The sequence below is a fragment of the Pseudomonas sp. NPDC089996 genome, from assembly GCF_044748405.1.
Taxonomy (GTDB): Bacteria; Pseudomonadota; Gammaproteobacteria; order Pseudomonadales; family Pseudomonadaceae; genus Aquipseudomonas.
The window spans coordinates 56,127-285,499 of sequence record NZ_JBIVGA010000007.1 but is presented as its reverse complement, the minus strand read 5'-3'; the positions used below and the strand labels follow the sequence as shown (position 1 = coordinate 285,499).

Genomic DNA, 229,373 nt, shown 5'->3' with positions numbered 1-229,373 from the left:
GGCAGGTGCCGGGCGGCGATGCTGGCGCCAGGTATCGTCGATCTTCGACCAGGTTTTGCCGTCGGTGATGGCCATGAGTTTGCGGCCATCCTTGAAGGTGGCCAGGAAGGTGGCTTCTTCCTCCTTGCCGCCCAGCCAGAGCCCGGCCAGCAGGCCCACCGGGCCGGCTACCAGCGCTCCGGCCACGCCCCAACCCAGTGCGGTACCCAGGCTGCGGCTGGACTCCAGGCTGGCCAGACGCAGATCTGCAATGCGGGCCAGTGAGATTCGCTCGCCGGGTGACGGGCTGCGTGGGGTCTTGAGTGTGAGCGATCCATTGCGAAACTCGCCTTCACCTTGCAAGAAATCGCCGGATTGCACCGTGAGTCTTGTCATTGATTCGTCCTGTCAGTGAAAGGTCCTTGACCAGCGCCTACTGAGCGCCGCCGGGGCGGGCAAGTCAACGGCCAGGCGACGGAGGGTAATGCGCTGGTCAGACGCCTTCAATGGTGGCTTCAGGCTAGCTGCGCTGCGGCCTTGCGCTGCGCCAGGCCCCATACCACCAGCGCCAGCGTGCCGATCGCCAGGCCTGCCACCACGATGCCCATCCACCCTTGCCGCTGGAACAGCTGTGTGCCCAGCAACGAGCCTAGTGCACCGCCGATGAAGTAACAGGTGATGTAGCCGGCATTCAGCCGCGTACGTGCTTCAGGTCGCAAGGCGATCACCGCATTCTGGTTGCTCACGTGCACCAGTTGCACGGCCAGGTCCAGTACCAGTACGCCTGCCAGCAAGGCCAGCAGCGAGTGTTCGGCAAAGCCCAGCGGTACCCACGACAGCACCAGCGCTACCAGGCCGACGGTGGTGCCCAGCGAGCCCTTGCCGCGGTCGGCCAGGCGCCCGGCCCAGTTGGCCGCCAGTGCGCCCGCAGCGCCGGCCAGGCCGAACAGCCCGATGGCGGCGTCGGAGTAATGGTAGGGCTCACGCACCAGAAGGAATGCCAGCGGCGTCCAGAACAGCGCGAACAGGCTGAACGCCAGCAGGCCGAGCAGCGAGCGCAGGCGCAGCACGGGTTCTTCGATGAACAGGCGGAACACCGAGCCGATCAGTGCCGGGTACTTCAGGCCGGCATGGCTGTTGTGCTCGGGCAGGGTGCGGTACAGCGCCACTGCACTGATCGCCATCAGCACTGCGGCCAGCACATAGATGCTTCGCCAGCCGCCCAGTTCGGCCATGAACCCGGCCGCAGTGCGCGCCAGCAGGATGCCCAGCAGCAGCCCGCTCATCAGCGTGCCGACCGCTCGGCCACGCTGATGCGGCTCGCTCAGGGTGGCGGCCATCGGCACGAGGATCTGCGCCACCACCGAGAACAGGCCGGTGAGCACGGTGCCAAGCAGCAACCAGGGCAGGCTCGGGGCACAGGCGCTGATGACCAGGCCCAGGGTTGAAATGGCCGTCATCACCACGATCAGCCGGCGCTGCTCGAACAGGTCGCCCAGCGGTGCCAGCAACAGCAGGCCGGCGCCATAGCTCAGTTGTGCGGCGATGACCACGCTGCCGGCGCTGGCGGTACTCAGGCCGAATTGTTGGGCGATGCTGTGCAGCAGGGGTTGTGCGTAGTAGTTGCTGGCCACCGCCAGGCCGGTGGCCGTGGCCATCAGCAGGATCAGCGCGCGGCTGAGCGTTGGGGATTTCATGGGTTTCTCGTGTTCAATGGCAATCTGGGGGCGCAAGGCCCCCAGTCTATCAGGCGGCAAAGCCACCATCGGCCGTCAGGCTGGCGCCGGTGATGTAGCCAGCCTCGGGCCCGGCGAGGTAGGCGACGAAGCTGGCGATTTCATCCGCCTGCCCATACCGCCCGATTGCCATCAGCGGGATCAGGCTCTCGGCGAACTCGCCGCTGGCCGGGTTCATGTCGGTGTCCACCGGCCCGGGCTGCACATTGTTCACGGTAATCCCCTGCGGGCCGAGGTCACGAGCCATGCCCTTGGTCAGGCCGACCAGCGCCGATTTGCTCATGGCATACGGCGCGCCGCCAGCAAACGGCATGCGCTCGGCGTTGGTGCTGCCGATGTTGATGATGCGACCGCCCTGGCTCATGTAGCGGGCAGCGGCCTGGCTGGCGACGAACACGCTGCGCACGTTGACCGCGAGAGTGCGGTCGAAATCCGCCAGGTCGAACTCGGCCAGCGGCGCAACCGCCAGCACGCCAGCGTTATTGACCAGGATATCGAGGCGACCAAAGGCCTTCACGGCGTCATCCACTGCCAGTTGCAGCGCAGCGGCGTCGGCGCTGTCGGCGCGCAGGGCCAGGGCCTGGCCGCCAGCGGCCTTGACCTCTTCGGCCAGCGCTTCGGCCGGCCCGGCGGAGCTGACGTAGGTAAAGGCCACCTGTGCGCCTTCGCGGGCCAGGCGCCGGACGATGGCCGCGCCGATACCGCGCGAGCCGCCTTGGACGAAGGCGACTTTGCCTTCGAGGGTAAGTTGCTTGGACATGCTGATCTCCTGCTGGAAGCAAGGCCGAATGCCTTGGATGGACGCAGTATCGACCGATGATTACCTGCTGATAAGATGGCAATCACTATCAGCAGAGTAAACCTTTGGTTGGTAATCATGGCCTCGGAATCATCGTTCAATGCCCTCGAGTGCTTCATCCGAAGCGCCGAGGTGGGCAGTTTCGCCGAGGCAGCCCGGCGCCTGAGCATCACCCCGGCGGCGGTGGGCAAGCACGTTGCCCAACTGGAAGCGCGCCTCGGGGTGCGGCTGTTCCAGCGTAGTACGCGCAAGCTGACCTTGACCGAGGCGGGGCAGCGATTTCTTGGCGAGGTGAGCGACAGCTTCCGCACCATCCAGTACGCCGTGGCCAACCTGGCCAGCGCCGAGGGCCAGCCGGCCGGGCTGTTGCGGGTGAGCATGGGCACGGTATTCGGCCGCCTGTACGTGCTGCCGTTGCTGGGTGAGTTTCTGCGCCGTTACCCGGCAATTACCCCGGACTGGCATTTCGACAACCGCCAGGTCGACCTGATCGGCCAGGGCTTCGATGCCGCCATTGGCGGCGGTTTCGAGCTGCCGCTCGGGGTCGTGGCGCGCAAGCTGACCCCGGCGCACCGGGTGCTGGTGGCGGCGCCCGCCTATCTGAGCCGGCATGCCGACATCGAAGACCCGCAGGTGCTGCAGCGCCATGATGGGATATTGATCCGCTCGCCGCAGACCGGGCGGGTGCGTTCCTGGCCCCTGACCAGCCGATGGCAGGAACAGCAGCCGTTGCAGTTGCGCCAGGCGATGACCATGAGCGATTCGGATGCGGCGTGTGCGGTAGCGCAGCAGGGGTTGGGGATTGCCTTGGTCAGCTTGCCGTTTGCCGTGCCGTACCTGCAGGCGGGGGAGCTGCAGCGGGTGTTGCCGGACTGGTACGTGGACGATGGGCATATCAGCTTGTATTACGCCGAGCACAAGCTGCTGCCGGGCAAGACCCGGGCGTTCATCGACTTTGTGGTGGAGCAGTTTGCCGAGCGGGGGTTGGCGGGGCTTTTCGATGCCTTGGCCTAGAAATCTACCGCTTGTGCTGGCCTCTTCGCGGGCACGCCCGCTCCCACGGGTACTGCACAGTTTTCAGATCCTGTGCTGACCCTGTGGGAGCGGGCGTGCCCGCGAAGAGGCCGGTTCAGGCAACATCAATGATGTAGAACAGCTGAGCCCCCAGGCTCACTTCGTCATCGATCTTCTTGCCCGCCAACTGTTGCCCCAGCGGTGAACGCGGGGTGATGACCGTCACCAGTCCGTCCCCCTCGCCAATCTTCAGCCCTGCGGCCTCAGGCCCGAGGAACAGCAAGCGCCGCCCGCCATCCTCATCCTCCAGCGTCACCAGGTTGCTCACCTGCACCCCCCGCGCCGGGTCGTACGCGCGCAGCAGCAACTGCTGGTAAGTGAGCAGCGCCTGGCGGATTTCAGCCGTGCGCCGCGCCTGCCCGGTGGCCAGGTACGACGCCTCCAGCCCGAGGGTGTCGTACTTGTTCTCGGCGATGTTTTCTTCGGCGGTGGCTGCCTCGTAGGCGGTCTGGGCCGCACGGCGCAATGCCTCCATGTCGGTTTCCAGGGCCGCGACGATGCGCGCGAGCAGGGTGGCCTTGTCCATGGTCAGTAACAGAACTCCAGCACGTTGGCCTGGCTCTTGTCGGTGGGCGCAGTGCGGTTCTGCGCAAGCCAGAACTGGCACTTGGGGCTGTTGAGGTTGCGCGGATTGCCTTGCGCGGCGTCGGCCGCCTGCTGCACTTCCTGCTTGTGGAGGATGTCTTTGTAGCGCTCGAACATCTCGCTTTGCGCATCCAGCGGCTGCGCAGGTGCCGGCTTGCTGTGGGCCGGTGCCACTGCCCGGGCCACGGGTTCCACCTGTTCGGGCCACAGCTGCAGGGCCAGCCACAGGCTAAGGGCGATCGCCACGGCGCCGAGCCACAGGCCGAAGGCCACGCAGAAAATCAGCTGCAGCGGTTTGAGGGTGATCTTCAGTTCACGGTGGCGGGGCATGGTGGCCTCCTGGCAGGGCGGGCGAGGGGGCCATTGTCGCATGGTGCTGGCGCTTTTTTCCGTGCGGTGCTTTTGTCGGCGACAATTAATCCGCAGAATTCGCGGTTTGCGCACGGCAAGGCAGGGCACATGAAAACCACCTGGGACATTTTCTGCAGCGTCGTCGACAACTATGGCGATATCGGTGTGACCTGGCGCCTGGCCCGGCAGCTGGTGGCCGAACATGATCTGGCGGTGCGCCTGTGGGTCGACGACCTGAACGCCTTCGTGCCGTTGTGCCCGGGTGCCGATGCCCGTGCCGCGCAGCAATGGCAGCAGGGCGTGGATGTGCGTGCCTGGCCCGCCCAATGGCAGCCTCAGGCGCCAGCGGATGTGGTGATCGGTGCCTTTGCCTGCCAGTTGCCGGCAGCCTACGTCGAAGCGATGCGCGCCCGCACGGCGCCGGTGCTGTGGCTGAACCTGGAGTACCTCAGCGCCGAGGACTGGGTGGAGGGCTGCCATGGTTTGCCATCGCCCCAGCCCAATGGCCTGCGCAAGGTATTTTTTTTCCCGGGGTTCACTGCCGGGACCGGTGGGCTGTTGCGCGAAGCCAGCTTGCTACCGCGCCGCCAGGCCTTCGAGCAATCGAGCGAGGCGCGTGCGGCGTTCCTCCAGGGCCTGGGTGTGCACCTGCAGCCCGGTGCGCTGCTGATGTCGCTGTTCGCCTACGAAAACGGGCAACTGGGGCGGTGGCTCGATGCGCTGGTGGAGGACACCGACCCGGTTCACCTGCTGGTTCCGCAAGGGCGCATCCTTGGCGACCTGGAGGCGTGGCTGGGTGAGCAGCCGTTGAAGGCAGGCGATGTGCACCCGCGCGGTACTTTGACGGTGCAAGTCCTGCCGTTCGTCAGCCAGGACGATTACGATCGGCTGCTGTGGAGCTGCGATTTCAATGCGGTGCGGGGCGAGGATTCGTTCGTGCGCGCCCAGTGGGCTGGCCGGCCGATGCTGTGGCATATCTATGTACAGGACGAAAATGCCCACTGGGAAAAGCTCGAAGCCTTCCTCGCCCATTATCGACAGGGCCTGTCAGACGCTGCCAGCGAGGCGCTGATGGCATTGTGGCGTGCCTGGAACATGGACCGCGACATGCACGCAGCCTGGCAAGGCGCCCGTAAACATTGGGCGCAACTGCAGCAGCACGCCGCTGACTGGGCAATGAGGCAGGCCGCTCGGCCGGACCTTGCCAAGGCGCTGGTACAGTTTTACCGAAATTGGCTATGATATGCGGCCTCGATTTTTATAAATCCATCCAGATTCGGATACTTCGTAATGAAAACTGGTAAAGAACTGAAACCCGGTACCGTACTGCGGATCGACAACGACCCGTGGCTGGTTCAGAAAGCCGAGTTCACCAAGTCGGGTCGCAACAGCGCGATCATGAAGACCAAGCTGAAAAACCTGCTGACCGGCTACAAGACCGAAACCGTCTACGGTGCCGACGACAAGCTGGACGACGTGATCCTGGATCGCAAAGAAGCGACCCTGTCGTTCATCAGCGGTGACTCGTACACCTTCATGGACACCACCGACTACACCATGTACGAACTGAACGCCGAAGACATCGACGCCGTTCTGCCGTACATCGAAGAAGGCATGGAAGACATCTGCGAAGCCGTGTTCTTCGAAGGCCGTCTGGTATCGGTTGAACTGCCGACCACCATCAGCCGTCAGGTTGTCTACACCGAGAACGCTGCGCGCGGCGACACCTCGGGCAAGGTCATGAAGCCTGCCAAGCTGAAGAACGGTACCGAGATCTCGGTTGCCGACTTCATCCAGATCGACGAGTGGATCGACATCGACACTCGCGACAACAGCTTCAAAGGCCGCTCCAAGAAGTAATCCTTCTTGCGAAACGCAAAAACCCGGCCTCGGCCGGGTTTTTTTTACCTGTGATTTCTGCAGCTATCGGCAGGTTCTTGCTTTTGTGGGAGCGGCCTTGCGTCGCGAAAGGGGCGCGGAGCGGCCCCAGGATTGCAGCTTCGCCGTTAATAATGCTGGGGCCGCTGTGCGGCCCTTTCGCGACACAAGGCCGCTCCTACAGGCCGCGCTACCGCGTGCTTCAGACGGTCACGTGCAACCGCACATCCACATTGCCGCGGGTGGCATTGGAGTAAGGGCAGACCTTGTGAGCCTTCTCTACCAACGCTTCGGCGTCAGCCTGGGCCAGGCCCGGCAGGTTGATATTGAGGTCGATATCCAGGCCGAAACCACCAGGGATCTGGCCGATACCGACCTTGGCGGTGATCGAGGCGTCGGCTGGCAGGGCTTTCTTCTCCTGGCCGGCCACGAATTTCAGCGCGCCGATGAAGCAGGCCGAGTAGCCGGCAGCGAACATCTGCTCAGGGTTGGTGCCGTCACCACCGGCACCGCCGAGTTCCTTGGGGGTGCTCAGCTTGACTTCCAGCTTGCCGTCGCTGGAGCGGGATTTGCCGTCGCGGCCGCCGGTGGAGGTGGCTTCTGCGATGTACAGCGGAGTGACCTTTTGCATCTTGAGCCTCGCTAGTGTGCTGTGCGCCCCTGGTTGTCAGGTGGCGTCGTGTGGATACGGGATTCAAATTAGCGCGCAATTAGTTAGCGCGCAAGATAAATCTTCACCGCTCGTCCGAACGAGCATCACACAGCGTAGCCGTCAGAGGTTTTTTTGCAGGCTTTCGCGCAGTTCCAGCAGGTCGGCCTGCAGCTTTTGCAGGCGTTCGAGGCTGCGGCCACTGGCTTTGAGGATGCACGGCGGCACTTCCCGGGCCTGCTGCTGCAAGGCGCGGCCCTTGTCAGTCAGTTGCACCAACACCACACGCTCATCTTCGCGGCTGCGGTTGCGCTGCAGCAGGCCCTCGCTCTCCAGGCGCTTGAGCAGGGGGGTGAGCGAGCCAGGATCGGTCAGCAGGTGCTGGCTGATTTCACCGACAGTCAGGCCATCCTGCTCCCACAGCACGAGCATGGCCAGGTACTGCGGGTAGGTAAGGCCCAGTGCTTGCAGCAGCGGCTTGTAGACCTTGGTCATCAGCAACGAGGTGGAGTGCAGGGCAAAGCAGACCTGGTTGTCCAGCAGCAGCTCGTCACAAGAAGCTTGGGTGTTGGCGTTCATGCAGGTCCTTGAATGTCATCAATGGAGAAATCTAGCACGCTGAAGGTTGGTGCGCTTACTGCCAGCGCAGCTCACTGCGCAGCGCCAGGTCCCAGGGTGGAATCGGGCTGAAGCGGCTCTTGAGAAATTCGAGCAGCAAACGGCTGCGAGAGTTCGTTTCATGTTCAAGGCGCAGGGCGTAAATGCCACTGGTTTCCGCTTCGGGCAGGCCGTTGTCGCAGAACAGCGGTACCAGTTCACCGCGCAGCAGGTAGTCGCTGATCAGCCAGGTCGGCAGGTGGGCGATGCCCAGGCCGGCGAGGGCGCCGAACAACAGGGTCTCGGCGTTGTTGGCGGCCATGCGCATGCGCGCCGGGCGGTACAGGCGCATTTGCCCGTCGACCGCGAAGCGCCAGGCGAACGGCGGTGCCAGGCCATCCCAGTCCAGGCCGTCGTGGCCGGGCAGTTCGCTGGGGCATTCGGGCATGCCGCGGCCGGCCAGGTAGGCAGGGCTGGCGCAGGCGATGCGCACCATGTGCGCAAGCTTGGTCGCGACCAGGCGCGTGTCGGCCAAGGGGCCGGCGCGCAGCACCAGGTCGACCTTGCCCAGGTGGCTGCCATGCAGGTCGACGAAGCTGTCGATCAGCCGCAGTTGCACGTCCAGGCCCGGGTAGGCCACCAGAAAGTCGGCGATCGCCGGTGCCAGGTGACGGCGGCCGAAGGCGGCCGGGGCGTCGATGCGGATCAGGCCTTCCGGGGCATTGCTCAGCGATACCGCTTCGGCACGGGCCAGGCGCAGCTCTTCGATGATGCGCCGGGCACGCTCGGCGAAGGCATTGCCCGCCGGTGTGGCGCGCACGGCATGGGTGCTGCGGGTGAACAGGCGGCTGCCGACGGCGCTTTCCAGGTTGTCGATGCGCCGGGCGACGGCGGACGGCGTCAGCGGATGGCGACGGGCGGCGGCAGAGAAGCTGCCGGTTTCCAGCACGTCAAGGAACAGGCTCAACTGATCGGTCAGGGTGTCGGGGCTCATTGTATGCTTCTTGGTTTTGCGAAATACGCACAGCCATTGTGCGTTGCTGTGCGTTTCCCTGCCAGCAGGTAATCGTTAGCATGCTGGCATTACTGACAGGCGGGTGAGACCCTGATGATCGAGTGGTTGTTGTATACCGTGCTGGGCGCTGCCCTGGGCACGATGGGCGGGTTGTTCGGCATTGGCGGCGGGCTGATCGCCATTCCGGCACTTGGGGTGCTGTTCGGCCTCGATCAGCAACTGGCCCAGGGCACGGCGCTGGTCATGGTGGTGCCGAACGTGCTGCTGGCACTGTGGCGCTATCACCAGCGCAACCGCATCGAATTGCGCCACGCCGTGCCGCTGTCAGTGTGCAGCTTCCTGTTCGCCTGGCTGGGGTCGATCTGGGCGGTGGGCATCGATGCGCACGCCATGCGCCTGGGCTTTGTCGGCTTCCTGGTGGCGCTGGCAGTGTGGAACGTGGCGCGGATGTTCCTCAAAGCCTCGCCGCCCAGTGCCGAGCTTCGATATGCCTGGCCTTGGTTGGGTGTGCTGGGCAGCTTTGCCGGGACCATGGGCGGGCTGTTCGGTGTGGGCGGGGCAGTGGTGGCCACGCCGATCCTGACCAGTGTGTTCGGCACTACCCAGGTGGTGGCGCAGGGGTTGTCGCTGGCGCTGGCGGCGCCGAGTACCTTGGTGACGCTGGTGACTTATGGTGTGCACCACAGCGTTGACTGGAGCGTGGGTATTCCGCTGGCGGTCGGTGGGCTGCTGAGCATCAGCTGGGGGGTGAAGCTGGCCCATGCGCTGCCGGAAAAGGTGTTGCGGGCGATGTTCTGTGTATTCCTGGTGGTGTGTGCAGTGATGTTGGGGTTTGAACTGTGAGATCGCCGGGGGCCGCAAAGCGCCCTCCGGTCACATGAACCCTTCGATGATGTAGTCGGCCATGCAGTCGGTAATCGGTGACTGTGTCTGGGTATTGCGCAGCAGCATCACGTTGGCCAGGGGTAACTGTGGCAACCCGTCGTTTTCACCGAGAATGCGGATGTTGCCGCCGACCAGGCTCTGCAATTGCGCCGTCACTGCCAACCCCGCGGTGACGATGGCGAAGATCGCCGCCAGGCTGGGGCTGGTGTAGGCGATGCGGTAATCGATGCCCTGGGCCTCCAGGGCATTGCAGGTCCAGGCGCGGCAGAAACAATCGGTGTTGAACAGCGCCAACGGCATGGGGCGTTGCTCCTGCGGGCAGAAACCCTCGGCGGCGGCCCACACCAGGCGTTCCTGGCGCAGCAGCTGGCCAACCTCGTTGCCCGGTTCGCGGGTGACGATGGTCAGGTCCAGATCCTGGCGCAGCATCAACTGCTTCGAAGAGTCGCAATGCACCTCCACCTGCACCAGCGGGTAGGCCTGGGCGAAGCTCGAAAGAATGGTCGGCAGAAAGCGCATGGCATAGTCGTCCGGCGTGCCGATACGCACCATGCCGACCATGTGCGGCATGCGCAGGGTGTTGAACACCTCGCCATGCAGCTTGAGAATGCGCCGGGCATAGCCGAGCAGCACCTGCCCTTCGGCTGTTAGCCTGACCTGGCGGCCGTCGCGCTCGAACAGCTGGCGCTGGAGGATGTCTTCTTCCAGGCGTTTCATCTGCATGCTCACCGCCGACTGGGTACGGTTGACCACTTCCCCGGCGCGGGTGAAGCCGCCTTGCTCGGCGATGGCGACGAAGGTGCGCAGCACGTCGGCATCGAGGCTCTGGTACTGGGACATTGCATCAATCTCCGAGATGCATGGCATCAGAAACATTCGTTGGATTGATCTTAAGCCTGGGCAGAGACTGAAGCCATCAACACGGAGGGCTTCACGATGAAAGGTCATGCCAGCAGCATCCAGCAGTCCGACTTCTCCCTGAACCACCTGTGGCACGCCGCCCTGGAGCGCCCGGTCCGCTGGTTCGAGCTGTACCGCCAGCGCCAGGAACTGGCCAGCCTGAGTGATGCGACCCTGCATGACCTGGGCTTGAGCCGGGCGGACATCCAGCAAGAGGCCGATCGGCATTTCTGGGATGATCCGTTGCGTAAATAGGCTAAACCTGTAAGGGCCTCTTCGCGGGCGTGCCCGCGAAAGGGCCAGAACAGGCACCACAAGGAGATCAGGCTTGCCCCTCAAGTTGTCCATCAACCAGGCTCGCCGTCTGGCCCTGTCTGCCCAAGGTTTCGGCAAACAGCCCGACTCCCCGCCGACCCTGCCCACACTGAGGCGCATGCTGCAACGCCTGGGCGTGGTGCAGATCGACTCGGTCAACGCCGTGGTTCGCTCTCATTACCTGCCGCTGTTCTCCCGCCTCGGCAACTACCCGCCAGAAATGCTCGACCAGCTCGCCTGGGGCCGTGGCCGCCAGCGTCAGCTGTTCGAATACTGGGGCCACGAAGCCTCGCTGTTACCCCTGAACCTCCACCCGCTGCTGCGCTGGCGCATGGCCCACGCCGCGGAGGGCCGCGGTATCTACCGCCAGCTTGCGCAATTTGGCCGTGAACGCCAGGACGTGATCGCCCGTGTGCTGGCCGCCGTGCGCGAACAGGGCGCGCTGGGTGCGGGCAGCCTTTCCACTCGGCAGGAGCGGGCCGGCCCGTGGTGGGACTGGAGCGAAGAAAAACACGCACTGGAATGGCTGTTCGCCGCCGGTGAACTGACGGTGGCAGGGCGCCGCGGTTTCGAGAGGCTTTACGACGTACCGGAAAAGGTGCTGCCCAAGGCCATCCTGGATCAGGCGCTGCCGAGCGAAGCCGAGTCCCATCAAGGCCTGATGCTGCACGCTGCCACCGCACTGGGCGTGGCCACCGAGCGCGACCTGCGCGACTACTTCCGGCTCGAGCCTGGCCAGGGCAGGGCAGCGCTGGGGGAGCTCGTCGCCGACGGCCGCCTGCAACCGGTCGAGGTACAGGGCTGGAAGCAGCTGGCCTACAGCGCCGGCTCAGCGCGCATCCCCCGTCGCATCGAGGCCAGCGCTCTGCTGTCGCCATTCGATTCGCTGGTCTGGGAGCGCAGCCGCACCGAGCGCCTGTTCGACTTCCGCTACCGCCTGGAAATCTACACGCCCGCGCACAAGCGGGTGTATGGCTACTATGTGCTGCCATTCCTGTACCGCGAGCGCATTGCCGCGCGCCTGGACCTGCGCGCCGAGCGCGCCCAGGGGCAGTTGGCGGTGCATGCCGTGCATGCGGAATCGATAGCGCTGGATGGGGAAGGTTATCAGGCCCTGGCGTATAACCTGTTGCGCCTGGCCCGGTGGCTGGGCCTGGAGCGTGTGCAACTGAACTGCCCTCGGGCCGAAGGCAGCCAGTTGCGTCTGGCCTTGCTCAGCGCCGCACTTGCTTGAGGGTTTCGGCGATCAGGAAGGCCAGTTCCAGCGACTGGTCGGCGTTCATCCGTGGGTCGCAGTGGGTGTGGTAGCGGTCGGACAGGGCATCCTCGGTGATCGGCCGGGCGCCGCCAATGCATTCGGTGACGTTCTGCCCGGTCATTTCGATATGGATGCCGCCGGCATGGCTGCCCTCGGCCTGGTGCACCTGGAAGAACTGCTTCACTTCGTCCAGGATCTGCGCGAAGTCGCGGGTCTTGTAGCCGCTGCTGGCCTTGATGGTGTTGCCGTGCATCGGGTCGGAACTCCACAGCACCTTGCGCCCCTCGCGCTCGACGGTGCGGATCAGCCCGGGCAGGTGCGCGCCCACCTTGCTGGCGCCCATGCGCACGATCAGGTTGAGGCGACCGGGGTCGTTGGCCGGGTTGAGGGTGTCGATCAGGCGGATCAGCTCCTCGGGGTTCATGCTCGGGCCGACCTTGACCCCGATCGGGTTGTGCACCCCACGCAGGAATTCGACATGGGCGCCGTCGAGCTGGCGGGTGCGGTCGCCGATCCACAGCATGTGCGCTGAGCAGTCGTAGTAGTCGCCGGTCAGGCTGTCCTGGCGCACGAAGGCTTCTTCATAGTTGAGCAGCAGCGCTTCGTGGGCCGTGAAGAAGCTGGTTTCGCGCAGCTGTGGCGCGCTGTCCAGGCCGCAGGCGCGCATGAAGGCCAGGGTTTCGTCGATGCGGTTGGCCAACTGGTGGTATTTGTCGGCCAGCGCCGAGTTGGCGATGAAGTCGAGGTTCCACTTGTGCACCTGGTGCAGGTCGGCGAAACCGCCCTGGGCGAAGGCGCGCAGCAGGTTGAGGCTGGCGGTGGCCTGGTGGTAGGCCTGCAGCAGGCGCTCGGGGTCCGGCACGCGGCTCTTCTCGTCGAAGCCGATGCCGTTGACGATGTCGCCACGGTAGGCCGGCAGGGTGACGTTGCCGATGGTTTCGTCGTTTGCCGAGCGCGGCTTGGCAAACTGCCCGGCCATACGCCCGACCTTCACCACCGGGCAGCCGGCGGCAAAGGTCATGACAATGGCCATCTGCAGCAGCACCTTGAAGGTGTCGCGGATCTTCGCCGCCGAGAACTCGGCGAAGCTCTCGGCGCAGTCGCCGCCTTGCAGCAGGAAGGCACGGCCCTCGGTGACCTCGGCAAACTGCCGGCGCAGCTCGCGAGCCTCGCCGGCGAACACCAGCGGCGGGTAGCTGGCCAGGGTCTGCTCGACCTTGAGCAGGTGCGCGGCGTCGGGGTAGGTCGGTTGCTGCTGGATCGGCAGGGCACGCCAGCTGTCAGGGCTCCACGGTCGGTTCATCACGGGCTCGGTATGGTCGGGTTAGGCTGCTTGCCATGGTATCAGTTGGCGCCGCGCTTGTTGCATCCGGGAGGTTGACGGACAATGTTCGTTTTTGCGCGGGTGGGTGGCAGGTAGATGGCGACGGAGCGGGAAGAGAAGCTGTTGGCCCGGGTCGAGGATGCCTTTGGCGTGATCAGCGTGTACGAGGTGGAGGATTACCGCTTCCTCGAATTCGGCGATGCCATCGAACAGAGCTGTGTGTTTACCGCCGACCCCAGCTGGCTGGAGTACGACTACACCCGCGCCATGCTGGTTGGCGCGCTGTGCCACGAGCAGCCGGAGAGCGCGCTGTTTCTCGGCCTGGGCGCCGGCACCCTGACCCAGGCGTGCATGAAGTTCCTGCCGCTGGAAGACATCGAGGCCATCGAACTGCGTGCGGACGTGCCGCGCCTGGCCATGGAATACCTGGGGCTGGACGATGACCCGCGGCTGTACGTGCGCATCGGCGATGCCCTGGAGCTGCTGCCCACGGCAGAGCTGACCGACCTGCTGTTCGTCGACCTGTACACCGACCATGGGCCGGGTCTCGGGCACCTGGCGTGGAATTTCCTCGAGAACTGCCAGAAGCAGCTCAACCCGGGCGGTTGGCTGGTGATCAACCAGTGGGCCAACGACGACGGCAAGCCACTGGGCGCGGCGCTGCTGCGTGGGCTGTACCACCGGCATTACTGGGAACTGCCGGTGAAGGAGGGCAATGTGATCCTGCTGGTGCCGGCGGACCTGGAGCAGGGGCTGGACATGGCGCGGCTGCGGGCACGGGCCGAAGCGCTGGCGCCGCGCCTGGGATACAGCCTGGAAGGGTTGATTCGCGAGATTCGGCCGGCTACCTGAAATATCGATTCAGCGTGCGCCCGCTGATGGCCCGATACTGGCCGACCGGCCAGAAAAATTTCCTCACTCCCCGGCATTAATTCGGGTATAGTACGCGCCGGTCTTTTAGCGGGCCTCAAAATCAGGTGGTGCAAATCCTCCGAGTCCAGCTTCGGCTGCACGTCCGCTAGGCGGACCTTTCCAAGTTTTTCTTTTCAATCGTTTTCGCAAATCCCCGCCGACAAAGCTGCCTGGGTGACCGTTCCGGTCTTTCAAGGCATGTGCAGCTTTGCAGCATGGGTCTTTGCGGATGCACTTAGAGGCAGACCCATGACCCAGGAAACCGGCGGCTTCGCCGCTCTCGATCTTAATCCGAACATTGTTGCTGCCGTCTTGGCTACCGGCTACGAAGAGCCGTCGGCCATTCAGCAACAATCGATCCCGATCATCCTCGCCGGTCACGACATGATCGGCCAGGCGCAGACTGGCACCGGCAAGACCGCTGCCTTCGCCCTGCCGATCCTCAACAAGATCGATGTGAGCAAGCGCGAACCGCAAGCCCTGATCCTGGCGCCAACCCGTGAGTTGGCGCTGCAAGTAGCTACCGCTTTCGAAACCTACGCCAAGCAGATGCCAGGCGTTAATGTCGTGGCCGTATACGGTGGCGCCCCGATGGGCCCACAGCTGCGTGCCATTCGCAACGGCGCGCAAATCGTCGTCGCCACCCCGGGCCGTCTGTGCGACCACCTGCGTCGTGACGAGAAGGTCCTGTCGACCGTGCAGTACCTGGTACTGGACGAAGCCGACGAAATGCTCAAGCTGGGCTTCATGGACGACCTCGAAGTGATCTTCGATGCCATCCCGGCCAGCCGTCAGACCGTGCTGTTCTCCGCCACCCTGCCGTCGTCGATCCGTTCGATCGCCGAACGCCACCTGCGCGAGCCCAAGCACGTCAAGATCCAGAGCAAGACCCAGACCGTCACCGCGATCGAGCAGGCCCACCTGATGGTCCACGCCGACCAGAAGATCCCGGCTGTTCTGCGTCTGCTGGAAGTCGAAGAGTTCGACGCGCTGATCGCCTTCGTGCGCACCAAGCAAGCCACCCTGGACCTGGCCGCCGCGCTGGAAGCCAAGGGCTACAAGGCTGCCGCGCTGAACGGCGACATCGCCCAGAACCAGCGTGAACGCGTGATCGACTCGTTGAAGGATGGCCGCCTGGACATCGTCGTCGCCACCGACGTCGCTGCCCGTGGCCTGGACGTACCGCGCATCACCCACGTGTTCAACGTCGACATGCCGTACGACCCTGAGTCCTACGTGCACCGTATCGGCCGTACTGGCCGTGCCGGTCGCGATGGCCGTGCGCTGCTGCTGGTCACCCCGCGTGAGCGCCGCATGCTGCAGGTGATCGAGCGCGTGACCGGGCAAAAGGTTGCCGAAGCCCGTCTGCCGAACGCCCAGGCTGTACTGGACGCGCGCATCAAGAAGCTGACCTCGAGCCTGGCGCCGCTGGTTGCCGAAGCAGAGGCTACCCATGGCGAGCTGTTCGACCGCCTGACCGCCGACCTCGGTTGCAGCGCCCGTGCCCTGGCATCGGCCCTGCTGCGCAAGGCCACCAATGGCCAGGCGCTGGACCTGGCCGCGGTAGAGCGCGAGCAGCCGCTGGTGCCGGGCGTTGGTGCCCCGCGTGGTGAGCGTACCGAGCGCTCTGATCGTGGTGAGCGCAGCGACCGTGGTGACCGCGAGCGCCGTGCGCCGCTGCCGCTGGCCGAAGGACGTGTGCGTTGCCGTACCGCCCTGGGTGCCCGTGACGGTATCGCCGCCAAGAACCTGCTGGGCGCGATCCTCAACGAAGGTGGCCTGGCCCGTGACGCCATCGGTCGTATCCAGGTGCGCGACAGCTTCAGCCTGATCGAGCTGCCGGAAGATGGCCTGGAGCGTCTGCTGACCAAGCTGAAGGACACCCGTGTTGCCGGCAAGCAGCTGAAGCTGCGTCGCTATCGCGAGGATTGATCCTCTGCTGAAATGAAAAATCCCCGGCTCAGGTCGGGGATTTTTTTTGCCTTCAGCATTTTGGGGCTGCTGCGCAGCCCTTTCGCGACGCGAGGCCGCTCCTACAGGGAAACGTGTTCTTCTGTAGGAGCGGCCTTGTGTCGCGAAAGGGGCGCAAAGCGCCCCGGCGATCCTCAGTCGAACCGGTAAATGTCCATCCCCAGCGCCCCCAGGGTGAAGCCCTGGTGCACGATGGCGAATCTGTCTCCAGCCCCCATGGCAAAGAACAGCGGCAGCAAATGCTCATCACTGGGGTGGTTGCGCGCCGCGAACGGCGCCTGTTTCCGATAATCCAGCAGCGCCGCTTGGTCATCTGCCTGTAAACGTTCCACCACCCAGTCCCTGAACGCCAGCGCCCAGGGCTCGATCACATCCGGCCCGGCGTGCCAGTCCAGCTCGCCCAGGTTATGGGTGATGCTGCCCGAGCCGATCAGCAGGATACCTTCGTCCCGCAGCCCGGCCAGCGCCTGGCCGACTTTGACCTGCAGCGCCGGCCCCATGTGACTGGGCAGCGAAACCTGAACCACGGGGATGCTCGCTTCGGGGTACATCAACGACAGCGGCACCCAGGCACCATGGTCGAAAGGCCGCTGCGGGTCCAGGCGGGCCTGCAACAGTTCAGCGACTCGGCTGGCCAGGGCGGGTTCGCCAGGCGCTGGATACTGCACCGCGTACAGCGCCGGCGGGAAGCCGTGGAAGTCATGCCAGGTCTCTGGCTGTGCGCTGCCGGTTACCAGCAGCTCGCGGCTTTCCCAGTGCGCCGACACCACCACGATCGCCTTCGGCCGTGGCAGGGCCCTGGCTAAGGCAGCCAATGCTGGCCCGCTGGCTCCGGGTTGCAGGGCAAGCATGGGTGAGCCGTGGGAAATGAACAGGCTGGGCAGCATGATGGAGGTCCTGAGGGTTAACATGTGATCATCTTCGATCAAGTACAGATCGAAATCCAAACCAAGTTTTACCCTTAATCCATCTAAAAATCGGGAGTGATCATGGAACCTGCGTTTTGGCAAAAACGATGGGCCGATAACCAGATAGGTTTTCACCGCACCGACGTGAACCCCTTCCTGCTGGCGCACTGGCCCACGCTGGCGCTTGCCAAGGGCACCCGTGTGCTGGTGCCGCTGTGCGGCAAGAGCCTGGATATGGCCTGGCTGGCAGGGCAGGGGCACCGGGTGTTGGGTGTGGAGCTGTCGCGGCTGGCTGTGGAAGATTTTTTCCAGGAGCACGGTCTGCAGGCGCAAATTACACCACAAGGGCCGTTCGAGGTCTGGCGCAGTGGTGACGTGGAAGTCTGGTGTGGCGATTTCTTTGCCCTGCGGGCAGAGGATGTGGCCGATTGCACAGGGCTGTATGACCGCGCTGCGGTGATTGCCTTGCCGTCGTCCATGCGGGCGCGTTACCGGGAGCATCTGTCGCGAATATTGCCAGCTGGCTGCAAGGGGCTGCTGTTGACCATGGATTACGATCAGCAGTTGATCGATGGGCCGCCTTTCGCAGTAACCGACGCCGAAGTACGTGAAGGGTATGCGGGTGGCCAGGTGCAGATGCTGGATGAGCGGGAGGTAATTGGAGAAAGCCCGAAGTTCATCCAGGCAGGTGTCGCGAGCGTGCTGGAGCGCGTGTACCAGGTACAATTCTGATCAGCAAAAAGGGCGACCGAAGTCGCCCCTTTCTTTACTGGATGGATCAACCGCGGCGGCGCAGCGCTTCGATGCGCTCTTCCAGCGGCGGGTGGCTCATCAGCAGGCCGGCCAGGCCGTGCTTGAGGCCGCCATTGATGCCGAAGGCTTTCATGGTGTCGGGCATGTGCACCGGCAGGCCCTGTTCCACGCGCAGGCGCTGCAGGGCGCCGATCATGGCAGCGGTGCCGGCCAGTTGCGCGCCGGCTTCGTCGGCACGGTATTCACGGCGGCGCGAGAACCACATGACGATCATGCTGGCGAGGATGCCCAGGATCAGCTCGGCGACGATGGTCGCCACGTAGTAGGCGATGCCCTGGCCTTCTTCGTTCTTGAAGATCACCTTGTCGACGAAGTTGCCGATGATGCGGGCGAAGAACATCACGAAGGTGTTCACCACGCCCTGCACCAGCGCCAGGGTGACCATGTCGCCGTTGGCCACATGGCCGATCTCGTGGGCCAGCACGGCGCGCACTTCATCGGGCGAAAAACGCTCCAGCAGGCCCTGGGACACGGCTACCAGTGCGTCGTTGCGGTTCCAGCCGGTGGCGAAGGCGTTGGCCTCGTAGGCCGGGAAGATACCCACTTCGGGCATCTTGATGCCGGCTTCGCGCGACAGCTCTTCGACCGTTTGCAGCAGCCACTGCTCGTGGCGGGTGCGCGGCTGGCTGATGATCTGGGTGCCGGTGCTCATCTTCGCCATCCACTTGGAGATGAACAGCGAGACCAGCGAGCCGGCGAAGCCGAACACGGCGCAGAACACCAGCAGGCTGCTGAGGTTGAGGTCAACCCCGTTGGCGGCCATGAACCCGTTGAAGCCGAACAGGCTCAGGGTAATGCTTGCAACCAGCACCACCGCGAGGTTGGTGGCTACAAACAACAGAATGCGCATCATGGTTGTTACGTTCTCCTGACGGATGAGTGTGTTGCGTATGCGGGGTATATAAGGCGCCGGCCGCCGGGTTTCAATCGGGCGACTATTTCAAACTGTGTACGGCGGAGTATGGCAGAGGATCTGGCGCAGGCTGTGAGGTAGAGCGTTGCAGGATGTAAGAAACATCCTGTGAGATTGCAGGGGGCTGCTCTGCAGCCCATTCGCGGGGCAAGCCCGCTGCAGGAGCGGCCTTGCGTCGCGAAAGGGGCGCAAAGCGCCCTCGGGGCCATCACTCACTGCGAATAAGTGCGCAGGAAATTACCGATCCGGCCAATCGCGGCCTCCAGGTCATCCACCCGCGGCAAGGTCACCACGCGGAAGTGGTCCGGCCATGGCCAGTTGAAAGCCGTGCCCTGAACGATCAGCAGCTTCTCCGACAGCAACAGGTCGAGTGCGAACTTCTCGTCGTTGAGAATCGGGCACACCTTCGGATCGATCCGCGGGAACGCATAAAGCGCGCCCATAGGCTTCACGCAGCTGACCCCCGGTATTTCGTTGAGCAGCTCGTAGGTGCGGTTGCGCTGCTCCAGCAGGCGGCCTGGCGGTAGCACCAGGTCGTTGATGCTCTGGTAACCGCCCAGCGCGGTCTGAATGGCATGCTGGGCCGGCACGTTGGCGCACAGGCGCATGTTGGCCAGCATGTCGATGCCTTCGATGTAGCTCTGGGCATGGTGCTTGGGCCCGGAGATGATCAGCCAGCCGGAACGGAAACCCGCCACCCGGTAAGACTTGGACAGGCCGTTGAAGGTCAGACACAGCAGGTCGGGGGCCAGCGAGGCGGTGCTGATGTGCACGGCTTCGTCGTAGAGGATCTTGTCGTAGATCTCGTCGGAGAACACCACCAGGTTGTGCTGGCGCGCCAGCTCCAGCATGCCCAGCAACAGCGCTTTGGAGTACACCGCGCCGGTCGGGTTGTTCGGGTTGATGATCACCAGGGCCTTGGTGTTCGGGGTGATCTTGGCCTTGATGTCTTCAAGGTCGGGGAACCAGTCGGCCTGCTCGTCGCACAGGTAGTGCACCGGCTTGCCGCCGGCCAGGCTCACGGCGGCGGTCCACAGCGGGTAGTCGGGGGCCGGGATCAGCACTTCGTCGCCGTTGTTGAGCAGCGCCTGCATCGACATCACGATCAGCTCGGACACACCGTTGCCGAGGTAGATGTCCTCGATGGTGACGCCTTCGATTTCCTTCTGCTGGCAGTACTGCATCACCGCCTTGCGCGCGCTGAACAGGCCCTTGGAATCGCTGTAGCCCTGGGCGGTGGGCAGGTTGCGGATCACATCCTGGAGGATTTCGTCCGGCGCCTCGAAGCCAAACGGCGCCGGGTTGCCGATGTTCAGCTTGAGGATGCGGTGGCCTTCCTCTTCCAGGCGTTTGGCGTGCTTGAGCACCGGGCCGCGAATGTCGTAGCAGACATTGGCGAGCTTGTTCGATTTGCTGAACTGCATGATGGGGTCCCGATTGAGAATACGCACTGCAGCCCTCTTCGAAACGCTCGAAAGGTTTGAAAGGGCAGGAGGCGGGTGCCAGACTGGAGGCCTTGCACACGAAGCCAACTAATATACGTGCCACCCGCGTTACGGAAAAGACGGCGCGGGGTGAAATTCAGCCTGCCGAGGTTCACTCATGCAAAAGATCGACAAGACACTGGAAGAATGGCGCGAAATGCTCGACCCCGAGCAGTACCAGGTGTGCCGCCTCAAAGGCACCGAGCGGCCGTTCAGCGGCAAGTACAACGCAGAGAAGCGTGCGGGTACCTACAACTGCATCTGCTGCGGCTTGCCCTTGTTCGATTCGCACACCAAGTTCGATTCCGGCTGCGGCTGGCCGAGCTTCTACGCGCCGATCGAAGCAAGCGCGATGATCGAGATCCGCGACACCTCCCACGGCATGATCCGCACCGAGGTCACCTGTGCCCAGTGCGACGCGCACCTGGGCCATGTGTTCCCCGATGGCCCGCCACCGACCGGCCTGCGTTACTGCATCAACTCGGTGTGCCTCGACTTCAAACCCGCCGTCGGAGCCTGAGAATGGCCGGATCGATGCTGGACATCCCCTGCGTGACCCTGGGCGGCGAGCAGAAGAAGCTCGGCGACTTTGCCGGCAAGGCGCTGTTGGTGGTGAACACCGCCAGCCAGTGTGGCTTCACCCCGCAATACAAGGGCCTGGAGCAGCTGTGGCAGCATTACCGCGAGCGTGGCCTGGTGGTGCTGGGCTTCCCGTGCAACCAGTTCGGCAAGCAGGAACCGGGCGATGCGCGGGAGATCGCGCAATTCTGCGAGCGCAATTTCGGCGTGAGCTTCCCGCTGTTTCGCAAGGTCGAGGTCAATGGCCCGGGCGCCCATCCCCTGTTCGTCGCCCTCAAGCAGCAGGCCCCGGGCCTGTTCGGCACGCAGAAGATCAAATGGAACTTCACCAAGTTCCTGGTCGACCCGGCCAGCGGCAAGGTCACCCGCTACGCCCCGAGCACCAAGCCACAGGCGTTGGAAGCCGACATCGAGCGCCTGCTCAGCCGCTGAGCGGCACCCAGTGGTCGATCAAAGCCAGTAGCTCTTCACGGCGAAATGGCTTGGCCAGGTAGTCGCTCATGCCCGCCGCGCGGCAGCGCTCGCGTTCCTCGGGCATGGCGTTGGCGGTGAGGGCGACGATCGGCAGCTCCGGCCAGCGCCCGCTCTGGCGAATGCGCCGGCTGGCTTCGTAGCCATCCATCACCGGCATGTTGCAGTCCATCAGCACTAGGTCGAAGGCTTCCCGCTCCAGCCACTCCAGGGCCTCGACGCCTTGGGTGGCGAGCTGCACCTGGCAGCCCAGCTTGGCCAGCATGCCCTTGGCCACCAGCTGGTTCACCGGGTTGTCCTCCACCAGCAGGATCCGTGCACGGCCCTCGCTGGCGGTGAGCGGCGGGGTGGCCAGCGGGTGCTCCGGAGCATGCCCCTGCAAGGTGCGGCGCAGGGTCTGGTATAGCGCGTTGCGCGCCAGCGGCCGGGCCAGTTGGTGCAGTGGCGCCAGTTGCGCGGACTGCTCGCCAGGCAGGAAGTTGCCGTAGGCGGTCACCAGCAGAATCGGTGCCTTCAATGCAGGGCGTAGCTGGAGCAGGTGCTCAAGGTCGTCTGTGATCAGCAGGTCGATGCTGTCGTCGAGGGCGGCGCTGCTGTCGCGCCGCTGATAATCCAGCCCCCAGCCAGGCAGCAGGGCCTGCAGCAGTTCGCTGAGGCCGCTGCCGGCGTCGCTCAGTGCCACCACCTTGCCCTGCAGCGGGGCGGGGGCGATGGCCTCGGTGTGGGTGGTCAGCGGCAGCTCGGCGCTGAAGCGGCTGCCAAAGCCGGGCTCGGACTGGATGTGCAGGTGGCCCTGCATGGCCTTGCACAGGTTGCGGGTCAGCGCCAGGCCCAGGCCGGTGCCACCGTACTGGCGGGTGATGCCGGCGCCAGCCTGGGTGAACGGCTGGAAGATCCGCGCCTGGGCAGCTTCGGGGATGCCGATGCCGGTGTCGCGCACTTCCAGGCGCACACCACCGACGATGCGCACCAGGCGCACGTCGACACGGCCGAAGCGGGTGAACTTCAGGGCATTGGACAACAGGTTGCTGACCACCTGGCGCACGCGCGTGGGGTCGCCGAGTACCGAGCTTGGGAAGTTGCCGGCGATCAGGCAGGTCAGCTCGACGCTCTGCGCCGCGTTCTGCGACAGCAGGTTGGCGGTGTCCTCGACCATCGCGCCCATGTCGAAGGCAATGCGCTCAAGCTCCAGCTGCCCGGCGTCGAACTTGGACAGGTCGAGGATATCGTTGAGCAATTCCACCAGCACCTTGCCCGAGTCGTGGGCGATCGACAGCTGCTGGCGTTGTTCACCGGCCAGCGGGCTGTCCAGGGCCAGGGCGATCATGCCGAGCATGCCGTTGAGCGGGGTGCGGATCTCGTGGCTCATGTTGGCCAGGAAGGCGGCGCGGGCATGGGCCATGTCGAGGGCGCGCTGGCGGGCCTCGTCCAGCTCCTGGTTGGACTGGCTGAGGCGGCTGTTGCTGGCCTTGAGTTCCTCGGTGCGGGCCGAAACGATGTCTTCCAGTTCGTTGAGGTAATGCGTCAGGCGGTTTTCCGCGGTGCGCCGCTGCTGGATCTCGGTGGCCATGCTGACGAACTGCTGATTGGCGACCTTGACCAGCACGCCGATTTCGTCGAGTTCGTGACCGGGCGGGCAATCTACTCGAGTTTGCCCGGGCTGGCGCGGGTCGCGGCCGGAGAGTGCGCCGATCACCGTCACCAGCGGCTTGGTCAGCAGCATGTGGAACAGCGCCAGGAGGATGCCGGTGAGCACCAGGCTGCGGGCGAAGCCATTGAGCAGAGTGACCCCGGCGCGGTCGAGGAAGCGGCTGCCGAAGGCGTAGGTGTCGACGTCCAGGTACAGAGTGCCGAGGTATTCCTCGGGCATGTGGGTGAGGTACAGCCGTTCCTTGAACTGGCGCTGCTCGCCGAACAGGAAGTCGCTCAGGGGCCGATAGCGGTCCTGCAGGCGCGGGCGCTCGACATCGGCCAGTACGGTTTCGTTGTTGTCGATCAGCCGTGCGCGGATGATCGCCGGTGACTGCAGCAGCCCCCGGGTCAGCTCCAGCGCCAGCTCCGAATCGATGTTGTAGGCGATGCGCGAGGCCGGATTGTGGCTGATTTGCAGCAGCGCCTGCACTTCGCGGTTGATGGATGCGTCTTCGCTGGCATAATCGATGCCGATCTGGATGAGACTGAGCAATGTTCCCAGGATGAAGCCGACCAGGACTGTCAACCGGGCTTGCTTGTATGACAGGCGATTGGTGAACTTGATATCCATGAGTCCCGAGCCGGTTTCACGTCCCTTGCGCTGCGCAAGCATAGCCGAATAGCCACGGCTGCTGGCGGGTCTGTCTGTTCATTTCAGTTGATCGCCAAGCGGGGGCCGCTTCGCGCCCCTTCGCGGGCACGCCCGCTCCCACAGGGATCGCACGAGCTTCACTGTGGGAGCGGGCGTGCCCGCGAAGGGGCGCGCAGCGGCCCCAAAAAACTGAAATTTGTAGGAGTCGTCATGGACGCTCGCTTGAATGCTTTCCTGGAACGCGCCGAATCGGTACTGGCGCGTCTCGAACCGCTACTGCCGGCAACGCGCCCGCACATCGACTGGGGCACCACCTTGGCCGCACGCTGGCAGCGCGACGGCCGCACCGGCTACCTGATGCCGCTGGACGTCAGCCTGGACATCCGCCTGACCGACCTGATCGGCGTCGATAAGCAACGTGACCAGCTGGGCCGCAACACTCACCAGTTCATCAACGGCCTGCCGGCCAACCACGCCTTGCTGTGGGGCTCGCGTGGCACCGGCAAGTCGTCGCTGGTGCGCGCCCTGCTGGCCGAGCACGCCGGTGCTGGCCTGCGCCTGATCGAAATCGAGCGCGACCACCTGGCCGACCTGCCACGCGTGGTCGAGCAGCTGCAGAAGCTGCCCCAGCGCTTCATCCTGTTCTGCGACGACCTGTCGTTCGAAGCCGGGGAGGGCGACTACCGGGTGCTCAAGAGCGTGCTCGACGGCTCGCTGGAGCAGGCCCCGGACAACGTGCTGCTGTACGCCACCTCCAACCGCCGCCACCTGGTGCCGGAGAAGGAGAGCGACAACGAGAACTGGAAGCGGGTCGATGGCGAATTGCACCCCAGCGAAGCGGTGGAAGACAAGATCGCCTTGTCCGACCGCTTCGGCCTGTGGCTGTCGTTCTACCCGTTCACCCAGGAGCATTTCCTCGATGTGGTCGAGCACTGGATTGGCCAGCTGGCAGGCCCTGCGGGCCTTAGCTGGGAACGTACCGAAGCACTCGACATCCTCGCCGTGCGCTGGGCCACCGGCCGCGGCAACCGTAATGGCCGTTGTGCCTATCAGTTCGCCCGCTATTGGGTCGGGCTGCAATTGCTGGAGCAAAAGTAAACATGATCGACCTCAATGCCAGTGGCGCAGGCCTCGACGGCTATAACCTGCTGGCGGCGCAAGTACAGGCGCTGTTCGCCGACGAGCGCGATTTCATCGCCAATGCCGCGCAGTTTTCGGCGTTTCTCTATAGCCAGGTGGACGACCTGAACTGGGCGGGGTTCTACCTAAACCGCAACGAAGAGCTGGTGCTCGGCCCGTTCCAGGGCCAGGTAGCCTGTGTGCGCATTGCGTTCGGCAAGGGTGTGTGCGGTGCGGCTGCGGCCACCCGGCAGACCCAGCGGGTCGAGGACGTGCATGCGTTCCCGGGGCACATCGCCTGTGACAGTGCGTCCAACAGCGAATTGGTGATTCCGCTGGTGAAGGAGGGCAGGCTGATTGGTGTGCTCGACCTGGACAGCCCGAAGCTTTCGCGTTTCAGTGAGGCGGATCAGGTGGGGCTGGAAAGGTTGGTGGCGGTCTTTCTGGAGCTGACTGACTGCTGAGTGATGTGATGCCTGTGCTGGCCTCTTCGCGGGCAAGCCCGCTCCTACAGGTGACTCATGCCTCACGGGCAGTGGCATTTCTGTGGGAGCGGGCTTGCCCGCGAAGAGGCCGGTGCAGGTCAGTCGTAGATCACGCGCTTTTTCCAGGTCTCGTCGTCATCGGTCTTGAGCCCCTCGGTCAGTTCGTTCTGTTCGTTCTGGGCCGGCTCCATCTTGTCCAGCACCTGGGCATTGGCCCGTGCCAGCAGTTTCTCCAGATAAGTCAGCTGCTCTTCATACAGCTTCGGCTCCGGCTGCTTGCGCAAATACTGCACCCCGCGCTCGAAGGCCAGTCGCGCCTGCCCTGGCTGCTCCTGCTGCAGCGCCTGCTGGCCGAGGTTGTTGAAGAACTCGATATGCAGCAGCACCAGGATGTGGCGGATTTCCTTGACCCAGTGCTTGCCTTCGGCGGTCTGCAGCACGTTCTCCTGGGTGCCCTTGACGATCTGGGTGTGCAACGCTTCGAGCAGGAAGCGCACATCCTTGGCCTTGGCCTCGGTCTGGATCGGGCAGGGCGGGTTGTTCACCGTGATGCGTTCGCCTTGGCCGATCAGCCCTTCGAGTTCGGCGATACGCGCCTTGAAGTCGGCGTTGCCCTTGTCCAGCGCCAGTTGCCGCTGGGTGAGGTTCAGTTCCAGCCGTGCCAGCAGCAGCTTCAGTGCCGGGGTCATGTACTGGCCGGGGAAGGTCTCGGTGATTTCGCCGCAGCGGCGGACCCGGTCGGCGAGGTCGACCTTCAGTCGCGCACGTTCGAGCTTGCCGTTTTCGACCACGTTGTTGAGGTAGCCGATCACGATCAGCAACGCGATACCCGCCACGATGAGCAGAGTGATCAGAAGTGGTGTCACCGTTAACGCCTCATCAATAGGTTTGCATATAGAGTGTAGGAGCGAGCTTGCTCGCGAGAGGCCTTGGCAGGCAAATCTCTCGTTCTATCGGCAATCCGCCTTATAGCTGCATGCTGGCACATTGATGGTGAGCTTGCCCGAGGTGTCGTCAGAAAATCAACGCCAATCATTCGGCACCGCCTGGCAGCACCCTTCATATGGACCGAAGTCATTGATTTAAATAAATTTCTACAAAGGGGTTGACGACCCTTCCAAGCATCCATAGAATGCGCGCCACTTGCAGCGTAAAGCACACAGCGAAACGCGGCAGGGAGTGAAAGCAGGCAGTAATGCCAGCAGCGTGTCCCCTTCGTCTAGTGGCCTAGGACACCGCCCTTTCACGGCGGTAACAGGGGTTCGAGTCCCCTAGGGGACGCCATATTGCGGGAATAGCTCAGTTGGTAGAGCACGACCTTGCCAAGGTCGGGGTCGCGAGTTCGAGTCTCGTTTCCCGCTCCAGTTTCTCCGGCAGCGCCTAACGGCGGGGCAGGAAAAGAAAATCCAGGCTGAATCGTGAGGTTCATGTGCTGGTGCACTGAAAAGTGTCGTGTGTCCCCTTCGTCTAGTGGCCTAGGACACCGCCCTTTCACGGCGGTAACAGGGGTTCGAGTCCCCTAGGGGACGCCATTTGCGGGAATAGCTCAGTTGGTAGAGCACGACCTTGCCAAGGTCGGGGTCGCGAGTTCGAGTCTCGTTTCCCGCTCCAGTTTCTAAAACTATGGCGTTCATGACGGTGTAGTGGGTTGTAAAAGCTTCAAATGCGGGAATAGCTCAGTTGGTAGAGCACGACCTTGCCAAGGTCGGGGTCGCGAGTTCGAGTCTCGTTTCCCGCTCCAAATACAGGTTTACAGAGTTGAATCAAACGCTGTGAACCTTCAAAAAAGACGCTTCGGCGTCTTTTTTCGTTTCTGAACCTATGTTTTTACCGTTGCAGAGGCCGCAGGGTATTCGCCCGGCGGCCTTTTTTTGCGCGTTATTTGTAGCTAACGGTAAAGGTCAGCCCCCCCTCGGCCAAGCCAGGGGTTACCACCGACGCGCTCTGGTAGTAGCGCGCCTGGAAGTCCAGCTGAGTGATGCCGATGCTCACTGGCTTGACCAGTTCGTCGGATTGCAGTGGCATGGGCGTTCCATCGCTGCGCAGAAGCTGGATCTCAACCCCGGCGGCATCGGAAGCGGCACCCAGGCTGAAGCGGCCCTCAGCTGGAACGGTCGGCACCGAGCCATTGGCGCCATCCAGTTCGATATACACGCTTGCGGGCGTGGGGTTGGGTGCGCTGGCGTCCTCGCAGTCACTGAGCGTGATATGGAACGGGACGGGGGCGGTCGTGGTACCCATCCCCGTGAAGTCGGCAAGCGTGTGATCGCCCAGCTTCACAGGGTCGGCGCTGACTGCATCGGATTTGAGCGAACACTGCGCCTGGTTCACCATTGCGCTCACGCGATACTCCATGACCTTGCCCAGGTTATGCAGAAACCCATGAAACATCTCGCCGTTGACGCGTTGGGGGCCGGGTGCGATTGGCCCGGTCTTGATGAACCAGGCCCTGCCGCTGATAACCGAGACATCGACGTTGAAAGGCTGGTCTTGCATGGTCCCCGAATAGGGGATGACAGGTGAGGTGCCAGGGTCTGGATCAAAGGAGTTGTTGGCCGCGCCGTCAAATGGTGCAGCAAGCTCCATGTACACGCCAACCCCGGGAATGTTGGTTTCCATGACGTGGCCATTGATGTCCTTGCCGTCCAGGGGGGGCAAGGAGCCAGAGAAGATTGGCGCAGTGTTGGGCAGCCTTGCCTTGGGCGGGTTGGCAGGGTCCCAAACGCATGAGACCCTGGCGCCTTCGTTGTTGTTCCTGTTCATCCAGCTGGTACCGATCACGGTGCCGACCGAGGCATCGCGGGGTACCCAGAATTCCCCCATGTCACGCTCGTAGGTCATATAGCTGCTCGCCGTCATGAACCTACAGTTGGCGTAAGCGTTGCCAGAGAGCAGGCCCAGGGCCAGGCAGCAGGCAGTCAGCCGCAAGCTGCGGTCGATGTTGAAGGTGAGTGCTGTCATCAGAGCATTTCCTGGGTATTTTCGCCGGGCAGAAGCGGCTGGCCGCTGGCCACGGGCAGTTGGCAGTGCAGGGTTTGCAAGCGGTAGCCCCCCTCATGCGCGAGTGCTTGTGGGTCGATGTTCAATGTGCAGGCGTTATCGCTGGTCTCGCCCCACAGCACACGAATTACCTGTAGGCCGATGGTGCGGGTAGAAACCAGCGCCTGGCCCGCCTGGCCCACCACGCCCAGGCTCTGGCCGTCAGCATCGAGCACCTGGGCGCCAAATGGCACGGGTTGGCCATTGGCCTGCAGCAGGGTCAGCACCAGGCGGGCCACATGTTCGGCTTCGTAGCTGGCCTTCACCACCGCGCCGCGGCGCGGCACTACTTGCTGGCTGGCATTGCCAATCACCACTTCCGGCGACAGGTCGTCGGTTTGCAGCACCAGTGCATTCAGGCGGTAGGGGCGCAGGTAAGGTACCAGTGCATAACCTTGGGCATTGGTACGCGCCGAGGGGGTGTTCTGTACGCCGACGCCAGCCACGTCGGGGATGTGCACCAGGGCCATGGTTTCGCCCAGGTGGCTGCCAAACGCCATGCCGTCGCCATGCAGCATCACGGCACCGCTGGCGTTCACCGACATGCTGCGGTAGTCGTTGCCTTCGTTGTAGCCCATACCGACACTGGCCTGGCTGCCCTGATAGTTGATAGACACACCACCGCTATTGCGCCCCTGGCCGTCGTTGGTCAGCGAAGTACTGTAGGTGAGCTGGTTATCCAGCAAGCCACCGCTGAGGTTTGCCCGTTCGCTGGTCTGGCCATTGTCACTGCGCACGTCGAAGCTGGCCTGTTGCTGGCGGCCGAAGTCCAGCGGCATGCTCAAGCTCAGGCCGAACATACGGCTGTCGTCGTTTTTCGAGTCCAGCGCCTGGGAGGCAAACAGGTTGACCGCGACCTTGCCCAGGCGGGTGGTGTATTGCAGTTGGTACTGGCGGCGCTGATTGCTGGTTTGCCAATAGGTATCCTGGGAAAAGGTCAGGTTCAGTGCACTGCGGTCACCCACGCTCTGATACACCGATGCCTCCAGGCGGCTGCGGCGGTTGCCCAGGTAGCTGCTGGCATTGCTGCGTTGTCGCACGGCTTCGTCGAAGTCGCGGTAGCCCTGGGTCGAGTAGCGATAACCAGCGAAGCGCAGGTTGGTGCGGGTCTGGAAGCTTTTGCCGTAGCGCAAGGCAAAGCTGTGGCCCTGGGCCTCGCCAAGCGTGGTGCCCAGGTCGCTGGAGGCGCGGGTGACATCGAACGACAACGCGCCTATCTGGCCGATGTCGCGGGCCATGCCCAGCACGCCGGCGTTGTAGTATTCGCTGGAAAGCAGGCCGCCATACAGCGTGGTGTCCCAGGCGCCGCCCCGGGCCAGGGTTGCCTGCCAGAACAACGGGTCGTCGAGCTGTTCGGCGCCGTCGTAGCGGCCCACGGTGGCGCTGTAGCGCCATACGCCTTCGCGCAGCAGGCTGCCCATGCTCGAGTAGGGTTGGGTAAAGCGGCGCACCTGGCCATCGGCCTCGGTGATGACCACTTCCAGCTCGCCATGGCCGGAGCCCACGCTGAGGTCATCGATGGCGTAGGGGCCGGGGGCCACGTAGCTGGAATAGATGGGGTAGCCGTTGTGCAGGATTTCTACTTTGGCACGGCTCTGGGCCACCCCGCGGATGACCGGGGCGTAGTGCTGCATCGCATCGGGCAACATGCCGGTGTCGGATGCCACCCGCGCGCCGATGAAACGCACGCTGCGGAACATGTCGCTGTTGGTGAAGGTTTCGCCCAGGGTGAGGTTGGCCTGCAGGCCTGGCAGGTCGCGCTGCGCGAACGTGTCGCTGCGGGTCCAGCGGCGTGCCCCGTCGATCTCCTCACGCAGTGCCTGTTTGCTGCGCAGGCGCCAAGGGCCGAGGTTAAGGCCGCTGTTCAGGTACAGGTCCTGGCTGTTACGGCTGCGGCCATCGCGCTGGCTGCTGTGCTGGGCCGAGGCCTGGTAGCTGATGAAGGCGGCGTTGATGCCGTTGCTCCAGCGGGCCTCGGGCACGCTGCCCGAACGGTCCTGGCGCAGGGCGATCTGCGGGATCGACAGTGACAGGTGCAACTGCGCCGGGTCGAAATCGGCATTGGCGTGCGGTAGTCGCTGCGTCAGGTCCACGCAGCTGTCGTCGTCTGGCAGGGGTGTTTCCAGGGCCTGCTCGCGCAGGTCGAAGGTGCGTAACACCTCGGCCGTCAGGCAGGGCTGCAACCCTTTGCCCTGCGGACCCTCGATGAAGTCGATGTCCTGTTCGGGTAGGGGGCTGAGGTTGAGCGAGACTTGCACCCGGTAACGTCCTGGCGGCAGCAGTGCCTGCGCGGCCAGGTTTTGCAGCGCCAGGGCACCAGCCTCGGAGGACTGGCCAGGGGCCTGGCGCATGAAGCCGGGCTGGAAGGCGATGTCGGACGGGCCTGCCAGGGCAGGGTGGGCAATGGCCAACGCCAGGCAGCTGCCAAGCAGTGGCGGCAGCGGGGCGAAGCGCGGGCGCAACGGCAATAGCCTGCGCCGTTCGAGCTGGAGCATGAGCGTGTCCTGGGCGGCGCCGACGGACGATGCACAGGTGAGCTCGTGGCGGGCGCCTGAAGCGAATGACGGGGCGTGAGGGCAGCTGTTGCTGCTGGGTCACGATGAATAGGCGGGGGCAGGTTAGAGGGTCATCTGGCGTGAAGATGTAGGAGAAATCTTTTCAATTAGTGGGATAAATGGATGGTGTGGTTATTGTGTTGATGCTTGATCAAATGTCTCGCTGCCAGAGGCAGCGAGACGTCAAACCTGTCACGTCTTGCGGGGGGCAGTGACAAAGCTTCCATTTCCAGCGGACTGCAAAGTGATCTCATCATAACCGCCTAGTGTTGCCAGATCCATGATTGAAGTTGGCGGGGTCGGGGCGCCGGTTGGGGTGCTAGCAACACTGGTTTCTACGCTTGAGGATGGTTGAATATTTGCTCCAGGAGAAGAGACTGCGGGGGTACTCGTTTGAGTAGACGGGCTAGCGTTACTACTCGGAGTTTGCTTACCCACCGAGTTTGTTGAAGGGCGAGGGTTATCACGAGTGGTCGCGCGGAAACTCCGACGGGGTATCCTATTACGTGATCTGAAAAGGGACAAAAGTTTAGAATTGGTTGGCTTCGAAGAAATGGTGTTGATTATTGCTGTCCCACCCGCATTTGCTACCGCAGGCGCCGCTTGCGCGCCCTTGGCCGCCGATTTCGCCGCATTCATTGCCCCTTTCGCCGCAACCGAAGTCCCGCTCGCAAACATGCCGATCACGGAGAGCGCCATCCCGAGGTTCTGCAACAGGTTTGACGTTTCCGGATCGCTGTACATTTTCGCTGTCGCCACCCCCTGCAAGACCACAGCGGCGCCGTTGGCAGCTACACCCAGCATGCCAACGGCATAGGCGGTAGCCCCAACGGCGGCCGGTGCCGTCCACGGCATTGCCATTGCCGATGCGACGAATATGGCGGCGGTGACCGCGACGCCAATCCAGGCATACCAAGGTACTTTGGGCTTGTCTTCCCGGATGCGTTCAAGCGGTGCCTGGCGACCCCGTGTCACCGGCTCGCCGCGATGGCCGCTTGGGTCGTGCCAGTAAACCGGATTGCCCAACGCATACACGTACGGGTTGATGCCGGCATCTTCAGGCGGCATCGAGTCTGGGCTGTGGAAGCGCATCAAACCTGGGTTGTAGGCACGGTAGCCACTGCCCAGCAGATACCAGCCCAAAGCCCGCTCGCGGGCTTCGCCGTTGAAAGCCAGCAGGCTGCGCAGTGGCTGCCCGGCGTCCTCAGGCTGTTGATCGCCGTATGGGGCATAGTGGGCATGGCGCGTGCCGTCGGCATCGTACTCGGTGTTCACGCTACCGGCATGGTCGGTAAGCAGCAGTGTGGCGCTGCCAGCTTGTTGCTGGGCTCGAGGTTGGCCGCCGGCGTGCAGGTACTCGGTGAGCATGCCGTCTTCCAGTAAGCTGTCCAGACTATGGCCCAGGTAGCGGCGCTGCACCTTGTGTGCGTCAGTGCCCGAGTAGAGCAGCCGATCATGCCCGTCGTAGCCGTACTGCGCCGTTACCGTGCCGTTGGCATCCTGCACCTGTTGCAGGCGGCCAAGGCTGTCGTAGTACAAGGCATTGCCGCATTCATCGTTGAGCATGTTGCCCAGTTCGTCGTAGCTGAACGTCTGCTCTGCCGGGCAACCTTCAGGCGGCAGCGTATGCGTGACCTTTTCCAGCCTGAAGCTGTCATCAGCGCAATAGGTGAAAACCGCATCGTCCCGGCCGCCGTCACTGAATGTCGTGCGGCAACGCTGGATATTGTCCACAGCGTCAAATTTGAACATCTGGGTTGTGATTTGCTGGCCGCTGGCGGGCTGGGCAGGGCAATCGTATTTAGTCAGGCGGCCAAGATCGTCATACTCGAACGTTTCCTCGCGCAGCTTTTGCTCGCCTTGCCAAAGGGTTCGCGAATAAAGCATGTCGTTGTCAAGCCACACCTGTACCAGCCTGCGTGCCTGGCCGTTGGCGCTCAATGTGCGGCTGGTTTCCCTGCCCAGGCTGTCATAGTGCTGGGTGCAAAGGGTGACAGGTTGCTGTTGCGGGTCAGGGTTGGTCGTGTCGCGTGTTTCGGTGGTCTCCAATAGACCAGTGTCCTCAGAGTAGGTCATTGTCGACTGAAGATTGCCTTGCACCACCGAAACAAGCCGGCCGTGCTCATCGTAGTCGTAATCAGAGGCCTGGCCATCGCTGTGCTTGCGCTGTGTCGGCAGGCCGTCCCAGGATTGCTGGAAAGTGACGCTGTAAGGCGTGCCCTCAGTATCGGTCAGGTGTTCTTCGCAAAGGTCGCCCTGGTCGGTGTACACATAACGGCGCTTACCCAGTGCATTGTCGGCGTTGGTGATTTCCGCGCTCTTGCCGTCGAATACGAAGTCTGCCGTCTGTTGCGCTGCCGGGCGGGCAAGGCCGTCCTCGTCCTCCAGTGTTGCAACCAGCTTGCAGGGTTGCTCGGTCAGGTCTGGCGTGTACTCATAGCTGATCACCCGCTTGCGGGTACCTTTGGTTGTGGCCTGCAAACTGAACGCCGTGCGTTTTTCGACCAAATGGGTCATGCCCTGATAAACGTATTCTTCAACCCGCGAACCCACGGCGATGCACTTCAGGCGGCCAAGGCCGTCGAACTTCCGTTCGTAGAGCATCTGCTCAGGTGCCGTGCTGTCTGGTTGCATTCGCAGTTCAGTGACCAGTTCGCCCATGCTGTGGGGGGCAAAGGTGCGTAGCAAAATCGAGCCATCTGGCCGCTCGTTACGAGTCATGCGCCCCAAGGCGTCATAAGTGAACTTGGTGATGCGTTTGATGATCTGGGTGTCGCTTGGATCCTGGATAGATTCGGTCCGGCTCAGACAGCGGCCGAGCCCGTCATAGGTGAAGTCAGTGCGGCCGGCCTCGCGTGTAACTCGGTGCTTGCCACCCTCAGGGTCATCTGGGTTATCCACTTCTTCCTCCAGCAAGCGGTACTCGTAAACCGGCTTGCTGAAGCGATTCATCTTGCTGACGGTCTGCTGCAGCCTGTGCCCAGGTGCGTCAGGGCTTTCGACCCAGCGCGTGACCAGCTGGCCACCAGGCTCGAGCGGCGTTGCTTCGATACGTACCTTCATGCCATCGGGCCGCACTTCTTCACACCGTTGGCCCCAACCGTCGTATTCGTAGCTTGACTGTAGCTTGAGTACGCGCGGCTCTGACTCGTCGTCTTTGGCCGGTAGGTAGTCGTAGGCAATCTCACTCACCAGGCGGCCGGCCGAGTCATACTTCAGCTCCGCTACCGTGCGCTTGACGACCAATCCAGTCACTGCATCCTTTGCTTCACGCTCCTCTCGGATCGGGCGGCCATTGCCATCGAATACAGTGCGGGTGACTACGCCCTTGCTGTCGGTAGTTTCCTCGCAAGTGCGCTTGCGTCCCCCTTCGTCGAGCAGTTTGTAGGCGGTAGTGCGCGTGGTGGCGTAAGGGGTGTCCGGGCTTGCGATTTCTGCTGTGACGCGACCCAGTACGTCATGCTCGTAGCCTGTGAACACGTTATTGGCATCGTGCTCCAGTACCACCTGGCCGCTATGCATGGAGTAAGTGGTGGCGGTCTTTTTCACCAGCGTATGGGTATGATCAGTGAAGGTTTCGGTGCTGCGGCTCCAGGTGAGCTGATCATTGCCGTCTTTGACCTTTTCGTACTTCCAGTCGCTGGTGATGGTTGCATCGTTGATCTGCATGACTTGTTGGTCAAGCCGACCATGCAGGAAGGGGGTGTCGGGTTTATTCAGGTAGCGGCGGGTTTTACCGTTCAGCAACCGGCGCGTTGTGCCCACACCTTCGAAGGTGTCCTCCTGTTCCAACGATAGATAGCCTGGCATATTCAGGTCGGGGTCAGTCTGTGGCATTGCCGGCAGGCTGGCATAGGTGAATTCGCTGCTTATGGGCTGGGCCAGCGGCTCGTCCGGGCTGGACGGGGTAGCAGGGTGCATGACTGCGGACTTGAGGTTGCGTTCGAACCCTTCCGGGTCATCCGCGCCGGGGTAATAGGTACGGATCAAACGTGTGCCATCGGCTTTGACTTCAGTCAACAAGTTGCCATGGTTGTCGTAGGTGGTTTTCGTCTCCTCGTGGTCGCCCACCGTTGGATCACCTTCTTTGGTCCAGGATTTCGTCACGGTGTCTGGAAGCTGGAAGTAAGCAGGCTGGTCTTTGAACGGCAGGTTGGCTTGTTCGTAATACTTCGTTGTGATGGTCTCGATACAGCCATTGTCTGTGGTGACCTGGGACGTCATCAAATGGAAACGGTTAAACGTGCTCACAACGGTGCGGTAGACCTTTGCATCCCGGTAATGCTGGGCGGTGGAGCTGTATTCAAAGGTTTGGCCGGTAAATCGGTAGAGCTGGTCCGTGCCGTCTTCATTGCCATAAACCAGGCCCGTGCCGTTACCCAGGAAATTGTTGCTGGAATATGTGTACTTCGTACGTATGTGGGTGCTGCTGTCACGCACATCAGGCTTGATCCAGTGTTCATTGACAGAGGGTAGATAGCGGTCGATACCAGGGTATTTATGGCCTCCCGTTCCTTCGTAGTAAGTGATTGTTTCCACGCCTTTGTCGGGGTTTTCGACGCTGATCAGGAAGGGGAGTTGGTCGTAAAGCTTGTACTTCAATTCCCAGTATTCGTCACTTGAGGTAGGCAGGGTGATTGTTCGCAGTTCGTTGTTCACCAGGTTCAGGGTGTACCGGGCGGGGCTGCGGGTAGTCGGGTTGACCGTAAACTCTGCCCGGCTGTCTGAGGGGTATTTTACTTCCAGCAGTGTACGGCCAGTGTCATCGGCGATGGATTGCAGGCGTGCCTTGCTCTTGGTCGTATCGTAGGTCAGGTCGACTCCATGGCCGGAAGCACTGATGACGCGCACAGGCACGGCGGTAAAAGCATCATTTTGCTGGGGTTCGAGTATTTCAACCAGGCCGCCTTTATGCGCGATACGAATGCGTTTTCTATTGCCTTTGCTGATATTGCTGAAGCGAAAGCTGTCCAGTTTCTTTTCTACGATGACGGGCATGTTGCCGGGCCCGTTATCTGCAACTACGAAAGATTCACCGGTGTGCAGTGAGAGCATGCCGGTACTGATATTGAAACTGCTGAGTTTGAAGCTCCAGCCGATACCAAAACCGTTGTTGTCCTTGCTCATCGGGCTGAAGTTCAACTGCAGGGGCAAGTCGGGACCGCACTGGTCGTTGGCGTTCAAGGCCGGAAGAGCAATAGATAGTGTGTACAGGCCAGTACGAGGGTCGACACTGCTCTGCATGAAACTTGAAAAATTGAAGGCATTCGATGTAGTTGCCATGATGCAGGGTTCCTGGGTATGTGTTGAATAGCCTGAGTTCAGCGATGGATTCTTTACCGGTCATCTTCAAGGGGCGAGTAATCCTCCCCAGCGCTGCGGTGAGGGTGCCAGGTGTTTTTCAAAACAAGCTGTCTGCCGCGAAGGCTAAAAAAAAAAATCGATGCGTGCACCTGGCAGAACTACCAGGTACGGCCGCCTGCGGTGCCACGGGTGGCGTGCAGGCGACCTGTTATTTTTGCCAGTTGTGCAGCATGAGGGGGGGGATTAAAACTGTTCTGGCAAGCAACCGAGTTGGGTGGCAGGCACTGGAACAACGCCGTTTTCGCGCTGTTTATTTATCTACCTGTCGGGTGCGCCTGATTTTTCAAGCGGCGTGCAGGCGCTCGCCAATCTTTTGGAAGTTACGATATGAATGAGCGGCTAGATCAAGGTGAAGATTTGGAGGCGCCCACGATTGAGGGTTTGACTGCGTTCAATGAAATCGATCTGGAGGCATTGGGCGATAAGTCATTAAAAACGTTTGTCAAATACACGGGCATGGCCGCTGACGATATTGTGCTCGTACGCTGGTTTGGGCGTAGTGTTGCCGGTGAAGCGTACGACCATACGGCGGAATACCCCATTCGGGACGACCATCTGGATAAAGGTCTCGAAGTAGAAATTGCCAATAGCTATATCAGAAATGCCGAAGGTGGTGAGGCTTTTTATTCCTACAGCCGTAAGGCTGACGGCCCCAGGCCCGAAGCGACGTCATTGCGAACTTTTTGCTATATAGGGGTAAGGCCTCGCAGGCAAGTTGAAACGCTGTCTGTACTGCAAATAGTGCATTCCCATGGCTTGATCATTCAGCCCGACAAGTTACCGAATGTGGGGATGACCGTTGTGGTGCCCCGCTATCAGGCGATGCAGGTGGGAGACAAGATTACGCTGACGGTCGACTGCTATGAGCCGAACGGTGTGCTCAGCGACACCTGGAACGAAGTGGTAACCGTCGCAAAGGAGCATTTCGACCAAAGCGCTATCAGTGGTGTGGTACCCAAGCCTTACTTTAACTGGATCGACCCAGGCTACATACAAGCCTTCTACGAGATCGAGTTCGCAGTGGGTGGGCGCCTGAGCGCACCGGAGCAACGGCTGGAGGTCGATTCGACAGGTAGTTTGCCTGGTTATCTCGGCAAGCCCACCATCGAAGGCTACAACGAAGGCGATCCGCTGGACCCGGGCGGTTTCCCCTATGGTCTGCAGGTCAAGTTGCCTGATTACCCTGGCATTGCAGATTCAGACTACCTCACCCTGCAGTGGTCCATTCCCGGGGGGCTGCAGTTCATGCCATCGGCGCGAGTAGACCCTAGCACGCGGGCCGCCGATTCGATTGCGTTTCAGGTCGGCGAAGAAATCCTGGCTGTCAGCCAGGGCACCAACGTGAGTGTTGCCTACCTGTATGGTCGCGAAGGTGCGGGACTGCGCTCTGAAACGCTTCAAGTCAATGTGCAAAATTCACGCATCCTGAATGTGCCTTTGGTTGAAGGGGCCTTAGCGGATGGCGCGGCTGACAGCGGCCATATATTGGCTGACCTTTCCACGTCGGGTGTTTACGTCAATGTGCCGGCCGGCAGCGTGTTGCCAGGTGAGCAGTTGCATGTGCATTGGGCCGGTACTGATTCACTTGGCGAGTACGTGGCCAAAGAACCGGACTCCCCGGAAAAACCGTTGCGCTTTCGCATTCCGCCTGAATATGTGCCTGCGAACATGGGGCGTACCCCTGCGGATACCAGCTGGCGCTTCAACGTGTTCTACAGGCTATTGAGAGACGAAGACACCTTTATCGACTCGCCCGCGTACAAGTTGCGTATCAAGCCATTGGAGAACGCTACGCTGCCGACGGTCGATTTACGTGATGGTCCGGTTTACCTCAGCAGGTTGCCTGAAGCGGGCGCCAGGTTGTCCATGGGTACCTGGCCGTTTATTGCCCCGGGGCAACTGCTGACCATCGTGATGGAAGGGGTGGACCCAATGGGCGAAGCGGTGGAGTTCATTGTGCGGGACGAAAAGGCACTTACGGACGCCGAAGCGATTAGTGGCATCAATGAAATGTTACCCAAGTCGGAGCTCCGAAAACTGAAGGTGGGCGAGAACTTCACCTTGTATGGTCGGGTGAGTTTCAACAATGGAGCGTTTTATTTGAAGTACCGGTCGCAGTCGACCCCGCTCAATCCGTAATTTTTTATTCGTGCAGTTTGATCAGTCAAGAGCAGGGTCCAGAGAGACCGTGCCGCTAAGTGATATGGAGAACTATCATGGCCAGACCAACACTAGAGCAATATTTAACCTATATGAAAGGTGCGCCTCGGACCCGCGGATGGGGCGCATTGCTGGTCTATGACCGTCAAAAAGCAAACCTTCTGTTGATGCAGGAACATATTCAGCGTGCCGCTGAAAAGGCCTGGATCGAACCGGTGTCGGGTGAAAAAGAGACTGAGAGCGGTAAGCTTTCACGGTTATCCAATTTTACTTTCGGTGCACCGGTACTTTCATTCGAGAACTCCAACATAGGGAGTTCGATGGCCGTCCTGCGTATGCCAGTGGTGGGCGGCAAGCTGACCGAATGGAGCCGGCAGCCAGGTGAGTCGTTGCCAACGCTGGTAGGTATCTCGCACTTGGACCCGCTGACCGCGCCAAGCGTGAAGATGAACATCAAACTCAACGAGGGCCAAGGCGGGGTAGTTGATGAAGACGGCCGTGTGTATTTGGACTTGTCGGATAGCAGTGCTTATGACTTTGAGGTTAGCCAATGGGAAGAACTGAATACTAAATTGGGTGAGTTGATTGAGGCGCAGTTCAAGTCGCCCGAGAGGGGCAAGCAAATTTGGGAGCTGAATAGGCTTGAACCTGTGGACGGTTTCTTGAATCCGACCTCATTCAGAGTGCGTACGCACTCCCTTGCGAGGGCAGGGAATCCGGAAGCGAGCACGAACCAGGCAGACCTGGAAGAAGGTGCGGTAATTATTGGTGTGGCATTCAATGGCGCCCAGAATGGAGACTTTCCAGGGGGCGATGAGGATATGCCGTATTTGCTGCCTCAGCGGGAGTCGGGTGTTCCGTATTCCATGAACGTTGTCCTGAGTGACGAGACGTGGGTAAAGAATGTCTTGAATAGTTTGCTGGAAGGCCTTGCGGATACGTCTTACGTCCCCACTGGGGTAACGTACGAGAGAAATGAACGAGGCTTCCATGTTTCGGCGAAAACGGGGGAGATTCATATCAATAAGACTTTTGTGATTGTGGATCGTGAGAAGAGCAAGTTGCTGTTCCTGGTCGGAGTCAATTTAGGTCAGTTCACGATATCTTTCACTCCTGGTTATATTGATTGCGTGCGGCGTTGTGAGAATGCTGATCGAAGTGTTAGTGTGCTATACAAAAAAGAGGGTGATTTTTGGAAAGGAACTGAGGGTGATTTGGATCTTGATGCTGTTGTATCCTGCGCTCTAACGACATCTATGAATGACGGGGTAATCATGCTCTCTAAGGGGGACGTATCCATTGACTGTAACTGGTGGGCTGATGTGGGCACATTTTTTCCAAAGGAAGTAGCTGAACGTTTAATAGATTTCCAAGAAGAGGTAAAAGGCCACTTTGGAGGCGTCTTAGAGAGTTTGGCGGGGGAACTTGAAGTTGTTGACCTCCTGCGCCTCAATGGCCTGCTCTTCCGCAATGGGCAACGCTCCGTAGCTGAGACTTTCGCCAGCCCAGGCGATGTAACGATGCTGGGCGAACTGGCCCCTATCCTCACCGCCTTCGCGATTGACCCGATTGAGAAAAGTCTCATCGCCGGGGGCACGCAAAAACTTACCCTCATCCCCGAACCCCAGCCTGGCGACGAGGTGAAATGGGAAGTGAAGGCGCTGCCAGGTGACCCCGAAAACCCTGAGGGGCCTGAGCAGTTGGGCGAAATCGTCAACGGCATCTACAAGGCGCCCAAAGCGGACGCCATTGCTGGCACGTTCCGTCAGGTCATTATCACAGCAACCGTGGGCGATAGCAGCAGCAGCGCGCTGTTCACTGTCGTGCCCAAGTCCGTAGCGGTAAGGCCGAAGCTGCTTAATGCACTCTTTTCCACCCCTGGTCAACCGCAGCGCTATGTGCTGGAAGGGGGAAGCGTCGAGTCGGATTTGGTCTGGGCCAAGGGTGCCGGTTTCAAGGGTGACCTGCGTGACCCTACATCTGGTGAGTATGAAGAGTTGAACATTCCGAGAGACAAGAAAGTTCAGGTCTACGTCGCACCCGAGAGCGACCCGGAGGATGGGGGAGAGCTAGGCGCACTCATGCAACTGGACCAGGTGCTGGTTACCGGTGGTAATCGTACCGAAATCATCGATATTACGGTGCTCTGGAAGCCGACAGCTGCAACCCTGAAGGTCGAGGCACAAGGTGAAGCGCTGAAACTGGTGCTGGTCACTCAGAAATGGGGAGAGCCCCCGAAAGAGCTGCCTCCTGCCGAGACAAAATGGTTCGTGGTCAAGGGCGAAGGAGCCCTTGATGAGGCCGCCGGTATCTACAACCCAGGGTCGGAGGAAGGCGACTACGTGATCATTGCCGGTGTTGGCCTAGATTCCGGTAACTGGAATTACGCGGTTCTGCCGATGCCGTACACCCCCGAAGAGGCCCAGGCGTTCCATGAGGTGAACCAGGCCATCAAGGGCACGAACGCCAGTGCTCCGTACTCCGAGGAGCAGATCAAGGCCATGGAAGAGGTGAAAAAAGCCTTCAGCAACCTGAATGCGGCGAGGATCTGACCATGACTACTCATACCAAAGAAGCACTGTTCGAAGAACTGGCAAAAGGCGACAGCATGCGCCGTTGGGGCGCGGTACTGGCGCTAGGCCGCGATGTTGTCAACGAAGCGCTGCAGGCCCATTTCGTCGGACAGTTCGATCAGCGTGGTGGCCTGCCCATCATCTCGGGTGAGTATTTTATCGACCCCGCCACCCGTACTGAAAAGGTGGCCTTCGACAACCTGACGCTGGGCCCGCCACAGTTGTCTTTCAAAGGCGCCGTAGGGGTTTCGAACCAGGTGCGGGTGAGCATGGAGTTGCTCACCGGGGAGTGTGTTTCGTCGACGATCATGTCAGGAAACGTCGAGCAATTCAGAAGAAGCCATGTGCTGCAACTGGGCATGGGCTATCAATTCGAAGCATACGGGCACCTGAAAGTGCAGCCACACGCATACTTGGACAAGTTCCAGGTTGTGCTCGACCTTACCGATGCCAGCGAACCCAATTGCACGCTGGGTGGCAGTAGTACAGCTGCGCGGAAGATGGGGGCGTTCATCCTCGAACAGTTGCAGCACGAGTGGGTGATCGACAGCCCATTGCCGGTGCTGGAGTTCGATATTTTCGGGCATAGCGCCTTGTCCACCACACGCATCGACGTGGTTGCGCAGCAAGCACCCGCCGGGGCGGGCAGTGGTACTAGCCCAGACGACGATGGGGCACTGCTGTTGCTGATGCAATTGGTTGGCGGCGTCGATGCTGGCCAACCAGGCAGCCCCTTGCCTTATTTGTTGCCGCGCAAGAATGATACCGCCAACTACGGCAGTGCACTGTTGATCAGTCGGGAGTGTGCGCCGATTGCCAAGGATCGCCCAGCCGTAGCACTGGAGCAACTGATGTTGCCCGAAGCCAGCGCAGTCGTGCTGGAGGAGGAAGAGCATAACCCCCATGACATGATCGTTTTCGGCGATGTCAAAACCACTGCCTTCTCCCGTCAGCCGCAACCGCGCATTGGCAAAGTAGCCGCTGACAAAAGCGCCCTGTTCACGGTCGCGAATCAATCGTTGAAAGCCTGGACTGCCCTAGATGTGCACAACCCAGGCAATTCTGGTGAGATCGAAGCCGGTACTTACACGGCGCCGCCTGCAAGCATGTTTCCGTTTCGGCAGCGCCTGGTGAACATCAAGGCCCATTTTGACGATCTGCAGGAGGGGGTGAGCACGTCGGCTTTGGCGATCGCTACTTATGAAGACCTGGTCATTTCGCCGCGGGTAATCATCTGGGCCAAGGGCGACGATCCCGTCCGGTTGACCGCATCGCAGGGTGGGGGGCTAAGGTGGGAACCTGATGGCGACGAGTTCGGCATCATCGTGCAAGACCCTGAAGGCGACGACGAAACGCCGCACGCCATTTTCACCCCGTATACGCCCCCGGATGATCAACCCATTCGACTTCAGCGTATAAAAGTTACCAACGGGGGGAATGTCAGTGGCTACGCAACAGTGGTTATCCTCGCCATGCGCGCGCCGCTGCAGGTGCAACCCTTCTACGTGCCGAACATGCACGCTTCTGGCTCGCTAACGTTCGCCCTCACCGAACCGCGTACCGGGGAGGCTTCGGATGAGAAGTGGGGTGATCTTCCTGCCGTGTCAAGCGCAGCGTGGAAGCTGTATGGCAAAGGTGTGCTTGTAGACGGGGAGTACACCGCTCCGGCGTCGGACCCTGGTGAAGTCAGTGTGGTGGCGGGTGTTCATGGCGGCCAGGCTGGCATTGCTGTCATCGAGCATAATGTTCATGCGGGCCTGCTGAATTCAGTCGGCCCCCAGCGCTGGCTGGCGCTGAGTCAGTTCAAGCTGTTCCTTAACGACACATCGCGAAAAAAAGCCTGGGCAAATGGCAGGCAACAAGTGGGTGTCGATATCCACATCGAGACCAAACCCTTTCAAGATGAAGATGGCAACGAGATTTATGACCCGGTAAGTGATGCAGAGCTGGCAACGTTACAGCTTACTCATCGCAATGGTACACCGATCGAGTGGCTACCTGCCGATACCGAAGCCATCGTACCGGGTGAAGGACGCTGGGCTGCCAGCAAGTTTCGCAATCGCTTTGATTATCTGCCTGCTGGCGAAGGATTGGTTTCTGCAGAAGAGGCGCAAGAGGCGCAGGCGAGAAAGGACCGGTCAAAAGCGGTGGGGGTAAAGGGGAAGGAAGAAGCGTTGCGCATTGTAACGGTTTACCTTCAAACCACAGAAAGCGAAGTACGCTGGATTAAGGCTAAGTTTCAGAGCTATCGCGGTACCTGGTACGACTCTTATATAGAACATGCCGATGGTGATGGTGAGATAGAACTGGGTGGGCTGGTACCCAAGAGGCTGGATATCGGAGACCTGGAACCTTTTACAGCAAAGCGCGTGGCTCAAGAAAAAGGGTTTGACAAGGTGGATGAACGCGGAAACATCGTCGACCGTCATAACTATTGGCACTACACCACGGAGTATTGGACTTTGCGTGCCAGGGGGCAGCGCCTCTTTGTCGATGCACGCTTCGATCATATTTCAATGCTGAAGTACGAAAGTGAACAACTCGGTGAAACATTCGCCAGCTGTGTTGGCATTGCCTATGTGCCACGGATGCTGCCGGGGCGCGCCGCTGATCGACGCATTGAATACCAAGCTCACATGGAGCGGTTGGCCTTAAAGCAAACGGTTACACCTTTGAAACGAGAATTTTTAGCGAATGAGCATTTCACTGAAGGCACATTACTGGTAGTACTCGAACGCGTTTCGGACATGAATTACTGGTACGACCAGCCGGGTCTCAGGTGGCGTGAGGAACTGAACGGGCCGTTGAATTTCACCTTGATCGATAATTACGGAACTGAAAGCAACCTTCGTATCGACTGGGGACGGCGAGTGGACGATGGTATAGATCCGATTGATACCCGCAATTTCGTGCACTGGGAGTTTCGATGACGGCGGCTGTCCCTCACGAAGCTGCACCTTACTCAATATAGGTACGAAAGAATGACTACGAATTCGCTGGTGCATTCCAATGCGTTCAACTTCATGAGCTTTGTTGAAGGTGGCGTCGATCCACGCACAGGGCAATACAATGTATCGATAGCGTTGCCTGAGTTGGTGGCCAACCATTTGAACGGCCCCAACTTGCCCTTGCGCATTGGTTTCAACCCGATGAACCCCGAGGACTCAGGCTTTGGTGCTGGCTGGCGCTTGAATCTGAGCGAGTACGACCCGCAGAGCCAGATGCTCAGCCTGCACAGCGGCGAGCGTTACAAGGTGTTCGACAACGGCCCCGGCATGCAGGCAGTGATACCGGAGCGCAAGATTGACAGCTTTCATTTCGAGAATATTTCTGCTGGCGCAATCACCCTCTATCGCGTGGCACACAAGTCGGAAATGATCGAAGTGCTGGGGTTGCACGATGTGACCGAGGAGGGCCATTCCCCCGGAAAAGTGGCATTGCCCATCCGGGTGCTGACACCGACCGGGCATGGTATTACCTTGACATACGACCAGGTCAATGTGCCCTCGCCTATGCCGGGTATTCCAAGCAAGCGTTTGCCTTGCCTGGCCTCGGTAGAAGACGACAGCAAGCGCAAACTGCTGGAAATTAATTATTCGAACCTCAGCAAGGTACTGATAACGCTCAACCCAGGCACGGTGGCGGAGGCTGTCTATACACTGGAGCGCACCAACAGTGAGCTGGTCAAGGTTGTTTTGCCGACCGCGGACAAGGGGCGCTGGAGGTTCGACTACAAGAGAATCGGCACGGTACGTTGCATTGAACGTATGTGGACGCCGGTCAACGGCTTTGAAGAAGTCATCTACAAGGATGCTGGGCATACGCTGCCCGGCGTCGGCAGGACACTGCCTCATGTAGAGAGCCATCGGGTCACCCCTGGGGGCAACCAGCCGCAAGTGCGCACCGATTATGTGTTCAGCTCGAACAATTTCCTGGGCAACAACACCGGTATCTCCTGGGAAGATAACGGTGAAGACAACCTCTATAAAGCCACCGGCGCGGACTATCGCTACGACGGTACAGCCACGCACTACCAGGGTGACAAACCGGCGTACACGGTCAAGACGACATTCAACCGCTTCCACTTGATGATCGACCAGGTCACCACGCAGAACGATTGTATCGAAACCCAGACGCTCAAGTACCCGGAAGTTGCCAACCGCCAGTTCAAGGACCAGCCGAACAACTTCCAGCTGGTTGAGACAACCACTACTTCGTGGCGCAAGGGTTTGGGCGGCACTGCGCGGGAGCAGGTGGAAGTTACCCTTTACGACGAGCATGGCAACCTGAAGGAGAAAACCGAAGCCAACGGCAAGCGGACGGTGATGACGTACTACCCGGCCGCCGACGACCCGGAACGGTTCGTGCGTATGCTCAAGACCGAGGAAGTGATTCCGGGGCCTGGCGAACCGGATGCCGAAGCCAAAGCGTTGCGCAATGAGTACCGCTACCAGTTGGTTGCATCGCTGGATAAGGAAGGGCATGCACGCGGCGCGTCAGTGCGTAGCCATGAGCAGCAACTGCGCGTGAGCGATGGCGCGCTGTTGTCGGAGTTGGAAACCCCCCACCACGACGAGCCACTCAATGTGCTCGAGCATGGTCGCCCCCGTGAGCAAATGCTGACGGTCAATGGCAAAGTTACCCGTACTGAATACGCATACAGCGTGGTGTCGGTAGATGGCCACCCCGCAGTCCAGACTGAGGAAACCTTGACTGGCTTCGACCACGGCCTGCCTTTGCCTGTGCGAGAGTTGAAGCATGCCAAGGGGAAATTGGTGCGACACGCCCAGAAGGTCAACACCCTGCAGTACTCGGTACTGATCGGCGAACCGTTGCTCAACTACGACGACAATCAGGTGCAGATTGCCTACGTGTATGACGAACTGCGTCGCGTAACCCGCGAAACGGTCGACCCCAACGGCAAGTACAAGGCTTCACGCAATTACAGCTATTACTTGTCGTCCGATGGTCAACAGGCGTGGCAAATGCAGGCTGATGTGAAAGGGGTGCAAACATGGAGCTACGTGGACGGGCTAAACCGTGCCGTACGCGTCACGCGCCAGGACCCGGACTTTGGTCCCACCGCAAAAGCCAGGGAAGCAGAGCGGTTGAGTTACACGGCACGCTATGACGCGCTTGGCAATTTGGTGCAGGAAGTCGAGTACGACTGGCTTGAGCTGAAGAACTTGCCGTTGATCACCCTGTATGAGTATGACGACTGGCGTCAGCGCAGCAGTGAAATGGGGCCGGACAAAGTGCGTGTCTGCACGCAGACCGACCCGGTGGGGCTGCCGGACCGCTTGGGGCCGATACGCAAGGAGTGGCGCGAGTCCCTCAAACGCAAGCTCTTGACCGGCACTACCGTTACCCGGCTGAACCTGTTCGACCAACCTGTGGATGTCGAACGCCTAGACAGTAAAGGTGCGAGTGTGAGTTTGCACCAGTATTTCTACGATGGTTTGGGGCGCACGGTGCGTGAAGTGGATGCGCGGGGTTATGAAACGCGCACCACCTACGATGAGTTTGACAGGCAAGTGGACCAGAGGCTACCTGACGGTTCGGTGGTACACCGTGACTATGCGTCGCACAGCAAGAGTGATCTGCCGACCTTGATCAAAGTGCTCGACAGCACCGATGGCCGCGATCACGAACTGGGTACACAGACCTTCGATGGCCTGGACCGCATGATCGAGTCGGTAACCGGCGGGCGCCAGCGCACCATGTTGTATGCCGGCGGGCAGCGCCAGCCAGAAACGGTCGTTACACCCGCAGGTAACTCCATCGACTACGAGTACATTCCGCAGTTGGGGGAAGAGCCGCTGAGCCGCAGCACAGTAGGCAAGAATGCCAGCTACACGTACGACGAGCAAAATGCCCGTCTGATGCACTGCACCGAGGATGAGGAGACACTGGAACGTGAATATTTCAGTACCGGTGAACTGAAAGTCGAAAGGCGCAAGCGCAGCGACGAAGAAGAACCCTATGAAATGGTGTACGTGCACAGCTTGAAAGGGCGCCTGGTCAGATATACCGATGTACTGGGTAAAACCCAGTCATATGAGTACAACCCGTTCGGCCAATTGCAACAGACCAGCCTGGAGAATGTCACCAGCACCTTCAACTATGACGCGCTGGGCAGAACCGCCAGTATCCTTACGGAAACGGAGGACGAGGACGGGACCGTGCGCAGCTTGAAGACCGAACTGTTCTATGACGAGTTTGATCGCGAAATCCGTCGTCGCTTCGACTTTGGCAACGCGGTACAGACCTTGGTACAAACCTATAACAAAGTGGATGGCATCGAGAGCAAGACGCTGACGGAAGGTGAACAGGATGGCAAGCCATTGCGCCATGAAACCTTCGAATACGACGAGCGCGCAAGGCTGTCCAAGTACACCTGTGTCGGTGAAAGCGAATATGTACCTGTCGATCCGTATGGTAACAAGATAGACAGCCAGCTGTTCCGCTTCGATGGACGCGACAACATCACTCGGGTCAGGACCGCTTTCGAAGGTGGCAGGCTTGATGCCGAGTATCTGTTCACCAATACGCGAGATCCGGTGCAATTGATGGGCATTGAACTGGCGTGGTCTGAGGGGGGGGGACAAGAGGGTGCAGAACAAGAAACGTATTACAAGCGGGAGTTTATCGAGTTGGTCTACGATCCTGACGGCAATCTGATTAAAGATGAAGAAAAGCGTCAGTTGACCTATGACCCAATGGGGCGCCTGGCGCAGGTGCATGTGCCTGCGCAAGGCATTACTGCCAACTATGGGTACGACCCGCTGGACCGCTTGGCGTCACAGGATTCTTGATCCGGTCAGTGGGTTAGTTGATTGTTTAAAGTATGCCAAGTCCTGCACATGTGCATAATGCTGTTCACTTGAGCAATTGGTGCCGCTCTGCGGCCCATCGCAGGCAAGCCAGCTCCTGCAGGTACAGCGCAGATTTGAAGATGTGCGCGGTCCTGTAGGCGCTGGCTTGCCTGTTTGGGACAAGTATTTAGTGTCAACTGATAAAAATGCCAGTTTCGCGGTTGGCCAGTGAGTGATTAACTCTGGTCTGGGTGAGTGTTGCACTTATAATTGGCATCGGCCACGACAGGTGAGACCATGAGCAAACAAGGCAGACCCTATGCAAGTGCTGAGAAAACGCGTCAGGAAGTAAGGCGTGATCGGGCAACAAGGCTGAATGTCGATGCGCTTCAAAAGCCGGGCATAAACGCGGCCCTGCTGGCGGACCCCCTCGATGGTACGGTGTTCAGCGCGGTGTTGACTGATGCTTCCAGGTCTCTTGATATGACCATTGAAGCTTGGCCATCGCTGGTGTCCACGCCACCTGGCTTCTTTGATACTCTAGAGATCTACCACGCAAGCGCGAACGGTACACAAACATTACTCTCAAGTGAACAGTACACCGGGTCGGATGTTGACTCTTTTCCGTTGACGGTTACGATAAGTAAAGAGCAGATCGAGAGTTGGGTGGATGGTTTGCAGGTCTTTAGTTACAAGGTGCTTCCGTTCAACGGTTCGCCAGCGACAGAGTCTGAAACACTGAATTTGATATTTGACCGCGTGCCGCCGTATGGCAATATTGTACCTGTGGCCATGCCTGCGCTGGGTTATGATGTCACCGATAATAATATTGATACGGTTATTGTCACCTTGCCGGATTACGATACCTATGCAGCAGGTGACAAGGTCTATGTCTATTGGTTAAACCATGTACCTGATGATCCGGGCCTGGTTGTGCACGTTGTCACAGATACGGTCGATGCCTTACCGAAATCATTGACGGTGCCCAGGGCCGAAATCGAGGCGGTCGGGGATGGCGGCGTCTATGTGCTTTATGTGCTGGTGGACAAAGCCGGTAATATCAGCAGGCTGTCAATGCCTTTGGCTGTGGGCGTGGCGATAGGCCCCCTGCCTGGCGGGCTGCAGGATCCGGTAGTGCCATTGGCGGCTGATGGCCTGATTGATCAGGAAGACGCCTGGACCGGGGTCGTGGTGCAAGTTCCATCATTCGAGAACTGCAAACCTACGGATTGGGTGGAAGTTACCTGGGGTACGCTGGCGTTGGGGTGGCGAGAGGTGGGTAATGCCCCGAGATTTCCACTTGAATTTACCCTGTCGGGGGCGCAATTGTGGGAACAGTATGGTGCAGCGAGCACGGGGGACAGGGTAACCAATGTCAGTTATGCAGTGCGCCGTGGTACCGTTCCTCAGGGCGACAAGGCAATTGATGTAAACGTCAACCTGGAAGTCGTGGGGCCTGTCGATCCCATTGTTGATCCTGAATGGCCGGACCCGGTCAATCCAAGGCTGAAGTTTATGGTAAATCAGATATCAAGAATAAGCTGGTGCCGGCTGATGAGGGGGAAGATGCTGCTGTCAAAGTGGTAGTCGATGCAACCCTGAAAGAAAATGACGTAATCAGATTTTATTGGGAAGATGTGCACATAGAAGAAGCTGACCATACGGTTGTGGCGGCGGAGATTGATAATGAAATAGCAGAAACTATTCCGTGGGCCTATATCGATGCCAGGAATAACGGAAGTGTTCCGCTGCATTATGTGGTTGAGCGTCCGGATGTGCCCAACCGCGCCAAATCGACGCCAACCATTGTCGAGGTTGAAGCAATCGTCTTGCGTCCGGATGCACCTGAATTCCTGGGGGGGAATACCAGTAATCCTGTCGGGTGGCTGACGTGCAACGCCTTGTACGATGATGCAAACCCCAGCCCGCTGGACCCGGCAATCCGGGTTCTGGTGAAAGACCTGCGTCGCTACGGTTTGAAGGTTGGGGATACAGTGACCTTTCACTGGTATGCCGTACATGGGTTTGAGGGTGAAGCAATAATCGACGACACGGTATTCGACGACCCGGTCGTGCTTGCAGAGGCTGATCTCGATCAACTGGTATGGCGTGTGCAACCTTACACCGACTACATTCTTCCAATTTTCAACTATAACGCCACGCTGCATGAGGGGCGTGGGCGTGTGACTTACAGTTTTGATCTGGACGGCACAGCCATCACCTCAGAACAGGTGGAACAAATAGTTTCCATGCATGACGCCGCGGGTAGCTGTCCGCTTCGGCCCTGAGCGGAGTTTGAAAGAAGCTGGCCAGTTTTTGTCTGCTGAGATCTTCACGCATTGCTTGAGGGGTTTTCCTACAGAGTTATGGGAAATCTCTCGGTAATCTTGTCGGTGATTGCTTGATAATTCGACATAAGAGAGGTCATGAAGTCGATGAAGAATGTGCGCAAACTCTTGCTAAGCCCAATGGCTCAAGCAGTGCGCCTGGCGCCGTTATTACTCTTGGCCAGCCCCGTTGCCGTGGCAGTGACTGTCGTCGATGGCACGCGTGATATCGACAATACTGTTCCGCTTGACAGTTACCGCCTGAACGCCAACGCCCGGCTCAATGCGACGGGGGCGTCGATGCGTGAAATAAATGTAGGCGCTGGGGCACAATTGAACATGCAAGCAAGCACGATCGAGGCAACTGGGGCTGATGGCATTGCGCTGGTCTCAGGTGCATCGGCCAGTGTGGCTGGTGATTCGCGAGTGGTCAGTAACCGTTTTGGCTTGCGCTTGCAGCGCAGTGACACTGCCGGCTCTTCGGCTCTGGTTTCAGACAGCTATGTCGAGGGGGGCGCTGCAGGCGCGCTGGTGTCTGCTGCCTCGGGTTTGACCCTGCAACGCAGCACCTTGGTGGGTAGTGGAACTGCAGCAGCAGCGCAGTTGTTTGGCAATGCCGAACTGAGCGCGCAAGACAGTTCGATCGTGGGGGCCAGCGACGGTTTGCTTGTGCTTGCCGATCCCGCTTTCACGGGGCCTGCAAAGGTGACTTTGGTGGGGACCACAGTTGAAGGCCAGGACGGTTCGGCAATTGTGGTGGGTAACGCCTTGATCGGCCCGGCCAAAGCGGAAATCATCGTTGCTGGTGGTTCCAGCCTGGTGGCAAGCAATGGCATCTTGCTGGACGTGGTAGGCGGTTCCGAAGCCACCATGACCGTAGACAGCAGCCATCTGGTAGGCGATGTACGTGCAGAGGCGGGTTCTACGGCCTCGCTGACGCTGGACCACCAGGCCAGCCTGACCGGCAGGCTGCAGAATGTGGCCGGGTTGACGTTGAACAACCAGGCCCGCTGGAACATGGTGGAGGACAGCCAGGTCGGTAGCCTGGCGCTGAATGGCGGCGTGGTCAACTTTGGGGAGCCTGCGCAGTATCAGCGGCTCACGCTTGGCACGTTGGCCGGCAACGGCACTTTCGTCATGGATGCCGATTTCAGTACTGGCGAGTCCGACTTCCTGGAAGTGGGTAACGCCACTGGCAGTCATAGCCTGCTGGTGAGCAGCAGTGGCGCGGACCCGCAGACTGAAAACCAGATCCACCTGGTGCATGCGGCGGCAGGTGATGCCAGTTTCTCTTTACCCAACGGCGCGGTGGATCTGGGGGCATTCTCGTACGAATTGGTCCAGCAAGGTGGCGATTGGTACCTTGACGGCTCGCGCAAGGTCATCAGCCCGGGCACCGCTTCAGCGTTGGCGCTGTTCAACACCGCCCCCACCGTGTGGTACGGCGAGTTGACCACGTTGCGCAGCCGCATGGGCGAGTTGCGCCTGGATGAGCGTAAATCCGGTGCTTGGGTCAGGGCCTACGGTAACAAGTACAACGTATCGGACAGTGCCGGCAGCCCTTACAGCCAGGTTCAACGTGGCTTCTCGATCGGTGCCGACGCGCCGTTGCCGGTGGGGGGTGGTCAGTGGCTGGTCGGCGTAATGGCGGGTCATAGTTCGTCAGATCTCGACCTGATTCGCGGGAGTTCTGCCGAGGTCAAAAGTTACTACCTCGGGCTCTATGCTACCTGGCTGGATGCTCAAAGCGGCTATTACTTCGATGGCGTGGTAAAGGCTAACCGCTTCGATAACAGCGCCAAGGTCGAGCTCAGTGACGGCAAGCGTAGCAAAGGCGATTTCAACAACCTGGGCGTTGGGGTATCTGCAGAGTTCGGACGCAACATCGACCTTGGCCAAGGTTATTACATAGAGCCCTTCACCCAGTGGTCCGCGGTTTCGATCCAGGGTAAGGACTATGACCTGGACAATGGCCTGCAAGCGCGCGGTGACGACACGCGGTCCGTGCTGGGCAAGGCGGGGGCAACCGTGGGGCGTACGCTGCAACTTGATAATGGACAGCAAGTACAGCCCTATGTACGGCTTGCCTATGCCCATGAGTTCATTCGCAGTAATGAAGTGAAGGTCAATGACCATCGGTTCGATAACGACTTGTCGGGCTCTCGGGCCGAAATGGGCATGGGGGTGGCCATCAGTTTGAATGAGCGCATGCAGTTGCATGCCGACTTCGATTACGCCAATGGGGAGAAAATCGAGCAGCCTTGGGGCGCGAACGTGGGGCTTCACTACAGCTGGTAGGTAACAAACAAAAGGAAGGCCCGAGCCTTCCTTTTTTGTGGGTGGCACAAAGTGAGGATGCTGTGATGCGCATTATTCAAAACTGGCTGCGTGCGCGTTGGCCTGGCGTATTTGGGGCTAATCAACTGGAGCCACCGATGGCACCGATGGCGCTACCGGATATCCCAGGTGGCGAGTCAGGCCTGTTGCCGCTTTCGATTCTGGATAAGCCCGTCAGGATTGAGGTGCCGATGTGGCCAATCTCCAACCCGACCCCAACCACTCCCGAAGTGCTATGGCTGTACTGGGACGACACGCAGGTGGATGAAAAGCGCTGGGAAGCTGCCATCCCTGAAGATGAACTGTTTGTAGAGGCCCCGGTTTCTGTCTTGCAGCATGGTTCTGTAGCAGTTACTTACCAGGTGCAGAGTTACAATGGCGTTATTACAGCCTCCCGGTCTTTGACTTTGACAATAGACAGGGTGTCTCCGGTATTGGGAGGCGATGAGGGGCTTTTGCTGTTTGATGAAGAGGTCACGCGTGAGGGTGTGACAGCGCGCTATCTGGAGAAGCATGAAAACATCTTGCTCGCTGAGTTGCCACCCTACGAAAGGCCCAGTGTTGGCGATGTGATCAGTTATTACTGGGATGACCAGCCATTTGCCAACGACTTGATGGGGGAACTCACTGTCACCAGGGAGGCGCTTGACCAGACGATCTACTTGCCAATTGATGGTGATGAAATCAGAAAACGTGGCGATGGCCAGCGCTATGTCCATTACCAGATTCGCGACCGGGCGGGTAACGTAAGTGCGCGCTCCAGGCCAGCTGTGCTGGAAGTCGACGCCGAGCCCATTCCCAGAAACCTGCCGTGGCTTATCGTGCCCCAGGCTAGCGGTGCCGGGGGGGATCTGTCGCTGAAGCTGGATGATTATGTAGCCCCCTTGGTGGTGATCGTGCCGGCAGATGCAGTTGTCTACCCGGACGAGGTGATCTCCGTGCAGTGGGGGGTGCCGGGTGATCATGGTTATTACACCACGTCAGAGCCGGAGGAGGGAACGGATGACCGGTTTCTGATTCCAGAGCGTAGTGTGTTGGCATACAGCAAGCGCACGCTGGAAGTGGGGTATTGGGTGCGTGATGGAAAAGACGATTTTCCCGGCATGCCGTGTAGCCTGAAAGTGACCGAATTCGATAAAGGTGGGTTGCCCTTGGTAAAGCTGGAGGGGGCCGATTCAAACGGGTTCAGCCTGGGCGCGGCGCCAGAGCGGGTGCCTGTCAGCCTGGGTACGTGGAGGGGCATTGCCGTGGGGCAGCGGGTCAATATCACGGTAACGGGCGTGCTACAGAGCGGGGCAGATGCTCCTCCTTGCAATGTCCTAACCGCCCATAGGGTGACAGAGGCACAAGTGAGGCAGGGCATTGGCGCGAACAAGGATGTGACCCTGCCCAAAGCCTTCCTTGCAACGCTCCGGCGTGGCGAGACGTTCACGTTTCATGTCGAGACCAGTTTCGACGACGGTACGACGTGGGTCGAATTTCCGCGCTACAGCCCTAAACTCATTGCGTGAGCGACCTTCACCGACGCTCCACCGATCGGGACAGTTCGGGCGTGAGGCCACCGTAGTCATTGATGGTCGTGAACTCGACCTTCAGGCCGTCCTGCGCGGTTGCGTTTTTGAGGGGGTAGGTTTGCCTGCCCATGGGGATGGCCATCTTTCTGGCATCGATTTTCTCGCTGCCCTTGGCGCTGCGCAGGGTCAACTGGTTGAAGGTGAAGTAGTAAGGGGAGGGGTTGTCCACTACCAGGTGAGGCTTGCCTTCGAGTGTTTGCACTGACCAGTCCAGGTTCTGCAGGTCGTCTTGTGGGCGACCTTTGAGCTGGATTGGGCGGTAGAAGACCTTGATGCGGGTGCGCAGGGCGATGGTCAGGGTATTGTTCGGTGTGTCGTCCGCCTGGGGTATTTCCTGCAGGTTGAAGTAGAACACCGATTCACGGTCCTGGGGCAGGTCGTTGGGCAGGCGGTTGAACTGCACCGTCTGTTCGCCGGCCGGATCGATGCGAAACAATGCAGGTGTGGCGATCAAGGGCACCGCGGTGGTGTTGTCATCTGCCTCTGTATTGATCCAGGCCTGCGCCGCATAGGGGCGCTGGCTGGGGTTGGCGACCACGATGCTGGTGCTTTGCCGGTCGCTGGGCTGGATGACTCGAGTTGAACTGATGGTGAGTGCAGCGTGGGCACTGGCTTGGATGAGTAAGGCAAGGCAGGTGCCGATTGCCAGGGCAAGCCCGGAGGCAATGGAGGTGGGGCGGGGCATGGGCATGTCTCTTTGCTGCATTTTGCAGGGGGCTCCAGGTGCGTCCGCAGAAGTGCCTGGAGCGCAACGTATTACTTGATCTCTACCGAGAAAGTTACTTCCGATGCCGCGTCGCCTTCAGTTACGTTCGCTGCGGTGGACTGATACATGGCGTAGAACAGCATGTCGGTGGGTTTGGTAGTGTCGAGTGCGTAGGCAGCCGATTCCTGGTCCGGTGCCAGGTTCGTCAGGCTTTTATCCTGGATGGCGAGTGCCAGCCCGCTAGCGCCGCCCGGGCGCAGTGAATAGAGGTCGGTACCCTCAGGCCCGTAGATCGCCGAGAAGGTGACATAGCCTTCTTCGCTTGGATTGATGGTGCAACTACCGTCTGGGGTAACGCGCAGGGCGAACGGAATATGGCGTGTCCGTTTGCCTATGGTTTCGAAGTAGCTTGGGTGATAGCTCCCGACCACTACGCGGGGCAGGATGCCGCCGCCAGTGCCCGGTTCCACCACCTCGATAGGGCAGGTGCCACCTGGGGTGATGGTGCCGTGGAAGTTGATGTTGCCGGTGTTTGCAAATGTTGCAGTGCTCGCCAGGCCCATGGCGAGGGCGATAATGGTGCGTTTCATTAGCTATATCCTGATGTTGGGAAGCGTTCGAGCATGCATGACCATGCTCGGTCGGCAGGATATTCCGGGCGGCGTTTCGGGGCTGTAGGATAACCCCACAGCCTATGCGGGAAGACCGGACACAACCGGGCGCGCGGCGCACCACGCCGGTCGGTCGAATTGTTCGGCGTGCAGGCTCAGTGTTGCGTGTTACCGCCAGCTTGGCCCAGCAACTGCTTCTGCTGGTGCCAGTCAAATGCTTCGCCGTTTTGCTCGGCCTCGTAACGGCGCTCTTCCAGCTGCTGGTACAGGTCCAGCTCCTGGTCAGGCATGAAGTGCAGGCAGTCGCCGCCGAAGAACCACAACAGATCGCGCGGTAGCAGGTGGGCAATTTGCGGGTAGCGCTGGATCACCTGGCACATCAGGTCCTGGCCCAGATACTGACTCTGCAGCGGGTCTTGCGGCAGCAGGGTAAGCAATTCGTCAAAACGCTCGAGGAACAGGGCGTGGCTTTCCTCCGATACCTGCTCGGCCTCACCCAGCGCCACCAGGATGGTGCGCAGGTGGTTCAGCAGTTGCAGGTGGTACTCCAGGTGGGGATTGGCCATGGGGTGATCCTTGGGGTGATTTAAGCGGGGCAGGAGTATACGCCGGTTTTGCACCTGGTGTGGAAGGTCGTCCAGTTCAGAGCACCTCGCAGTGCATGTGTCTGTCAGCGTAAGAAAGTTATGCGCGAAAAGAGGGCGAGCCCCAGTTTTGCACACCAGAATCAACGCCAATCTGTCTGCCCATGATGCATCTCTAACTAGCAGTTCTGCCAGGTGCGCGCAGGCCCGCGTTGATTTAGATTCAAGCCAGAACAACGACGCGGCCTGTGCAGGTGGCGGTCGCTGTCGAAGATATACAATATTCCGAGCGAGGTCAGCATCATGGAAAAGGACAACACCCCAAAGCAGAGCGGTTCGATCATCTTCTGGGCGCCCGAAAACAAAAACAGTGCGTTCACTGTGCCGGCAGAAGGAAGTGGCAAGCAGGACGCGAAGACAGTTACCACCGACTACAGTTTAATCGAGATGAGCGACATTCCATCTGCCTCGACCATCAGTTTTTACTATGTATACCCGATAACAGGAGCGGTTTCTTATATCGTTCTACTCAGCACTCATAACCCCACGTCGCTTAACCGTACCGAATACAGCTATCTGCTCAATAGTTATTCACCTGGCGATTTTATCAATGAGGCCCTTGGCTTGAAAATGATTGACAAAATGGACGGTCCATCCGGTGGCGACGATTTACCCTCCTTAATACATTGCGTGATTAGCGTTTCAAAATCGCCACCCAGCGAGTGAGCCAAACTGAAACACGGGACTGCAGGTGCGCGTCACGCTTGAACCACCAAGTGCGTGACGGCCAGCCTTGACGACGAGCCGCACCTGGAGGGTCATCAATCAGCGCACTTTGCCTGCTTGCGGCAGTAGCTGCTCCTTGTCGAACGCGTCCACATCGATCACCTTGCGACGTGCCTGCTCCGCGTCACGCAATCGCTGCGCGTCAACGGGTTGTACTATCCCATGTTCGGCTGCCGCATCGATAGCCGATTGCCCGGGAGCCACTCGAACCTGGCCTTTCTTGACTGCCTGATGCAGCGCCTGGCGCACCGGCACTGCGGCATCCAGCAACTCACATGCTCTTTGCAGCGCCGCAACCGGGTCGCTGTCGGCCGTCGGCCGGAAACAGCCTGCCAGCAATTCTTCCAATGCCGGATCGCCTTTGTTGCGCCCTATCAAGGCCGCCACCTCGGCATCCAGTTCATCGCTTGGCCCGGTGTGTCGGCGGCCGAACGGAAACACCAGCACTCGCAGCGCGCAGCCCACGAAGCGATTGGGGAAGTTGTCGAGCAGCCGGTCCAGGGCTGTCTCTGCCTGGCCGAGGCTTTCTTCCATCGCCCAGCGCAGCAGCGGGCGCATGTGCTCTGGCGAACCCAGATCGTGATAGCGCTTGAGTGCAGCGCTGGAGAGGTAAAGGTAGCTCAACACGTCACCCAGCCGCGCACTGAGGCGTTCGCGGCGCTTGAGCGCCCCGCCGAGCAGCATCATCGACAGGTCGGCCAGCATGGCAAACGCCGCGGCCTGGCGGTTCAGTGCATGGAAATACCCCTGGCTCAAGGCATCGCCGGGCACCTTCTGCAGGCGGCCGAGGCCGATGCCGTGAATGAACGTGCTGGCCGCATTGCCGGCGGCGAACATGATGTGTTTCATCAGCAGGTCGTCGAATTCGCGCAGTGCTTGGTCGTGGTCCTGGCGGCCAGCCAGGGCCATTTCCCTGAGCACGAACGGATGGCAACGGATCGCGCCCTGGCCGAAGATCATCAGGTTGCGCGAAAGGATGTTCGCGCCCTCCACGGTGATGAAGATCGGCGCCCCTTGCCAGTTGCGGCCCAGGTAGTTGTTGGGGCCCATGATGATGCCCTTGCCGCCATGCACGTCCATGGCGTGCTGGATGCATTCGCGGCCACGCTCGGTCAGGTGGTACTTGAGGATCGCCGACAGCACCGAGGGCTTCTCGCCCAGGTCGACGGCCTTGGCGGTCAGCAGCCGGGCGCTGTCCATCAGCCAGGCGTTGCCGCCGATGCGTGCCAGCGATTCCTGAATGCCCTCGAAGGCCGCCAGTGGGACGTTGAACTGCTCGCGGATGTTGGCGTACTGGCCGGTGACCAGGCTGGTGTACTTGGCCGCGCCGGTGCCCACCGCTGGCAGTGAGATGGAGCGACCAACCGACAGGCAGTTCATCAGCATCATCCAGCCTTTGCCGAGCATGGCCTGGCCGCCGATGAGGAAGCTCAGCGGCACGAACACGTCCTTGCCGCTGTTGGGGCCGTTCATGAAGGCTGCGCCCAGCGGCAGGTGGCGCTTGCCGATTTCCACACCAGGGGTGTCGGTGGGGATCAGCGCCAGGCTGATGCCCAGCTCTTCGTTCTCGCCCAGCAGATGGTCAGGGTCATAGGCCTTGAAGGCCAAGCCGAGGAGGGTGGCGACCGGGCCCAGGGTGATATAGCGCTTTTCCCAGTTCAGGCGCAGACCGAGGACTTCCTCGCCCTGCCACTGGCCTTTGCAGATGACCCCGGTGTCGGGCATGGCGCCTGCGTCGGAGCCGGCCAGCGGGCCGGTGAGGGCGAAGCAGGGGATCTCGTCGCCACGGGCCAGGCGTGGCAGGTAGTGGTTGCGTTGTTCGTCGGTGCCGTAGTGCAGCAGCAGTTCGGCCGGGCCGAGGGAGTTGGGCACCATCACGGTCGACGCCAGGTCACCGCTGCGGGTGGCCAGTTTCATGGCGACCTGGGAGTGGGCATAGGCGCTGAAGCCTTTGCCGCCATATTCCTTGGGGATGATCAGGGCGAAAAATCCGTTCTGCTTGATGTGCGCCCAAGCCTCGGGAGGCAGGTCCATGTCCTGGCCAATCTGCCAGTCGCTGACCATGGCGCACAGTTCCTCGGTCGGGCCGTCAATGAAAACCTGTTCCTCCTCGGTCAGCTTCGGTGCCGGGTAGCTGAGTAATGTGCGCCAGTCCGGGCGGCCGCTGAACAGCTCGCCATCCCACCACACGGTGCCGGCGTCAATGGCTTCGCGCTCGGTCTGCGACATGGGTGGCAGGGTACGCTGGAACCAGCTGAACACGCGCCCGGTGAATACCTTGCGGCGCCAGTCTGGCAGCGCCACCAGGCCGACCTTCAGCGCCAGCACGATCCAGATCAGCGCCAACAGCCAGCCGGGCGCGCTGCTGAAGATGCCCATCAGCAGCACGTAGGCTGCGATGGCGCCGAGAATCTGCAAGGGCGCCAGGCGCCGGTGGGTGAGATACGCCGCGCCGATTACCAGCACCACCAACCACAACAGCAACATAATCGGTCCTCCTTGGAACCAAGGGCTTGAGCCGTCCCGGATAGCTTAGACGCATCGTTGTGAACGGCAGGTTCAAAACAGTGACAGGGTGTGGCAGTAGGAGTTTCAGTGCAGTGTTCGCCTGTGCCGGCATCGTCGCGGGTAAATCCGCTCCCACACGATCAACACAGCCTTCTGATTCTGCGCATCCCTGCAGGAGCGGGTTTACCCGCGAAGAGGCCGGTACAGGCGATAAAACTCTGGAGTAGACTGTGCCACCCTCCCGCATTCATAAGGACGTCGTCATGCTGAAGATCTGGGGCCGCAAGAATTCGAGCAATGTACGCAAGGCACTGTGGATCGCCCACGAACTGGGCCTGGACTTCGAGTCGATCGACGCCGGTGGTGCCTTTGGCGTGGTCAACGAGCCGCACTACCGCGCCCGCAACCCCAACGGCCTGGTGCCGATGCTCGAAGACGGCGACCTGACCCTGTGGGAGTCCAACGCCATCGTCCGCTACCTGTGCGCCGAATACGGCGCCGAGCAGGGCTGGTACCTGGAAGACCCACGCCAGCGCGCCCTGGCCGACAAGTGGATGGACTGGACCACCTCGTCCTTCGCCGCGCCGTTCCGCCCGTTGTTCTGGGGCTTGCTGCGCACCCCGGAAGACCAGCGCGACTGGGTGGCAATCAATGCCGCGCACAAGCAATGTGCCGAGCTGCTGGCCATGGCAGATGCAACCCTGGCCACCCAGCCGTACCTGTCCGGTGACCAGATCGGCATGGGAGACATCCCACTGGGCAGCTTCGTCTACGCCTGGTTCGAAATGCCCATCGAGCGCCCGGCCATGCATAACCTGGAAGCCTGGTACGAACGCCTGAAGGCACGCCCTGCCTACCAGGCCGCGGTGATGACCGCGCTGACCTGACCTTGCTTCGATAGTCATTATCAATACATGTGACTGTACTTGTGCGGCCTGGCCTTGCACCATGGCCGCACTCACTGCGCCAGTGATCTGCCCTGGCGTGTCCTGCACCTTCTTCTTCGGTAAATGACCCGCTATGAGTTCCGCCCTGTCCATCCGACAGCTGACCAAGACCTACGGCAACGGCTTCCAGGCCCTCAAGGGGATTGACCTGGACGTCGCCGAAGGCGACTTCTTCGCCTTGCTCGGCCCCAACGGCGCCGGCAAGTCCACCACCATCGGCATCCTCTCGACCCTGGTCAACAAGACCAGCGGCGTGGTCAACGTGTTCGGCCACGACCTGGACCGCGAGCCCTCGGCGCTCAAGCGCTGCCTGGGCGTGGTGCCGCAGGAGTTCAACTTCAACCAGTTCGAGAAAACCTTCGACATCGTCGTCACCCAGGCCGGCTACTACGGTATCCCGCCCAAGCTGGCGAAGGAACGTGCCGAGCAGTACCTGACCCAGCTGGGGCTGTGGGACAAGCGTGACGTGCAGTCGCGCTCGCTGTCCGGCGGCATGAAGCGGCGGTTGATGATCGCCCGTGCGCTGATCCACGAGCCGCGCCTGCTGATCCTCGACGAGCCCACTGCCGGTGTGGACATCGAGCTGCGCCGCTCGATGTGGAGCTTCCTCACCGAGCTCAACCAGAAGGGCATCACCATCATCCTCACCACCCATTACCTGGAAGAGGCCGAGCAGCTGTGCCGTAACATCGGCATCATCGACCACGGCACCATCGTCGAGAACACCAGCATGCGCCAGTTGCTTGGCAAGCTGCATGTCGAAACGTTCGTGCTCGACCTCAAGCAGGACCTGCCTAATGCCCCTGTGCTGCAGGGCTACCCGTGTCGGCTGCTGACCCCGCACACCCTGGAAGTGCAGGTGGAAAAAGACATCGGCATCACCGCGCTGTTCGGCCAGCTGGCGCTGCAGAACATCGAAGTGCAGAGCCTGCGCAACAAGACCAACCGACTCGAGGAGCTGTTCGTGTCCCTGGTGGAAAAGAACCTGTCGAAGGTGGCCGTATGAGTGTGGAACTGCGCACCAACTGGGTCGCCCTGAACACCATCGTCTACCGCGAAGTACGGCGCTTCCTGCGCATCTGGCCGCAGACCCTGCTGCCGCCGGCGATCACCATGGTCCTGTACTTCGTCATCTTCGGTAACCTGATCGGCCGGCAGATCGGCGACATGGGCGGTTTCACCTACATGCAGTACATCGTGCCGGGGCTGATCATGATGTCGGTGATCACCAACTCCTACGGCAACGTGGTGTCGAGCTTCTTCGGCAGCAAGTTCCAGCGCTCGATCGAAGAGCTGATGGTGTCGCCGGTGTCGCCACACACCATTCTGGTGGGGTATGTGCTGGGCGGTGTGCTGCGCGGCCTGGCGGTGGGGGTTATCGTCACCATCCTGTCGATGTTCTTCACCCATCTGCAGGTGCATCACCTGGGCGTGACTGTGGTCGTGGTGCTGCTGACGGCGACCATCTTTTCGCTGCTGGGCTTCGTCAATGCGGTGTTCGCACGCAACTTCGACGATATCTCGATCATCCCGACTTTCGTGCTGACGCCGCTGACCTACCTGGGCGGGGTGTTCTACTCGATCAACCTGTTGCCGCCGTTCTGGCAGACCGTGTCGCTGGCCAACCCGGTGCTGCACATGGTCAACTCGTTCCGCTACGGCATCCTAGGGGTGTCGGACATCAGTATCGGCACGGCGATCACCTTCATGCTGGTGGCCACCGCAGTGCTCTACATGCTGTGCGTTCGCCTGCTGGTCAGCGGCCGCGGCATGCGTGCCTGAGGCCTTGCACCGGCATTGGCGCCGACGCCACTGCCGGCCCACCCACCAGCGCCAGTAGAGCATGGTGGTGAAGTAGCCAAGGATGCCCAGCACCACGCCGCACACCAGCGAACCGAGCAGGAAGGGTTGCCACAGCGTCGACAGCTGGTCGGTGATCCACTGGAAGGTCAGTTCGTCGGGCAGGGTGCGGGGTGGTACCTGCATCAGCCAGGCGCCGGTCATGTAGGTGACGAAGAACACCGGCGGCATGGTCAGCGGGTTGGTCAGCCAGACCAGGCTGACCGCAATCGGCAGGTTGCCGCGCAGCGGAATGGCCAGCGCCGCAGCCAGCAGCATCTGCGCCGGCATCGGGATCAGCGCCGCAAACAGGCCAACGCCCATGGCCCGCGCCACCGAGTGGCGGTTCAGGTGCCAGAGGTTCGGGTCGTGGAGCAACTTGCCGAAAAAGCGTAAGGACTTGTGTTCCCGAATGCTGGTCGGGTCCGGCATGTAGCGTTTGAAGAGTCGGCGCGGCATGTAGGCTCCCGGAGCGTGGACCCGGGCAGTATGCCTCTATTCGCGTTCAGCCTCGTTTAGAGTTTGTGACAATTGTTGAGCGGGCAATCCCGGCTTTTCGGCTATGCCTCAGTAAGCGATTCTGCTTCTGGAGCTCTACCTCATGCGCACAGGGATGTTTGCGCTCGCGCTCGGGCTGTTGTGCCTGGGTTTTCTACCGGCGTTGCCATCGGTCGGATGGCTATCGATGCTGCTGCTTGTCGGACTGGTTTGCCTGTTTACACGAGCTTGGCCGGTGGGCTGTTTTGTACTCGGGCTGTGCTGGGCCTGCGGGTCGGCGCAATGGGCGTTGGATGATCGGCTGGAGCCTGGCCTGGACGGTCGTACGCTGTGGCTGGAGGGCCGGGTGGTCGGGCTGCCGACGCGCACCGTGCAGGGTGTGCGTTTCGAGCTGGAACAGCCGCAGTCGCGTCGCGCCGAACTGCCCCGGCGCCTGCAACTGAGCTGGTTCGATGGCCCGGCCATACGGGCCGGCGAGCAGTGGCGCGTGGCAGCCACCTTGCAGCGCCCGGCCGGCTTGCTGAACCCTCATGGCCCGGACCGTGAAGCGCAGCTGTTGGCCCGGCGCATCGGTGCCACGGGTACGGTAAAGGCGGGCCAGCTGACCTATGCGGTCGCCCCAGGTTGGCGCGATGCGCTGCGCCAGCGCCTGCTCGAGGTCGATGCTCAGGGGCAAGAAGCGGCATTGGTCGCCTTGGTGCTCGGCGACGGGGCGGGCTTGGGCCGTGAGCAGTGGCAAACGTTGCAGGCCACTGGCACGGTGCACTTGCTGGTGATTTCCGGGCAACACATCAGTCTGGTCGCGGGCTTGTTGTATGCCGTGGTTGCGGGCCTGGCGCGGTGGGGGCTCTGGCCCCAGGGTTGGCCCTGGTTGCCGTGGGCGTGCGGCCTGGCGCTGGCGGCGGCGCTGGGCTACGGCTGGCTGGCCGGCGCAGGGGTGCCGGTGCAGCGCGCCTGCCTGATGCTGGCGGTCGTGCTGCTGTGGCGCCTGCGCTTTCGTCAGTTGGGGGCGGTGTTTCCGCTATTGCTGGCGTTGAACCTGGTGTTGCTGGCCGAACCCTTGGCGGCGTTGCTGCCCGGTTTCTGGCTGTCGTTCGCGGCGGTGGCGATTCTCATCTACAGCTTTGCCGCACGGCTTGGCGGCTGGCGCCCCTGGCAGGCGTGGACGCGGGCCCAGTGGGTAATCGCCATCGGCCTGCTGCCAGTGCTGTTGGCCACAGGGCTGCCGGTCAGCCTGAGTGCGCCTGCGGCGAACCTGCTGGCGGTGCCCTGGATCAGCCTGGCGGTGTTGCCACTGGCATTGCTTGGTGCGCTGTTGCTACCGCTGGCGAGTGTAGGTGAGGGTTTGCTCTGGGTTGCGGGTGGCTTGCTGGACATGCTTTTCGGCCTGCTTGCCTTGATCGCGCAGTGGCGGCCGGTGTGGGTGCCGCCTGCACTGCCGGTATGGGCCTGGTTGCTGGTATGTGTCGGGGCGCTGCTGCTGTTGCTGCCCCGTGGTGTGCCGCTGCGCGGTCTGGGTGGGGTCATGCTGCTGGCCCTCTGGGTGCCACGGGAGTCGGTGCCTCATGGGCAGGTCGAGGTCTGGCATCTGGACGTGGGCCAAGGGTTGGCGGTGTTGTTGCGCACGCGGCATCACACCGTGCTGTACGACGCTGGGCCCGCCAGGGGCGAAACCGACCTGGGCGAGCGGGTGGTGTTGCCGACCCTGCACAAGCTTGGGGTGGGTCGCGTGGACCTGATGCTGATCAGTCATGCCCATGCCGACCATGCGGGCGGCGCTGCGGCCATTCTGCGCGGCGTGCCGGTCGGGCGGGCGATGGGGGGTGAAGCGCTGGATGGTGTTCAGTTGCAACCTTGTGCCAGTGGCGAGCGATGGACGTGGGATGGCGTGCAGTTTTCGCTGTGGCGCTGGGGGGGCGGGCAAAGCAGCAACGACCGCTCTTGTGTGCTGATGGTCGAAGCGCAAGGCGAGCGGTTGCTGCTGGCGGGGGATATGGAGGCCGGGGCCGAGCGGGCTTGGCTGGCGGACACCGAAGCGCCTGATATCGACTGGTTGCAGGCCCCGCACCATGGCAGCCGCAGTTCTTCCAGCGAGGCCTTCATCCGCGCCACGGCACCGCGTGGGGTGCTGATTTCGCGGGGGCGCAACAACAGCTTCGGGCACCCGCATGTGCAGGTGATCGAGCGCTATCGGCGGTATGGGGTGGTGGTGCATGACACGGCGGTTGAAGGGGCTTTGCGGCTGGTGTTGGGGGGGCAGGGTGAGGTCCAGGGTGTTCGTGGGCAGCGGCGGTTCTGGCGGGGGCGGTGAGGTGGGGCTGGCAGGTGCATGCCTATGAAGCCAACATGGACCGCCCTGGTGCATGACTGGAGACAGGTGGAGCGGCATCAGCGTCCACCGACTTGCATCGCCATGCCAACAAGGCGGGCCCTGTTGGCGGCACAGGAGGCACTGGCCCGAAACAGATGTAGGAGCGACCTTGGTCGCGATGCGCCGCGCGGGCGGCGCTCGATCTCATAGGCGCTGAAAATGTGGTGACAGCCACCTTTAAGCCCTCCCTCTCCCCTGAAAAACCCCAACCCCATTTCCCTGACCTCCGGCAGATGAGCCACCGCCGCTCATATGTTAGAGTGGCGGCCTTTTTCCAAAGGGGCGTTTACTGTGTGGGAATTGGTCAAGTCCGGTGGTTGGATGATGCTACCGATCATTCTGAGTTCCATCGCCGCCATGGCTATCGTCGCCGAGCGCCTGTGGACGCTGCGCGCCAGTCGTGTCACCCCGCCACACCTGCTGGGCCAGGTGTGGATGTGGATCAAGGACAAGCAACTCACCAGTGACAAGCTCAAGGCCCTGCGCGCCGATTCGCCGCTGGGCGAGATTCTGGCTGCGGGCCTGGCCAATTCGCGCCATGGCCGCGAGATCATGAAAGAGTGCATCGAAGAAGCCGCCTCCCGCGTCATCCACGATCTCGAACGCTACATCAGTGCCCTCGGCACCATCGCTGCCATGGCGCCGCTGCTCGGCCTGCTGGGCACCGTGCTGGGCATGATCGACATCTTCAGCGCCTTCATGGGCTCGCAGATGACCGCCAACGCCGCCGTGCTGGCCGGCGGTATCTCCAAGGCCCTGGTCACCACCGCAGCCGGCCTGATGGTCGGTATCCCGGCGGTGTTCTTCCATCGCTTCCTGCTGCGCCGCATCGACGAGCTGGTAGTGGGCATGGAGCAGGAGGCGATCAAGCTGGTGGAAGTGATCCAGGGCGACCGCGAAGTGGAAGTGGCCGGAGACAAGGCGTGAAGTTCCGGCGCAATCGCCAGCGGGAGAACGTCGACATCAACCTCGCATCGCTGATCGATGTGGTGTTTGTCTTGCTGCTGTTCTTCGTGGTCACCACTACGTTCACCCGCGAGACCCAGTTGCGTGTCGAGCTGCCCGAAGCGGCCAGCGCCGAGCAGCCGCCGGCGGACCAGGGCAAGCTGGTGGAAGTCACCATTAGCGCCGATGGCGTGTATTCGGTGAACAACCACCTGCTGCCCAAGAGCGACCTGGCGACCCTGACCGAGGCAATCGAGCGCGAGTCGGGTGGCGACAACAAGCTGCCGCTGGCCATCAGTGCCGACGGCAAGACCCCACACCAGGCCGTGATCACTGCAATGGATGCCGCCGGCAAGCTCGGTTTCAGCCACCTGCGCATGACCACCGTCGAGGCCGCCCAGGGGACACCTTGATGGCGCTTGCCGACCGCCTGCTCGCCGCCTGGTACGCCGGGCATCCGGCCCTGGCGCTGCTGCGCCCGCTCGAGGCGTTGTACCGGCGCGTGGTAATGCGCAAGCGCGCGCGGTTTCTCAGCGGCGAAAGTGCCAGCTATCGGGCGCCGGTGCCGATCATCGTGGTGGGCAACATCACTGTGGGCGGCACCGGCAAGACACCGATGATCCTCTGGCTGATCGAGCATTGCCGCCGCCAGGGCCTCAAGGTTGGCGTGGTCAGCCGTGGCTACGGTGCCAAGCCGCCACACTACCCGTGGCGGGTAGAAGCGAGCCAGCCGGCCGAACAGGCCGGGGACGAGCCCCTGCTGATCGTCCAGCGCACCGGCGTGCCACTGATGATCGACCCTGACCGCTCCGCTGCGGTGCAGGCACTGCTGGCCAGCGAGCCGCTGGACCTGATCCTGTGCGACGACGGCATGCAGCACTACCGCCTGGCCCGTGACCTTGAACTGGTGCTGATCGATGCCGCCCGCGGCCTCGGCAATGGCCGCTGCCTGCCCGCCGGCCCGCTGCGCGAGCCACGTGAGCGCCTGCTGGAGGCGGATGCCGTGCTGTACAACGGCGCCGATGGCGACCGCGCGGACGGTTTTGGTTTCTGCCTGCAGCCGTCGGCCCTGGTCAACCTGCGCAGCGGCGAACGCCGCGAACTCGACCTTTTCCCGGCAGGCCAGCGTCTGCATGCGGTGGCCGGTATCGGTAACCCGCAACGTTTCTTCAATACCCTGCTGGGGCTAAACTGGCAGCCGGTGCCGCATCCCTTTGCCGACCATGCGCAGTTCAGCGCCGAAAGCCTGGCGTTCAGCCCGGCGCTGCCGCTGGTCATGACCGAAAAGGATGCGGTGAAATGCCGGGCCTTCGCGGCTGATGACTGGTGGTACCTGGCTGTCGAGGCACAGCCCACGCCAGCGTTCGGCGCCTGGTTCGACAGCCAGCTGCAGCGCTTGCTGCGCAAGCCCTGAGCCCTTCTTCATTTTCCGGCCAACTGGCCTCAAGGACGCTTCCATGGACACCAAACTGCTCGATATCCTGGCCTGCCCGATCACCAAGGGCCCGCTCAAGCTCAGTGCCGACAAGACCGAGCTGATCAGCAAGGGCGCGGGCCTGGCCTACCCGATCCGCGACGGCATCCCGGTGATGCTGGAAAGCGAGGCGCGTACCCTGACCGACGACGAGCGTCTGGACAAATGAGCGTGAACTTCACCGTGGTCATTCCCGCCCGGCTGCGCTCCACGCGCCTGCCGGGCAAGCCGTTGCTGGCGATTGCCGGCAAGCCGATGGTCCAGCATGTCTGGGAGCAGGCGCGCAAGAGCGGCGCCGGTCGTGTGGTCATCGCCACCGATGACGCCAGCATCCTCGAAGCCTGCCAGGCCTTTGGTGCCGAAGTGCTGATGACCCGCGCCGACCATGAATCGGGCACCGACCGCCTGGCCGAAGTGGCCGCGCACCTCGGCCTGCCGGCTGATGCCATCGTGGTCAACGTGCAAGGTGACGAGCCGTTGATCCCGCCGGTGATCATCGACCAGGTGGCCGCCAACCTGGCTGCCCACCCGGAGGCAGGTATCGCCACCCTCGCCGAGCCGATCCATGAGCCGGACACCGTATTCAACCCCAATGCGGTCAAGGTGGTCAGCGACAAGAACGGCCTGGCCCTGAGCTTCAGCCGTGCGCCGCTGCCGTGGGCCCGCGATGCCTTTGCCAAGGACCGCAATGCATTGCCGCAAGGCGTGCCATACCGCCGCCACATCGGCATGTACGCCTACCGCGTCGGCTTCCTGCAGGACTTCGTCAGCTGGGGCCCATGCTGGCTCGAGCAGACCGAGGCCCTGGAGCAGTTGCGTGCGCTGTGGCATGGCGTGCGTATCCACGTCGAGGACGCCATCGAGGCGCCCGCCGTGGGTGTCGATACTCCTGAAGACCTTGAGCGCGTTCGGCGCTTGCTGGAGGCCTGATGCGCGTCCTGTTCGTCTGCCTCGGCAATATCTGCCGCTCGCCCACCGCTGAAGGTGTGCTGCGCCATCAGTTGCAGGCGGCCGGCCTGGCCGAGCAGGTACACGTGGCATCTGCCGGTACCGGCGACTGGCACGTCGGCAAGGCCCCGGACAGCCGCACCTGCAAGGCCGCGTTGGTGCGTGGTTATGACTTGTCGCGCCAGCGTGCCCAGCAGGTAAAGCCGGCGCATTTCGCCGAGTACGACCTGATCCTGGCCATGGATGAGAGCAACCTTGGCCATCTGCGCGCCATGCGCCCGCACAGCGCCGCAGGCGAGCTCGACCTGTTCCTGCGCCGCTATGGTGCGGCCCTGGACGAAGTGCCGGACCCTTACTATGGCGGTGCCGAGGGCTTCGAACAGGTGCTCGACCTGATCGAAGCGGCGTGCCGCGAGCTGGTCGTGGAAATCAAGGGGCGCCTATGACAGTGGTTTGGCAGGAGCGCGTCTCGCTAAAGCCTTACAACACCTTCGGCATCGACGTGAAGGCCCGGTATTTCGTCCAGGTACACAACGATGACGAGGTGCGCGAGGCGCTGGCCCAGGCGCGCCAGCGTGCATTGCCGGTACAGGTGATCGGCGGTGGCAGCAACCTGCTGCTGACCCGCGATATCGACGCGCTGGTGCTGCACATGGCCAGCCGTGGTCGGTGCGTGCTGAGTGATGACGGTGAGCGGGTAGTTGTCGAGGCAGAGGCCGGCGAACCCTGGCACCCGTTCGTGCAATGGTCGTTGGCGCAAGGCTGTTGTGGGCTGGAAAACCTCAGCCTGATCCCCGGTACCGTAGGCGCTGCGCCGATGCAGAACGTTGGCGCCTATGGGGTCGAGATCAAGGATGTGTTCGCCGGGCTGACTGCGCTGGACCGGGAGACCGGTGAGCTACGTGATTTTGGCCTGGAGGCGTGTGCCTTCGGTTACCGCGACAGCGTGTTCAAGCGCAACCCCGGGCGCTGGTTGATCCTGCGTGTGCGTTTTGCCTTGAGCCGCACGTTGCGCGCCCACCTGGATTACGGGCCAGTGCGCCAGCGTCTGGTGGAGCAGGGTGTCGAGCAAGCGAGTGCACAGGCGATCAGTGACGCCATTTGCAGCATTCGTCGCGAGAAACTGCCGGACCCGGCCGAGCTGGGTAACGCGGGAAGCTTCTTCAAGAACCCGGTGGTGTCCGCTGAGCGGGTAGAGCGTATCCGCGCTCAGCATCCGGGTGTGGTCGCTTATCCCCAGGCTGACGGCCAGGTGAAACTGGCGGCGGGCTGGTTGATCGAGCAGGCGGGCTGGAAAGGCTATCGCGAGGGCGATGCCGGAGTGCATCGGTTGCAGTCGCTGGTGCTGGTCAACTATGGCCAGGCGAGCGGGGCGCAGCTGCATGCGCTGGCGCAGCGAATCCAGGCGGATATCCTGGAGCGGTTCGGGGTGGAGCTGGAGATGGAGCCCAACCTTTACTGATTGCATCGCCTGTCCCGGCCTCTTCGCGGGCAAGCCCGCTCCCACAGGTAGGGTGCAGCATTCAGTCCCTGTGGTGATTCTGTGGGAGCGGGCTTGCCCGCGAAGAGGCCGGTGCTGACAAACAGATAGCCAAGAAAAAGCCCCGCCAGTTCGCACTGGCGGGGCTTTTTCATTCAGCCTTGGCTATCAACCGTGATGAGGCTTGTGCTCATCGGCGGTTTCCAGCGCGGGCTCGGCAGCTTCCTGGGCAGCTTTGGCAGCAGCCTCGGCTTCACGCTTGCGGCGACGCACTTCACGTGGGTCGTTCGGCGCACGGCCGTTTGGCAGCATGATGGTAGCGGCTTCGACGGTTGCCGGGGCTTCTACCGGGGCTGGCTCGACAACAGCCGGGGCCGCTTCGGCAGCGACAGGTTCTACCGCTACTTCTGGCTGGGCTTCGACGACAGCGACTGGCTGCTCGGCAACCGGGGCTTCTTCGGCTACAACCTGAGCTTTCTCGGCTTCACCACCCTCGACCACTGGCGCTTCGACGGCCTCGACTACGGCAGCAGGGGCCTCGACCGGGGCTTGGGCAACCACTGCAGGCTCGGCGGCAGGGGCTTCTTCAACCACGGGCTGCGGTACGACTTCGACCACTGGCTCGATGCCGGCTTCGACCACGGCGACCGGCTCGCTGACAGGCTGCTCGACCACCGGGGCGATGGCAGCTTCCTCGGCTTGAGCAGCCACTTCAGCCTGCTCGGTCGGCTGGGCGACTTCGGTGTTGACGGTGATGGCTTCGGCGCTGGCGCGTTCAGCCTGCTGGTTGGCCTGCGCCTCGGCATCGGCGCTGATGTGGCTGCTGGCGACAGCAGCGGTGACGGCAAGGCCGGCAGCCAGTTCGGCGCCAAGCTCGGTGGCCTGGTGCTGTTGCGGCTGTTCATCGCTGCCTTCTTCGTCGCTGCCTTCGATCAGCTCGCCATTGGCATTGCGCTGACGCTCACGACGGTTGCTGCGGCGACGCTGGCCACGGGAGCGACGACGCGGACGCTCGTCATCGCTACCTTCCTGTTCGTCTTGCAGCAGCTCTTCGTTCGGCAGTTGCTCTTCGGCGAGCTCGGCAGCCTGTTCAACAGGCTGTTCGGCTGGGCGTGGCTGACGCTCTTCGCGCGGTGGGCGAGGCTGGCGTTCTTCGCGAGGAGCACGCTCTTCACGTGGGGCGCGTTCTTCGCGAGGGGCACGCTCTTCACGGGGAGCACGTTCTTCGCGAGGGGTGCGCTCTCGCGGCGCGCGCTCTTCGCGCGGAGCACGTTCTTCACGTGGCTGGCGCTCTTCGCGTTCGGCTGGTGGGGTGGCGTCCAGTGGCTCACGCAGCTCACGTACGCGCTCTTCGCCACGGTTGCCACGGCGGTCTTCGCGTGGCTGGCGAGGAGCACGTTCTTCACGTGGAGCGCGCTCTTCGCGAGGTGCGCGTTCTTCGCGTGGCGCACGCTCCTCGCGAGGGGCGCGTTCTTCGCGTGGTTGACGCTCTTCACGCGGGGCGCGCTCGGCACGTTCTTCGCGCGGTTTGCGTTCTTCGTCGCGGCGGCCGTTGCGGTTGCGGCTTTGCTGGCGGCCGTTGCGGCGCTCTTCGTTGCGCGCACCGCGCTCGGCAGTCGGCTTCTCGGCGGCAGCAACAACCGGCGCAGCGGCAGGTTCTTCCTTGCCGGCGAACAGGCTGACCAGCGACTTCACCAGGCCCTTGAACAGGCTTGGCTCAGGTGCGCTTGGCGCAGGGGCTACCGGCGCGGCAGGCTGAGGCTGCTCTTGCTCGGCGCTCGGAGCCGGGGCGTTGGTGCGGGCCGGGGCGGTCTTCACCGCAGCTTCCTGGCGGACCAGGGTGCGGGTGGCGGTCGGCTGCGGCGCTTCTTCGGTTTCGGAGGCGGCGATTTCATAGCTGGACTGGTTGTTCAGCACTTCTGGGTTGTCGTCGCGCAGGCGCTGGACTTCGAAGTGCGGGGTTTCCAGGTGGTCGTTCGGCAGAATGATGATGCGCGCGCGGGTACGCAGTTCGATCTTGGTGATCGAGTTGCGCTTCTCGTTGAGCAGGAAGGCCGCGACCGGGATCGGCACCTGGGCGCGTACTTCGGCAGTGCGGTCTTTCAGGGCTTCTTCTTCGATCAGGCGCAGGATGGCCAGCGACAGCGATTCGACGTCACGGATGATGCCGGTGCCGGAGCAGCGTGGGCAGACGATGCCACTGCTTTCGCCCAGCGACGGGCGCAGGCGTTGACGGGACATCTCCAGCAGGCCGAAACGCGAGATGCGGCCAACCTGGACGCGGGCGCGGTCTGCTTCCAGGCATTCACGCACGCGCTCTTCGACGGCGCGCTGGTTCTTCGCCGGGGTCATGTCGATGAAGTCGATGACGATCAGGCCACCGATATCACGCAGGCGCAGCTGGCGGGCGATTTCTTCAGCCGCTTCCAGGTTGGTCTGCAGTGCGGTTTCCTCGATGTCGCTGCCCTTGGTGGCGCGCGCCGAGTTGATGTCGATGGAGACCAGTGCCTCGGTCGGGTCGATCACGATCGAGCCGCCGGACGGCAGGTCGACGACGCGCTGGAAGGCGGTCTCGATCTGGCTTTCGATCTGGAAGCGGTTGAACAGCGGGACGCTGTCTTCGTACAGCTTGACCTTGCTGGCGTACTGCGGCATCACCTGGCGGATGAAGGTCAGGGCTTCTTCCTGGGCATCGATGCTGTCGATCAGCACTTCGCCGATGTCCTGGCGCAGGTAGTCGCGGATGGCGCGGATGATGACGTTGCTTTCCTGGTAGATCAGGAACGGTGCGGCGCGGTCCAGGGACGCTTCCTTGATGGCGGTCCACAGCTGCAGCAGGTAGTCGAGGTCCCACTGCATTTCTTCGCTGCTGCGGCCAAGGCCGGCAGTGCGCACGATCAGGCCCATATCGCCCGGCACGGTCAGGCCGTTCAGGGCTTCGCGCAGTTCGTTGCGCTCTTCGCCTTCGATGCGGCGGGAAATGCCACCGGCGCGCGGGTTGTTGGGCATCAGCACCAGGTAACGGCCGGCCAGGCTGATGAAGGTGGTCAGGGCGGCGCCTTTGTTGCCGCGCTCTTCCTTCTCGACCTGGACGATGACTTCCTGGCCTTCGCTCAGGACTTCCTTGATGTTGACCCGGCCTTCAGGGGCTTTCTTGAAGTATTCGCGGGAGATTTCCTTCAGCGGCAGGAAGCCGTGACGTTCGGAGCCGAAGTCGACGAAGGCGGCTTCGAGGCTGGGCTCGATCCGGGTGATCTTGCCTTTGTAGATGTTGGCCTTTTTCTGCTCGCGCGCACCGGACTCGATGTCCAGGTCGTACAGGCGTTGGCCGTCCACCAGGGCTACACGCAACTCTTCGGGTTGAGTTGCGTTAATCAGCATTCTTTTCATGTTGTACCGTCGGTTTCCGGGCTGCCGGAAACGGCGTTCGGCACACACGACTTCTCATGGTCGGTGCCAAGGTGCGCAAAGGGTGGCCGGGCCACCCCCGTGTCGAGCAACGTTCGGCACCAGCCGGTTGCCCAGCCTGCCGTTGTCGCGACGACGCGTCCTGTTTGCTGCGGTGCCTACCAGGCCCCGGTGGCTTCGAATGGGTATCCGAATCAACCAGGCGGGCCTCGTGCACTCAGTCAGGAGGAGGAATCAACCGTCAGCCGTGGACGCCCGGAGGCATCTGTTCAGGACCTTATCCGCTCGCCGGCCATTCAGTGGGCCGGTGGCCGGACGCGGTGCTACACGGTCCGAGGGCTGTGCATCTCCACCCTGCACGTATCCCTGATAATTCGGGTGCTGCCGCGCGCTGAATCCGCAACGGGTTGCATTTTTCGCCAGCTTCGAACGGGAAGCTGGCGCCATTACATATCCAAGGCAGGTATTTCCGAAGCATTCGCCTTGCGTTGCGTGGAAGCGACGGGGGCGGGCAGAGGTGCTGCGAAAAGAATCGGGAAGCAGGTAAAAAACCACACTTGTCGTTTTTTTTCGGTCTTCTCTACACAGCGCTGGTGGCGATTCCAGGCAATTCGGTAAACTGGCGAAAACCCCGTAGGACGGCCTCGCGTCCTGGAGAACTGCTCAGGTCAGCAACCGGCCCAGGGCCTGGTTTCTCTGGCCTGCCGCTTTTGGCGGCGTTCGCGACTATAGCATTGATGATTAAGTGCTTCAATTCCATAAATAATTGTTATTATTCCCGCCATGACGACCAATACCCCTCCGACTTCCGGCGTTCAGCTGATCGAAGTCGCGCCGGAACTTGCCGGCCAACGCATCGATAATTTCCTCATCACGGCGCTCAAGGGCGTGCCCAAGACCTTGGTCTACCGCATCTTGCGCAAGGGCGAAGTGCGGGTCAACAAGGGCCGGGTCAAGCCTGAGTACAAGATCCAGGCCGGTGATATCGTGCGCGTGCCGCCTGTCCGTTTGCCCGAGCGTGACGAACCGGCACCGGTAGCCCAAGGGCTGCTGCAGCGTCTGGAGGCGGCCATCGTCTACGAAGACAAGGCGCTGATCGTGATGAACAAGCCGGCCGGCATTGCCGTGCATGGCGGCAGCGGCCTGAGCTTCGGTGTGATCGAGGCACTGCGCCAGTTGCGCCCGGACGCCAAGGAGCTGGAGCTGGTGCATCGCCTGGATCGCGACACCTCCGGCCTGCTGATGATCGCCAAGAAGCGCAGCATGCTGCGCCACCTGCACGCCGCCTTGCGCGGTGATGGCGTGGACAAGCGCTATATGGCGCTGGTGCGTGGGCACTGGCCAACCTCGAAGAAGCAGGTCAATGCGCCGCTGCTCAAGAGCAACCTGCGGTCCGGCGAGCGCATGGTCGAAGTCAACGACGAGGGCAAGGAAGCGCTGACGCTGTTCCGCGTGCTGCGCCGCTTCGGCGAGTTCGCCACCATTGTCGAGGCGCGCCCGATCACCGGTCGTACCCACCAGATTCGCGTGCATACCCTGCATGCCGGGCACATGATCGCCGGTGACAGCAAGTATGGCGACGAGGACTTCAGCCGCGAGATTCGCGAGCTGGGCGGCAAGCGCCTGTTCCTGCATGCCTATGCCCTGACCGTGCCGCTGCCCGATGGTGGCGAGCTCAAGCTCGAAGCGCCCGTGGATGAGACCTGGGCAAAAACCGTGGAGCGACTCAGTGCGCCATGACCTTGTGAGCAAACCCTATGAGTTGCTGGTTTTCGATTGGGACGGCACCCTGGCCGATTCCATCGGCCGTATCGTCGAGGCCATGAATACCGCCGCCGAGCGTGCCGGTGAGGCCCCCAGTCACGAGGATGCCGTCAAAGGCATCATTGGTCTGGCGCTCGGCGAAGCGATCTCCACGCTTTATCCCCATCTGGGCCCGACCCAGGTCGAAACCTTCCGCCAGCACTATGCCGACATCTATATGGCCCTGGACCAGCAGCCTTCGCCGCTGTTCGAGGGTGTGGTCGAATCGCTGGACGCTTTCCGTGCCGAGGGTTATCGCCTGGCAGTGGCGACCGGCAAGGCGCGCCGCGGGCTGGATCGCGTGCTCAAGGCCAATGGCTGGGAGCAGTTCTTCGACATCACCCGTGCTGCTGACGAAACCCGTGGCAAGCCCCATCCGCTGATGCTCGAAGAAATCCTCGGGCATTGCGGCGTCGAACCCGGGCGGGCGCTGATGGTCGGAGATTCGGCATTCGACCTGCAGATGGCCAGCAATGCCGGCATGCATTCGGTGGCAGTGGGGTATGGTGCCATGTCGCTGCAGGCGCTGGCCGAGTTTGGCCCGCAGGTGTGCATCGATCATTTTTCCCAGCTGCGCGAGTGGCTGGCCGGTTCCAGGCAAGTCCAATTCCAAGGTAGGTGAGCATGGCTGACGAGTGGAAAGCGCCGGTTAACGAAACCGAAGAGGGGCGTCTCGCGCGCGAGGCCCGTGAAGCGCACAACGAAGAAGTTCGTGTCGAGCAAAAGAGCTGGAAGCTGCTGGAAAAGACCCTGCTGGCGGGTGTTCAGGAGCAACGTCGCTCCCGGCGCTGGGGCATCTTCTTCAAATTGCTGACCTTCGTTTACCTGTTCGGCCTTCTGGTGTTGTTCACGCCCTTGATGGACATGGACAAGGCGGCCACCCGCAGTGGCAATCACACGGCCCTGGTAGAGGTGCGCGGGGTGATTGCCGATCAGGAGGCCGCCAGTGCCGACAATCTGGTCAAGAGCTTGCGCGATGCATTCAAGGACCCCAAGACCAAAGCGGTGGTCATGCGCATCAACAGCCCGGGCGGCAGTCCGGTGCAGGCGGGTTACGTGTACGACGAGATCCGCCGCCTGCGTGGTGAGTACCCGGATATCAAGCTGTATGCGGTGATCGCTGATCTGGGGGCCTCCGGTGCGTACTACATCGCCAGTGCGGCGGATGAGATCTATGCCGACAAGGCGAGTCTGGTCGGTTCCATTGGCGTGACGGCGGCCGGCTACGGGTTTGTCGGTTCAATGGAGAAGCTGGGGGTCGAACGTCGTACCTACACGGCGGGCGAGCACAAGGCCTTCCTCGATCCGTTCTCGCCGGAAAAGCCTGATGAGCGAGCGTTCTGGCAGGGCGTGCTGAACACTACGCATCAGCAGTTCATCGCCATGGTAAAACAGGGTCGCGGAGACCGCCTGAAGGACAAGGAGCATCCGGAGCTGTTCAGTGGCCTGGTCTGGTCGGGTGAGCAGGCCAAGGCGCTGGGGCTGGTGGATGGGTTGGGCAGTGCCAGCTATGTGGCGCGGGAGATCGTGGGTGAGAAGGACCTGGTCGATTACACCGTGCAGGAATCGCCGTTCGATCGGTTCTCCAAGCGTATCGGTGCCAGTGTGGCTGAGCACCTGGCCATGTGGATGGGGTTCCAGGGGCCGCAGTTGCGCTGATTCGAATCTGCCGGGGCCGCTCCTACAGAGTGATGCGATTCCTGCAGGAGCGGCCTTGTGTCGCGAAGGGGGCGCAAAGCGCCCCCCCCACAAAAAAATTCTCAAGGTATGACCACGCCTTCCCTGGTCAGCATGTCCACCAACCGAATCAACGGCAGCCCGATCAAACTGGTCGCATCGCACCCGTGCGTGCTCTGGAACAGGCTCACGCCGAGTCCCTCCGCCTTGAAACTCCCCGCGCAATCCAGCGGCTGCTCCGCCGCCACATAACGCTCAACCCGCTCCCGATCCAGCTCGCGCATCGTCACCGTAAACGGCACACAATCGACCTGACATAGGCCGGTCGCGGTATTGAGCAGCGCCAAGCCGGTCAGGAAAGTCACCTGCTGGCCGCTGGCTTCGAGCAACTGCTCGCAGGCTCGTTCGAAGGTATGCGGCTTGCCCAGTATCTGTTCACCCAGCACCGCCACCTGGTCGGAACCAATGATCAGATGCTGCGGATGGCTGCCCGCAAGTGCCTCGGCCTTCTGCCTGGCCAGGCGCCGTACCAGGTCCGTGGCGGGCTCGTCAGCCAGGCGCCGCTCGTCCAGGTCGGGGCTTGCCCAGGTGAAGGGCAGGCGCAGGCGCGCGAGCAGTTCGCGCCGATAGGCAGAGCTGGAAGCCAGCAACAGAGGCAGCATGGTAGACTCCTGATCAGTTGAACCTGATTCTAACATGCGAGATGCCGCCGAATTTCCTTTGACAGGGGCGGGGGGCATCCCTAGAATGCTGCGCCTATGTTGAATGACCCGATTCCACCTCACGTTGACCCGCGCAAATTAGCCGATCGAGGCGTATCCATCACTGGTACGCTGCAACTCGCTGATTTGGAAAGACTCTGCGACCCGCTTTCCGACAATGTCGGTACGGTGCAGGCGAAGTTCGATTTTGAACGAGATGAACAGCACGTGGTGGTTATCCACAGCGAGCTGGACGTCGAAGTCAAAATGGTTTGCCAGCGTTGTCTTGAGCTGGTCACCCTGCCAATCCACAGCGAATGTACTTACGCCGTGGTGAAGGAGGGTGCGAATACCCAGTCGTTGCCGAAAGGCTATGACGTGCTGGAACTGGGCGAAGATCCTTTGGATCTGCAGGCATTGGTCGAGGAGGAGCTGCTGCTCGCCTTGCCTATCGTGCCTGCTCATCATCCGGAAGAATGCCAGCAGCCGGCGGGCGCAGACGAGCCCGAATCGAGCAAGGACGAGGTATCGCGGTCCAACCCGTTCAGTGTTTTGGCGCAGTTAAAGCGTGACCCAAACGTTTAGGAGTTAATCAATTATGGCTGTTCAGCAGAACAAAAAATCCCGCTCTGCCCGTGACATGCGCCGTTCGCACGACGCCCTGTCGGAAAACGCGCTGTCGGTAGAGAAAACCACCGGTGAAGTTCACCTGCGCCACCACGTTTCGCCAGAAGGCGTATACCGTGGTCGCAAAGTGGTCGACAAGGGCGCTGACGAGTAATCCTTGTCCGCTCAGATCATCGCGATCGACGCAATGGGCGGGGACTTCGGTCCCCGCAGCATTGTCCAGGCTAGCATTGCCTGCCTTTCGGCTACCCCCTCGCTGCACCTGACCCTCGTCGGTCAACCCTCCCTCCTTGAAGATCTTGTCGGCGGCCTTGCGGCTGCGGATCGCGCGCGCCTGCAGATTGTCGCCGCCAGTGAGGTGATCGGGATGGACGAGCGGCCATCGCAGGCGTTGCGTGGCAAGCCGGATTCGTCGATGCGCATCGCCCTCGAACAGGTGCGCGATGGCAAGGCTCAGGCCTGTGTCAGTGCCGGCAATACCGGGGCGTTGATGGCGTTGTCGCGATTCGTGCTCAAGACCCTGCCGGGTATCGATCGGCCAGCCATGGTCGCGGCGATCCCGACCCAGGCGGGTTACTGCCAGCTGCTCGACCTGGGCGCCAACGTCGACTGCAGTGCCGACAACCTCTACCAGTTCGCCGTCATGGGCTCCGTGGCGGCCCAGGCCTTGGGCATTCACCGGCCGCGCGTGGCGCTGCTGAACATCGGTACCGAGGACATCAAGGGCAACCAGCAGGTCAAGCTGGCGGCCACGTTGCTGCAGAACGCCCGCGGCCTCAACTATGTCGGCTTCGTCGAAGGTGACGGCCTGTATCGCGGCGAGGCGGATGTGGTGGTGTGTGACGGCTTCGTCGGCAATATCCTGCTCAAGTCCAGTGAAGGCCTGGCGACCATGATCGGCGAACGTATCGAAAAGCTGTTCAAGGGCGGCGCGTTGTCGCGGGTGGCCGGGGCGGTGGCGATGCCGCTGCTCAAACGTCTGCAGGCCGACCTGGCGCCAGCGCGGCACAATGGCGCGAGCTTCCTCGGCCTGCAGGGCATCGTCATCAAGAGCCATGGCTCGGCGGGTGTGCAGGGTTTCCAGAGTGCGATCCAGCGGGCGCTGATCGAGATTCAGGAAAACCTCCCGCAGCGGCTGCATGGTCGTCTTGAGGATTTGTTGCCTTAGGTATTTCTGCCATGAAGTGCTTAAATGTGACCGCTCGGTTTTCGTTTTCATCCAAGTTTTCAGATTCCGCGCCCGGCCCAAGGCCTGGCGTACCCTATCCGACGACAAGATCATAAGGGCTTGTTCAATGTCTGCATCCCTCGCATTCGTCTTCCCCGGTCAAGGTTCCCAGTCGCTGGGCATGCTCAAAGAGCTCGGCGCCGATAAGGCGGTAATCGTCGAGACCTTCAAGGAAGCGTCCGAAGCTCTGGGCTACGACCTGTGGGCGCTGGTCCAGGAAGGTCCGGAAGAACAGCTCAACCAAACCGACAAGACTCAACCCGCCATCCTCACCGCGTCCGTTGCCCTTTGGCGTCTGTGGCTGGAGGAGGGCGGCGCCAAGCCGGCTTTCGTTTCCGGCCACAGCCTGGGTGAATACAGCGCCCTGGTCGCCGCCGACGCTCTGTCGCTGAAGGACGCCGTGCGCCTGGTAGAGCGCCGTGGCCAGTTGATGCAGGAAGCCGTGCCTGCCGGTCATGGTGCCATGGCTGCCATCCTTGGCCTGGACGACGCCGTCGTGGTGGAAATCTGCGCCGAGGCGGCCGAAGACGAAGTGGTCAGCGCCGTCAACTTCAACTCGCCAGGCCAGGTGGTCATTGCCGGTAACAAGGCTGCGGTCGATCGCGCCATCGAGCTGTGCAAGGCCAAGGGCGCCAAGCGTGCCTTGCCGCTGGCAGTCAGCGTGCCGTCGCACTGCGCCCTGATGAAGCCGGCTGCCGAGCGTTTTGCCGAAGCCGTCAACGCCATCGAATGGAAGGCCCCGCAGATTCCGGTTGTGCAGAACGTCACTGCCGCCATCGCCGCCGACCTCGATGCGCTCAAGCATGACCTGCTGGCGCAGCTGTACCAGCCTGTGCGCTGGGTCGAATGCGTGCAGACCCTGGCCGCCAATGGCGCGGTCAATCTGGTGGAGTGCGGCCCGGGCAAGGTGCTGGCTGGCCTGAACAAGCGTTGCGCCGACGGCGTGACCACCTACAACCTCAATACCCCTGACGCTGTCGCCGCCACCCGTGCGGCGCTGGCCTGATTTGGAGAAGCTTGCATGAGCCTGCAAGGTAAAGTTGCACTGGTCACCGGCGCCAGCCGTGGTATTGGCCAGGCCATCGCCCTCGAGCTGGGCCGCCAGGGCGCGACCGTGATCGGTACCGCCACGTCGGCGTCCGGTGCCGAGCGCATCGCCGCCACCCTGAAAGAACACGGCATCAATGGCACCGGCATGGAGCTGAACGTCACCAGCGCCGAGTCCGTTGAAGCGGTGCTGGGCGCCATCGGCGAGCAGTTCGGTGCGCCTGCCATCCTGGTCAACAATGCTGGTATCACCCGCGACAACCTCATGCTGCGCATGAAGGACGACGAGTGGTTCGACGTGATCGATACCAACCTGAACAGCCTCTACCGTCTGTCCAAGGGCGTGCTGCGTGGCATGACCAAGGCGCGCTGGGGTCGTATCATCAGCATCGGCTCGGTCGTAGGTGCCATGGGCAACGCCGGCCAGGCCAACTACGCAGCGGCCAAGGCCGGCCTCGAAGGCTTCAGTCGTGCCCTGGCGCGTGAAGTGGGCTCGCGTGGCATCACCGTCAACTCGGTGACACCGGGCTTCATCGATACCGACATGACCCGCGAGCTGCCAGAAGCCCAGCGCGAGGCCCTGCAGACCCAGATTCCGCTGGGCCGCCTGGGCCAGGCCGACGAGATTGCCAAGGTGGTTTCGTTCCTGGCGTCGGACGGCGCTGGCTACGTTACCGGCGCTACCGTGCCGGTCAACGGCGGGATGTACATGTAAAACTGCAACGCAATGTGACGGATTGCTTCAAAAAAGAGTCATACTGCGAGCCTAAAATCCGTTATAAAGCTGCAACCAGATTCCAGGCAGCGGGTGAGGTGGCTAAAGGGGAGGTGCGTTCCGCTTGAAAAGCGAACGTCTTTCTATAAACTTGGTCACCGGCCAGCTGCCTGACATATGTCCATTAGGAGTGAAAACTAGGTATGAGCACCATCGAAGAACGCGTCAAGAAAATCGTCGCCGAGCAACTGGGCGTCAAGGAAGAAGAAGTGACTCTCGACAAGTCCTTCGTCGATGACCTGGGTGCCGATTCGCTTGACACCGTTGAGCTGGTGATGGCTCTGGAAGAGGAATTCGAGACCGAAATCCCTGACGAAGAAGCCGAGAAGATCACTACCGTTCGAGCGGCTGTTGAATACGTTCAAGCCCACCAAGGCTAAGACGTTGTAGTCGTCGCTTCTTGACGAGAAAAACCGCACTGCCTTTGCCGGCGTGCGGTTTTTTCTTTACGAGCCAGCGCGGTCGTTTCGCTCGCTACGAGAGCTTGTTGCCATTTCATTCCATTGCTTGAATGCAATGGCAAGAAACTCTGTGATTAGAAAAGGAGAGTACTGTGTCGCGTAGACGCGTCGTGGTCACCGGTATGGGTATGCTGTCGCCACTGGGTACCGATGTACCGAGCACCTGGCAGGGCATTCTGGCTGGCCGCAGTGGCATTGGTCCGATCGAACACACGGACCTGTCTGCCTACTCCACCCGTTTTGGCGGCTCGGTGAAAGGCTTCGAGGTTGAGCAGTACCTGTCGGCCAAAGAGGCCCGCAAGCTCGACCTGTTCATCCAGTACGGCCTGGCGGCCGGTTTCCAGGCGGTGCGTAACGCCGGCCTGGAAGTCACCGATGCCAACCGTGAGCGCATTGGCGTGGCCATGGGCTCGGGTATCGGCGGCCTGACCAACATCGAAGAAACCAGCCGTACCCTGCACGAGCAGGGCCCGCGCCGTATTTCGCCGTTCTTCGTGCCGGGTTCGATCATCAACATGATCTCCGGTTTCCTGTCGATTCACCTGGGGTTGCAGGGGCCTAACTACGCCATTGCCACCGCTTGCACCACCGGCACCCATTGCATCGGCATGGCCGCGCGCAACATCGCCTACGGTGAGGCCGACGTGATGATCGCCGGTGGCGCCGAGATGGCCGCCTGTGGCCTGGGCATGGGCGGCTTCGGTGCATCCCGTGCGCTGTCGACGCGCAACGACGAGCCAACCCGTGCCAGCCGTCCGTGGGACAAGGGCCGTGATGGTTTTGTGCTGTCCGACGGTGCCGGTGCCCTGGTGCTCGAAGAGCTCGAACACGCCAAGGCCCGTGGTGCGACCATCTATGCCGAGCTGGTCGGTTTCGGCATGAGCGGTGACGCCTACCACATGACGTCGCCACCCGACAGCGGTGAAGGTGCTGCCCGTTGCATGGCCAATGCCCTGCGCGATGCCGGCATCCAGCCTGAAGCCGTCAGCTACATCAACGCTCACGGTACCTCGACGCCGGCCGGTGACATCGCTGAGGTCGCGGCGATCAAGCGCGTGTTCGGCGAGCATGCCTACAAGCTGGCCGTCAGCTCGACCAAGTCGATGACCGGTCACCTGCTCGGCGCTGCCGGCGCGGTAGAGGCGATCTTCAGCGTGCTGGCGATCAACAGCCAGATGGCGCCGCCGACCATCAACCTCGACGAGCCGGACGAAGGCTGTGACCTTGACTTCGTGCCCCACCAGGCGCGCAGCATGCCGATCGACGTGGTGCTGTCCAACTCGTTCGGCTTTGGCGGCACCAATGGTTCGCTGGTGTTCCGCCGGTTCATTGGTTGATGCACAGCTGGATCGACGGCCAGCCCGCGACTGCGATCAATTTGCAGAACCGCGGCCTGGCCTACGGCGATGGCCTGTTCGAGACCATCGCCGTGCGCGGTGGTCGGCCCAGTCTGCTGGACGGCCATCTGGCCCGCCTGGCGCTGGGTTGCCAGCGGCTGATGATCGACGCCGACCTGTCGCTGGTGCGTGATGAAATCCTGCGCTTCGCCAGCCAACTCGGTGACGGTGTCGCCAAGCTGGTCCTCACCCGTGGCGACAGCCAGCGTGGCTATGCGCCGGTTGCCGGTGTTGCGCCGCGCCGGATCCTCCAGGGCAGCCCGCTGCCCAGCTATCCTGTCGAACATGCCGAGCTCGGCGTGCAGCTGTTCCCTTGCCAGACCCGGCTTGGGGAACAACCGTTGCTGGCCGGTCTCAAACACCTCAATCGCCTGGAGCAGGTGCTGGCCCGTGCCGAATGGCAGGGCAGCGAACATGCCGAAGGCCTGATGCGTGACGGGCAGGGCAGGGTGGTCGAAGGCGTATACAGCAACCTGTTCCTGGTGCGCGATGGCGTGTTGCTTACGGCTGACCTCAGTCGTTGCGGCGTTGCCGGCGTGATGCGCGGTGCCCTGCTGGAGCAGGCGAAACGGCTGGGCATGGCAGTGCAGGTGCGGGATATCGCATTCGACGAACTGCAACAGGCGGATGAAGTATTCGTCTGCAACAGTGTCTACGGTGTCTGGCCCGTACGTGGATTTGCCGCGCTGAACTGGTCGCCGGGCCCGCTCACCCGTAAACTGCAGGCCGTTGCCCGTACGTTACTGGATACCTGAATTCGTGAGACGCAAATTCCTGCTGCTGCTGGAAATGGGCTTGATCCTCGCCGGCCTGGCCCTGGGCTGGTCGGCGTGGAAGATCAACTCGGTGCTGGAGCAGCCCCTGCATGTGGCCGAAGAGCGCCTGCTCGACGTGCCCAGCGGCACTAACCCCAACCGCATGTTCTATCGCATGCAGGCCGAAGGTCTGCTCGATGACGCCGTCTGGCTGCGCCTGTACTGGCGCTTCAACATGGCCGGGACACAGTTGCATACCGGCGAGTATCGCCTCACCCCCGGTATGACCGTGGAAGAGCTGTTCGACGCCTGGCGCCGTGCCGACGTGGTGCAGTACAACCTGACCCTGGTCGAAGGCTGGACCTTCCGCCAGGTGCGTTCGGCGGTGGCCAGGCATGACAAGATCAAGCATACCCTCGAAGGCCTTTCCGACGCCGAAGTGATGGACAAGCTTGGCCACACCGGCGTGTTCCCCGAAGGCCGCTTCTTCCCCGACACCTATCGTTTCGTGCGTGGCATGAGCGACGTCGAATTGCTCCAGCAGGCGTACATGCGCCTGGACGAAGTGCTGGCCAAGGAGTGGGCAGAGCGCACCACCGACCTGCCGTACCGTGACCCTTACCAGGCGCTGATCATGGCCTCGCTGGTGGAAAAGGAAACCGGCATCCCCCAGGAGCGCGGGCAGATCGCCGGCGTGTTCGTCCGTCGCCTGCGCCTGGGCATGATGCTGCAGACCGACCCGACGGTGATCTACGGCATGGGTGAGCGCTACAACGGCAAGATCTCCCGCGCCGACCTGCGCGAACCGACGCCCTACAACACCTACACCATTACAGGGCTGCCACCGACACCGATCGCCATGGTCGGGCGCGAGGCGATCCATGCCGCGCTCAATCCGTCCGATGGCACCAGCCTGTACTTCGTCGCCCGTGGCGATGGCAGCCACGTGTTCTCCGATGACCTGGACGACCACAATTCGGCGGTGCGTGAGTTCCAGCTCAAGCGGCGCACGGATTACCGCTCCAGCCCGGCTCCACAGAACGGGCCTGCCGAGGCGGCCGATCCGGGCGAGCCTGACGTGCCTGATGTCCTTGAAGGGCAGGCGCCGGCCGAAGAACCTGCGCCGGCCGATGCGCCGACGCCTGACGAACAACATTAAGGACTGCCTGTGAGCGGCTTGTTTATTACCCTCGAAGGCCCGGAAGGCGCGGGCAAGAGTACCAACCTCAACTATCTGGCCGCGCGTCTGCGAGAGCATGGCCTGGAGGTGGTACTGACCCGTGAGCCGGGTGGTACGCAGCTGGCGGAGAAGATCCGCGAGCTGCTGTTGGCGCCCAGTGATGAAGCGATGGCGGCCGATACCGAGCTGCTGCTGGTATTCGCTGCCCGCGCGCAACACCTGGCCCAAGTGATTCGCCCCGCCCTGGCCCGTGGCGCGGTGGTCCTGTGTGATCGTTTTACTGATGCCACTTACGCGTACCAAGGTGGAGGCCGCGGCCTGTCCGTGGCGCGCATCGCCGAGTTGGAGCAATTCGTCCAGGGCGATCTGCGCCCGGACCTGACCCTGGTCTTCGACCTGCCGGTGGAAGTCGGCCTGGCCCGTGCTGCCGCGCGTGGTCGCCTGGACCGTTTCGAGCAGGAAGGGCAGGCCTTCTTCCAGGCCGTGCGCCAAGCCTATCTGCAGCGCGCCCAGGGCGAACCGCAACGCTACAGCCTGCTCGACGCCGCGCAACCACTGGAGGCCGTGCAGCGCGCCATCGATGCACTGCTGCCCGCTATCCTGGGGCGTGGCCGTGGCTGAGGCCTACCCCTGGCAGCAGGCGCTCTGGCAGCAACTGGCCGGGCGTGCCCGGCACGCCCATGCCTACCTGCTGCATGGTCCTCAGGGTATCGGCAAGCGCGCCCTGGCCGAGCGGCTGATGGCACGTCTGCTGTGCCAGCAGCCACAGGGGCTTGATGCCTGCGGGCAGTGCAAGTCGTGCCTGCTGCTGAAGGCCGGCAGCCACCCGGACAACTTCGTGCTGGAGCCGGAAGAGGCCGACAAGCCGATCAAGGTCGACCAGGTGCGCGAGCTGGTGTCGTTCGTGGTGCAGACGGCGCAGCTGGGCGGGCGTAAAGTGGTGCTGATCGAGCCGGTCGAGGCGATGAACGTCAATGCCTCCAACGCCTTGCTCAAGAGCCTGGAGGAGCCATCGGGCGATACCGTGCTGCTGCTGGTCAGCCACCAGCCCAGCCGGCTGTTGCCGACGATCAAGAGCCGCTGCCAGCAAGTCGTCTGCCCACAACCGAGCCTGGCGCAGAGCCAGGCCTGGCTGGCTGCGGCATTGACCGACAGCGACGAGGCCGAGCGCGAAGAGCTGCTGACCCTCGCCGCCGGTTCGCCGCTGATGGCCCTCAGCCTGCAAGCGCAAGGTGTGCGTGAGCAGCGCGCCCTGGTGACCGATGGGGTGAAGAAGCTGCTCAAGCAGCAGCAATCGCCCAGCCAGCTGGCGGAGGCCTGGAGCAGTGTGCCGTTGCTGCTGGTGTTCGACTGGTTCTGCGACTGGTCACACCTGATTCTGCGCTACCAGTTGACCCAGGATGAAGAGGGGCTGGGGTTGGCCGACATGCGCAAGGTTCTGCAGTACCTGGCGCAGAAGGCCCCTCAGGGCAAGGTGCTGGAGGTCCAGGCGTGGATTCTCGAGCAGCGCCAGAAGGTGTTGGGTAAAGCCAACCTCAACCGTGTATTGCTGCTGGAAGCCTTGCTGGCCCATTGGGTACAGCTGCCGGGTTCCCGCTGATTTCCATCTTTTCATGTGTGCCGCCTGCCATGCTCGTAGATTCCCATTGTCACCTCGACCGTCTTGACCTGAGCGCCCACCAGGGTTCCCTCGATGCCGCCCTGCAGGCGGCCCGCGAGCGCGGGGTCGGGCATTTCCTGTGTATTGGTGTCAGCGCCGAAAATGCCGGTGCGGTGAAGGCGCTGAGCGAGCAATACGCTGATGTTGACTGCTCGGTCGGTATCCACCCGCTGGACTTGGCGCCGGGCGAGACGCCGGCGCTTGAATGGCTGCTGCGCGAGCTGGCGCATCCACATGTGGTGGCGATCGGTGAAACCGGCCTGGACTACCACTACGAACCGGAGGCCGCCGAGTTGCAGCAAGCCTCGTTCCGCCTGCACCTCGAGGCCTCGCGCCAGACCGGCAAGCCGGTCATCGTGCATACCCGTGCCGCCCGGGCCGATACCTTGGCGTTGCTGCGTGAAGCGAACCTGCCGCAAGCTGGCGTGCTGCACTGCTTCACCGAAGACTGGGACATGGCCAAGGCTGCACTGGACCTGGGTTACTACATTTCGTTGTCCGGCATCGTCACCTTCCGCAATGCCGATGCCTTGCGCGAGGTGGCGCGGCAGGTGCCGGCCGACCGCCTGCTGGTGGAAACCGACTCGCCGTACCTGGCGCCGATACCGCATCGTGGCAAGCCTAACCTGCCGCAGTATGTGCGCGAAGTAGCGGAGTATGTGGCGTCGTTGCGTGGGGTCAGCTACGAGCAGTTGGCCGAACAGACCACTGGCAACTTCAAGCGCTTGTTCCCGCTGGCACGGGTGGCGTGACCCATCCCCCCTCGCTGCGGGCAAAAAAAACCCGGGTTCTGGGGGGGGAATCCGGGTTAAGACCATTAGGAGTAAAACAAAGGTACGCGGTCCCTGAGCACCTTTATCGGCGCGCCACTGGGGGGGATGTGCCGCGCCAACACTTCAAGTATTGGTCAGGTTTGGCGCAGTGCCAGTGCTTCTCTGTTCGTTTTTTAAACAGATTTGGAATACGCCAGCCATCCCTTCCTTCCTCAGCGCATGGCAAGACGCCTACACGCCATACCGCATCGACGACGGGGCCGGTCCCGGACCTGTTCAAACTCATCGTGAAACATAGACATGGTCGGAAGATCCGTGCAATTTGCCGCAAGTTAGGCATAATAAACCGCTTCAATGTCATCCAGTCCTTCCTATGCAGAAAGAACCTCGTAAGGTCCGTGAGTTTCGCCGTCGCGAACAGGAAATCCTCGACACAGCGCTGAAGCTGTTCCTCGAACAGGGTGAAGACAGCGTCACCGTCGAGATGATCGCCGACGCCGTCGGGATCGGCAAAGGCACGATCTACAAGCACTTCAAGTCCAAGGCGGAGATCTATCTGCGCCTGATGCTCGATTACGAGCGTGACTTGAACGCGCTGTTGCACTCGGCCGACGTCGATCGCGACAAAGAGGCGCTGTCACGCGCCTACTTCGAGTTCCGCATGCGCGATCCACAGCGCTACCGGCTGTTCGACCGCCTGGAAGAGAAGGTGGTCAAGGGCAACCAGGTGCCGGAAATGGTCGAGGAACTGCACAGCATCCGTGCGTCCAACTTCGACCGCCTGACCCAGCTGATCAAGGGCCGAATCAGCGAAGGCAAGCTCGAAGACGTGCCGCCGTACTTCCACTACTGCGCTGCCTGGGCGTTGGTGCATGGCGCGGTGGCGCTGTACCACTCGCCGTTCTGGAGCAATGTGCTGGAGGATCAGGAAGGCTTCTTCCAGTTCCTCATGGACATCGGTGTGCGCATGGGCAACAAGCGCAAGCGCGATCCGGAAGCCACCCACTGAAGGCCTGTGTCGTCACGCGTTGTACCCGGCGTGAAATCGGAGCTTGCAAAAACTTGAACCATGAGTCAAGTTTTGCCAGCCCCGATTCATCCATGCCGGAGTGACCCATGATCGTCGATCGTCAAGGCAGGCGTTTTCGCAACCTGCGCGTCAGCCTGACGGCTGCCTGTAACTACGCCTGCAGCTACTGTGTGCCCGATGGCAAGCGCCTGGTCGCCGCCCAGGATGAGCTGTCGGCCGAAACCCTGGCCCGTGGTGTGGCTTACCTCATTGAAGCGGCCGGAATCGAGCGTTTGCGCATCACCGGTGGCGAACCGCTGGTCAGCCCTCGGCTGGATGCTTTTCTGGCGGCAGTGGCCACGCTCGACCTCGACGACATCGCGTTGACCACCAACGGTCAGCTGCTCGCGCGCAAGTTGCCTCAGCTGCAGGCAGCCGGTATTCGCCGCTTGAACGTGTCCCTCGATACCCTTGATCCTCAGGCGTTCCGCCGCATCGCCCGTGGCGGTGATCTGGCCAGCGTGTTGGCAGGCATGGACAAGGCGAGCGCCATGGGCATGCGGATCAAGGTCAACATGGTACCGATGCGGGGGCAGAACCTCGATCAGGTGCTGCCAATGCTCGACTACTGCATGGCGCGTGGTTTCGAGTTGCGCTTCATCGAACTGATGCGCATGGGGCACCTGGCCCGGGACAACAATGCGTTCCTGCAGCAGTTTGTCGGGCTCGATGCACTGCTCGGTGTGATCGGTGGCCGGTATGGCTACCGGCAGGTCGACGCACCTCTGGATGCTACAGCGCTGCGTTACCAGATCCCGGGGCACGGTCATTTCGGCGTCATCGCCAACGAAAGCGTGCCGTTCTGCCGAACCTGCTCGCGCCTGCGCCTGTCCTCTACCGGCTGGTTGCACGGCTGCCTGTCTTCGGGCAATCGTCACTTTGTCGGCGACCTGCTGGAAAAACCACGTCATCAGGCGCTGCCAGGCCTGCAGCGGTTGCTGGTAAAGGCCCTCGCAGACAAGCAGGAACTGGCGTTTTCCGGTGGGGTAACGGTGATGAAGGTGATTGGCGGCTGAAGCTGGCGCAAAAGCTGCATCCGCCGGCTATTCGCCGGTTTTTCGTCACCGGCCACTGGAGGAATGATGCGTAGCCTGGGCTTGCTGCTGGCGCTGATGGCGTTGGGCGGCTGCATGAATGTCAGCGATATGGGCGAGGGCGTCCGTTACCACATGAGCGATGCCGGCTTGCTGGACCACAGCGATACCCGTCGTACCCTATCCATCCGTCTGCAGCCTGATTCGTTCATCTTCATTGGTCAGGGGGCATTCATGCCACCAGGCAAAGGCCCGGTGCCGAAGCAGAATGCGGTAGCCGAGGAGGCTTTCAGGAGCTTTGTCGAGTATTTCCCGCTGGTGCGTCGCGCCCAAGGGCCGCTGGGCCTGGAGGAAGCAATAGCCCAGGCCCGTTCGGTGGGTGCCGACTACGTGCTCTATACCCGTTTCGCACGTACGGATGACCGCATCGGTAATGGCGATGAGTGGTATGACGAGCAAGCCGTCGACCGGCTGGGCTGGGATACCGGCGTGGTGCAGATGATGCTGATCGAAACCAATACCCGTTATCTGATCGACACGGCGCGGATCAAGAGCCGTGGCGGTTTGTTGACGTTCCACGACCAGTCGCCGCAGGATTTGCTTGGTGCGCCGATGCGCGAGTACGCTCGTAGCCTTCTGGGCATGAGCGAATGAGGGCAGGGTGATGACGGATTCCGGAAAGGCCAACGATCTGCTGGCGCAGATTCCCAAGCACAAGGGGCTGCCACCGGTGCATCTGTGGAATCCGGATTTCTGTGGCGATATCGACATGCGTATCGCCCGGGATGGCACCTGGTATTACCTGGGTACGCCGATTGGGCGCAAGCCGATGGTCCGGCTGTTTTCCACGATCATTCGCCGCGATGGTGATGACTATTTCCTGATCACCCCGGTGGAGAAAGTCGGCATCCGCGTCGATGATGCACCCTTCGTGGCGGTGACGCTGGAGGTGCTGGGCAGCGGTGAGGCGCAGGTGCTGCGCTTTACCAGCAATGTCGAGGATCAGGTGGAAGCGGGGCCGCAGAATCCGATGCGGGTCGAGATCGATCCTGATACCCAGGAGCCGTCGCCCTATGTGCTGATGCGCAGCAATCTCGAAGCGTTGATCCATCGCAACGTGTTTTACCAACTCGTCGACCTGGCAGTGCTGCGGGAGATCGATGGTCAAGAGTGGCTCGGGGTGTGGAGCCATGGCGTGTTCTACCCGATCGGGCGCAATTGCTGAGCGTTCGGCTGGCCCCCTGTTTTTTCTCCTGATTGGCCGTTTGCGCCTTGCGCCACTGGGCCTAACCTGCAGGCACTTGCCAATCAGGAGAAACCCCATGACCTCTTCCCGCTTCTGTTTTGCCTTGCTCGTTGCTGCCGGATTGCTCGGTGGTCAAGCCACTGCCTGGGCGCACGGCGACGTCGCGGATCAGGTGAAAGTCCTGCAAGAAAAACAACCCTCGAACGCCCCCGGCAAAAACGCCGTCATGCTCACGGTCAGCTATGCCCCTGGGGAAGCGTCGCCCGCTCATCAGCATCCGGGTGCCGTAATGGCCTATGTGCTGGAGGGAGCGGTGGTATCGAAGCTCAACGACGAACAGGAAACGACCTACAAGGCCGGTGAGTTCTGGTACGAAGCGCCTGGGACCGTGCACAGTGTTTCGCGCAATGCCAGCAAGACCCAGCCTGCGAAGTTGCTGGTCTGGAGTTTGGTGGATGTAGGCAAGGCGGTGACCGAGCCCGTTGGGAAATGATGTGTGGGGCTGGTAATCTCCAGCCAGCCAACGAAAAAGCCCCCGATGCTTGCGCATACGGGGGCTTTCTCAATGTTTGGCTCCGCGACCTGGACTCGAACCAGGGACCCAATGATTAACAGTCATTTGCTCTACCGACTGAGCTATCGCGGAATCTGCGCGTATCTTACCGATTGGCAGGGGGAAGTCAAGCCTCCCCCTGACAAATCAATCAGTTACAGCACTTCAACGATGGCCTTGGTGACCACGTGGATGTTGCTCTGGTTCAGAGCGGCGACCGCAATGCGGCCGGTGTCCAGGGCATAGATGCCGAACTCGTTCTTCAGGCGGGCAACCTGGTCAACGGTCAGGCCCGAGTACGAGAACATGCCAACCTGGCGGCCGACGAAGCTGAAGTCGCGGTTGGCGCCGTATTCGGCCAGCAATGCAACCATCTGCTTGCGCATACCGTGGATACGCTCGCGCATCTCGCCCAGCTCGGCCTCCCACATCTGGCGCAGTTCGGCGCTGTTGAGCACAGTGGCGACGATGGTAGCGCCATGGGTCGGCGGGTTCGAGTAGGTGGTGCGGATCACACGCTTGACCTGCGACAGCACGCGGGTGCTTTCATCTTTCGAGGCGGTGACGATCGACAGTGCGCCGACGCGCTCGCCGTACAGCGAGAACGACTTGGAGAACGAGCTGGAAACGAAGAACTCCATGCCCGACTCTGCGAACAGGCGCACGGCGAAGGCGTCTTCGCCGATGCCGTCACCGAAGCCCTGGTAGGCCATGTCGAGGAACGGCACGTGGCCCTTGGCCTTGACCACTTCCAGGACGTTCTTCCAGTCGTCCAGGGTCAGGTCGACGCCGGTCGGGTTGTGGCAGCAGGCGTGCAAGACCACGATCGAGCCAGACGGCAGGGCGTTGAGGTCTTCGAGCATGCCGGCACGGTTGACGTCGTTGCTCGGCGCGTCGTAGTAGCGGTAGTTCTGCACCGGGAAGCCGGCGCTTTCGAACAGTGCGCGGTGGTTTTCCCAGCTCGGGTCGCTGATGGCCACCACGGCGTTCGGCGAAACGCGCTTGAGGAAGTCGGCGCCAATCTTCAGAGCGCCGGTGCCGCCGACGGCCTGCACGGTGACCACGCGGCCAGCGGCCAGCAGTGGCGACTCGGCACCGAACAGCAGTTTCTGCACGGCCTGGTCGTAGGTGGCGATACCATCGATCGGCAGATAGCCGCGCGAGGCGTGCTGGGCAGCACGCTGGGTCTCGGCTTCGATCACGGCGCGCAGCAGCGGAATGCGGCCTTCCTCATTGCAGTAAACGCCCACGCCCAGGTTGACCTTGTCGGTACGTGGGTCGGCGTTGAATGCTTCGTTGAGGCCCAGGATAGGGTCGCGGGGTGCCAGCTCGACAGCGGAAAACAGGCTCATTGTTACTTCGGCTCTGATTGGAGAGTGATAGGGCGTACACGCTCCAGCCGAATGCACTGAAGCGGTGCACAAACGGGGAGTCAGTATAGTGATACCGACCGGTCACTGCGACAGTGTGGCGCAGCTTTTCTGGTCAATTGCGCAAATATTTTTCAACCATTGGTCGATTTGCCCGGTCCATCGCAATGAGTGCTCACACCTGGGCCTTGAATCGGGGCCCGGCCGGGCGCATTTGGGTATAGACTACTGGCTAAATTTACAGTTGCTGCGTTACCGCGAGGTCCGTCATGTCCGAGTTTCAGCTCGTCACCCGTTTCCAGCCGGCCGGCGACCAGCCCGAGGCCATCCGCCAGATGGTCGAGGGCATCGACGCAGGGCTTTCGCACCAGACGCTGCTCGGGGTGACCGGTTCGGGCAAGACCTTCAGCATTGCCAACGTCATTCAGCAGGTGCAGCGCCCGACCCTGGTGCTGGCGCCGAACAAGACCCTGGCGGCGCAGCTGTACGGCGAGTTCAAGGCATTTTTCCCGAACAACGCGGTGGAGTACTTCGTTTCCTACTACGACTACTACCAGCCAGAAGCCTACGTGCCGTCGTCGGACACCTTCATCGAAAAGGACGCGTCGATCAACGACCACATCGAGCAGATGCGCCTGTCGGCGACCAAGGCGCTGCTGGAACGGCGCGATGCGATCATCGTCACCACCGTGTCGTGCATCTATGGCCTGGGCAGCCCCGAAACCTACCTGAAAATGGTCCTGCACGTGGACCGCGGCGACAAGCTCGACCAGCGCGCGCTGCTGCGCCGTCTGGCCGACCTGCAGTACACCCGCAACGAAATGGACTTTGCCCGTGCCACCTTCCGCGTACGCGGTGACGTGATCGACATCTTCCCGGCCGAATCCGACCTTGAGGCCATCCGCATCGAGCTGTTCGACGACGAGGTCGAGAATATTGCCGCCTTCGACCCGCTGACCGGCGAGGTCTTTCGCAAGCTGCCGCGTTTCACGTTCTATCCCAAGAGCCACTACGTGACCCCGCGGGAAACCCTGCTGGAGGCAGTGGAGGGCATCAAGGAAGAACTGAAGGACCGCCTCGAGTACCTGCACAAGGCCAACAAGCTGGTCGAAGCCCAGCGCCTTGAACAACGCACGCGCTTCGACCTGGAGATGATCCTCGAACTGGGTTACTGCAACGGTATCGAGAACTACTCGCGCTACCTGTCCGGGCGCCCGGCCGGGGCGCCACCGCCCACCCTCTACGACTACCTGCCGGCCGATGCGCTGCTGGTGATCGACGAATCCCACGTCAGTGTTCCGCAAGTAGGCGCCATGTACAAAGGTGACCGCTCGCGCAAGGAGACCCTGGTCGAATACGGCTTCCGCCTGCCGTCGGCACTGGACAACCGGCCGATGCGGTTCGACGAGTGGGAGGATGTCAGCCCACAGACCATCTTCGTCTCCGCCACGCCAGGCCCCTACGAAGCCGAGCATGCTGGCCGTGTGGTGGAGCAGGTGGTGCGCCCCACTGGCCTGGTCGACCCACAGGTCGAGATTCGCCCCGCGCTGACCCAGGTCGATGACTTGTTGTCGGAGATTCGCAAGCGTGTCGAGGCAGGCGAACGGGTCCTCGCCACCACGCTGACCAAGCGCATGGCCGAGGACCTCAGCGATTACCTGGCCGACCACGATGTGCGGGTGCGCTACCTGCACTCGGACATCGACACGGTGGAGCGCGTCGAGATCATCCGCGATCTGCGCCTGGGCACCTTCGATGTACTGGTGGGTATCAACCTGCTGCGCGAGGGCCTGGACATGCCCGAGGTGTCGCTGGTGGCGATTCTCGATGCCGACAAGGAAGGCTTCCTGCGCTCCGAGCGCTCGCTGATCCAGACCATCGGCCGCGCAGCGCGTAACCTCAATGGTCGGGCAATCCTGTATGCCGACAATGTTACTGGCTCCATGCAGCGCGCCATCGACGAGACCGAACGGCGTCGCGAGAAACAGATCGCCTTCAACCAGGCCAACGGCATCGTGCCCAAAGGTGTGGTCAAGGACGTCACCGACATCATGGAAGGCGCCACCGTGCCCGGTTCGCGCAGCAAGAAGCGCAAAGGCATGGCCAAGGCGGCAGAGGAGAGTGCCCGTTACGAGGCCGAGCTGCGCACCCCGGGCGAGATCACCAAGCGCATCAAGCAGCTGGAAGAGAAGATGATGCAGTTTGCCCGCGACCTGGAGTTCGAGGCCGCCGCACAGCTGCGTGACGAGATAACCCAGCTGCGCGAGCGCCTCATCACCAGCTGAAGCTTGCGCTAGCGTCGATGGTGGGGGGCCGCATTGCGGCCCTTTCGCGACGCAAGGCCGCTCCCACAATGACTGCGCACACTCCGGAAGTGGTTCAATGGGCTTCCCCAGCCTTCAGCCCCTGCGGCAGCTTCCTGGTCAACAGCACCGCCACCATGCTCACCGCCAGCCCGATCCCGACAAAGTGGAAGGCATCGTTGTAGGCCATGATCAGCGCCTGTTGATGGGTGATTTCGCTCAGCCTGCCCAGCGCCGCATTGTCATTGCCCAGCCGCTCCGCCAACTGCGCAAGGCGTTCGGCTACCTGCGGGTTGTTCGGTACCACCGACTCACGCAAGTAATCGAAGTACACCTTGGTCCGCGCATCCAGCAGAGTCGCCAGCAAGGCAATGCCGATAGCACCGCCCAGGTTGCGCAGGATGTTGAACAGGCTCGACGCCGACCCGGCATCCTGCTGCTGGATGTACGCCGTGGCAATCAGCGAAATGGTCACCATGATCATCGGCTGGCCGAGGGCACGGATGATCTGGATGTGGTTGAACTGGGGGCCGGCAAAGTCCGGGTTCAACACCCCCGACCCGAAGCTGGCGGCACCGAACAGGCAGAAGCCGAGCGCGCACAACAGCTTGGGCGGCACCACTTTCATCAGTTGTGGCACCAGCGGAATCAGGAACAGCTGCGGAATGCCCATCCACATGATCACCTCGCCGATCTGCAGCGCGTTGTAGCCCTGGATCTGCGCCAGGTACAGCGGCAGCAGGTAGATCGACCCGTACAACCCCACGCCCATGCCCAGGCTGGCGATGCTCGAAAGACCGAAATTACGGTTGCCCAGGATGCGCAGGTTGATCAGCGGGTGCGGCTTGGAAAACTGCAGGATGACGAAGGTGATCAGGCTGATCAGGGCCACGGTACCCAGGCCGACGATCAGGTTCGATTCCAGCCAGTCCTTGCGGTGGCCCTCTTCAAGAAATACCTGCAGGCAGCCCAGGCCCAGGCCGAGGGTGACGATGCCGGCATAGTCAGTGCTTTTCAGCAGTTCCCAGTGCGCGTCCTTCTTTTCCAACCCGTACAGTAGGCCTGCGATCATCACCAGGCCGGGCGGGATGTTGATGTAGAAAATGTATTCCCAGCCCCAGTTCTCGGTCAGCCAGCCGCCAAGGGTCGGGCCGATCGACGGGGCGAAGGTGGCGGTCATGGCGAACATGGCCATGCCTTTGGCGCGGTGGTGCTCGGGCAGCTTGATCAGGGTCAGGGTGAAGGCCAGCGGGATCAGCGCGCCACCGGTGAAGCCCTGCAGCGCGCGGAACAGGATCATGCTCTCGAGGTTCCAGGCCATCGAGCACAGCAGCGAAGACAGCAGAAATCCGCCAGACACCCATACCGCCAGGCGTCGCGCCGAGAGCAGTTGCACCAACCAGGCAGTCAGCGGAATCATGATGATTTCCGCCACCAGATACGAGGTGGAAATCCACGAGCCTTCCTCCAGGGTCGCTGACAGCGCGCCCTGGATGTCCTTCAGCGAAGAGTTGGTGATCTGGATGTCCAGCACTGCCATGAAGGCACCGAGCATCACGCTCATCACCGCGATCCAGTCGCGCCGCGTCGGTTCCGCCGTGGGGCGCAGCAGTTGATCACCGGCCATCGTGGCCTTCGTCTTCGCGGCGCAGGTCGACGGTAGCGGTCACCGACATGCCGGGGCGGATGCGCCCATGCAACGGGTTGTCGGCGGCGAAGGTCAGTTTCACCGGAATGCGCTGCACCACCTTGGTGAAGTTGCCGGTGGCGTTGTCTGGCGGCAGCAGGCTGAACTGCGCGCCGGAAGCAGCGAACAGGCTGTCGACGCGGCCCTCGATCGGGGTGTCGGGGTAGCTGTCGAACAACAGTTCGGCGCGCTGGCCGGGTTGCATCTTGCCGATCTGGGTTTCCTTGAAGTTGGCCTGCACCCAAATGTTCTGATCGGGCACGATCGACAACAGGTAGGCGCCGGCCTGCACCACCTGGCCATTGCGGGCGTTACGCTGGCCGATGGTGCCGCTCAGGGGGGCGCGAATCTCGCAGCGGGTCAGGTTCAGCTCGGCCTGGGCCAGGTCGGCACGGGCATTGGCGATCTGTGCATCGAGGCGCTTGAGGTCAGCAGTCAGGGCGTTGACCTGCTGGCGCTGGCTTTGCAGGTCGGCGCGGGCCTTGTCGACCTGGGAACCGGCGACGTGGTTCTCTGCCGACAGGGTGGTCACCCGTTCTTCGGAAACGTAACCGGGCTTGCGCAGTTTCTCGGCGCGGCTCAGGTCCAGGCGCGAGCGGTCGAGGGTGGCCTGGTTGGCGGCCACCTGAGCCTGCCCGGCGGCAATCAGGCTGCCCTGTTGGGTCAGGCGGCTTTGTGCCTGGGCATATTCGGCCTCGCGGGTGGCCAGCGCGGCGCGGGCGCGTTCCACGGCCAGCTCGAAGTCCGCGGCCTCCAGGCGCACCAGCAGGTCGCCTTTGTTGACGTGCTGATTGTCGTCGACCCGCACCTCATCGATGCGCGCGCCCAGCTGACTGGAGACGCGGGTGATTTCACCCTGCACGTAGGCGTTGTCGGTGCTCTCGTGGAAGCGGCCTTTGAAGTACCACTCGGCCAGGAAGGCGAGGGCGATGATGGCCACAATGGCGAAGAAGATCGCCAGGCGGCGTTTGAGTTGGGCAGGCATGAGGACTATCGTTCCAGAAATGTAAGTAAATTTAACAGCGGCAGATGGCCAGTCGACAAGTGACGTTCGCGCCATTGCTGGAGCCCGGTGCCTGCTCCCTGCTAACATCCCGCCTTTGTTTCATCTTTCGTCCGAGACTCTCCATGACCACCGTTCGCACGCGTATCGCGCCATCGCCCACTGGCGACCCCCATGTCGGCACCGCCTACATCGCCCTGTTCAACTACTGCTTTGCCAAGCAGCATGGCGGTGAGTTCATCCTGCGTATCGAAGACACCGACCAGCTGCGCTCCACACGCGAGTCGGAACAGCAGATCTTCGACGCCTTGCGCTGGCTCGGCATCGAATGGAACGAAGGCCCGGATGTCGGCGGTCCGCACGGCCCGTACCGGCAAAGCGAGCGTGGCGAGATCTACGCCAGGTACGCCAAGGAGCTGGTCGATGCCGGCCACGCCTTCTACTGCTTCTGCACCGCCGAAGAGCTGGAGCAGATGCGTGCCGAGCAGATGGCCCGTGGCGAAACCCCGCGCTATGACGGCCGTGCTCTGCTGCTGAGCGCCGAGGAAGTTCAGCGCCGCCTGGCCGCTGGCGAGCCCCACGTGATTCGCATGAAGGTGCCGAGCGAAGGCATCTGCGTGGTCCCGGACATGCTCCGTGGCGATGTCGAGATCCCATGGGACCGCATGGACATGCAGGTGCTGATGAAGAACGACGGCCTGCCGACCTACTTCCTGGCCAACGTGGTCGACGACCACCTGATGGGCATCACCCATGTGCTGCGTGGCGAAGAGTGGCTGCCGTCGGCGCCGAAACTGATCAAGCTGTACGAATACTTCGGTTGGGAACAGCCCAAGCTGTGCTACATGCCGCTGCTGCGTAACCCGGACAAGTCCAAGCTGTCCAAGCGCAAGAACCCGACCTCGGTGACCTTCTACGAGCGCATGGGCTTCATGCCCGAGGCCATGCTCAACTACCTGGGCCGCATGGGCTGGTCGATGCCGGACGAGCGCGAGAAGTTCTCGCTGGCCGAGATGGTCGAGCATTTCGACCTGTCGCGTATCTCCCTGGGTGGCCCGATCTTCGACATCGAGAAGCTGTCCTGGCTCAACGGCCAGTGGCTGCGCGAGCTGCCGGTGCAGGAATTCGCCGCACGCGTGCAGCAGTGGGCGTTCAACAGTGACTACATGATGAAGATCGCCCCGCACGTGCAGGGCCGCGTCGAGACCTTCAGCCAGATCGCCCCGCTAGGTGGTTTCTTCTTCGAGGGCGCGCTCAAGCTCGATGCCAAGCTGTTCGAAAGCAAGAAGCTGTCCGCCGACCAGGTGCGCCAGGTGATGCAGCTGATCCTGTGGAAACTGGAAAGCCTGCGCCAATGGGAGAAGGAACGCATCACCGGCTGCATCCAGGCCGTGGTCGAAGCGCTGGAGTTGAAACTGCGTGACGCCATGCCGCTGATGTTCGCTGCCATTACCGGCCAGGCCAGTTCGGTATCGGTGCTCGATGCCATGGAAATCCTCGGCCCCGACCTGACCCGCTACCGTCTGCGCCAGGCCCTGGACCTGCTCGGCGGTGTGTCGAAGAAAGAAAACAAGGAATGGGAAAAGCTGCTGGCCAACATCGCCTGATGGCGCTCTGAAGGCGCTGCCTGACCCTGTGGGAGCGGCCTTGTGTCGCGAAAGGACCGCAACGCGGTCCCACGATTTCAGCTTCAACGCAAATATCGCTGGGGCCGCGTTACGGCCCTTTCGCGACACAAGGCCGCTCCCCCAAGCCGATCCCAGGGCCTTGGACGCTCAGGTTTCAGCGGGACAGGGCGGTAAGTGATTGTTATCTGTGAAAAAAATTTTGAATATTTTCAAAATTTAGTTTGACAGCCCTGCAATCCGATCTTAATATGCGCCCCGTCCACAGCGATGAACGAAAACGAAACGCCAGGCACCCAGCCAGCGCTTCTGTTCAGAGCGACATTGTGGGGCTATAGCTCAGCTGGGAGAGCGCCTGCATGGCATGCAGGAGGTCAGCGGTTCGATCCCGCTTAGCTCCACCAAATTCCGCTTGGCAGTCGAGGCTGTCGGGCAAGACCGGGTCCAGCAACCGGGTCTTGAAGGTAAGAAGGTTCGTCCCCTTCGTCTAGTGGCCTAGGACACCGCCCTTTCACGGCGGTAACAGGGGTTCGAGTCCCCTAGGGGACGCCAGTTTTGCACAAGCGATGTTTCAGGATGTCGCTGGGCCGAGAGGCTAGAAATCCGGGGCTATAGCTCAGCTGGGAGAGCGCCTGCATGGCATGCAGGAGGTCAGCGGTTCGATCCCGCTTAGCTCCACCAATTTTGCCGCGGTTCGTGAAAACGGATCGGCACGAAGGTTACGTCCCCTTCGTCTAGTGGCCTAGGACACCGCCCTTTCACGGCGGTAACAGGGGTTCGAGTCCCCTAGGGGACGCCACTTTTCCCGCATTTTGCGGGGCTTTAAAAGGCTCGTTCGCAGTTTGAATGGGTCTTTTGTTTCGGGGCTATAGCTCAGCTGGGAGAGCGCCTGCATGGCATGCAGGAGGTCAGCGGTTCGATCCCGCTTAGCTCCACCAATTCTGCCAGGGTTCGATTCATCGGATCTTCGCGAAGGTTACGTCCCCTTCGTCTAGTGGCCTAGGACACCGCCCTTTCACGGCGGTAACAGGGGTTCGAGTCCCCTAGGGGACGCCATTTTTACCCGCGTTTTGCGGGACTTTAAAGGCTCATTCGCTTATTGAATGGGCCTTTTGTTTTTTCTCCCTCCTTGAAAACCCGCTGCCGACAAACGGTGGCAAATTGTGCTTGTCAAAAAATATGATGAGAATAATATTTCGATCATCATATTTTGATTGGCGAACCGTGAATGAGCGACAAGAAGAGCAAGACCCGCGAGCGCATTCTCGAAGCGGCCCGCAGCGCGTTGATCCAGCATGGCCCGGCCGAGCCGAGTGTCAGCCAGGTGATGGGGGCGGCAGGCCTGACCGTTGGCGGTTTCTATGCGCACTTCGACAGCAAGGACGAGCTCATGCTTGAGGCCTTCCGCCAGTTGCTCGGTGAGCGCCGTGCCTTGCTCGCCCAGGTCGACCCCAGCCTGGATGGGGAAGGTCGCCGCGCCCTGGTAAGCGCCTTCTACCTGTCGCGCAAGCACCGTGACGCCGAAGTGCATGCCTGCCCGTTACCCAACTCGCTCGGCGAGATGCAGCGCCTGCCCGAGGCCTTTCGCGAGGTGCTGGCCGAGCATATCGAGCTGATGACCGCAGCCATGGTCGATCGGCCGGAAGACGCCGACAAAGCCTTGGCGGACCTGGCCTTGATGATCGGTGGCCTGGCCCTGGCGCGTGCCTTGGGCACGGGCGAGTTGTCCGACCGCATCCTGCGTGCCGCCAAGTCGGCAGTTCTCTGAAACCCCTGATCCTGGAGCAAGGCGATGACTACCCTGAGCTGGATTCGTGGCGTGAATGGCACCCTCGGCCGACTGGTCCCCGAGCATGTTGCCGGCAAGATGCGCCGTGCCTTCATGACCCCGCGCAACCTGCCGCCCCGTCAATGGGAGCTGCCGCTGCTGGCCAGCGCCGAGCGCATCACCCTGCGCTTCGGCCTGTCGGCCCTGCGCTGGGGCAAGGGGCCGACGGTGTTGTTGATGCATGGTTGGGAGGGGCGCCCGACGCAGTTCGCGGCGCTGATCGAAGCGCTGGTGCAGGCCGGGCACACGGTGGTGTCGCTGGAAGGCCCTGCCCATGGGCGCTCGCCCGGCCAGCAGGCGCACGTCGTGCTGTTTGCCCGGGCGCTGCTGGAAGCAGCCGCTGAACTGCCGCCGTTGCGCGCCGTGATCGGCCATTCCATGGGGGGCGCCAGTGTGATGCTGGCCCTGCAGATGGGGCTGCGTGCCGAGGCCGCAGTGAGCATTGCGGCTCCGGCGCAGTTGCTCGGTGTGCTGCGCGGTTTTGCCCATCGCCTGGGCTTGCCTGCGCGGGCCAGGGCGGCCTTCATCCGCCAGGTCGAACAGGACGTCGGCATGCAGATAGCCCGCCTCGATGTCAGTGGCTATCAGCTGGAGTTGCCGGGGCTGGTGGTGCATGCAACAGATGATACGCTGGTGCCCGCCGGTGAGGCGCAACTCATCCACAAGGCCTGGTTCGACAGCCGCCTGCTGCTGTTGGAAGAGGGCGGGCATCAACGCGTGCTGGCTGACCCGCGGCTGAGCGAGGCGGTGCTTGAACTGCTGACCCGTGAACCCGCGCGGCAGAGTGCCTGAATATCCATTACACTCGGCCCGTTTACTGATATCGGGAGCGGGCATGAGTTGGGACCTGGCAACGCCATTCATCATCGACCTGCGCGTGGGCAGCGAGGACATCGACGGCCTCGGCCACGCCAACAACGCGGTCTACGTCACCTGGCTGGAGCGCTGCGCCTGGCGCCATTCCCAGCGCCTGGGCCTGGACCTGGCCGAATACCGCCGCCTTGACCGGGCCATGGCGGTGGTACGCCATGAAATCGACTACCTCGCCGCCGGCTACGAGGACGATGAGCTGCAGCTGGCCACCTGGATCATCGACTGGGACCAGCGCCTGCGCATGACCCGGCGCTTCCAGCTCAAGCGCCCACGCGACGGCGTGACCTTGCTGCGCGCGCAAACCACCTTTGCTTGCATCGAGTTGTCCAGCGGCAAACCCAAGCGTATGCCGGCGGAGTTTGTCGACGGTTACGGCCCGGCGCTGATCGGCAGCTGAAGACGCAGCATTTTTTGCTAGACTGCCGCCTTTTCCCGCCGAGACCCTCACATGCAAATTGCCCTGGCCCCCATGGAGGGGCTGGTCGACAACATCCTGCGCGACGTCCTGACGCGTGTGGGTGGTATCGATTGGTGCGTCACCGAGTTCATCCGCGTGTGCGACCGCCTGCTGCCGGCCTCCTCGTTCGACAAGCTCGCCCCTGAGCTGCGCCAGGGTGCGCGCACGGCGGCCGGCGTGCCAATGCGCGTGCAGTTGCTCGGCTCGGACCCGGTCTGCCTGGCAGAAAACGCGGCGTTGGCCTGCGAGCTTGGCGCACCGGTCATCGACCTGAACTTCGGTTGCCCGGCCAAGACCGTGAACAAGTCTCGTGGTGGTGCGGTGCTGCTCAAGGAGCCGGAATTGCTGCATGCCATCGTGTGCGAAGTGCGCCGCGCGGTGCCGGCGCCTATCCCGGTCACTTCCAAGATGCGCCTGGGCTTCGACAGCCCGGACGGTGCCCTGGATTGCGCCACGGCACTGGCAGAGGGGGGCTCGGCGCACCTGGTGGTGCATGCGCGGACCAAGGTCGAAGGCTACAAGCCGCCTGCGCACTGGGAGTGGGTGGCGCGGGTGCAGGATGTGGTCAAGGTGCCGGTGTTTGCCAATGGCGAGATCTGGACCGTCGACGATTGGCGACGCTGCCGTGAGGTCAGCGGTGCCGAGCACATCATGCTGGGGCGTGGGCTGGTGTCGCGGCCGGACCTGGGCCTGCAGATCGCCGCAGCACGGGACGGGCGCGAGTACCGGCCGCTGAGCTGGGATGACTTGCTGCCGCTATTGCGCGAATTCTGGCGACAGGCCCAGGCCAAGCTTTCGCCGCGCTATGCGCCGGGGCGCATGAAGCAGTGGCTGGCGATGCTGACCCGCAGTTATCCCGAGGCGGTGGTGCTGTTTGCCGAGTTGCGGCGTGAGGATGATTGCGCGCGGATCAGTCGGTTGCTTGGGGTTGAGGTGACCACTTTCGAGTCTTGTGTCGCCTGATCTGGCCTCTTCGCGGGCACGCCCGCTCCCACAGAGATATCGCAAACCCTGAGGGCATGTGGGAGCGGGCGTGCCCGCGAAGAGGTCAACACATATTTCAGATTTTTTCATCCTTGCCCTTGAAAGCTTTTCCGCTGGCCATATCTCTTGAGTACGCGATGCCGAAGTCGGGTCGCGTAATGACTTTACTTGCTGAATCTCAGGAGTTCATGACCATGACCACCGCTTTCTCTCTCGCTCCACTGTTCCGCCATTCCGTTGGCTTCGACCGTTTCAACGACCTGTTCGAGTCTGCGGCACGCAATGAGGCGGGTAGTAGCTACCCTCCCTACAACGTGGAAAAACATGGCGATGACCACTATCGCATCGTGGTTGCCGCAGCCGGTTTCCAGGAGCAGGACCTCGACCTGCAAGTCGAAAAGGGCGTCCTGACCGTGATCGGTGGCAAGCGCGAAAATGGCGCCGCTGAAGTGACTTACCTGCACCAGGGTATTGCCCAGCGCGCCTTCAAGCTGTCGTTCCGCCTGGCTGACCATATCGAGGTCAAATCGGCGGGCCTGGCCAACGGCCTGCTCAGCATCGACCTGCTGCGCATCGTGCCTGAAGAAGCCAAGGCCAAGCGCATCCCGATCAATGGCGACAAGCCATCGCTGAACTAAGCGCGGCGGCAGGTAAAGAAAGGGCACCTTCGGGTGCCCTTTCTGCGTTTCAATAATCCGCCGGTGCTTCCAGCAGCATCCGCCTGAACTCCGGTAGCGGTAGTGGCCGGCTGTGCAGGTAGCCTTGGTACAAGTGGCAGCCCAGGCGCTCGAGAAACGCCAGTTGTTCGGTCAACTCCACCCCTTCGGCAATCACGGCCAGGTCAAGGCTGCGGGCCATGGCCACGATGGCACGAACGATTTCTGCATCGTTGGGGTCTTCCGGGGCGTCGCGAACAAAGGTCTGGTCGATTTTCAACGCGTCCACCGGCAGGCGCTTGAGGTAGGTCAGCGAGGAATAGCCGGTGCCGAAGTCGTCCATGGCAAAGCTCACACCGTAGCGCTTGAGTTCACGCATCTTGCTGATGGTGTCTTCGAGGTTCTGGATGACGATGCCCTCGGTGATCTCCAGCTTCAGCATGTGCCGCGGCAGGCGGTAGTCATCCAGGCTGCGCAGCACCCGCTCGACGAAGTCGTTTTGCCGGAACTGCCGCGGGCTGATGTTCACGCACAGGCTGAAATCATTGGCATCGATCAGGCGGTCTTCCAGCATGCGCGCGCAGGCGTCGCAAGCTTCGTCGAGGATCCAGCTGCCAACTTCGAGAATCAGGCCGCTTTCTTCCAGTACCTGAATGAACTGCGCTGGCGGTTGCTGGCCCAGCTGCGGATGGTGCCAGCGCAGCAGCACCTCGGCACCGACGATGCGGTTATCGCGGGCATCGACCTGGGGCTGGAAGTGCAATGCCAGCTCACCGCGGGCCAAGGCCAGGCGCAGGTCGCTTTCCATGCGCAGGCGCTCGCTGGCGGCCTTCTGCATGGTGGTGTGGAACAGCTGGGTGGTGTTGCGCCCCGAATCCTTGGCCCGGTACAGGGCGATATCGGCGCGCTTGAGCAGGTCGGCCGGGGTCGCGCCATGGTCGGGGATCAGCGCCACGCCGATGCTCGGCGTCACCTGCAGGCGCTGGCCGTCCAGCGACATCGGTTCGGCCAGCAGCTCGCGCAGGGTGTCGGCCAGCTCGCGAACCTTGCCTTCCACCGCTTCGCGGCTGCCTTCCAGGCCGCTGAGCAGCACCACGAACTCATCGCCACCCAGGCGCGCCACGGTGTCTTCCAGGCGCACGCTGGCCTCCAGGCGTGCGGTGATGATCTTCAGCACGGTGTCGCCCACCGGGTGCCCGAGCGAGTCGTTGATGTGCTTGAAGTGGTCGAGGTCGAGGAACAGCAGGGCGCCGCGCAGGTTGTGGCGGCGCAGCAGGGCGATCTGCTGGCTCAGGCGGTCCATCAGCAAGGCGCGGTTGGGCAGGTTGGTCAGCGGGTCGTGGTAGGCGAGGTGGCGGATCTGTGCCTGAGCGTTCTTCAGCTGGCTGACATCGCGGGCAGTCATCAGCAGGCAGTCGACCTCGTTGAGGCTGATCGGCTCTACCGACACCTCCACGGTGAGGATGTCACCACGCTTGTTGCGCCCGAGCATCTCCCGGTGGTGCACCCGGCCACGTTCCTTGAGTTCGGTGAGCAGGGCGCCGCGCTGCTTGTCATCGGCCCAGATACCGATCTCGTAGACGTCGCGGCCGATGACTTCTTCGGCGCTGTAACCGGTCAACCGGCAGAAACCGTCGTTGACCTCCAGGTAGCGGCCGCTGTGGCGTTCGGTGATGGTGATGGCGTCGGGGCTGGAGTGGAAGGCCTTGGCGAACTTCTCTTCGCTGGATTTGAGCGCCGCCTCGGCACGTTGCTGCTGGGTGATGTCGCGCAAGGTGGTGACGCTGCAAGGCTGGTCGTCGACGCTGATCAGACGGCTGGCGATCACGCAGGTCAGCGGCGAGCCATTGCGGTGGTTGACCACCACCGCCACATTGCTCAACGCCTGTTCGCGGATCACCCGCTCGATGCGTTGGGCGCGCTCGATCGACTCGGCCCACAGGCCGATCTCCTCGGCGGTACGGCCGATCACCTGTTCGGCACTCCAGCCGAAGGTCTGGGTGAAGGCCGGGTTGATCTCGATGAACTGGCCGGTGTCCTGGCGGGTCACGCAGATCGGGTCGGGGCTGACCTGGAACAGGCTGGCGAACTTTTCTTCCGAGGCGCTCAGGCGCTGTTCGCGTTCCACCTGTTCGGTGATGTCGAGCAAGGTGCCGGCCATGCGCAACGGGTTACCCTGTTCGTCGCGATAAAGGCGTGCGCGGCTTTCGATGTAGCGCGAGGTGCCGTTTTCCAGTTGCACACGGTAGGTGATCTGGTAATTACCGGCCGGGCCTTCGCGCAGGCTGCGGTAAGCCTGGCGCATGCTGGCACGCTCGTGCTCCGGCACGCCCTCGAAGAACGAATCGAACGACTCGTGGAACGGCACCGGGTCCAGCCCGTGCAGCTGTGCAGCGCGCGCCGAGCCGTAGAGCATGCCGCTGGGGATGTGCCAGTCCCAGGTGCCCAGTTGCGCCGAGTCCAGCGCCAGGTCAAGGCGTTCCTGGCTGTCCTTGAGGGCCTGTTCGGCGCGTCTGCGTTCGGTGGTGTCGACGAAGGTGCTGATCAGGTAGGTGACACCCTCCATCTCGATGCTCTGGGTGCACAGGATGCCGTCGTGGAGTTTGCCGGTGCTGGCGCGGAACTGCACCTCCATGGTCGCCGGGCCGTTGTTGCTGCGGGTGGCCTCGATGACCTGGTGGCGTTGCTCGGGGTTGACCCACAGCCCCAGCTCCAGGCTGGTCTTGCCGATCACCTGGTCGCCGGGCCAGCCGAACATGTCTTCGAAGTGCTGGTTGACCTCGATGATCATGCCGTCCTGGCGGCGGCTCAGCAAAATGGCGTTGGGGCTCAGGTGGAACAGCGTGGCGAAGCGCTTTTCCGAATTGATCAGCGCGGTTTCCCGTTCGCGCTGGCGGGTGATTTCGCGGATCACCCCGATCATCTGTCGGCGGCCCTGGCGGTCGTGGGTCAGGCTGCCGTTGATTTCCAGCCAGTGCAGGCTGCCATCCGGCCAGCGGATGCGGTGGCGCATGGCCTGCTCGACCGGCTCGCCATTGACCACGGCATGGAACAGCTGCCGGGTTCGGTTGCGGTCTTCCTCCGGCAGCAGGTCGAGGTAGTCGATGTCGTTGGGCAGCGGGCGTTGTGGGTCGAAGCCGAACAGCGCTTGGGTGCCCCGTGACCAGCTGATGCGGCCGCTGTCGATATCCCACAGCCAGGCGCCCAGGCGTGCGCCATTGAGCGCGGCCAGCAGCTGTGGGGCATTCTGCCAGGCCTGTTCCGATTCCTGAGGGTCGGCCGCAGGGATGCGCGGCAGGCGCGGAAAGCGATTTGCTGATTTGGGCATTGGTACCAGACCTTTGGCGTGTGACGCGTCCATGAGTTGGAAATGCCGAGCTGACGACCGGTCAGGCGGACCCTGCGTGGCTGTCGAGCAGGGCCATGAAGGCCCTTGCAGCGTTCGATAGCGTGCGCTCCGTGTGCAGAATGTAGCCTAGCTGGCGCGACAGCTGTATGCCGGGCAAGGCGATGGGTGCAACCTGCTCATCCAGCATAGTTCGGGGCAGCACACTCCAGGCAAGGCCGATCGAAACCATCATCTTGATGGTTTCCAGGTAGTTGGTGCTCATGGCGATATTCGGCGTCAGGCCCTGGCTTTCGAACAGGCGCTGGACGATATGGTGGGTGAAAGTGTTGCCGCCAGGGAACACCGCCGGGTGGCGGGCAACATCGGCCAGGCTGACCGCCTGGTTGCTGGCCAGCGGATGCTCGTGTGCTGCCACGAAGTCCAGGGCGTCGTCCCATACCGGTACAGCCCTGACCAGGTGATGAGGCTCGGGGGCAAGGGTAATCACGGCGATTTCGGCACGCCCATGGAGGATTTCATCGTAGGCCTGTTCCGAATCCATGAACTGAATATCCAGTGCCACGGCGGGGTACTGCCGAGTGAACGACCTTAATAGCGGTGGCAGGCGGTGCAGGCCGATATGGTGGCTGGTGGCCAGGGTCAGGCGACCGCTCACCTCGCCGTTGAGGTTGGTCAGCGCCCGTCGGGTATCATCGAGGACGTTGAGAATCTGATAGGCACGGGGCAGCAGGGCACGCCCGGCCTCGGTCAGGGTCACCTCGCGGCCCAGGCGGTCGAACAGGCGCACATCCAGTTGCTGCTCCAGGCCGGCGATGCGTTTGCTGATGGCGGGCTGGGTCAGGAACAGGCGCTCGCCGGCGCCGGAAAAGCTGCCGGTCTCGGCAATCGCGATGAATGCACTCAGGTTGGCCAGATCCACGTCGTCGAATTCCTGCTGGTTATCCAAAGCATAAAAATTATGAATTTGAGTTATTCAATCTAACCCCCTAGCATCGTCCGTACAAGCCAAGGGGTCTTTGGCATAGAAAGACGCTGATGAGGAACAGTCTGATGGCTGGCAAAACGCTCTACGACAAACTCTGGGAAGCCCATGAGGTCAAGCGCCGTGATGACGGCTCGTCCTTGATCTACATCGACCGCCATATCATTCACGAAGTGACGTCGCCTCAGGCCTTCGAAGGTCTGCGCCTGGCCAGCCGCAAGCCGTGGCGCATCGATGCCAACATCGCCACCCCGGACCACAACGTGCCGACCACGCCAGAGCGCAAGGGCGGCATCGAAGCCATCGCCGATCAGGTGTCGCGCCTGCAGGTGCAGACGCTTGATGAGAACTGTGACGAATATGGCATCGTCGAATTCAAGATGAACGACGAGCGCCAAGGCATCGTCCACGTCATCAGCCCGGAGCAGGGTGCCACCTTGCCGGGCATGACCGTGGTCTGCGGCGACTCGCACACCTCCACCCATGGCGCTTTCGGTGCCCTGGCCCATGGCATCGGCACGTCCGAGGTCGAGCACGTGCTCGCCACCCAGTGCCTGGTTGCCAAGAAGATGAAGAACATGCTGGTGCGGGTCGAAGGCCAGTTGCCGGCCGGCGTTACCGCCAAGGACATCGTGCTTGCCGTGATCGGCAAGATCGGCACTGCTGGTGGTAACGGCCACGCCATGGAATTCGCCGGCAGCGCCATCCGCGAATTGTCGATGGAAGGCCGCATGACCATCTGCAACATGTCCATCGAAGCCGGCGCCCGTGTGGGCCTGGTGGCGACCGACGCCACCACCGTCGCCTACGTCGAAGGCCGCCCGTATGCGCCGAAGGGCGAGGACTGGAAGCGCGCCGTCGAAGCCTGGAAAGACCTGGTTTCCGACGACGATGCCGTGTTCGACACCGTGGTCGAACTCGACGCCGCGCAGATCAAGCCGCAAGTCAGCTGGGGCACTTCGCCGGAGATGGTCTTGGCCGTGGATCAATGCGTGCCGGACCCGGCTGCCGAGCCCGACCTGATCAAGCGCGGCTCCATCGAGCGCGCTCTCAAGTACATGGGCCTCGCTGCCAATCAGGCGATCACCGACATCAAGCTCGACCGCGTATTCATTGGCTCGTGCACCAACTCGCGCATCGAAGACCTGCGCGCCGCTGCCGAAATCGCCAAGGGCCGCAAGGTTGCCGCGACGGTCAAGCAGGCGCTGGTGGTACCGGGCTCGGGCCTGGTCAAGGCCCAGGCCGAGCGCGAAGGCCTGGACAAGATCTTCCTCGAGGCTGGCTTCGAGTGGCGGGAGCCCGGCTGTTCGATGTGTCTGGCGATGAACCCGGACCGCCTGGAAAGCGGCGAGCACTGCGCGTCCACTTCCAACCGCAACTTCGAAGGCCGTCAGGGTGCCGGTGGCCGTACCCACCTGGTCAGCCCGGCCATGGCCGCCGCCGCCGCGGTGACCGGCCACTTCATCGATGTCCGCGAGTTGATCCAAGGGAGCGCAGCATGAAAGCCTTTACCCAGCACACCGGTCTCGTTGCGCCGTTGGATCGTGCCAACGTCGACACCGACCAGATCATCCCCAAGCAGTTTCTCAAGTCGATCAAGCGTACCGGTTTCGGCCCCAACCTGTTCGACGAGTGGCGTTACCTGGATGTCGGCCAGCCGTATCAGGACAACAGCAAGCGCCCGCTGAACCAGGAGTTCGTGCTCAACCACGCGCGCTATCAGGGTGCCAGCGTGCTGCTGGCGCGGGAGAACTTCGGCTGCGGCTCCAGCCGTGAGCACGCACCGTGGGCACTGGACGAATATGGCTTTCGCAGCGTGATCGCGCCGAGCTTCGCCGACATCTTCTTCAACAACAGCTTCAAGAACGGTTTGCTGCCGATCATCCTCAGCGACGAGGAAGTCGACGAGCTGTTCAAACAGGTCGAAGCCAACCCTGGCTACCAGCTGACCATCGACCTGCAGGCGCAGGCGGTGACCCGCCCGGATGGCAAGGTGCTGCATTTCGAGATCGACGCGTTCCGCAAGCACTGCCTGCTCAATGGTCTGGACGACATCGGCCTGACCCTGCAGGACAGCGACGCGATCAAGGTGTTCGAAGGCAAGCACCGCGCCAGCCAGCCTTGGCTGTTCCGGGATGCCTGATTATTTGTAGATGGCAGTACCGGCCTCTTCGCGGGCAAGCCCGCTCCCACGGGGATATCACAAGCCCTGGGCAAGTGTTGTACCTGTGGGAGCGGGCTTGCCCCGCGAAGGGGCCGGCACAGGCAACGAAAAACCAAAAGGATTTCAGCCATGACCAGCACCACCCACTCCGATGTGGTCCAGCGCCAGTTCGGCGAGCAGGCCAGCGCCTACCTCAGCAGCGCCGTGCACGCCCAGGGCAGCGAATTCGCCCTGCTGCAGGCTGCACTGGCGGGGCAGGGCAGTGCCCGCGTGCTGGACCTGGGCTGCGGTGCCGGTCATGTCAGCTTTCACGTCGCGCCGCTGGTCGCCGAAGTGGTCGCCTACGACCTCTCGCAATCGATGCTCGATGTGGTCGCCAGCGCCGCCAGCGAGCGTGGGCTGAACAATATCACCACCGAATGCGGTGCCGCCGAGCGCCTGCCGTTCGCCGACGCTTCGTTCGAGTTCGTCTTCAGCCGCTACTCGGCGCACCACTGGAGCGACCTCGGCCTGGCTCTGCGCGAAGTTCGCCGGGTGCTCAAGCCAGGTGGCGTGGCAGCGTTCATCGACGTGATGTCGCCGGGCAGCCCGTTGCTCGACACCTACCTGCAGGCCGTCGAAGTGCTGCGCGACACCAGCCACGTGCGTGACTACTGCGCCGCCGAATGGCAGCGTCAAATCAGCGAAGCCGGCCTGCACGTGCGCAGCCACACGCGCCAGCCGTTGCGCCTGGAGTTTGCCAGCTGGGTCGAGCGCATGCGCACCCCCGCGCCGATGCGCGCTGCCATCCTCCAATTGCAGCAAGCCATGGGCGAAGAAGTGCGGCAGTATTACCAGATTGAGGCCGATGGTTCGTTCAGCACTGACGTACTGGTGCTGTGGGCCGAGCGTTAAGCACTTTTCGGTGCGGCCCGAATGGCCGGACCGCGTAAATGGATAGAGGAAAGCATGAGCAAGCAGATTCTGATTCTCCCAGGTGATGGCATTGGTCCGGAAATCATGGCCGAGGCGGTCAAGGTGCTGGAACTGGCCAACGACAAGTTCCAGCTCGGCTTCGGCTTCGAGCATGACGTGATCGGCGGCGCAGCCATCGACAAGCACGGCGTGCCGCTGGCCGATGAAACCCTGGAGCGTGCACGCAAGGCCGATGCCGTGCTGCTGGGCGCCGTGGGCGGCCCGAAGTGGGACAAGATCGAGCGTGACATCCGCCCGGAGCGCGGCCTGCTGAAAATCCGCTCGCAACTTGGCCTGTTCGCCAACCTGCGCCCGGCCATCCTCTACCCGCAACTGGCCGACGCGTCTTCGCTGAAGCCGGAGATCGTTTCCGGCCTGGATATCCTCATCGTCCGTGAACTGACCGGCGGCATCTACTTCGGCGCCCCGCGTGGCCAGCGCGAGCTGCAAGGCGGCGAGCGTCAGGCCTACGACACCCTGCCGTACAGCGAAAGCGAAGTGCGCCGTATCGCCCGCGTCGGCTTCGACATGGCCCGCGTGCGTGGCAAGAAGCTGTGCTCGGTGGACAAGGCCAACGTCCTGGCCTCCAGCCAGCTGTGGCGTGAAGTGGTCGAAGACGTGGCCAAGGACTACCCGGATGTCGAACTGAGCCACATGTACGTCGACAACGCTGCCATGCAGCTGGTCCGCGCACCGAAGCAGTTCGATGTGGTGGTGACCGACAACATGTTCGGTGACATCCTGTCGGATGAAGCTTCCATGCTGACCGGTTCCATCGGCATGCTGCCTTCGGCATCCCTGGACGCCAATAACAAGGGCATGTACGAGCCTTGCCACGGTTCGGCTCCGGACATCGCCGGGCAGGGTATCGCCAACCCGCTGGCGACCATTCTGTCGGTGTCGATGATGCTGCGTTACAGCTTCAACCAGCAGGCGGCAGCCGAGGCCATCGAAAAGGCGGTCAGCCTGGTGCTGGACCAGGGCCTGCGTACCGGTGACATCTGGTCGGCCGGCTGCGACAAAGTAGGCACGCAGGAAATGGGCGACGCAGTAGTCGCAGCGCTGCGGAATCTGTAATCTCTCTGGCCCGCCACCAAAAACTCGAGGTGGCGGCCCACTTTTAGCAAAGGTGTAGTTGCGATGAAACGTGTAGGTCTGATCGGTTGGCGCGGTATGGTCGGTTCCGTGCTCATGCAGCGGATGCTGGAGGAGCAGGACTTCGACCTTATCGAGCCAGTGTTCTTCACCACTTCCAATGTAGGTGGCCAGGGCCCGAACGTGGGCAAGGATATTGCTCCGCTCAAGGACGCTTATTCGATCGAAGAACTCAAGACCCTCGACGTGATCCTGACCTGCCAGGGCGGCGACTACACCAACGAGGTGTTCCCCAAGCTGCGTGAAGCCGGCTGGCAGGGTTACTGGATCGATGCCGCTTCGTCGCTGCGCATGCAGGACGACGCGGTCATCGTGCTCGACCCGGTCAACCGCAAGGTCATCGACCAGCAGCTCGACGCCGGCACCAAGAACTACATCGGCGGCAACTGCACCGTCAGCCTGATGCTGATGGGCCTGGGTGGCCTGTTCGAAGCCGGCCTGGTCGAGTGGATGAGCGCCATGACCTACCAGGCGGCTTCCGGTGCTGGCGCGCAGAACATGCGCGAGCTGATCAAGCAGATGGGCGCTACCCATGCGGCCGTTGCCGATGACCTGGCCAACCCGGCCAGCGCCATTCTCGACATCGACCGCAAGGTTGCCGAAGCCATGCGCGGCGAAGCGTTCCCGACCGAGAACTTCGGCGTGCCGCTGGCCGGCAGCCTGATCCCGTGGATCGACAAGGAACTGCCGAACGGCCAGAGCCGCGAAGAGTGGAAAGCCCAGGCCGAGACCAACAAGATCCTCGGCCGCTTCAAGAGCCCGATCCCGGTCGACGGTATTTGCGTGCGCATCGGTGCCATGCGTTGCCACAGCCAGGCGCTGACCATCAAACTGAACAAGGACGTGCCGCTGGCCGACATCGAAGGCATGATCAGCCAGCACAACCCGTGGGTGAAACTGGTGCCGAACCAGCGCGAGATCAGCATGCAAGAGCTGACCCCGACCAACGTCACCGGTACCCTCAACATTCCGGTTGGCCGCCTGCGCAAGCTGAACATGGGCTCCCAGTACCTGGGTGCGTTCACCGTGGGTGACCAGCTGCTGTGGGGTGCCGCCGAACCGCTGCGTCGCATGCTGCGGATCCTGCTGGAGCGTTGATCTCCCGGTTTCAAAGAAAAACCCGCGCTGGTGACAGTGCGGGTTTTTTTATGCCTGTACCGGCCTCTTCGCGGGGCATCACTGCCCTTGAATGTGGTGCTTTCCTGTAGGAGCGGGCTTGTACCTCGAAGAAGCCAGCACAGACAAAACACTACAATCCAAGTAAAGTGCCGCCCCCGCCGTTTCAGCAAAAGGATCTATACCATGACCACCCCCCTGGACATCGCCGTCGTCGGCGCCACCGGCAGCGTCGGTGAAGCCCTCGTACAGATCCTCGAAGAACTGGCCTTCCCGGTCGGCACCCTGCACTTGCTGGCCAGCATGGAATCGGCGGGCAGCAGCGTGATGTTCGCCGGCAAGAAGCTCAAGGTGCGTGAGGTCGACAGCTTCGACTTCGCCCAGGTCAAACTGGCCTTCTTCGCCGCCAGCCCGGCCGTCAGCCGCAGCTTCGCCAGCAAGGCCGAGCAGGCCGGCTGCACGGTCATCGACCTTTCCGGCGGCCTTGAAAATGCGCTGGCCGTGGTGCCGGAGGCCAATGGCGACAGCATCGCCAAGCTCAAGCTGCCCGCGCGCATCACCAGCCCCAGCTGCGCGGCCGTTGCCGTGGCGGTTGCCCTGGCACCGCTCAAGGGGCAGCTGGACATCGAGGGGGTGCAGGTCATGGCCGCCCTGGCGGTGTCGGCGCAAGGCCGCGAAGCGGTCAGCGAACTGGCCCGGCAAACCGCCGAGCTGCTCAATGCCCGGCCGCTGGAGCCGCGTTTCTTCGATAGGCAGATGGCGTTCAATGTGCTGGCACAGGTCGGCGCCGTGGACGAGCAGGGCCACAGCGCCGTGGAGCGCCGACTGGTTGGCGAGTTGCGCGAGCTGCTGGGCCTGCCTGAACTGAAGATATCCGTGAGCTGCATTCAAGTCCCGGTGTTTTTCGGCGATAGCTTCAGTGTGGCGGTGCAGAGCCGTCGCCCGGTCGATCTGGTGCAGGTGAACCAGGCACTGGAACGCGCCGATAGCGTCGAACGGGTGGAGAACGATGATTATCCGACCCCGGTCGGTGACGCAGTCGGCCAAGACGTGGTCTATGTTGGTCGTGTACGCCATGGAATTGACGAAAACCAGCAGCTCAACCTCTGGTTGACCACCGACAATGTGCGCAAGGGCGCTGCGCTGAACGCCGTGCAGGTGGCGCAATTGTTGATTAAACACATGGTGTAAAAGATACTGGCGAGCACTTTTGTCCCGCGCCGCACGCAGGTTTTGGGGACGATTCATACAAGGGAAGAGGTCATGCTTCGAATTCGCAAACTGGTTCTGGCCATGGCGGCAGCGTCTGCGCTGACGTCTGGCATGGCGAATGCCCTGGGGCTGGGTGAACTGACATTGAAGTCGGCACAGAATCAGCCCCTGGACGCCGAGATCGAATTGCTCGACGTGCGCGACCTCACCGCAGCCGAAGTGGCGCCGAGCCTGGCGCCGCCGGAAGAGTTCAGCAAGGCCGGGGTGGCGTTTCCCACCTACCTCGAAGACCTGACCTTTACCCCGGTGATCAACCCCAACGGCAAGAGCGTGCTGCGGGTTACCTCCAGCCAGCCGCTGCCCGGCACGGTGGTCAAGTTCCTGGTCCAGGTGATGTGGCCCCAGGGCCGCCTGCTGCGTGACTACAGCGTGCTGCTCGACCAGGCCAAGGCCCAGGGCCAGCAGCCGGCCGCCGCCAATGTCAATCCGGCTACCAGCAGCTACACCACCAAGCGCCGCGATACCCTGTGGCAGATCGCTGCCCGCAATACCCAGGGCGGTGGTTCGGTGCAACAGACCATGATCGCCATTCAGGCGCTGAACCCGGATGCCTTCATCGGCAACAATATCAACCAGTTGAAGGTTGGCCAGGTCCTGCGCCTGCCCGACCAGCAGCAGATCCAGAGCATCCCCCAGGGCGAAGCCAATCGTGACGTGGCCGAGCAGTATGCGGCCTGGCGCGAGGGGCGGCGCCTGGGGCCGCGTGCGCGGCAGCTGGATGCCACCCGCCGCGGTGCCGCCGATGCAGCGCCCGATCGTATCGCCCAGGGCGATAACCTGCGCCTGGTCAGCCCCGGCAACCAGGCTGGCGGTAACAGTGCCAAGGCCATCAACGACAAGCTGGCGGTGGCTCAGGAAAGCCTGGACACCAGTCGTCGTGACAACGACGAACTGAAAAGCCGGGTGACCGATCTGCAAAGTCAGATGGACAAGCTACAGAAGCTGATCCAGCTGAAGAACGACCAATTGGCGCGCCTGGAAGCCCAAGGCGCGGCACCTGAGGCGCCGCCTGTTGCTGCCTTGCCGGGCGAACCGGCCCCTGTGCAGGCCCCTGCAGCCGATGCGGCACCGGCCGAGCCTGTGGTTGCACCGGCACCTGCAGCTGTCGATACGGCGCCTGCTGCAGCGCCCGCTGAGGAGGCCACTGCCGCTGCGCCAAGTACAATCGACGAGCTGCTGGCCAACCCCGTGGTACTTGGCCTGATTGCCGGTTCCGCATTCCTCGTGCTGTTGCTCCTGCTGTTGCTGCTGGCACGCAAGCGCAAGGCCCAGCAGGAAGCTGAAAAACACTTGCGCATGGCTCGCGCGCTGTCCGAGGAGGGCGAGCGCAGCCCGGATCTGGACCTGCCACCGAGCAGCTTCGACGAGCTGGAAGTGTCCGCCCCGAGCGTGACCCTTTCGCCTGCAGTGGTGGCCGCTTCGGCTGCAGCCGCCGTAGCTGCGGAGAAGCTCGATGCTCCCGCGCCAGTGGCCCCGGTTGTCCAGCCGGAGCCGGCACAGGATGCAAATGCCGCGCTGTTGGCTGAAGTCGACTTGAGCCTGTCGCGTGGTCGCCTGAATCACGCGGCCGACCTGCTGGAATCGGCAGTGGCGGCGCAGCCGGAAAATGACACCCTGCGCCTCAAACTGATGGACGTCTATGCCCGCCAGGGCGACCACAGCGCCTTCGTCGAGCAGGAGCGCAAGCTGCCTGGCAGCGAAGAGAACACTGCACAGGTCAACAGCCTCAAGGAGCGCTACCCGGCCATGCTGGGCCTCGCAGCCGTTGGCGTGGGCGCTGCGGCGCTGGCCGCCGAGATGGACGAGCAGTACGTGCAGGAGTTGCTCCAGGATGAGCCGCAAGCGCCGGCTGAAGCAGAACCGACGCCAGAACCTGAGCTCGAAGCAGCCGCCGAGGCCTACACGGAAACGTCGGTGCTCGATGACAACGACCTGGACAGCGCCTTCGACCTGAGCCTGGGTGATGATCTGCCGGTGGATGATCAGCTTGAGCCACCGATGCTGGACGAGGCGCCACTGGCCGAAGCGCAGGCGGTCGCCGAACCGGCAGGCGTCGAGCCGGAAACTGACGCCGATGACGATTTCGAAACCTTGCTGGCCCAGGCCCAGGCCGAGCCGCAGAGTGTCGATGATCTGGGCGATTTCGACCTGGCCGATTTTGATCTGGACAGCGGCGAACCCGCTACCCCGGTTGTGACCCCGGACGAACCCGTGGATGTCGCCGCCGAGCTGGCAGCTTTCGACGCCATTCCGGAATTCGAGCCGATTTCCGAGCTGGAACTGCCGGACGACTTCGACCTGTCGCTGTCTCTGGATGACGATTCGCCGGCTGCCAAAAGCTTTGCCTCGGAGCTGAACGACGTCAACGCCGAGCTCGACAAGCTGTCGCAGAGCCTGGAGTCGCCATCGCTGGAGCCGCACTTCACCGCCGAAGACGCCGCCGCCGAGCCCGAACCGCTGGACGACCTCGACTTCGACTTCTTCTCCGGTGCCGACGAGGTGGCGACCAAGCTCGACCTGGCGCGCGCCTATATCGACATGGGCGATCATCAGGGCGCCCGCGACATCCTCGACGAAGTGGTCAAGGATGGTGATGACGGCCAGCGTCTGGAAGCTGAAGAGATGCTCTCGCGTCTCGTCTGAAAACTGCAGCTGAAGTCGGCCCTTGTGTGTGGCCTTGCGTCGCGATTGGGGCCGCACAGCGGCCCCAGGATTTCAGCTCCACAGCCAGAATCGCCGGGGCCACTGCGTGGTCCTATCGCGACGCGAGGCCGCTCCCACAGCCCTACAGGGCTGCCGTTGTCGTTATAATCCCCGCCATTCCGTATCACCCACAGGTTTCACGCTCTTGGACATCATCGACACCGCCGCCACCGAATCGGCCGCCGAAGGCTTCACCCGCATTGCCCTGGGGGTGGAATACAAGGGCTCACGCTATCGCGGCTGGCAGCGCCAGGCCAGCGGTGTGCCCAGCGTGCAGCAGGCACTCGAGCAGGCGCTGTCGAAAGTGGCCGACGAACCGATCAGCGTCATCTGCGCCGGGCGTACCGACGCCGGCGTGCACGGTTGCGGGCAGATCGTGCATTTCGACACGCGCGCCGTGCGTGACGAGCGCGCCTGGACCCTGGGCACCAATTTCAATCTGCCCCATGACATCAGTGTGGTCTGGTCGCGGCCGATGCCGGCAGACTTCCATGCTCGTTTCAAGGCTTGTGCCCGGCGCTATCGCTATGTGATCTACAACGATCCGATCCGTCCCGCGCACCTGGCCGAGGAAGTGACCTGGAACCACCGCCCGCTGGACGTCGAGCGCATGGCCCAGGCTGCCGGCTACTTGCTCGGCACCCATGATTTCAGTGCCTTCCGCGCCAGCCAGTGCCAGGCCAAGTCGCCGATCAAGCACATCCATCACCTGCGCGTGACCCGTCACGGCCAGATGATCGTGCTGGACGTGCGTGCCACCGCCTTCCTGCACCATATGGTGCGCAACATCGCAGGGGTGCTGATGACCATCGGAGCTGGCGAGCGCCCGGTCGAGTGGGCCCGCGAAGTGCTGGAGGGGCGCAACCGTCGCGAAGGCGGAGTTACCGCGCACCCTTATGGCCTGTACCTCGTGCAGGTGGAGTACCCGGAGGAGTTCCAGTTGCCGCAGCGTTACATCGGCCCACACTTTTTGACCGGTTACGAAGCGTTGGCCGACTGACGCTTCGGCACTCATTTGCTACCATCGGGCCCTTCGCCACTGACTCAAGGTTCGCTGTCCATGAGCAACGTTCGCAGCAAGATCTGCGGGATCACCCGCATCGAAGACGCCCTGGCCGCCGCCGAGGCGGGGGCCGATGCCATCGGTTTTGTCTTCTATGCCAAAAGCCCGCGTGCCGTGGATGTGCGCCAGGCGCGGGCGATCATTGCCGAGCTGCCGCCGTTCGTGACCACGGTCGGGCTGTTCGTCAACGCCTCGCGGTGCGAGCTGAACGAGATTCTCGAGGTGGTGCCGCTGGACCTGCTACAGTTCCACGGCGACGAAACCCCGGCCGATTGCGAGGGTTATCATCGGCCCTGGATCAAGGCCCTGCGCGTGCGCCCGGGCGATGACCTGGAGGCCGCCTGCCAGCACTATGCCGGCGCCCGCGGCATTCTCCTCGACACCTATGTGGCCGGCGTGCCAGGCGGTACTGGCGAGGCCTTCGACTGGTCGCTGGTGCCGGCGCGGCTGAGCAAGCCGATCATCCTCGCGGGCGGGCTGTCGGCCGAAAACGTCGGCCAGGCGATTGCCCAGGTGCAGCCGTATGCGGTGGATGTCAGTGGCGGCGTGGAGCAGGCCAAGGGCATCAAGGATGCGGGCAAGATCGAAGCCTTCATGCGTGCAGTGAAACAGGCGTGACGGCAGATGTGACGGCTGGCGGCGCGCCATCGTCCATAGATTTCGCAGCCCTGCGGGGCGGCCAGCGGTATGCCGCATGGCCAACACACAGATTGAAGACGGCGCGGTGCGCAGGCAGCCTCTGCGGCCGGGCCGTCATCGTTTCATAGAAGAATTTGAGCTCAAGGGCAGGGCATGGCCGGCCAGTCCGGTCCCCGTCCGCCAATACTGGAGAAAGAAAGCATGAGCAACTGGTTAGTCGACAAACTGATCCCTTCGATCATGCGTTCCGAGGTGAAGAAGAGCTCGGTGCCGGAAGGCCTGTGGCACAAGTGCCCGGCCTGCGAGGCCGTGCTGTATCGTCCGGAGCTGGAAAAGACCCTGGATGTCTGCCCCAAGTGCAACCACCACATGCGCATCGGCGCACGTGCCCGCATCGACATCTTCCTCGACCCGGAAGGCCGCGCCGAGCTGGGCGCCGAGCTGGAGCCGGTCGACCGCCTGAAGTTCCGTGACGGCAAGAAGTACAAGGACCGCCTGACCGGTGCACAGAAGCAGACCGGCGAAAAAGACGCCCTGATCTCCATGAGCGGTACCCTGATGGGCATGCCGATCGTGGTCAGCGCCTTCGAGTTCTCGTTCATGGGTGGTTCCATGGGCGCCATCGTCGGTGAGCGCTTCGTGCGTGCCGCCAACTACGCCCTGGAAAACCGCTGCCCGATGGTCTGCTTCTCCGCCTCCGGTGGCGCGCGCATGCAGGAAGCGCTGATCTCGCTGATGCAGATGGCCAAGACCTCGGCCGTGCTGGCGCGCCTGCGCGAAGAAGGCATTCCGTTCATCTCGGTGTTGACCGACCCGGTCTACGGCGGTGTTTCCGCCAGCCTGGCGATGCTCGGCGACGTCATCGTCGGTGAACCGAAGGCACTCATCGGCTTCGCCGGCCCGCGCGTGATCGAGCAGACCGTGCGCGAAAAACTGCCGGAAGGCTTCCAGCGCAGCGAGTTCCTGCTGGAGCACGGCGCCATCGACCTGATCATCTCCCGTGGCGACCTGCGTCCGCGCCTGGCTCGCCTGCTGGCGCAGATGACCGGCCAGCAAACCCCTGAGCAGGCCCGTGAGGTCGCTGCGGTCGCGTGATGAAACAACGATCCCTGGGCGAGTGGCTCGCCTACCTCGAGCAGTTGCACCCCTCGGCCATCGACATGGGGCTGGAGCGGTCGCAGAAGGTGCTTGCCCGGTTGGCGCTGGGCAAGCTGGCGCCACGCGTGGTAACGGTCACCGGCACCAACGGCAAGGGCTCGACCTGCGCCTTCGTGGCCTCGCTGCTGCGAGCCCAGGGCTTGAAGGTGGGCGTGTACAGCTCGCCCCACCTGCTGCGCTACAACGAGCGGGTGCTGATCGATGGCCGGGAAGCCAGCGATGAGCGTCTGTGCGAAGCCTTCGCCGCCGTCGAGGCGGCGCGGGGCGAAATTTCCCTGACCTACTTCGAGATGGGTACGTTGGCGGCGTTCTGGTTGTTCTACCAGTCGCAGCTGGATGCCGTGGTGCTCGAGGTGGGCCTTGGTGGCCGCCTGGACACCGTGAACGTGGTGGATGCCGACCTGGCCCTGGTGACCAGTATCGGTGTCGACCATGTCGACTACCTGGGCGATACCCGCGAGAAGGTGGCCTTCGAGAAGGCCGGCATCTTCCGCCAGGGCACGCCGGCACTGTGCGGCGATCTCGACCCGCCGCAGCCGCTGCTGGACAAGGCCGCCGAACTGGCGGCCCCGCTGTTCCTGCGCGGCCGTGATTTCGATCTGGCAAGCAGTGAACGTGGCTGGGATTGGCGCGGGGTCGCCGCAGACGGCAAGCCGGTCGAACTGCACGGCCTGCCGCTGCTGGACCTGCCCATGGAGAACGCCAGCCTGGCCCTGCAGGCCTATTTGCTGTCGGGCTTGCCGTGGGATGCCGGGCAGATCCGCCAGGCCTTGCTCGACACCCGCATCACCGGTCGCCTCGACCGGCGCCAGTTGACCTGGCAGGGCAGGGCTGTGGAGCTGCTGCTGGATGTCGGGCACAATCCGCATGCTGCCGAGTACCTGGCCCGGCGCTTGGCTGCACGCCCGCTGAGAGGTCGCCGCCTGGCGGTGTTCGGCCTGCTCGCCGACAAGGATCTGCAGGGCGTCATCGCACCGCTGCACGGGCTGGTCGACGACTGGGCGGTGGCGCCGCTGCAAACGCCGCGCAGCCGTCCGGCTGCTGAACTGGCCGCTGCCTTGACGAACCACGGCGCTGCGGTGAAGTCTTACGCCAGTGTCGACGCCGCCCTTGAAGGGCAATGTGCGCAGGCGACGGCGGATGACCAGATTCTGCTGTTCGGTTCGTTTTTCTGTGTCGCCGAGGCCCTGGAATGGCTGGAGCGGCAGGCCCTGGAGGGGTGACTAGATGGCAGTGCTGGACAAAGGGATGAAGCAGCGCATGGTGGGTGCGTTGGTGCTGGTGGCGCTGGCGGTGATTTTCCTGCCGATGCTGTTCACCCGCCAGGACGAAATGCGCCAGGTCCGCGTCGACGCCCCACAGGCGCCGGCCATGCCGAGCCTGCCAGAGGTCAAGGTGGAGCAGGTGGCGGTACCTGAGCCACAACCGCTGCCGGAGGAGGCCGAGCAGCCGCCGGTGGTAGTCAATGAATCGACAGCGCCGGTGACCGCGCCGAGCCAGCCGATCACGCCGTCGCCGCAGACCCAGGCGCAAGCCCAGCCCAAGCCGCAGACGCCGGTAGCGACGCCATCACCCGCAGCCAAGCCGGCTGCGCCAGTGGCGGCTGCGCCTGCACCATCGAAGATCGACGTCAACGGCTTGCCGGTAAGCTGGTCGATTCAGCTGGCCAGCCTGTCCAGCCGGGCTGGTGCCGAAAACCTGCAGAAGACCCTGCGCAGCCAGGGCTACAACGCCTACATCCGTTCGGCCGGCGGCCTGAACCGGGTGTATGTCGGGCCGTTGATCGAGCGTGCCGAGGCTGACAAACTGCGCGAAACGATCAACCGTCAGCAGAAGCTCAACGGCTTCGTGGTGCGTTTCCAGCCTGAAAAAGGCTGAAGCAGGGTCTACGTGGTTCCCGTAGGAGCGGCCTTGTGTCGCGAAAGGGCTGCAGAGCAGCCCCGGGGTTGCAGCGCAAGAGCACTAATTTTCGGAGCTGCTCTGCAGCCTTTCGCGACACAAGGCCGCTCCTGCAGATGGTCGACGCAGGCCTGAAAACCTGACCCCCAGATCCACCCGACATTCCGCTTACTCCCGGCCTTTCGCTCTGGTAAAATGCGCCGCCTCTAACGTCTGCAGGCAGCACCGTGGCCTTTACCCTGGTTGATTGGGCGATCATCGCGATCATCGCCGTCTCCACACTGATCAGTCTCAAGCGCGGCTTCGTAAAGGAGGCCTTGTCCCTGCTCATCTGGATCGTCGCTGGCGCGGTTGCCTGGATGTTCGGTGGGTCGCTTTCGGTGTACCTTGAAAGCTATATCCAGACGCCGTCGATGCGCACCATCGCTGGCTGCGCCATTCTTTTCGTCGCCACCTTGCTGGTGGGGGCCATGCTCAACTTCCTCATCGGCGAGCTGATCCGCGTGACCGGGTTGTCCGGTACCGATCGTTTCCTCGGCATGGCCTTTGGTGCCGCGCGCGGGGCCTTGCTGGTAGTGGTGGCCGTCGGGCTGCTCAGCCTGGGGCCGGTGCAACAAGACACCTGGTGGCAGGAATCACGCCTGATACCACAGTTTCTATTGGTCGCTGACTGGTCGAAAAACCTGATCCTGGGTTTCACCCATCAGTGGTCTTCAAGTGGAGTGATCAGCGCTCCGGCTGATCTTCCATTCAAGGAGCAGTTGCTCGGGCCGGCAAAGCCCTGAGCGCTGTTCGTTCAAGTTTCATCAAAGTAGGGGTTGCGTCGCATGTGTGGCATCGTCGGTATCGTCGGTAAGTCGAACGTCAATCAGGCGCTGTATGACGCGCTTACGGTCCTCCAGCACCGCGGCCAGGACGCTGCCGGTATCGTGACCAGCCACGACGGCCGGTTGTTCCTGCGCAAGGATAATGGCCTGGTGCGCGACGTCTTCCAGCAGCGCCACATGCAGCGCCTGGTTGGCAGCATCGGTATCGGCCACGTGCGCTACCCGACTGCGGGCAGCTCGACCTCGGCCGAGGCCCAGCCGTTCTACGTCAACTCGCCGTACGGCATCACCCTGGCGCACAACGGCAACCTGACCAACGTCGAGCAGTTGGCCAAAGAGATCTACGAGTCCGACCTGCGCCACGTCAACACCAATTCCGACTCGGAAGTGCTGTTGAACGTGTTCGCCCATGAGCTGGCGGTACGTGGCAAGCTGCAGCCGACCGAAGAAGACGTGTTCGCCGCCGTTTCCCACGTACATAGCCGTTGCGTCGGCGGCTATGCAGTGGTCGCGATGATCACCGGCTACGGCATTGTCGGTTTCCGTGACCCGAACGGCATCCGCCCGGTGGTATTCGGCCAGCGCCACACCGACGAAGGCGTGGAGTACATGATCGCCTCGGAAAGCGTCGCTCTCGACGTGCTCGGCTTCACCCTGATCCGCGACCTGGCGCCGGGCGAAGCGGTGTACATCACCGAAGAAGGCCAGCTGTTCACCCAGCAGTGCGCGCAAGCGCCGAAGCTGCAGCCGTGCATCTTCGAGCACGTCTACCTGGCCCGCCCGGACTCGATCATCGACGGTATCTCGGTGTACAAGGCCCGCCTGCGCATGGGTGAAAAACTCGCCGACAAGATCATGCGCGAGCGCCCGGATCACGATATCGACGTGGTCATCCCGATCCCGGACACCAGCCGTACCGCCGCCCTGGAGCTGGCCAACCGTTTGGGCGTTAAGTTCCGCGAAGGCTTCGTCAAGAACCGTTACATCGGCCGTACCTTCATCATGCCAGGCCAGGCCGCGCGCAAGAAATCGGTGCGCCAGAAGCTCAACGCCATCGAGCTGGAGTTCCGCGGCAAGAACGTGATGCTGGTGGATGATTCGATCGTGCGCGGCACCACCTGCAAGCAGATCATCCAGATGGCCCGCGAAGCCGGCGCCAAGAACGTCTACTTCTGCTCTGCAGCCCCTGCGGTGCGCTACCCCAACGTCTACGGCATCGACATGCCGAGTGTTCACGAACTGATCGCCCACAACCGTACCACCGATCAGGTGGCCGAGTTGATCGGCGCCGACTGGCTGATCTACCAGGACCTGCCGGACCTGATCGATTCGGTCGGTGGTGGCAAGATCAAGATCGATCACTTCGATTGCGCGGTGTTCAACGGTGAGTACGTCACCGGCGATATCGACGAAGCCTACCTCGAGCGCATCGAGCAGGCCCGAAATGACCTGGCCAAGGTGAAGAACCAGGCGGTCAGCGCGATCATCGACCTCTATAACAACTGATTTGGGAGCGACGGCATGACGGATCAATGGGATGCCGGACGACTGGACAGTGACCTGGAGGGTGTCGGTTTCGACACCCTCGCGGTGCGCGCCGGTCAAAACCGTACACCGGAAGCCGAGCACAGCGAAGCGCTGTTCCTGACTTCCAGCTATGTGTTCCGCACGGCAGCCGATGCTGCTGCGCGGTTTGCCGGCGAAACGCCGGGCAACGTCTACTCGCGCTACACCAACCCGTCCGTGCGTGCGTTCGAAGAGCGCCTGGCGGCCATGGAAGGTGCCGAGCAGGCCGTGGGCACTTCCACCGGCATGGCGGCGATCCTCGCCGTGGTCATGTCGCTGTGCAGTGCCGGCGACCATGTGCTGGTGTCGCAGAGCGTGTTCGGCTCGACAATCAGCCTGTTCGAGAAGTACTTCAAGCGCTTCGGTGTGCAGGTGGACTACGTGCCGCTGGTCGACATTGCTGGTTGGGAAAAGGCCATCAAGGACAACACCAAGCTGCTGATCGTCGAATCACCTTCCAACCCGCTGGCTGAACTGGTCGACATCCCTGCGCTGGCTGAAGTCGCCCACGCCCGTGGCGCCATGCTGGTGGTGGACAACTGCTTCAGTACCCCGGCCTTGCAGCAGCCGCTCAAGCTGGGTGCCGACATCGTGTTCCACTCGGCTACCAAGTTCATCGACGGCCAGGGCCGTTGCATGGGCGGTGTGGTCGCTGGCCGTGCCGAGCAGATGAAAGAAGTGGTGGGTTTCCTGCGTACTGCGGGGCCGACTCTGAGTCCGTTCAACGCCTGGATCTTCACCAAGGGCCTGGAAACCCTCAAGCTGCGCATGCGTGCGCACTGCGAGAGCGCCCAGATACTGGCCGAATGGCTGGAGCAGCAGGAGGGTGTGGAGAAGGTGCATTACGCCGGCCTGCCGAGCCACCCGCAGCACGAGCTGGCCAAGCGCCAGATGAGCGGCTTTGGTGCGGTCGTCAGCTTCGAGGTCAAAGGTGGCAAAGAGGGCGCCTGGCGCTTCATCGACGCGACCCGGGTGATCTCGATCACCACCAACCTGGGTGACAGCAAGACCACCATCGCCCACCCGGCCACCACCTCCCACGGGCGCCTGACGCCGCAAGAGCGTGAAGCGGCCGGTATTCGCGACAGCCTGATCCGGGTTGCCGTGGGTCTGGAAGACGTGGCTGACCTGCAGGCGGACCTCGCCCGTGGGCTGGCGGCTCTCTGATGGAAATCCGTGGCGGTGTACCAGGCCATAATGGTCGGGTTGCCCTGGTCACCGGTGCCGCTCGCGGCATCGGTCTGGGCATTGCCGCCTGGCTGATCTGCGAAGGCTGGCAAGTGGTGCTCAGCGACCTCGACCGTCAGCGCGGTGCCAAGGTGGCCAAGGCCCTGGGCGAAAACGCCTGGTTCATCACCATGGACGTGGCCGACGAGGCCCAGGTCAGTGCCGGGGTGTCCGAGGTGCTTGGGCAGTTTGGTCGGCTGGATGCGCTGGTGTGCAACGCGGCGATTGCCAACCCGCACAACCAGACCCTGGAAAGCCTGAGCCTGGCGCAATGGAACCGGGTGCTGGCGGTCAACCTCAACGGCCCCATGCTGCTGGCCAAGCATTGCGCGCCGTACCTGCGTGCGCACAATGGCGCGATCGTCAACCTGACCTCTACCCGTGCTCGGCAATCAGAGCCGGACACCGAGGCCTACGCGGCGAGCAAGGGTGGCCTGGTGGCCCTGACCCATGCCCTGGCCATGAGCCTGGGCCCGGAGATCCGCGTCAATGCGGTGAGCCCTGGCTGGATCGATGCCCGTGACCCGTCCCAGCGCCGGGCCGAGCCATTGACCGATGCCGACCATGCCCAGCATCCGACGGGCAGGGTAGGGACGGTGGAAGATGTGGCGGCCATGGTCGCCTGGCTGCTGTCGCGCCAGGCCGCGTTCGTCACCGGCCAGGAGTTCGTGGTCGACGGCGGCATGACCCGCAAGATGATCTATACCTGAGCAGACAGCTGTAAGGGAAGGGGACCGAAAGGTCCCTTTTTCGTTTTTGCCTTTTTTGAAAAAAATTCAACGGGGCTATTGACTTAGCATCGGTACCTGCGTAAATTTCGCGGCCTCAGCGAAGCAAACGCAGCAAGCAACATCGCGAGGGTGATTAGCTCAGCCGGGAGAGCATCTGCCTTACAAGCAGAGGGTCGGCGGTTCGATCCCGTCATCACCCACCACTTCCTGAGATTGTTTCTAGTGCTGGACGCTTCTGATGAAGCCGAGAGCCGGAGAGAAACGCACTGCGCAGCGGTAGTTCAGTCGGTTAGAATACCGGCCTGTCACGCCGGGGGTCGCGGGTTCGAGTCCCGTCCGCTGCGCCATTTTTCAGTAACAGATGGGTGCCTGGCACCGGTCTGAAGCCGAAGGCAAAAGGCCTGAGGCTGATCCCAGTTTCAATCGGGCGCAAGCCTGAACGATACGCAGCGGTAGTTCAGTCGGTTAGAATACCGGCCTGTCACGCCGGGGGTCGCGGGTTCGAGTCCCGTCCGCTGCGCCATCTTCGTTTCGAGGTCCCTAGAACACCTTGAAGCAAACACAAAGAAAGCGATCAACTATCGCTTTTTTTGTGCCTGCCCTGAGGCCATCGCGCCGGAAGGGTAGACCCAGTTTTCAATCGGGCGCAAGCCTGAATGATACGCAGCGGTAGTTCAGTCGGTTAGAATACCGGCCTGTCACGCCGGGGGTCGCGGGTTCGAGTCCCGTCCGCTGCGCCATCTTCGCCTCAAGGCCCCTTGAACGCCTTGAAGCAACTCAAAAAGCGACCTCAGGGTCGCTTTTTGCGTTTTTGTGCCTTGCCGGCAGCCTGATTTACACAAACCTGAACGACTCTTCACCGATCAACGGTTCCTGTGCCTGCCTGCAGTGATGCACAATAGGCCTCTTTTTGACTTACCCGGAATTCGCAATGTCCAGATCATCCGTCTTTGGTGCGCTCGGGCTGGCCCTGGTGCTGGCGGGCGTGACCGGTTGCTCTTCGAAGAAAGCCGCCATCTACGAGCACGAGAACTTCGACGACTCGGGGACCTATTCGCGCAGCTTCCCGGTGACCGATGCCGGCTCCTGCGAAGCGGCCCGCCGTGCCTTGCTCAGCCAGGGCTACATCATCACCAGCAGTGGCGCCAACCAGGTGGTGGGCAACAAGAGCTTCCAGCAGAACAGCGAAAACCACCTGCAGATCAGCTTCAACGTGACCTGTGCGCCAGACGTCAACGACGACAAGGGTTCGACCATGTTCGCCAACGCGCTGCAGGACCGCTACAGCCTGAAGAAATCCAACAGTTCCGCCAGCCTGGGTGTCGGCGTGCTGGGTTCGGTATCCATGCCGATCGGCTCCAGTGACGATTCGATGGTCAAGGTCGCCAGCGAGACGGTGACGGCAGCCCAGTTCTACGACCGCTACTTCGCCCTGGTCGAAAGTTTCCTGCCCAAGCCCAAGAAGGTCGCAAAGGCCAAGGTCGAGGCGCCTGCGTCCAAGCCCGAGAAACCGGCGCCGGCCCTGGGCTTGCCAGAGCAGGCCTCGGTGGCACCAGCAGTTGCAGCGCCTGCGTCGGCACCGCTGGTCGAAGCCACTCCTGCCGCTCCCGCCCCCGCCGCGGCGGCTGAAGCGCCTGCCAGTGAAGCCGCAGATGCACCAGTGGTCAATGACAGCCAAGGGTCGCAACCGGTGGCGCCGCCGGTGGAGGCTGCGCCGATTCAGGTGCAGCAGGACGCACAGCCTGCAGAGCCGGCGCCGTCTTCGTTGTAATTTTCTGTCATGGATGAGCGGCGATAAGTTCCTGAGCACCTGCTACGTTTACCTCTGAGCTTGTCATCATTCCTTCACCCGGCTCGCTTAGGTTGAAGGCATGATCAACGAAGACAGAAGAGAAGAGGATGCAGGGCTATGGATGACTATCAGGAAGAGCTGCTCGAATTTCAGGCTTACGAACTGGATGCGCCGGAACCGGCAGACGACGCCACAGAGCTTTAACCTGCCCGCCGCTGGCTGCGGCGAAACTCCCCCGGCGTAAGGCCCGTCCAGCGCTTGAATGCGCGCTGGAAGGCCTCTGCCGATGCAAACCCCAACAGATAGGCGATTTCGCCGAAGGCCAGCTCCGTATCGCGGATATAGGCTTCGGCAAGGTCTCGCCGCGTGTCGTTGAGCAGGTCGCGAAAGCGCGTGCCCTCTTCAGCCAGTTTGCGCCGCAGTGTCCAGGTGGGCAGTTGCAGGTGCAATGCCACTTCTTCCAGATCGGGCTCGCGCCCGCCGTTGAGCAGCGGCCCGAGCAGGTGGGTAATGCGCTCGCCCAGGCTGCGTACCCGGGTGCGCTGGAGCATTTGCGCTTCACACAACTGCAGCAGGTGGGCGAAGGTGCTCGGGCAGTGCTGTGGGTTGGCCAGATCGAGCGTGCTGCGGCTCAGGCGCAAGCGGTTGGCCCGGGCGGCGAACTGCACGGGGGCACTGCAAAGGGATTGATACGCCGCAGCGTAGCCGGGGGCATCGAACTCGACCTCCAGTCGCTCGGCCAGCAAAGGGGTGCCCGCCATGGCGGCGAGCTGCGCCAGCCAGCCGGCCAGCAGGGAGTCGACCACAAAGCGGTTGTAGTCGTTGTAGGGGCTGATCGAGTAGAAAAGCAGCCATGCGCCTTGGGGGTCTTCCTGATAGCTGGAATGGCCACGGTAGTTGGCGGCGTAGAGTGGCTCGAAGCGCAGCAGCGTACGTGCAGCCTCGCCCAGTGTAGGGGCCTGGGCCGCGGTGACGCCGGCCAGCCCGGCTTGGGCCAGGCGACTGAGGCGCCCCATGCGCAGGCCCAGCGCTGGCTCGCCACACAGTGCGATGGCCGCATGCCCGAGGTGCATGTAGCGCGGGATCGACAGGCGCGCGCCAGCCTCGGCCAGGCGTGTGGCATCCAGCCCGTATTGCTGCAACAGCGGAACCGGATCGTGACCTTGCTCGCGCAGGGCTTCGATCAGGGGTTGGACGAAACCTACCGAAAGGTCACCCAGGCGTACGCGAGGGCGGCTCATGTGCCTACAGCCACAGGTTGAGCAGGCGCGCGCCGTGGCTGGGAGGGCCTGCCAGCAACTCACCTGCCTGATGGGCGAAGCCTTGGCCGTCGCTGCCCTGTTCCCAGAACTGGCCACGCATGAACACGCTCATGCTGCTGACACCGTTGCCTGCGGACTGTGTCAGGCGTTGCCAGGCGGTCTGTTCGCTGACCTCGCCGCGCTGCAGTGCAAGTTCGGCCGCAGCGTCCTGGTGGCGATTGCCACGCCAGGGGGCATCCCAGCTGCCTTTGCCGCTGAGGTACACCGGGTTGGCGATCAGCTGGACCTGCTGTTGCTGCAACTGGCGTTGATTCTCGGGGTACCAGCTGTCGCTTCCAATCAGCACGCCGAGGCGCCCGGCGGGGGTCTGCAGGACCTGCAGCGGGAAGTGCCGGCCAGGGTGGATATAGCGCCGTGTTTCGCTGTCGGGGTATTGCTGGTGCTGGGGTTGCCCCAGCAGCGAACCATCTGCGGCGAACACCATGCTGCTGTTGAACAGCGGGCCGTGGCCAATGTGCAGCACGCCCTGATCGACGTACGGGGCGGGCAGCACGATCGAGCCCGCCACCAGGGTCACGCCGAACTCCCTGGCCAGGCCGCCGAACAGTTGCTGGTAGTCGCTGGCCATCTGTTGGGCCTTCATGCGCAGGTGGGCATCGGCACGTCGGTCATCGCCACTGGCACCGAGCAGCGCCAGGCCATAGCGCAGCGGATTGCTGAGCTCCAGCCACTGTTCGGCGTCACGGTTGCGGGTGACCTGGTACAGCTCGTTCTTTTCGCCGCGCGCCCACAGCCAGGTGCCGATGTGCTCCGGCAGCACCACGACCGTGCGAGGACCCACCAGGCCCTGGGCGCGAGCTTGTTCCAGGTAGGCGGAAAGCTTGCGGTGCAGGCGTTGCAGGCTCTGGTAGTCGCTGGGGAACAGGAGCGGCTCGATGCCGAGCAGGTTGCCATGCGCGCCGGGCACACCATGGTTGAGCGCCAGTTCGATGCGCAGATCAGAGAGGTAGTGGCCTTCCGGGCGCTGTTGGGTCCAGAAACCGTAGCCGCACAGAGCGGTGATCATTACCAGCGCCAGGGCGCCTGCCAGGAGTTTTCGCATCAAGCGGTACAGCGCCTTTGGAATCGAGGGTTCCTTAGGGTAGTCCTGCTGCGCGGGAGGATCAATAAGTTGTCAGTTTCGATCATTGAGCGCGTTCAAACAGCTGTTTAATGTCGCAGGCAGACAACGACGGGCACCCGCTGAGGTACCCGCATTCCGTGATCACGCCACCTGGGGAACCTCACCATGGCTGCCGACCGCTACCCGCATTTGCTGGCCCCGCTGAATCTGGGCTTCACTACCTTGCGCAACCGCACCCTGATGGGGTCGATGCACACCGGCCTCGAGGAGCGTCCGGGCGGTTTCGAACGCATGGCGGCGTATTTTGCCGAGCGCGCCCAGGGTGGCGTTGGCCTGATGGTGACTGGTGGCATTGCACCGAACGATGAAGGCGGGGTCTACGCCGGCGCGGCCAAGCTCAGCACCGAGGAAGAGGCAGACCAGCACCGCATCGTCACCCAAGCCGTGCATGCCGCAGGCGGCAAGATCTGCCTGCAGATCCTGCATGCCGGGCGCTACGCCTACAGCCCGCGCCAGGTGGCACCCAGCGCGATCCAGGCACCGATAAATCCGTTCAAGCCCAAGGAACTGGACGAAGCGGGTATCGAGAAGCAGATCGCCGACTTCGTCAATTGCGCCGTGCTGGCCCAGCGTGCGGGCTACGATGGCGTCGAGATCATGGGCTCGGAAGGTTACTTCATCAACCAGTTCCTCGCTGCCCACACCAACCACCGCACCGATCGCTGGGGCGGCAGCTACGAAAACCGCATGCGCCTGGCGGTGCAGATCGTCACCCGCGTGCGCGACGCGGTGGGGCCGAACTTCATCATCATCTTCCGTCTGTCGATGCTCGACCTGGTCGAGGGCGGCAGCACCTGGGATGAGATCGAGCTGCTGGCCAAGGCCATCGAGCAGGCCGGGGCGACGCTGATCAACACCGGCATCGGCTGGCACGAAGCGCGCATCCCGACCATTGCCACCAAGGTGCCGCGTGCGGCGTTCAGCAAGGTCACCGCCAAGCTGCGCGGCGTGGTGAGCATCCCATTGATCACCACTAACCGCATCAATACCCCGGAAGTGGCCGAGGCAGTGCTGGCGGAGGGCGATGCCGACATGGTGTCGATGGCCCGGCCGTTCCTTGCCGACCCGGACTTCGTCAACAAGGCGGCCGAAGGCCGTGCTGACGAGATCAACACCTGCATCGGCTGCAACCAGGCGTGCCTGGACCACACCTTTGGCGGCAAGCTGACCAGTTGCCTGGTCAATCCGCGGGCCTGCCACGAGACCGAGCTCAACTACCTGCCGGTGCGTGCCGTGAAGCGTATCGCGGTGGTGGGTGCCGGCCCGGCAGGCCTGGCCGCTGCCACCGTGGCTGCCGAGCGTGGCCATGAGGTGACGTTGTTCGATTCCGCTACCGAAATTGGCGGGCAGTTCAACGTGGCCAAGCGGGTGCCGGGCAAGGAGGAATTCCACGAGACCTTGCGCTATTTCCGCAACAAGGTGAAAAGCACCGGTGTCAACCTGTGCCTGAACACCCGGGTCGATGTGCAGGCGCTGGTCGGCGGCGGTTACGACGAAATCATCCTGGCCACCGGTATTGCACCGCGTACCCCGGCCATTCCCGGTGTCGAGCATGCCAAGGTGCTCAGCTACCTGGACGTGCTGCTCCAGCGCAAGCCGGTGGGCAAGGCGGTGGCGGTGATTGGTGCGGGCGGCATCGGTTTCGACGTTTCGGAGTACCTGGTGCATCAGGGCGTAGCCAGCAGCCAGGACCGCGAAACGTTCTGGAAAGAGTGGGGGATCGACACTTGTCTGGAGGCGCGCGGTGGCGTTGCCGGGATCAAGGCCGAGCCGCATGCGCCGGCGCGGCAGGTGTTCCTGTTGCAGCGCAAGAAATCCAAGGTCGGTGACGGGCTGGGCAAGACCACCGGCTGGATACACCGCACCGGGCTGAAGAACAAGCAGGTGCAGATGCTCAACAGCGTCGATTACCTGCAGATCGATGACGCTGGCTTGCACATTCGCATTGGCGAAGGAGAGCCACAGGTGCTGGCAGTGGACAACGTAGTGATCTGCGCCGGGCAGGAGCCGCTGCGCGAACTGCACGAAGGGCTGGTGGCGGCGGGGCAGTCGGTGCACTTGATTGGCGGTGCCGATGTGGCGGCTGAGCTGGATGCCAAGCGGGCGATCAACCAGGGGTCTCGATTGGCCGCTGAACTTTGAGATCGCCGGTGCCGCTCCCACAGGAGACCGCGGCCCTTGAGGCTTGTGCGGGATCTGTGGGAGCGGCCTTGTGTCGCGAAAGGGGCGCGAAGCGCCCCCGGGGATTTCACTGATAAACTCCGCTCCATGCATTTACCTCAAGCTCCACTACAGCGCCTGACTCTACCTTGTCTGACCACAGCCAAGGTAGAAGCCGCCATCCTGCGCCTGGACCTGATCGATCCCCTGATCAGTGGCAACAAGTGGTTCAAGCTCCGCCACCACGTGCAGCATGCCCATGCCGCAGGTGCCCCCGGCCTGATCAGCCTGGGCGGCAATCATTCCAACCACCTCCACGCCCTGGCCGCCGCTGGCAAGCGCTTCGGCTTTGCCACCGCCGGCCTGCTGCGTGGTCATCCCCAGAACACCCCCACGGTGCGCGACCTGCAATCCTTGGGCATGGAGTTGCACTGGCTCGGTTACGGCGGCTATCGGGCACGGCATGAAGCAGGCTTCTGGGAACCCTGGCAGGCCCGTTATCCAGGCTGGCATTGCATTCCCGAAGGCGGTGGCGGGGCGGCAGGTGCCGAAGGTTGTGCGCTGATCGTCGAGCAGGCCCGTTCGCAGCTCTCGACGCTGGGCTGGTCGGGATACGACGCCTGGTGGCTGGCTGCAGGTACCGGTACGACATTGGCCGGGCTGGTACTTGCCGAGGCAGGCGGACACGCGGTGCATGGCGCCTTGGCGGTGCCGATGGATCACGGCGTGCCCGGGACAGTCGCGGCACTGGCGGGCTCGCAGGGTTACCAGCTGCACGACGCCTGCCGTGGCGGCTTTGGCAAATTCGATGATCAGCTGCTGGCCTTCATCGCCGAGAGCGAGCAGTACACTGGCGTGCCGCTCGAGGCCCTGTATACCGGCAAGGCCTTGCTGGCCCTGCGCGATCAGGTCGAGGCCGGGCTGTTCGCGCCCGGTACCCGCCTGATCTTCCTGCACACCGGCGGTCTGCAGGGCCGTCGCGGTTACTTGTAGGGCAGCATGCGCAGCAGCGTATTGTCGCGCTGTACATAGTGATGGTACAGCCCGGCCAGTGCATGCAGGCCGATCAGCCAGTAACCCCATTGCGCCACCCGCTCATGCCAGCCCTTGATGAACTTGGCCTGGTCCGGGTCCGGGCCGATCAGGTGCGGCAGCTCCAGGCCAAAGAACGGCACCGGCTTGTCGGCGGCGCTGAGGATCAGCCAGCCGGCCAGCGGCAAGCCGATCATCAGCAGGTACAGCGCCAGGTGCATCAGGTGGGCAAGGCCGGTCTGCCAGGCCGGTGGCTTGGGTACGATCGGTGGGGTCGGGCGGCTAAGCCGCACGGCCAGGCGCAGCCAGACCAGCACGAACACACTCAGGCCGAGCATGAAATGCAGGTCTTTCATCAGGTTGCGTTCAGCGCTGTCTTTGGGGAACAGGCCGCGAAATTCCATACAGGCATACACAGCAGCCAGCAGCACCAGCATCAGCCAATGCAGTGCAATGGACAGGCGTGCGTAATGGGGCGCGGGGGTGGATGAAACCATGAGCGGTCCTCGTCATCAGGCTTGGGATGGCGCTCTTGCTGGCGCTCTGGGGTAACTGTAATCGCTATCGGGAAAAGCGTTTTGCGCCAGGCCGGCAAAATCAATTGCTGGGCAAATGCGGCCAGCTGTCAGCCACCAGAAACAAGCGCTCGGCTTCCTGCCAGGCGCCATCGGCATCCGGCTCCAGTTTCACCAGCAATTGCGCTGGCGCATGTTCGTCCAGTCGTTCCAGCCAGGCCGAGAACTGTTGCACCGTCCAGCATTCATTCGCCTCGATCCGTGCCGGCGCCAGCCAGGCATGCCGTGCCAATGGCTGCCAGCGTTCCTCCACCGCTACGGTCCAGGTGCTTCGCCGTACCCAGCGCCCGCGCAAATGTTCGGAGTTTGCACCCGCAGGCGGTTCGGCATGCCCAGGCCACGGATAGAACAGATAGCCGCCCAGCCACAGATGCGCCTGCACCTGGTCGACCCCCACGGCGGCCAGCGCCTCGCGGCTCCGTGAGTCTGCCGACATCGGCAACTGGTGCCCGGCGAGATGCGCCAGCTTGCTTCCCAGGCGGTCGTGGCAGCCTGGCCCCAGCCAGTGCGCCGGGTCGCGCCCGTCGTCCTCGTTCGGCCCCAGGTAGAGCTTGATCGCCAGCTCCAGGTGATGCGTGCCTTCGCCATCACGCATCAGGATGTCCAGCTCGCCCAAGGTCCGCCCACCCGCACGAATCGCTAGGTTGGACGCCAGCAACTCGACCCCGGGCGCGTGCGCCAGGGCGAACTGCCACAGACCTTCGTAGTACAAACCCAGGCGCCGGCTGGTGATCTTTGCCAACCAGTCGCGCAAAGGCAGATCATCCGCATCCAGGGCACGCAACCAGTCGTGCAGGCGTTGCGGGTCGCCCGCCCAGGCACTGCCCGCCAACGGATGGCGCTGGGGGCAGGGCGGGGCGCTCAGCAGCGCCGGCGACAGCAGGGTCCAGGCCAGGTCGCGCACGGCAGGGTGGCGCAAGCGGCGGGGCAGCTCGTGGAGCTCGGCAAAAGGCGTCATGCTGCGAGCATAGCCGGTTTGCCGCTACCCGGTCGTTTCGCCCATAATCGCCTCATTGTCACCCGCCGCAGAGCCTCGCAGGAGCACCATGGAGCAATTTCGCAATATCGGTATCATCGGCCGCCTTGGCAGCTCGCAGGTGCTCGACACCATTCGCCGACTGAAAAAATTCCTCCTCGAGCGCCACTTGCACGTGATCCTCGAGGACACCATCGCCGAAGTGTTGCCCGGCCACGGCCTGCAAACCTCGACGCGCAAGCTGCTCGGCGAGGTCTGCGACCTGGTCATCGTGGTCGGTGGCGACGGCAGCCTGCTCGGCGCCGCCCGCGCCCTGGCCCGGCACAATGTACCGGTATTGGGTATCAACCGCGGCAACCTGGGCTTTCTGACCGACATCCGCCCCGACGAGCTGGAGCAGAAGGTCGCCGAAGTGCTCGACGGCCATTACCTGGTTGAAAACCGCTTCCTGCTGCAGGCCGAGGTGCGCCGCCATCACGAGGCCATCGGCCAGGGCGATGCGCTCAACGATGTGGTGCTGCACCCGGGCAAGTCGACGCGGATGATCGAATTCGAGATCTACATCGACGGCCAGTTCGTCTGCAGCCAGAAGGCCGACGGTCTGATCGTCGCCACCCCCACCGGCTCCACCGCCTACGCCCTGTCGGCCGGCGGCCCGATCATGCACCCCAAGCTCGACGCCATCGTCATCGTGCCGATGTACCCGCACACCCTGTCGGGCCGGCCGATCGTGGTCGACGGCAACAGCGAGCTGAAGATCGTGGTGTCCAAGGACCTGCAGATCTACCCGCAGGTGTCGTGTGACGGCCAGAACCACTTCACCTGCGCCCCGGGCGACACCATCACGGTCAGCAAGAAACCGCAGAAGCTGCGCCTGATCCACCCGCTCGATCACAACTACTATGAGGTGTGCCGCACCAAACTCGGCTGGGGCAGCCGCCTGGGAGGCAGGGACGACTGATGCTCGATCCGGCGCGCAGTTTCGACATCATCGGTGACGTGCACGGCTGTGCACTGACCCTCGAACGCCTGCTCGACGCCCTGGGCTACAAACGCGTCGCTGGCGTATGGCGCCACCCGCGGCGGCAGGCGTTGTTCCTCGGTGACATCGTCGACCGTGGCCCGCGCATCCGCGAGGCGCTGCACATCGTGCATGACATGGTCGAGGCCGGCCAGGCGTTCTGCATCATGGGCAACCACGAGTACAACGCCCTGGGCTGGGTCACCCCGGCACTGCCAGGTAGCGGCAAAGCGTTCGTGCGCGAGCACACCCCGCGCCACGCCCGGCTGATCGACGAAACCCTGACCCAGTTCGCCCAGCATCCCGCTGACTGGCACGACTTCGTGCAGTGGTTCTACGACATGCCACTGTTCATCGATGCCGGGCGCTTCCGCCTGGTGCACGCCTGCTGGGACCCGCGGCTGATCGAGCCGCTGCGCCAGCAGTACCCGGGCGGGCGTATCGACGAGCACTTCATCCAGGCCTCGGCGGTGCCCGGCAGCTTTGCCGCCACCGTGTGCAACCGCCTGCTGCGCGGCACCGACATGCGCCTGCCGGACGGCCTGACCCTGACCGGCGGCGATGGCCTGACGCGCGCCTTCTTCCGCACCAAGTTCTGGGAAGAAGACCCGCAGACCTACGGCGACATCGTTTTCCAGCCTGATGCTCTGCCCGACGACGTTGCCCGTACGCCACTCAGCCACAACGAAAAGAACGCCCTGCTGCGCTACGCCGAGGACGAACCTTTGCTGTTCGTCGGCCACTACTGGCGCAGTGGCCGCCCGGCGCCGATCCGCGCCAACCTGGCCTGCCTGGACTACAGCGCGGTGCTGTACGGCAAGCTGGCGGCCTATCGGCTTGATGATGAAACCCGCATCGACCCGCACAAGTTCGTCTGGGTCGACGTCGAACGCCCACAGGCCAACCAATGAACATTGTCGAAGTGATGCGCCTGCCGCTGTCGGTCGACCTCAGCGGCTTCGTCCACCTGCTGCAGCGCCTGCAGGTACCGCACCGGGTCAGCGAGGAAGGTGAGGTCCAGGTGCTCTGGGCCCCCGACACCCTGGTCGCGGACGTACGCGAACTCTACCAGCGCTTTCCGGACGGCAACGCCGACGTACAGCTTGCCCAGGACCCTGTGGGAGCGGGTTCACCCGCGAATGGCCCCACACAACCCTCTCTGGCCGACCAGGCCAAAGCCTGCAAGGTCACCGCCACCGTCCTGATCCTCTGCCTGATCGTCGCCGGCCTCACCCGTCTCGGCGACAACCTCGACGTCATCAGCTGGTTCACCTTCCTCGACTTCCGCGTGCAGGGCGAGTACCTGCACTTCACCCCGCTGGCCCAAGGCCTGGCCGAGGGCCAGTGGTGGCGCCTGGTGTCACCCATGCTGCTGCATTTCGGCGCGCTGCACCTGGCCATGAACGGCCTGTGGTACTGGGAGCTGGGCAAGCGCATCGAACTGCGCCAGGGCCCCTGGCTGCTGCTGGGCCTGACCCTGCTGTTCAGCCTGGTGTCCAACCTGGCCCAGCACTACACCAGCGGCCCGAGCCTGTTCGGCGGCCTGTCCGGCGTGCTCTACGGCTTGCTCGGCCATGTCTGGCTGTACCAGTGGCTGGCGCCCAACCCTCACTTCAAGCTGCCCAAGGGCGTGCTGGTGATGATGCTTATCTGGCTGGTGATCTGTCTGACTGGCGTGGTCGGCCAGCTCGGCTTCGGCCAGATCGCCAACGCCGCCCACGTCGGCGGGCTGCTCATCGGATGCCTGACCGGGCTCTTGGGCGGGGCGCTGGCCCGGCGTAAACTGTCGGCTTGAATCAGGAGACACTATGTCCACTTTCGCGCAAATGATCGAAAACATCACCCCGGAAATCTACGAGAGCCTGAAACTGGCCGTGGAAATCGGCAAATGGTCGGACGGGCGCAAGCTCACCGCCGAGCAGAAAGAACTGTCGCTGCAGGCGGTGATCGCCTGGGAGATGAAGAACCTGCCCGAAGAACAGCGCACCGGTTACATGGGCCCGCAGGAGTGCGCGTCCAAGTCCGCCCCCATCGCCAACATTCTGTTCAAGTCGGACTCGGTACATTGATCGAACTCGCTCGTGGCTCTTTGAGCAAGATGGCGGTCAGCCTGCAGGCACCGGTGGTGCAGTACAGCTTCCGTCTGGATGACACCCAGGTGCCGGTCAACCCGCTGATCGGCCAGCGCCTGCGCCTTGAATACCTCGGCGCCATTCACTGCAGCCATTGCGGCAAGCGCACCAAGACCAGCTTCAGCCAGGGTTACTGCTACCCGTGCATGACCAAGCTGGCCCAATGCGATGTGTGCATCATGGCCCCGGAACGATGCCACTACGATGCCGGCACCTGCCGCGAGCCGTCGTGGGGTGAACAGTTCTGCATGACCGACCACGTGGTCTACCTGGCCAACTCGTCAGGCATCAAGGTCGGCATCACCCGCGCCACCCAGCTGCCCACCCGCTGGCTCGACCAGGGTGCCAGCCAGGCCCTGCCGATCATGCGCGTGGCCACCCGCCAGCAATCGGGCCTGGTCGAAGACATCCTGCGCAGCCAGGTGCCCGACCGCACCAACTGGCGCACGCTGCTCAAGAGCGACGCCGAAGTGCTCGACCTGCCTGCCATCCGCGAGCAGATCTTCGAAGCCTGTGCCGAAGGCCTGCGCGAACTGCAGGGCCGCTTCGGCCTGCAGGCGATCCAGCCGCTGCCCGATGCCGAGGTGGTGCAGATGCGCTACCCGGTCGAGGCCTACCCGAAAAAGATCGTCAGCTTCAACCTCGACAAGGACCCGGTGGCCGAAGGCACGCTGCTGGGCATCAAGGGCCAGTACCTGATCTTCGACACCGGCGTGATCAATATTCGCAAGTACACGGCCTACCAGTTGGCCGTGCTCCAGTAAAAAGGACCTGCACATGCGTACCGAACAACCGCAAGTGATCTACCTCAAGGATTACCAGGCGCCCGAGTACCTGATCGACGAGACGCACCTGACCTTCGAACTGTTCGAGGACCACACCCTGGTCCACGCGCAACTGGTCATGCGCCGCAACCCGGCACGCGGTGCCGGCCTGCCGCCACTGGAACTCGATGGCCAGCAGCTGGAGCTGCTGCGCGCCTCGCTGGACGATGTCGAACTGCAGGCGGGTGATTACCTGCTTGAAGCCGACAGCCTGACGGTACACCCCAAGAGCGAACGTTTCACTCTCGACACCAGCGTGAAGATCCACCCGGAGAGCAACACCGCGCTGGAAGGCCTGTACAAGTCGGGCAAGATGTTCTGCACCCAGTGCGAGGCCGAGGGCTTCCGCAAGATCACTTATTACCTCGATCGCCCGGACGTGATGAGCACGTTCACCACTACGGTGATCGCCGAGCAGCATCGCTACCCGGTGCTGCTGAGCAACGGCAACCCGATCGGCAGCGGGCCGGCTGAAGACGGCCGCCACTGGGCGACCTGGGAAGACCCGTTCATGAAGCCGGCGTACCTGTTCGCGCTGGTGGCCGGTGACTTGTGGTGCGTCGAAGACAGTTTTACCCGCCAGTCCGGCCGCGACGTGACCCTGCGCATCTACGTCGAGCCCGAGAACATCGACAAGTGCGACCACGCCATGGTCAGCCTGAAGAAGTCCATGCGCTGGGATGAAGAGGTCTACGGCCGCGAATACGACCTGGACATCTTCATGATCGTTGCGGTCAACGACTTCAACATGGGCGCCATGGAAAACAAGGGCCTGAACATCTTCAACTCGAGCTGCGTGCTGGCCCGCGCCGAAACCGCCACCGATGCCGCCCACCAGCGCGTCGAGGGCGTGGTCGCCCACGAGTACTTCCACAACTGGTCGGGCAATCGTGTGACCTGCCGCGACTGGTTCCAGCTGTCGCTCAAGGAAGGCTTCACGGTGTTCCGCGATGCCGAGTTCAGCGCCGACATGAACTCGCGCACGGTCAAGCGCATCGAGGACGTCGCCTACCTGCGCACACACCAGTTCGCCGAAGACGCCGGCCCCATGGCCCACCCGGTGCGCCCGGACAGCTTCATCGAAATTTCCAACTTCTACACCCTGACCGTGTATGAGAAGGGCGCCGAAGTGGTGCGCATGGTCCGCACTCTGCTGGGCGCCGAGGGCTTCCGCAAGGGCAGCGACCTGTACTTCGAACGCCACGATGGCCAGGCCGTGACCACCGACGATTTCATCAAGGCCATGGAAGACGCCAACGGCGTCGACCTCACCCAGTTCAAGCGCTGGTACAGCCAGGCTGGCACCCCGCGCCTGGAGGTCAGCGAGGCCTATGACGCCGCTGCGCAGGCCTACAGCCTGACCTTCCGCCAGAGCTGCCCGCAGACCCCGGACAAGGCCGAGAAGCTGCCGTTCGTGATCCCGGTCGAACTGGGGCTGCTGGACGCTGAGGGCAACGATCTGCCGCTGCAACTGGCTGGCGAAGCTGCCGCAGCGGGCACCTCGCGTGTGCTGTCGGTGACCGAAGCCGAGCAGACTTTCACCTTCAAGGGCATCCAGGCCAAGCCGCTGCCGTCGCTGCTGCGCGGTTTCAGCGCCCCGGTGAAGCTGAGCTTCCCGTACGACCGTGACCAGCTGATGTTCCTCATGCAGCATGACAGCGATGGCTTCAACCGCTGGGAAGCGGGCCAGCAGCTGTCGGTGCAGGTGCTGCAGGAACTGATCGGCCAGTTCCAGCGTGGCGAAACGCTGAAACTCGACCAGCGCCTGATCACTGCGCTCGGTACCGTGCTGGGCAATGAGTCGCTGGACGCCGCGATGGTCGCCGAGATGCTTTCGCTGCCAGGCGAGGCCTACCTGACCGAGATCAGCCAGGTGGCCGACGTCGATGCCATCCACGCCGCCCGCGAGTTCGCCCGCCAGCAGATCGCCGAGCAACTGTTCGACGCCCTGTGGGCGCGCTACCAGGCCAACCGCGAGGTCTCGGGCAGTACCCCTTATGTGGCCGCGGCCGAGCACTTCGCCCGCCGCAGCCTGCAGAACATCGCCCTGTCGTACCTGATGCAGAGCGGCAAGCCGCAGGTGCTGGAGGCGACCCTTGAGCAGTTCGAACGGTGTGACAACATGACCGAGCGCCTGACCGCGCTGGCCGTGCTGGTCAACTCGCCGTTCGAAGCCGAGCGCGCCAAAGCCCTGGAAAGCTTCGCCGAGCACTTCAAGGACAACCCGCTGGTCATGGACCAATGGTTCAGCGTGCAGGCGGCCAGCACGCTGCCGGGCGGGCTGGCGCGAGTCAAGGCGCTGATGCAGCACCCGGCGTTCACCCTGAAGAACCCGAACAAGGTGCGGGCGCTGGTCGGTGCCTTTGCCGGGCAGAACCTGGTCAACTTCCACGCCGCCGATGGTTCGGGGTATCGCTTCCTGGCGGACCTGGTGATCGAGCTGAATGCGCTGAACCCGCAGATCGCTTCGCGCCAACTGGCCCCGCTGACCCGCTGGCGCAAGTATGACGATGCGCGGCAGGTGCTGATGAGGAGCGAGCTGGAGCGGATTCTGGCGTCTGGCGAGCTGTCCAGCGATGTGTATGAAGTGGTGAGCAAGAGCCTGGCGTAAGCCTGGAAGAAACTGGGGCTGCTGTGCAGCCCTTCGCGGGCTCGCCCGCTCCCACAGAAATGGCGTTGACCTGATCCTGTGGGAGCGGGCGTGCCCGCGAAGGGCCGCACAGCGGCCCCCGTTTTTTGGCGGTTAACAAAACATAACGTCCCGTTCGTTGTAATCGCGCAACCTTCCCCGATACGATCCCCCCAAGCCTCTAAAACAGGCTTTTCACAGCACAGACCCACCAAGAAGAACACAACAGGGGATGCTCATGAAGGAGCGGGTGATGACGCAGGCCAGGCGTGGTGCCTGGCCGTTGGCGGCTGGCGCGATGCTGGCGCTGGCACTGGGGTTGTGGGCCGACAGCGCGCAGGCCGCTGCCGCCGACGAGTACTCGACCGAATCGGCCAAGGCCAGCCAGAGTCTGCTGATTGGCGCCGTGCATGCCGGCAAGCGCCTGGTAGTGGTCGGTGATCGCGGCCACATTCTGTTCTCCGACGACCAGGGCAGCACCTGGACCCAGGCCCGGGTGCCCACCCGGCAACTGCTCACCGCCGTGTTCTTCCTCGACGACAAGCGCGGCTGGGCAGTCGGCCACGATGCGCAGATCCTCGCCAGCAACGATGGCGGCGCCACCTGGAGCAAGCAGTTCGAAGACCTGGCCCGTGAAGCGCCACTGCTGGACATCACCTTCCTCGACCCCCAGCACGGTTTTGCCGTGGGCGCCTATGGCGCGCTGCTGGAAACCCGCGACGGTGGCCAGCACTGGCAGGACATCGCCGAACGCCTGGACAACCCCGACCAGCTGCACCTCAACGGCATCACCCAGGTGCGCGACGCTGGCCTGTTCATCGTCGGCGAGCAGGGCGGCATGTACCGCTCCAGCGACAATGGCCAGACCTGGGCCAAGGTCCAGGGCCCATACGAGGGCTCGCTGTTCGGCGTGATCGGCACAGCCAAAGCGCATACGCTGCTGGCCTATGGGCTGCGCGGCAACCTGTTCCGCTCCGGTGACTTCGGTGACAGCTGGCAGCCGATCGAACTCAAGGCCGCCCGTGGCGACCTCGAATTCGGCCTGGCAGGCGCTACGCTTGTGGAGGATGGCAGCCTGGTGCTGGTCGGCAATGGTGGCAGCGTGCTGCGCAGCACCGATGATGGCCAGACCTTCAGCGTCTACAACCGCAGTGATCGCATTGCCCTGGCCGGTGTCGCTGGCCTGGCCAACGGTGGCCTGCTGCTGGTGGGGCAGGGTGGCGTACACCTGGCCAGCGCCGAAGGCGCAGAGCCGGCGGCCAAGGAGGTGCGTCCATGACCAGCAGGGAGAGCATCACCATGCACCCGCACCACCAGGACAAGGCTACGTTGCTCGAACGCCTGATCTTCAACAACCGCCCGGTGGTCATCGCCCTGTGCGTGCTGGTCAGCATTTTTCTGTTCTGGCAGGCCACGCAGATCCGCCCCTCGACCAGCTTCGAGAAGATGATCCCGCTGGAGCACCCGTTCATCGAACAGATGATGGAGCACCGCAACGACCTGGCCAACCTGGGCAACACCGTGCGCATCTCGGTCGAGGCGGTCAACGGCGACATCTTCGACAAGGACTACATGGAGACGCTGCGCCAGATCCATGACGAGGTGTTCTACATCCCCGGGGTCGACCGCGCCGGCCTCAAGTCGCTGTGGAGCCCCAGCGTGCGCTGGAGCGAGGTCACCGAAGAGGGCTTCTCCGGTGGCGAAGTCATCCCCAACACCTACAACGGCTCCCAGGACAGCCTCGACACCCTGCGCGACAACGTGCTCAAGTCCGGCCAGGTCGGGCGCCTGGTGGGCAACAACTTCAAGTCCAGCATCGTCGACGTGCCGCTGCTGGAAAGCTTCCCCGACCCGCAGGACCCCGGCAAGCAGGTCAAGCTGGATTACCAGCAGTTCTCGCATCAGCTGGAAGAAAAGATCCGCGACAAGTTCCAGGCGCAGAATCCCAACGTGAAGATCCACATCATCGGCTTCGCCAAGAAGGTCGGCGACCTGATCGACGGCCTGGTGATGGTGGCGATGTTCTTCGGCGTGGCCCTGGTGATCACCTGGGTCCTGCTGTACTGGTTCACCTGGTGCATCCGCAGCACCATCGCCGTGCTCATCACCACCCTGGTGGCGGTGGTCTGGCAACTGGGCCTGATGCATGCGGTGGGCTTCGGCCTGGACCCGTACTCGATGCTGGTACCGTTCCTGATCTTCGCCATCGGCATTTCCCACGGTGTGCAGAAGATCAACGGCATCGCCTTGCAGTCCAGTGACGCCGACAATGCCCTGACTGCAGCCCGACGCACCTTCCGCCAGCTGTTCCTGCCGGGGATGATCGCCATCCTTGCCGACGCCGTGGGCTTCATCACCCTGTTGATCATCGACATCGGCGTGATCCGCGAGCTGGCCATCGGCGCGTCCATCGGCGTGGCGGTGATCGTGTTCACCAACCTGATCCTGCTGCCGGTGGCGATTTCCTATGTCGGCATCAGCAAGAAGGCCATCGAGCGCAGCAAGAAAGACGCGACCCGCGAGCACCCGTTCTGGCGCCTGCTGTCGAACTTCGCCAGTGCCAAGGTGGCGCCGGTGTCCATCGCCCTGGCGTTGATCGCCTTCGCCGGCGGCCTGTGGTACAGCCAGAACCTGAAGATCGGCGACCTCGACCAGGGCGCGCCGGAGCTGCGCCCGGACTCGCGCTACAACCAGGACAACAACTTCATCATCAGCAACTACTCGACCAGTTCCGACGTGCTGGTGATCATGGTCAAGACGCCGGCGGAAAGCTGCTCGATCCACTCGACCATGGCACCGATCGACGAGCTGATGTGGACCATGCAGAACACCCCTGGCGTGCAATCGGCGATCTCGCTGGTGACCGTGTCCAAACAGGTGATCAAGGGCATGAACGAGGGCAGCCTGAAGTGGGAGACCCTGTCGCGCAACCCGGACATCCTCAACAACTCCATCGCCCGCGCCGATGGCCTGTATAACGCCGACTGCTCGCTGGCGCCGGTGCTGGTGTTCCTCAACGACCACAAGGCCGAGACCCTGGAGCGTGTCACCGCCGTGGCCAAGGCGTTTGCCGACAGCCACGACAAGGAGGGCCTGCAGTTCCTGCTGGCGGCGGGCAACGCCGGGATCGAGGCGGCCACCAACGAGGTGATCAAGTCGGCCGAGCTGACCATCCTGATCCTGGTCTACCTGTGCGTTGCGGTGATGTGCATGATCACTTTCCGCTCGTTCGCCGCGACCCTGTGCATCGTCCTGCCGCTGGTGCTGACCTCGGTGCTTGGCAACGCGCTGATGGCGTTCATGGGCATCGGTGTCAAGGTCGCCACCTTGCCGGTGGTGGCGCTGGGCGTTGGTATTGGCGTGGACTATGGCATCTACATCTATAGCCGCCTGGAAAGCTTCCTGCGTGCCGGCCTGCCGTTGCAGGAGGCTTACTACCAGACCCTGCGTTCGACGGGCAAGGCTGTGCTGTTCACCGGCTTGTGCCTGGCGATCGGCGTGTGCACCTGGATCTTCTCGGCAATCAAGTTCCAGGCCGACATGGGGCTGATGCTGACGTTCATGCTGCTGTGGAACATGTTCGGTGCGCTGTGGCTGCTGCCAGCGCTGGCGCGGTTCCTGATCAAGCCTGAGAAGATGGTGGGCAAGGAGGGCGGGTCCATCTTCGCCCATTGAGCCGCTGGGGGCCGCTTTGCGGCCCTTTCGCGACACAAGGCCGCTCCTACAGGAGAACGCGAACCCCTGTAGGAGCGGCCTTGTGTCGCGAAAGGGCTGCAAAGCAGCCCAACGGTTATAATGCCGCCACATCCCCTACAGGTACCCCCATGTCCCCCCTCGCCACCGCCCTCGCATCCTGCGACATGCTCCTGATCGACGGCCTGCACGCCTTCGACTTCACCTGCGACGCCTCCGGCCTCATCGTCGAGTGCATGGACGGCCGCCAGCACCGCCGCTGGTCCTTCACCCCCGAACAGCTCGCTGCCGCCGTTGGCACCGGTGATGAGTGGCAACTCAACGGTGCCCAGGGCGAGCATCGTCTAGTCTGTATGAGTGCCTTTCGCGCCCCGGATGAGGACGACGATGAACCGGATCTGGACGAGCCTGCTGACCGCTAGCCTGATGAGCCTGACAATTACCGCCCACGCCGCCACGTTGCTGGTGGGCAGCTACACCGATGGCCAGAGCCAGGGCATCTACCGCTATCAGTTCGACGACAAGACAGGGCAAATCGCCGATAAGCCCCTGCAGGTTGTCAAGAGTGTCAGCCCGTCGTGGCTGGTGCTGTCGGCCGACCAGCGCCAGTTGTTCGCGGTCAATGAGACCCCCAACGGCCACGTCAGCAGCTTCAGCGTCAGTCCCGAGGGCGACATCAAGCCATTGAACCAAGTGGGCAGCCAAGGCGACGAGCCCACCCACGCCAGTCTCAGTCGCGACCAGCGGTTCCTGTTCGTCGCCAACTACTCCGTCGCCCCTGACCCGGGCGGCAGCCTGGTAGTGATTCCAGTGGCCAAGGATGGCAAACTCAGCAAGGTGGTGCAGCAATTGCGGCACAAGCCCAGTGGCGTGAATGCCGAGCGCCAGGCCGGTGCCCACGTGCACTCGCTGGTGCTGTCGCCCGATGGTCTGCATGTCTATGCCAGCGACCTGGGTGCCGACAAGGTCTTCATCTATCGCTATGACGGTGCCAGCCTCAAGGAGCCGCTGACCAAGGCTATTCCCGCCTCGGTGGACCTGCCGCCCGGCAGCGGGCCGCGTCACCTGCTGTTCGATGCCAAGGGCCGGCATGCCTACCTGACGCTGGAGATGAGTGGTGAAGTGGTGATGTTCGAGGTCAAGGACGATGCCTTGCTGGAGCGTCAGCGCTTGCCGCTGACCGATCAGCAGGATGCCGCCGCCAAGGCCTCGGGAGGGTTGCACCTGTCGGCGGATGGGCGTTTCCTGTACGTCAGCAATCGTGGTACGGCGAACGAGATCGTGGTGTTCAGCGTGGGCAAGGACGATGGCCAGCTGACGTTCCTGCAGCGCCGCTCGGCGGAGGGCGACCATCCACGGGAATTCGCCCTGGACCCGAGCGACAACTTCCTGCTGGTCGCCAACCAGAAGAGCAACCAGATCGTGGTCATGCGCCGTGACCCGCGCAGCGGCAAGCTCGGCGAGACGGTGCAGACGTTCACTCAGGATGCGCCTTCGGATCTCAAGTTCATCGAGTGACTATCGATAGCGATAATAATCCCTACCAGCGCAATGAATTTCTGCAGGCGACCTCTGCGGCGTAAGTTTGACCCAAGGCCCAAGTGGCTGAACGTCAAACCACACACGTCGAGGTCAGCCACCATGAACTTCAATCTCTTCCCCGTGATTGCCGCATCCGCCATTTCCGCGTCCGTCGTGCTGCCGGCCCATGCCCATGCCGACAGCAGCAAGGCCACGGCTACCCACAGCTACACCGAGCAGTACCTGCGCCAGAGCGCCAATTTCCACGCCGCTCTCAGTGCCAAGCACGGCCACTGACTCAAGTCTGACTTGGCCCCTGTGGGAGCGGCCTTGCGTCGCGAAAGGGCCGCGAAGCGGACCCAGATCCCTGCTTCACTGCCGAGATTGCCGGGGCCGCGTTGCGGCCCTTTCGTGACGCAAGCCGCTCCCACAGGATTCACTTGGCCATGACCGAGTCGAACAGCTCCGATGCCAACCACCCCTCCAGCCAGCTCCGCACCCGCGGATAAGCCGCCTCGGCGAACCACAGCGGTTCGACCCCGGCAAACTGGCGCATCAGGGGCAACAGGGCAGCATCGGCCAGGCTTGGATGATCGGCCAGCAAGTACGGCCGGCCTTCGAGCAACTGTTCAAGCTCCGCCAGCCAGGCTTCGGCTTGCTGGCGATAGTGATCGCGTGAATACTGCGGATAACGCTCGGCGTATTTGTACAGGTTTACCTGCGCCTTGAACGTGCTGTCGTTGCGGGCTATCAGCGCCTCGGCGTGTTGCGCGGCGACGGGGTCGGCCTGCAGGCGCCAGTCCTCTGGGTCATGCTGCTGCAATGCCCAGCGCATGATGTCCAGGCTCTCTTCCAGCACGCCAGCACCGGTATCCAGCACCGGTACCGTGCCCTTGGGCGACAAGGCCAGCAGCGCTGTCGGCTTGTTCTTCATCGCCACTTCGACGATCTCCACCGCGCAACCGGCATAGCGCAGCGCCAGACGCGCACGCATCGCCCACGGGCAGCGGCGGAACGAGTAGAGGATCACCCGCACACCTCCACGTCGCTCAGGCCATTGCCCTGACGGCGCACCTGGATCTGCACCGGAATGCGCTCGTGCATCTCCTGCACGTGGGAGATCACCGCGACCTTGCGGCCTTGCGCTTGCAGGCCGTCGAGGGCGTCCATGGCCAGTTGCAGCGACTCCGGGTCAAGGCTGCCGAACCCTTCGTCGATGAACAACGACTCGATGCGCAGGGTGCTGGAGGCCATCGATGCCAGGCCCAGTGCCAGGGCCAGCGAGACCAGGAAGGTTTCACCGCCGGACAGCGAGTGCACCGAGCGCAGTTCGTCGCCCATTTCGGTGTCCAGCACCAGCAGGCCCAGGGCGCTGCCGCCGCGCTTGAGGCGGTAGCGGCGCGCCAGCTGGCGCAGCTGGCTGTTGGCGTGGTGCAACAGCAGGTCAAGGTTATAGCCCTGGGCGATCTTGCGGAACACGTCGCCCGAGGCCGAGCCGATCAGCGTATTCAGCCGCGCCCAGCGCTGCCATTGCTGGTAAGCCTGCTCGATCTCCCCGGCCAGGGCCTGGCTTGCCTGCTGGCGGCGCTGGTCGTCAGCCTGCTGCGCGCGCAGTTCGGCGCATTGCTGCTCATGGCCGGCCAGCCTTTCGCGCAGCTCACCCAGCAATTGCTCAAGGTCTTCGACCGACGCCTCGACGCTCATCTGTGTGGCGTGTTGCTGCAGGCGCTGTGCGCGCTCCTCAAGCAGCACGCGGCCCTGTTCGATGGCCTTTTCGGCGCCTTGCAGGCGCTGGCGCAGCTCATTCAACTGGGCGTCGTCGATGGCCAGCAGGCGGTCCAGCCCGGCATCGTCCAGTTCCGGATGCTCGGCGCGCCACTGGGCGATGTCGCCTTGCAACTGCTGGCATTCATGCTCCAGTGCCTGCTGCTGCTGAATATTGGCCTTGAGCTCGCTGGTCAGTTGTACACCCTGGGTGCGCAGGTCCTGCAGGCGCTGGGCGGTTTCTGCATCGACAGCGCGGGCCTGCTCAAGCTGGCTGTCCATGTGTTGCTGCCAGGCTTCGGCACTGGCCTGCTCGCCCAGCAGCTCGGCCAGCATGGCGTGGGCTTGCTGGCGCTGGGTGTCGAGTGTGGCGAGCTGTTGCTGCGCCTGGGCCAGTGCCTGCAGGCGTGCCTGTTGCTGGTCGCGCAGCTTGTCCAGCTGCTGCTGGCGCGCCTGCTGCTCTTGCTGTTCGTCCTTGCGCTGTTCCAGTTGCTGCAAACGCTGGGCGATCTGCTGGTCAAGGGCGAGGAAGGTATGGGCCGGGTCATCGCCAAGGGCCTTGAGTACATCGCCCGGGAGCACGCTGGCCAGGTCATTCAGGCCCTGTTCCAGCTGCTGCTCATCGTTGGCGAGCGCTTGATGCTGCTGGTCGAGATGGCGCTGGGCCTGCTGCTGGGCTTGCTCTGCCGCCTGCAGTTGCTGGTTGAGACGAGCGGCGTCTTTCTGCAGGGCGAGCAGGGCGCTCTGGCGCTTCTCGTCCTTGCCGATCTCTTCGTCCAGGCGCCGCAGCTGGCTGTCGAGCCAGGCGCTGCGGGCCTTGTCATCCTGCGGGGCGAGGGCGGGCCAGAGGCTGTGCGCCTGCACCTGCGCCACCAGCGGTTGCAACTGCTCACCCATGTGCTGCTGTTGCTGCTGGCAGTCCTTGAGCTGGGCATTGACCACGCCGAGCTCGGTGCGCAGCTCGATCAGCTTGCCGTTGAGGGTTTCGACCCGTTTTTGTGCCGCCTCTTCTTCGGCCTGGTCGTGGCGACCGAGGCTCTGCAGCAGTGCTTCAGGTTGATGGAAAGGGTGCTCGGCGCTGCCGCACACCGGGCATGGCTCGCCATCACGCAACTGGCTGCGCAGTTCTTCGACGCTGGTGTTGCGCGCCAGGCGCTGGCGTTCGAGCAACTGGCGGGTGAGGTTGAGCGCCTGTTCGGCGGCTTCCAGTTCAGCTTTGGCTGCGGTGCCTTCGCCAATCAGTTGCTGGCGTTGCTGCATGGCCTGCTGCTGGCGCTCGCGCAGGGCCTCGATCTGCTGGCGCAGTTCAAGTTCGCGAGCATGCAGGCGCGACAGTTCTTCCACCGAACGTTGTTGCTTGCGGTTGTCCTGCAGCATGTTGCCGAGCAGGTCGACCTGCTCGGCCAGGGCCTGGGGTTCGGCCTTGGCTTCACGGAACAGCAGCTCGAAGTGGTCGCGCTGGGCTTGCAGCTGGGCATTGGCCTGGCTGGCCTGGGCCTGCAGGCCGGGCAGCTCTTCGCGGCCCTTGGCCAGGCGGCCACCGATCAGCATCACCTGCTTGAGTTGTGGCAGGTAGGCCTGCCAGGCATTGGCCAGGCCGGCCAGGTGCTGGCTCTCGGCCAGGGCAGTGTCGATCTGGGCCAGTTGCTGCTGGCTGCGCTGCTGATTCTCTTCGGTTTGCTGCAGTTGCTGCTGGCCTTCGGCAACGTGCTGCGCGGCCTGATCGCAGGTGGCGCGTTGCCCCGCCAATTCCTGGTCAAGACGTTCCAGGTTGTCCTGGCCGGCGAAGGCTTGGCGCAGGCGCGGGGCATTGTCGCTGTGCAGGGTCTGGCTCTGTGCAAGGGCCTCGCGAGACGCCAGCAATGCTTGTTCCAGCTCTGCGGTGTGCGTCTGCAATTCGGTTTGTTGGCGCTGTTGCTCGGCAATCTGCGCAGCAACCGGGACCCGTTGCGCGCCGAGCATCTGCTGGCGGTGGAACTGGTGGCGCTGCGGCGCCAGGCGTTCCAGGCGTTGCAGGTCGAGACGCTGCTCGGCCAGCTGCTGCCAGCCCTGTTCGGCGGCTTGCAGGGTGCCGCCGGCTTCGGCGTGCTGGGCCTGCAGCTGGCGTTGTTCATTAAGCCAGTTGCGTTGCTGCTCCAGCTGGCGCTCGCCTGCCTGGTCGGCCTTGAACTGCTGCAACGCCTGCTCCAGGCGCTGGTCGAGTTCGGCGCGGGCTTCGGCGGCCATCGGCAGCAAGTGGCTGGCGCGCTCCTTGAGAGCGTTGTGGGTTTCCGCGGTTTCCCGCGCCTTGCTGAACGCGCGCTGGCCCAGGCGGGTGTAGATGGCGGTGTTGGTGAGCTTTTCCAGCAGCTCGCTGCGTTCTTTGTCGTCGGCCTTGAGGAAGGCGCCGAACTCGCTCTGGGCCAGCATCACTGCACGGGTGAACTGCTCGAAGTTCAGGCCCAGGCGGGCTTCGATCTGTTGCTTGTATTCGTTCTTGCCGCTGCCCAGCACCTGCTCGCTGTCCAGGTCGTACAGGCTCTGGCGGCTGAGCTGCAGCTTGCCGTTGGCCTTGTCGCGGGCGCGGTTGGCTTCCCAGCGGGCGCGGTAGCGGTGGCCGTCGATGCCGACGAAATCGACTTCGGCAAAGCCGCTGCCGCTGCCGCGGCGCAGCAGGTTGCGCGGGTCGGAGGTGGGGATGTCGCCGTCGGCGTCCGGCACCTTGGCTTCGCGGCCAATGTCGTTCAGCCGCGGCACGGTGCCGAACAGGGCCAGGCACAGGGCATCGAGCAAGGTGCTCTTGCCGGCGCCGGTCGGCCCGGTGATGGCGAACAGGCCGGCGCTGGCCAAAGGCTCGGCGGTAAAGTCGATGTCGACCGGGCCTGCCAGGGATGCCAGGTTCTTCAGGCGGATGGCGAGAATCTTCATGGCTGTTCCTCTTCCTGCTGGACGTCCTGCAGCAGCAGGGCGAAATCGGCCAGGGCCTGTTCGTCGACGGGGTTGCCGTAGGCTTGTTCCCAGGCGCGGCTGAACAGGTCCTGCGGGGTCATCTGCGCCAGCTCGACGAATGCCAGGTCATCGTCTTCGGCACGGCCGTTGCCTGCGTACTCGGTGCTGATGCGGATCAGCCGCACCGCCTTGCCCTGCAGGGCGAGTTCGATCTGCTGGCGCAGGTCCGGCTGGGGCTCGTCCAGGCGGACCCGCACCTCCAGCCAGGGTTGGCGGTTGGGGTCTTCGAGCAGGTCGATCACTGGCAGCTCGGCCAGCTGCCCGAGCAGCTCACCCAGTGGCGCCGGCCCGACCCGCTGCAGGGCCACTGCACGCGGTACCGGGCGAGACTCGACGCTGACCAGCTCGCTGCCATCGAGCTCGACTTCCAGCACCTGGTGCGGGTAATTGATTTCGGCGAACGACAGCGGGATCGGCGAGCCGCTGTAGCGGATACGGCTTTCACGGTTGACCTTCTGCGGCTTGTGCAGGTGGCCGAGCGCCACGTAGCAGATGGACTTGTCGAACAGCTTGGCCGGCAAGGCCTCGGCATTGCCGATGATCAGGCTGCGCTCGGAGTCTTCGGACACCGCGCCACCGGCCATGTGTGCGTGGCTGATGGCGATCAGCGCCTGATCCTTCTTGCGCTTTTTCTGCGCCGCGCCAATCAGTTGCTGGTGCACCTGGGTGATGCCTTGCAGGTAGTCGTCGCCCAGCTGCGGGCCGGTCACTTCGGCCGGGCGCAGGAAGGGCAGGGCCAGGCACCAGGCAGCGACCTTGCCGCGGCCGTTGGTCAGCGGAATCAGCAGGCGGTCGGCGTCCAGCTGGCCCTCGTCGAGCCAGTGCACCCGCCCCAGCGCGTGGGTGCGCAGGCGGCGCATGAGCGCGGCGGGCAGTTCGATGCGCGAGCCGGAGTCGTGGTTGCCGGCGATCATCACGATGTCCAGCTTCGGTTGCTGCTCATGGGCCTGGACGATGAAGTCGTAGAGCCGCTCCTGGGCTTTGACCGGCGGGTTGACCGTGTCGAAGATGTCGCCGGCGATCAGCAGCGCGTCCGGCTGGCGCAGGCGCAGCTGGCCGAGCAGCCAGTCGAGGAAGCAGGCGTGTTCGAAGTCGCGTTCCTGGCCATGCAGGCTTTGGCCCAGGTGCCAGTCGGAGGTGTGAAACAGACGCATGGATGACCTGTTGGTGTCGAGTCAGCAAGCCGGGGGCTTGGCGTGAGTGATGGGCTTTGCGGAGCCGGGTATGGTAACCCAAGCCTGGGGGACGCTGCAGCCAGGCCTACGGTGACTGATCCAGATCAGGGCGCTTCGTCGTTCCGTGACGTGGTTCGCACTCCATTCGAGTTTCGGGACTTGCCCTTGATGCAGCCCTGACCTACCCTCCGAACCGGCCATGATCATGGCCATACGACACTCACGGACGACAATTACGGAGCTCCCCATGGAAGGTATCCCACAAGCCCAATCCACCTATGGCAACCTCAAGCCGAAATGGCAGGAGCGTTTCGCCTTCTTCGATCAGTACGGTGCGCCGACCTCCGAGTCGTATAAAGCCGCATTCCGCACCTTGCCGTTTCGCAAGAAGCTCCTGATCAACAATAACTTCATCGGCTTTTTCTTTGGCCCGATCTATTGGTTCGTGCTGGGGTTGTGGAAGAAGAATCTGGTGATGCTGGCGATCATGATCGCGATTGGATTATTGCTGGGTGTCGTCGAGGCGGTGACCGGAAGCGAGATTCCGCGTCCAGTGGATAACGGGCTCAGCATGGGGTTTGCGTTTCTTTACAGCTTTTTGAGCAACCGGGCTTATTACCTGAAGCAGACCAAAGGGGTGAATGGCTGGAACCCGTTCGAGGGGCAGCGGTTTATCTGAGGTTTTGATTGCGTCGGGGCTGCCAGGGGCCTGGCTGGATATTTTCAGCGCCTGTGAGATCGAGCGCCGCCCGCGCGGCGCTCGGTCTCACAGGCGCTGAAAATCCCAAGGCGTGCACCTCTAGACCCAAACCCTCACTTCGGATAAAGCGGCGGCAACCCCCCACTCTCCCCAGCCGGCAACAACACCTGTTCCGCCGGCGGAATCGTCCCGATCGCCCGCCACAGATCCTCACCCTGCCAATACTGCCCACTCTCGCTGTAAAGCGCCCCGTTCAACCCATCCAGCGCATCCGACAGCGGCACGAACCGCGCCGCCATCTCCGCCAGGGTCTCCGGCTGTTGCCGCGCCCAGGCATCGAGCGCCTGGCGTGTCGCCTGCGGGTCGTTGGCCTGGCAGGCGCGCTTGAGGTCGTCCAGCAAGGTGCGAGGGCTCGGCCCGTTCTGCGCAGCACGCAGCACCGCCGGTTGCGAGCGGGCGCGCCACCACAAGGTGAAGCCCAGCAGTGTGGTCAGGGCAAACAGCAGGGTGGCGAGCTGCCAGGGCCAGATCAGGTGGCTGGTGCCACTGCTGTCACTGACCGGGGTGTCCGCGCTTAGCGCCGGGTTGTCCTGCACGTCCAGCGTGCGCGCTGGCAGGCTACTGTGTTCCAGATGGTCTTCGCGGGTGTTCCACCAGGTCATTTCCAGTGCCGGCAAGGCCAGTTCACCGCTATGGGTCGGCACCAGGGCTTCGCGTTCCTCGCGGTTGGCGGTCATGCCGCGCTCGCTGATCTCGTTGCGCAGCAACGGCTGGTCGGGATAGCGGCGCAGGCCGACGATCTCGGTGGCGGGCAGCTGGGGCAGTTGGGTGCTCGACAGGCCCTCGGCACGCAGGGTGATGCTGCGCGTCAGCGAGTCGCCGATCTGTGGTTGCTGGCTGGCCGGGTCGGGGTTCCAGTGCTCTTCCAAGGTCAGGCTGCGTGCCGGCAGCCAAGGCACGTTGGCGGGCCAGGCGGCGGGGATGGGCCGCACGGCCAGGCGCAGCGGCAACGAACTGACCTGCACCTGGCGGCCTACCCGGGCAGTGCCGGCAGGTTGCTGGCCGTTGTCAGCAGCAGTGGCGGTGAAGGTCAGCGGTGGGATGTCCAGGTCGCCGCTCTGCTGCGGGTACACCGCGTAACGGGTTTCGATCACCCCGTGGCGCACGCCGTTGATCTCCTTCTCGTAGGTGCGCGATTCACCCAGCGGCTCGACCTTGGCGTTCTCCAGTTGCAGCGGGCTCAGGCTGCTGTCGTCGTAGAGCGATACCGAATGGTAGATACGCAGGGTCAGCACGGCCTGGGCCTGGACGTACACCTCGTTGCTGTCCAGGGTGGCCTCGACAAACACCTGCGAGGCGGTTTCCGGGCGGTTGGCGTCTACCTGCAGCACTTGCAGGTCGATGGCCTGGCTGCGCGACTGCCCCAGTTGCAGCTCGGGGATGCGCAGGCTGCCACTGCGCCGTGGCAGCAGGGTGATGATCCAGCGGGTGCTGGCGCGGGTTTCGCCATCGAGGGTGTGCAGGCTGTTCAGCTGCCGCGTGCCGCGCACGTCGAAGTCGCTTTCCAGGGCGCGCAGGTCGGGCTTGCCGAACTGGGTCACGTCCTGGCTTTCGAGGGTCAGCTCAAGGGTTTCGCCGGCCTCCAGGCGTGTGCGGTCGACGCTGGCCTGCAGCGTGGGGAGGGCCTGGGCCATGACGGCCCACAACAGGCCCAGAAGAAAGACGCCGAAGCGACTCATCGTGTTTTTTCCTGATGCAATTGCTGCTCATACCAGAATTTGCGCCGCAGCAGCTCCGCCGGGTTATCGGGGATCTCGCGCAGCCATTGTTCCAGGGCCTGGCGCTGTTCGGCATCGAGGCTGGTCGATACCGGGCGCTGCGGCGGCTGGGTGATGCTGTCGTCATCGCCGCCCTGGTTGCCAGGCGTCGCCTGGCTGGTGTTGCTGCCTTCACCGGTTTGTTCGGCGTTGGCGTGTTCGTCACTGCCGGGCGTGCCTTGGGCGGGGCTGCTGGCCGAGCTGCTGTTGCCCTCGGTTTCGCTGCCGGGGGTGCCCTGGGCATCGCTGTTGGCCGGTTGTTCTTCGGCCTGAGCCTCGCGTTGCAGCAACTGCTGCTGCACCAGCGCCTGGTTGGCCAGTGCCGGTTGCAGGTCGGGCTGGCGCTCCAGGGCCTGCTCGTAGGCGTCCAGTGCCGCCTCCAGCTCGCCACTGCGGGCCAGGGCATTGCCTCGATTGTAGTGGGCTGCGGCGCTGTCGCCCTGGGCAAAGGCCTCGGCGGCGCCGGCATAGTCACCGGACTGGTACAGCGCCATGCCGCGCCATTGCGGGTCCTGGAAGTGCCGGGCGGCATCTGCCGGGCGTTGCTTGCGCAGCAGCATCTGGCCCTGCTGATCAGGGCGCAGCCACAGGTCGTTGAACTCGAAGGCCTGGCTGGGTTGCGGCAGGGCCAACAGCAGCGGTAGGCAGAACAGCCAGCCGCGGCGCCCGGCACAGGCAGCCAGCAGCAACAGCGGCAGCAACAGCCAGTAACCCTGGTCGGCCCAGCTGTCCAGTTGCAGCGTCTGGCCGGCATCACGCAGCTGGCGCGGGTTGTCGAACAGGCCAAGGCCGCGCAGGTCGAGGTCGTCGATGCGCGCATGGCGGTAGCGCCCGCCGGTACCGCTGATGAAGGCCTTCAGGCTGGCACTGTCGAGCCGCGGCAGGAGGATGCCACCCTGGTCATCCTTGAGGTATTCGCCATTGGCCTGGCGCACCGGCGCGCCGTCGCGGGAGCCGATGCCGAGCATCAGCAGGCTTGGGCCCTGGCGGCCGAGGGCCTGGGTGATGCCCTGGCGCTCCGGCGCACTCAGCGTGGACCCAACCAGCAGCAGGCGACCCTGGCCGAGGCCGCTCTGGGCCAGCAGGGCCAGGCCTTTCTGTACGGCCAGGTCGGCGCGATGGCCGGGTGCGGGCATGATCGACGGGTCGATGGCCTCCAGCAGGTTGCGCGTGGTACCCAGGTCATCGGACAGCGGCACGAGGGTATGCGCACTGCCGGCATAGACGATCAGCGCGGTCTGGCTGTCGCTGCGGTGTTCGAGCAGGTCGAGGATCTTGCGCCGGGCCTGTTCCAGGCGGTTGGGGGCAACGTCCTCGGCGAGCATCTGCGGGGTCAGCTCGAGCAGGATCACCAGCGGGTCGGCCGGGCGCTGGCGGGTTTCTTCCAGCCGCTGCCAGCTCGGCCCGAGCAGGGCCAGCACCACCAGTAGCCAGGCCAGGCCCAAGGCCACCCAGGGCAGCTTGCTGTTGCTGCCGCTGCCGCCGCCGAGCAGCACCGGGTGGAAGGCCGGCGGCAGGATCATCTGCCAGCGCCCGGCGCGCTTGCGCCGGTGCCACAGCTTGAACAGCAGCCAGCCGAGCAAGGGCACGACAAGCAGCCAGAGCGGGCGCAGCCATTGTGGCCAGAGATCGATCATCGCCGTTTCCTCAGGCGCAGGCGTTTCAGGCGCTGGCGCCACTCCGGATGGGGCTGCAGGAAACGCGGTTTGCGCAGCACCTTGTGCAGCAGGTTGTCGGGCCATTGCACCGCCATCACCAGCAGCACGCTGAGCAGCAGCGCCAAGGCCAGCGGCCAGGCATACAGGGCGGTGGCCGTGCGCGCCTGGGTCGGTTGCTGGGCCACCGGCTCGAGCTGGTCGAGGGTGTCGCCAATGGCGCTCAGCTCGGCGCCGTCATGGGCGCGGAAGTAGGCACCGTGGCTGATGTCGGCAATTTCCTTGAGTGACGCTTCGTCGAGGTCCAGGCTCGGGTTAAGGCCGAGCAGGCCAGGCGTGCTGCTGGCCTCGGGGTTGGCGCCGATGCCGATGGTATAGATGCGCACGCCTTCCTGGGCGGCCAGGCGGGCAGCGGTCAGCGGGTGGATCTGCCCGCCGTTGTTGGCGCCATCGGTAACCAGCACCAGCACCCGGCTTTGTGCCGGGCGTTGGCGCAAGCGTTTGACCGCCAGGCCGATGGCGTCGCCGATCGCCGTGTTCTTGCCGGCGATGCCGATCTGCGCCTCGTCAAGGAAGGTGCGCACGGTGCGCCGGTCGAAGGTCAGCGGGGCTTGCAGGTAGGCCTGGCTGCCGAACAGGATCAGGCCGACACGATCGCCTTCACGGTCCTGCAGGAAGTCGCCGAGCAGCACCTTGACCAGGTCGAGGCGGCTGATGTCTTCGTCCTTCCACTGCATGTCGGGGAAGTCCATCGAACCCGACACATCCACCGCCACCAGCAGGTCGCGACCGCTGGCGGCCACCGGCACGGGTTCACCCAGCCATTGCGGCCGTGCGGCGGCCAACAGCAGCAACAGCCAGATCAGCACATACGGCGCCTGCTGGCGAAGGGTTGGCAGGTTCAGGCGTGCGCGGCGCCCGGCCAGGCCTTCCAGTTCGTCGAGGAACCCCACCTTGAGCACCGGCTCGCCACTGTCGGCGGCGGGCAGCAGCAGGCGCGCCAGCCAGGGCAGCGGCAACAGGATGAAGACCCAAGGCCAGGCCAGTTCAAACATGTTTGCGAATCCAGGTTTCGACAGCCTGGCTGAGCCCGACGATGGCCTTGTCGTCGAGCTTGCACTCGGGCTTGTAGGCGCCTTCGACCAGCACCATCCAGCGGGTCAGGCCGGCGGCCGGGCAGCGGTTGTCGAGAAAGGCCAGCCACTGGCGGCCGTTCAAGGTATGGCTGTTGGCGCCGGGGTAATGGTTGCGGCACAGGCGCTTGAGCAAGGCGTTGATCTGCTGCAGCCAGGCACCGGCCGGGGCGCCGTCGTAAGGGCGTGGCAGGCGGGCGAGTTCGGCCAGGGCTTCCAGGCGCACCGGGTCCAGCGGCAGTTCGGCGCGCACCACCGGACGCTTGCCCGGGCGCCAGCGGCGCAGGCGCCACAGCCCCCAGGCCAGCAGTGGCAGCAACGCGAGCAGCAGCCACCAGCCCGGTGCCGGCGGCCACAGGCCGATGGCCGGCGGTGCGATCAGCGGTTGCAACTGATCCAGCGGGTTCATTGACCACTCCCAGGGCGCTGGGCATTCAGGTACTCGCGCAGTTGCTCGATCATCTCGCTCTGGGTGCTCAGCGGCATCAGCAGCACGCGCAGCTTCTGCGCCATCAGCTCCCAGCGCTCGATACGCGCTTCGGCCTGTTGACGGTAGGCCTGGCGCAGGTTGGCGTCCAGCGTATCCAGTTCGAGCTGTGCGCTGCGTTGGGCGAAGCGCAGCAGGCCGGCAGCGGGCAGGGCGTGGTCGAGCGGGTCGGACACCGGCATCAGCAGCAGGTCGCAATGGCGCGAGAGCATGGCCAGGTGCTGCTCGGCCTGGGTGCTGAGCGAGCGTTCGTCACAGATGACGATGGCCAGGCTGCCTGGGCGCAGCACTTCGCGGGCGCGCCGCAGGGCCAGGCCAAGGCTGTCGGCCTGGGGCGCGGCTTCGGTGTGCAGGGCCTGATTGACCTTGGCCAGGCGGTTGAGCAACTGCAGCAGGCTTTGCTTGCTGCGCCGCGGTTTGATCTCGTGGTGCTCGTTGTCGCCGAACACCAGCCCGCCGATGCGGTCGTTGTGGCCCAGTGCGGCCCAGCCGAACAGCGCGGCCGCCTGGGCCGCCAGCACCGACTTGAACATCAGCCCCGAACCGAAGAACAGGCGCTGACTCTGCTCGACGAGGATGAAGATCGGCCGTTCACGTTCTTCGTGGAACAGTTTGGTGTGCGGCTCCTGGGTGCGCGCGGTCACGCGCCAGTCGATGTTGCGCACATCGTCCCCGGCCTGGTAGACGCGCACCTGATCGAAGTCCACACCGCGCCCGCGCAGCTTGGAATGGTGCAGGCCGACCAGCGGGCTGCGCTGGCCAGGGCGGGAAAACAGCTGGATTTCGCGCACGCGGTGGCGCATGTCGATCAGTTCGGCGAGGCCGATGCGGATGCCGGGTTCGGCCTGATGCGTGGTGGGCATGGGTCAGGCGACGGCCACGACGTCGAGGATGCGCTGGACCACGCGGTCCTGGTCGACGCCCGCCGCTTCGGCTTCGAACGACAGGATGATGCGGTGGCGCAGCACATCGAACAGCACCGCCTGGATGTCTTCGGGGCTGACGAAGTCGCGCCCGGCCAGCCAGGCGTGGGCGCGTGCGCAGCGGTCCAGGGCGATCGAGCCACGCGGGCTGGCGCCATAGGCGATCCAGTCGGCCAGCTCGGCATCGAACTTGGCCGGGGTGCGGGTGGCCATGACCAGTTGCACCAGGTATTCCTCGACGGCATCGGCCATGTACAGGCCGAGGATTTCCTTGCGCGCGGCAAAGATCGCCTGCTGGCTGACCCGGCGCTCGGGTTTCACTTCGCCGCCCAGCGCTTCGCCCCGTGCCTGGGCCAGGATGCGGCGCTCCACGGCGGCATCGGGGAAGCCGATCTTCACGTGCATCAGGAAGCGGTCGAGCTGGGCTTCAGGCAGCGGGTAGGTGCCCTCCTGCTCGATCGGGTTCTGCGTGGCCATGACCAGGAACAGTGGCGACAGGTCGTAGGTGCTGCGGCCCACACTGACCTGGCGCTCGGCCATGGCTTCGAGCAGCGCCGACTGGACCTTGGCCGGGGCGCGGTTGATTTCGTCGGCCAGCACCAGGTTGTGGAAGATCGGCCCCTGCTGGAACACGAAGCTGCCGGTTTCCGGGCGATAGATCTCGGTGCCGGTGATGTCGGCCGGCAGCAGGTCGGGGGTGAACTGGATGCGATGGAACTGCGCCTCGATGCCCTCGGCCAGCTCTTTGATGGCCTTGGTCTTGGCCAGGCCTGGTGCCCCTTCGACCAGCATGTGGCCGTCGGCCAGCAGCACGATCAACAGCCGCTCGACCAGCTTCTCCTGGCCTAGGATCTGGGTTGAAAGAAAAGTGCGTAGCGCGATCAGCGCTTCACGGTGTTCCATCGGCGGCGGTTCCTGGGTTTGCGCCAGGGTGCGGGCAGCCTGGCAGGGGGGATACTTTAATCTATCCGCAGTGCCGCGTCGAAATCTGCCCGTAGGCATTGCGGGGTTCGCTGATGTTGCCCATGGGCAATTCGTCGCTTTCTGTCGGCTCCAGAGCGAACCGGAGTACGACGATGGGCAAGCAATACAGCGGTGTGCGGGTGGGTATCTTCTTTGACGGTACCGGCAACAACCAGGCCAATGCCGCCCAGCCTCCCAGCAACATCGCCCTGTTGCATGGGCTGTACCCGCAAGGAGAGGTGGGTGACCAGGCATTCATCAAACTGTATGTGGAAGGCGTCGGCACGACCACGGGGGCGCCCGATTCGCTGTATGCGCAGGGAACTGGCAGGGGCGCAACCGGTGTGCAGGCGCGTGTGGAGCAGGCGTTGGCCAGGGCTGGCGAGCAGCTGCGCTTGCTGGCAGTGCCCGAGCGGGTCGAGTTCGACCTGTTCGGTTTCAGCCGCGGCGCGGCGGCTGCCAGGCAGTTGGCCAACCGGCTTGGCAGCGATGAAGGGCTGCCGACCGAGCTACAGCGGGCGCGGGCGATCAACTTTATTGGCCTTTTCGACACGGTGGCAGCCATCGTCGAACCCCTGCGTGGTCACTTCGATCCCGCCGACGCGCGGCTGGGCGACCTGTGCCTCGGGTTGCCAGAGGGCATTGCCCGGCAGGTGGTGCAACTGGTGGCCAGGGATGAGCAGCGGCACAACTTTGCCCTGGTGCGCAGCGGCAACGACATCATCGTGCCTGGCGCACATTCCGACATCGGTGGTGGTTATCCGCAATCGATGCTTGAGCAGGTGTTGCTGAACAAACCGTTCTCGAGCCGGGTGACACAGGCTACGCCAGCCGAACGCACCGCCGCCTATGCCAAGGCCCAAGCCTTGCTCGCCGACCTTGGCGACCCCAGGCCGCGCGTGCTGAGTTGGGAAGTGCCCGTGAGTGGAGGCCGGGCGCAGCGGGATGAGGCGCAAAAACACGTGTATGCGGCGGCTTATCGGGAGCGGGAGGTGAGTGGCCACCTGGCGCGGGTTTACCTGAGCATCATGCGTGAACTGGGGCTGCGCAATGGCGTGCCTTTTCTGCCATTGGGCGGTGTCGAGGCTCACCGGGTGCCGGATGAGTTGCGGGGGATCAGTGACACCCTGCACGACCATGTGCTGAACGGCGGGGAGGGGTTGTCCGCTGAGCAAGAGGCGTTGTTGCAGGCGAGGTTCATACATGCCTCGGCGCACTGGAACGCGTTGAAGGGGTTACGCAGCAGCGCGCTGGATGTGCTGTTTGTCGACCGGCCGGCGCAGGGCGGCAGGGTGGTGCATGAGAACCCTGTTGGCTGAAGGGTTAGCCAACGGTAGCTGCCTCATCGCCGGCTGGCTGATGAGGCAGCTACAGGCTTCAGTTCTTCGAGCTTGAGTGCTTGCGGCCCTGGTCGCACAGCGCGAACACCACCACCAGCACCCCGGCGATCGCCAGGATCAGCGCCACGCCATCGGTGGAATGGGTCGCCGACCCGGCCACCAGGGCCAACCCGCCCAGCGGCGCCAGGCCACCGGCTACCGCGGTACCGATCTCGCGGCCGGTACCAAAGCCCGAAGAGCGCGTCTGGGTCGGGAACTGGCGGCTGAGGAACGACCCCTGCGGGGCGAACATCATCGGTGCGAGGATGCCGGTGCCGATCGCGATGGCGATGTAGATCCGGGTGGGCTCACCGGTACTCAACAGCTGCAGGAACGGGTAGGCGAACAGTGCCGACAGGACCCCGCCGAACATCAGCACGGTCTTGCTGCTCCAGCGGTCGCACAGCCAGCCGAAGAACGGCACGGCGAAGATCGCCACCAGGCTGGCGATGGTCACCGACAGTGAGGTGACATGCGCCTCCACGCCCTTGAACTGGGTCAGGTAGGCCAGCGAGAAGGTCTTGAAGATGTAGCTCAGGGCGTTGTAGCCGATGGCCACGAAGAACACCACGGCCAGTCCCTTGAGGTCGTTCTTGAACAGCAATTTCAACGGCGACACCTGCGGCTGGCTGCTGTCGCTCTTGTCGAGCTCCTTGAAGTCTGGTGTCTCGGGAATGCTCTTGCGCACCCACAGGCCGACCGCCACCAATGCGATGCTGGCAATGAACGGGATGCGCCAGCCGCCGGCCATGAGGAACGCGTTGCCATTCATGGTCAGCAGGTAGACGGTCAGCGACGACAGCAGCAGCCCCAGGTTCAGCCCCAGCGCTGGCCAGGCGCCCTGGCTGCCGCGCTTGCCCTCGCTGGCGTGTTCGTAGGAGGTCACTGCCGCGCCGGACAGTTCTGCCCCTGCGCCCAGTCCCTGGATGATGCGGATTACCACCAGCAGGATCGGTGCCCAGATGCCGATGCTGGCATAGCTTGGAATCAGGCCGATCAGCGCCGTGCACACACCCATCATGCAGAAAGTGATCACCAGCACATGCTTGCGCCCGAAGCGGTCGCCCAGGTAGCCGAAGAGGACGCCACCGAAGGGCCGAGCGATGAAGCCGATGGCGAAGGTGGAGAAGGCCAGCAGCGAGGCCACCGCCGGGTTGCTGGCATCGAAGAAGATCTTCGAGAACACGATCGCCGCCATGGTCGCGTAGAGGTAGAAGTCGTACCACTCCAGCATCGAGCCGAAGATGGTCGCCGCCGCTACCTTGCGCAGGCGCTTGCGTTGCTGTTGCGGGGTCTCGTGCGCGGCCGGGGCCGCCTCATGTACCGACATGGGGGGTTCCTTATTGTCTTTGTAGTTGTAGGTGCAGCAGATTTCAGCGGGCCTTGAGGATCTTCTCGGCAATCATCTGGCCGATGGGAATGGCCGAGGTGGCAGCCGGCGACGGGGCATTGCAGACATGCACCATGCGCGGTGTCTCGGCGAACAGGAAGTCGTGTACCAGGGCGCCGTCGCGCATCACCGCCTGGGCGCGGATGCCGGCTTCATAAGGCAGCAGGTCTTCCACTTGCAGCGAGGGGCAGTATTTGCGGCACTGCTCCAGATAACCGCGTTTGAACAGCGAGTTTTTCATCTCGGTGGTGCCGGAACCGAGGTTGTTCCAGATCGTCTTCCAGAACCCCGGGAAGCTGGCGTACTCGGCCACGTCGCGCCAGTTGACCGAAAACTTGCGGTAGTTCTCCCGGCCGAAACCAAGCACGGCGTTGGGGCCGACGGTGACGCTGCCGTCGATCATGCGTGTCAGGTGCACGCCGAGGAACGGCAGCTCCGGGTCGGGGATCGGGTAGATCAGGTGGTTGACGATCTGGTTCTTGCTCGCCGGCAGGCGGTAGTACTCGCCGCGGAAAGGGATGATCTGGTGGTCGATCTTCACCCCGGCCAGGCGCGCCAGGCGGTCGGATTGCAGGCCGGCGCAGGCGACCAGCTGCCGGGCGCGCCAGGTGTGGCTGTCGCTCGCGACGGCGACGTGGTCGGGGTATTCCTGGATGGCGTTCACGCGGGTGGAGAGATGGACCTCGCCGCCGGCCTGGCGGATCACCTTGGCCATGGCATTGCACACTTGGGTGTAGTCGACGATGCCGGTGGCATCGAGGAACAGCGCGCCCTTGCCGACGATGTTCGGCTCACGTTCAGCCAGCGCGGCCGCATCCAGGCGCTCGACCTTCAGGCCGTTCTGCTGCGAGCGTTCATACAGCGCCTGCATGCGCTGCACTTCCAGGTCGTTGGAGGCCACCAGCAGCTTGCCGCAGACCTCGAAGGCAATGCCGTGCTCGGTGCAGAAGTCCTTGGTCGCCTGGGCGCCACGCTTGCACAGTTCGGCCTTGAGGCTGCCCGGTGCGTAGTAGATGCCCGCATGGATCACGCCGCTGTTGTGGCCGGTCTGGTGGCGGCCGAGGCTGTTTTCCTTTTCCAGGATCAGCAGGGATGCGCCCGGGCGCTGCTCGAGCAGGGCCATCGCGGTGGCGAGGCCGACGATGCCGCCGCCGATGATGCAGTAGTCGTAAGTCATGCAGGGGTACCTTGGTGTTCTTGTCGGTGGATCTGCTTATCAGGTTGTCAGACTAAGTAATGCGTAAAATGGCCCGCATCAGGCCGCGTCGTGTCTCCAGGTCAGTCGAGGGCGGGGAGGTCGATTTTCAGGCGCCTGGCCGAGGCGCGCAGGTGCGCTTCGGCGCAAGCAGCGGCCGCCTGGCGGTCGCCATCGGCGATGGCCTGGTACAGCGCCTGGTGTTCGCGATTGGCATCGGCCGAGCCACCCACCGAGTGGGCGGCGGAGTTTTCCCAGGCGGTGCGCCGGGCGCTGGCCAGCTGGCCGCCAAGGAAGTCGTGGAAGGCCACGAAGTAATCGTTCTTGCTGGCTTCGGCAATTGCCCGGTGGAAGGCCACGTCGGCGGCCGAGGCCGTGGCGAAATCGCTGCGCTTGTCGAGCATTTCCTGCAGGGCCTTGGCCATGTGGGCCAGGTCCTGCGCATCGCGGCGGCGTGCGGCGATGGCGGCGGCCTGGGTCTCGATCCACAGGCGCATCTCGAACATCTGCACCAGGTCCGGTTTGCGGCCATTGCTGCCGGGGAAGCGGAACACGGTACCGGCAGGTGTTTGCGAGATGTAGGAACCCAGCCCGCGACGGGCGATCAGCACGCCGTCGGCCTTGAGCTGGGCCACGGCCTCGCGCACCACCGAGCGGCTGACATTCAGCTGTTCGGCCAGTTGCTGTTCGGTGGGCAGGCGCGATTCGGCGGCCAGCCGGCCGGAATCGATCTCGGCGCGGATGGCGCTGACGACCCGGTCTACCAGGGTGTCGGGGCGCTGGAGCTCTAGCATGGAAACGGTTGCCTAGTTATCAGGTTGTCAGACAATGCCTTGGGTGGGGAGGCGCTGTCAATGTATCCATTGGGTCATGTACTTCGCAGGCCCGGCCTCTTCGCGGGTTTACCCGCGAAGAGGTCAGAACAGGAGATCAGAGCTCGCTGACGAAGGTACCCGTGCCATCGAGGATGTTACGCAAGGTCAGCGCCACTTCCTCAAGGTCGGTTCCCGCCGAAGTCAGCACGATCTCCAGCGCCTCATCCCCTTTCAGCGCATCCCGATCCCCAGCCGCCACCTCGATCAGCAAACGCTGCGCACTCAAGGTGACCTTCAGCCCGTCCAGGGTCGACGGCTCGTCATCCAGGGTCAGGTCGACGGTATCTTCATCCGGATAACGTGTCAGCAGAAACATCTGCCCCTTGTCGCTGTGGCAGCACAAGGTCGCCATGTTGTCTTCCTCGTCATCGCAAGGGGTGGCGAATAGCAAGGCGGTCTTGATTTGCATGGCTACGACTCGGGTCAAGGGAAATGAGAGGGAATTCTGACAGCCTTGCCAACATCCATAAACGTAAAGTTGCCAGCCCTTGACCGAAATTGTCGCAGCCTCGCAAGCGGCAATGACCGCTCAGTCGTTAAGCTTCGGCGAGCCCTGAACGTGCCTGCCACGTTCAACGTCTGGTTTTTACCGTCCGGCTTGCCACGGGTTGGCTATCGTTGATCCCTACATGGCGGACGTGCGCGACGCTTCAACTAATACAAAGCCCAAGCGGAGTACCACAGATGGCGTTCTTCACCGCAGCCAGCAAAACCGACTTCCAGCATCAACTGCAAGCGGCCCTGGCGCAGCACATCAGCGAACAGTCCCTGCCACAAGTGGCGCTGTTCGCCGAGCAGTTCTTCGGCATCATCTCTCTGGACGAACTCACCCAGCGCCGGCTTTCGGACCTGGCCGGCTGTACCCTGTCGGCGTGGCGCATCATCGAACGCTTCGACCCTGAATACCCGCAAGTGCGGGTGTACAACCCCGATTACGAACGCAACGGCTGGCAATCGACCCATACCGTGGTCGAAGTGCTGCACCACGACCTGCCGTTCCTCGTCGACTCGGTTCGCACCGAGCTCAACCGCCGTGGCTACAGCATCCACACCCTGCAGACCACGGTGCTGAGCGTACGCCGGGGCGCCAAGGGCGAGCTGCTCGAGCTGCTGCCCAAGGGTACCCAGGGCGAGGGCGTGTGCCACGAATCGCTGATGTACCTGGAGATCGACCGCTGCGCCAACGCCGCCGAACTGACGGTGCTGACCCGCGAGATCGAGCAGGTACTGGCCGAAGTACGCGTGGCGGTGGCCGATTTCGAGCCGATGAAAGCCAAGCTGCGTGAAGTCGTCGCCGAGGTGGAGAACACCGCCTATGGCCCGGCCCAGCATGAAAAGGGCGAGGTCAAGGCCTTCCTCGAATGGTTGCTGGACAACCACTTCACCTTCCTCGGCTATGAAGAATTCACCGTTGAGGCCGACAGCGCCGGCGGCCAGATGGTCTACGATGAACCGTCCTTCCTCGGCCTGCCGCGCCGCCTGCGGGTGGGCCTGACGGCTGAAGAACTGCGTATCGAAGACTACGCCGTGGCCTACCTCAACGAGCCGCTGCTGTTGTCGTTCGCCAAGGCCGCGCTGCCCAGCCGTGTGCATCGCCCGGCCTACCCGGACTACGTGTCGATCCGCCAGCTGGACGCCGACGGCAAGGTCATCAAGGAACACCGCTTCATGGGCCTGTACACCTCGTCGGTGTACGGCGAGAGCGTGCATGCCATCCCTTACATCCGCGTGAAGGTCGCCGAAGTCGAACGCCGTTCCGGCTTCGACCCCAAAGCGCACCTGGGCAAGGAGCTGGCCCAGGTGCTCGAAGTGCTGCCGCGCGACGACCTGTTCCAGACCCCGATCGACGAGCTGTTCAACACCGTGATGTCGATCGTGCAAATCCAGGAGCGCAACAAGATCCGCGTGTTCCTGCGCAAGGACCCGTACGGGCGCTTCTGCTATTGCCTGGCCTACGTGCCACGCGAAATCTACTCCACCGAAGTGCGGCAGAAGATCCAGCAGGTGCTGATGGAGCGCCTGAAGGCCAGCGACTGCGAATTCTGGACCTTCTTCTCCGAGTCGGTGCTTGCGCGCGTGCAGCTGATTTTGCGCGTCGACCCGAAGAACCGAATCGACATCGACCCGCAGCAGCTGGAAAACGAAGTGGTCCAGGCCTGTCGCTCGTGGCATGACGATTACTCGGCGCTGGTCGTCGAGAACTTCGGTGAAGCCCAGGGCACCAACATCCTCGGCGACTTCCCCAAAGGCTTCCCGGCAGGCTATCGCGAGCGCTTCCCGGCGCATTCGGCGGTGGTCGACCTGCAGCATGTGGTGGCGCTGTCCGAGCGCAAGCCGCTGGCGATGAGTTTCTACCAGCCCCTGACCCGCCTGGGCGAACGCCTGCTGCATTGCAAGCTGTACCACGCCGACACCCCATTGGCACTGTCGGACGTGCTGCCGATCCTGGAAAACCTCGGCCTGCGTGTGCTCGGCGAGTTCCCCTACCGCCTGCGCCACGCCAGCGGCCGTGAGTACTGGATCCACGACTTCGCCTTCACCTACAGCGAAGGCCTGAACCTGGACATCCAGCAGCTCAACGATACCCTGCAGGATGCCTTCGTCCATATCGTCAACGGCGACGCCGAGAACGATGCCTTCAACCGCCTGGTGCTGACTGCCGGCCTGCCATGGCGTGACGTGGCACTGCTGCGCGCCTATGCCCGCTACCTCAAGCAGATCCGCCTGGGCTTCGACCTTGGCTACATCGCCAGCACCCTGAACAACCACACGGGTATCGCCCGCGAGCTGACCCGGTTGTTCAAGACCCGTTTCTACCTGGCGCGCAAGCTCACCAACGAAGACCTGGACGACAAGCAGCAGCGCCTGGAGCAGGCGATCCTCACTGCCCTGGACGAGGTTCAGGTGCTCAACGAGGACCGTATCCTGCGGCGCTACCTGGACCTGATAAAGGCCACCCTGCGTACCAACTTCTACCAGCCCGATGCCAACGGCCAGAACAAGTCGTATTTCAGCTTCAAGTTCAACCCCAAGCTGATCCCCGAGCTGCCCAAGCCGGTACCGAAATTCGAGATATTCGTCTATTCGCCACGGGTCGAGGGCGTTCACCTGCGCTTCGGCAATGTCGCCCGCGGCGGCTTGCGCTGGTCGGACCGCGAGGAAGACTTCCGCACTGAAGTGCTGGGCCTGGTGAAAGCCCAGCAAGTGAAGAACTCGGTGATCGTGCCGGTCGGCGCCAAGGGTGGCTTCCTGCCGCGCCGCCTGCCGCTGGGCGGCACCCGCGACGAGATCGCCGCCGAGGGTGTGGCCTGCTACCGCATCTTCATTTCCGGCCTGCTCGACATCACCGACAACCTCAAGGACGGTGGCGTGGTGCCGCCGGCCAACGTGGTGCGTCACGATGATGACGATCCGTACCTGGTGGTGGCGGCCGACAAAGGCACTGCCACCTTCTCCGACATCGCCAACGGCATCGCCATCGACTATGGCTTCTGGCTCGGCGATGCATTCGCCTCGGGCGGCTCGGCCGGTTATGACCACAAGAAGATGGGCATCACCGCCCGTGGCGCCTGGGTCGGCGTGCAGCGCCACTTCCGCGAGCGCGGCATCAACGTGCAGCAGGACCCGATCACCGTGATCGGCGTCGGCGACATGGCCGGTGACGTGTTCGGCAACGGCCTGCTGATGTCCGACAAGCTGCAACTGGTGGCGGCGTTCAACCACCTGCACATCTTCATCGACCCTAACCCGGACCCGGCCACCAGCTTCGTCGAGCGCCAGCGCCTGTTCGACCTGCCGCGTTCGGCCTGGAGCGACTACGACAGCAGCATCATGTCCGAAGGTGGCGGGATCTTCCCGCGCAGCGCCAAGAGCATTGCCATCAGCCCGCAGATGAAGGAACGCTTCGCCATCGAGGCCGACCGCCTGACCCCGACCGAACTGCTGCACGCGTTGCTCAAGGCGCCGGTCGACCTGCTGTGGAACGGCGGTATCGGCACCTACGTCAAGGCCAGCAGCGAAAGCCATGCCGATGTCGGCGACAAGGCCAACGATGCCCTGCGGGTCAATGGCAACGAGCTGCGCTGCAAGGTGGTGGGCGAGGGCGGCAACCTCGGCATGACCCAGCTGGGCCGTGTCGAATTCGGCCTGCACGGTGGTGCCACCAACACCGACTTCATCGACAACGCCGGTGGCGTGGACTGCTCCGACCACGAGGTCAACATCAAGATCCTGCTCAACGAAGTGGTGCAGGGTGGCGACATGACCGAGAAGCAGCGCAATCAGTTGCTCGGCAGCATGACCGACGAAGTGGCCGGCCTGGTGCTGGGCAACAACTACAAGCAGACCCAGGCACTGTCGCTGGCAGCCCGCCGCGCCCGTGAGCGGATCGCCGAATACAAGCGCCTGATGGCCGACCTCGAAAGCCGTGGCAAGCTGGACCGTGCCATCGAGTTCCTGCCGTCCGAAGATCAGTTGGCAGAGCGCCTGGCCGCCGGCCAGGGTCTGACCCGCGCCGAGCTGTCGGTGCTGATTTCGTACAGCAAGATCGACCTCAAGGAGCAGTTGCTCAAGTCGCTGGTGCCCGACGACGACTACCTGACCCGCGACATGGAAACTGCCTTCCCGCCGTCGCTGGTCAGCAAGTTCGCCGACGCCATGCGCCGTCACCGGCTGAAGCGCGAAATCGTCAGCACCCAGATCGCCAACGACCTGGTCAACAACATGGGCATCACGTTCGTTCAGCGCCTGAAGGAGTCGACCGGCATGAGCCCGGCCAACGTCGCCGGGGCCTATGTGATCGTGCGCGACATCTTCCACCTGCCGCACTGGTTCCGCCAGATCGAGGCGCTGGACTACCAGGTGCCGGCGGAAATCCAGCTGACCCTGATGGACGAGCTGATGCGCTTGGGCCGCCGTGCCACCCGCTGGTTCCTGCGCAGCCGGCGCAACGAGCAGGATGCCGGGCGAGACACCGCACACTTTGGGCCGAAGATCGCCCAGCTGGGGCTCAAGCTCGACGAGCTGCTGGAGGGCCCGACCCGCGAGCGCTGGATGGTGCGTTACCAGAGCTTCGTCGATGCCGGTGTGCCGGAGTTGCTGGCGCGCATGGTTGCCGGTACCACGCACCTGTACACCTTGCTGCCGATCATCGAAGCCTCGGACGTGACCGGCCATGACCCGGCGCAGGTGGCCAAGGCGTTCTTCGCCGTGGGCAGCGCGCTGGACCTGACCTGGTACCTGCAGGAAATCAGCAACCTGCCGGTGGAAAACAACTGGCAGGCTCTGGCCCGCGAGGCGTTCCGAGACGACATCGACCTGCAGCAGCGGGCGATCACCATCTCGGTGCTGCAGATGGCCGATGCGCCGGACGACATGGACGCTCGTGTGGCGCTGTGGGCCGAACAGCACCGGGTGATGGTCGAGCGCTGGCGCGCAATGCTCGACGACCTGCGCAATGCCACCGGCACCGACTATGCGATGTACGCGGTGGCCAACCGCGAGCTGGTGGACCTGGCAATGAGCGGACAGGCGGCGGTGGTGCCGTCCTGATCATTGGATGAAATGAGAAAGCCCCGGCAGCGATGCCGGGGCTTCTTATTTGGTGCTTGCGCAATCTGTGTAGGAGCGGCCTTGTGTCGCGAAAGGGCTGCACAGCAGCCCCGGCAATTTGAGCAGCGGAGCTGAAATCGTGGGGCCGCTACGCGACCCTTTCGCGACACAAGGCCGCTCCTACACAGATTGCTAGGCCCTGAGGCCGGATCAGGTTTACTTGAACCTGCGCTCCACACCTTTCTCGACCAGGATCTTCGCCGAAATCTCTTCCACCGAAAAATGCGTGGAATTGATGTTGGGAATGTTCTCCCGGCGGAACAGGTTTTCCACCTCGCGCACCTCGAATTCGCACTGGGCAAAGCTCGAATAGCGGCTGTTGGGCTTGCGTTCGTGGCGAATGGCGGTCAGGCGGTCGGGGTCGATGGTCAGGCCGAACAGCTTGTTGTGGTGCTTCTTCAACACCGCCGGCAGTTGCAGGCGCTCCATGTCGTCCTCGGTCAGCGGGTAGTTGGCTGCCCGGATGCCGAACTGCATGGCCATGTACAGGCAGGTCGGGGTCTTGCCGCAGCGCGATACGCCAACCAGGATCAGGTCGGCCTTGTCGTAGTAGTGGGTGCGCGCACCATCGTCGTTATCCAGGGCGAAGTTCACCGCCTCGATCCGTTCCATGTAGTTGGAATTGCCGCCAATCGAGTGCGACTTGCCCACGGAATACGACGAATGGGCAGTCAGTTCCTGCTCGAGTGGGGATAAAAACGAAGAAAAGATGTCGATCATGAAGCCGTTCGACGTCGCCAGGATCTCACGGATGTCCTGGTTGACGATGGTGTCGAAGATGATTGGCCGCATGCCGTCGCGCTCGGCGGCGGCGTTGATCTGCTGCACCATGGTCCGCGCCTTTTCCGGGCTGTCGATGTATGGACGGGTGAATTTATTGAATGGAATGCTTTCGAATTGAGCGAGCAGGCTTTGGCCCAGAGTTTCGGCGGTGATGCCGGTGCCATCGGAGATGAAGAACGCGGTTCGTTTCATTTTCGATCTGGGCCTTAAGCTGATGAAGATTCTTGGATATGATAGGTTCGGTTTGCCGAATGCGGCTGTCGGCATTCTGCCATATTTTGCGACCCTATTTTCCAGGTACAGGCCACAAGCGTCCGGCCCAGTCAACGAAGGCAGGCGGGCGCCCTTGAGCTTTTCCAATACAGTTAGTGGAGAGATCACCTTGGTAGAGTACGTAGTTTCCCTCGATAAGCTCGGCGTCCACGATGTGGAGCATGTGGGGGGCAAGAACGCATCCCTGGGCGAGATGATCAGTAACCTCGCTGGTGCCGGCGTGTCGGTGCCGGGCGGCTTTGCCACTACGGCTCAGGCGTACCGTGATTTTCTTGAACAAAGTGGCCTGAACGACCAGATCCACGCGGCCCTCGATGCGCTGGACGTGGACGACGTCAACGCCCTGGCCAAGACCGGCGCGCAGATCCGCCAGTGGGTGATGGAGGCCGAATTCCCGGCCCGCCTGGATGCGGAAATCCGCACCGCCTTCGCCGAAATGTCCAAGGGCAACGACAACATGGCCGTGGCCGTGCGTTCCTCGGCCACCGCCGAAGACCTGCCGGATGCCTCGTTCGCCGGCCAGCAGGAAACCTTCCTCAATATCCGTGGCGTCGACAACGTGATCCGCGCGGCCAAGGAAGTATTCGCCTCGCTGTTCAACGACCGCGCCATCGCCTACCGCGTGCACCAGGGCTTCGACCACAAGCTGGTGGCCCTGTCCGCTGGCGTGCAGCGCATGGTCCGTTCGGAAACCGGCACCGCTGGCGTCATGTTCACCCTCGACACCGAATCCGGCTTCCGTGACGTGGTGTTCATCACCGGCGCCTACGGCCTGGGCGAAACCGTGGTGCAGGGTGCGGTCAACCCTGACGAATTCTACGTTCACAAACAAACTCTGGAGGCCGGCCGCCCGGCCATCCTGCGCCGCAACCTGGGCAGCAAGGCGATCAAGATGATCTACGGCGACGAGGCCAAGGCCGGTCGCTCGGTCAAGACCGTCGAAGTAGACCGCGCCGAGCGTGCGCGTTTCTGCCTGAGCGACGACGAAGTCAACGAGCTGGCCAAGCAGGCGATGATCATCGAGCAGCACTACCAGCGCCCGATGGACATCGAATGGGCCAAGGACGGTGACGACGGCAAGCTGTACATCGTCCAGGCCCGTCCTGAAACGGTGAAGAGCCGCGCCAGCGCCAACGTCATGGAACGCTACCTGCTCAAGGAGAAGGGCACCGTGCTGGTCGAAGGCCGCGCCATCGGCCAGCGCATCGGCGCCGGCAAGGTCCGGGTGATCAACGACGTGTCCGAGATGGACAAGGTGCAGCCAGGCGACGTACTGGTCTCCGACATGACCGACCCGGACTGGGAACCGGTGATGAAGCGCGCCAGCGCCATCGTCACCAACCGCGGGGGGCGTACCTGCCACGCGGCGATCATCGCCCGTGAGCTGGGTATTCCGGCCGTGGTCGGTTGCGGCAATGCCACCCAGATCCTCAAGGATGGCCAGGGCGTCACCGTGTCCTGCGCCGAAGGCGACACTGGCTTCATCTTCGAAGGCGAGTTGGGCTTCGACGTCAAGCAGAACTCGGTGGACGCCATGCCGGATCTGCCGTTCAAGATCATGATGAACGTCGGCAACCCGGACCGTGCCTTCGACTTCGCCCAGTTGCCCAACGCCGGTGTGGGCCTGGCGCGTCTGGAGTTCATCATCAACCGCATGATCGGCGTGCACCCCAAGGCGCTGCTGAACTACGCCGGCCTGCCAGCCGACCTGAAGGAAAGTGTCGACAAGCGCATTGCCGGCTACAACGATCCGGTCGGCTTCTATGTCGAGAAGCTGGTCGAAGGCATCAGCACCCTGGCGGCGGCCTTCTACCCGAAAAAGGTCATCGTGCGCCTGTCGGACTTCAAGTCCAACGAGTACGCCAACCTGATCGGCGGCAAACTGTACGAGCCGGAAGAAGAAAACCCGATGCTGGGCTTCCGCGGCGCCTCGCGCTACATCAGCGAGTCGTTCCGTGACTGCTTCGAGCTCGAGTGCCGTGCCCTCAAGCGCGTGCGCAACGAGATGGGCCTGACCAACGTCGAAATCATGGTGCCGTTCGTGCGTACCCTGGGCGAAGCCAGCCAGGTCGTCGACCTGCTCGCCGAAAATGGCCTGGCCCGTGGCGACAACGGCCTGCGCGTGATCATGATGTGCGAGCTGCCGTCCAACGCGATCCTCGCCGAAGAGTTCCTCGAGTACTTCGACGGCTTCTCGATCGGCTCCAACGACCTGACCCAGCTGACCCTGGGCCTGGACCGTGACTCGGGCATCATTGCCCACCTGTTCGACGAGCGTAACCCTGCGGTGAAAAAGCTGCTGGCCAACGCCATTGCCGCCTGCAACAAGGCCGGCAAGTACATCGGCATCTGCGGCCAAGGCCCATCGGACCACCCGGACCTGGCCAAGTGGTTGATGGAGCAAGGCATCGAAAGCGTGTCGCTGAACCCGGATTCGGTACTCGAGACCTGGTTCTTCCTGGCCGAAGGCCAAGGCGCGGCCTGATGCAGTAAATTGCGGGGGCGCGTCTGGCGTGCCCCCGCCTGGTTTTTTCCAGGGCGAGTTCCAGTGATGGATCACGCCCTTTTTTGTGCACCAAGCAATCTTATGCAAAGCAGCAGCAACCTTTTTCCCGTGGCCCTGCTCAGTGCCGAGCGCCGCGGCGACCTCAGCGAAGACGTATACCGGATCAAGGCCGGCAACAGCCCTGATCCCAGCGTCGAACTGGCCGTGACCCGCCTGGGCCTGGCCGATCAAGGCCGTGCCCACGGGGTGCCGGTGATTCTGCTGCATGGCAGTTTCTCCAACCGGCGCTTCTGGTATTCGCCCAAGGGCATCGGCCTGGGGGCCTACCTGGCGCGGGCCGGGTTCGACGTGTGGATCCCGGAAATGCGCGGCCACGGCCTGTCGCCGCGCAACCGCGACTGGCAGCACAATAGCGTGGCCGATTATGCCCGCGATGACCTGCCGTTGATCGCGGCATTCGTGCGCGAGCAGTCTGGCCAGGCGCCGCACTGGGTCGGCCATTCGCTGGGTGGCACCACCCTGGTGGCGGCCTTGGGTGGCGGCTTTCTGAAGGCAGAACATGTGGCCAGTGTGGCGCTATTCGGTACCCAGATCAGTCGTGTCTACTGGCCGCTGAAAGTGCCGCCGTTGACCTGGGGGGCGAAGCTGCTGCTCAAGCGCTGGGGGCGGATTTCCGGGCCGCGATTCAAGCGCGGGCCGGAGGACGAACCGATTGGCCTGGCCCTTGAAAGCATGCGCTGGCATGGCCTGTTCGGCCGTTTTGGCGACAAGCAGAGCGATTGGTGGGCGGGGCTGGCCGAGGTGGATGTGCCGCTACTGGCCGTGGCTGGCGCCGGGGACTTCCAGGACCCGGTGTGGGCTTGCCGCAAGTTGTTCGATCAGTTGGGTGGCGAGCACAAGCAGTTCTTGCGCCTGGGGCGCGAGGAAGGTTTCGACGCCTTCGGGCATGTCGACATGCTGGTGAGCAAGGCGGCGCAGGCGCAGGTCTGGCCGCTGGTGGAGCGCTGGTTGCGCGATCCGCTGCTGCCGGTGCATGAGTCGACGGTGGTGCGCGAGCCTGTGCCGGTCAGCTGAATGTGTGTTGCCTGTACTGGCCTCTTCGCGGGCGTGCCCGCGAAGAGGCCAGTACAGGAAAAAACATGACCATTCAGTCCCGGATGACTGCAACAGCCTCTACGGTGTAGCCTTGGCCGACACCCGCTTTCGTTGTGACTGACAGGAGCTTCCCATGCAGCATTACGTAACGCCCGACCTGTGTGACGCCTACCCGGACCTGGTTCAGGTGCTGGAACCGATGTTCAGCAACTTTGGTGGCCGCGATTCCTTTGGTGGCCAGATCGTCACCATCAAGTGCTTCGAGGACAACTCGCTGGTCAAGGAGCAGGTCGAGCTCGATGGCAAGGGCAAGGTCCTGGTGGTCGATGGAGGCGGCTCGCTGCGCCGTGCGCTGCTGGGTGACATGCTCGCGGAAAAGGCCGCGAAAAACGGCTGGGAAGGCCTGGTGATCTATGGCTGCGTGCGTGACGTCGACGTGCTGATCCAGACCGACGTCGGTGTGCAGGCCTTGGCCAGCCACCCGATGAAGACCGACAAGCGCGGCATCGGCGACCTCGACGTGGCCGTGACCTTCGCCGGCGTTACCTTCCGCCCGGGCGAATACCTGTACGCAGACAACAACGGCGTAATCATCTCGCCAAGCCCGCTGAAAATGCCGGAGTGACGCGCCGCACGCGCTGATGGAGCTTTGATGTTCGAGGAAGACAACGCGCAGTGGGGGCTGGTGCATGCCCTGGTGCTCGATGGTAAAGGTGGCGCGCGTTCGATCGCCCGGACCGGGCTGGATGACTTGCAGTTGCAGCCGCAGGAAAGCCTGTGGTTGCACTGGGATCGCAGCCATCCGCAGACCCGCACCTGGCTGCTGCAGGACAGCGGCCTGAGCGAGTTCGCCTGCGACCTGCTGCTGGAGGAGAATACCCGGCCACGGTTGTTGCCGCAGCCGGGCGAACAACTGCTGTTGTTCCTTCGCGGGGTCAACCTCAATCCGGGTGCCGAGCCCGAGGACATGGTTTCGGTGCGTATCCATGCCCAGGCGCAGCGGGTCATTTCGCTGCGCTTGCGGCCATTGCGTGCCAGCGATGAGGTGCTTCAGCAGCTTGAAGAGGGCAGGGGGCCGAAATCGGCCTCCGAACTGTTGCTGTTGATGGGCGAGTTGCTGACCGAAAAGGTCCAGAGTCTGGTCAGTGACCTCTCGGAACTGGTCGACCTGGAAGAAGAGAAGGTTGAATCCGACGAACGGTACACTCCGGAGCATGGCAGCCTGCAGCAGATCCGTCGCCGTGCCGCAGGCTTGCGCCGGTTCCTGGCGCCGCAGCGCGATATCTATGCTCAGCTCTCGCGCAGCAAGTGGAGCTGGTTTTGCGACGCCGATGCCGATTATTGGAACGAGCTCAACAACAGCCTGATCCGCTACCTCGAAGAGCTCGAGTTGACCCGCGAGCGGGCCGCACTGGTGCTGGAAAGCGAAGACCGGCGGCGTAGCGAACGCATGAACCGGACCATGTACCGCTTCGGCATCATCACCTGTATCTTCCTGCCCATGAGCTTCATCACCGGCCTGCTCGGCATCAACGTCGGCGGCATCCCGGGTGCGGCAAACCCTTACGGCTTCCTGCTCGCCTGCCTCGTTGTGCTGGGCCTTGCGGTAGGGCAGTGGTGGTTGTTCCGCCGGTTGCGCTGGGTATGACTGTGCCGGGCCGTCCTGAAACATTCGTTCCAGTGCGATGTGTGACCCATCGCCCGGCCATCTCGTCTCTGACTGACACTGCGCGAGGTGCCCATGCACGATCCGTTTGAAGAATCCCTGCGTGACCTGCTCAAGGCGTCGCCGTCCGGTGAGGAGCGAGATGACGCCGCGTGCCTGGGTCGCGTGCTGAAAACCGCCAACCGCCAGGTCGGTGCCGGTGACCTGTTCAGCCTGCTTGGCCGCTGGAGCCAGGCGCTGCTGATCGCCGTTAACAATGGCTCGGCGCACGTTGCGCCGGTGCGTCGACACTCTACCCGCAACGCTGCCAGGGGCAGCAAAGCAGATAAGGCCGATTGAATATGGAACTCGATCTCTGGACCCAGAGCCTGGTCACCGCCATGACCGCCCTATGGACCAAGGTGGCGAACTTCATCCCCAACCTGTTTGGCGCACTGGTCGTGGTGCTGCTCGGTTTCGTGGTGGCCAAGCTGCTCGATACCCTGCTTTCCAAGCTGCTCGCCAAGTTCGGCCTGGACCGCCTGATGGCCGGCACCGGGCTGACCAAGATGCTTGCCCGGGTCGGCATCCAGGTGCCGATATCGACCCTCATCGGCAAGATCGTCTACTGGTTCGTGCTGCTGATCTTCCTTGTCTCGGCCGCTGAATCGCTGGGCCTGGAGCGCGTTTCGGCAACCCTCGACATGCTTGCCCTGTACCTGCCCAAGGTGTTCGGCGCGGCGCTGGTGCTGCTGGCCGGCGTGCTGCTGGCGCAGGTGGCCAACGGCCTGGTGCGCGGTGCTGCCGAAGGCATCGGCCTGGAGTATTCCGCAGGCCTGGGGCGCATCACCCAGGGGCTGGTGATCATCATCAGCATCTCGGTGGCCATCAGCCAGCTCGAGGTCAAGACTGACCTGCTCAACCACGTGATCGTCATCGGGCTGATTACCGTTGGTCTGGCCGTTGCGCTTGCCATGGGCCTTGGCAGCCGTGAAATCGCCGGGCAGATTCTGGCCGGCATCTATGTGCGTGAGCTTTACCAGGTCGGCCAGCAGGTGCGGATTGGAGAGGTTGAAGGAATGATCGAAGAGATCGGCACGGTCAAGACGACGCTGTTGACGGATGATGGCGAACTGGTGTCATTGTCCAATCGCGTGCTCCTCGAGCAGCGAGTCAATAGCCGCTAACCGCACAAAAGCTGTTAATGTATGCCGCCGCGAAAATCGCCCCATGGGGCTGAGCGGCGACATTGACCTGACTGTCGGCCAGATCCGTTTTGAATAAAGTTCATTCGCCGCCCATGCGTTATGATCCCCGCGAACTCACCGACGAGGAGTTGGTGGCGCGTTCGCATGAGGAGCTGTATCACGTAACCCGCGCCTATGAGGAACTCATGCGGCGCTACCAGCGGACCCTGTTCAACGTGTGCGCGCGTTATCTGGGGAACGACCGCGATGCTGATGATGTCTGTCAGGAAGTGATGCTGAAGGTGCTTTATGGTCTGAAGAACTTCGAGGGTAAATCCAAGTTCAAGACCTGGCTCTACAGCATTACCTACAACGAGTGCATTACCCAGTACCGCAAGGAGCGTCGCAAACGCCGGTTGATGGATGCCTTGAGCCTGGACCCTGTTGAAGAGGCGTCCGAAGAGAAGGCTCCGAAACCGGAAGAAAAAGGCGGGCTGGACAAGTGGCTGGTGTATGTGAACCCGATCGACCGGGAAATTCTGGTGTTGCGTTTTGTCGCAGAACTGGAATTTCAGGAGATCGCCGATATCATGCATATGGGCTTGAGCGCAACGAAAATGCGCTACAAGCGCGCGCTAGACAAGCTTCGTGAGAAATTTGCAGGTCTGGATGAAACTTAGTCCCTTGTAAATATCTCTAACGGATCGGTGAGTTCTGCTAGACTTGCCGTCGAGTTGTCCCCCGGATGTTGGTGGGACTGCTTAACTATCACCAGATGGGGATTTAACGGATGAAATTGAAAAACACCTTGGGCTTGGCCATTGGCTCGCTCGTCGCAGCTACTTCGTTCGGCGTTATGGCTCAAGGCCAGGGCGCAGTCGAAATCGAAGGCAATGTGACCAAGCAGTACTACGACAGCGAGCGTAACTTCAAGAACGACGGCACCAATCCTGGTGTTCGCCTGGGTTACTTCCTGACCGACGACGTATCCCTTGACCTGGGCTACAACGAGACTCACAACGCTCGTGGCGAAGTCTTCAACAAAGACATCAAAGGTTCCAAGGCCAAGCTGGACGCTACCTACCACTTCGGTACCGTCGGCGACGCCCTGCGTCCGTACGTTTCCGCTGGTTTCGCTCACGAGAGCCTGGGTCAGGCCACTCGTAGCGGCCGTGACCACTCCACCTTCGCCAACGTTGGCGCTGGCGCCAAGTGGTACATCACCGACATGTTCTTCGCCCGTGCCGGCGTTGAAGCCATGTACAACATCGACAACGGCAACACCGAGTGGGGCCCATCCGTTGGTGTTGGTCTGAACTTCGGCGGCAGCGGCGGCAAAGTTGAAGCTGCACCGGCTCCAGTTGCTGAAGTCTGCTCCGACTCCGACAACGACGGCGTCTGCGACAACGTCGACAAGTGCCCGGACACCCCAGCCAACGTTACCGTTGACGCTGATGGCTGCCCGGCTGTTGCCGAAGTCGTTCGCGTTGAGCTGGACGTCAAGTTCGACTTCGACAAGTCGGTCGTCAAGCCAAACAGCTACGGCGACATCAAGAACCTGGCTGACTTCATGAAGCAGTACCCACAGACCACCACCGTGGTTGAAGGTCACACTGACTCCGTGGGCCCAGACGCTTACAACCAGAAGCTGTCCGAGCGTCGTGCCAACGCTGTGAAGCAGGTCCTGACCCAGCAGTACGGCGTAGAATCCAGCCGTGTTGACTCGGTTGGCTACGGCGAAACCCGTCCGGTTGCCGACAACGCCACCGACGCAGGCCGCGCTGTCAACCGTCGCGTTGAAGCTCAGGTAGAAGCCCAGTCCAAGTAATTGGATTGAAGCTTCAATGAAAAACCCGGCCTCGGCCGGGTTTTTCTTTACCTGTCATTCGTGCCGCCTGAGCATTACCCGGCCGCCGCTGCCCTTTCCTGCCTCACCTGCTCCCCAACCACCTCGCCAATCACCAGAATCGCAGGGCTGCGTAGCCCGAACGCCTGGGCATCCTCAAGCATCCCTGACACATCGCTGCGGCACTCCCGCTGCTGCGGCAACGACGCATTCTCGATCATCGCCACCGGCATCCCCGGCGCCATGCCGCCAGCCAGCAGCCCCCGGCGGATCTGCTCCAGCCGCGCCACGCCCATGTACACCACCAATGTCGTGCCGCCTTGCGCCAGTGCGGCCCAGTTCAGCTCGCTGTCATCCTGGGTGTGCGCGGTCACCAGCGTCACCCCACGGCTGACCCCCCGCGAGGTCAGCGAAATGCCGCACTGAGTCGCACCGGCCAAGCCTGCGGTAATGCCATTGACCAGTTCCACCTCGATGCCATGGCCCTGCAGCCACAGGGCCTCCTCGCCGCCACGGCCAAAGATGCAGGGGTCACCCCCCTTGAGGCGCACTACGCAACGCCCCTGCCGCGCATGGCGCAGCATCAGGTGCTGGATGAAGGCCTGTGGCGTGGAGCGACAACCGCCGCGCTTGCCGACGGCAATCACCCTGGCTTGCGGGCAGTGCTCCAGTATGGCCGGGTTGACCAGGTCGTCGATCATCACCACTTCGGCCTTTTGCAGCGCCCGCACGGCCTTGAGCGTGAGCAGTTCAGGGTCGCCAGGGCCGGCACCGACCAGCCAGACTTTTGCATTCATCAGGGGTTTCCTCATCGGCAGGGTGCGTTCAACCCTTGAGCAGGGCGAACAGCAGAATCAAGTTGAGCAGCAGGGACAGCAGGGCCAGGGTTCGCCAGACCTTCAACGGCTCGCGCTCCAGCAGCGGGCGCGGGCGGCTGGGCAGTTCCTGGCGATCACCCCGCTCGAGCAGCAGCAGCCATTGTTCGGCGGTTTCAAAGCGTTGTGCCGGGTCTGCTGCCACGGCTTGCTGCAAGTTGTGCTGCAGCCATTCGGGCAGGTCGGGGCGATAGCGTGAGGCATTGACCGCCTGGCCGAAGCGTGGGCGCTGGAACGCCTCGATCTCGCCATAGGGGTAGTGCCCGGTCAGCAACTGATAGAGCGTGACGCCGACCGCATACAGGTCCTGGCGCGGGCTGGGTGGCTGCCCTTCGAAGGCCTCCGGGGCTATGAACGAAGGCGTGCCGGGCAGCTCGTGCAGCGGGTCCTGGGAGAGGCCGGGGCAGTACGCCAGGCCGAAGTCGAGCAGGCGCAGCTGGCCGTCATCACCCAGGTGCAGGTTGTCGGGCTTGATGTCGCGGTGCAGCAGGTTGCGCCGGTGCAGCACGCCGACCGCTTGCAGCAGCTGGCGGGCCACTTCCATCCACTGGGCCAGTGGCAGTGGCCCATGTTGCGCGCAGTGTGCTGCGAGGGTTCTGCCGCTGTGCTCGCGCATCACGTAGTAAAGGTGCTGACGCTGGCTGGCGGCATGCAGCTCGGGGAAGTGGCGGCCCGCGACCCGGCGCAGGAACCATTCCTCCAGCAGCAGGCCTTGCGCGGCGCCGGGTTCCTGTTCGCGGTCCTCAGGCAGGGTCTTGAGCAGCCAGGGCTGGCCCTGCGCATCGCGCACCCGGTAAAGCAGTGACTGGCGGCTGTGCGCCAGGCGCGTTTCGACCTGCCAGCCGTCGATCGTTTGAGTGTCACGCAGCGGGCCTGGCAATGGCCACTGCTGCAGTTGCACGAGGGTGTCGCCGAAGCTGGCTTCGCCCAGTTGCTCGACCCGCACCAGCAAGGCGCTGGCGTTGTCCTGGCTGCCGTTGTGATGGGCGCTGGCAACCAGTGTATCGGCGGCCAACTGCAGGTCGGGCTGCTCGCGCAGCACGGCCTGGATGTGCTGGTCACCCAGGCTGGCCCACACGCCGTCGCTGAGCAGCAGGTAGCATTCACCGGCCTGCAGTTCGCCGTCCAGGTAGTCGACCAGCAGGTGCTGGTCCAGGCCCAGCGCACGCTTGAGTACGTGCTGCATGCCCGGCTGGTCCCAGACATGGTCTTCGCTCAGGCAATGCAGGTGCCCGGCGTGCCAGCGATAGATCCGGCAATCGCCCACGTGGGCCAGGGTGAAGCGGCGCCCGCGCAGCACCAGGGCGCTCAGCGTGGTCAGCAGCGGTTGGCTGCCCTGGGCGCGCAACCAGCGGTTCTGTGCCAGCAGCAGGCGGTCCAGGGCCTGGGCCACGCTCCAGGTGGGGGGCGTTGCGTAATAGTCCATGGCCAACGCCTGCAGGCTGGCGCGAGCTGCCAGGCCACCGTCGGCGCATTGGCTGACGCCGTCGGCGAGGGCGAACAGGTAACCCTTGCTGGCGGCCAGCTCCGGCGCAGGCGTAACCAGGCGCAGGGCGTCCTGGTTCTCCGTGCGTGGCCCGGTGGCGCTGGCCTGGGCGAAGCTCAGTTGCAGGCTCATGGAGCTACCTCAGACTCGTGCAGCGGTAACCGCTGCCGAACCCCAGGTGGTGCGCCAGCGTTGCTTGACCCCGTGCAGGCCAAACCAGGCGAGCAGGCCAAGGCTGGCGAACAGCCACAGGCCCAGCTGATAGTCGCCGGTGTGCTGCTTGATGGCGCCGAGCCCCGCAGCCAACAGGAAGCCGCCAATGCCTCCGGCCATGCCGATCAGCCCGGTCATGACGCCGATCTCCTGACGGAAGCGTTGCGGCACCAGCTGGAACACCGCGCCATTGCCGGCGCCCAGGCCCAGCATGGCACTGACGAACAGCGCCAGGGCGGCTGTGGCGCTGGGCAGGTTGAAGCCGACTGCGGCGATGCAGATGGCGGCCACGCCGTACATGCCGAGCAGGGTACGGATGCCGCCGAAACGGTCGGCCAGGGCGCCACCCAGCGGGCGCATCAGGCTGCCGGCGAATACGCAGGCGGCGGTGTAGTAGCCAGCGGTGACCGGGCTCAGGGCGTACTGGTCGCTGAAGTAGCCGGGCAGGGCGCTGGCCAGCCCGATGAAGCCGCCAAAGGTGACGCTGTAGAAGAACATGAACCACCAGCTGTCACGGTCGCCCAGGGCTTTGAGGTAATCGGCCGCAGCCTTGGGTTTGGGCCGTTGTGGGGCGTTGCGGGCGAGCAGGGCGAACACGGCCAGGGTCAGCAGCAGCGGCAGCACGGCAAAGCCGAATACGTTGTTCCAGCCAAATGCAGCGGCAAGCAGCGGGGCCAGCAGGGCGGCGAACACCGTGCCGGAATTGCCCGCACCCGCGATGCCCATGGCTTTGCCCTGATGCTGTGGCGGGTACCACTGCGAGGCGAGGGGCAGCGATACGGCGAACGAAGCGCCGGCAACGCCCAGGAACACGCCCAGCAGCAGGGCCTGCTCATAGGTGTGCACACCCAGGTACCAGGCACCGGCCAAGGCGACGATGACGATCACCTGGCCGATCAGGCCAGCGGTTTTCGGTGACAGGCGGTCGACCAGCACGCCCATGACGAAGCGCAGCACCGCCCCGGCGAGAATCGGTGTGGCTACCATCAGGCCGCGCTGCTGGGCGCTCAGTTGCAGGTCGGCGGCGATCTGCACCGCCAGCGGGCCCAGCAGGTACCAGACCATGAAGCTCAGGTCGAAATACAGGAACGCGGCGAACAACGTGGGCACATGCCCGGATTTCCAGAAGCTGGTACTCATCGAACACCTCACTCGGCAATGCAACGGAAACGAAAAAGACGCCGCTACCCGGTCCACTGAGGTGGAGGGGAGAGCGACGTCTTTGTCGGGAGTCTTATGGGGCAACCGCCGTTGGCTACCGGTGAGATATCTTCAGCAAGAGCTGGGCCAACTATCGATTACGCGACGCCTTTCTTGTAGGAGCGGCCTTGTGTCGCGAAAGGGCCGCGAAGCGGCCCCACGGTTTTGAGACAAATGCTGACTACCTCGCGCCCCTCTGCGGCCCTTTCGCGACACAAGGCCGCTCCTGCAGGGATCGCGTCTGTAGGGCTAGCCCAGCATTTCATGCATGGCAATGATCTGCTCGGCCACCTGGATCAGCTTCTGCTGCCGGCTCATGGCCTGCCGGCGCATCAAGGTGTAGGCCTGCTCCTCGTTGCAGTCCTTCATCTTCATCAACAGCCCCTTGGCCTGTTCGATGCGCTTGCGCTCGGCCAGCTGCTGGTCGCGGGCCAGCAACTGGGCCTTGAGCGCCTGATCGCTTTCGAAACGGGCCATGGCCACATCGAGGATCGGCTGCAGTCGGGCAGCATGAATGCCCTCGACGATATAGGCACTGACACCGGCCTGGATCGCCTGGCGCATCACCGCCGGGTCATGTTCATCGGTGAACAGCACGATCGGCCGTGGCTGGTCGCGGCTGACCAGCACCACCTGTTCCATCACGTCGCGGTCGGGTGAGTCGGTATCGATCAGCACCACATCCGGGTGCACCGTTTCGACGCAGGCCGGCAGGTCGATGGTCAGGTCCGGAGCTTCGATCACTTCGAAGCCCGCTTCACGTAATGCGGCCTTGAGGCGGCCGAGCTTCTTCTGGGTGTCGTCGATCAACAGGATGCGCAGCATGGCGAGGGCCCTCACAGACCGAACCGGGCATGGGCCGTATCGCCCAGGGCGTGCAGGCGGAAGCTGCGGGCGTAGGTATGGGGGTCACTGCCGTCCCAGCGCGTACCGTCAATCAGCAGGCTGCTGCGCATGGCCGACTCGGGGCAGGGCACGCCGAGTGCGGCGGCAGCCTCGCGGTACAGCTTCAATTGCTGCACCTGGCGCGCCACGCCGAGGTAGTCGGGGTCGTCGCGCAGCAGGCCCCAACGACGGAACTGGGTCATGAACCACATGCCGTCCGACAGGTATGGCAAATTGGCGCGGCCCTGATCGAACAGGCGCAGGGCGTGGCGGTCTTGCCAGGTATTTCCCAGGCCGTCCTGATAATTGCCCAGCAGGCGCGGCGCAACGTTTTCCAGCGGGGTGTCCAGGTAAGGGCTGCCGCTCAGCAACTGCGCGGTGCTGCGCAGGTTCTCCGGGCTTTGTTCGATGAAGCGGCTGGCTGCGAGCACCGCCTTGACCAGCGCGCGTGCGCTGTTGGGGTAATGCTCGACGAATGTGCGGGTACAGGCCAATACCTTCTCGGGGTGGTCGGGCCAGATCGACTGGCTGGTGGCCAGGGTGAAACCCTGGCCCTGGCTCACGGCGGCAGCCGCCCATGGCTCGCCGGCACAGAACCCGTCGATGCGCCCGGCCTGGATATGCGCTGCCATCTGTGCCGGTGGCACGACCACGCTGTTGACGTCGTGCAGCGGGTGGATGCCTTGGCTGGCCAGCCAGTAATACAGCCACATGGCGTGGGTACCGGTAGGGAAGGTCTGGGCTAAGGTCAACCGTGCGCCGTGCTGGTGCACCAGCTGGGCCAGTGCCTCAGGGCTGGTCACGCCCTTGTGCTGCAGGGCTGCAGACAGGTTGATGGCCTGGGCATTGCGGTTGAGCCCCATGAGCACTGCCATGTCGCTGGCTGGCACGCCACCAATGCCCAGGTGCACGGCGTAGACCAGGCCATAGAGGCAGTGGGCGGCGTCCAGCTCGCCGCTGACCAGCTTGTCGCGCAAGCCGGCCCAGGAGCCCTGGCGCCTGAGGTTGAGGGTCAGGCCGTATTGCTGGGCGAAGCCCTGGGTGGCGGCGACCACCACCGAGGCGCAATCGGTCAGGGCCATGTAGCCGATGTTGAGGCTGGGTTTTTCCGGTGCGTCGCTTCCGTTTACCCAAGCTAGAGGTGCTGTATTCACGAAGGTCCTCGCCCGTACTGAATAGGCTGTAGGCAGGTGAAGTAGCAACCCATGTGCCAAGCCCCTGTCATGCCGGGCGCGCGCTGGCTATAATCGCTGCCTCACTCACCCCGAGTCTTCCCCGCCCATGTATACCCTGGCCCGCCAGCTGCTGTTCAAGCTTTCCCCGGAAACCTCCCATGACCTGTCCCTGGACCTGATCGGCGCCGGTGGCCGGCTTGGGCTCAACGGTGTGCTGTGCAAGCAGCCGGCCGCGTTGCCGGTGAATGTGATGGGTCTGAACTTCGCCAACCCGGTGGGGCTGGCGGCGGGCCTGGACAAGAACGGCGCAGCCATCGACGGCTTTGCCCAGCTGGGCTTCGGCTTCGTCGAGATCGGCACCGTGACCCCGCGCGCGCAGCCTGGCAACCCCAAGCCGCGGCTGTTCCGCCTGCCGCAGGCGACGGCGATCATCAATCGCATGGGCTTCAACAACCTGGGCGTCGATCATCTGCTCGAGCGTGTGCGCGCTTCGCGCTACGACGGGGTGCTGGGGATCAATATCGGCAAGAACTTCGATACACCGGTCGAACGTGCGGTCGATGACTACCTGATCTGCCTGGACAAGGTCTATACCGAAGCCAGCTACATCACCGTCAATGTCAGCTCGCCGAACACTCCTGGCCTGCGCAGCCTGCAGTTCGGCGACTCGCTCAAGCAGTTGCTCGATGCCCTGGCCGAACGCCGAGAGCAGCTGGCTGCGGCACATGGCAAGCGCGTGCCGTTGGCGATCAAGATTGCACCGGACATGAGCGACGAGGAAACCGCACTGGTGGCTGCAGCGCTGATGGAGTCGGGGATGGATGCGGTGATTGCCACCAACACCACCCTGGGTCGCGAGGGCGTCGAAGCACTTGAGCATGGAGGTGAGGCCGGTGGCCTGTCGGGCGCGCCAGTGCTCGAGAAGAGTACGCACATTGTGAAGGTGCTGGCTGGCGAGCTGGGTGGCAAGCTGCCGATCATCGCCGCCGGTGGCATCACCGAAGGCCGTCATGCGGCAGAGAAGATCGCCGCCGGGGCGAGCCTGGTGCAGATCTATTCAGGCTTCATCTACAGGGGGCCGGCGCTGATTCGCGAGGCGGTAGATGCGATCGCGGCAATGCCCAAGGCCTGAAGGCAGGCATAAAAAAGGGCCCCGTCAAGGGGCCCCTGGGCCGTAGCCCGCCGCCCGGATGGGGCGCGCATGGTAACTCGAATTCAGTGTCCTCGTTCAGCCAACGGCGTGATTTTCGTTGAGTCTATGGATGCCAGCGGTGCCAGTCATTCCGTCCCAGTTATCACCGCGCCCTTCGCGCCAGCCGTTGATCCAGGCTTGGCGAACTGAAGGAAGAGTAAAGGGGCAAAGTTCGCGGGATTTGCCGGTGACCCCGTATTGGTAGCCACGTGAATATGCTCTTTCCAACGGATCACGCTTAAGTCTTCTCATAGGGTGTTGCCCTCACTTGTTGACTGTAATGTCCCGTCGGCCTCTCCGAGGCCGGGCAGAGTCTTTCTGCCGGTTTGCGCTCGCTGCCGGCGTGGCGAGCTGAAAGTGCCGCCTCGTTGCGAAGCGGCCTGAGACCAGTTCTATCGAATGCAGGTCACCGTGTGAATGATCGATTTGTCATAAGCACGTAACCTTTCCAAGGGTGAGAGGATAAGTAAATAAATGCGACTCAACCTTGTTTGACGTTGAGCCTGCTCTGATCGGGGTTTGCCGAACCTTGACGTCATTTCGCCAGCGTTGCGGCGGCGTGACAGAAATATTCAGTAATGCGACGAAGGGTCACATCTGTCCTTCAGTCGACGGAATCTATTGGTACTGCCTGATGATCTAAGCTGTTTTTGCCCCCTGGCGAGCGGCAGATGGATCAGGCGGCCCGGCTCACCCGCCTGCGATGATGCAGCGGGGAAGGCCACTCGGACGCTTGCTGGAAGGGCGTTCGGGCAAACATCGGCAAGGCGATGCGTCGCCTCGTCACTTACATAGCCCAAGGCGCTGGAATACTCATGTCGGACCGTTTCGAACTCTATCTCACCTGCCCCAAAGGCCTGGAAGGCCTGCTTGCCGAAGAGGCCCGAGGCCTCGGCCTGGACGAAGTGCGTGAGCACACCTCGGCCATTCGTGGCGCCGCCGACATGGAAACCGCCTACCGCCTGTGCCTCTGGTCGCGCCTGGCAAACCGCGTGTTGCTGGTACTCAAGCGCTTCTCGATGAAGAACGCAGACGAGCTCTACGATGGCGTGCACGCCGTCGACTGGGCCGACCATCTGGCCGCCGACGGCACCCTGGCCGTGGAATTCAGCGGCCATGGTTCAGGTATCGACAACACCCACTTCGGTGCGCTCAAGGTCAAGGACGCAATCGTCGACAAGCTGCGCAACCGTGAGGGCCTGCGCCCGTCGGTGGAAAAGGTCGACCCGGATGTGCGCGTGCACCTGCGCCTGGACCGTGGCGAAGCGATCCTCTCCCTTGACCTGTCCGGCCACAGCCTGCACCAGCGCGGATACCGCTTGCAGCAAGGTGCCGCGCCGCTGAAGGAAAACCTGGCGGCTGCGGTGCTGATCCGCGCCGGCTGGCCGCGCATTGCCGCCGAAGGTGGTGCCTTGGCCGACCCGATGTGCGGTGTAGGTACCTTCCTGGTGGAAGCGGCCATGATCGCCGCCGACATTGCCCCCAACCTCAAGCGTGAGCGTTGGGGCTTCAGTGCTTGGCTGGGCCACGTACCCGCCACCTGGCGCAAGGTCCACGAAGAGGGTCAGGCCCGCGCGCAGGCTGGCCTGGCCAAGCCGCCACTGTGGATCCGCGGTTATGAAGCCGACCCGCGGCTGATCCAGCCGGGGCGCAACAACGTCGAGCGCGCAGGCCTGGGCGACTGGGTGAAGATCTACCAGGGCGAAGTCAGCACCTTCGAGCCGCGCCCGGACCAGAACCAGAAAGGCCTGGTCATCAGCAACCCGCCCTACGGCGAGCGCCTGGGTGACGAGGCCAGCCTGTTGTACCTCTACCAGAACGTTGGCGAGCGCCTGCGCCAGGCCTGCATGGGCTGGGAGGCGGCGGTGTTCACAGGCGCGCCGGAGCTGGGCAAGCGCATGGGCATCCGCAGCCACAAGCAATATGCCTTCTGGAACGGCGCCTTGCCGTGCAAGCTGCTGCTGTTCAAGGTCCAGCCTGACCAGTTCGTCACCGGCGAGCGTCGCGAAGCCCAGGCCGATCATGGCGAGGCCCGCAGCCCTGCAGCAGTGGCAAGCGAGCCGGCACGCTTGTCGGAAGGCGCGCAGATGTTCGCCAACCGCTTGCAGAAAAACCTCAAGCAGCTCGGCAAATGGGCCCGCCGTGAGCAGGTCGACTGCTACCGCTTGTACGATGCGGACATGCCTGAGTATGCCTTGGCCGTCGACCTCTATCAGGACTGGGTGCACGTGCAGGAATACGCAGCCCCCCGTTCGATCGACCCGGACAAGGCCCAGGCGCGCTTGCTGGATGCCCTGGCGGCGATACCCCAGGCACTGAATATCGACCCGCAGCGTGTGGTGCTCAAGCGCCGCGAGCGCCAGAGCGGCACACGCCAGTACGAGCGTCAGGCTACCGAAGGGCGTTTCCAGGAGGTCAGCGAAGGCGGCGTGAAGTTGCTGGTCAACCTCACCGATTACCTCGACACCGGGCTGTTCCTCGACCATCGGCCGATGCGCATGCGCATCCAGCGCGAGGCCAACGGCAAGCGTTTCCTCAACCTGTTTTGCTACACCGCCACTGCCACCGTGCATGCGGCCAAGGGCGGTGCGCGCAGCACTACCAGTGTCGACCTGTCGAAAACCTACCTGGACTGGGCGCGGCGCAACCTGTCGCTGAACGGCTTCTCCGAGCGTAACCGCCTGGAGCAGGGCGATGTCATGGCTTGGCTGGAAGCCAACCGCGACGACTACGACCTGATCTTCATCGACCCGCCGACCTTCTCCAACTCCAAACGCATGGAAGGGGTGTTCGATGTTCAGCGCGACCATGTGCAACTGCTCGACCTGGCCATGGCTCGCCTGGCACCCGGTGGCGTGCTGTATTTCTCCAACAACTTCCGTAAGTTCCAACTCGATGAGCATGTGAGCACGCGCTATGCGGTGGAAGAAATCAGCGCCCAGACCCTGGACCCGGATTTCGCCCGCAACAACCGCATCCACCGCGCTTGGCGCCTGCAATTGCGTTAATTCGACGAGGCGCATTGCGCGCCTAATGGCCAATAGCTATAACTCTGCACAGGGCCAGAGAATTCGCAGGACGCTGACGTGATGAGATCGGTCTATGTCGAAGTGGGGCGTGCGTGCGAAGGTGCTGGGCTTGTGCAGCGAGGCGATGGCTGCCTGGGCGGTGGCGCTGGTGACGTTGGTGGCCGGCGTTCTGCTGTCGGCCGCCCTGGCGCTGGCCGCGCAGGCATTCTACAAGCAGCAGTTGCGCCAGCGCTTCGAGCTGCTGGCCAGCGAGCGCTATAGCCGCATCGCCGAACGTTTCGACGACCAGGAGCAACGCCTGGATGGCTTGCGGCGCTTCTTTACCTACTCCAACGAAATTACTCCCAACGAATTCGATGGCTATGCCCGGCCATTGCTGCAGCGAACCCAGGCCTATTCCTGGGCGCCGCGGGTCGAGGTCGGCCAGCGGCGCGAGTTCGAGCGCCAGGCCAGTGCCTGGCTGGCTCAGGTCTACCTGATCCGCGAGCTGGATGCTGCAGGCAACTGGCACCCTTCGCCAAGGCGCGACCATTACTATCCGGTGCTTTACACACAAGCCGACACATTGCAGGGGCAACCCTACGGGCTTGACCTTCGCAGCCAGCCGGCCCGCGAGCAGGCCTTGGTGCGGGCGCTTCGGCCAGGCAGCATGGCTGTTTCCGAGCCGCTGGACGTGATAAACGTCGCTCCCGACCATAGCCGTGGGCTGCTGATGGTTGCGCCGGTGTTTTCCGACGCACGACCGGGTGGCCCGCCAGCGGGCTATGTCATGGCCTTGCTGAACATCCGCCAGATCCTCACTGAAGGCCTGCCCGTGGCTGCGGATGACAACCTGGTGGTGCGTATCATCGACCCGAGCGGGCGCGATGGCCATGAAGTGCTGTTCGATTCGCAGAACCCGATGGCTGCGCTGGCGTTGGTCAATACGCAGTTACTGCACCTTGCTGACCACCATTTCCAGCTCGATATCCGCCCGAGCCAGGCATTCCTGCGGGCCAACCAATCCTCCGCCGCCTTGGCTGTGGGCCTGCTCGGCGGGTTGCTCAGCCTGTTGCTGAGCGCGTTGCTCTACAGCCTGTTCAGCCAGCGCCAACGCGCCTTGAGCCTGGTCGATCAGCGCACGGCGCAGCTGCAGATCAGCGAGCAGTCGCTGCGTGATACCCACAACCAGCTGCGCAGCGTACTGAATGCCGCTACCCAGGTGGCCATCATTGCGACCAGCCTCAAGGGCGAAGTCAGCACCTTCAACGCCGGTGCCGAGCGCATGCTGGGTTATTCGGCAGCTGAAGCTATCGGGCACCTGCAACTGGAAGACCTGGTGATGCCCGAAGAGCTCGGCCAGCGCGCCCATGCCTTGAGCCTGCGCTACGGGCGGCACATCGCCGGTGGCCAGGCGATGTTCGCCGAGACCATTCAGGACAGTAGTGGCGAACCGGGCGAGTGGACCTTGCTACGCAAGGATGGCAGCCATTTGCTGGCCAACATGCTGGTGACTGCCGTGCTTGATGAGCAGGGGCTCTGGGTCGGTTACCTGGCGATCTGCATCGATGTCACCGAGCGGCGCCGGGTGCACGAGGCCTTGGCTCTGCGTGATCGCTTGCTGGAAAAGCTCAGTGCAGAAGTACCTGGCGGGATCTATCAATACCAGCTGGATGCCGATGGTCACTCACGCTTCCCCTATGCCAGCCAAGGGTTGTTCGACATCTACGAAGTCGACCTGCAATTGCTGCGCGAGGACGCCACGGCGGTATTCGAACGCATTCATCCTGATGACCTGGAGCGCGTGCGCCGGTCAGTGCGCTACTCCGCCGAACACCTTTCGCCGTGGCGCGAAGAGTACCGGGTGTGCCTGCCGCGTGCCGGGTTGCGCTGGGTACGTGGCGAAGCGACGCCGGAGCCCGGCGAGGACGGTTGCACGCTGTGGCATGGCTACCTTACCGACATCTCCGACCTCAAAGGGGTCGAGGAAGAGTTGCGTGCACTGTCGGTCACCGATGCGCTTACCGGCATTCATAACCGACGCTATTTCCAGGAGCGAATCAAGATCGAACTGGAACGCGCCCAGCGCGATGAGCTGGACCTGGCGGTAATCATGCTCGACATTGACCATTTCAAGAGGATCAACGATCAGTACGGCCATGCCGTGGGTGACCATGTGTTGCGCAGCTTGTGCCAGCGTATCGCGCAGCGCTTGCGCCGTACCGATGTGTTCTGTCGGTTGGGCGGGGAGGAGTTCATGGTGCTGTGTCCGGGTAGCAACGCCGAGCAGGCGCGGATGCTGGCCATGGAGCTGTGGCAATGCGTGCGCAGCGTACCGGTCGAAGGGGTCGGCAAGGTGACCGCGAGCTTCGGTGTGGCTGGGTGGCGCCCGGGGGAAGGGGCGGATGCCTTGTTGCTGCGGGCCGATGCCGGGGTGTATGCGGCCAAGCAGGCAGGTCGCGATCGGGTAGAGGCAGAACTGACCTGATGCCTGCCCCACAGGTACTCCACAGTCCCAAGACCTGTGGAGTACCTGTGGGGCAGGCTTGCCCCGCGAAGAGGCCAGTGCAGGTTATCTCAGGATCATTGGGTAGCAGCGGTCGTGCTGTTGTTCAGCTTCGGCTGGCGATACAGGTCCAGCAGTACCTGGTCGAGCACTTGCGAGGCACCCCACGGCTTCGGATCGTTGAGGATCGCCGCCACCGCCCAGGTGTTGCCGTTGCTGTCGCGGCTGAAGCCGGCGATCGCCCGCACGGTGTTCAGGGTGCCGGTCTTGATGTGCCCTTCACCGGACATGGCGGTGCGCTTGAGGCGTTTGCGCATGGTGCCGTCCATGCCCACCAGCGGCATCGAGCTGATGAACTCGGCCGAATAGGGGCTGTTCCATGCGGCCTGCAGCAATGCCGCCATCTCGCGGGTGCTGACCCGCTCGGCGCGCGACAGGCCGGAGCCGTTCTCCATCACCAGGTGCGGCGCGGTAATGCCTTTCTTCGCCAGCCACTGGCGCACCACACGCTGCGCGGCACGGGCATCGTCGCCATCGGCGTCGGTGCGGAACTGTGCACCCAGGCTCAGGAACAGCTGCTGGGCCATGGTGTTGTTGCTGTACTTGTTGATGTCGCGGATCACTTCAACCAGGTCGGGCGAGAAAGCCCGGGCCAGCAGGCGTGCGCTCTTCGGCACATTCTCGAAGCGGTCACGGCCCTGGATGCTGCCGCCCAGCTCGTTCCAGATCGCCCGCACGGCGCCTGCAGCGTAGGTCGGGTGGTCAAGCAGCGACAGGTAGGTTTGCGAGTTGCAGCCATCGCCCAGCTGGCCGGTGACGGTCACGCTGATGCCGTCGGCCTGCGGCACCGGGTTGTAGCGCACGTCGCCGCTGCACTGCTTGGAAGCCACGGCCTTGACCTGGTTGACGATGTGGATGCTGGCGATCGGTGGTTCGACGGCCACTGTGACCTTGCCACCGTCGTTGCGGGCAACGAAGCGCAGGGCCTTGAGGTTGATCATCAGCGAGTCGGGCTTGACCAGGAATGGCTTGTTGACGTCGCCGCCGTCATCGTCGAACTGCGGCAGGTTGGGCTGCACGAAATGGCTGCGGTCCAGCACCAGGTCGCCGGTAACGGTGCGCACGCCGTTGGCGCGCAGGTCACGCATCAGCAGCCAGAGTTTTTCCATGTTCAGCTTGGGGTCGCCGCCGCCCTTGAGGTAGAGGTTGCCATTGAGCACGCCGTTGCTCAGGGTGCCATCGGTGTAGAACTCGGTTTTCCACTGGAACGTCGGGCCGAGCAGTTCAAGGGCGGCGTAGGTGGTGACCAGCTTCATGGTCGAAGCCGGGTTGACCGAGACATCGGCGTTGAACACGGTGGCAGTGCCTGGGCCGTTCAGCGGCAGCATGACCAGCGACAGTGCGCTGTCCTGCAGTTTATTGGCCTTGAGCGCCTGCTGGACTTTCGGCGGCAGGGTGGTATTGACGGCGGCAGCTTGGCTTGGCAATGCGAGCGGCAGCAGCAGGCTGGCGAGAACGAAGGGGCGGAGCTTTTTGATCATATGGATTAAATACCCTGCGGACGAGGGAAAAAGATAATGGGGCTGTAAGAGATGATCACCCCAGGATGAAATATAGAGCGCATTATGCCCCAAGCGCAGCGCTCATGCGCCACGTTCGACGGAAAAGCGCCTTTGTGACGCGGAAACTGGTAAAGTGCCGCGCGTTATTACTCAAGAGGATTGTTTCATGGCTACCAACCGTTCCCGTCGTCTGCGCAAGAAGCTGTGCGTTGATGAATTCCAGGAGCTGGGTTTCGAACTGAACCTGGGTTTCAAGGAAGACCTGTCCGACGAAGCCATCGATGCCTTCCTCGACGCTTTCCTGGCAGAAGCCATGGATGCCAACGGCCTGGACTATGTCGGCGGCGATGATTTCGGCCTGGTGTGCTCGGAAAAGCGTGGCTCGGTCACCGAAGAGCAGCGCGCCGCTGTCGAAGCCTGGCTCAAGGGCCGCAGCGAACTGACCAACATCGAAGTCAGCCCGCTGCTGGACGCCTGGTACCCAGAAAAGCCGATCAACCCGGCTTCCTGATGCGTACCTGAGCGGCGCCCCGCACGGGCGTCGCTCCGTCAGGCCCTGGTCAGTTCCCTGGCCAGCGCTTTCTCCACGCGGCGCATATGCCGTGCCAGTACCTGCCGCTGCAGTTTGATGCACGCTGCAGACGAACGCTGTTCCTCCAGGGCCGTGCAGGCCTCCATCATGCCCTTGGCCTCCAGCAGCCGCGCCGCGCTGAGGATCTTGTGCGCCTGCTCGCGTATTTCGGCAGCTTGAAGCCGGGGGTCGAGGCTCATGAGCAGCGCCAGGTCATCCTGCAGGCTGGCGTGCACCACCGTGAGAAACCGCGAACGGTTGGCGGCATTGTTGCCGACGATGGCAGCCAGGCCCGCAACGTTGAAGGGTGAGGCTGGCGCAGGCCGTCGACCGGGCGTGATCTTTGCCAGGCTCTGGCTGAGCGTACGCAGGGTGAGGGGTTTGAGCAGGCAATCGTCCATGCCGGCGCCAAGGCACTTTTGCCTGACTTCGGGTTGGGCGTTCGCGGTATAGCCGAGAATGACGCAACGCCGTCGCTGGCGCTGGCGTTCTTCACATCGAATGGCGGTGGCGACCTGGTAACCGTTCATGTGCGGCATGTTGCAATCGAGCAACAGCACGTCGTACGGCGCCTGGCGCCATTGCTCCAGGCCTTTGCGGCCGTCGCTGGCGCTGGCATGGCTCAGCCCCAGGTAGCCAAGCTGCTGCGTCATCAACATCAGGTTGGCAGGATGATCGTCTATAACCAGCACCTTCAGGTCGGGGGCGGGTACTTCGACCTCTTCGACCTCCAGTTCGCATGCCACCGGTGCATCCACGCACATCAGCGGCATCATCAGGCGAACCTGCGTACCAAAGTCCGGCAGGCTCTTGATGCTCAGGTTGCCACCCATCATCTCGGTCAGGCTACGGCAGATTGCCAGCCCCAACCCGGTACCTGCGCGGGCACCCTCGCTGTGTGGATTGGCCTGCACGAACGGATTGAACACCCGCTGCAGGTCATCGTCATGAATACCGATGCCGCTGTCACGCACCTCAAGCTCCAGCGTCGGTGGCACGTCAGGGCCTTCGTCGCGTAATCCGAGCGTGATGTGGATCTGCCCTTGCTCGGTAAACTTGATCGCATTGCTGACAAGGTTGGACAAAACCTGCTTGAAGCGCAGTGGGTCGAGCATCGCATGGCCGCGGGCGCCGGGGCTGATGCTCACTTCCAGGGCGAGGCCTTTCTGTCGGGCCTGGCCATCGAACACGCGGCCAACGGACTCGACCAGCACTGCGGGGGCGACGGGTTCTGGACTGAGGGACAGGTGCCCTGACTCGATGCGCACGATATCCAGGATATCGCCGATCAGGCCCAGCAGATCCCTGGCCGAATCGTGGGCGACCTTCAGAGAGGCAGGGTCCGCCTGCCCTTGCAAGGCGCGCCTGCGCGCCAGTTCGAGCATGCCGATGACCGCATTCATCGGGGTGCGGATCTCGTGGCTGATGGTGGCAAGGAAGGTACTCTTGGCGCGGTTGGCGTCGTCGGCCAGGCGCTTGGCGTCGCGCAGTTCCTGAACCAGCTTGCGACGCTCGCTGATGTCGATCCAGCCGCCAATGATGCCCTGCACTTCACCCAGCGAATCCCGATAAGGCAGGATCCAGTGGTAGATGGTCATTTCCCGCTCATGGGAGCGCAGAGGCCGATCGATGATCAGCGGCACGCCAGCGGCCATCACCTGCTGATAGTCGGCCTGAATCTGGCGCGTTTGCTCGGCACCCGTGAACGGGCATTCTTCCAGGCGTTTGCCCATCACGTCCTCCAGGCTGGATTGAACCGCCTCGAGGTAGCTGGCGTTGCAACTTTGCAGGCGGCCTTCCCGGTCACGCACGTACATCGGGTGCGGGGTGCCATTGAGCAACGCACCCATGAATTCCAGCTGATCGTTCAGCGCGCGTTCGGCGCGTTGGCGCTGTTTGATCTGCCCGCGCAGGCGGGCGTTCCAGGCCAGGGCCAGCAACAGCAACAGGCCAGTGCCCAGCAGCACTTGCAGGATCAGGCGTCGCAGCGCTTGCCAGCTGGCATCTTCGTGCACATCGTAGCCGCGCCAGCGGTTGTTGATGACGCCGAGCTCTTCCGGCGAAATGCTCAGCAGTGCCTTGTCGAGAATCGAGGCAAGGGGCATGTCCTGTTCGCGAGTGGCCATGGCAAAGACGGTCGGCTCGCTGGCCACCGTACTGCGAATGGTCAGGTCGCCGTTGCCTGCCAGGGCGTGGTTGGCGTCGATCAATGGGGTGATCACGGCGTCGACGGCGCCACTGTTGAGCAGTGCCACGGAATAATAGGAGCTCTCGGTCTGGATCCAGCCGATCTGGGGAAAGCGAGCTGCCAGAAGGTCGTCCAGGTTGCTGTAGCGGGAGATGGCAATGCGCCGCCCATTCAGCTGCTCCAGAGCATCGTACTGTTCATCCTTGGCTCGGGTGACCAGCACATGTGGGCTTTCAAGGTAGGGGCGGCTCAGGTGCAGGCGTTTGTCTGTGATGCTGTCGTTGGCAAGCGCGGCAAGCATGTTCACCTGTCCGCTTTCGAGCTGGGCGAGCATATCGGCGATGCCGTTGGCTCGCTGCACCTCGAAGCGCAGGCCGGTACGCAGACGTATGAGGTCGAGCAGATCGGCGGTTATTCCGCGAAAATGGCCGGTGCCGTCGAAGTAGGAAAGGGGAGCCGCCGTTTCGTCGATGGCGACTTTCATGACCGGGTGGCCGAGCAGCCACTGCTGCTCCTCGGGCGTCAGCTGCAGTTTGCGGTCACTCAGCAGCAGTTCGCCGCCCGCGCTCCAGCGCTTGTAAATGGCAGCACGTTCGACGCCGGACAGGCGTGCCAGCGTCTGATTGACCAGTGCGTTGAGCTGCACGTCCTGAGCACGCAGGGCAAAACTGAAACCGACGTTCTCATGCTGACCGAAACTGGCCATGCGTAGACGTGGCAGGTGGCCGCGATTGAGCTGGTAGTGTGTCGAAAGGGTGTCGCCGATGAACACGTCGGCTTGACCAAATGCCACGGCGTTGAGGGCTTGGGTGGATGAGCCGAACGCCAGCACTTCGGCCTGAGGGTAGGCGGAACGGATGCCCTCCTGGGGCAGGTAGTGGTAGAGCATGCCCAGGCGCATGCCACCCAGGCCACTGTTGAGGGCGCGCTGTTCGTCCTCCCGTGTGACCAGTACGGGCTGGTCGGCGGCATAAGGTTGTGACAGCGTCAGGCCCTTGATGGCCGCTTCGTAACCATTGGCGCTACCAAGCAGGTCGATGTCGCCCCGTTGCAGCGCCTCTACCGCTGCAATCCGGTGGGGGTAGCGCTTGACCTGAACCGGCAGGTTCAGCGCTTTGCCGATCAGGCTGGCATATTCGGCGGTGAGGCCTTGGTAGACCTGCCCGCCACCGGTGATGTCGAAAGGCGGATAGTCGGGCGCCGAGGTACCGAGAATCAGGGCATGCCGGTTGTTCAGCCACTTTTTTTGTCGTTCCGTCAACGTCAGCTTGGGTGGCACGGCCGATGAACGGGCCAGCAACGTATAGGGCATGACTTCGTGGGAAGCAGCTTGCGCCAGATCGCAGGTCAACGCCAGGACGAGCCCAAGGCAGGTAATCAATTGCAGCATCGAAAACCTCAGACCAGTGCGTTGCGCTTGGCCATTTCGATCAGGTCGACCAAGGTGTCGACCTGCAGTTTTTGCATGAGACGCTTCTTGTAAGTGCTGACGGTCTTGTTGCTGAGGAACATGCCTTTGGCAATCTCCTGATTACTCCGGCCTTGGGCGAAAAGTTGCAGAACCATCAGTTCGCGATCATTAACGAGTCGGAAGAGGCGCAGGTCGGCGTCCGCTGATTCGTGAGTGTTATGGATGGCCTGGCTGGGGAAGTAGTTGTACCCGGCCAGCACGGCCTTGATTGCGCTGAGCAGCTCGCTCAAGTCTTCCTGCTTGCATACATAACCCGCTGCGCCCGAATGCATGCAGCGGACGGCGAAAAGTGCCGGGGACTGCGCGGTGAGGACCAGCACTTTATGCGGCACGGCCATCGCCTGGAACCGCGATAGCACTTCCAGGCCGTCAAGCTTGGGGATGCTGATGTCCAGTATCACCAGTTCGGGCTGGGTCTCGCGAATCAGTTGCATGGCATCCACACCGTTGTCCGATTCGCCCACAACCTTGTAATTCTGGTTTTCGAGCAGCATGCGTACAGCAAGGCGAATGACTGGATGGTCATCGACGATAAATACGGTATTCATGTTCAAGTTCCCTGCAACGGATGGCGGAGGCAGGTGGCACCTTACCCCACTTGCAAGTTTTCGGGGGGTAGCGGAAGGGCGATTCGCTTTATATGGGAAACGGCCTACAACAGAAAGCAATATGAGCTACGAAGTGTAAGAAATTACTTCGTCGCTCAGTGCGTTTTAGTAACTTTTTATGGGTGTGTTTAGTTGGCGTTTATAAAGGCGTGGTGTTTGTAGGAAGTTTCTTCAGCTAAGTCGCGTCGCTCGGTGCGATACCGGGCGACGCTGGGCTGTCATCAAGTCGGGCTCGAACGCCCGGTCATTTCCCGTGCCATCTCGCTGGCATAGCTGTCGGTCATGCCCGCGATGAAGTCGATCATGCGCAGGAAGGCCTTGTGCAAGGAGTCGTGTGGATTGGGTGCGCTGTTTCCGATCAAATCGAGCACGCGCCGGCTCTTGAACGAAGGGGTGCGCCCGCCATGCTGTTCCAGCGCGGCGCTGCAAAACGTGTTGAGAAGGATCTCAAGGGTGGTATAGGCGCCGATCTCATGCAGCGTCTTGCGTTTGTCCTGGAAGATCTTGTTGCGCGCCATGTCCTTGGCCTGCAGCACGCAGCGCTTGGCCGGGCCGTGCATATGCTCGACCAGGTCACCGCTCAGGCGGCCGCTCAGCAAGGCCTGTTGCTGCTCGACGAAGGCGCGGGCGGCGGCGTTGGTCAGGTGCTCGATGGCTTTGCCGCGCAAGATGGCCAGTTTGCGTCGCCGGGAGTCGGCGGGGCCAAGCTGACGATAGGTTTCCGGCAGGTCATCGCCGACCAGGTCGAGCAGCAGTGCCTCGACCTCGGGGTAGTGCAGCAACTCCATCTCCAGGCCGTCTTCCAGGTCGATAAGGGCGTAGCAGATGTCGTCTGCAGCCTCCATCAGGTAAACCAAGGGGTGGCGGGCCCAGCGTTGTTCCTCGAGCAGTGGCAGGCCGAGCTTGCGGGCAATCTGCTCGAGCAGCGGCAGTTCGCTCTGGTAGCAGCCGAACTTGTGCTTCTTGTAGCCGAGTGCGTCGGCATGCCGGGCGGTCCAGGGGTATTTGAGATAGGTGCCAAGGGTGGCGTAGGTCAGCCGGGTACCGCCTTCGAACTGGTGGTACTCGAGTTGGGTGAGCACGCGAAAGCCTTGAGCATTGCCTTCGAAGTTGAGGAAATCGGCGCGCTCGTCATCGCTCATGTCGTCCAGCCAGCCACGCCCGGCGGCCTGCTGGAACCAGTGGCGAATGGCATCTTCACCAGAATGGCCGAACGGCGGGTTGCCAATGTCATGAGCCAGGCAGGCCGATTGCACGATCATGCCCAGGTCGCTGGGTTCGCACCAGGCGGGCAGGCTGTCGCGCAGTGTTTCGCCTACGCGCATGCCCAGCGAGCGGCCAACGCAGCTGACCTCCAGGGAATGGGTCAGGCGTGTGTGGATGTGGTCGTTGCTGTAGACGGGGTGGACCTGGGTCTTGCGCCCGAGGCGGCGAAATGCACCCGAGAAGATGATCCGGTCGTGGTCTTTGTGGAATGGGCTGCGGCCTAGTTCTTCGGCGCTGTAGAGGGCTTTGCCCAAGCGTTCGCGGGTGAGCAGGGTTTGCCAGTCCAAGGCGCGGTCTCCTGTCGATCGAGGGGTATAGCTTCCTGCGTCGTGACCGGGCGTGCAAGGGGCAGGTCGAGGCCGGCCCTGTAGGATCAGGGCCGGCATGCTGCTCAGGGGCGTCGGTTGCCTTGCAGGTAGAGGCGCACCAGTGGCAGCAGGCTGGTCCCCAGCCGAACCAGGCGGCTGAGGTTGCCGCTGCGCACCCCTTTGCCGGTCAGAAAGCCCAACGCCACGACGGCGCCGATACCCCACAACGGCGCATGCTTGATCCCCAACCCGTCATGCAGCGAGCTGCCCATACCGCGCAAGCGCTGCAAGGGTTGCAGCAGCTGGCCGGATTCCTGGCGGATTTCCTGGCGGTGCATTTCCAGGCGCAGGCGCAGCAACGCCTTGCGCAGTTCCCGTGGGTTACGGGTATTCGGCAGTTCAGGCAGGCTCATGGCAACAGTCGCTCCCGGTCCTTGGCCAGTTCTTCGAGGGTCGCACCAAACGGTGAAGACTCATCGAACACGGCCGCTTTCAGGCGCAGGCCGCAAAACACCGCCGCCGCGCCGTAGAAAATGCACAGGCCGATGATGCCGGCCAGCCGGTAGCTGTCCCACAACAGTACCAGCAGCAAGCCGGACAGGGCTGTCAACAGCAGCAGCGCAAACACCAGCGCCAGGCCGGCGAACAGCAGCAGGCTCAAGGTGCGCGCCTTCTGCTCCTGCAGTTCGATGCCGAACAGTTCGATGTGGCTGTGCAGCAGCCCCAGCAGCGCCGCGCCCAGGCGTTTGCCCGAGACGCTAGTAGCCATGCTGTCATTCTCCATGGGAACTCCTTAGCGCCGATTGGCCAGCAGGCCGATCAGCAGGCCGACCCCTGCGGCAATACCAATGGCCTGCCAAGGGTTTTCCTGCACGTATTGCTCGGCGCTGCCGAGGGCTGCCTGACCGCGTTCACGCACCGAGTCCTGGGTCAGCTGCAGGGTTTCGCGGGCCTGGGTCAGGCGGTCGTGGATCTGCTCGCGCAGCTCGTCGGCCTGGTCGCCTGCCAGGTTGGCGGTATCGGCCAGCAGTTTCTCGGTGTCACGAACCAAGGCCTGGAAGTCAGCCATCAATATCTCTTGTGCAGTCTTTGCCGATTTGCTGGCCATGGTGCTCTCCCTGTTCAGGTGTGTTGGTAGTTCGAGTGATGGGGCGCCGGGAAGGTTCAGTAGCGTTGCTGGTATGGCCCTTGCTACTGAGTTTTGCCACAACGCGGGGCGTATCCCGCAGCGGTGCGCCGAAGCTGGGCAATGATCCAGTCGGATACCGATAAACCTTAACCCAATCCACGACAAACCCAAGAAAAAACCACGCAGGCTGCGCCCGCTTCAGCAAAACAGGGCAAAAGCTGGCACCGATTCGGTGCAGGGATGCAGGTTCTTGAGCTGTCCTGGTGCTTTTTCAAGCAGGCCTGCCACTTTCATGGAAAACACGCACAGTGCGATGGACGCTCTCGTCCATGGCTCCAATACCCTGTTCATCCTCATGGGCGCCATTCTGGTGCTTGCCATGCACGCCGGCTTCGCCTTTCTTGAAGTGGGTACCGTGCGCCACAAGAACCAGGTCAATGCGTTGTCGAAGATCCTCAGCGATTTCGCCATCTCCGCGCTGGTGTACTTCTTCATCGGTTACTGGATCGCCTACGGCGTAAATTTCCTGCAGCCTGCGCCGCAGCTGGCTGTCGACCACGGTTATGCCCTGGTCAAGTGCTTTTTCCTGCTGACGTTCGCTGCGGCAATCCCCGCGATCATCTCGGGAGGTATCGCCGAACGTGCGCGTTTCGCGCCGCAGCTGTGCGCCACGGCGCTGATCGTGGCGTTCATCTACCCCTTCTTCGAGGGCGTGGTGTGGAATGGCAACTTTGGCGCGCAGGCCTGGCTGCAGGCACGCTTCGGTGCGCCGTTTCATGATTTTGCAGGCTCGGTGGTGGTACATGCCATGGGCGGCTGGCTGGCGCTGGCGGCGGTGCTGCTGCTGGGTGCGCGGCGCGGGCGTTATCGCGAAGGCCGCCTGGTCGCCTTCGCGCCGTCGAGTATTCCGTTCCTGGCGCTGGGCTCGTGGATCCTGATCATCGGCTGGTTCGGTTTCAACGTGATGAGTGCCCAGACACTGCAGGGGGTCAGCGGCCTGGTGGCGATCAACTCGCTGATGGCCATGGTCGGCGGCACCCTGGCGGCCTTGCTGGCCGGCCGCAATGACCCCGGCTTCTTGCATAACGGGCCGCTGGCCGGCCTGGTGGCAATCTGCGCCGGTTCTGATCTCATGCACCCCATTGGTGCGCTGGCCACCGGGCTGGTGGCCGGCGTGCTGTTCGTCTGGAGCTTCACGGCTGCGCAGAACCGCTGGAAAATAGACGATGTGCTCGGGGTATGGCCACTGCATGGTTTGTGCGGCCTGTGGGGAGGGATTGCCTGCGGCGTGTTTGGCCAGGCGGTGTTGGGTGGCATGGGCGGGGTCAGCTTGATCAGCCAGTTGCTGGGCAGCCTGGCAGGGGTAGCGGTCGCGCTGCTCGGTGGTTTTGCCGTGTACGGTCTGATTCGCCAGCTACACGGCCTGCGCTTGAGTCATGAGCAGGAATTCCAGGGCGCGGATCTGTCGCTGCACCGGATCGGGGCCACCAGCCAGGATTGAGCGAGGTCAGGTGCACAGGGGCAAGGACGGACCTAGAATAGGCTTCTTTCCACAGCCAAATCGAGTCTTGCCCCATGCTGCCTGAATGCCAACTTTTCGGCACCGTCGGGTGCCACCTGTGCGAAGTGGCCGAATCCGTGCTCATGCCCCTGGTCGAGCATGGCTTGCTGATCGAACTGGTCGACATTGCCGATGACGAGGGGCTGTTCGAGCGCTATGGGTTGATCATCCCGGTGTTGCGGCGCAGCGATACCTCGGCTGAGCTGCACTGGCCATTCGATACCGAGCAGGTGGTAGCTTTCCTTGCTCCTTGAAGGGAAGCAGGAAAGCCCACCCTCCTGCATCGCTCGCTCAGTGGAGGCGATGATGACGGGCCGATGAAGTGTCATCGGCTCATTTGCATTGTCATCGAGAACCACGCCATGTTCATCACGCCACATTTTACCCTGACGGAAATGATCACTTCGCAGACTGCCGCAAGAGAAGGGCTGGACAACGCCCCCTCGCCCGAGGTGATAAGTAATCTGCGCCTGCTTTGCCAGGTGCTCGAGCAAGTGCGAGGGTTGTTCGAACGCCCCATCATCATCAATAGCGGGTACCGCAGCGCGGCGGTGAATGCGCGTGTGGGCGGAGTCCGCAGCAGTCAGCACACCCTTGGCTTGGCTGCAGATTTCACGGTGATCGGTGTCGACAACCGTGATGTGGTCCAACGGGTGAGCGAAAGTGTCGTGCCTTTCGACCAGTTGATCCTGGAGTTCGACAGCTGGGTTCACCTCTCGGTAGCGGTTTGCGCGCCGCGCCGTGAGGTGCTGACCATTCGCAGGGGTACGGGCTACCTGCCGGGTTTGCAGTGATGTTCACGCCGATTGACGCAGCGGTGTCGCTCTTCGTATGCTGTATATAAATACAGTATAGAGGTAAACCCATGCTCAACGTCGAGCAACTCAAGTACAGCGTCAACCGTATGCCGGTGGAGCGGGTGTATGACGCGGTACTGGAATTGCGCCTCGAGGGCCTGGTCACCGATGACCGCACGCCCTTTGGCAAGGTGCATTTCAATACCTGTTTTGCAGAAATCGAGGCCTTGTTCCAGCGCGCCGGTTACCACCGTGGGCTGGATGTCGTGGGGTACCAGGGCCTGGTCTACGCCCTCTATGACCCCGGGCGTTGGGAAGCCGTGCAGGTACTACGTTGGTTGAAAGCGCATAACGAGGGGAGGGTCGAGGCTGGTTGAGGCGCCGGGCTTGGGGGATAATGTGCGGCCTTGAATGCCCGAGCCTTGCCATGACCACGCCTTTCGACCCCGCCCATCAGCAAGCCAGCACGGTCTGCCTGCCGCCCGGCAATTGGGTCACGGTGCTTGATTGCCTGTGCGACCATTTCAAGGCCATCGAGCGTGCACAGTGGCTCGACCGCTTCGCTCGCGGCCGGGTGCTCGACGCCCAGGGCAGGGCGATTGCAGCCGACTTGCCGTACCGTCGCGGTATGCGCCTTCACTATTTTCGCGAGGTGCCCAACGAACGGCCCATTCCGGTGCAGGAAACCGTCCTGCATGTTGATGAGCATCTGGTGGTGGCCGACAAGCCGCATTTTCTGCCGGTGACACCCACCGGTGAATATGTCGAGCAAACCCTGTTAAGGCGCCTGATCCGTCGCCTGGGCAACCCGCATCTGGTGCCGTTGCACCGGATCGACCGGCACACCGCAGGGCTGGTGCTGTTTTCCGCTAATCCACAAACCCGCAGTGCCTATCAGCAGTTGTTCCCGCAGAGGCGTATCGACAAGCGCTATCAAGCCATCGCTGGCGCCTTGCCGCAGCGCGTATTCCCCTTGGTGCACAAAAGTCGTCTGGTACATGGCGAGCCGTTCTTCCGCATGCATGAAGTGGCAGGGGAGACCAATAGCGAGACGTTTGCCGAAGTGCTGGAGAAGAATGGCGAGTTGTGGCGCTACGGACTGTCGCCGGTAACGGGCAAGACCCATCAGCTGCGTGTGCACATGGCGGCGCTGGGGGCGGGGATCTGCAATGACCCGTTCTACCCGCACTTGCTCAAGGAGGAGGACGACTATCAGCGGCCTCTGAAGCTGCTGGCGCAGAGTCTGCGATTTGCCGATCCGCTGACCGGCGAGGAACGTTACTTCGAGAGCCGGCTGACGCTTGAATGGTAAAACACCTGTACGCGATCCCTGTAGGAGCGGCCTTGTGCCGCGAAAGGGGCGCCAGGCGGCCCCAAAATTTCAGCTTCGCCGCAGTAATCGCCGGGGCCGCTTTGCGGCCCTTTAGCGACACAAGGCCGCTCCTGCAGTACCGTGTAGGCAATGCTCCTAGCGGTTGAACCGCTCCACCAGGGAATACTGGCTACCGGCCGTGGTGGTCAGCTCCTCGCTCAATTGCGCCGTATGCTGCGCCTGTTCCGCCGTCTGGTCAGCCAGTTCGGCGATGGTGCTGATATTGCGGCTGATCTCGTCGGCCACCGCGGTCTGCTCTTCGGTGGCGGCGGCTATCTGGGTCGCCATGTCGGTAATATTGGCCACCGCTTCGCTGATCCCCACCAGCGCCTGGTCGGCCTGCATGACGCGGTCCACGCCCTCCCGGGCCTGACGGTGGCCGGTTTCCATGGTCAGCACGGCGTTGTTTGCCGTCTGTTGCAGCTTGGCGATCAGGCCGTGGATCTGCCCGGTCGATTCGGCTGTGCGTTGGGCCAGTTGGCGTACCTCATCGGCGACCACGGCGAAACCACGGCCCATCTCGCCGGCACGGGCTGCTTCGATGGCGGCGTTGAGCGCCAGCAGGTTGGTCTGGTCGGCAATGCCCTTGATCACGTCGACCACACCACCGATTTCGTCGCTGTCCTTGGCCAACTGAGTCACGGTCTGGCCGGTTTCGCCCACGGCCGTCGACAGGCGTTCGATGGCATCGCGGGTTTCACCGGCAATCTGCCGACCCTGGCTGGTCAGGCGATTGGCTTCCTGGGTCGCGTCAGCGGTGCGTTGTACGTGGTTGGCCACTTCCTGGGTGGTGGCGGCCATCTGGTTGACGGCGGCAGCCACCTGTTCGGTCTCCACACGTTGCCGTTCCAGGCCTGAGGAACTCTTGTGGGCCAAGGCGTCGGACTGACGCGCTTGATCGCTGAGGTGCTCGGCGCTGTCCTGCAGGCGAGTCAGGCACGTCTTCATGCGCGCATCCTGGCTGAGCATGGCCATCTCCAGGCGTGCCTGCACCCCTCGGCTATCGGTGTACATCTGCGCGATAAGTGGGTCAGAGGTGGTCTGCTCAGCCAGGCGCAGCAGGCGTTTCAGGCCACGCTGCTGCCAGCCCAGACCCAGCAGGCCGAGCGGGACCGACAGGCCGGCAGCCAGCGCAAAGCCCCAGGAGTGACCCAGCCAGTTGCCAATCAGGAACCCGACCTGGCTGATCAGGATGAACGGCAGCCAGTCCTGCAGTACCGGCAACCAGCGATCACGGCGCGGGATGGCGGTCTTGCCATCGTTGAGACGCTGGTAGAGGGCTTCGGCGCGGCGGATCTGCTCGGCGCTGGGCTTGACCCGCACCGACTCGAAACCGACTACTTGGCTGTTCTCGAAAATCGGTGTGACGTAGGCATTCACCCAGTAATGGTCGCCGGATTTGCAACGATTCTTGACGATGCCCATCCACGGCAAGCCTTGCTTTAGCGTCTGCCACATGTGGGCGAACACCGCAGTCGGCACGTCGGGGTGGCGCACCAGATTGTGCGGTGCGCCATTCAGCTCTTCGCGGGTGAAACCGCTGATCTCGACGAATGCATCGTTGCAGTAAGTGATCACACCCTTGGCATTGGTGGTGGAGATCAAGCGTTGTTGGGCAGGGAAAGTCCTTTCCCTCTGGGTAATCGGCTGGTTGTTACGCATGGCTTGAGTAATCCGCAAGGCTTTGGACAGGTATCGGCAAGCCGCGGGTTTTATTGAATGGTGATCGAGACAATTCGCAGCGCCTGGAAAACCCAGGCGCTGCAAATTCCGAGTCAACTGCGAATCATCTGCCGCAGAACATAATGCAAAATTCCCCCTGACTTGAAGTATTCCACTTCATTGAGCGTATCGATCCGGCACAGCACCTCGATCTGTTGCTGTTGCCCATCCTCACGCGTAATGCGCAGCGGCAGGCTCATGCCCGGCTTGATCTGCGCCCCACCAAGCCCCATCAGGTCGACCGTTTCTTTGCCGGTGAGTCCCAGTTGCTTGCGATCCTGCCCGGCCTTGAACTGCAGCGGCAGCACGCCCATGCCCACCAGGTTGGAGCGGTGAATACGTTCGAAACTCTCCGCCAGCACCGCCTTGACCCCCAGCAGGTTGGTACCTTTGGCCGCCCAGTCGCGGCTCGAACCGGTGCCATATTCCTGGCCGGCGATCACCACCAGCGGCGTGCCTTCGGCCTGGTAGCGCATGGCGGCGTCATAGATGGACAGCTTCTCGCCGCTGGGCACATGCACGGTATTGCCCCCTTCCTCGCCAGCAAGCATCTCGTTGCGGATGCGAATATTGGCGAAGGTGCCGCGCATCATCACCTCGTGGTTGCCGCGTCGCGAGCCATAGGAGTTGAAATCCCGAGGCTCCACGCCCTTGCTGCGCAGGTAGCGCCCGGCCGGGCTGTCGGCCTTGATGTTGCCGGCCGGGGAGATGTGGTCGGTGGTCACCGAGTCGCCGAGCAGGGCGAGGATGCGTGCACCCTGGATGTCCCTGATCTCGGGCAGCGGCCCGCCGATGTCATCGAAGAACGGTGGGTGCTGGATGTAGGTGGAATCGTCCTGCCATACATAGGTCGCCGCCTGCGGTACCTCGATGGCCTGCCATTGCGCATCGCCGGCGAAAACCTCGGCGTATTCCTTGTGGAACATCGCGGTGTCGACCTTGGCCACGGCGTCGGCGATCTCCTGCTGGCTTGGCCAGATATCGCGCAGGTACACGGGTTGGCCGTCCTTGCCGGTGCCCAGTGCGTCCTGGGTCAGGTCGACGCGCACACTGCCGGCAAGCGCGTAAGCCACCACCAGCGGTGGCGAGGCCAGCCAGTTGGTCTTGACCAGCGGGTGCACGCGGCCTTCGAAGTTGCGGTTGCCCGACAGCACCGAAGCCACCGTGAGGTCGGCGCTGCCGATGGCTTTTTCGATGGCTTCGTCCAGTGGCCCGGAGTTGCCGATGCAGGTGGTGCAGCCATACCCGACCAGGTCGAAGCCGAGTTCGTCGAGGTAGGGGGTAAGGCCGGCGGCCTTGTAGTAGTCGGTCACCACCTTGGAGCCGGGCGCCAGCGAACTCTTGACCCAGGGTTTGCGCTGCAGGCCTTTTTCCAGGGCCTTCTTCGCCACCAGGCCGGCGGCCATCATCACGCTGGGGTTGGAGGTGTTGGTGCACGAGGTGATGGCGGCGATCACTACCGCACCGTCACGCAGGGTGTAGGTCTGCCCGCCATGGCTGTAGTCGATTTCGCCAGCCTGATCGGCGTTGCCGACCGCCACGCCGCCACCGCCCTCGCTCTCGAGACGCCCCACTTCCTTGGCCAACGGCTTGGGCTGCAGCTCGATGAAGTGGTCGAAGGCCTGGTGCACCTGGCCCAGGGCAACCCGGTCCTGTGGCCGCTTGGGGCCGGCCAGGCTGGCCTCGACATCATGCATGTCCAGGGCCAGCGTGTCGCTGAACAGCGGCTCCTGCCCAGGCAGGCGCCACAGGCCCTGAGCCTTGCAATACTGTTCGACCAGTTGCACCGATTCAGTGGGCCGGCCGGACAGGCGCAGGTAGTCGAGGGTGACCTCATCGACCGGGAAGAAACCACAGGTGGCGCCGTACTCCGGTGCCATGTTGGCGATGGTCGCGCGGTCGGCCAACGGCAGGTCGGCCAGGCCGTCGCCGTAGAATTCGACGAATTTGCCCACCACACCTTTCTTGCGCAGCATCTGCGTCACGGTCAGCACCAGGTCGGTGGCGGTGATGCCTTCGCGCAGCTTGCCGGTGAGCTTGAAGCCGATCACTTCCGGAATCAGCATCGACACCGGCTGGCCGAGCATGGCCGCTTCCGCCTCGATGCCACCCACGCCCCAACCGAGTACGCCGAGGCCGTTGATCATGGTGGTGTGCGAGTCGGTGCCGACCAGGGTGTCAGGGAAGGCGTAGGTGCGGCCATCGGCTTCGCGGGTCCAGACCGTGCGGCCGAGGTATTCCAGGTTGACCTGGTGGCAAATGCCGGTGCCTGGCGGCACCACGCGGAAGTTGTCGAAAGCGCTTTGGCCCCAGCGCAGGAAGGCGTAGCGCTCGCCATTGCGCTGCATCTCGATGTCGACGTTCTCGGTAAAGGCCTGGGGGGTGGCGTAGCGGTCGACCATCACAGAGTGGTCGATCACCAGGTCCACGGGAGACAGCGGGTTGATCCGCTGCGGGTTGCCGCCGGCCTTGGCCATGGCGGCGCGCATGGCGGCCAGGTCGACCACCGCTGGCACGCCGGTGAAGTCTTGCATCAATACCCGCGCCGGGCGGTACTGGATCTCGCGGTCGGAGCGGCGTTCCTGCAGCCAGTCGGCGAGGGCGCGCAGGTCGTCGGTACCGACCGTTTCGCCGTCTTCCCAGCGCAGCAGGTTTTCCAGCAATACCTTGAGCGACATGGGCAGGCGTTGCAGGTCGCCGAGCTGGTGGCCGGCTTCGGCGAGGCTGTAATAGTGGTAGGTGCGGTCAGCCACCTGGAGGGTCTTGAGGGTGTTCAGGCTATCGAGCGAGGGCATTGCCAACTCCTTGTCCGACGGGGCCCGGCTTTGCTGGTTGTGGCCGGTGCCACCGCGCTGTTTCGGCCCGCACGGTACGGACCTGGCTGAGTGGTCAGGTTAGCTCCGTTTGCCGTACCTGACTCTTTTCTGGACCGGCGGGGCATGTCGCAGGTTCCCATCTTCCTTTATCATCGCCGCCCTGCCGGCGCCCGTGGTGCGCCAGCCGTAGTGGAGTGAGAGATGAATACCCTGTTCATGCATTGCCGGCCCGGCTTCGAGGGTGAGGTCTGCGCCGAGATCAGCGAACATGCCGCCATGCTGGGTGTGGCCGGCTATGCCAAGGGCAAGCCCCACAGCGCGTGTGCCGAGTTCGTCTGTACCGAGGCAGACGGCGCCGAACGCTTGATGGCCCAGCTGCGCTTCGCGCAACTGATCTTCCCGCGGCAGTGGGCGCGCGGCGCGTATGTCGAGCTGCCAGAAACCGACCGCATCAGTGTGCTGCTGGCGCATCTGGCCGAATATCCGGTGTTTGGCAGCATGTGGCTGGAAGTGCTGGACAGCAACGACGGCAAGGAATTGTCGACGTTTTGCCGCAAGTTCGAAGTACCACTGCGCAAGGCCTTGGGAAAGGCCGGCCGCCTGGTCGACAACCCCAGCTTGCCGCGCCTGCTGCTGACCTTCATCAGCGGCCGGCGGGTATTCGTTGGCGTGGCCGAGGCGAACAACAGCGCGCTGTGGCCGATGGGCATCCCGCGCCTGAAGTTCCCGCGTGAGGCGCCCAGCCGTTCGACCCTTAAGCTGGAAGAGGCCTGGCATCAGTTCATCCCGCGTGAGCAATGGGAACAGCGCCTGAACGACGACATGACCGGCGTCGACCTGGGTGCTTCGCCGGGTGGCTGGACCTACCAGCTGGTACGTCGCGGCATGCTGGTAACCGCCATCGATAACGGGCCGATGGCTGAAAGCCTGATGGATACCGGGCTTGTGCAACACCTGATGGCTGATGGTTTCACCTGGCAGCCTAAGCAGCCTGTGGACTGGATGGTCTGCGATATCGTCGAGAAACCGGCGCGCACCACTTCGCTGATCGAGACCTGGCTGGGTGAGGGGTTGTGCCGTGAAGCAGTGGTCAACCTGAAGCTGCCGATGAAGCAGCGCCATGCCGAGGTACGCCGGTTGCTGGACCGTATGGAGGCAACGTTCAAGGCGCGCAAGGTCAAGGTGTCGATTGCCTGCAAGCAGCTGTATCACGACCGCGAGGAAGTGACTTGCCATCTGCGCAGGCTGGACATCAAGCCACGCTGACATCCACTTGGCGCTTGCGCTTGCTCTTGCTCTTGCTCTTGTTCTTGCTCTGTTTTTTGCTTCTAAGCGCGCGATAGTTCAGGCGACGCAGATTGCGACTTCAGGAGGCCGAACGGAGGTCTTGCGGAGGGAGGTGACGGGCATGGATGCCCGTCAAGCGCTGCGGCCCAGGATGGGCCGTTCAGCGCGGTCCTCCCGGGAGCAAGGCCGGAGTGAGGGGACCCCGGAGCGCAGCGTAGGGGCCGGATGATGGGAGCGAGGGGTTTTTGGTTACTTTTTGCCCAGTCAAAAAGTGACCCGCCGTAAGGGCGGAAAGGTGAGGGTGCGCCACCATCGCAAATGAATGCGCACCTGATCTGAAAGCCAAAAGCCAAAAGCCAAAAGCCAAAAGCTTGAATGCACGGGTTTTGATTACTTCGAATACATTCATTCGCGATGACGACGCACAGTCACCTTTCCGCCCTTACGGCGGGTCACTTTTTGTCAAACGCGACAAAAAGTAACCAAAAAACGCTGGCTCCTATCATCCGGCCCCTGCGCTGCGCTCCGGGGTTCCCTCGCTCCGGCCTTGCTCCCGGGAGGACCGCGCTGAACGGCCCATCCTGGGCCGCAGCGCTTGACGGGCATCCATGCCCGTCACCTCCCTCCGCAAGACCTGCGCTCGGCCTCCTGAAGTCGCATTCGGCGTTTGCTGAGCTACCGCGCGCTTAGAAGCCAAAGCAACAGCAAATCAACAGCAGAGCAACAGCAGAGCGACAGCAGAGCGACAGCAGAGCAACAGCAGAGCAGTCATGAATGGCTATTGGTCCTGGTGGCGCGATGCGCCACAATAGCGATCATTTGCGGAGCCCCCCATGACTGACTTCACCCCTGACGCCATCCTCGACGCCACCGGCCTGAACTGCCCGGAACCGGTCATGATGCTGCACCAGCACGTGCGCAATCTGGCCGCTGGCGGCCTGCTCAAGGTCATCGCCACCGACCCGTCGACCCGCCGTGACATCCCCAAATTCTGCAACTTCCTCGGCCACGAATTGCTGCAGCAGCAAGAAGAGGCCGGTACTTTCCTGTACTGGATCCGCAAGAAGGCCGACTGAACCGCGCTGGAACACCCTGCACGTAGCGCCTACACTGCGCTCCCCAGACAGGAGAGCGCCATGCTGATAGTTGCCGACGAGAATATCCCGCTGCTCGATGCCTTTTTCGAGGGCTTCGGCGAGATCCGCCGTTACCCTGGCCGCAGCCTCGACGCTGCCAGCGTCAAAGATGCCGATGTGCTGCTGGTGCGCTCGGTGACCAAGGTCGACCGGCAACTGCTCGAGGGTAGCAAGGTGCGCTTTGTCGGCACCTGCACCATCGGCACTGACCACCTGGACCTGGACTACTTCGCCGAAGCGGGCATCCACTGGAGCAGTGCGCCGGGCTGCAATGCCCGTGGCGTGGTCGATTACGTGCTGGGCAGCCTGCTGACCCTGGCCGACCTGGATGGCGTGGCGCTGCCACAACGCACCTACGGTGTGGTCGGCGCCGGCGAGGTCGGTGGCCGCCTGGTGCGTGTGCTGCGCGGCCTGGGCTGGAAGGTGATGGTCTGCGACCCGCTGCGCCAGGCCGCCGAGGGTGGCGACTTCGTCAACCTGGCGACGATACTCGAACAGTGCGACGTGATCAGCCTGCACACTCCGCTGCAGCGCGGCGGTGAGCACCCGACCTGGCACCTGCTTGGCGAAGCACAGCTGGCACAGTTGCGCCCAGGTGCCTGGCTGATCAACGCCAGCCGCGGGCCGGTGGTGGACAATGCATCGCTGCGTGAGCTGCTGCTGGACCGTGAAGACGTGCACGCGGTGCTCGATGTGTGGGAAGGCGAGCCGCAGGTCGACCTGCAACTGGCAGACCTGTGCACCCTGGCCACGCCGCATATCGCCGGCTACAGCCTGGATGGCCGCCAACGCGGCACGGCGCAGATCTACCAGGCCTTGTGCCGCTACCGGGGTGAGGCTGAAAAGGTACGGCTGGCCGACCTGCTGCCAGCGCCGCCGTTGGCGCAGATCGAGCTGGACGGCGCTGCCGAGCCTGCCTGGGCCCTGGCGACGCTGTGCCGGGCGGTGTATGACCCACGGCGTGACGATGCCGATTTCCGCCGCAGCCTGAGTGAGGATGTGGCTGAGCAGCGGGCGGCGTTCGACCAGTTGCGCAAGCAGTATCCGCCGCGGCGGGAGATCGAAGGGTTGGGGGTGCGTGTGCGGGGCGAGGCACCGCAGTTGGCACAGATGGTCAATGCCCTGGGTGGCGTGCTGGCCTGATTGATGTGTAAATCTGTACCGGCCTCTTCGCGGGACAGGTAAAAACAAAAAACCCGGCCGTTAGCCGGGTTTCAAAGGATTCGTCATTCAGCCGTGGCGTACTTTCTTCACGCGGCTGTCTTCCAGCTTCTCGCAGGCCTGCTGAATCATCTGTTCGGTAATCTCGATCTCGCGACCCTGGGCGTCGATGATCGAACCACATGCCTTGGGCTGTGGTTTGTTCTGGCTGTTCACGGTGTCGCTGCCATGTTGCAAGCTCATTGCATCTCTCCTCATCAGGTTCAGGTTCAGGTTAAACCTGGGCCATGACTGGCCTGTTACAAAAATTGACGGGCACCAAGGCCTGCCCAGTCCAACAGAAAGCGAGGCAAAGCTCCAGAGGCCTGTTAGAACGATGGGCTATAGCCACCGCCAGCCTGGATGAATGGTAGTCTGCAATCTCCCTGCAATCCTGGTTGACGTCATGCCCGATCCGGTTTCCTCTCGCCAACGCCTCGCCTTGCGCCTGGCCTGGCAGTTCATGCGACCTTACCGTCGCCAGGCACTGCTGGCCTTGCTGGCACTGGTCGTCACCGCCGCCATCACGCTGTCCATGGGCCAAGGTATCCGCCTGTTGGTCGACCAGGGCTTCATGACCCGCTCAGCGCACCAGTTGAACCAGACCATCGGCCTGTTCCTGGTGCTGGTACTGGCCCTGGCAGCAGGCACGTTCAGCCGCTTCTACCTGGTGTCGTGGATCGGCGAGCGCTGCGTTGCCGATATTCGTCGCGCGGTTTTCGATCACCTGGTGGGCTTGCATCCGGGCTTTTTCGAGGACAACCGCAGCTCCGAGATCCAGTCACGGCTGACCGCCGACACGACCTTGCTGCAATCGGTGATCGGCTCGTCGCTGTCGATGTTCCTGCGCAATGCGCTGATGGTGATCGGTGGCGTGGTGCTGCTGTTCATTACCAACCCCAAGCTTACCAGCATCGTTGTGGTGGCCTTGCCGCTGGTGCTGGCGCCGATTCTGCTGTTCGGTCGGCGGGTGCGCCGCCTGTCGCGGCAGAGCCAGGACCGGGTGGCCGATGTGGGCAGCTATGTGGCCGAGACCCTGGGGCAGATCAAGACCGTGCAGGCCTACAACCACCAGGCACGCGATCGCGAGCTGTTCGCCGGTACGGTGGAAGCTGCGTTTGCCGTGGCCAGGCAGCGGATTGCCCAGCGCGCCTGGCTGATCACCCTGGTGATCGTGCTGGTGCTGGGGGCGGTCGGGGTGATGCTGTGGGTGGGGGGCATGGATGTGATCGCCGGGCGCATTTCCGCTGGAGAGCTGGCAGCGTTCGTTTTCTACAGCCTGATCGTCGGCAGTGCCTTCGGTACACTCAGTGAGGTGATCGGCGAGTTGCAGCGCGCCGCCGGTGCCGCCGAGCGCATCGCCGAACTGTTGGCGGCGACCAGCATCATCCTGGCCCCTGAAACCCCCGCAACGCTGGCACGGCAGCCTGCCAGCGGGCGCATCGAACTGCAGCAACTGACTTTCGCCTATCCCTCGCGGCCATCGGTGGCTGCCATCGACCAGCTCAGCCTGACCATCGAGCCCGGCCAGACCGTTGCGCTGGTAGGGCCGTCGGGGGCGGGCAAGTCGACCCTGTTCGACCTGCTGTTGCGCTTCTACGATCCGCAACAGGGGCGCATCCTGCTCGATGGGCAGCCGATCACGGCGCTGGCCCCGGACGACCTGCGCCGCCAGTTCGCCCTGGTGGCTCAGAACCCGTCACTGTTCCGCGGCACGGTCGAGGCCAACATCCGCTACGGTCGTCCCGAGGCGACCTTGGCTGAGGTGGAGGCGGCAGCCCAGGGTGCCCATGCCGACGAATTCATCCGGCAATTGCCACAGGGCTACCAGACGCCGCTGGGCGAGGGCGGCGTTGGCCTCTCCGGCGGGCAGAGGCAGCGCCTTGCAATTGCCCGGGCGCTGCTGGTGGATGCACCGATTCTGTTGCTCGACGAGGCCACCAGTGCCCTCGATGCGCAAAGCGAACACCTGATCCAACAGGCGCTGCCGAGCCTGATGGCCGGGCGCACCACGCTGGTGATCGCGCACCGTCTGGCCACGGTGCAGCACGCCGAACGCATTGCCGTGATCGACAAGGGGCGTGTGGTGGCGGTCGGCACGCACCGGCAGCTGATCGAGGAAAGCCCGCTGTACGCTCGCCTGGCCCAGTTGCAGTTCACCACAGGTTGATCGTAGTGCTTCTGTAACATTTATGTAGCAATTGCCTGAGAGTATTGATTTCAACTGTTGCGTAAGTGCTCGACCTGGCTGCTATCGATTGATGGCAGCTTTTTTTTGGCCTGCGAACGAGGACAAGGATGTCTGACGCGGCGCTGCCAATGGCGCGCTGTTCCTTTTCTCCTTGTTCCGAGACCTGCGATGTTGCGTAAATCCCTTAGAGTGCAAATTCTTACCCTGCTTGGCGGCAGCCTGGCGGCGATGCTGCTGATCGCCCTGGTGTGCTTCCAGTTCCTGTCCTCCAGCGTGCGGGGTTACGCCGAGTTGGTCGACGGGCCGCTGCGGGCTTCGCAATTGATCGACGAAGCCAACCTGCAGTTCAAGATCCAGGTGCAGGAATGGAAGAACGTACTGTTGCGAGGCCGCCAACCCGCTGAACTGGACAAGTACTGGCAGCAGTTCCAGGCGCGCGAACAGCAGGTGCAGCAGTTGCTGGGGCAGTTGATCGACAGCAGCGACATCCAGCTCAAGGCGCCGCTGCAGCAACTGCGTGACAGCCATCGCCAACTGGGCCAGGCCTACGAGCAAGGGCGCCAGGCGTTTCTCGCTGCTGGCGGTGACCCGGTGGCGGGTGATCAGGCCGTGAAGGGCGTGGACCGGGCTGCCAGCGAGCAGATGAGCGCGCTGGTCGAGCAACTGCGTGCCGACGCTCGTGGGCGTGCCGCCCAGATCAGCGCCAGCGCCGAACGTACCGTATGGCTTGGCGTAATGGTGATGCTGGGGTCGGCACTGCTGGTCGGTCTGCTCAGCCTGTGGCTGGTCAACCGCAGCCTGATCGAACCGATCCGCCAGCTGATCGAGTACGTGGCGCAACTCAGCCAGGGCCGTTTCGCTGACCGCGTCGATAGCCGTCGCGAGGACGAACTGGGCCGCCTGGCGCGTGCTGCCAATACCCTGCGCGACTTCCTTGCCGAGACCGTTGGCCGGCTGAAGGACAACGCCCAGGAACTGGAGGGTGCCAGTGGCCAGTTGCGCAATATCGCCGGTGACATGGCACGTGGTACCCACGACCAGTTCCAGCGTACCGACCAGGTGGCCACGGCCATGCACGAGATGTCCGCCACCGCCCAGGAAGTGGCCCGCCACGCCGCCGAGGCCGCACGCGCCGCCGACGATGCCGACAACAGTGCCCAGGCTGGCGAACAGGTGATGCAGCAGACCATCGACATCATCGGTGTGGTCAACCGCGAGATCGCCGGCACTGCCGCAGTGATTCGCGACCTGGAAAGCGACAGCTCACGCATCGGCAAGGTGTTGGAAGTGATCCGTGGCATTGCCGAGCAGACCAACCTGCTGGCCCTCAATGCCGCCATCGAAGCAGCGCGTGCAGGTGAGGCCGGGCGTGGCTTTGCCGTGGTTGCCGACGAGGTACGCAGTCTGGCCCAGCGCACCGCGGCATCGATTGCCGAGATTCACCAGATCATCGAAGCGGTGCAGTCGGGCGCGGTCGAGGCGGTCAAGGCCATCGAGAGCGGCCAGCAGCGCAGCGAAGAAGGTGCCGAGCAGGTGCAGCAGGCCGGGCAGATGCTGCAGCGCATCACTCTGGCGGTGGAGGCGATCCGCGACATGAACCGGCAGATCGCCACGGCGGCCGAAGAGCAGACCAGCGTGGCCGAGGACATTTCGCGCAACCTGATCGAAATCACCCGGATTGCCACGGCCAACCAGGAAGCCGTACAGCATACCGAGCAGGCGGGGCAGCGCTTGCATGGGCTGTCGGGGCAGTTGGGCGAGGTCACGTCGCGGCTTACTGCCTGAGGCAGTATGGCGACATCAAAAAGCCCGCACGAGGCGGGCTTTTTGTTGAGGATTCTGGTCGGAGAGACAGGATTCGAACCTGCGGCCTTCTCGTCCCGAACGAGACGCGCTACCTGGCTGCGCTACACTCCGATGACGAAAATCCTACTGCATGGCATTTTCCGGCGCAAGCCCTCGGTATTGAGGCGTTTGTGCCAAAAAACAGCACGCGTTTCAAAGCTCCTTGACGGTACGGATCTGGTCCTTGTTCAGGCGCGTGCGCTTGCCGTCGAGCTGTTCGAATTCGTAGAAACCGGAGTCCTCGTCAAAGGAGGGGGTATCCACTGCCTGGATTTCGCGGCCGTCGTTCAGGGTGATCACGGTCGGCGATGCGCAGCCAGCGAGGGCGCCAAGGCCCAGGGCAAGCAGAAAGGCGGGAAGGGTCCGTTGAATCATCATGTTTCTCCAATGCGATGGTGCTAGATGACTTTATGACGCAGGGCGTTCATGCAAGTTCCTTTCACAGTCCAGCATAGCGGCAATCCCGGTGTATTGACCTGTGTCTGCCCGCGCGGCCTGAGGGGCAGCCTGTGATATAACTGCGGCCATCCCCTTCTCCTGCGACGGACCCCCATGAAAGCCAAGGCAGATACCCCCTTCGTGGCGCTGAACATTGCCGTGCTCACGGTCAGCGACACCCGCACCTTCGAAACCGACACCTCCGGGCAGACCTTCGTCGACCGCCTCACCGCCGCTGGCCACCAGCTGGCCGCGCGCGTGCTGCTCAAAGACGACCTGTACAAGATTCGCGCCCAGGTCGCCACCTGGATCGCCGATGACAGCGTGCAGGTCGTGCTGATCACCGGAGGTACCGGCTTTACCGGGCGTGACAGCACACCGGAGGCCGTCGCCTGCCTGCTGGACAAGCAGGTCGAGGGCTTCGGCGAGCTGTTCCGGCAGATTTCCGTGGCCGATATCGGCACCTCGACCGTGCAGTCGCGCGCTTTGGCTGGCCTGGCCAACGGTACCCTGGTGTGCTGCCTGCCGGGCTCGACCAATGCCGTGCGTACCGGTTGGGACGGGATCCTCGCCGAGCAGCTGGATGCCCGCCATCGGCCGTGCAATTTCGTCGCCCACCTGAAGCAGGCAGCGGCCTGTGACAGCCGTGGCTGAGGTGCCGACTGTCCGCCCTCTGATGCCGGTGGAAGAAGCCCTGGAGCGCCTGCTGGCGCTGGCAGAGGCCGCGCCGATCAAGGAAACCGAACGCGTCTCGCTGGCCGAAGCCGAAGGCCGCGTGCTGGCCACCGAGCTGGTGGCCGGCCTCGACCTGCCGCCGTGGCCGAACAGCGCCATGGACGGTTACGCCTTGCGCCTGGCCGATCTGCAGGGCGAGCCTTTGCCCGTCAGCCAGCGGATTTTCGCCGGGCATGCTCCCGAGCCCTTGCAGCCTGGCACCTGTGCGCGGATTTTCACCGGTGCGCCGCTGCCGGCAGGTGCCGACTGCGTCGAGATGCAGGAAAACACCGAAGTACTGGAAGATGGCCGGGTACGCTTTCTAGAAGCGCTGGCGCCTGATCAGAACGTGCGGCCGCAGGGCCAGGAAACCCGCAAGGGCGAGCAGGTGATGGTCGCGGGCACGCGGCTCGGGCCGATCGAGCTGGGCCTGGCGGCGACCTTGGGTCATGCCGAGCTGCAGGTGGTGCGGCGGGTGCGAGTGGCGGTGCTGTCCACCGGCGATGAGCTGGTCGAGCCCGGCCTGCCGCTGGGCCCGGGGCAAATATACAACAGCAACCGGCGCCTGCTGATCAGCTGGCTGCAGCGCTTGGGCTGCGAAGTGCGTGACATGGGCATTCTGCCGGATGATCTGCAACGTACTCGCGAGTGCCTGGGCGGCCTTGGCGATGTCGACCTGATCCTGTCCACCGGGGGCGTTTCCGTAGGTGAGGCGGACTACCTCGGCGCCGCACTGCGCGAAGCCGGCGAGCTGGCCTTGTGGAAGCTGGCGATCAAGCCTGGCAAGCCGCTGACTTTTGGGCATTACCGAGGTGTTCCGGTGATCGGCCTGCCCGGCAACCCGGCGTCGACCCTGGTCACGTTCGGCCTGCTGACGCGGCCCTATCTGTTGCGCCGCCAGGGTGTGGTCGATGTCACGCCGCTGCGCTTCGATGTGCCTGCCGGGTTCGAGTGGGCCAAGCCAGGTACCCGGCGCGAATACCTGCGCGCACGCATTGATGCTGGTCAAGTGCGCATCTACAAGAACCAGAGCTCTGGCGTGCTGCGCAGCGCTGCCTGGGCCGAGGGGCTGGTGGAGGTGCGAGAAGGCAGCACGCCGAAACCCGGTGACAGCGTGCCGTTCATACCTTTGAGCGAACTACTCGGCTGAGCGCCTGAGCCACCCGCCACGGCCTGGCGTGGCGTCTGCCGGTGCCGACTGGGTGAGGCGCATGTGCACCGTTTCCAGTTGTTGGGCGGCCACGCTCCAGTCGTGGCGACTGCGGGCAAACTGGCGGCCAGCCTCGCTCAGCTGGCACATGCGCCACGGCTGGTTGAGCAATTGCGTGACCAGCAGCGCCAGCTGGTCGCCGTCATCGCTGCCCAGGTAGTGCTCGCCGTTGTTGGCGGCCAGGCCTGAGAGGCCTTTGTCGGTGCTGATCACCGGCAGCCCGGCGGCCATGGCTTCGAGGATTTTCACCTTGGAGCCACCGGCATAGCGCAAAGGCGCAAAGAACAGCGCGCAGCGGTTTTGCAGTTCGCGCAGGTCGGGGCGATAGCCGACCCATTCGATGCGCGGGTCGTTCCAGCGCAGCTTCCAGCTGGCCGGCAAGGCATGCCCGGCGATGGCCAGGCGCACGGCGGGATTGCTCATCCACACCTGGGGCAGGATTTCTTCCAGGGCCCATTCGATGGCCTCGACATTGGCCGCGTACTCGAAGTTGCCCACGAACAGCAAACGCTGGCTGTGCAACGCCGGGTGGACGTTCTGGTAGTAGTCACAATCGACGCCATTGACCACCACGTTGACCGGGCGGCCGCTGACCTGGCTGATCAGTTCGGCATCATGCGGGCTCACGGCCACCACTTCGGTGGGCTGGCTCAGCACCCGCTGCTCCCAGCGCCGATAGCGCCAGCGGTCAAAGGCGTTGAGCGGGCGCAGCCACAGCGGCAGGCGGTCATGGCAGGCGGCACCGGTGACGGACTCCAGGTTGTGTTCGCTGAGCATGTAGGGCAACTCGCGTGCCTGCAGCGCTTTTTCGAAAGGCTGGAAACTGTAGCTGTGCTCGATCTGGATGACATCCCAGGGCTCGTCCAGCAATTGCTCGAACTGGTGCCGCAAACCGGGTGCGAGGCCGTTGATGATGGCCCGCATCGGGTAGTCGATGATCGGCGAAGCGAGCAGGTTGAGCGGGCTGTGCAGCGGGCGCCGGGGCAGCACGATCAGACGTTCGAGCAAGGGCTCGAGGGCTTCGCGGGCGGCATCGCACAAGGGGATCTTCGACTGCACCAGCAAGGTGATCCGGTGGCCCTGCTGCGCAAGGGCGCGCAGCAGGTGGTATTGCCGGGTCTTGCTGCCACTGGTGGTGGGCCAGGGCAGGTAGGGCAGTGTCCAGAGAATGCGCATGAACCGGAAACCTCGCTGAAGGCTGCGGACAACAAAAGCGTCCGCCAGCCCTCAGCCGATGGCTGCCGCCGGGACGCGTCCGTAAATATCAGTAAAGCGCACGATGTCGTCTTCGCCCAGGTACTCGCCGCTTTGTACCTCGATCATCACCAGGTCGATGACGCCGGGGTTGGTCAGGCGGTGGGTGCGGCCGGGCTTGATGAAGGTCGATTCGTTGGTGTCGAGCAGAAATTCCTCTTCGCCATTGGTCACGCAGGCCATGCCGCTGACGATGATCCAGTGCTCGCTGCGGTGATGGTGCATCTGCAGCGACAGCGATTCGCCAGGGCGCACCATGATCCGCTTGATCTTGAAGCGCGGGCCTTCCTCGAGCACGGTGTACATGCCCCAGGGGCGGGTAACCGTGCGGTGCAGGCGGTAGGCTTCATGGCCCTGGTGTTTGAGCTGCTGGGCAATCAACTTGACCTCCTGGCTGCGCGCGGCATCGGCGATCAGCAGGGCGTCGGGGGTGTCGATGACGATCAGGTTGTCCAGGCCAACGGCACCGACCAGGCGCTTTGGCGAGTCGATGTAGCAGTTGGTGACGTCGTGCAGCACGGCCTCACCGTTGCAGTGGTTGCCGTCGTCATCGGTCTGGCGCAGTTCGCGCACCGCCTCCCAGCTGCCGATGTCGCTCCAGCCCAGTTCGCAAGGCACCACGGCAACCTTGTCGGAACGCTCCATCAGGGCGTAGTCGATGGAGATGTCTTCGGTCAGGGCGAAGCTGTCCGGGTCCAGCTCTACCTGCAGCGTCCTGTCGCCTTCCTTGGTGGCGCTCTGCTCCAGGCAACAGGTCACGCAGGCGAGCAGTTCCGGGGCATGCGCCTGCAGTTCGGCGAGCACGGTGCCCACGCGCAGGCAGAACATGCCGGCATTCCACAGGTGGCGGCCGCCTTCGAGGTAGTCGCGGGCGGTGAGCGCATCGGGTTTTTCCACGAAGCAGGTCACCTGATGTGCATGTTTGCTGATGGCGTCGCCTTGCTCGATGTAACCGAAGCCGGTCTCAGCACGGCTGGGCAGCAGGCCGAAGGTGGCCAGCCAGCCATCGTTGGCCAGTTGTCGGGCATGCTCGACGGCGCTGGCGAAGGCCTCGGCGTCCTGGATCAGGTGATCGGCCGGCAACACCAGCAGCACGCTGTCGTGGCCGTAATGCCCGGCACAGTGCAGCGCGGCTGCGGCAATGGCGGGCGCGGTGTTGCGCCCGTTGGTCTCCAGCAGGTAGTCGAGGGCGAGGTTGTCAGGGTTGACCTGGCGGTACTCGTCCTGAGTACGGAAGAACACGTCGCGGTTGGTCACTGTCAGTACCCGCTCGACGCCGGGCAACGCCGCTGCGCGGGCAAAGGTCTTCTGCAGCAGGCTCTGGCCATCGGGCAAGCGCATGAAGGGCTTTGGCATGGCTTCGCGAGAAACCGGCCACAGGCGGGTGCCGGCACCGCCAGCGATGATGCAGGGGATCAGAACGCTCATTTCACAGCCTCGACTCTAGGCGCTGGTTACAGCGCAGTGAAGGGGGAACTTCGCGACCTGTCACGGTTTTGGCGGAAAAGTCAAAAAACCGACTTTTCACTGCAGCTTCTTCCATGAAGGCCAAATATTTGTCGATCATGCGCCCGATGAGAAAAGCTTTCAATGATATTTATGTGAATCTGGTTGTTTCTTGTTCGGTCATGCTGCCGCACGAGGAGCGATCCAGAGCAGATTTGCCTGTGTCATGCAGTAATCGGGCATTGTTTGTGGTCGAGATCTGGACGCTACGATTTCTACGGAGAGGCGTGATGCCAAAGCGCAAGGCAATCTTGATCCTGCATGGCAAACAGGCGATGAACGAAGCGGTGCGCCAGGCAGTGAATGCCATGCGCGAGCGTGGCTGGACGCTGGATGTGCGGGTGACCTGGGAAGCAGGCGATGCGCGGCGGCTGGTTGGCGAAGCGTTGGCGGCCGGTTATGGCCACGTGATCGCAGGCGGCGGTGACGGCACCTTGCGTGATGTCGCCGAAGCCATGGGCCAGGCTCGCAGTAAAGCGAGCCTGGCACTGCTGCCGCTGGGAACGGCCAATGATTTTGCCAGGGCTGCCGGCATCTCACTGGAGCCTGCCGAGGCACTGGCGTTGCTGGAGCTGCCGCCCAGGCCGACCGACCTGGGCCAGGTGGGCGATCAGTTGTTTCTGAACATGGCCACCGGCGGTTTCGGCAGCCAGGTGACCGCGAACACCTCCGAAGACCTGAAGAAAATGCTCGGTGCCGCGGCCTACCTGTTTACCGGGTTGACACGCTTCAGCGAGCTGCAGGCAGCCTCTGTCGAACTGACAGGGCCGGGGTTCGACTGGCAGGGTGAGTTGCTGGCGCTGGGGATCGGCAATGGCCGCCAGGCCGGAGGCGGGCAAGTGTTGTGCCCGGATGCGCAAGTCGATGATGGCCTGCTCGATATCGCCATCCTGCCAGCGCCCCAGGAAATGGTCGGTGCGCTGCGTGACTTGCTGGCAGGAGAGGGGCTGTTCGTGCGGGCGCGTTTGCCGTGGGTCGAGATCACCTGCTCGCAGGGTCTGGACATCAACCTCGACGGCGAGCCCCTGCAGGCCGACAGCCTGCGCTTTGCCGCAGTGCCGGCGGCGTTGAACCTGCACCTGCCGCCGAACTCGCCGTTGATCAGTCGTCGAGGCTGATGATTTTCTCGCGCACGGCGAACAGCACCAGGCCGGCCACGTCGTAGATCTGCAGGCGCTTCATGATCTGCGAGCGGTGGGTTTCCACAGTCTTGATCGACAGGCCCAGGCCGGCTGCGATTTCGCGGGTGGACTTGCCGCGCACGATCAGGCGCAGGATCTCCAGTTGCCGTGCGGTGAGGTTATGGCGGTCGACGCCAGGCTGCTTGCCGTGCTGAGCGCGCAGCAATGCCTGGTTGATCACGGTATGGGCGATGGCCGGGCTCAAGTAGCGTTCGCCATTGCGCAGGGCGGCCAGGGCCTGTTCCAGTTCGGTGGCCGTGGCATCCTTGAGCAGGTAGCCATGGGCGCCACTCTCCAGCGCCCGCATGATCAGGTCCGGGTCGGTGTGCATGGACAGGATCAGCACCCGGCAGGTATTGCCTGTGGCGCGCAGCTGGGTCAGGGCATCGAGGCCGCTGGTCGAGCGCATGGAGATGTCCAGCAGAACGATGTCGGGCAGCAATTGGCGAACCTGCTCGAGCAGTTGGTCACCGTCATCGGCTTCACCGATCACGGCATAACCGGGGATATCGGAAACCAGGGCACGGACCCCGGCACGGATCAGCGAGTGGTCGTCCACCAGCAGCAATCTACAGGTCATGATGAAGCGGTAGTCCTGGCGCGTTCATGGGTACGGGGTGGCCATGGGAACAGGACGTCGATCTTCGTGCCCAGGCCAAGCTGGCTGGTGATGGCCAGGCTGCCGCTGAGGGCGGTGGCGCGCTCTTGCATGCCGGCCATGCCGCGCTGGCCGGCTTCGGCGGGGTTGGCGGCAGGCAGGAAACCCTGGCCGTCATCCTGAATCGTCAGGGCAAGCCCTGCAGTGCTGCGCTGCAGGCGGATGGTCAGGTTGCGTGCCTGGGCATGGCGCAGCGTGTTGGTGACCGCCTCCTGGGTGATGCGAAACGCTGCCATGGCAACTTCCTCGGAAATACCGCCCAGGCGCTGATGGCACTCCAGGCTCCAGTGCACGTCGGTGCTTTCCAGGGTGCGGACCAGGTGCGCCCGCAGACTGCCTTCGAGGCCCAGGCTGGCCAGTTGCCGCGGGTTGAGGATGGCAGAAACGTCACGCACCTTGCTCAGGGTGTCTTCGAGGGTGCTGCGCAAGCTGCCGCAGTGCACCTGCAGGTCTTCGGGTACACGGCGTTGCAGCCACTCTAGCTGCATCTTGGCGGCGGTGAGCAGCTGACCGATGTCGTCATGCAATTCGCGACTCAGGTGTTGGCGCTCGCTTTCCTGAACCTTGAGCATGCGCCCGGCGAGTTCTGCGGGGCGCAGGCTGATCGACTTGGCGCCGTGGCTCAGGTGCCAGCAGACGCCAAGCGTGGCCACCAGTTGCAGCAACAGCAGGCCGGCCGGCATGCCGTGCCCGCCGGCAAACAGGACCAGGTTGGCAAGCAGGGACAGCATGCACAGCAAGGCTGTCGCCCAGCGCAGCAAGGTGGCGCGTGGACGGCAGCGCAGAGATATCTTCAATCGTGGGAACATAAAATTGAGAAGCCACTGAAGTCTTGCTGATGGGGGCCGTGCACAGGTCTTGGCAGAGGCTTTAGCGTCATGTTTGCAACAAATCACCAGGGCGGTGGCCGGCGTTTGTTTGCGCGCATGTTAACACTTCGGTTCGATTTGGTCGCGGCTGGCCAATGCTTTGAAAACTCAGCATTTGCGGGGGTGGGGACAGGTTCGTTTGTCTGTCCGGAGGCTAGCATAGTGCCACTACTCGGTCGACTGACGGACTGTGCAAGTTCAACTTGCGAAAGATCGCTCAAGTGCAACGGGTTCAACTTGCAGTAGTTGCGGAGTTCGACCTTTTTTGCAGCCTTGGCCACACGCTTAGTTGCCGACGTCAGGCCAACTAGTGGCGCTGTGCGGGGTGGCCGGCCGACGGGCTTGCCTGCGCCGTCGGATGCGGATGCACGCAGTGGCTGCCGCCGTGGTTGCAAGGCGCACACGTTTGCGGCAGTGGCTGTTTCAGAGCGGCTGCCAGATCGTTCAGCAGCGCCACCTGCTCGCATGTATCGAGCGCCAGCCGGCCAGTATGCATGTCGACAAGTTCCAGTTGCCAGGCCAGCAAGGTCAGGCAGGCATTCAAAGTGGACAACGCTTCGTTGCCCAGACGCTGATGCTGGCCGGCGGGGGCGAGCAGCTGGTGCAGGACGCTCGCATAGTGGGCGACTTCAAGCAGGCCGATAGCGTGGGAACGTCGGGACAGGGTGGCGAGGGTATTGGTCAGATGCTGGCAGGCGTCCGGATCATTGGCGATCAGTTCCAGATGCTGCAGGCATTCCTGGGACTGGGTCAGCAAGATCTGGGCATCCAGCAGGAAGCCCTGCAGGCTGTCGAAGTTGGAGATGGTGCTGTCCATCAGGACACTCCGGCGCGTTGGGCTGGAGTAGGGGATGGGCACGCCATGTCGATCGCTAGCAAAAGCCTGACTCCATTCATGCAGTGAGAATGGCGTCACATTAATGGCTAAAGGATATCGCGAACATCAGGTTGCACCTGATTGCGCCTAGGGGTTTCCCTGAGAGGGGCCTAAGGTGCGACAAGTTGCCCTGTGATGGGATCCAAGTTGGGCGTGTCGCAGTAAAACATGATGCTAATGTGATATCAATTGCCCCGCAGAGCATTTTTGCGCATGGGTCAAGATGCGCAGGAATGCGCCGATATAGCATGGATCATTTCTTATTTTTCGATACAACCTGGGGGTTTTCCAATGGCTGGCATTCTCGACACGGTAGACCAACGCACGCAGCTGGTGGGTGAGAACCGTCTGGAAATCCTGATGTTCCGCCTGGCTGGCCGCCAGCTGTTCGCAATCAACGTATTCAAGGTGCAGGAGGTGCTGCAGCTGCCCAAGTTGACACTGATGCCACAGCGTCACGCATTCGTCTGCGGCGTGGTCAACCTGCGCGGGCAGACCCTGCCGGTCATCGACCTGTCCCAGGCGATCGGCATGCGCCCACTGCAGCCGGGGCCGGACAGCACCATCATCGTCACCGAGTACAACCGCTCGGTGCAGGCGTTTCTGGTGGGTGGCGTCGATCGCATCGTCAACATGAACTGGGAAGCCATCATGCCGCCGCCTTCCAGTGCCGGGCGCCAGCACTACCTGACCGCCATCACCAAGGTGGACGAGAAACTGGTCGAAGTGATCGATGTGGAGAAGGTGCTGGCCGAGATCGTGCCATACAACGCCAGGGTCTCCGGCGACAAGCTTGCCGACCCGGTACTGGCGCGCGCGCGTGGCCGTGAGGTGCTGCTGGTGGATGACTCCAGCGTGGCCCTGGCACAGCTGCGCGACACCCTGTCGCAACTTGGGGTGAAGCTGCATGTGGCCAGTGATGGCCTGAAGGCCTTGCGCCTGCTCAAGGGCTGGGCCGATGCGGGGGAAGATGTCTGCGAGAAGCTGCTGATGGTCTTCACCGATGCGGAAATGCCCGAAATGGACGGCTATCGCCTGACCACCGAGATTCGCAACGATGCGCGCCTGCGCAAGCTCTACGTGGTACTGCATACCTCTCTGTCGGGCAGCTTCAACGAATCGATGGTGAAGAAGGTCGGTTGCGACAACTTCCTCTCCAAGTTCCAGCCGGATCGCCTGGTCGAGGTGGTCAAGCAGCGCCTGCTGCTGGATACCAGCAACGCGTGATCCCGTCGTCGGCCAGGTATAAGCTTGGCTTTTGACAAGGCACGAGGCGGGCAGGGATGTTTCTCAGTGAGTTGTATCGGTACCCGGTGAAGTCGGGGCGGGCGCAATGCCTGCAAGGCTCGCCGGTAGGTCTTCTCGGGTTGCAGGGTGATCGGCGCTGGATGGTGGTCGAGGAAGAGAACGGACGCTTCCTTACGCAGCGCGCCTGGCCTCAGCTTGGTCAGTTGCAGGCCAGCGAGAGCGCGACGGGCGAGTGGCTGCTGGAGCTGCCTGGGCGAGCGCCGCTGCGCGTGGCGGTGCCGGGCGCTGATGATGCGCTGCGCGGCATTACCCTCTGGCGCGATACCTTTCGCGTGCCGGACGCAGGCGACGAGGTGGCTGCCTGGTTGTCGCAGTGGCTCGGCAAAGCGGTGCGTCTGGTGCATTGTCCGGAGCAGCGGGCGCGATACCTGCCCAATGGTTATGGCCTGAACAGTGACCGTGCAGCCTTCCCCGATGGTTTTCCATTGTTGCTGATCGGCCAGGGCTCGCTGGACGATCTGAGCCGCAGGATCGGCCGGCCCATGGAAATGCTGCGCTTTCGGCCGAACCTGGTGGTGCAAGGGGCTGAACCGTTTGCCGAGGACGGCTGGAAGCGGATTCGCATTGGCGCCTTGGAGTTTCGTGTGCTCAAGCCCAGTGTAAGGTGCATCTTCACCACGCTGGACCCGGCGACGGGGGAGCGCAGTGTCGACCGTGAGCCGTTGACGACCCTGAAGACTTTTCGCGAGAAGGAGGGGGATATCCTGTTCGGGCAGAATCTGGCCGTGGATGGCAGTGGTTGGCTTGAAGTGGGGATGGAGGTCGAAGTGCTCGAATAACCTGTACCGGCCTCTTCGCGGGTAAAACCGCTCCTACAGGGACCTCACTGAGTCTTGTGGGAGCGGCTTTAGCCGCGAAGAGGCCGGTACAGGCTCAGTAGCAATCACAT

189 protein-coding genes, 17 tRNA genes and 3 pseudogenes (2 of these 209 cut by a window edge) are annotated in these 229,373 nt (G+C 62.9%); 136 read left to right on the top strand and 73 right to left on the bottom strand.

What is annotated here, in order from left to right; translation table 11 throughout:
* The 3 genes from ACIPW4_RS14985 to ACIPW4_RS14975 all read right to left on the bottom strand — a co-directional run.
* Positions 1-375, bottom strand: the 5' portion of a protein-coding gene (locus tag ACIPW4_RS14985; protein ID WP_060483775.1) for a hypothetical protein. It extends 6 nt beyond the left edge of the window; 375 of the gene's 381 nt are visible here — the first part of the coding sequence; it begins with the start codon at positions 373-375; its stop codon lies off the left edge, out of view.
* Between the two features lie 119 nt (positions 376-494).
* On the bottom strand, positions 495-1,676 hold the full coding sequence (locus tag ACIPW4_RS14980; protein ID WP_400659002.1) for an MFS transporter: 1,182 nt from the start codon (positions 1,674-1,676) through the stop codon (positions 495-497).
* Between the two features lie 49 nt (positions 1,677-1,725).
* Positions 1,726-2,475, bottom strand: coding sequence for a 3-oxoacyl-ACP reductase family protein (locus ACIPW4_RS14975; protein WP_400659000.1), 750 nt, complete (start codon positions 2,473-2,475; stop codon positions 1,726-1,728).
* 117 nt (positions 2,476-2,592) lie between these two features.
* Between ACIPW4_RS14975 and ACIPW4_RS14970 the strand changes: the two genes are divergently transcribed.
* Positions 2,593-3,528 carry a LysR family transcriptional regulator gene (locus ACIPW4_RS14970; RefSeq protein WP_400658999.1) on the top strand — a complete coding sequence of 312 codons (936 nt, stop codon included), beginning with the start codon at positions 2,593-2,595 and terminating at the stop codon, positions 3,526-3,528.
* Positions 3,529-3,643: 115 nt separating this feature from the next.
* Here the strand turns inward: ACIPW4_RS14970 and ACIPW4_RS14965 are convergent, their stop codons facing one another.
* Both ACIPW4_RS14965 and ACIPW4_RS14960 read right to left on the bottom strand, forming a co-directional pair.
* A complete protein-coding gene (locus ACIPW4_RS14965) occupies positions 3,644-4,114 on the bottom strand; it encodes a transcription elongation factor GreAB (RefSeq protein ID WP_400658998.1) in 471 nt (156 codons plus the stop codon).
* Between the two features lie 2 nt (positions 4,115-4,116).
* Positions 4,117-4,503 (bottom strand): hypothetical protein, encoded by a 387-nt coding sequence (locus ACIPW4_RS14960; RefSeq protein WP_400658997.1) that lies wholly within the window; start codon positions 4,501-4,503, stop codon positions 4,117-4,119.
* Between the two features lie 129 nt (positions 4,504-4,632).
* Here ACIPW4_RS14960 and earP point away from each other — a divergent pair, with 129 nt between their 5' ends.
* Complete coding sequence (gene earP, locus ACIPW4_RS14955; RefSeq protein ID WP_400658995.1) at positions 4,633-5,766, top strand: elongation factor P maturation arginine rhamnosyltransferase EarP; 1,134 nt, start codon at positions 4,633-4,635, stop codon at positions 5,764-5,766.
* Positions 5,767-5,814: 48 nt separating this feature from the next.
* Positions 5,815-6,384 carry an elongation factor P gene (gene efp, locus ACIPW4_RS14950; RefSeq protein WP_060483780.1) on the top strand — a complete coding sequence of 190 codons (570 nt, stop codon included), beginning with the start codon at positions 5,815-5,817 and terminating at the stop codon, positions 6,382-6,384.
* 220 nt (positions 6,385-6,604) lie between these two features.
* Here the strand turns inward: efp and ACIPW4_RS14945 are convergent, their stop codons facing one another.
* The 3 genes from ACIPW4_RS14945 to ACIPW4_RS14935 form a co-directional block, all read right to left on the bottom strand.
* Positions 6,605-7,033 carry an organic hydroperoxide resistance protein gene (locus ACIPW4_RS14945; RefSeq protein ID WP_152958037.1) on the bottom strand — a complete coding sequence of 143 codons (429 nt, stop codon included), beginning with the start codon at positions 7,031-7,033 and terminating at the stop codon, positions 6,605-6,607.
* Between the two features lie 141 nt (positions 7,034-7,174).
* Positions 7,175-7,630 (bottom strand): MarR family winged helix-turn-helix transcriptional regulator, encoded by a 456-nt coding sequence (locus tag ACIPW4_RS14940; protein ID WP_400658992.1) that lies wholly within the window; start codon positions 7,628-7,630, stop codon positions 7,175-7,177.
* Between the two features lie 55 nt (positions 7,631-7,685).
* Positions 7,686-8,642 carry a LysR substrate-binding domain-containing protein gene (locus tag ACIPW4_RS14935; RefSeq protein WP_400658991.1) on the bottom strand — a complete coding sequence of 319 codons (957 nt, stop codon included), beginning with the start codon at positions 8,640-8,642 and terminating at the stop codon, positions 7,686-7,688.
* A 114-nt stretch (positions 8,643-8,756) separates the two neighbouring features.
* Between ACIPW4_RS14935 and ACIPW4_RS14930 the strand changes: the two genes are divergently transcribed.
* Positions 8,757-9,506, top strand: coding sequence for a sulfite exporter TauE/SafE family protein (locus ACIPW4_RS14930; RefSeq protein ID WP_400658989.1), 750 nt, complete (start codon positions 8,757-8,759; stop codon positions 9,504-9,506).
* Positions 9,507-9,536: 30 nt separating this feature from the next.
* Here the strand turns inward: ACIPW4_RS14930 and ACIPW4_RS14925 are convergent, their stop codons facing one another.
* On the bottom strand, positions 9,537-10,388 hold the full coding sequence (locus ACIPW4_RS14925) for a LysR substrate-binding domain-containing protein (protein WP_400658988.1): 852 nt from the start codon (positions 10,386-10,388) through the stop codon (positions 9,537-9,539).
* Between the two features lie 96 nt (positions 10,389-10,484).
* On the opposite strand from ACIPW4_RS14925, the gene ACIPW4_RS14920 reads away from it, so the two are divergent.
* Positions 10,485-10,703, top strand: a complete 219-nt coding sequence (locus tag ACIPW4_RS14920) for a DUF1127 domain-containing protein (protein ID WP_400658986.1) — start codon at positions 10,485-10,487, stop codon at positions 10,701-10,703.
* Positions 10,704-10,776: 73 nt separating this feature from the next.
* A complete protein-coding gene (locus tag ACIPW4_RS14915) occupies positions 10,777-11,997 on the top strand; it encodes a winged helix-turn-helix domain-containing protein (protein WP_400658984.1) in 1,221 nt (406 codons plus the stop codon).
* Here the strand turns inward: ACIPW4_RS14915 and ACIPW4_RS14910 are convergent.
* Complete coding sequence (locus tag ACIPW4_RS14910) at positions 11,978-13,324, bottom strand: class II 3-deoxy-7-phosphoheptulonate synthase (RefSeq protein WP_400658982.1); 1,347 nt, start codon at positions 13,322-13,324, stop codon at positions 11,978-11,980. The genes ACIPW4_RS14915 and ACIPW4_RS14910 overlap by 20 nt on opposite strands.
* Positions 13,325-13,441: 117 nt before the next feature.
* On the opposite strand from ACIPW4_RS14910, the gene ACIPW4_RS14905 reads away from it, so the two are divergent.
* Positions 13,442-14,197 (top strand): spermidine synthase, encoded by a 756-nt coding sequence (locus ACIPW4_RS14905; protein WP_400658980.1) that lies wholly within the window; start codon positions 13,442-13,444, stop codon positions 14,195-14,197.
* A 275-nt stretch (positions 14,198-14,472) separates the two neighbouring features.
* Positions 14,473-16,189: pseudogene (locus ACIPW4_RS14900) on the top strand (DEAD/DEAH box helicase).
* 173 nt (positions 16,190-16,362) lie between these two features.
* Here the strand turns inward: ACIPW4_RS14900 and ACIPW4_RS14895 are convergent.
* The gene (locus tag ACIPW4_RS14895; RefSeq protein WP_400658978.1) at positions 16,363-17,115 is read right to left on the bottom strand and encodes a DODA-type extradiol aromatic ring-opening family dioxygenase; all 753 of its coding nucleotides are present in this window, start codon (positions 17,113-17,115) and stop codon (positions 16,363-16,365) included.
* A 102-nt stretch (positions 17,116-17,217) separates the two neighbouring features.
* Between ACIPW4_RS14895 and ACIPW4_RS14890 the strand changes: the two genes are divergently transcribed.
* Positions 17,218-17,868 (top strand): thiopurine S-methyltransferase, encoded by a 651-nt coding sequence (locus ACIPW4_RS14890; protein ID WP_400658976.1) that lies wholly within the window; start codon positions 17,218-17,220, stop codon positions 17,866-17,868.
* A 46-nt stretch (positions 17,869-17,914) separates the two neighbouring features.
* Here the strand turns inward: ACIPW4_RS14890 and htpX are convergent, their stop codons facing one another.
* Positions 17,915-18,802 carry a protease HtpX gene (gene htpX, locus ACIPW4_RS14885; protein WP_400658974.1) on the bottom strand — a complete coding sequence of 296 codons (888 nt, stop codon included), beginning with the start codon at positions 18,800-18,802 and terminating at the stop codon, positions 17,915-17,917.
* Between the two features lie 272 nt (positions 18,803-19,074).
* Positions 19,075-20,286 (bottom strand): pyridoxal phosphate-dependent aminotransferase, encoded by a 1,212-nt coding sequence (locus ACIPW4_RS14880; RefSeq protein WP_400642827.1) that lies wholly within the window; start codon positions 20,284-20,286, stop codon positions 19,075-19,077.
* A 178-nt stretch (positions 20,287-20,464) separates the two neighbouring features.
* On the opposite strand from ACIPW4_RS14880, the gene msrB reads away from it, so the two are divergent.
* Together msrB and ACIPW4_RS14870 are read left to right on the top strand one after the other, a co-directional pair.
* Positions 20,465-20,866, top strand: coding sequence for a peptide-methionine (R)-S-oxide reductase MsrB (gene msrB, locus ACIPW4_RS14875; RefSeq protein ID WP_400658972.1), 402 nt, complete (start codon positions 20,465-20,467; stop codon positions 20,864-20,866).
* Between the two features lie 2 nt (positions 20,867-20,868).
* Complete coding sequence (locus tag ACIPW4_RS14870; RefSeq protein ID WP_400658970.1) at positions 20,869-21,357, top strand: glutathione peroxidase; 489 nt, start codon at positions 20,869-20,871, stop codon at positions 21,355-21,357.
* Here ACIPW4_RS14870 and ACIPW4_RS14865 read toward each other — a convergent pair.
* On the bottom strand, positions 21,347-23,701 hold the full coding sequence (locus ACIPW4_RS14865; RefSeq protein ID WP_400658969.1) for a response regulator: 2,355 nt from the start codon (positions 23,699-23,701) through the stop codon (positions 21,347-21,349). The genes ACIPW4_RS14870 and ACIPW4_RS14865 overlap by 11 nt on opposite strands.
* Before the next feature lie 189 nt (positions 23,702-23,890).
* On the opposite strand from ACIPW4_RS14865, the gene ACIPW4_RS14860 reads away from it, so the two are divergent.
* Together ACIPW4_RS14860 and ACIPW4_RS14855 are read left to right on the top strand one after the other, a co-directional pair.
* Entirely contained in the window at positions 23,891-24,778 is an 888-nt protein-coding gene (locus tag ACIPW4_RS14860; protein ID WP_400658967.1) for an ATP-binding protein, read from the top strand.
* A gap of 2 nt (positions 24,779-24,780) precedes the next feature.
* A complete protein-coding gene (locus ACIPW4_RS14855; RefSeq protein ID WP_400658965.1) occupies positions 24,781-25,263 on the top strand; it encodes a GAF domain-containing protein in 483 nt (160 codons plus the stop codon).
* Between the two features lie 119 nt (positions 25,264-25,382).
* On the opposite strand, the gene ACIPW4_RS14850 is transcribed toward ACIPW4_RS14855, so the two are convergent.
* Entirely contained in the window at positions 25,383-26,150 is a 768-nt protein-coding gene (locus tag ACIPW4_RS14850; RefSeq protein ID WP_400658964.1) for a hypothetical protein, read from the bottom strand.
* A gap of 342 nt (positions 26,151-26,492) precedes the next feature.
* Here ACIPW4_RS14850 and ACIPW4_RS14845 point away from each other — a divergent pair.
* The 5 genes from ACIPW4_RS14845 to ACIPW4_RS14825 all read left to right on the top strand — a co-directional run bounded on the left by ACIPW4_RS14845 (position 26,493) and on the right by ACIPW4_RS14825 (position 27,025).
* Positions 26,493-26,568 (top strand) — tRNA-Glu (locus ACIPW4_RS14845).
* Between the two features lie 4 nt (positions 26,569-26,572).
* Positions 26,573-26,648: transfer RNA gene (locus tag ACIPW4_RS14840), tRNA-Gly, on the top strand.
* Positions 26,649-26,740: 92 nt separating this feature from the next.
* Positions 26,741-26,816: transfer RNA gene (locus ACIPW4_RS14835), tRNA-Glu, on the top strand.
* 3 nt (positions 26,817-26,819) lie between these two features.
* Positions 26,820-26,895: transfer RNA gene (locus ACIPW4_RS14830), tRNA-Gly, on the top strand.
* A gap of 54 nt (positions 26,896-26,949) precedes the next feature.
* A tRNA-Gly gene (locus tag ACIPW4_RS14825) sits at positions 26,950-27,025 on the top strand.
* Positions 27,026-27,162: 137 nt separating this feature from the next.
* Here ACIPW4_RS14825 and ACIPW4_RS14820 read toward each other — a convergent pair.
* The 3 genes from ACIPW4_RS14820 to ACIPW4_RS14810 form a co-directional block, all read right to left on the bottom strand.
* Positions 27,163-28,245, bottom strand: a complete 1,083-nt coding sequence (locus tag ACIPW4_RS14820; RefSeq protein WP_400658962.1) for a fimbrial protein — start codon at positions 28,243-28,245, stop codon at positions 27,163-27,165.
* Complete coding sequence (locus ACIPW4_RS14815) at positions 28,245-30,818, bottom strand: fimbria/pilus outer membrane usher protein (protein WP_400658961.1); 2,574 nt, start codon at positions 30,816-30,818, stop codon at positions 28,245-28,247. Before ACIPW4_RS14815 ends, ACIPW4_RS14820 begins: the two co-directional genes overlap by 1 nt.
* Before the next feature lie 252 nt (positions 30,819-31,070).
* A complete protein-coding gene (locus ACIPW4_RS14810; RefSeq protein ID WP_400658959.1) occupies positions 31,071-36,161 on the bottom strand; it encodes an RHS repeat-associated core domain-containing protein in 5,091 nt (1,696 codons plus the stop codon).
* A gap of 408 nt (positions 36,162-36,569) precedes the next feature.
* Here ACIPW4_RS14810 and ACIPW4_RS14805 point away from each other — a divergent pair, with 408 nt between their 5' ends.
* The 8 genes from ACIPW4_RS14805 (at position 36,570) to ACIPW4_RS14770 (ending at position 53,965) form a co-directional block, all read left to right on the top strand.
* On the top strand, positions 36,570-38,381 hold the full coding sequence (locus ACIPW4_RS14805) for a hypothetical protein (protein WP_400658957.1): 1,812 nt from the start codon (positions 36,570-36,572) through the stop codon (positions 38,379-38,381).
* A 77-nt stretch (positions 38,382-38,458) separates the two neighbouring features.
* Positions 38,459-40,954: a hypothetical protein gene (locus tag ACIPW4_RS14800; RefSeq protein WP_400658956.1), complete on the top strand. Its 2,496-nt coding sequence runs from the start codon at positions 38,459-38,461 to the stop codon at positions 40,952-40,954.
* Positions 40,955-40,956: 2 nt separating this feature from the next.
* Complete coding sequence (locus tag ACIPW4_RS14795) at positions 40,957-43,905, top strand: hypothetical protein (RefSeq protein ID WP_400658955.1); 2,949 nt, start codon at positions 40,957-40,959, stop codon at positions 43,903-43,905.
* A 51-nt stretch (positions 43,906-43,956) separates the two neighbouring features.
* On the top strand, positions 43,957-47,790 hold the full coding sequence (locus ACIPW4_RS14790) for a sugar-binding protein (protein WP_400658954.1): 3,834 nt from the start codon (positions 43,957-43,959) through the stop codon (positions 47,788-47,790).
* Positions 47,791-48,087: 297 nt separating this feature from the next.
* Entirely contained in the window at positions 48,088-49,377 is a 1,290-nt protein-coding gene (locus ACIPW4_RS14785) for a hypothetical protein (protein WP_400658953.1), read from the top strand.
* Positions 49,335-50,078, top strand: coding sequence for a hypothetical protein (locus tag ACIPW4_RS14780; protein WP_400658952.1), 744 nt, complete (start codon positions 49,335-49,337; stop codon positions 50,076-50,078). The genes ACIPW4_RS14785 and ACIPW4_RS14780 overlap by 43 nt, the downstream gene beginning before the upstream one ends.
* A gap of 147 nt (positions 50,079-50,225) precedes the next feature.
* A complete protein-coding gene (locus ACIPW4_RS14775) occupies positions 50,226-52,415 on the top strand; it encodes an autotransporter outer membrane beta-barrel domain-containing protein (RefSeq protein WP_400659155.1) in 2,190 nt (729 codons plus the stop codon).
* A gap of 65 nt (positions 52,416-52,480) precedes the next feature.
* A complete protein-coding gene (locus ACIPW4_RS14770; RefSeq protein WP_400658951.1) occupies positions 52,481-53,965 on the top strand; it encodes a hypothetical protein in 1,485 nt (494 codons plus the stop codon).
* Positions 53,966-53,972: 7 nt separating this feature from the next.
* On the opposite strand, the gene ACIPW4_RS14765 is transcribed toward ACIPW4_RS14770, so the two are convergent.
* The 3 genes from ACIPW4_RS14765 to ACIPW4_RS14755 form a co-directional block, all read right to left on the bottom strand.
* Positions 53,973-54,713 carry a molecular chaperone gene (locus ACIPW4_RS14765; protein ID WP_400658950.1) on the bottom strand — a complete coding sequence of 247 codons (741 nt, stop codon included), beginning with the start codon at positions 54,711-54,713 and terminating at the stop codon, positions 53,973-53,975.
* A gap of 71 nt (positions 54,714-54,784) precedes the next feature.
* Positions 54,785-55,324: a fimbrial protein gene (locus tag ACIPW4_RS14760; protein WP_400658949.1), complete on the bottom strand. Its 540-nt coding sequence runs from the start codon at positions 55,322-55,324 to the stop codon at positions 54,785-54,787.
* 176 nt (positions 55,325-55,500) lie between these two features.
* Positions 55,501-55,911: a PA2817 family protein gene (locus ACIPW4_RS14755; protein WP_400658947.1), complete on the bottom strand. Its 411-nt coding sequence runs from the start codon at positions 55,909-55,911 to the stop codon at positions 55,501-55,503.
* A 321-nt stretch (positions 55,912-56,232) separates the two neighbouring features.
* Between ACIPW4_RS14755 and ACIPW4_RS14750 the strand changes: the two genes are divergently transcribed.
* Entirely contained in the window at positions 56,233-56,655 is a 423-nt protein-coding gene (locus ACIPW4_RS14750) for a hypothetical protein (RefSeq protein ID WP_400658945.1), read from the top strand.
* Between the two features lie 99 nt (positions 56,656-56,754).
* Here ACIPW4_RS14750 and ACIPW4_RS14745 read toward each other — a convergent pair whose 3' ends face one another.
* Positions 56,755-59,202, bottom strand: coding sequence for an acyl-CoA dehydrogenase (locus ACIPW4_RS14745; RefSeq protein WP_400658943.1), 2,448 nt, complete (start codon positions 59,200-59,202; stop codon positions 56,755-56,757).
* A gap of 284 nt (positions 59,203-59,486) precedes the next feature.
* On the opposite strand from ACIPW4_RS14745, the gene ACIPW4_RS14740 reads away from it, so the two are divergent.
* The 3 genes from ACIPW4_RS14740 to ACIPW4_RS14730 all read left to right on the top strand — a co-directional run bounded on the left by ACIPW4_RS14740 (position 59,487) and on the right by ACIPW4_RS14730 (position 61,952).
* Positions 59,487-60,110 (top strand): glutathione S-transferase, encoded by a 624-nt coding sequence (locus ACIPW4_RS14740; RefSeq protein WP_400658941.1) that lies wholly within the window; start codon positions 59,487-59,489, stop codon positions 60,108-60,110.
* A gap of 133 nt (positions 60,111-60,243) precedes the next feature.
* A complete protein-coding gene (locus tag ACIPW4_RS14735) occupies positions 60,244-61,176 on the top strand; it encodes an ABC transporter ATP-binding protein (protein ID WP_400658939.1) in 933 nt (310 codons plus the stop codon).
* A complete protein-coding gene (locus ACIPW4_RS14730; protein ID WP_400658938.1) occupies positions 61,173-61,952 on the top strand; it encodes an ABC transporter permease in 780 nt (259 codons plus the stop codon). Before ACIPW4_RS14735 ends, ACIPW4_RS14730 begins: the two co-directional genes overlap by 4 nt.
* 9 nt (positions 61,953-61,961) lie before the next feature.
* Here ACIPW4_RS14730 and ACIPW4_RS14725 read toward each other — a convergent pair.
* Positions 61,962-62,468: pseudogene (locus ACIPW4_RS14725) on the bottom strand (DUF2062 domain-containing protein); the annotation flags it as partial.
* 142 nt (positions 62,469-62,610) lie between these two features.
* Here ACIPW4_RS14725 and ACIPW4_RS14720 point away from each other — a divergent pair.
* From ACIPW4_RS14720 to murB, 8 genes are all read left to right on the top strand, one after another.
* Positions 62,611-64,818 (top strand): DNA internalization-related competence protein ComEC/Rec2, encoded by a 2,208-nt coding sequence (locus ACIPW4_RS14720; protein ID WP_400658937.1) that lies wholly within the window; start codon positions 62,611-62,613, stop codon positions 64,816-64,818.
* A gap of 351 nt (positions 64,819-65,169) precedes the next feature.
* Positions 65,170-65,805: a MotA/TolQ/ExbB proton channel family protein gene (locus tag ACIPW4_RS14715; RefSeq protein ID WP_400658935.1), complete on the top strand. Its 636-nt coding sequence runs from the start codon at positions 65,170-65,172 to the stop codon at positions 65,803-65,805.
* The gene (locus tag ACIPW4_RS14710) at positions 65,802-66,236 is read left to right on the top strand and encodes a biopolymer transporter ExbD (protein ID WP_176507636.1); all 435 of its coding nucleotides are present in this window, start codon (positions 65,802-65,804) and stop codon (positions 66,234-66,236) included. Before ACIPW4_RS14715 ends, ACIPW4_RS14710 begins: the two co-directional genes overlap by 4 nt.
* Complete coding sequence (gene lpxK / locus ACIPW4_RS14705; RefSeq protein WP_400658934.1) at positions 66,236-67,237, top strand: tetraacyldisaccharide 4'-kinase; 1,002 nt, start codon at positions 66,236-66,238, stop codon at positions 67,235-67,237. Before ACIPW4_RS14710 ends, lpxK begins: the two co-directional genes overlap by 1 nt.
* Positions 67,238-67,280: 43 nt before the next feature.
* A complete protein-coding gene (locus ACIPW4_RS14700; protein WP_003247142.1) occupies positions 67,281-67,466 on the top strand; it encodes a Trm112 family protein in 186 nt (61 codons plus the stop codon).
* Positions 67,463-68,227, top strand: coding sequence for a 3-deoxy-manno-octulosonate cytidylyltransferase (kdsB, locus tag ACIPW4_RS14695; protein ID WP_400658933.1), 765 nt, complete (start codon positions 67,463-67,465; stop codon positions 68,225-68,227). The genes ACIPW4_RS14700 and kdsB overlap by 4 nt, the downstream gene beginning before the upstream one ends.
* Entirely contained in the window at positions 68,227-68,691 is a 465-nt protein-coding gene (locus ACIPW4_RS14690; protein WP_400658931.1) for a low molecular weight protein-tyrosine-phosphatase, read from the top strand. The genes kdsB and ACIPW4_RS14690 overlap by 1 nt, the downstream gene beginning before the upstream one ends.
* Positions 68,688-69,707, top strand: coding sequence for a UDP-N-acetylmuramate dehydrogenase (gene murB / locus ACIPW4_RS14685; protein WP_400658929.1), 1,020 nt, complete (start codon positions 68,688-68,690; stop codon positions 69,705-69,707). The genes ACIPW4_RS14690 and murB overlap by 4 nt, the downstream gene beginning before the upstream one ends.
* A gap of 186 nt (positions 69,708-69,893) precedes the next feature.
* Here murB and rne read toward each other — a convergent pair whose 3' ends face one another.
* Positions 69,894-73,115: a ribonuclease E gene (gene rne / locus ACIPW4_RS14680; RefSeq protein ID WP_400658927.1), complete on the bottom strand. Its 3,222-nt coding sequence runs from the start codon at positions 73,113-73,115 to the stop codon at positions 69,894-69,896.
* An 801-nt stretch (positions 73,116-73,916) separates the two neighbouring features.
* On the opposite strand from rne, the gene rluC reads away from it, so the two are divergent.
* From rluC to ACIPW4_RS14665, 3 genes are read left to right on the top strand one after another with little or no spacing between them, the layout of a single operon-like run.
* Complete coding sequence (gene rluC, locus ACIPW4_RS14675; protein ID WP_400658925.1) at positions 73,917-74,873, top strand: 23S rRNA pseudouridine(955/2504/2580) synthase RluC; 957 nt, start codon at positions 73,917-73,919, stop codon at positions 74,871-74,873.
* Positions 74,874-74,877: 4 nt separating this feature from the next.
* The gene (locus ACIPW4_RS14670) at positions 74,878-75,558 is read left to right on the top strand and encodes an HAD family hydrolase (protein ID WP_400659154.1); all 681 of its coding nucleotides are present in this window, start codon (positions 74,878-74,880) and stop codon (positions 75,556-75,558) included.
* 2 nt (positions 75,559-75,560) lie between these two features.
* On the top strand, positions 75,561-76,595 hold the full coding sequence (locus ACIPW4_RS14665; protein ID WP_400658924.1) for a S49 family peptidase: 1,035 nt from the start codon (positions 75,561-75,563) through the stop codon (positions 76,593-76,595).
* A 101-nt stretch (positions 76,596-76,696) separates the two neighbouring features.
* On the opposite strand, the gene ACIPW4_RS14660 is transcribed toward ACIPW4_RS14665, so the two are convergent.
* A complete protein-coding gene (locus tag ACIPW4_RS14660) occupies positions 76,697-77,275 on the bottom strand; it encodes a Maf family protein (protein ID WP_400658922.1) in 579 nt (192 codons plus the stop codon).
* A 96-nt stretch (positions 77,276-77,371) separates the two neighbouring features.
* Between ACIPW4_RS14660 and ACIPW4_RS14655 the strand changes: the two genes are divergently transcribed.
* From ACIPW4_RS14655 to ACIPW4_RS14575, 17 genes are all read left to right on the top strand, one after another.
* Complete coding sequence (locus ACIPW4_RS14655) at positions 77,372-77,899, top strand: YceD family protein (protein ID WP_400658920.1); 528 nt, start codon at positions 77,372-77,374, stop codon at positions 77,897-77,899.
* Positions 77,900-77,912: 13 nt separating this feature from the next.
* A complete protein-coding gene (rpmF, locus tag ACIPW4_RS14650) occupies positions 77,913-78,095 on the top strand; it encodes a 50S ribosomal protein L32 (protein ID WP_003247154.1) in 183 nt (60 codons plus the stop codon).
* Between the two features lie 3 nt (positions 78,096-78,098).
* Entirely contained in the window at positions 78,099-79,109 is a 1,011-nt protein-coding gene (gene plsX / locus ACIPW4_RS14645) for a phosphate acyltransferase PlsX (RefSeq protein WP_400658918.1), read from the top strand.
* Positions 79,110-79,236: 127 nt separating this feature from the next.
* The gene (gene fabD / locus ACIPW4_RS14640) at positions 79,237-80,175 is read left to right on the top strand and encodes an ACP S-malonyltransferase (protein WP_400658916.1); all 939 of its coding nucleotides are present in this window, start codon (positions 79,237-79,239) and stop codon (positions 80,173-80,175) included.
* 15 nt (positions 80,176-80,190) lie between these two features.
* A complete protein-coding gene (gene fabG, locus ACIPW4_RS14635) occupies positions 80,191-80,931 on the top strand; it encodes a 3-oxoacyl-ACP reductase FabG (protein ID WP_400658915.1) in 741 nt (246 codons plus the stop codon).
* Positions 80,932-81,134: 203 nt separating this feature from the next.
* On the top strand, positions 81,135-81,371 hold the full coding sequence (acpP, locus tag ACIPW4_RS14630; protein WP_400658913.1) for an acyl carrier protein: 237 nt from the start codon (positions 81,135-81,137) through the stop codon (positions 81,369-81,371).
* Between the two features lie 173 nt (positions 81,372-81,544).
* Positions 81,545-82,789, top strand: a complete 1,245-nt coding sequence (gene fabF / locus ACIPW4_RS14625) for a beta-ketoacyl-ACP synthase II (protein ID WP_400658912.1) — start codon at positions 81,545-81,547, stop codon at positions 82,787-82,789.
* On the top strand, positions 82,789-83,604 hold the full coding sequence (pabC, locus tag ACIPW4_RS14620; RefSeq protein WP_400658910.1) for an aminodeoxychorismate lyase: 816 nt from the start codon (positions 82,789-82,791) through the stop codon (positions 83,602-83,604). Before fabF ends, pabC begins: the two co-directional genes overlap by 1 nt.
* 4 nt (positions 83,605-83,608) lie before the next feature.
* Complete coding sequence (gene mltG / locus ACIPW4_RS14615) at positions 83,609-84,763, top strand: endolytic transglycosylase MltG (RefSeq protein WP_400658909.1); 1,155 nt, start codon at positions 83,609-83,611, stop codon at positions 84,761-84,763.
* 9 nt (positions 84,764-84,772) lie between these two features.
* On the top strand, positions 84,773-85,405 hold the full coding sequence (gene tmk, locus ACIPW4_RS14610; protein ID WP_400658907.1) for a dTMP kinase: 633 nt from the start codon (positions 84,773-84,775) through the stop codon (positions 85,403-85,405).
* Positions 85,398-86,384: a DNA polymerase III subunit delta' gene (locus tag ACIPW4_RS14605; RefSeq protein WP_400658905.1), complete on the top strand. Its 987-nt coding sequence runs from the start codon at positions 85,398-85,400 to the stop codon at positions 86,382-86,384. The genes tmk and ACIPW4_RS14605 overlap by 8 nt, the downstream gene beginning before the upstream one ends.
* A 29-nt stretch (positions 86,385-86,413) precedes the next feature.
* The gene (locus ACIPW4_RS14600; RefSeq protein WP_400658903.1) at positions 86,414-87,196 is read left to right on the top strand and encodes a TatD family hydrolase; all 783 of its coding nucleotides are present in this window, start codon (positions 86,414-86,416) and stop codon (positions 87,194-87,196) included.
* A gap of 394 nt (positions 87,197-87,590) precedes the next feature.
* Positions 87,591-88,226, top strand: coding sequence for a TetR/AcrR family transcriptional regulator (locus ACIPW4_RS14595; protein WP_400658901.1), 636 nt, complete (start codon positions 87,591-87,593; stop codon positions 88,224-88,226).
* 107 nt (positions 88,227-88,333) lie between these two features.
* Positions 88,334-89,302, top strand: coding sequence for a GTP 3',8-cyclase MoaA (locus ACIPW4_RS14590; RefSeq protein WP_400658900.1), 969 nt, complete (start codon positions 88,334-88,336; stop codon positions 89,300-89,302).
* 66 nt (positions 89,303-89,368) lie between these two features.
* Positions 89,369-89,974, top strand: a complete 606-nt coding sequence (locus ACIPW4_RS14585; protein ID WP_400658898.1) for a DUF4823 domain-containing protein — start codon at positions 89,369-89,371, stop codon at positions 89,972-89,974.
* 10 nt (positions 89,975-89,984) lie between these two features.
* Positions 89,985-90,545, top strand: coding sequence for a DUF1285 domain-containing protein (locus ACIPW4_RS14580; RefSeq protein ID WP_400658896.1), 561 nt, complete (start codon positions 89,985-89,987; stop codon positions 90,543-90,545).
* A gap of 97 nt (positions 90,546-90,642) precedes the next feature.
* Positions 90,643-91,059 (top strand): cupin domain-containing protein, encoded by a 417-nt coding sequence (locus ACIPW4_RS14575; protein WP_400658894.1) that lies wholly within the window; start codon positions 90,643-90,645, stop codon positions 91,057-91,059.
* A 77-nt stretch (positions 91,060-91,136) separates the two neighbouring features.
* On the opposite strand, the gene ACIPW4_RS14570 is transcribed toward ACIPW4_RS14575, so the two are convergent.
* Positions 91,137-91,212: transfer RNA gene (locus ACIPW4_RS14570), tRNA-Asn, on the bottom strand.
* 62 nt (positions 91,213-91,274) lie between these two features.
* On the bottom strand, positions 91,275-92,471 hold the full coding sequence (locus tag ACIPW4_RS14565) for an amino acid aminotransferase (RefSeq protein ID WP_400658892.1): 1,197 nt from the start codon (positions 92,469-92,471) through the stop codon (positions 91,275-91,277).
* Positions 92,472-92,758: 287 nt separating this feature from the next.
* On the opposite strand from ACIPW4_RS14565, the gene uvrB reads away from it, so the two are divergent.
* Complete coding sequence (gene uvrB / locus ACIPW4_RS14560) at positions 92,759-94,774, top strand: excinuclease ABC subunit UvrB (RefSeq protein ID WP_400658890.1); 2,016 nt, start codon at positions 92,759-92,761, stop codon at positions 94,772-94,774.
* 94 nt (positions 94,775-94,868) lie between these two features.
* Here the strand turns inward: uvrB and ACIPW4_RS14555 are convergent, their stop codons facing one another.
* Together ACIPW4_RS14555 and ACIPW4_RS14550 are read right to left on the bottom strand one after the other, a co-directional pair.
* The gene (locus ACIPW4_RS14555) at positions 94,869-96,359 is read right to left on the bottom strand and encodes an MDR family MFS transporter (protein WP_400659152.1); all 1,491 of its coding nucleotides are present in this window, start codon (positions 96,357-96,359) and stop codon (positions 94,869-94,871) included.
* Positions 96,360-96,408: 49 nt separating this feature from the next.
* Positions 96,409-97,464: an HlyD family secretion protein gene (locus ACIPW4_RS14550; protein WP_400658888.1), complete on the bottom strand. Its 1,056-nt coding sequence runs from the start codon at positions 97,462-97,464 to the stop codon at positions 96,409-96,411.
* Between the two features lie 143 nt (positions 97,465-97,607).
* Between ACIPW4_RS14550 and gltX the strand changes: the two genes are divergently transcribed.
* The 12 genes from gltX to ACIPW4_RS14490 all read left to right on the top strand — a co-directional run bounded on the left by gltX (position 97,608) and on the right by ACIPW4_RS14490 (position 103,887).
* Positions 97,608-99,089 carry a glutamate--tRNA ligase gene (gene gltX, locus ACIPW4_RS14545; protein ID WP_400658887.1) on the top strand — a complete coding sequence of 494 codons (1,482 nt, stop codon included), beginning with the start codon at positions 97,608-97,610 and terminating at the stop codon, positions 99,087-99,089.
* A 346-nt stretch (positions 99,090-99,435) separates the two neighbouring features.
* Positions 99,436-99,511: transfer RNA gene (locus ACIPW4_RS14540), tRNA-Ala, on the top strand.
* A gap of 72 nt (positions 99,512-99,583) precedes the next feature.
* Positions 99,584-99,659 (top strand) — tRNA-Glu (locus ACIPW4_RS14535).
* A 53-nt stretch (positions 99,660-99,712) separates the two neighbouring features.
* Positions 99,713-99,788: transfer RNA gene (locus ACIPW4_RS14530), tRNA-Ala, on the top strand.
* 42 nt (positions 99,789-99,830) lie between these two features.
* Positions 99,831-99,906: transfer RNA gene (locus ACIPW4_RS14525), tRNA-Glu, on the top strand.
* A 63-nt stretch (positions 99,907-99,969) separates the two neighbouring features.
* A tRNA-Ala gene (locus ACIPW4_RS14520) sits at positions 99,970-100,045 on the top strand.
* Positions 100,046-100,087: 42 nt separating this feature from the next.
* Positions 100,088-100,163, top strand: a tRNA-Glu gene (locus tag ACIPW4_RS14515).
* Positions 100,164-100,335: 172 nt separating this feature from the next.
* On the top strand, positions 100,336-100,875 hold the full coding sequence (locus ACIPW4_RS14510) for a TetR/AcrR family transcriptional regulator (protein WP_400658885.1): 540 nt from the start codon (positions 100,336-100,338) through the stop codon (positions 100,873-100,875).
* A 24-nt stretch (positions 100,876-100,899) separates the two neighbouring features.
* Positions 100,900-101,727, top strand: coding sequence for an alpha/beta hydrolase (locus tag ACIPW4_RS14505; RefSeq protein ID WP_400658884.1), 828 nt, complete (start codon positions 100,900-100,902; stop codon positions 101,725-101,727).
* A gap of 43 nt (positions 101,728-101,770) precedes the next feature.
* A complete protein-coding gene (locus ACIPW4_RS14500; protein WP_400658882.1) occupies positions 101,771-102,205 on the top strand; it encodes an acyl-CoA thioesterase in 435 nt (144 codons plus the stop codon).
* Positions 102,206-102,256: 51 nt separating this feature from the next.
* On the top strand, positions 102,257-103,228 hold the full coding sequence (locus ACIPW4_RS14495; RefSeq protein ID WP_400658880.1) for a tRNA dihydrouridine synthase: 972 nt from the start codon (positions 102,257-102,259) through the stop codon (positions 103,226-103,228).
* Between the two features lie 215 nt (positions 103,229-103,443).
* Complete coding sequence (locus ACIPW4_RS14490) at positions 103,444-103,887, top strand: Hsp20 family protein (RefSeq protein ID WP_400658878.1); 444 nt, start codon at positions 103,444-103,446, stop codon at positions 103,885-103,887.
* A 49-nt stretch (positions 103,888-103,936) separates the two neighbouring features.
* On the opposite strand, the gene ACIPW4_RS14485 is transcribed toward ACIPW4_RS14490, so the two are convergent.
* Entirely contained in the window at positions 103,937-107,233 is a 3,297-nt protein-coding gene (locus tag ACIPW4_RS14485; protein WP_400658876.1) for a PAS domain S-box protein, read from the bottom strand.
* 61 nt (positions 107,234-107,294) lie between these two features.
* A complete protein-coding gene (locus ACIPW4_RS14480) occupies positions 107,295-108,173 on the bottom strand; it encodes a LysR family transcriptional regulator (RefSeq protein ID WP_400658874.1) in 879 nt (292 codons plus the stop codon).
* Between the two features lie 131 nt (positions 108,174-108,304).
* Here ACIPW4_RS14480 and leuC point away from each other — a divergent pair, with 131 nt between their 5' ends.
* From leuC to ACIPW4_RS14375, 21 genes are all read left to right on the top strand, one after another.
* Entirely contained in the window at positions 108,305-109,738 is a 1,434-nt protein-coding gene (gene leuC / locus ACIPW4_RS14475) for a 3-isopropylmalate dehydratase large subunit (RefSeq protein WP_400658872.1), read from the top strand.
* The gene (gene leuD / locus ACIPW4_RS14470) at positions 109,735-110,379 is read left to right on the top strand and encodes a 3-isopropylmalate dehydratase small subunit (protein ID WP_152958735.1); all 645 of its coding nucleotides are present in this window, start codon (positions 109,735-109,737) and stop codon (positions 110,377-110,379) included. The genes leuC and leuD overlap by 4 nt, the downstream gene beginning before the upstream one ends.
* Before the next feature lie 150 nt (positions 110,380-110,529).
* Positions 110,530-111,294, top strand: a complete 765-nt coding sequence (locus ACIPW4_RS14465; protein ID WP_400658870.1) for a class I SAM-dependent methyltransferase — start codon at positions 110,530-110,532, stop codon at positions 111,292-111,294.
* A gap of 54 nt (positions 111,295-111,348) precedes the next feature.
* The gene (gene leuB / locus ACIPW4_RS14460) at positions 111,349-112,431 is read left to right on the top strand and encodes a 3-isopropylmalate dehydrogenase (RefSeq protein WP_400658868.1); all 1,083 of its coding nucleotides are present in this window, start codon (positions 111,349-111,351) and stop codon (positions 112,429-112,431) included.
* A 63-nt stretch (positions 112,432-112,494) separates the two neighbouring features.
* The gene (asd, locus tag ACIPW4_RS14455) at positions 112,495-113,607 is read left to right on the top strand and encodes an aspartate-semialdehyde dehydrogenase (protein ID WP_400658866.1); all 1,113 of its coding nucleotides are present in this window, start codon (positions 112,495-112,497) and stop codon (positions 113,605-113,607) included.
* A gap of 204 nt (positions 113,608-113,811) precedes the next feature.
* Positions 113,812-114,816: an aspartate-semialdehyde dehydrogenase gene (locus ACIPW4_RS14450; RefSeq protein ID WP_400658864.1), complete on the top strand. Its 1,005-nt coding sequence runs from the start codon at positions 113,812-113,814 to the stop codon at positions 114,814-114,816.
* 72 nt (positions 114,817-114,888) lie between these two features.
* A complete protein-coding gene (locus ACIPW4_RS14445) occupies positions 114,889-117,540 on the top strand; it encodes a FimV/HubP family polar landmark protein (RefSeq protein WP_400658862.1) in 2,652 nt (883 codons plus the stop codon).
* A gap of 205 nt (positions 117,541-117,745) precedes the next feature.
* The gene (truA, locus tag ACIPW4_RS14440) at positions 117,746-118,600 is read left to right on the top strand and encodes a tRNA pseudouridine(38-40) synthase TruA (protein WP_400658860.1); all 855 of its coding nucleotides are present in this window, start codon (positions 117,746-117,748) and stop codon (positions 118,598-118,600) included.
* A gap of 60 nt (positions 118,601-118,660) precedes the next feature.
* Positions 118,661-119,281: a phosphoribosylanthranilate isomerase gene (locus tag ACIPW4_RS14435; protein WP_400658858.1), complete on the top strand. Its 621-nt coding sequence runs from the start codon at positions 118,661-118,663 to the stop codon at positions 119,279-119,281.
* Positions 119,282-119,503: 222 nt separating this feature from the next.
* Entirely contained in the window at positions 119,504-120,397 is an 894-nt protein-coding gene (gene accD / locus ACIPW4_RS14430) for an acetyl-CoA carboxylase, carboxyltransferase subunit beta (RefSeq protein WP_400658856.1), read from the top strand.
* Entirely contained in the window at positions 120,397-121,683 is a 1,287-nt protein-coding gene (gene folC, locus ACIPW4_RS14425) for a bifunctional tetrahydrofolate synthase/dihydrofolate synthase (RefSeq protein WP_400658854.1), read from the top strand. Before accD ends, folC begins: the two co-directional genes overlap by 1 nt.
* A gap of 4 nt (positions 121,684-121,687) precedes the next feature.
* Positions 121,688-122,338: an SPOR domain-containing protein gene (locus ACIPW4_RS14420; protein WP_400658852.1), complete on the top strand. Its 651-nt coding sequence runs from the start codon at positions 121,688-121,690 to the stop codon at positions 122,336-122,338.
* 248 nt (positions 122,339-122,586) lie between these two features.
* Complete coding sequence (locus tag ACIPW4_RS14415; RefSeq protein ID WP_400658851.1) at positions 122,587-123,144, top strand: CvpA family protein; 558 nt, start codon at positions 122,587-122,589, stop codon at positions 123,142-123,144.
* Positions 123,145-123,186: 42 nt separating this feature from the next.
* Positions 123,187-124,692, top strand: a complete 1,506-nt coding sequence (gene purF / locus ACIPW4_RS14410; protein ID WP_400658849.1) for an amidophosphoribosyltransferase — start codon at positions 123,187-123,189, stop codon at positions 124,690-124,692.
* A gap of 15 nt (positions 124,693-124,707) precedes the next feature.
* Positions 124,708-125,919 carry an O-succinylhomoserine sulfhydrylase gene (locus ACIPW4_RS14405; protein ID WP_400658847.1) on the top strand — a complete coding sequence of 404 codons (1,212 nt, stop codon included), beginning with the start codon at positions 124,708-124,710 and terminating at the stop codon, positions 125,917-125,919.
* Positions 125,919-126,689: an SDR family oxidoreductase gene (locus ACIPW4_RS14400; protein WP_152958745.1), complete on the top strand. Its 771-nt coding sequence runs from the start codon at positions 125,919-125,921 to the stop codon at positions 126,687-126,689. Before ACIPW4_RS14405 ends, ACIPW4_RS14400 begins: the two co-directional genes overlap by 1 nt.
* A gap of 148 nt (positions 126,690-126,837) precedes the next feature.
* Positions 126,838-126,913: transfer RNA gene (locus ACIPW4_RS14395), tRNA-Val, on the top strand.
* 67 nt (positions 126,914-126,980) lie between these two features.
* Positions 126,981-127,057 (top strand) — tRNA-Asp (locus ACIPW4_RS14390).
* A gap of 99 nt (positions 127,058-127,156) precedes the next feature.
* Positions 127,157-127,233 (top strand) — tRNA-Asp (locus ACIPW4_RS14385).
* Positions 127,234-127,373: 140 nt separating this feature from the next.
* Positions 127,374-127,450, top strand: a tRNA-Asp gene (locus tag ACIPW4_RS14380).
* A gap of 191 nt (positions 127,451-127,641) precedes the next feature.
* Complete coding sequence (locus ACIPW4_RS14375; RefSeq protein WP_400658846.1) at positions 127,642-128,481, top strand: DUF2242 domain-containing protein; 840 nt, start codon at positions 127,642-127,644, stop codon at positions 128,479-128,481.
* 221 nt (positions 128,482-128,702) lie between these two features.
* Here ACIPW4_RS14375 and ACIPW4_RS14370 read toward each other — a convergent pair whose 3' ends face one another.
* Positions 128,703-129,743, bottom strand: a complete 1,041-nt coding sequence (locus ACIPW4_RS14370) for an AraC family transcriptional regulator (protein ID WP_400658844.1) — start codon at positions 129,741-129,743, stop codon at positions 128,703-128,705.
* A 4-nt stretch (positions 129,744-129,747) separates the two neighbouring features.
* Positions 129,748-130,866, bottom strand: a complete 1,119-nt coding sequence (locus ACIPW4_RS14365; protein ID WP_400659150.1) for a nitrilase-related carbon-nitrogen hydrolase — start codon at positions 130,864-130,866, stop codon at positions 129,748-129,750.
* A gap of 186 nt (positions 130,867-131,052) precedes the next feature.
* On the opposite strand from ACIPW4_RS14365, the gene ACIPW4_RS14360 reads away from it, so the two are divergent.
* Positions 131,053-133,089, top strand: coding sequence for an FAD-dependent oxidoreductase (locus ACIPW4_RS14360; RefSeq protein ID WP_400658842.1), 2,037 nt, complete (start codon positions 131,053-131,055; stop codon positions 133,087-133,089).
* Between the two features lie 126 nt (positions 133,090-133,215).
* Positions 133,216-134,100 carry a 1-aminocyclopropane-1-carboxylate deaminase/D-cysteine desulfhydrase gene (locus ACIPW4_RS14355; protein WP_400658840.1) on the top strand — a complete coding sequence of 295 codons (885 nt, stop codon included), beginning with the start codon at positions 133,216-133,218 and terminating at the stop codon, positions 134,098-134,100.
* Here ACIPW4_RS14355 and cybB read toward each other — a convergent pair.
* Together cybB and ACIPW4_RS14345 are read right to left on the bottom strand one after the other, a co-directional pair.
* A complete protein-coding gene (gene cybB, locus ACIPW4_RS14350) occupies positions 134,091-134,636 on the bottom strand; it encodes a cytochrome b561 (protein WP_400658839.1) in 546 nt (181 codons plus the stop codon). The two genes, ACIPW4_RS14355 and cybB, sit on opposite strands and share 10 nt — an antisense overlap.
* 100 nt (positions 134,637-134,736) lie before the next feature.
* Positions 134,737-135,672, bottom strand: a complete 936-nt coding sequence (locus ACIPW4_RS14345; protein WP_400658837.1) for a DUF1853 family protein — start codon at positions 135,670-135,672, stop codon at positions 134,737-134,739.
* Between the two features lie 88 nt (positions 135,673-135,760).
* Between ACIPW4_RS14345 and ACIPW4_RS14340 the strand changes: the two genes are divergently transcribed.
* The 11 genes from ACIPW4_RS14340 (at position 135,761) to ACIPW4_RS14290 (ending at position 147,807) form a co-directional block, all read left to right on the top strand.
* The gene (locus ACIPW4_RS14340) at positions 135,761-136,651 is read left to right on the top strand and encodes an NAD(+) kinase (protein ID WP_027919132.1); all 891 of its coding nucleotides are present in this window, start codon (positions 135,761-135,763) and stop codon (positions 136,649-136,651) included.
* A complete protein-coding gene (locus ACIPW4_RS14335; RefSeq protein WP_400658835.1) occupies positions 136,651-137,622 on the top strand; it encodes a metallophosphoesterase in 972 nt (323 codons plus the stop codon). Before ACIPW4_RS14340 ends, ACIPW4_RS14335 begins: the two co-directional genes overlap by 1 nt.
* Positions 137,619-138,506 carry a rhomboid family intramembrane serine protease gene (locus ACIPW4_RS14330; protein WP_400658833.1) on the top strand — a complete coding sequence of 296 codons (888 nt, stop codon included), beginning with the start codon at positions 137,619-137,621 and terminating at the stop codon, positions 138,504-138,506. The genes ACIPW4_RS14335 and ACIPW4_RS14330 overlap by 4 nt, the downstream gene beginning before the upstream one ends.
* A 13-nt stretch (positions 138,507-138,519) precedes the next feature.
* On the top strand, positions 138,520-138,780 hold the full coding sequence (locus ACIPW4_RS14325; protein ID WP_016485539.1) for a YeaC family protein: 261 nt from the start codon (positions 138,520-138,522) through the stop codon (positions 138,778-138,780).
* On the top strand, positions 138,777-139,607 hold the full coding sequence (locus tag ACIPW4_RS14320; protein WP_400658831.1) for a DUF2797 domain-containing protein: 831 nt from the start codon (positions 138,777-138,779) through the stop codon (positions 139,605-139,607). Before ACIPW4_RS14325 ends, ACIPW4_RS14320 begins: the two co-directional genes overlap by 4 nt.
* A gap of 13 nt (positions 139,608-139,620) precedes the next feature.
* Positions 139,621-142,278, top strand: a complete 2,658-nt coding sequence (pepN, locus tag ACIPW4_RS14315) for an aminopeptidase N (RefSeq protein WP_400658829.1) — start codon at positions 139,621-139,623, stop codon at positions 142,276-142,278.
* 271 nt (positions 142,279-142,549) lie between these two features.
* Positions 142,550-143,575, top strand: coding sequence for a WD40/YVTN/BNR-like repeat-containing protein (locus tag ACIPW4_RS14310; protein ID WP_400658827.1), 1,026 nt, complete (start codon positions 142,550-142,552; stop codon positions 143,573-143,575).
* A gap of 20 nt (positions 143,576-143,595) precedes the next feature.
* Positions 143,596-145,971: an RND family transporter gene (locus tag ACIPW4_RS14305; protein WP_400659148.1), complete on the top strand. Its 2,376-nt coding sequence runs from the start codon at positions 143,596-143,598 to the stop codon at positions 145,969-145,971.
* Between the two features lie 149 nt (positions 145,972-146,120).
* Positions 146,121-146,411 carry a DUF5629 family protein gene (locus tag ACIPW4_RS14300; protein WP_400658825.1) on the top strand — a complete coding sequence of 97 codons (291 nt, stop codon included), beginning with the start codon at positions 146,121-146,123 and terminating at the stop codon, positions 146,409-146,411.
* The gene (locus tag ACIPW4_RS14295) at positions 146,377-147,507 is read left to right on the top strand and encodes a lactonase family protein (RefSeq protein ID WP_400658823.1); all 1,131 of its coding nucleotides are present in this window, start codon (positions 146,377-146,379) and stop codon (positions 147,505-147,507) included. Before ACIPW4_RS14300 ends, ACIPW4_RS14295 begins: the two co-directional genes overlap by 35 nt.
* 123 nt (positions 147,508-147,630) lie before the next feature.
* Positions 147,631-147,807 carry a hypothetical protein gene (locus tag ACIPW4_RS14290; RefSeq protein ID WP_400658821.1) on the top strand — a complete coding sequence of 59 codons (177 nt, stop codon included), beginning with the start codon at positions 147,631-147,633 and terminating at the stop codon, positions 147,805-147,807.
* 139 nt (positions 147,808-147,946) lie between these two features.
* Here ACIPW4_RS14290 and ACIPW4_RS14285 read toward each other — a convergent pair whose 3' ends face one another.
* From ACIPW4_RS14285 to ACIPW4_RS14275, 3 genes are read right to left on the bottom strand one after another with little or no spacing between them, the layout of a single operon-like run.
* Positions 147,947-148,540, bottom strand: a complete 594-nt coding sequence (locus ACIPW4_RS14285; protein ID WP_400658819.1) for a glutathione S-transferase — start codon at positions 148,538-148,540, stop codon at positions 147,947-147,949.
* Positions 148,537-152,181, bottom strand: coding sequence for an AAA family ATPase (locus ACIPW4_RS14280; RefSeq protein WP_400658817.1), 3,645 nt, complete (start codon positions 152,179-152,181; stop codon positions 148,537-148,539). The genes ACIPW4_RS14285 and ACIPW4_RS14280 overlap by 4 nt, the downstream gene beginning before the upstream one ends.
* A complete protein-coding gene (locus tag ACIPW4_RS14275) occupies positions 152,178-153,416 on the bottom strand; it encodes an exonuclease SbcCD subunit D C-terminal domain-containing protein (protein WP_400658815.1) in 1,239 nt (412 codons plus the stop codon). Before ACIPW4_RS14275 ends, ACIPW4_RS14280 begins: the two co-directional genes overlap by 4 nt.
* 268 nt (positions 153,417-153,684) lie before the next feature.
* Here ACIPW4_RS14275 and ACIPW4_RS14270 point away from each other — a divergent pair, with 268 nt between their 5' ends.
* Positions 153,685-154,116, top strand: coding sequence for a DUF2628 domain-containing protein (locus tag ACIPW4_RS14270; RefSeq protein WP_400658814.1), 432 nt, complete (start codon positions 153,685-153,687; stop codon positions 154,114-154,116).
* 134 nt (positions 154,117-154,250) lie between these two features.
* Here the strand turns inward: ACIPW4_RS14270 and ACIPW4_RS14265 are convergent, their stop codons facing one another.
* Genes ACIPW4_RS14265 through ACIPW4_RS14240 form a run of 6 tightly spaced genes read right to left on the bottom strand, consistent with a single transcriptional unit; the run spans position 154,251 to position 161,055 of the window.
* On the bottom strand, positions 154,251-155,876 hold the full coding sequence (locus ACIPW4_RS14265) for a BatD family protein (protein WP_400658812.1): 1,626 nt from the start codon (positions 155,874-155,876) through the stop codon (positions 154,251-154,253).
* Positions 155,873-157,591 carry a tetratricopeptide repeat protein gene (locus ACIPW4_RS14260; RefSeq protein ID WP_400658811.1) on the bottom strand — a complete coding sequence of 573 codons (1,719 nt, stop codon included), beginning with the start codon at positions 157,589-157,591 and terminating at the stop codon, positions 155,873-155,875. The genes ACIPW4_RS14265 and ACIPW4_RS14260 overlap by 4 nt, the downstream gene beginning before the upstream one ends.
* Positions 157,588-158,664 (bottom strand): vWA domain-containing protein, encoded by a 1,077-nt coding sequence (locus tag ACIPW4_RS14255; protein WP_400658809.1) that lies wholly within the window; start codon positions 158,662-158,664, stop codon positions 157,588-157,590. The genes ACIPW4_RS14260 and ACIPW4_RS14255 overlap by 4 nt, the downstream gene beginning before the upstream one ends.
* Positions 158,657-159,151, bottom strand: coding sequence for a DUF4381 domain-containing protein (locus ACIPW4_RS14250; protein WP_152955797.1), 495 nt, complete (start codon positions 159,149-159,151; stop codon positions 158,657-158,659). The genes ACIPW4_RS14255 and ACIPW4_RS14250 overlap by 8 nt, the downstream gene beginning before the upstream one ends.
* Positions 159,148-160,092, bottom strand: coding sequence for a DUF58 domain-containing protein (locus ACIPW4_RS14245; protein ID WP_400658807.1), 945 nt, complete (start codon positions 160,090-160,092; stop codon positions 159,148-159,150). The genes ACIPW4_RS14250 and ACIPW4_RS14245 overlap by 4 nt, the downstream gene beginning before the upstream one ends.
* Positions 160,093-160,095: 3 nt before the next feature.
* A complete protein-coding gene (locus ACIPW4_RS14240) occupies positions 160,096-161,055 on the bottom strand; it encodes an AAA family ATPase (RefSeq protein WP_400658805.1) in 960 nt (319 codons plus the stop codon).
* Positions 161,056-161,228: 173 nt separating this feature from the next.
* Between ACIPW4_RS14240 and ACIPW4_RS14235 the strand changes: the two genes are divergently transcribed.
* Positions 161,229-162,434 (top strand): phospholipase effector Tle1 domain-containing protein, encoded by a 1,206-nt coding sequence (locus ACIPW4_RS14235; RefSeq protein ID WP_400658803.1) that lies wholly within the window; start codon positions 161,229-161,231, stop codon positions 162,432-162,434.
* Between the two features lie 58 nt (positions 162,435-162,492).
* Here the strand turns inward: ACIPW4_RS14235 and ACIPW4_RS14230 are convergent, their stop codons facing one another.
* From ACIPW4_RS14230 to ACIPW4_RS14215, 4 genes are all read right to left on the bottom strand, one after another.
* Positions 162,493-163,824: an MFS transporter gene (locus ACIPW4_RS14230; protein ID WP_400658802.1), complete on the bottom strand. Its 1,332-nt coding sequence runs from the start codon at positions 163,822-163,824 to the stop codon at positions 162,493-162,495.
* Positions 163,825-163,867: 43 nt separating this feature from the next.
* A complete protein-coding gene (lhgO, locus tag ACIPW4_RS14225; protein WP_400658800.1) occupies positions 163,868-165,061 on the bottom strand; it encodes an L-2-hydroxyglutarate oxidase in 1,194 nt (397 codons plus the stop codon).
* Between the two features lie 101 nt (positions 165,062-165,162).
* Entirely contained in the window at positions 165,163-165,873 is a 711-nt protein-coding gene (locus ACIPW4_RS14220) for a FadR/GntR family transcriptional regulator (protein ID WP_400658798.1), read from the bottom strand.
* Positions 165,874-166,009: 136 nt separating this feature from the next.
* Positions 166,010-166,363, bottom strand: coding sequence for a hypothetical protein (locus tag ACIPW4_RS14215; RefSeq protein WP_060508113.1), 354 nt, complete (start codon positions 166,361-166,363; stop codon positions 166,010-166,012).
* A 275-nt stretch (positions 166,364-166,638) separates the two neighbouring features.
* On the opposite strand from ACIPW4_RS14215, the gene ACIPW4_RS14210 reads away from it, so the two are divergent.
* Positions 166,639-171,504: an NAD-glutamate dehydrogenase gene (locus tag ACIPW4_RS14210; RefSeq protein WP_400658796.1), complete on the top strand. Its 4,866-nt coding sequence runs from the start codon at positions 166,639-166,641 to the stop codon at positions 171,502-171,504.
* A gap of 216 nt (positions 171,505-171,720) precedes the next feature.
* On the opposite strand, the gene ACIPW4_RS14205 is transcribed toward ACIPW4_RS14210, so the two are convergent.
* Positions 171,721-172,539 (bottom strand): pyruvate, water dikinase regulatory protein, encoded by an 819-nt coding sequence (locus tag ACIPW4_RS14205; RefSeq protein WP_400658795.1) that lies wholly within the window; start codon positions 172,537-172,539, stop codon positions 171,721-171,723.
* A 190-nt stretch (positions 172,540-172,729) separates the two neighbouring features.
* On the opposite strand from ACIPW4_RS14205, the gene ppsA reads away from it, so the two are divergent.
* The 8 genes from ppsA (at position 172,730) to ACIPW4_RS14165 (ending at position 180,881) form a co-directional block, all read left to right on the top strand.
* Positions 172,730-175,105 (top strand): phosphoenolpyruvate synthase, encoded by a 2,376-nt coding sequence (ppsA, locus tag ACIPW4_RS14200; protein WP_400658793.1) that lies wholly within the window; start codon positions 172,730-172,732, stop codon positions 175,103-175,105.
* Positions 175,106-175,207: 102 nt separating this feature from the next.
* The gene (locus ACIPW4_RS14195; RefSeq protein ID WP_400658791.1) at positions 175,208-176,200 is read left to right on the top strand and encodes an alpha/beta fold hydrolase; all 993 of its coding nucleotides are present in this window, start codon (positions 175,208-175,210) and stop codon (positions 176,198-176,200) included.
* 154 nt (positions 176,201-176,354) lie between these two features.
* Complete coding sequence (gene rraA, locus ACIPW4_RS14190; RefSeq protein WP_400658789.1) at positions 176,355-176,846, top strand: ribonuclease E activity regulator RraA; 492 nt, start codon at positions 176,355-176,357, stop codon at positions 176,844-176,846.
* 27 nt (positions 176,847-176,873) lie between these two features.
* Positions 176,874-177,869: a zinc transporter ZntB gene (locus ACIPW4_RS14185; RefSeq protein WP_400658787.1), complete on the top strand. Its 996-nt coding sequence runs from the start codon at positions 176,874-176,876 to the stop codon at positions 177,867-177,869.
* Positions 177,870-177,962: 93 nt separating this feature from the next.
* Positions 177,963-178,226, top strand: coding sequence for a CrfX protein (locus tag ACIPW4_RS14180; RefSeq protein ID WP_400658786.1), 264 nt, complete (start codon positions 177,963-177,965; stop codon positions 178,224-178,226).
* A gap of 2 nt (positions 178,227-178,228) precedes the next feature.
* The gene (locus ACIPW4_RS14175) at positions 178,229-179,053 is read left to right on the top strand and encodes a mechanosensitive ion channel domain-containing protein (protein ID WP_400658784.1); all 825 of its coding nucleotides are present in this window, start codon (positions 178,229-178,231) and stop codon (positions 179,051-179,053) included.
* 113 nt (positions 179,054-179,166) lie between these two features.
* Positions 179,167-179,733, top strand: coding sequence for an RNA polymerase sigma factor SigX (sigX, locus tag ACIPW4_RS14170; RefSeq protein ID WP_400658782.1), 567 nt, complete (start codon positions 179,167-179,169; stop codon positions 179,731-179,733).
* 110 nt (positions 179,734-179,843) lie between these two features.
* Positions 179,844-180,881 carry an OmpA family protein gene (locus tag ACIPW4_RS14165; RefSeq protein ID WP_400658780.1) on the top strand — a complete coding sequence of 346 codons (1,038 nt, stop codon included), beginning with the start codon at positions 179,844-179,846 and terminating at the stop codon, positions 180,879-180,881.
* Between the two features lie 74 nt (positions 180,882-180,955).
* Here the strand turns inward: ACIPW4_RS14165 and cobA are convergent, their stop codons facing one another.
* From cobA to ACIPW4_RS14140, 5 genes are all read right to left on the bottom strand, one after another.
* The gene (gene cobA / locus ACIPW4_RS14160) at positions 180,956-181,696 is read right to left on the bottom strand and encodes a uroporphyrinogen-III C-methyltransferase (protein ID WP_400658778.1); all 741 of its coding nucleotides are present in this window, start codon (positions 181,694-181,696) and stop codon (positions 180,956-180,958) included.
* A 28-nt stretch (positions 181,697-181,724) separates the two neighbouring features.
* A complete protein-coding gene (locus tag ACIPW4_RS14155; protein ID WP_400658776.1) occupies positions 181,725-183,392 on the bottom strand; it encodes a protein kinase in 1,668 nt (555 codons plus the stop codon).
* A gap of 9 nt (positions 183,393-183,401) precedes the next feature.
* Positions 183,402-184,613, bottom strand: a complete 1,212-nt coding sequence (locus tag ACIPW4_RS14150; RefSeq protein WP_400658775.1) for a nitrate/nitrite transporter — start codon at positions 184,611-184,613, stop codon at positions 183,402-183,404.
* Positions 184,614-184,922: 309 nt separating this feature from the next.
* Positions 184,923-185,498, bottom strand: a complete 576-nt coding sequence (locus tag ACIPW4_RS14145; RefSeq protein ID WP_400658773.1) for an ANTAR domain-containing response regulator — start codon at positions 185,496-185,498, stop codon at positions 184,923-184,925.
* An 11-nt stretch (positions 185,499-185,509) separates the two neighbouring features.
* Positions 185,510-186,712: a CmpA/NrtA family ABC transporter substrate-binding protein gene (locus ACIPW4_RS14140; RefSeq protein ID WP_400658771.1), complete on the bottom strand. Its 1,203-nt coding sequence runs from the start codon at positions 186,710-186,712 to the stop codon at positions 185,510-185,512.
* Between the two features lie 127 nt (positions 186,713-186,839).
* Here ACIPW4_RS14140 and ACIPW4_RS14135 point away from each other — a divergent pair, with 127 nt between their 5' ends.
* Positions 186,840-187,865 carry a quinone-dependent dihydroorotate dehydrogenase gene (locus tag ACIPW4_RS14135; RefSeq protein WP_400658769.1) on the top strand — a complete coding sequence of 342 codons (1,026 nt, stop codon included), beginning with the start codon at positions 186,840-186,842 and terminating at the stop codon, positions 187,863-187,865.
* Positions 187,866-187,961: 96 nt separating this feature from the next.
* Here the strand turns inward: ACIPW4_RS14135 and rmf are convergent, their stop codons facing one another.
* Positions 187,962-188,177 (bottom strand): ribosome modulation factor, encoded by a 216-nt coding sequence (rmf, locus tag ACIPW4_RS14130; RefSeq protein WP_079227119.1) that lies wholly within the window; start codon positions 188,175-188,177, stop codon positions 187,962-187,964.
* A 563-nt stretch (positions 188,178-188,740) separates the two neighbouring features.
* Between rmf and rlmKL the strand changes: the two genes are divergently transcribed.
* On the top strand, positions 188,741-190,933 hold the full coding sequence (rlmKL, locus tag ACIPW4_RS14125; protein ID WP_400658767.1) for a bifunctional 23S rRNA (guanine(2069)-N(7))-methyltransferase RlmK/23S rRNA (guanine(2445)-N(2))-methyltransferase RlmL: 2,193 nt from the start codon (positions 188,741-188,743) through the stop codon (positions 190,931-190,933).
* A gap of 94 nt (positions 190,934-191,027) precedes the next feature.
* On the top strand, positions 191,028-193,421 hold the full coding sequence (locus ACIPW4_RS14120) for a diguanylate cyclase (protein WP_400658765.1): 2,394 nt from the start codon (positions 191,028-191,030) through the stop codon (positions 193,419-193,421).
* A gap of 95 nt (positions 193,422-193,516) precedes the next feature.
* Here ACIPW4_RS14120 and dacB read toward each other — a convergent pair whose 3' ends face one another.
* Positions 193,517-194,980 carry a D-alanyl-D-alanine carboxypeptidase/D-alanyl-D-alanine-endopeptidase gene (gene dacB / locus ACIPW4_RS14115; RefSeq protein WP_400658763.1) on the bottom strand — a complete coding sequence of 488 codons (1,464 nt, stop codon included), beginning with the start codon at positions 194,978-194,980 and terminating at the stop codon, positions 193,517-193,519.
* A gap of 187 nt (positions 194,981-195,167) precedes the next feature.
* Between dacB and ACIPW4_RS14110 the strand changes: the two genes are divergently transcribed.
* The gene (locus ACIPW4_RS14110) at positions 195,168-195,512 is read left to right on the top strand and encodes a YggL family protein (RefSeq protein ID WP_400658761.1); all 345 of its coding nucleotides are present in this window, start codon (positions 195,168-195,170) and stop codon (positions 195,510-195,512) included.
* A 38-nt stretch (positions 195,513-195,550) separates the two neighbouring features.
* Here the strand turns inward: ACIPW4_RS14110 and ACIPW4_RS14105 are convergent, their stop codons facing one another.
* The 6 genes from ACIPW4_RS14105 to ACIPW4_RS14080 all read right to left on the bottom strand — a co-directional run bounded on the left by ACIPW4_RS14105 (position 195,551) and on the right by ACIPW4_RS14080 (position 202,521).
* A complete protein-coding gene (locus tag ACIPW4_RS14105) occupies positions 195,551-199,150 on the bottom strand; it encodes a transporter substrate-binding domain-containing protein (RefSeq protein ID WP_400658759.1) in 3,600 nt (1,199 codons plus the stop codon).
* Positions 199,151-199,158: 8 nt separating this feature from the next.
* Positions 199,159-199,779 (bottom strand): response regulator, encoded by a 621-nt coding sequence (locus ACIPW4_RS14100; protein ID WP_400658758.1) that lies wholly within the window; start codon positions 199,777-199,779, stop codon positions 199,159-199,161.
* Positions 199,780-200,060: 281 nt separating this feature from the next.
* Complete coding sequence (locus tag ACIPW4_RS14095; protein WP_400658757.1) at positions 200,061-201,392, bottom strand: deoxyguanosinetriphosphate triphosphohydrolase; 1,332 nt, start codon at positions 201,390-201,392, stop codon at positions 200,061-200,063.
* 104 nt (positions 201,393-201,496) lie between these two features.
* On the bottom strand, positions 201,497-201,826 hold the full coding sequence (locus ACIPW4_RS14090) for a hypothetical protein (RefSeq protein WP_400658755.1): 330 nt from the start codon (positions 201,824-201,826) through the stop codon (positions 201,497-201,499).
* Positions 201,823-202,197 (bottom strand): phage holin family protein, encoded by a 375-nt coding sequence (locus ACIPW4_RS14085; protein ID WP_400658754.1) that lies wholly within the window; start codon positions 202,195-202,197, stop codon positions 201,823-201,825. Before ACIPW4_RS14085 ends, ACIPW4_RS14090 begins: the two co-directional genes overlap by 4 nt.
* Positions 202,198-202,206: 9 nt before the next feature.
* A complete protein-coding gene (locus tag ACIPW4_RS14080; RefSeq protein WP_060508089.1) occupies positions 202,207-202,521 on the bottom strand; it encodes a YqjD family protein in 315 nt (104 codons plus the stop codon).
* Between the two features lie 313 nt (positions 202,522-202,834).
* Between ACIPW4_RS14080 and ACIPW4_RS14075 the strand changes: the two genes are divergently transcribed.
* The 5 genes from ACIPW4_RS14075 (at position 202,835) to ACIPW4_RS14055 (ending at position 206,212) form a co-directional block, all read left to right on the top strand.
* A complete protein-coding gene (locus ACIPW4_RS14075) occupies positions 202,835-204,043 on the top strand; it encodes an ammonium transporter (protein WP_400658752.1) in 1,209 nt (402 codons plus the stop codon).
* Positions 204,044-204,117: 74 nt separating this feature from the next.
* On the top strand, positions 204,118-204,357 hold the full coding sequence (locus ACIPW4_RS14070) for a glutaredoxin family protein (RefSeq protein ID WP_400658750.1): 240 nt from the start codon (positions 204,118-204,120) through the stop codon (positions 204,355-204,357).
* Between the two features lie 108 nt (positions 204,358-204,465).
* On the top strand, positions 204,466-204,897 hold the full coding sequence (locus ACIPW4_RS14065) for a D-Ala-D-Ala carboxypeptidase family metallohydrolase (protein ID WP_400658749.1): 432 nt from the start codon (positions 204,466-204,468) through the stop codon (positions 204,895-204,897).
* 71 nt (positions 204,898-204,968) lie between these two features.
* Positions 204,969-205,277 carry a transcriptional regulator gene (locus tag ACIPW4_RS14060; RefSeq protein WP_400658747.1) on the top strand — a complete coding sequence of 103 codons (309 nt, stop codon included), beginning with the start codon at positions 204,969-204,971 and terminating at the stop codon, positions 205,275-205,277.
* A 50-nt stretch (positions 205,278-205,327) separates the two neighbouring features.
* Positions 205,328-206,212, top strand: coding sequence for a pseudouridine synthase (locus ACIPW4_RS14055; RefSeq protein ID WP_400658745.1), 885 nt, complete (start codon positions 205,328-205,330; stop codon positions 206,210-206,212).
* A gap of 156 nt (positions 206,213-206,368) precedes the next feature.
* Here the strand turns inward: ACIPW4_RS14055 and ACIPW4_RS14050 are convergent, their stop codons facing one another.
* Complete coding sequence (locus ACIPW4_RS14050) at positions 206,369-207,934, bottom strand: methyl-accepting chemotaxis protein (RefSeq protein ID WP_400658744.1); 1,566 nt, start codon at positions 207,932-207,934, stop codon at positions 206,369-206,371.
* A gap of 113 nt (positions 207,935-208,047) precedes the next feature.
* Complete coding sequence (acnA, locus tag ACIPW4_RS14045) at positions 208,048-210,789, bottom strand: aconitate hydratase AcnA (protein ID WP_400658742.1); 2,742 nt, start codon at positions 210,787-210,789, stop codon at positions 208,048-208,050.
* Positions 210,790-211,011: 222 nt separating this feature from the next.
* Between acnA and rlmM the strand changes: the two genes are divergently transcribed.
* The 3 genes from rlmM (at position 211,012) to pdxB (ending at position 214,376) form a co-directional block, all read left to right on the top strand.
* Positions 211,012-212,076, top strand: a complete 1,065-nt coding sequence (rlmM, locus tag ACIPW4_RS14040) for a 23S rRNA (cytidine(2498)-2'-O)-methyltransferase RlmM (protein WP_400658740.1) — start codon at positions 211,012-211,014, stop codon at positions 212,074-212,076.
* An 854-nt stretch (positions 212,077-212,930) separates the two neighbouring features.
* A complete protein-coding gene (tusA, locus tag ACIPW4_RS14035) occupies positions 212,931-213,173 on the top strand; it encodes a sulfurtransferase TusA (protein ID WP_236235574.1) in 243 nt (80 codons plus the stop codon).
* Between the two features lie 60 nt (positions 213,174-213,233).
* Entirely contained in the window at positions 213,234-214,376 is a 1,143-nt protein-coding gene (gene pdxB, locus ACIPW4_RS14030) for a 4-phosphoerythronate dehydrogenase PdxB (RefSeq protein ID WP_400658738.1), read from the top strand.
* A gap of 87 nt (positions 214,377-214,463) precedes the next feature.
* Here the strand turns inward: pdxB and ACIPW4_RS14025 are convergent, their stop codons facing one another.
* Positions 214,464-214,637, bottom strand: coding sequence for a PA1571 family protein (locus tag ACIPW4_RS14025; protein WP_400658736.1), 174 nt, complete (start codon positions 214,635-214,637; stop codon positions 214,464-214,466).
* Between the two features lie 202 nt (positions 214,638-214,839).
* On the opposite strand from ACIPW4_RS14025, the gene ACIPW4_RS14020 reads away from it, so the two are divergent.
* The 3 genes and pseudogenes from ACIPW4_RS14020 (at position 214,840) to ACIPW4_RS14010 (ending at position 218,409) form a co-directional block, all read left to right on the top strand.
* Positions 214,840-216,603 carry an ABC transporter transmembrane domain-containing protein gene (locus tag ACIPW4_RS14020; protein ID WP_400658734.1) on the top strand — a complete coding sequence of 588 codons (1,764 nt, stop codon included), beginning with the start codon at positions 214,840-214,842 and terminating at the stop codon, positions 216,601-216,603.
* A gap of 189 nt (positions 216,604-216,792) precedes the next feature.
* Positions 216,793-217,476: pseudogene (locus tag ACIPW4_RS14015) on the top strand (methyl-accepting chemotaxis protein); the annotation flags it as partial.
* A gap of 165 nt (positions 217,477-217,641) precedes the next feature.
* Positions 217,642-218,409 carry a methyl-accepting chemotaxis protein gene (locus ACIPW4_RS14010; protein ID WP_400659147.1) on the top strand — a complete coding sequence of 256 codons (768 nt, stop codon included), beginning with the start codon at positions 217,642-217,644 and terminating at the stop codon, positions 218,407-218,409.
* Positions 218,410-218,464: 55 nt separating this feature from the next.
* On the opposite strand, the gene ACIPW4_RS14005 is transcribed toward ACIPW4_RS14010, so the two are convergent.
* Positions 218,465-218,541: transfer RNA gene (locus ACIPW4_RS14005), tRNA-Pro, on the bottom strand.
* Between the two features lie 81 nt (positions 218,542-218,622).
* Positions 218,623-218,844 carry a YgdI/YgdR family lipoprotein gene (locus tag ACIPW4_RS14000; RefSeq protein ID WP_027596642.1) on the bottom strand — a complete coding sequence of 74 codons (222 nt, stop codon included), beginning with the start codon at positions 218,842-218,844 and terminating at the stop codon, positions 218,623-218,625.
* A gap of 177 nt (positions 218,845-219,021) precedes the next feature.
* Between ACIPW4_RS14000 and moaB the strand changes: the two genes are divergently transcribed.
* Together moaB and glp are read left to right on the top strand one after the other, a co-directional pair.
* Positions 219,022-219,561 carry a molybdenum cofactor biosynthesis protein B gene (moaB, locus tag ACIPW4_RS13995; RefSeq protein WP_400658732.1) on the top strand — a complete coding sequence of 180 codons (540 nt, stop codon included), beginning with the start codon at positions 219,022-219,024 and terminating at the stop codon, positions 219,559-219,561.
* On the top strand, positions 219,545-220,771 hold the full coding sequence (gene glp, locus ACIPW4_RS13990; protein ID WP_400658730.1) for a gephyrin-like molybdotransferase Glp: 1,227 nt from the start codon (positions 219,545-219,547) through the stop codon (positions 220,769-220,771). Before moaB ends, glp begins: the two co-directional genes overlap by 17 nt.
* Here the strand turns inward: glp and ACIPW4_RS13985 are convergent.
* Positions 220,760-222,007, bottom strand: coding sequence for a glycosyltransferase family 4 protein (locus tag ACIPW4_RS13985; RefSeq protein ID WP_400658729.1), 1,248 nt, complete (start codon positions 222,005-222,007; stop codon positions 220,760-220,762). The two genes, glp and ACIPW4_RS13985, sit on opposite strands and share 12 nt — an antisense overlap.
* 51 nt (positions 222,008-222,058) lie before the next feature.
* Positions 222,059-223,513 (bottom strand): mannose-1-phosphate guanylyltransferase/mannose-6-phosphate isomerase, encoded by a 1,455-nt coding sequence (locus ACIPW4_RS13980; RefSeq protein WP_400658727.1) that lies wholly within the window; start codon positions 223,511-223,513, stop codon positions 222,059-222,061.
* A gap of 308 nt (positions 223,514-223,821) precedes the next feature.
* Between ACIPW4_RS13980 and yegS the strand changes: the two genes are divergently transcribed.
* Positions 223,822-224,709: a lipid kinase YegS gene (gene yegS / locus ACIPW4_RS13975; RefSeq protein ID WP_400658725.1), complete on the top strand. Its 888-nt coding sequence runs from the start codon at positions 223,822-223,824 to the stop codon at positions 224,707-224,709.
* Here yegS and ACIPW4_RS13970 read toward each other — a convergent pair.
* The 3 genes from ACIPW4_RS13970 to ACIPW4_RS13960 all read right to left on the bottom strand — a co-directional run bounded on the left by ACIPW4_RS13970 (position 224,693) and on the right by ACIPW4_RS13960 (position 227,116).
* Positions 224,693-225,352 carry a response regulator gene (locus ACIPW4_RS13970; RefSeq protein WP_400658723.1) on the bottom strand — a complete coding sequence of 220 codons (660 nt, stop codon included), beginning with the start codon at positions 225,350-225,352 and terminating at the stop codon, positions 224,693-224,695. The genes yegS and ACIPW4_RS13970 overlap by 17 nt on opposite strands.
* The gene (locus ACIPW4_RS13965) at positions 225,349-226,239 is read right to left on the bottom strand and encodes a sensor histidine kinase (RefSeq protein ID WP_400658722.1); all 891 of its coding nucleotides are present in this window, start codon (positions 226,237-226,239) and stop codon (positions 225,349-225,351) included. Before ACIPW4_RS13965 ends, ACIPW4_RS13970 begins: the two co-directional genes overlap by 4 nt.
* A 367-nt stretch (positions 226,240-226,606) precedes the next feature.
* A complete protein-coding gene (locus tag ACIPW4_RS13960) occupies positions 226,607-227,116 on the bottom strand; it encodes a histidine kinase (protein WP_400658721.1) in 510 nt (169 codons plus the stop codon).
* A gap of 351 nt (positions 227,117-227,467) precedes the next feature.
* Between ACIPW4_RS13960 and ACIPW4_RS13955 the strand changes: the two genes are divergently transcribed.
* The gene (locus tag ACIPW4_RS13955) at positions 227,468-228,403 is read left to right on the top strand and encodes a chemotaxis protein CheV (protein ID WP_400658719.1); all 936 of its coding nucleotides are present in this window, start codon (positions 227,468-227,470) and stop codon (positions 228,401-228,403) included.
* Positions 228,404-228,459: 56 nt separating this feature from the next.
* Positions 228,460-229,263, top strand: coding sequence for an MOSC domain-containing protein (locus tag ACIPW4_RS13950; protein WP_400658718.1), 804 nt, complete (start codon positions 228,460-228,462; stop codon positions 229,261-229,263).
* Positions 229,264-229,367: 104 nt separating this feature from the next.
* Here ACIPW4_RS13950 and ACIPW4_RS13945 read toward each other — a convergent pair whose 3' ends face one another.
* Positions 229,368-229,373, bottom strand: the 3' end of a protein-coding gene (locus tag ACIPW4_RS13945; RefSeq protein WP_400658716.1) for a transglycosylase SLT domain-containing protein. It continues 1,923 nt past the right edge of the window; the window shows 6 of its 1,929 coding nt (coding positions 1,924-1,929); its start codon lies beyond the right edge, outside the window — the gene reads right to left on this strand; the stop codon is at positions 229,368-229,370.

Coding starts and splice junctions, on each gene's coding strand:
- ACIPW4_RS14660 (WP_400658922.1), bottom strand. CDS start 77,275: ATGCTGCCTCTGTTGCTGGCTTCCAGCTCTGCCTATCGGCGCGAACTG.
- ACIPW4_RS14435 (WP_400658858.1), top strand. CDS start 118,661: ATGAGCAACGTTCGCAGCAAGATCTGCGGGATCACCCGCATCGAAGAC.
- ACIPW4_RS14340 (WP_027919132.1), top strand. CDS start 135,761: ATGGAGCAATTTCGCAATATCGGTATCATCGGCCGCCTTGGCAGCTCG.
- ACIPW4_RS14865 (WP_400658969.1), bottom strand. CDS start 23,701: ATGCTTGCGCAGCGCAAGGGACGTGAAACCGGCTCGGGACTCATGGAT.
- ACIPW4_RS14145 (WP_400658773.1), bottom strand. CDS start 185,498: ATGCTGCGCATCCTGTTGATCGACGACACCCAGAAGAAGCTCGGCCGC.
- cobA (WP_400658778.1), bottom strand. CDS start 181,696: ATGAATGCAAAAGTCTGGCTGGTCGGTGCCGGCCCTGGCGACCCTGAA.
- ACIPW4_RS13960 (WP_400658721.1), bottom strand. CDS start 227,116: ATGGACAGCACCATCTCCAACTTCGACAGCCTGCAGGGCTTCCTGCTG.
- ACIPW4_RS14155 (WP_400658776.1), bottom strand. CDS start 183,392: ATGAGCCTGCAACTGAGCTTCGCCCAGGCCAGCGCCACCGGGCCACGC.
- ACIPW4_RS14890 (WP_400658976.1), top strand. CDS start 17,218: ATGGAACCTGCGTTTTGGCAAAAACGATGGGCCGATAACCAGATAGGT.
- ACIPW4_RS14210 (WP_400658796.1), top strand. CDS start 166,639: ATGGCGTTCTTCACCGCAGCCAGCAAAACCGACTTCCAGCATCAACTG.
- ACIPW4_RS14240 (WP_400658805.1), bottom strand. CDS start 161,055: ATGGAACACCGTGAAGCGCTGATCGCGCTACGCACTTTTCTTTCAACC.
- ACIPW4_RS14590 (WP_400658900.1), top strand. CDS start 88,334: ATGATCGTCGATCGTCAAGGCAGGCGTTTTCGCAACCTGCGCGTCAGC.
- ACIPW4_RS14255 (WP_400658809.1), bottom strand. CDS start 158,664: ATGTTTGAACTGGCCTGGCCTTGGGTCTTCATCCTGTTGCCGCTGCCC.
- tusA (WP_236235574.1), top strand. CDS start 212,931: ATGACTGACTTCACCCCTGACGCCATCCTCGACGCCACCGGCCTGAAC.
- ACIPW4_RS14505 (WP_400658884.1), top strand. CDS start 100,900: ATGACTACCCTGAGCTGGATTCGTGGCGTGAATGGCACCCTCGGCCGA.
- ACIPW4_RS14365 (WP_400659150.1), bottom strand. CDS start 130,866: ATGCGAAAACTCCTGGCAGGCGCCCTGGCGCTGGTAATGATCACCGCT.
- ACIPW4_RS13985 (WP_400658729.1), bottom strand. CDS start 222,007: ATGCGCATTCTCTGGACACTGCCCTACCTGCCCTGGCCCACCACCAGT.
- ACIPW4_RS14920 (WP_400658986.1), top strand. CDS start 10,485: ATGAAAGGTCATGCCAGCAGCATCCAGCAGTCCGACTTCTCCCTGAAC.
- ACIPW4_RS14330 (WP_400658833.1), top strand. CDS start 137,619: ATGAACATTGTCGAAGTGATGCGCCTGCCGCTGTCGGTCGACCTCAGC.
- leuB (WP_400658868.1), top strand. CDS start 111,349: ATGAGCAAGCAGATTCTGATTCTCCCAGGTGATGGCATTGGTCCGGAA.
- ACIPW4_RS14655 (WP_400658920.1), top strand. CDS start 77,372: ATGTTGAATGACCCGATTCCACCTCACGTTGACCCGCGCAAATTAGCC.
- ACIPW4_RS14420 (WP_400658852.1), top strand. CDS start 121,688: ATGGCAGTGCTGGACAAAGGGATGAAGCAGCGCATGGTGGGTGCGTTG.
- ACIPW4_RS14720 (WP_400658937.1), top strand. CDS start 62,611: ATGCGCACAGGGATGTTTGCGCTCGCGCTCGGGCTGTTGTGCCTGGGT.
- ACIPW4_RS14400 (WP_152958745.1), top strand. CDS start 125,919: ATGGAAATCCGTGGCGGTGTACCAGGCCATAATGGTCGGGTTGCCCTG.
- ACIPW4_RS14815 (WP_400658961.1), bottom strand. CDS start 30,818: ATGCTCCAGCTCGAACGGCGCAGGCTATTGCCGTTGCGCCCGCGCTTC.
- ACIPW4_RS14300 (WP_400658825.1), top strand. CDS start 146,121: ATGTCCCCCCTCGCCACCGCCCTCGCATCCTGCGACATGCTCCTGATC.
- ACIPW4_RS14055 (WP_400658745.1), top strand. CDS start 205,328: ATGACCACGCCTTTCGACCCCGCCCATCAGCAAGCCAGCACGGTCTGC.
- efp (WP_060483780.1), top strand. CDS start 5,815: ATGAAAACTGGTAAAGAACTGAAACCCGGTACCGTACTGCGGATCGAC.
- ACIPW4_RS14085 (WP_400658754.1), bottom strand. CDS start 202,197: ATGGAGAATGACAGCATGGCTACTAGCGTCTCGGGCAAACGCCTGGGC.
- ACIPW4_RS14310 (WP_400658827.1), top strand. CDS start 142,550: ATGACGCAGGCCAGGCGTGGTGCCTGGCCGTTGGCGGCTGGCGCGATG.
- ACIPW4_RS14135 (WP_400658769.1), top strand. CDS start 186,840: ATGTATACCCTGGCCCGCCAGCTGCTGTTCAAGCTTTCCCCGGAAACC.
- ACIPW4_RS14375 (WP_400658846.1), top strand. CDS start 127,642: ATGTCCAGATCATCCGTCTTTGGTGCGCTCGGGCTGGCCCTGGTGCTG.
- ACIPW4_RS14075 (WP_400658752.1), top strand. CDS start 202,835: ATGGAAAACACGCACAGTGCGATGGACGCTCTCGTCCATGGCTCCAAT.
- ACIPW4_RS14925 (WP_400658988.1), bottom strand. CDS start 10,388: ATGTCCCAGTACCAGAGCCTCGATGCCGACGTGCTGCGCACCTTCGTC.
- uvrB (WP_400658890.1), top strand. CDS start 92,759: ATGTCCGAGTTTCAGCTCGTCACCCGTTTCCAGCCGGCCGGCGACCAG.
- cybB (WP_400658839.1), bottom strand. CDS start 134,636: ATGGTTTCATCCACCCCCGCGCCCCATTACGCACGCCTGTCCATTGCA.
- ACIPW4_RS14180 (WP_400658786.1), top strand. CDS start 177,963: ATGCACGATCCGTTTGAAGAATCCCTGCGTGACCTGCTCAAGGCGTCG.
- ACIPW4_RS14110 (WP_400658761.1), top strand. CDS start 195,168: ATGGCTACCAACCGTTCCCGTCGTCTGCGCAAGAAGCTGTGCGTTGAT.
- ACIPW4_RS14120 (WP_400658765.1), top strand. CDS start 191,028: ATGTCGAAGTGGGGCGTGCGTGCGAAGGTGCTGGGCTTGTGCAGCGAG.
- ACIPW4_RS14335 (WP_400658835.1), top strand. CDS start 136,651: ATGCTCGATCCGGCGCGCAGTTTCGACATCATCGGTGACGTGCACGGC.
- ACIPW4_RS14965 (WP_400658998.1), bottom strand. CDS start 4,114: ATGGACAAGGCCACCCTGCTCGCGCGCATCGTCGCGGCCCTGGAAACC.
- ACIPW4_RS14700 (WP_003247142.1), top strand. CDS start 67,281: ATGGACACCAAACTGCTCGATATCCTGGCCTGCCCGATCACCAAGGGC.
- murB (WP_400658929.1), top strand. CDS start 68,688: ATGACAGTGGTTTGGCAGGAGCGCGTCTCGCTAAAGCCTTACAACACC.
- ACIPW4_RS14270 (WP_400658814.1), top strand. CDS start 153,685: ATGGAAGGTATCCCACAAGCCCAATCCACCTATGGCAACCTCAAGCCG.
- ACIPW4_RS14245 (WP_400658807.1), bottom strand. CDS start 160,092: ATGCCCACCACGCATCAGGCCGAACCCGGCATCCGCATCGGCCTCGCC.
- ACIPW4_RS14600 (WP_400658903.1), top strand. CDS start 86,414: ATGCTCGTAGATTCCCATTGTCACCTCGACCGTCTTGACCTGAGCGCC.
- ACIPW4_RS14805 (WP_400658957.1), top strand. CDS start 36,570: ATGAATGAGCGGCTAGATCAAGGTGAAGATTTGGAGGCGCCCACGATT.
- ACIPW4_RS14690 (WP_400658931.1), top strand. CDS start 68,227: ATGCGCGTCCTGTTCGTCTGCCTCGGCAATATCTGCCGCTCGCCCACC.
- ACIPW4_RS14105 (WP_400658759.1), bottom strand. CDS start 199,150: ATGCTGCAATTGATTACCTGCCTTGGGCTCGTCCTGGCGTTGACCTGC.
- ACIPW4_RS13950 (WP_400658718.1), top strand. CDS start 228,460: ATGTTTCTCAGTGAGTTGTATCGGTACCCGGTGAAGTCGGGGCGGGCG.
- leuC (WP_400658872.1), top strand. CDS start 108,305: ATGGCTGGCAAAACGCTCTACGACAAACTCTGGGAAGCCCATGAGGTC.
- ACIPW4_RS14265 (WP_400658812.1), bottom strand. CDS start 155,876: ATGAGTCGCTTCGGCGTCTTTCTTCTGGGCCTGTTGTGGGCCGTCATG.
- accD (WP_400658856.1), top strand. CDS start 119,504: ATGAGCAACTGGTTAGTCGACAAACTGATCCCTTCGATCATGCGTTCC.
- ACIPW4_RS14080 (WP_060508089.1), bottom strand. CDS start 202,521: ATGGCCAGCAAATCGGCAAAGACTGCACAAGAGATATTGATGGCTGAC.
- ACIPW4_RS14595 (WP_400658901.1), top strand. CDS start 87,591: ATGCAGAAAGAACCTCGTAAGGTCCGTGAGTTTCGCCGTCGCGAACAG.
- ACIPW4_RS14290 (WP_400658821.1), top strand. CDS start 147,631: ATGAACTTCAATCTCTTCCCCGTGATTGCCGCATCCGCCATTTCCGCG.
- ACIPW4_RS14275 (WP_400658815.1), bottom strand. CDS start 153,416: ATGCGTCTGTTTCACACCTCCGACTGGCACCTGGGCCAAAGCCTGCAT.
- ACIPW4_RS14260 (WP_400658811.1), bottom strand. CDS start 157,591: ATGATCGATCTCTGGCCACAATGGCTGCGCCCGCTCTGGCTGCTTGTC.
- ACIPW4_RS14215 (WP_060508113.1), bottom strand. CDS start 166,363: ATGCAAATCAAGACCGCCTTGCTATTCGCCACCCCTTGCGATGACGAG.
- ACIPW4_RS14665 (WP_400658924.1), top strand. CDS start 75,561: ATGGCTGACGAGTGGAAAGCGCCGGTTAACGAAACCGAAGAGGGGCGT.
- ACIPW4_RS14820 (WP_400658962.1), bottom strand. CDS start 28,245: ATGACAGCACTCACCTTCAACATCGACCGCAGCTTGCGGCTGACTGCC.
- ACIPW4_RS14185 (WP_400658787.1), top strand. CDS start 176,874: ATGTTCGAGGAAGACAACGCGCAGTGGGGGCTGGTGCATGCCCTGGTG.
- ACIPW4_RS14070 (WP_400658750.1), top strand. CDS start 204,118: ATGCTGCCTGAATGCCAACTTTTCGGCACCGTCGGGTGCCACCTGTGC.
- pabC (WP_400658910.1), top strand. CDS start 82,789: ATGCACAGCTGGATCGACGGCCAGCCCGCGACTGCGATCAATTTGCAG.
- ACIPW4_RS14235 (WP_400658803.1), top strand. CDS start 161,229: ATGGGCAAGCAATACAGCGGTGTGCGGGTGGGTATCTTCTTTGACGGT.
- ACIPW4_RS14150 (WP_400658775.1), bottom strand. CDS start 184,613: ATGAGTACCAGCTTCTGGAAATCCGGGCATGTGCCCACGTTGTTCGCC.
- acnA (WP_400658742.1), bottom strand. CDS start 210,789: ATGCCCTCGCTCGATAGCCTGAACACCCTCAAGACCCTCCAGGTGGCT.
- ACIPW4_RS14490 (WP_400658878.1), top strand. CDS start 103,444: ATGACCACCGCTTTCTCTCTCGCTCCACTGTTCCGCCATTCCGTTGGC.
- ACIPW4_RS14800 (WP_400658956.1), top strand. CDS start 38,459: ATGGCCAGACCAACACTAGAGCAATATTTAACCTATATGAAAGGTGCG.
- ACIPW4_RS14355 (WP_400658840.1), top strand. CDS start 133,216: ATGCATTTACCTCAAGCTCCACTACAGCGCCTGACTCTACCTTGTCTG.
- gltX (WP_400658887.1), top strand. CDS start 97,608: ATGACCACCGTTCGCACGCGTATCGCGCCATCGCCCACTGGCGACCCC.
- ACIPW4_RS14755 (WP_400658947.1), bottom strand. CDS start 55,911: ATGGCCAATCCCCACCTGGAGTACCACCTGCAACTGCTGAACCACCTG.
- earP (WP_400658995.1), top strand. CDS start 4,633: ATGAAAACCACCTGGGACATTTTCTGCAGCGTCGTCGACAACTATGGC.
- ACIPW4_RS14090 (WP_400658755.1), bottom strand. CDS start 201,826: ATGAGCCTGCCTGAACTGCCGAATACCCGTAACCCACGGGAACTGCGC.
- ACIPW4_RS14405 (WP_400658847.1), top strand. CDS start 124,708: ATGACGGATCAATGGGATGCCGGACGACTGGACAGTGACCTGGAGGGT.
- ACIPW4_RS14360 (WP_400658842.1), top strand. CDS start 131,053: ATGGCTGCCGACCGCTACCCGCATTTGCTGGCCCCGCTGAATCTGGGC.
- ACIPW4_RS14960 (WP_400658997.1), bottom strand. CDS start 4,503: ATGCCCCGCCACCGTGAACTGAAGATCACCCTCAAACCGCTGCAGCTG.
- ACIPW4_RS14785 (WP_400658953.1), top strand. CDS start 48,088: ATGAGCAAACAAGGCAGACCCTATGCAAGTGCTGAGAAAACGCGTCAG.
- ACIPW4_RS14165 (WP_400658780.1), top strand. CDS start 179,844: ATGAAATTGAAAAACACCTTGGGCTTGGCCATTGGCTCGCTCGTCGCA.
- ACIPW4_RS14220 (WP_400658798.1), bottom strand. CDS start 165,873: ATGCTAGAGCTCCAGCGCCCCGACACCCTGGTAGACCGGGTCGTCAGC.
- purF (WP_400658849.1), top strand. CDS start 123,187: ATGTGTGGCATCGTCGGTATCGTCGGTAAGTCGAACGTCAATCAGGCG.
- dacB (WP_400658763.1), bottom strand. CDS start 194,980: ATGATCAAAAAGCTCCGCCCCTTCGTTCTCGCCAGCCTGCTGCTGCCG.
- rluC (WP_400658925.1), top strand. CDS start 73,917: ATGACGACCAATACCCCTCCGACTTCCGGCGTTCAGCTGATCGAAGTC.
- rne (WP_400658927.1), bottom strand. CDS start 73,115: ATGAAAAGAATGCTGATTAACGCAACTCAACCCGAAGAGTTGCGTGTA.
- pepN (WP_400658829.1), top strand. CDS start 139,621: ATGCGTACCGAACAACCGCAAGTGATCTACCTCAAGGATTACCAGGCG.
- msrB (WP_400658972.1), top strand. CDS start 20,465: ATGCAAAAGATCGACAAGACACTGGAAGAATGGCGCGAAATGCTCGAC.
- rraA (WP_400658789.1), top strand. CDS start 176,355: ATGCAGCATTACGTAACGCCCGACCTGTGTGACGCCTACCCGGACCTG.
- ACIPW4_RS14880 (WP_400642827.1), bottom strand. CDS start 20,286: ATGCAGTTCAGCAAATCGAACAAGCTCGCCAATGTCTGCTACGACATT.
- ACIPW4_RS13965 (WP_400658722.1), bottom strand. CDS start 226,239: ATGTTCCCACGATTGAAGATATCTCTGCGCTGCCGTCCACGCGCCACC.
- ACIPW4_RS14940 (WP_400658992.1), bottom strand. CDS start 7,630: ATGAACGCCAACACCCAAGCTTCTTGTGACGAGCTGCTGCTGGACAAC.
- ACIPW4_RS14790 (WP_400658954.1), top strand. CDS start 43,957: ATGACTACGAATTCGCTGGTGCATTCCAATGCGTTCAACTTCATGAGC.
- ACIPW4_RS14025 (WP_400658736.1), bottom strand. CDS start 214,637: ATGAGCTTGCAACATGGCAGCGACACCGTGAACAGCCAGAACAAACCA.
- ACIPW4_RS14445 (WP_400658862.1), top strand. CDS start 114,889: ATGCTTCGAATTCGCAAACTGGTTCTGGCCATGGCGGCAGCGTCTGCG.
- yegS (WP_400658725.1), top strand. CDS start 223,822: ATGCCAAAGCGCAAGGCAATCTTGATCCTGCATGGCAAACAGGCGATG.
- ACIPW4_RS14565 (WP_400658892.1), bottom strand. CDS start 92,471: ATGAGCCTGTTTTCCGCTGTCGAGCTGGCACCCCGCGACCCTATCCTG.
- ACIPW4_RS14060 (WP_400658747.1), top strand. CDS start 204,969: ATGCTCAACGTCGAGCAACTCAAGTACAGCGTCAACCGTATGCCGGTG.
- lhgO (WP_400658800.1), bottom strand. CDS start 165,061: ATGACTTACGACTACTGCATCATCGGCGGCGGCATCGTCGGCCTCGCC.
- ACIPW4_RS14810 (WP_400658959.1), bottom strand. CDS start 36,161: ATGGCAACTACATCGAATGCCTTCAATTTTTCAAGTTTCATGCAGAGC.
- ACIPW4_RS14870 (WP_400658970.1), top strand. CDS start 20,869: ATGGCCGGATCGATGCTGGACATCCCCTGCGTGACCCTGGGCGGCGAG.
- ACIPW4_RS14230 (WP_400658802.1), bottom strand. CDS start 163,824: ATGTCGGTACATGAGGCGGCCCCGGCCGCGCACGAGACCCCGCAACAG.
- ACIPW4_RS14500 (WP_400658882.1), top strand. CDS start 101,771: ATGAGTTGGGACCTGGCAACGCCATTCATCATCGACCTGCGCGTGGGC.
- ACIPW4_RS14735 (WP_400658939.1), top strand. CDS start 60,244: ATGAGTTCCGCCCTGTCCATCCGACAGCTGACCAAGACCTACGGCAAC.
- rlmKL (WP_400658767.1), top strand. CDS start 188,741: ATGTCGGACCGTTTCGAACTCTATCTCACCTGCCCCAAAGGCCTGGAA.
- ACIPW4_RS14305 (WP_400659148.1), top strand. CDS start 143,596: ATGCACCCGCACCACCAGGACAAGGCTACGTTGCTCGAACGCCTGATC.
- ACIPW4_RS14510 (WP_400658885.1), top strand. CDS start 100,336: ATGAGCGACAAGAAGAGCAAGACCCGCGAGCGCATTCTCGAAGCGGCC.
- ACIPW4_RS14465 (WP_400658870.1), top strand. CDS start 110,530: ATGACCAGCACCACCCACTCCGATGTGGTCCAGCGCCAGTTCGGCGAG.
- ACIPW4_RS14775 (WP_400659155.1), top strand. CDS start 50,226: ATGAAGAATGTGCGCAAACTCTTGCTAAGCCCAATGGCTCAAGCAGTG.
- leuD (WP_152958735.1), top strand. CDS start 109,735: ATGAAAGCCTTTACCCAGCACACCGGTCTCGTTGCGCCGTTGGATCGT.
- ACIPW4_RS14585 (WP_400658898.1), top strand. CDS start 89,369: ATGCGTAGCCTGGGCTTGCTGCTGGCGCTGATGGCGTTGGGCGGCTGC.
- ACIPW4_RS14745 (WP_400658943.1), bottom strand. CDS start 59,202: ATGTTGCTGTTGTGGTTGGTGGTGCTGGTAATCGGCGCGGCGTATCTC.
- ACIPW4_RS14760 (WP_400658949.1), bottom strand. CDS start 55,324: ATGAAACGCACCATTATCGCCCTCGCCATGGGCCTGGCGAGCACTGCA.
- ACIPW4_RS14750 (WP_400658945.1), top strand. CDS start 56,233: ATGGAAAAGGACAACACCCCAAAGCAGAGCGGTTCGATCATCTTCTGG.
- sigX (WP_400658782.1), top strand. CDS start 179,167: ATGCGTTATGATCCCCGCGAACTCACCGACGAGGAGTTGGTGGCGCGT.
- rlmM (WP_400658740.1), top strand. CDS start 211,012: ATGAATACCCTGTTCATGCATTGCCGGCCCGGCTTCGAGGGTGAGGTC.
- kdsB (WP_400658933.1), top strand. CDS start 67,463: ATGAGCGTGAACTTCACCGTGGTCATTCCCGCCCGGCTGCGCTCCACG.
- ACIPW4_RS14280 (WP_400658817.1), bottom strand. CDS start 152,181: ATGAAGATTCTCGCCATCCGCCTGAAGAACCTGGCATCCCTGGCAGGC.
- ACIPW4_RS14895 (WP_400658978.1), bottom strand. CDS start 17,115: ATGCTGCCCAGCCTGTTCATTTCCCACGGCTCACCCATGCTTGCCCTG.
- ACIPW4_RS13970 (WP_400658723.1), bottom strand. CDS start 225,352: ATGACCTGTAGATTGCTGCTGGTGGACGACCACTCGCTGATCCGTGCC.
- ACIPW4_RS14765 (WP_400658950.1), bottom strand. CDS start 54,713: ATGCCCCGCCCCACCTCCATTGCCTCCGGGCTTGCCCTGGCAATCGGC.
- ACIPW4_RS14065 (WP_400658749.1), top strand. CDS start 204,466: ATGTTCATCACGCCACATTTTACCCTGACGGAAATGATCACTTCGCAG.
- ACIPW4_RS14325 (WP_016485539.1), top strand. CDS start 138,520: ATGTCCACTTTCGCGCAAATGATCGAAAACATCACCCCGGAAATCTAC.
- ACIPW4_RS14945 (WP_152958037.1), bottom strand. CDS start 7,033: ATGCAAAAGGTCACTCCGCTGTACATCGCAGAAGCCACCTCCACCGGC.
- ACIPW4_RS14970 (WP_400658999.1), top strand. CDS start 2,593: ATGGCCTCGGAATCATCGTTCAATGCCCTCGAGTGCTTCATCCGAAGC.
- rmf (WP_079227119.1), bottom strand. CDS start 188,177: ATGAGAAGACTTAAGCGTGATCCGTTGGAAAGAGCATATTCACGTGGC.
- ACIPW4_RS14020 (WP_400658734.1), top strand. CDS start 214,840: ATGCCCGATCCGGTTTCCTCTCGCCAACGCCTCGCCTTGCGCCTGGCC.
- rpmF (WP_003247154.1), top strand. CDS start 77,913: ATGGCTGTTCAGCAGAACAAAAAATCCCGCTCTGCCCGTGACATGCGC.
- ACIPW4_RS14905 (WP_400658980.1), top strand. CDS start 13,442: ATGGCGACGGAGCGGGAAGAGAAGCTGTTGGCCCGGGTCGAGGATGCC.
- pdxB (WP_400658738.1), top strand. CDS start 213,234: ATGCTGATAGTTGCCGACGAGAATATCCCGCTGCTCGATGCCTTTTTC.
- ACIPW4_RS14860 (WP_400658967.1), top strand. CDS start 23,891: ATGGACGCTCGCTTGAATGCTTTCCTGGAACGCGCCGAATCGGTACTG.
- ACIPW4_RS14345 (WP_400658837.1), bottom strand. CDS start 135,672: ATGACGCCTTTTGCCGAGCTCCACGAGCTGCCCCGCCGCTTGCGCCAC.
- moaB (WP_400658732.1), top strand. CDS start 219,022: ATGAAAGCCAAGGCAGATACCCCCTTCGTGGCGCTGAACATTGCCGTG.
- htpX (WP_400658974.1), bottom strand. CDS start 18,802: ATGATGCGCATTCTGTTGTTTGTAGCCACCAACCTCGCGGTGGTGCTG.
- ACIPW4_RS14050 (WP_400658744.1), bottom strand. CDS start 207,934: ATGCGTAACAACCAGCCGATTACCCAGAGGGAAAGGACTTTCCCTGCC.
- ACIPW4_RS14485 (WP_400658876.1), bottom strand. CDS start 107,233: ATGCCCAAATCAGCAAATCGCTTTCCGCGCCTGCCGCGCATCCCTGCG.
- folC (WP_400658854.1), top strand. CDS start 120,397: ATGAAACAACGATCCCTGGGCGAGTGGCTCGCCTACCTCGAGCAGTTG.
- ACIPW4_RS14740 (WP_400658941.1), top strand. CDS start 59,487: ATGCTGAAGATCTGGGGCCGCAAGAATTCGAGCAATGTACGCAAGGCA.
- ACIPW4_RS14580 (WP_400658896.1), top strand. CDS start 89,985: ATGACGGATTCCGGAAAGGCCAACGATCTGCTGGCGCAGATTCCCAAG.
- fabG (WP_400658915.1), top strand. CDS start 80,191: ATGAGCCTGCAAGGTAAAGTTGCACTGGTCACCGGCGCCAGCCGTGGT.
- lpxK (WP_400658934.1), top strand. CDS start 66,236: ATGGCGCTTGCCGACCGCCTGCTCGCCGCCTGGTACGCCGGGCATCCG.
- ACIPW4_RS14295 (WP_400658823.1), top strand. CDS start 146,377: ATGAACCGGATCTGGACGAGCCTGCTGACCGCTAGCCTGATGAGCCTG.
- acpP (WP_400658913.1), top strand. CDS start 81,135: ATGAGCACCATCGAAGAACGCGTCAAGAAAATCGTCGCCGAGCAACTG.
- ACIPW4_RS14010 (WP_400659147.1), top strand. CDS start 217,642: ATGGCACGTGGTACCCACGACCAGTTCCAGCGTACCGACCAGGTGGCC.
- ACIPW4_RS14495 (WP_400658880.1), top strand. CDS start 102,257: ATGCAAATTGCCCTGGCCCCCATGGAGGGGCTGGTCGACAACATCCTG.
- ACIPW4_RS14855 (WP_400658965.1), top strand. CDS start 24,781: ATGATCGACCTCAATGCCAGTGGCGCAGGCCTCGACGGCTATAACCTG.
- asd (WP_400658866.1), top strand. CDS start 112,495: ATGAAACGTGTAGGTCTGATCGGTTGGCGCGGTATGGTCGGTTCCGTG.
- ACIPW4_RS14930 (WP_400658989.1), top strand. CDS start 8,757: ATGATCGAGTGGTTGTTGTATACCGTGCTGGGCGCTGCCCTGGGCACG.
- ACIPW4_RS14795 (WP_400658955.1), top strand. CDS start 40,957: ATGACTACTCATACCAAAGAAGCACTGTTCGAAGAACTGGCAAAAGGC.
- fabD (WP_400658916.1), top strand. CDS start 79,237: ATGTCTGCATCCCTCGCATTCGTCTTCCCCGGTCAAGGTTCCCAGTCG.
- ACIPW4_RS14195 (WP_400658791.1), top strand. CDS start 175,208: ATGCAAAGCAGCAGCAACCTTTTTCCCGTGGCCCTGCTCAGTGCCGAG.
- ACIPW4_RS14770 (WP_400658951.1), top strand. CDS start 52,481: ATGCGCATTATTCAAAACTGGCTGCGTGCGCGTTGGCCTGGCGTATTT.
- ACIPW4_RS14175 (WP_400658784.1), top strand. CDS start 178,229: ATGGAACTCGATCTCTGGACCCAGAGCCTGGTCACCGCCATGACCGCC.
- ACIPW4_RS14370 (WP_400658844.1), bottom strand. CDS start 129,743: ATGAGCCGCCCTCGCGTACGCCTGGGTGACCTTTCGGTAGGTTTCGTC.
- ACIPW4_RS14250 (WP_152955797.1), bottom strand. CDS start 159,151: ATGAACCCGCTGGATCAGTTGCAACCGCTGATCGCACCGCCGGCCATC.
- ACIPW4_RS14935 (WP_400658991.1), bottom strand. CDS start 8,642: ATGAGCCCCGACACCCTGACCGATCAGTTGAGCCTGTTCCTTGACGTG.
- ACIPW4_RS14000 (WP_027596642.1), bottom strand. CDS start 218,844: ATGATTCAACGGACCCTTCCCGCCTTTCTGCTTGCCCTGGGCCTTGGC.
- ACIPW4_RS14730 (WP_400658938.1), top strand. CDS start 61,173: ATGAGTGTGGAACTGCGCACCAACTGGGTCGCCCTGAACACCATCGTC.
- ACIPW4_RS14550 (WP_400658888.1), bottom strand. CDS start 97,464: ATGCCTGCCCAACTCAAACGCCGCCTGGCGATCTTCTTCGCCATTGTG.
- ACIPW4_RS13955 (WP_400658719.1), top strand. CDS start 227,468: ATGGCTGGCATTCTCGACACGGTAGACCAACGCACGCAGCTGGTGGGT.
- ACIPW4_RS14205 (WP_400658795.1), bottom strand. CDS start 172,539: ATGAAACGAACCGCGTTCTTCATCTCCGATGGCACCGGCATCACCGCC.
- ACIPW4_RS14910 (WP_400658982.1), bottom strand. CDS start 13,324: ATGAACCGACCGTGGAGCCCTGACAGCTGGCGTGCCCTGCCGATCCAG.
- ACIPW4_RS14450 (WP_400658864.1), top strand. CDS start 113,812: ATGACCACCCCCCTGGACATCGCCGTCGTCGGCGCCACCGGCAGCGTC.
- ACIPW4_RS14575 (WP_400658894.1), top strand. CDS start 90,643: ATGACCTCTTCCCGCTTCTGTTTTGCCTTGCTCGTTGCTGCCGGATTG.
- ACIPW4_RS14100 (WP_400658758.1), bottom strand. CDS start 199,779: ATGAATACCGTATTTATCGTCGATGACCATCCAGTCATTCGCCTTGCT.
- ACIPW4_RS14980 (WP_400659002.1), bottom strand. CDS start 1,676: ATGAAATCCCCAACGCTCAGCCGCGCGCTGATCCTGCTGATGGCCACG.
- ACIPW4_RS13980 (WP_400658727.1), bottom strand. CDS start 223,513: ATGAGCGTTCTGATCCCCTGCATCATCGCTGGCGGTGCCGGCACCCGC.
- ACIPW4_RS14975 (WP_400659000.1), bottom strand. CDS start 2,475: ATGTCCAAGCAACTTACCCTCGAAGGCAAAGTCGCCTTCGTCCAAGGC.